Origin of the sequence: Colwellia sp. Arc7-D (assembly GCF_003061515.1) — a bacterium.
In the GTDB taxonomy this organism is placed as follows: Bacteria; Pseudomonadota; Gammaproteobacteria; order Enterobacterales; family Alteromonadaceae; genus Cognaticolwellia.
Genome location: NZ_CP028924.1, coordinates 1,441,785 through 1,672,470, shown reverse-complemented (window position 1 = coordinate 1,672,470; position 230,686 = coordinate 1,441,785). Strand labels below are relative to the sequence as shown.

Sequence of the window (230,686 nt, the reverse complement as noted above, 5' to 3'; positions counted from 1 at the left end):
CAGAAATTCGTCAGCAAAAATTACTCGACATTAAGGCCGAAAAAGCCAAAGTAAGGTTTGAAGCTCGTAAACTTAGGCTTGAACGTGAAAAAGTTGCCCGAGCCGAAAAACACAAAAAAGCGGCTGATGCTCGTAAAGCTAGAATGAATTCTGGCACTACAGCGGCAAAATCAGAAAAATCAGCGGTCGCCGATGCACTAGCACGAGTGAAAGCTAAAAAGGCACAAGCTAGTTTAAATGCTACGCCTCCACAAGCGCCTGAATCAGAGGCAACATCGACTGAAGAAGTGAGTGAAAGCAAAAGTAAAGTTGCCAACGCTATTGCCAGAGCCAAAGCGAAAAAATTAGCTCAGAAAAAACAAGATCAAATGAGCTCGCTAGATACACTACAAGACAACGAAACTTCAAGTTCACTTACCGAAGTGCAACCAACACCCGTTGTTATTGATAAAAAAGCCAAAGTTGCTGCAGCAATTGCTAAAGCTAAAGCAAAAAAACGTCAAAAAGACTCCTTATCAGACAACGCTGTTGACCAAAGTAATACACAAGTAAAAGTTGAAGCGTCTGAACCGACTCCAGTCTCATTGAAAAGTGACACAGCAGAAAAAGCGAGCGCTCCCGATACACAGTTGAGCCAACCTTCTGACAAAAAGGCTAAAATAGCGGCTGCAATTGCTAAAGCTAAAGCAAAAAAACGTCAAAAAGACGCCTCATCAGACAACGCTGTTGACCAAAGTAATACATCAACCAATACACAAGTAAAAGTTGAAGCGTCTGAACCGACTGCAGTATCGTTGAAAATAGACACAGCAGAAAAAGCGAGCGCCAGCGATGAAGAGTTGAACCAACCTTCTGATAAAAAGGCTAAAATAGCTGCCGCAATTGCTAAAGCAAAGTTAAAGGCGCAAGCTAAATCTGAACATAAGTTAGACACGGATAAAACGCCTCAAAGTAGTACAATGTCGACCACGAAAGCGACTCTATCACAAGATAGTACTGCGACTAATGAAGTAGATCACACCGAACATTTAACCGAAAAAAATGAACAAAGCGAACAGCAAACGCTTGTAAAAAATAATACTGATGTCGATAGAAAAGCAAAAATTGCAGCTGCAGTAGCGAAGGCAAAGGCAAAAAAAATGGCCATTAAGTCACAGCAAGCATCTATCAAACCTTCAGAAAAAGTATTAAGCGAAACTGACAGTAACAATAAGCAAGAAGCTGAAAACAAAAGAGCACGAGTTGCAGCCGCAGTCGCTAAAGCGAAAGCAAAAAAACTGGCCGCTTCATCCGATAAATCATCAACTTCAGAGTAAATTAGCACCATGGCATTTTGGATAGCAAGTTCTCCGCATAATCATCAACAAAGCGAAACATCGGCCCTGATGAGGCTGGTTATATATGCCACAATTCCGGGTATATTTGCTCAATGGTACTTTTTTGGTTGGGGTAATTTAATACATATATCTTTAGCCGTAGCGACAGCAATCGTTGCCGAATTTACCATTTTATCTCTACGAGAAAAAAAAGTATCAACGCAGTTATTTGACGGAAGTGCCATATTAACTGCTGTATTATTGGGTATTAGTCTGCCTGCTTTAGCGCCTTGGTGGATAACCATTATAGGTAGCATATTTGCAATTATTGTGGTTAAACAGCTCTATGGTGGTTTGGGACATAATCCATTTAATCCCGCCATGGCAGCTTATGTCATGCTATTAATTTCCTTCCCTGTACAAATGACACAATGGCAACCCCCATTATCATTGCTCGCCATGGATATAAATTTTAATGATACTTTCGCCATTATTTTCTCTGGTTATACGCCTCAAGGTTACTCAGTTGAGCAAATTCGTACCCATATAGACGGATTTACCATGGCAACGCCTCTTGATACCGTAAAAACAAATTTAACACTGGGATTAACAGTAGTTGAAAGCATGAATGCCCCGTTATTGGTAAGCATTTTGGGCTGGGCTGGGAGTGGATAAATGCTGGGTTTTTACTCGGTGGCTTATTTTTACTCTTTAAAAAGGCCATTCACTGGACTACGCCATTTAGCTTCTTAGTCAGTTTATTCGTCTGTAGTTTTATCGCTTTTATTATCAGCCCCGACAGCAGCACATCAACCATGTTTAACTGGTTTACTGGGGCAACAATGCTGGGCGCATTTTTCATTCTAACCGACCCCGTTTCTGGCGCAACCAGTGTTAAAGGCAGATTAGTTTTTGGCGCGCTTGCCGGTTTATTAGTATTCTTAATCAGAAAGTTTGGTGGTTATCCTGATGCTATCGCATTTGCAGTTTTACTGTGTAATATGGCAGCTCCTTTAATCGACCAATACACTCGACCGCGTACTTACGGACATAATTTAGGAGTGAAAAAATAATGTCTGATTTAACGCCAGCAATCAGTAAAAACTCAATGATATTAGGCTTATTCGCCATTGTGTGTACCGCGGCTGTCGCTATCGTACAGTTACTCACTGCCGATCGCATTGAACTGCAAGCTGAACAAAAGTTAATTCGACAGTTGAATCAAGTTATTCAAACGGCGAATCATGATAATGAAATGTTTCGTGATTGTATTTTAGCGCCAAAAGATAATAATTCAGACTTAGTAATCGATGTTATTTATCGTGCAAGACTTAATAATACTCCTACTGCAGCAGCAATAAAAACAGTTGCTCCCGACGGCTACAGTGGCAATATTGAACTGTTAATTGCTATTAATACCGATGGTAGTGTTAGCGGCGTTAGAACCTTATTACATAAAGAAACACCTGGCTTAGGTGATAAAATAGAACGTAGAAAAAGTGACTGGATAGAGAAATTTTCAGGTAAAAAATTACTCGACGAAAATGATAGTCGCTGGGCTGTGATTAAAGACGGTGGTATGTTCGATCAATTTACTGGCGCAACAATTACCCCCAGAGCAGTGGTTAAAACAGTTAGAAAAACAATCGACTACTTTCAAAACAATCAAGATCGCATTTTTACTACCGCCAGTAATTGTGGAGTTGAATCATGAAAATAAATCCGGAATATAAAGAATTAGCGTGGCAAGGTTTATGGAAAAATAACCCTGGCTTAGTACAATTGCTCGGCCTTTGTCCATTGCTAGCGGTAACCTCAACGGTAGTTAACGCTTTAGGCTTAGGCATAGCGACATTATTTGTACTTATTTGTTCTAACGCAACCGTGTCGGCTATAAGGCATTGGGTGCCAAAAGAAATTCGCATTCCTATTTTCGTGCTTATTATCGCCACATTTGTTACCTGTGTGCAGTTGCTGATGAATGCATACACCTACGATTTATATCAATCGTTAGGGATATTTTTACCCCTTATTGTTACTAACTGCGCCATTATTGGTCGTGCCGAAGCATACGCATCAAAAAACCCTGTTAAGCAAGCCAGTTTCGATGGATTAATGATGGGGCTTGGCTTCTTAGCGGTATTGATGGTGTTAGGGGCTATTCGTGAAGTTTTAGGACAAGGGACATTGTTTGATGGTGCTAATCTATTCTTAGGCGAATGGGCAACGCAGCTAAAAATTGTGGTTTATCAACTTGATAGTCAATTTTTATTAGCAATTTTACCACCTGGTGCTTTTATCGCTATGGGTTTTTTAATTGCAGGTAAAAACGCCATTGATCAAAAAATAGCCCAAGCTAAGCCTAAAAAATTAGAGCAAGCGATTGAGCGAGTACGTGTAAACTTTGAAAGTTAAACCAACATATTTAAGTTAAGTTTGAAAATAGTGAAATATAAAACCGATGAATAAAGAAAAGCGAATAGACATGTTATCTCGGTTAAGGGATAACAATCCAAATCCAACAACTGAGCTAAATTTTTCTAGCCCGTTTGAGCTACTAATCGCGGTTTTATTATCAGCTCAAGCCACGGATGTAAGTGTGAATAAAGCGACGGATAAACTTTACCCGATAGCTAACACACCTCAAGCATTACTTGACCTTGGTTTAGACGGCTTAAAGTCGTACATTAAAACCATTGGCTTATTTAACACTAAAGCGGTTAATACGCTTAAAACCTGTCAAATGTTAATAGACTTACACAATGGTGAAGTCCCTGGAAACAGAGCTGCCCTTGAGGCCTTACCCGGCGTTGGTAGAAAAACTGCCAATGTGGTATTAAATACCGCTTTTGGTTGGCTAAAAGATAATGAAGGTAAATACTTTATTGCTGTTGATACTCACATTCAGCGAGTCGCTAACCGCACCGGTTACGCTAAAGGTAAAACAGTTGAAGAAACAGAGCAAAACATTGTCAAACACACACCAAGAAAAACTGAATTTTTCTTTAACTTACATCATTGGCTCATACTTCATGGCCGCTATACGTGTGTAGCAAGAAAACCCCGCTGTGGCTCTTGTATTATTGAAGATTTATGCGATTTCAAAGATAAAACTGAAGACTGATAATTGACTCGAAATGTTTTACTATCGCTTAATAAACTACCATGCATACTGCTATGTAAAGTGACATATAAAGTGACATAAAAGCTCAAATTTGTACCCAATGAATTACCTAAACATCAGCTATTAATGCAAACCACCGTATTAATATTGCATAAAAGCTATCTTTATGCAGATATACGATAGAATATTTTTTAAAGTTAAAAGGATGATTAAACGATGAAATTTTTACACTCAATGGTTCGTGTTAGAGACCTAGATAAATCATTAGATTTTTATATAAAGCATTTAGGTTTAATCGAAACTCGACGAGTAGATGTACCTAAAGGCGAGTTTAGTTTGATTTTTTTAGCAACCGAACCCGGTGCTGCTGAAATAGAGCTTACTCATAATTGGGGCTCAGAAGAAGAGTACACTGTTGGTCGAAACTTTGGTCATTTAGCCTTCGAAGTTGACGATATTTATGCTTTATGTGAAAAGCTAATGGCTGCGGGTATTACCATTAATAGACCACCTCGTTGTGGCCATATGGCTTTTGTTAAATCACCTGATAACATTTCAATTGAACTACTTCAAAAAGGCGAAAAACTTGCTCCAAAAGAACCTTGGTTAAGTATGGAGAATTCAGGTAACTGGTAAGTTTATTGCCTATTACTTGTTACGTGAAAAGTATTAATTGATAACTGATAAGTTACTTTAAAAACAGCTTATTTTAGCTTTGACATTACTTTATTCTTAATGACAAAAAAGCAAAAATTTACATGCTTCAACTAACTTTACATAGTTAGTAACTAAAGCCCAGGTTAAGCCATTTTACTTGGGTTTTAGTCAAAGCCGCCCCAAACACTCAGATCACCCTGTATCATTCTAACGATTAGAATACTGTAATATCTATGCTAACGGTTCAAGTGTTGAGCTTAAAAAACTCATAAAAGCTTTACTGGCATTTGACAGTGAGTGACTCTTTTTCCAAGCTAAACTCAATTTAAATTCAATGTTAGGTTCAAAGGGAACTGAGGTCATCTTTTGTTCGTTATGTAAAATACGTGATAAACAAGTTGTTATACCCACTTCATTACGCACCAATGATTTTTGTAATTCAATGAGATTAGTTTCCATGCGAACATCTAAATCTAAGTGATGATCTTTTGCATATTGACTTACCACCTCACGTAAAAAATAGCCTTGATGAAATAATACCAAAGGTTGCTGACAGAACTGTTCAAGCGAAATGGTTTGCTCTGAAGCTAATGGGTGTAAATTTGACATACCCGCTACAATTTCTTCATTAATTAACTCAGTGTAACGCAGTTGTGGGTTTTCTAAGTCACCCCGTATTAACGCTAAATCAAGTTCACCGTTCTGTAACATTTTTTCTAGTGCTGCTGTGCCTTGATCAATTAATTGAATTTTAATTTTTGGGTACTTTTGTTTGAATTTTGTTAAAACTTTTGGAAAATAATAAGAGCCCATCATAGCGGAGACCCCAAACCTTATAGTGCCCTGTTCAAGGTTTTTTAAATCTTCTAAAGTTAACTCTACTTGTTTAGCTTGATTTAATAATTCAGTAGCTAACTTGTATAGCACCTCTCCTTCAGCAGTGAGTAAAGCATTTTTTTCTGCACGGTTAATTAATTTAAGTCCAACTTCATGTTCTAACTTTTGAATAGCTATTGTCAATGCGGGTTGCGCAATACCAATTTTAAGTGCCGCGCGGGTAAAGTTCCCTAATAAAGCTAATTGACAAAAATATTCAAGACGCTTTAAGTTCATATCATCCCCAGTATCAAATAAAAATCACAAACAAAAACTATAAATAAAAGTTATAGAAAATATAAAAACTATATATTATATTTATTTTTAAATTAAGGATAGAGTAAGCCCATAAATTAAAACGGTTATTGCATTAACACACTCTACAGGGCAAACAAATGAAACAAACATTATCACTATTTAATTGGCAAGATCCTATGTCTATAGACAGCCAACTTACTGAAGAAGAACGAATGATCCGTGATACGGCATTTGATTACTGCCAAGAGAAGCTACTTCCTCGAGTACTTGAAGCTAATAGACATGAACACTTTGACCGTGAAATTATGTCTGAGTTAGGCCAATTAGGACTATTAGGGGCTACTCTTCCTGCTAAGTATGGTGGCAGTGAAATAAATTATGTAAGTTATGGCTTAATTGCACGAGAAGTAGAGCGTGTAGACAGTGGTTACCGTAGTGCAATGAGTGTGCAATCATCTCTTGTTATGCACCCAATATATGCGTACGGCACGGAAGAGCAACGCATGAAGTATTTACCGAAACTCGCTTCAGGTGAATGGGTTGGCTGCTTTGGTTTAACTGAGCCTAATTCTGGTAGTGATCCAGCCTCTATGACAACTCACGCAACCAAAGTCGACGGCGGATATCGTATTACAGGCAATAAAATGTGGATCACCAACTCACCTATTGCCGATGTTTTTGTCATTTGGGCCAAACTTGATCGTAAAATTCGAGGCTTTGTACTTGAAAAAGGTATGGCTGGTTTATCTGCCCCTAAAATAGAAGGTAAATTTTCATTGCGTGCCTCAATAACAGGCGAAATTGTTATGGATAACGTCTTTGTGCCTGATGAAAACATGTTTCCTGAAATTAGCGGTTTAGCTGGGCCTTTTGGTTGTTTAAATAAAGCACGTTATGGTATTGCTTGGGGCTCACTAGGTGCAGCAGAGTTTTGCTTTCATTCGGCAAGAACTTACAGTGTCGATCGCCACCAATTTGGTCGCCCTTTGGCTTCAAATCAATTAATTCAGAAAAAGCTAGCTGATATGCAAACTGAAATATCGCTTGGATTACAAGGGTGTTTGCAAATGGGTCGTTTAATGGATGCCGATCAATGTCCGGTTGAGCTCATTTCATTATTAAAACGTAATAATTGTGGCAAATCACTTGATATTGCTCGCGTTGCTCGAGATATGCATGGTGGTAACGGTATTAGTGATGAGTTTGGCGTAATTCGCCATATGATCAACCTTGAAGCCGTTAACACTTACGAAGGTACACATGATATTCACGCCCTAATTTTAGGTCGTGCTATCACAGGTTATCAGGCTTTTTGCTAATGACTAGCGCATTGGGGAACATAAAAGTTGTCGATTTAAGTCGCATTTTAGCGGGGCCTTGGGCTTCACAAATGTTAGCTGATATGGGCGCTGAAGTTATTAAAGTAGAACGCCCTCAAAAAGGTGATGACACGCGATTTTGGGGCCCTCCTTTTATAAAAGAAACTGACGAAAAACAGCCACCACAAGCCGCTTATTTTCACTGTGTAAATCGCAATAAACAATCGATTGCTATTGATATAACTCAGCAACAAGGTCAACAAGTGATAAAAGACTTGATTGCTCAAGCTGATGTATTAATTGAAAACTATAAAGTTGGTGGACTGGCTAAGTATGGCTTAGATTATCAAAGTGTAAAAGCGCTTAATCCTGGTTTAGTTTATTGCTCTATTACCGGCTTTGGACAAAGCGGCCCAAGTGCCCATAAAGCCGGTTATGATGCCATGATCCAAGGTGAAGGTGGCTTGATGAGCTTAACAGGTGAGCCTGATGGAATGCCGATGAAAGTGGGTGTTGCCTTGGTTGATGTTATGACAGGTTTGTACAGTTGCAATGCTATTTTGGCTGCACTTATGGCTCGTCATCAAACCAATGAAGGTCAGCATATTGATATTGCTCTGTTAGACGTGCAAGTAGCGACATTAGCCAATCAAGGTATGAACTATTTAGCTACAGGTAAAAACCCAGATAGACTGGGCAATGGACACCCAAATATTGTGCCCTACCAAACCTTTGCGACACAAGATGGCAGTATTATTCTAGCCATTGGCAATGACAGTCAATTTGTTAAATTTTGTCAGGTGGCTCATTGTTTAGAACTTTCAGGAAATGCTTTGTTTGCTACCAATGCTCAACGTGTGATTAACCGTAAAAAGCTGATCCCTATTCTCGCCACTAAACTCGCCTCGTATTCGACAAACTGGTGGATTAAGCAACTTGAGTCTGTTGCAGTACCTTGTGGCCCGGTTAATACCCTAGCGCAAGTTTTTGATCACCCACAAGTTAAACATCGTGCAATGGTTAGGCAAGTAGCTAATCAACAAGGCGAATTAATCAATACAATTGCATCGCCAATTAATCTTTCTGCGACACCTTTACAATATAACAGTGCATCCCCTGACCTAGGTCAACATAGCCATCAGGTTTTATCTTCACTGCTTAAATATAGTGAGGAAAACATTAAAAAACTTTTTTCTAATGCGACTGTTAGCTAACTCATTATCTTCAAGTTAAATGCTATCTGAGAGTAATAGTAAGAGTAAGAATATAGATACATCACTAATAAAATTGATAATGACTATGGTCAGCGAAAAAACACTTAAGTGTAATACCCGTTTAATTAATTAATCTGATGATGAAAAAAAGACCAACTTAATATTAAGTTGGTCTATATATTGACTATAAAAATATTATTTAATTCTATTAATCGTTAACCAGTTCTAACTTCTCTTTTGTTTCAGCCTTTGTCTTTTCAGCCGAATTTATGGCTAATTCACCAATGATAAGTGTCACGACAACACCAATAAACACTGACCATTGCATACCGTCTTCAGGAGAATAGATAAATAACACAATCGCAAAGCTTAATACGGCTATACACGAATAAGCTGATAAACGCGCAAAGAATAATCCACCAGGTATTTTATATGGACGAGAATGATTTGGATGTTCGACACGAGCTTTAACAAATGCGAGTAGCATGCCGATATATGGCAACATAAAGATAACCGCGCTAAATGCAAATAATGACCAGAATAAATCTTCATTCGATCCAGCTAGAAACCCGTACAGCACGATTGTACCTGTGCTCACTAATCCCATCATAATACTAGCCCCTAAAGGTGTACCTGTTTTTTTACTTGCTAAACCGAAAATAGCGGGTAACTCGCCAGTTTTTGCAGCCTCTGCAGCAGCACGATTACACCCTAACGCCCAAGTGACACCATTTGAGAAAAAGGTAAACAATGCCATAATCCCTAACGCCATCGCGAAGGTTTTTCCAGCCGTTGATTGACCAAATAAAAGATATAATGTGTCCATTAATCCTTCAACAAGATTTATATCTTTAGCAGGAATAGCGGCTAACATAGCAACAGTACCTAACATGTAAAGCACAATAATAATTAAAGCTGAAATGAGTACCGCTTTTGGCATATCTCTCGCGGGGTCTTTCATTTCTTCACTACTAGCACTGACTAATTCAAAACCTAACATGCCATAAATAATAGCCGGAATATATTGAAAGCTTGCTTGCCAATCAGGTTTAAGCGCAGCTATTGTAAAATCATTTGCCATGCCATGTTCATCAACATAGTTAAAGGCACCAACAATAATCACAATAAAAATGATTATTTTGAAAATAGCGCCAGTATCTGGTATCAATTTACCGACATCTAAACTCACTATATTCACTAAAACAGTAATCCAAGTCAGCAAAAGCCCAATACCTATTTGGCCATAAAGGCTTAAGTCTGGAAAAAACATTTGCTTAAATATACCGGCAAACAGAATAGAAATAGCGGGGATCCACACCGCGGTGTTAATCCAATAACTCCAGGACGCTCTTGCAGCCCAACGACTACCATAAGCAGTTTTAACCCATGCGTATATGCCGCCTTGTGCAGGGTATGAACATGACATTTCAGCACTGATCAGCGCGAAAGGAATAAAAAATACTACGCTAAGAAATAACCACCAAAAAATGCTAGATACTCCAACTGAGGCGGCTGAAGCTAAAGTATCTAAAAGCAGAATGGCTGATACGGTAAAAAGAACTAGATCTTTCTTTCCTAATATTTTTTTTGTCATCAAGGTGTTCTCTTTTATCAAGTTAATGAGTTATCTCGGTTATCTTGAACTTTGTATTCGATAGCCTAACCGATTAATCATATTATTATATTTAGTATGTCATTCAGTCTTACATAAAAAAGTTACGATTAATTTACCCCTATAGGGGGATATTGACTCACTTATAAGGGTAAATTTTTCCACTGTGATTTTTGAATCAAAATCACTCTAACCTGATAGGGGTATGTTCCGATATATGTAAATTAACTATTCTAATTTTGCATAAAATAAAAGCAAAAAATAATAACAATATTAAACAACCTGTATCACGCTATCACCCTGGGTGACGCAGAGAAATATAAACAACACTATTATAGGCTAAATTATGAATCTAAAACCCGAGCTCATCGCCCCCAGTTTATTTAAACTGTCGCCATTGTTTTTAGCATTAGGCTTAAATAATGCAGTGGCTAGTGAAATAGAAGTTATTGAAGTTAAAGTACAAAAACGTACACAGTCTGTGCAAGACGTACCGGTTGCCGTATCAGCCTTTAATGGCGATATGATGGACCAACTTCGTATTGAAGATGTTCGAGGCTTAGTAGATTTAACCCCTGGTTTTAACGGTAAAACAGAAGACAGTTTTATTGATGCACTTTCTATTCGTGGCATAGGCACAAATGATTTTGGTATTGGTGGTGATCCATCAGTCGCTATTTTCACTGATGGTTTGTGGGCCGGTCGTAATGGCGGTGTTCAAATGTCATTCTACGATATGGAACGTGCTGAAGTAGTAAAAGGTCCACAAGGGACTTTATTCGGTCGAAATGCAATAGCAGGCGGTATTAATATTACCACCAACAAACCTATCTCTGACTTTGAAGCTAAAGTTGGTGTCACTGTTGCTCAGTATGATACTCAAGAAATAACCGGGATGGTAAATATCCCTTTATCTGAAAACTGGTACTTTCGTGCGGCAGGAAATTTTGTTTCTAAAGGCGCATGGTTAGAAAATGTTGCTGGTGGTGGTGATCTTGGTGGTAGTGAAATTAGTTCTACACGTTTGTCACTGCGCTACGAAGGTGATGATATCGATGCTGTTTTTCGCGCAACTTATGAAGATAGAGAACAAGACCCTTCGGTATACTGGACTGAAGTCAGTGCAGTAGCTAAAGATAAAGTCAATATAGATTACGGCAAAGGTAAAGGATATGACCGTGGTGAAATACTTTCACTGCAAGCCAATGTCGAATTTACCTTGTCTGATGAATATTTATTAACCTCTATTACGGGTTACAAGACGTATGATTTTGCTTATTTGGAAGATTTTGACGCACAACCCGAGCTAATTAATAACTACGGACAAGATCAAACTGTTGATTATGCCAGCCAAGAATTAAGATTAAATTATCAAGGTGATGGTAGTATTAATTGGTTTATTGGTGCGAGTGTTTATCAAGAAGATATTGATGCAACTTTTATTAACTCTTACGATGAAGACGCTTTATGTAAAGCGGTTTCTCTAACCGATTCTGCAGACTTCGATGGCCCTGCGGCAGGTTGTGATGACGTAAACTGGGAAACCTATTGGGAAGATGATATTGACCCAGCAGACTTACTGACTAACAAACCTGAAACTAATATAGATATTTTAAAGAACACAGGTTGGTCTGTTTACGGTGATATTACTTGGCAAGCCACTGAAAAACTTGACTTAACAGTAGGTGCTCGTTACACCAGTGATACAAAAGATATGAGCATTGAGGTATTAGATTCAGGTGGTGCATTAGGTAATACTTTTGTGTTTGAATGGTACACAGACGGCCCGGTTCAAGCAAAAGATACTTGGTCAGATTTTACCCCACGTATTGCCGCTGTTTACGAATTAACTGACAAAATCAATTTATACGCCAATGCGGCTAAAGGTTACAAATCAGGTGGTTACTCTACTTTTGGTATTATGAATGATGGTTCACAAGAATACGGTGGCCCATTAGCTGCTGGCAGTGAACCGCTTGCCTTTGAACCTGAAACAACAACCAGCTATGAAATTGGTAGTAAAATGATGTTGCTAGATAATTCAATGCAACTAAACCTTGCTTATTTCACCTATGATTATCAAGACTTACAAATGATCATTTTTGAAAGCGGTTCACAGCTTGTTAAAAACGTTGGTGAAGCAAAAAACCATGGTATCGAAGCTGATATGCATTGGACACCGACTGACAATTGGGATTTCCGTATAGCGGGCGCTTGGATGGACAGTGAAATAACCAAAGAAATTGAAGCTGGTGACGGAACGTTAGGTAATAAATTACCAATGGCGCCTGAATTAAGTGGCTCTGTGGTTACGTCTTATTTTCATTACATGGATGATGGTATAGTAACCTTGATGGCCAAATGGGTTTTCCAAAGTGAAATCTATGGTGGCCCAGGTAACTATGAAACAGCTAAAGTTGATAGCTGGAATGAGCTTGGTTTACGTGCCATGTATGAAAGCAATGACGATTGGTCAGTAAGCTTATACATAGATAACGTTACCGATGCTGACTACTATGAACGTGGTTGGGAAAATGCTGATGCCGATAACAAAAATGGCTTTGGTTTAGTGAATACATTTGTTTGGCCAGCTAAACCTCGCACCGTTGGTGTTAGCTTTGACATGACCTTCTAAACTCACTTCGTTGACTCCCTAGGGTTTGCTCTAGGGCTTTTTTTCTAGGTTAAATTTTATTTAACCTCTATTTTACAGAGATAATTATGTCTTTAAGTGATGCTGAAATTCTAAATGAATTTCTCAAAGACCACCCTGCTATTGAAATTTTTGAAGTTATTCTTCCTGATATAAACGGTAAACTAAGAGGTAAATGGATAGAAAGAAAAAACATCAAAAAAGTCATTAAAGGTGGTCTTAAATTACCATTAACTGCCATTGCTTTTGATATCTGGGGCCGTGACCCTAGTAGTTGGGTTTACCAAAGTGGCGATGAAGATGGTGTTTGTATTACAGACATACGTACACTTTCAACAGTGCCTTGGTTAAGTAGACCAACCGCGCAAATTTTGATGTCGTTGAATAACTTTGACAACACGCCTTGTGCTTACGATGTCCGTAATATTTTAAAAAACATTATGCAGCGCTTTGACAAACTCAGTTTATCGGCAATGCCCGCTTTTGAAATGGAATTTAGTCTATTTGAGAACGAGAATGATGAGCTAGGCCAACCCGTTCATAGCCAACTAAGTTCTTCTGGTGTTAATGCAGGTCAAACCTATGGTTTAGAATGCATGCAAGATATGAGTGATTTTATGCACGGCGTGCGTGACGCTGCTCAAGCGCAAAACTTGCCCATTGATACATTGATCACTGAAGCAGCGCCTTCACAATATGAAATTAACTTATATCATCAACCTGATGCGCTAGTAGCGGCTGATCAAGCCTTAATGCTTCAGCGTGCGATTAAAGGCGTAGCACAGCAATTAGATTTGCGAGCATCATTCATGGCTAAACCATTCGCCGACTTATCTGGCAACGGCATGCATATGCATTGTAGTTTACTCGATAAAGACGGTAACAATGCTTTTGACAACGATACAGATGAAGGTAATGAATTACTGCAACATGCTATTGCCGGTTGTTTAGCAACGTTAGAAGATTGTATGCTAATTTTTGCACCGCATTTAAATTCATACCGTCGTTTTAAAGAAGGCTCACATGTGCCTATGACCCCAACTTGGGGTTATGAAAACCGCACGGTAGCTCTAAGAGTACCGGCCGGAGACCATAAAGCCATGCGTATAGAGCATAGAGTTGCTGGCGCAGACGCAAATCCATATTTAGTCGCTACAGCGATTATTGCAGGTATGTTATATGGTATAGAAAATAAACTCGCGGCTCCTGAGCCAATTACAGGAAACGCCTATACTCAGATTAAACCAAGCTTACCTAGCACATGGTTAGAGTCAATTGAGCACTTTAAACATTCAAAGTTTATCGAAGAATACTTTGGAGCAGAATTTCAGCGGGTGTTCACCACGACTAAAGAGCAAGAATTGGAAGAGTTTACGACTAAAATAACAACACTTGAATACGAAACTTACTTATAACTTCTTATGAAAATAAGCCATATCCGCTCGCTAATTACATATAATTAGTTAGCGGATCACCTTTAGCATACTCTTCTTCACTCATTAATGAGTCAATAAATAAGTAAAACAATTCAGATTGAGAGTTAATATCAAGTTTGGCATAAGCATGCTTTCGATGTAACTTTACCGTTTCAACTACAATATTTAATTCTTCAGAAACAGTTTTAGTGGTGTGGCCATGTAAAATTAGGTGCACAACTTGTTTTTCTCTTTGCGTTAGAATCGAAGCCCCAAAGTGATCTAAAGCATGTTGCATTCTAACCCTGATATTTGAAGAATCATCACTAACCAATATTTGTTGCCAATGTTGCTGACAAACTTTTTCTATCAATGGGAAAATATCGGCTAATAATGTTAATTCTTTTTTTGAAAAGTTTTTCAGCCCGCCAGTGCGCCCCAAGGAAATATTGATAAAGTCATTATTAGGCAATGAAATAAGGTAGCCCACTTCATCATTAAGACCTGAATTACAGTACCAAGTACGATAAAACTCAGTTTGTTTAAAGCCTGAAGGCATTATGGTTTTAAAATGAAAAAAACCACGTTGCTTTTTCTGGGTTGCCATTAAGTAAAATGGGTCGATTAAAAAAGCACCTTTGACAAATAAATCGATATTATTACTACCGCCCTTTTTCGGGTCGTCAAAGTATTCAAGGGTAGGTAAACCTGAATGTCTAAATAATATAATGGTTACATCATTACTCTCTACAAGTTGCTTCAATCCTGCAGCGAGTTTTTTCGAAAAGTCAGGTTCTGTTAAACTATCGATCCAGCTCGAGGAAACTTCAGCAATCTTTGCAATGTAAGACATAATATTTTAATACTTTTAATTAGATACCTGCTTATGGATACCATTGTTATGAATATAATACTAAAGCGCAAGTCATAATATGTACGTTATAACAGTTATTAACAATAAACTTCACTTTGGTATTTTTCCTGTAATAAAACAAAAAAGTCAGACTAAAATAGTCTGACTTTTTCTTGTTGTTTTGTTTCTATTAATTAAGTTTTTATACCGTAATGTTTCGCTGTGTAATCTAGTGCTATAGTCAAACGAGCAATTAACAGGTCAATTTCTGCTCGAGTACATACCATTGGCGGTGCAGTTACAATGGCATCACCTACTGAACGCACCATTAAGCCATGGTTAATGGCATGTGTTTTCACCATAGCTCCGCCAGCACAATCGGGGGCTAATCGTTCTTTAGCTGAGTTGTTTTTAGCAATTTCTAAGGCTGCAACCATACCCATACCACGTACTTCACCAACAATGGGGTGATCCGCTAACGTGCGAAGTTGTGCTTGAAAATATGGCATGATATCAGCTGCTGCATTTTCAATTACTTTGTCATTTTTAAGAATGTCGATGGTGGCGATACCTGCAGCACAAGCGGCCGGATGACCTGAGTAAGTAAAACCATGCGTAAATTCTCCACCGTCAGCCGCTAATACATCGGCGACTTTATCACCTACCATCACGCCACCTAGAGGTTGATACCCATTAGTAACAGCTTTTGCAAACGTCATTAAATCAGGTTCGTAGCCAAAAGTTTGTGCACCAAACCAATCACCGGTGCGACCAAAACCACAAATAACTTCATCGCTGATTAATAAAATATCACGCTCTTTACAAATGCGTGATATTTCTGGCCAGTAGGTTTCTGGCGGTACAATAACACCGCCAGCCCCTTGAATAGGTTCAGCAATAAACGCTGCCACATTTTCTTCACCAAGCTCATCAATTTTAGCAGCTAGTTCTTGAGCAACTTTAATACCGAATTCAGCTTTATCCATATCGCCACCTTCAGTAAACCAGTTAGGTTGGCCAATATGCTCAACATAACTCAGGCCGGTGTATTGTTTATGCATGCCACTAAAGCCACCTAGCGAACCGGCAGCAATAGTCGAACCGTGATAAGCACCATGACGACTAATGAATATTTTCTTGGTTGGCTTGCCGAGTAAGTCGTAGTAACGGTGTACTAAACGTATGTTGGTATCGTTTGCTTCAGAACCTGAGTTAGTAAAAAACACATGATTAAACTGTGCTGGAGAAATATCAACCAACGCTTTAGCCATTTGTACTGTTACATCAGTTGTACACTGAAAGAAACTATTATAAAAAGGTAAGCTATTTAATTGATTACTAATAGCTTCGTTAATTTTCGGTTGGCTATAACCTAAATTACAACACCACAGCCCAGACATACCATCAATTAACTGATCACCTTGCTCATTATAAATATAGATATGCTCAGCTTTAGTGTAAATTGCAGTAGTTGTTGCTTTATATTCTTTAAAGTCAGTAAAAGGATGTAAAAAATGTGTTTTATCTAACGTATTTAGTGTTGTATTGTTACTGCTCATAACTATTCTCTTTATATAATAAAATGCTCGAATTTGTTGGCTACACTATTGGGTTATAGCCGCATTTGCTCTCTTCATGTTTAATAGTTTCACATAAAATCCACACGATTGGATTACCCCAAAAGAGTTGTATGAGGAGAAAAAAGAAGGTGAATTTTAAAAAACCGGTAATTGGAATTGTTTGTGACGTGATAAAAAATGGTCTTAATGGCTTTCACGGCGTAGGAGAAAAATATATTAATGCCATTGCCCACGGGGCGAATGCAATTCCTATTTTAATTCCGGCGCAACCTGCAGCCCAAGATCTTGAATCTTTAACTGAGTTTTTTGATGCTGACTTTTTCGAACAACTTGACGGTGTATTCTTTCCTGGTAGTCCTTCAAACGTTGAACCTCATCATTACGGCACAGAAGCATCAGCAACCCCTGAAAGCCATGATAAACAAAGAGATGGTTCCAGCTTACCTTTAATCAAACTTGCGATTGCCAAAGGTATTCCTTTACTTGCGGTATGTCGTGGTATGCAAGAACTCAATGTGGCAATGGGAGGAGAACTTCATCAGTGCTTGTTCCATCATGAACAATTTATTGAGCATCGAGAAAACAAAAAAGGCACACGTGATGAACAATACGCTCCTGCACATCAAGTAACCTTAACCACAGATGGCTTTTTGGCAAACATATTAGGTGCCACCACCCATACGGTGAACTCATTACATGGACAAGGCATTAAAACCTTGGGCAAAGGTTTAAAAGTTGAAGCTTTAGCACCCGATGGCTTAGTTGAAGCGATTAGTTGTAATGAAAATGGAAATTTTGTTGTTGGTGTACAATGGCACCCCGAGTGGCAGTATCAGCAAGACAAGTTATCAAGCAGTTTATTCTCCGCTTTTGGCGCAGCGATAAACCAAAGATTCAAAGAAAAAAATAATAAATCAATGTGATGCTTAGAGATAATCATTCATATACATATAATTAAATTTTGGAGATTTACATGAAAGACCTTCGTCAATTTTATATTAATGGTCAATGGGTTAACCCATTAACTGCAAAAGACTTTGCTGTAATTAACCCTGCAACTGAACAAGAGATTGCCATTATTTCGCTTGGTTCAAGTCAAGATGTAGATTTAGCCGTTGCCGCTGCTAAAAATGCCTTTGCAACTTTTGGCTTCAGTAGCGTAGAAGAGCGAATTTCATTACTAGAATCGCTGTTAAAACAATACATGGATAACTATGACGCAATGGCACATGCTATTTCATTAGAAATGGGCGCTCCTATCGATTTCTCTACAAACGCACAAGCCGACTGTGGTAAAGGTCACATTGAGTCAACTTTAGCTGCGTTAAAAGAATTTGAGTTTTCACGTACTTTGGGCAATGCACAAATTGTTAAAGAACCTGTAGGCGTGTGTGGATTTATTACTCCGTGGAATTGGCCTATTAACCAAATCGCTTGTAAAGTTGCGCCGGCACTTGCAACAGGTTGTACCATGATCCTTAAACCCAGTGAAATTGCGCCATTATCGGCACAATTATTTACCCAAATGATACATGATGCTGGTTATCCTGCTGGCGTTTACAATATGGTAAATGGTGACGGCATGGGTGTTGGTTCAGCCATTTCTGCGCACAAAGACATCGATATGGTTTCATTTACCGGTTCTACTCGAGCCGGCATTGCTATTGCTAAGTCTGCTGCAGATACTGTTAAGCGTGTCGCACAAGAACTAGGCGGTAAATCACCTAATATCATTTTAGACGATGCAGATATCGATAAAGTGGTAAAAAAAGGTGTATTACATTGTATGAGTAACACGGGTCAATCATGTAATGCGCCTACGCGTATGTTAGTGCCAGCAAGTAAGTATCAACAAGCGCTCGAAGTAGCCAAAACAACCGTAGCTAAAGTCAAAGTGGGTAACCCTGCTGAGCATGGTAATCATATTGGTCCTTTAGTGAGCGAAGGTCATTTTGAAAAGGTTCAAGCTATGATCCAAGCAGGCATTGATGAAGGTGCAACATTACTTGCCGGAGGCGTTGGTAAACCTGAAGGTTTTGACACAGGATATTATACTAAACCGACTATTTTTAGCGATGTCACTAACGATATGACTATTGCTCAAGAAGAAATATTTGGTCCCGTGTTAGTGATGATCCCATATGCCGATGAAGCCGAAGCGATTAAAATTGCCAACGATACTCCATACGGTTTAGCGGCTTTTATTCAGTCAGGAAACCCTGAGCGAGCACAAAATGTAGCAAGAAAAATACGTGCAGGTATGATTTGTATTAATGGTGCTTCTCATATTTATACTTCACCTTTTGGCGGTTTCAAACAATCAGGCAATGGCCGTGAATGGGGCGAGTTTGGTTTTGAGGATTTCCTAGAAACTAAATCTATTAGTAGCTAGTTCATCGCAATTTTTGGAGCATATTATGACTAAAGTTGTCGTTATTACTGGCGCAAGTTCAGGTATTGGGGCCGCGGCTGCACTCAAATTTCACCAGCAAGGCTTTAACATTGTTCTTGCGGGTAGAAATGAGGCGCGCCTTAGCTCCTTAGCAAGTACTTTACCTAATTCGGTTATGTGGACTGGTGATATAGCACAAAGTGCAGCTTGTAACGCATTGATTAAATTTACCCTTGCCAGTTTTGGCCGCATAGATGTACTAATAAATTGTGCCGGTATTATTTATCGCTCAACGGCAACTGATACGTCTGATAGTCAATGGCTAGATACCATGTCAGTTAACTTGAATGCGCCATTTTATTTATCTCGAGCGGCAATTCCTCATATGACCGAAAATGGCGGTACCATTTTGAATATAGCGTCAGACTGGGGCTTAAAAGGTGGTGAATTGGCCGCTGCTTATTGTGCAAGTAAAGGGGCTTAGTATTACTAACTAAAGCGATGGCGATTGATCATGCAAAAGATAAAATTCGCATTAATGCTATTTGTCCTGGAGATGTTGATACCCCCATGCTAGAAATTGAATCAGCTCAACGAGGTATTGATTATAAAACAGCCATGGTTGATAACAATGCAGACAGTTTAACGGGTCGTATTACGCAACCTGACGAAGTTGCTGCTTTATGTCTCTACCTTGCTTCAGACTGTGCAGCACAAATTACCGGTACCGCTATTTCAATTGACGGTGGAAATACCGCGTAAGACATTAATCGACAATAATAAGTCTAAACACTAATAACACCATGGTGAGTTAAGTTTACTCCTTAACTTTAGCTTGGTGTTTTCTCTTTCAATTAACCCTAATAATGTAAACGATAAGGTAATTTTTCATCGCCAAATTATTGATTAATACTGTCTTCACAATACGATAAACGCAAAAATAAAAGTCAAAGAGTCCTCGCCAAAAATTACTCTGTGTTCAATTTCTAATAAGTTGCTATCACGAGCGCTTAATACGCGTTAATATACTGAATTAATTATTTAAAATATTATTCAAATTTCATGGCCTTAAAATCAACCATCAATAAAGCGACTATTCATTTATCGGATATGGATCGTAACTATTATGACACTATTCAATTAACCATTGCCCAGCACCCTTCTGAAAATGATCGTCGTATGATGATCCGCCTGATCGCTTATGTATTAAATGCCAGTGAAAACCTGCAATTTGGTAAAGGTGTTAGCGATGAAGATGAAGCTGCCATTTGGCGCATTAATTACAGCGAAGTAATTGAGCTATGGATTGAGCTAGGTCAACTTGATGAGAAACGCCTTAAAAAAGCCTGTAACCGTGCGCAAGAAGTTAAGTTATATTGCTTTGGCAGTAGTGTAGATACTTGGTGGCAACAATCTAAAAGCAAGTTAAATCAATTCGACAAACTTTCAATAGAAAGCTTTAGTGAGGAAACTACCCAAGCTTTAGCATTGCTCGCTGACCGTTCGATGGAATTACAAATCAGCATCCAAGATGGACAAGTTTGGCTAACCAGTGGTGAACAGTCGTTATTGATTGAGCTTCATAAACTTAAGTAAGCTTACTTAAGTTTATTTTCAATTTTATAAGCAATATCAGCTAACTGCTGACTATTGATTTATGTTTTTAGATGTTCAATAGTAAACATTAATATTTTCATGCTGCATAATACTGCATAACAATTCAAATAAAACTATGATGACTACATTAAATTCGTGCGCTAAAAAAAACCTCCATTTAACAAAAAAAGCGGTAATTGCAACGCTCCTCATGACTAGCTCATTTTATAGTGTTGGAGAAATAATACCGTCTGAACAAGTCATAAAAGACATTACCTATTTAGCGTCTGACGATTTAAAAGGTAGAGCAAGTTTTAGTCCAGAAATAGACAAAGCGGCAAACTATATTGCAGCAAGATTTACTGAAATTGGACTTAAGCCGCTAAATAACAAAAGTTTTTTTCAAACGTTTACCGTAAATAAAATCCAACCTCAACTACATACTATTACGCTTAATGGTCAAGAGGTTAGCCTTGAAAATACGGCCTTAGCCACCACGATTGAACAGCTTAATTGGCAGAGTAAAAGTGCTCAAGTACATCTTGTGGGTAAAGATGATGATATGCGAAAAACCTTAAGTGAGTTAAACCTACAAGGTGGGCAACATCTCGTTGTAATCGATAGTACACACGCTAAAACATTTAAAGCTTATCAAGGCTACTTTAACCGTGGCTTAACTAAACTCTCACTTGATCATCAAGGCGCACTTGTGTTGGTATTAAGTGACGAAAGCGAAATTAAAAATTATAGCGTAAATGCCAGTGCTAAAATTACCCAGCAAACATTAACAAATGTTGTTGGAGTGTTACCGGGTATACAAAACCAAGAAGAAATCGTTTTGTACTCAGCGCACTATGACCATTTGGGCGTAACAGAAGATGGCAAGCAAATTTATAATGGTGCTGATGATGACGCTTCAGGCACCACTGCGGTATTAAATTTAGCGCAATATTTCGCACAAAAAGGTGATAACAAGCGCACATTAATGTTTAGTGCATTTACAGCAGAAGAAATTGGAGGCTTTGGCTCAAAGTATTTTTCACAGCAACTTAACCCCGACAATGTCGTTGCTATGATTAATATTGAAATGATCGGTAAACCTTCAAAGTTTGGTGCTGGTACCCTTTGGATGACAGGAATGGATCGCTCAAATTTAGGTGCCCTACTCAATAAAAACCTCGTTGAGCTAAATACGAAAATCTATCAAGATCCATATCCTGAGCAAGGCTTATTTTATCGCTCAGATAACGCAACATTAGCCCGTTTAGGCGTAGCTGCACATAGTTTTAGTAGTACACAGCTTGATAAAGATCAACATTATCACAAAGTAACAGACGATATTAACAGCTTAGATTTATCGTCGATGCATAAGGTAATTGAGACATTAGCGACAGCAACTCAGCCTTTAGTTGATGGTACGGCAACACCAACACGTATTGATAAAGCAGAGGTGCGGGCTAAAGGTAAAATTTACTAAAATCTTACCTTTAAAACGTAACAACTTATCTCATTTAGTTTGATACAAACATAAAAATTCAGCGTTTAGCCAATAATAACGCTGAATTTTTATGTTATTTATCAATCAACAATTAACGTTTTAATTACTGGCATTGCCAATGCATTTGAAATTCGAGTTCATTGCTGGAAATCACGACGAAGTCGTGTCGAAGATATAACTGTTTCGCGGGATTATTAATTAACACATTTAACGTTATGTTGAGCCTTTTTTCTTGCGCCTTACGCTTTATTACCTCTAATACTTTGCTGCCAATACCTCCCCTTGAAACGTAGGAAGTAATTGAAATTGGCGTACGTGGATTTTATTAGCAAACAGACCTAACTTTAATAAACCAACAGGACGCTTTTTATATAAGATAAGGTGAGAATCAGCAAAAAATTCATCAATACGTTGTAAATGCGCATTATCATCAAGATAAATGCCCGCATTATTTAAATGCTTTTCCATCGATGCTTTTCGCAGGTTTAAAAGAAAGTCTCTATCACTTGCTATTGCTCGGCGAAAACTAATAATCGCAGAATGCTTGATGTTGTCGTTACTTGCATTTACAGCATGGGTTACATTTGACATAACACTCGATTAATTGATTAATCAATGAACCTACTATAGCAAGTTAGGTATTGAGGTAATACCTTAAATAAAACACCTAAAATAAATAAGACATACTGGAAGTTACCGCAAAAAATCAGCCACTGAGCGCGGTTAGCTTGATCGCCTAGTAAAAATAGCGGCAATATAGCACATAAATTAAAATAGGAAATTAACATGACCTTCAATAAATCACTTATTGTTATCTCTATCACAGCGTTATTAGCTGCTGCTTGTAGTAATGAAACTACAACACAAGCTAAAGGTAATAATGCTCTTGCAATGTCGCCTACAGAAAAGCTAAATAGTACAGTTAACGCCTCTAAAGCAGCAAATGAGCTATTTGACACTATTTTTATGGAGGGTGTTAACCGTAACCCTGTTAGACAAACTTACCTTGGTATTAAAATTGATTACGATAAGTGGCAAGATCTTTCAGAGGAAAATAGTGCCAAAGAGCTAGCTTTCGCAAAAGAAGCATTGCAGCGCATACAAGTCATCAATGTAAACAACCTTGATAAGCAAACAAAATTAAGTTTTCAACTCCTAACACAAAAGCTAGAACAACAAATCGCTGATTACCCATGGCGTCATCATAACTATCCTGTTAATCAAATGTTTGGCGTTCATTCACAAATACCTGCATTGTTAATCAACCAACATAGCATTAAAGACACTAAGCAAGCTTATGACTATATTGCTCGTGTAAAAAACTCAAAAGTGTTACTTGAACAGTTAATAGATCAACTTGAAATCAGAGCCAATAAAGGCATAATTGCACCAAAATTTGTTTTTGGTCATGTTATTCGAGATTCTAAAAACTTAACAGTTGGCGCACCTTTTGATAATGGCGCTGATAGCACGCTATATGCAGATTTCACTTCAAAAATAGACAAATTAGATATTACCGATACAGAAAAACAAGCACTAACAGCTAAGTTATCTTCGGCATTAACCACTGAATTTAAAGCGGGATATCAAGCATTAGTCAGCTACTTAGTTGAACTAGAGAAAAAAGCCGACACTACTGATGGCGCATGGAAATTTCCAAACGGTGATAAGTTTTATAACAACGCTTTAAAACGTACAACGACTACCAACTTAACCGCCGATGAAATTCATAAAATAGGCTTAGATGAAGTTGCTCGTATACATGATGAAATGCGCGTAATCATGAAAAAAGTGAATTATAAAGGCACTTTAAGTGAATTTTTTCAATTTATGCGCCACGATCCACAATTTTATTATGCCGGTGATGATGCTGGACGTGAACGTTACTTAACTGAAGCTACTGCATTAATTAACACCATGAAAGGTGAGTTGGATCAATTATTTATCACTAAGCCAAAAGCTGATTTAAAAGTTAAAAAAGTGGAAGCGTTTAGAGAGAAATCTGCGGGTAAAGCATTCTACCAACAACCTGCACCTGATGGCTCACGCCCAGGTATTTACTACGCAAACCTTTACGATATGGAAGCTATGCCAACATACCAAATGGAAGCTTTGGCTTATCATGAAGGTATTCCTGGTCATCATATGCAAATAGCTTTAAAACAAGAGCTTGAAGGTATTCCAAAATTCAGAAAGTTTGGCGGTTACACTGCATACAGCGAAGGTTGGGGTTTATATTCAGAAATGATCCCTAAAGAAATTGGCTTCTATCAAGACCCTTACTCTGACTTTGGTCGCTTGGCTATGGAATTATGGCGTGCTTGTCGATTAGTGGTTGATACCGGTATTCACAATAAAAAATGGAATTTAGCTCAAGGTATTGAATATTATGTCAGTAATACACCTAATGCTAAGTCAGATGCGATAAAAATGGTTGAACGTCATGTTGTTATGCCGTCACAAGCAACTGCTTATAAAATTGGTATGTTAAAAATTGTTGAGCTACGCACAAAAGCAAAACAACAGCTAGGCGATAAGTTCGATATTCGTGAATTCCATGATGTTGTGTTAACCAATGGTGCTGTACCACTTAACGTACTTGAAGATATGGTTAATGACTATATTGTAGATAAAAGCTAACACTACATGAACGTAAGCTTTAAACGCTTTGATTAACAAACGCCAAATACCTGTGTATTTGGCGTTTTTACTTTGATGAGCCTTTACTTTTAATAACATTTTATTAGAGTATAAGCGGAGGATCATAAAAGTTACTTAACAATAAGTAAGCAAAGTCTTCTAAAAGGAATGAAGATGGAGTTAAAAATTATCCCGGTATTGCAAGTGGCTATTGCGGTTATCTTAATGACCATAATTCAGTACTACTTACCCACAGTAAATGTCGCCACAGTAATAAGTCCTTTAGTCAGAGTTTCTTTGGTGACGTTATTAGTGACGATAGCAGTGATTATTGCTTTTATTGCCATTTATAGTTTTCGACAGCACCAAACAACGGTTAACCCCAGTAAACCAGAAACATCATCGCAAATTGTTGATAGTGGTATTTACCAATATTCTAGAAACCCGATGTATTTGGCGATGCTTTTAACTTTAATTGCATATGCTTGTTATCTTGAAAATGCATTGAATTTATTTATTTGCGGACTATTTTTTTGGTATATAACTAAGTATCAAATTGTGCCTGAAGAACGTATGTTGATAAAACTGTTTGGACAAGATTACGTAGATTATAAAAACAAAGTTCGTCGTTGGTTATAGCTTTATCATGAGGATAATACCCATTTGATTAATTGCCTTGATGAAATGAGTCTTAAGAAACTTAACTTTTAACTTTTAAACTTAGAATTTATAAACACCATTAACCAAAAAGCACTCACAGCGTTATAACTGAGAGTGCTTTATATTTAGCAATTATTTTCTAGCTTCGAACTTAATCGAAAGTACTTATATAACTTATCATATTACCGATAAAGTTAAGCTTTCTTTAAATAGCTAGCAACTAAGACAATACGCGTACCATTAACTTTACCTTCAATATGCTCAGGATTGTCAGTTAAACTGATACCTCGCACCATAGTGCCTTGCTTAGCGGTAAAATTTGCCCCTTTAACCTTTAGATCTTTGATCAAAGTAACATTATCGCCATCTTGTAATTCAGCGCCATTACTATCGCGTGTAGGGCCTTCTCGTTCAGCCGCTGCAATCCCCTGCTCAGCCCAGGTTTTAACCGCATCTTCGAGGTATATCATATCTAACGCATCTTGCGCCCAGCTTTCAGCTGATAACTTATGCAACAAACGGTAAGCCATAACTTGTACGGCAGGCTCTTGATTCCACATAGCATCGGTTAAACAGCGCATATGGTTTATATCGAGTTCAGCATTGCCTTCAACTTGCCCTAAGCATTTATCACATAAATAAATACTTTGTTGAGCACTTAAGTCGCTTGTTGGGGGTACAGGAAACACCGATAAGTTGTTTGGTGATGTACATAGTTCACAACAATTGTTGCTGCGTGCTTTCAAAGCATTTTCTGTTGGCATAAAAGGTTCTCCCTAAATTTTTGCGCTATTATGCTCCTAATTTACCGATTTAAAAAGTGCAGATGATTAACCCGGTAAAATTAATACTTATAAATATTTAACTCATAAGTGAGTTTTGAGGAATTTTGGGAAGGCTTTTAAAAATAACAAGTCAGCTTTGTTACTTTCATTATTAGAAAGTAACAAAGCTAAAAGATAAGGTTTAATCTAAATTTTTAGTGATATGGTGCGATGCTGCAGCCGTGAAAACCACATCGGTAGAACTATTTAATGCTGTTTCTGCGGAGTCTTGAATAACACCAATAATAAATCCTATCGCAACAACTTGCATCGCAATATCAGTATTAATACCAAATAACCCACAAGCTAATGGAATAAGCAGCAATGAACCGCCAGCAACACCAGAAGCGCCACACGCTGATATTGCAGCAACCACACTCAATAAAATAGCGGTGGCAAAATCAACTTCAATATTTAAGGTATTGGCCGCTGCAAGCGTTAATACCGTGATGGTAATCGCCGCGCCTGCCATATTGATGGTGGCACCTAATGGAATGGATACCGAATAAGTATCCTCATGTAAATCTAGCTTTTCACATAGCTCCATATTTACTGGAATATTGGCTGCTGAGCTACGGGTGAAAAATGCCGTAATACCTGATTCTTTTATACAGGTTAGTACTAACGGGTAAGGGTTTTTACGCATAATTAAATACACGATTAACGGGTTCACTATCAAAGCAATTATAAGCATTGAACCTAAAAGCACGAGTACTAAATGACTAAACTCTCCTAAAGTATCAAAGCCTGTAGTTGCTACTGTATTGGCAACTAACCCCATGATACCTAATGGTGCAAAACGAATAACGAGTTTTACGACACTAGAAATAGCTTCAGCAAAATCATGCACCATGACTTTCGTTGAGTCACTTCCCTTTTTCAAGGCAAAACCTAAACCTAAACCCCAAGCTAAAATACCGATAAAGTTACCGGTAATTACCGCATTAAAAGGATTATCAACAATTTTAAATGCCAAGGTTGTTAATACTTCGCCTAAACCTTGTGGCGGGTTAGCACTAGCGCCAACGATATCTAAAGTTAATTGCACAGGAAACATAAAGCTTAGCGCGACTGCGACTAACGCAGCACTAATGGTGCCAATTAAATACAATCCAACTATAGGCTTTAAATTAGCTTCACTGTTAGGTTTTTGGTTTGCAATAGACGAAGCCACTAAAACTAACACTAAGATAGGGGCAACCGCTTTTAATGCATTAACAAATAAACTCCCCAGTATAGAAAATGACATGGCTAGATCAGGGGAAGCAAGGGCTAAAACAACACCTAAAATAATGGCAATAATTATTTGGTTTACGATATTAATAGATTTCAGTTTAGTAATAAATGAATGGCTTTCTGGGTTATTTTCTATTGTCATAATTTTTCTTATTTGAGTTATTAAACTTATGAACACGCTCGCGTGTAGTGCAAGTTTTTTACCACTTAATAGCGGTGACTGTCTAGTATATTCGTTGTATGGCTAATTTAAAAAGACGATTCACTGTTACGTGAAATAAACAATGCTTGGTCATTGTTATCAACTAAGAAAGCTTTACAAACGAAGTGTCCTACGACGGCTATTAATTCATTATCATAAAAAATAAACGGTAGTCTTTTTCTTTGCCATGGCGGAATTGTAAGCTCTTGCAAAACTTTCTTTAAGGCTCGTGAATGTTGTCGATATTGCGGTAAACATTTAGGATTTTCGTGAGAAAACCTAACCGTAACTACTTGATTAATGTTTGGGCGTTTAACAGCTACTTGCCAATGTTCATTAGTGTTGCTGTTTTCTAACTTTGCCGAAATACATAAAACGCCTAAGTTATCAGGTAATTGAAGCTCTAATTTATCTTTAGCGACTAAATCGTCAAGATTTAGCGAATGTTGCCAATCCGAAATATCTTGGTAAATAGTGGTTAGATAAAGCTCATCTTTAAAGCGCCTAACACAATGACTCGATAGTTGAATAACCGGTGATTTGTCAGCCTCAGCGTTAAGTTGTTGGCATATTTGTGCTAACTGCTGGCGCGAAGGCATTAATACATTATGGCTCGATAAAAAATAGCGTAAAAGATTTTTAAGTCGTGCATCGCTTAACTTAGTTAAACATGGCACCGAAAGTTGATAAGCTGAAAGCTGGCAAAGCGTTAAATCTTGCTGTGCTAATTCGTCAAGTAATTGTTGCGCTTCAAAACAATGCTCAGCACTGCGCGCAATTGTTTTATTAATACTTGGCCAACGTGCATTTAATTTAGGCAGTATTTGATGACGTAAAAAATTTCGCTCAAAGTGTTCATCGTTATTTGACTCATCTTCAATCCAACTAAGCTGTTGTTGATTTGCATAATCGACTATTTCTGATCGCGAAATCGCTAATAACGGGCGAGCCACTGTATGTTGCGCTAATTTAGCACTTGGCGGCATTGCAGATAAACCTTTAACCCCTGCACCACGTTTTAATGCAAGAATAAATGTTTCTGCTTGGTCATTCAGATGATGTCCAGTAACGATAATCGCAGGCTCTGCACTGGTTTGTATTAGTACTTTATAGCGCGCATCTCTCGCCATTGCTTCTAGGCTTTGCTGCGCTTGTTTTTTTAAATGTAGTTTATGGGTGAATAATGGTAGTGAAAAGCTATCACATTGTTGCTGCGCAAATACTTGCCACTCATCAGCATGAGGACTTAAACCGTGATTGACATGACAAACAACTAAAGGGTTAGGTAATAACTCTTGTTGTTTTAACTTAGCTAATGCCACTAATAGCACTTGTGAATCTACACCGCCGCTATAGGCAATAATAATAGTTTTTTCTGGTGTATGTTTAAAAAACTGCACCAAGGCTGATTCAATTTTATTCACAGGTTCAAGCAATATTAGGTAAGAGTGTTGTAGCGATAGTTATCATAAAGACAATAAAAAGCGACCTGTAGAGGTCGCTTATTTTGAATCTAACAATAACCGAATGACATTAACTTGTCATAACGACTTTCAATCAATTCTTCGTTAGACAGTTTGTCTAGTTCTGCTAGGTCAGATTTTAATGCTTGCTTAAGGAATGCCGCCATTTGGTCCATATCGCGGTGAGCCCCACCTAATGGTTCTTCAACAATACTGTCGATAAGCCCTAATTCTTTAATACGCTTAGCCGTAATACCCATGGCTTCTGCTGCTGTCGGCGCTTTCTCAGCCGTTTTCCACAAAATTGAAGCACAACCTTCTGGTGAAATTACTGAATAAGTTGAATACTCAAGCATATTTACCTTATCACCAACACCAATAGCCAGTGCACCACCAGAACCACCTTCACCAATAACCGTACAAATGATTGGCACGTTCAAACGTGACATCACTTTTAAATTCATGGCTATAGCTTCACTTTGACCACGTTCTTCTGCACCAATACCCGGATAAGCACCTGGCGTGTCAATAAATGTGATAATTGGCATTTTAAAACGTTCTGCCATTCTCATTAAACGTAAAGCTTTACGGTAGCCTTCAGGACGTGGCATACCAAAGTTACGTTTAACTTTTTCGTTAGTTGAGCGACCTTTTTGGTGGCCAATAATCATAACTGGACGACCATCTAAACGCGCGGTTCCACCAACAATAGCTTTATCATCAGCATAAGCTCTATCGCCTGCCAATTCATCGAACTCCGTAAAAATACGAGGTAAATAATCTAAGGTATATGGACGTTGAGGGTGACGTGCAACGCGCGCCGTTTGCCAAGGATCCAAATTAGAGAAAATTTTCTTTGTTAACTCGTTATTTTTCTCACGTAATTGAGAAATTTGATCCTCTAAATCAAGATCAAGATCTTGACCATTGTTGACCAATTGTAATTCTTCAATTTTTGCTTCAAGTTCCGCAATTGGAAGCTCAAAATCTAAAAAATTTAATGACATATGATTTTTCTTACCTATGTTGTCTTTGAGTACCGTTAGTAAAAAACACTACTTATTTAAATTTTAACTCGACTTGCTCATCACCCAAAAGGGTTTTCAAATCGTATAATAGCATGTCGCTTGGCGATACGCGCCACTGTACCCCTAACTCTAGCATACCTTGCGCTTCATCTCTTTGATAAAAAACGCGAATTGGGCAAATACCATCTTTATAGGGTGTTAGCACCTTTGTAAACTGTTCGATAAATTGGCCTGAAAGCTGATTTTTATCGACTTGTAAATCTAACGACGATACATAATTTTCCCGTGCATCAGCAATAGTCATTATGTCTCGAGCGGTCATTGTAATACCACCGGAGTAATCATCAAAGCTGACCTGTCCGCTACAGACCAAAATAGCGTCAGAAATAAGCAATTCTGCAAACCTATCGTAGTCATCTGGAAATAAGCGGATGTCCATTCGGGCACTTTTATCATCTAATGTGACCAAAGCCCATCGACGACCACGTTTATTGACTAATACCCGCACACCTAGCACTAAGCCTACGGCAACCGTTGTCTTATCTTTATTGGTTGGCTGCAAGCTGACTAGACGTCCCGTTGAATAGCGTTTGATTTCACTTAAGTAACGGTTGATTGGGTGACCCGTTAAATATAAACCTAAAGTTTCTTTTTCGCCATCTAACCACTGTTGTTCAGGCCACTTTGGCACTTCTTTATATGTTTGTCTGTTATCTTCTGGTTCTTCATTTATTAAACCAAATAAATCATTTTGCCCAATGGCTTGAGCTTTTGCATGTTGCTCTGCTGCTTTTAATGCTTCAGGTAATGACACAAATAGAGCCGCACGATGAGGACCGTCTTTAGCATTGGGCCCAAGGGCATCCATTGCACCAGATTTAATTAATTTCTCTAACACACGCTTATTGATCTTTTTCAAATCAACCCGAGCGCAAAAATCAAACAAATCAATAAACTCACCATCGCTTTCACGCGCGGCAATAATAGCTTCAATCGGACCTTCACCAACGCCCTTTACAGCGCCGATACCATAAATAATTTGATCGTCATCATTCACAGTGAACTTATATTGCCCTCGGTTAACATCAGGCGGCAATAAATCAAGCCCCATGTTGCTGCACTCATCAACTAACGTCACAATTTTATCGGTATTATCCATATCAGCAGACATAACCGCCGCCATAAATGGCGCAGGAAAGTGGGTTTTCATCCACAAAGTTTGATACGACACTAAAGCATAAGCGGCAGAATGCGATTTGTTAAAACCATAACCGGCGAACTTTTCAACCAAGTCAAAAATTTTCATCGCTAGCTCGCCATCAACACCACGACCAACAGCGCCTGCTTCAAAGCCTGCACGTTGCTTAGCCATTTCTTCAGGCTTTTTCTTACCCATGGCACGACGTAACATATCGGCACCACCAAGCGAGTAACCGGCTAACACCTGCGCTATTTGCATTACCTGCTCTTGATAAAGAATAATACCGTAAGTAGGTTCAAGAATTGGCTTTAAATCGAGATGTTGCCATGTTTCATCCGGGTAACTGATAGCCTCACGACCATGTTTACGTTCGATAAAGTTATCAACCATGCCTGACTGTAAAGGGCCAGGTCTGAATAGCGCTACCAAAGCGATAATATCTTCAAAGCAATCGGGTTTTAGTTTTGCTATTAGTGATTTCATGCCGCTAGATTCAAGCTGGAAAACCGCAGTTGTTTCTGATTTTAATAGCACTTTAAAACTGGCTTTATCTTCCAAATCAATCGCAGGTAAATCGATTGGTTCTTTACCCTCTTTTAGCAGTTTTGCATCAGCCATTTCTATGGCCCACTGTAAAATGGTTAAGGTACGTAAACCGAGAAAATCAAATTTTACTAATCCGGCATCCTCTACATCATTTTTATCAAACTGCGTTACCGGATTTTTACCTTCTTCATCACAATAAAGCGGAGCAAAATCGGTGATTGTTGTTGGAGAAATAACAACACCACCAGCATGTTTACCCGCATTTCGCGTTGTGCCTTCTAAAATACGGCACATATCAATCAAATCTTTTACGTCACTGTCTTGGGCGTAAATTTCAGGCAGCTTTGGCTCTTCTTCAAATGCTTTAGCTAAGGTCATACCCGGTGTTGGCGGGATAAGTTTAGAAATGCGATCAACAAAACCGTACGGGTGACCAAGCACGCGACCTACATCTCGAATAACCGCTTTCGCTGCCATTGTACCGAAGGTAATGATTTGTGATACAGCATCTCGGCCGTATAACTCTGCAACGTGATCAATAACTTCGTCACGCCTGTCCATACAAAAATCGATATCGAAATCGGGCATCGAGACACGTTCAGGGTTCAAGAATCGTTCAAAAAGTAGATCGTATTCCAATGGGTCGAGATCGGTAATTTTTTGAGCGTAAGCCACCAATGAACCTGCCCCTGAACCACGGCCAGGACCAACAGGAATATTATTGTCTTTACTCCACTGAATAAACTCCATCACGATCAAGAAATAACCGGGGAAGCCCATACCATTAACAACTTTTAATTCAATCGCTAAACGTTCATCGTAAGGTTTACGTTTTTCAGCAAAGTCAGGCGCGTCTTTATCAAATAAAAACTCTAACCTTTCCTGTAAACCTTCTTCTGATACTTTAACTAAGTAATCTTCTATCGATAAGCCTTCGGTAGGAAAATCAGGTAGTACATATTCGCCTAAACGCACAGTAACATTACAACGTTTTGCGATTTCTACCGAATTCGCAAGTGCTTCAGGAATATCAGCAAAAAGTGCGACCATTTCCTCTTCGGTTCGCAAGTATTGCTCTTTAGAATATTTTTTTGGGCGACGTTTATCATCTAAAGTAAAACCATCATGAATGGCGACACGAATTTCGTGCGCATCAAAGTCTACAGGACTTAAGAACATAACTTCGTTAGTGGCAACAACAGGCAAGTCATGACTCGCAGCAAGCGCTACGGCAAGGTGAATATAGTTTTCTTCGTCATTTCGACCCGTTCGAATTAACTCAAGGTAAAAGCAGTTGGGAAAATATTGCTGATAAAATGCCACCATATCTTCAACAAACTCTTGGTTACCTTTAAGCAACGCTTTACCCACGTCGCCTTCGCGGCCACCAGAAAGTAAAATTAAGCCTTCTGCATGGTCAATGAGCCAGTCTCTATCAATGACAGCTTTACCCTGAACATGTCCACGTAAATAAGCTTTAGAAATTAATTCAGTTAAATTTTTATAACCAATATTATTGGTGGTTAATACGACTAAACGCGACAATTCACCTTCTAAAGCCTCACTTTGAACCCAAAAATCACAACCAATAATAGGCTTTAAACCTGCACCATGTGCCGCGTGATAATACTTAACCAGCCCACATAAATTTGTTTGATCGGTGAGTGCGATGGCAGGCATATTGAGCTCTGCAGCTCGGGCGACGATTGGCTTCACTTTTTTCAAGCCATCTGACATAGAATAATCACTGTGTATTCGCAAGTGAATAAACGCTGGATTATTACCGTTTTTAGGCGCTGGATCAGTTGTGGTAATTGTTGTTAACTCGGTTTCAGACATCTAGTGCTCTAATTATTTTTATTATGCGTTGCTGCATTAGCGAGTACATTGGCGACAGGTTTAAAACTTTTTCGGTAGCAATCAAGCACACCATGCTCAATTATCTTCTCTAAATGAACTTTTGTTGGGTACCCTTTGTGCTGTGCGAAGCCATAATAAGGATAAAGCTTATCTAGGGCCACCATCTCATCATCTCTTGCCACTTTAGCTATAATCGACGCAGCACTTATTTCAGATACGCGTGCATCACCTTTAACAACACTTTGGCTGGCAATATGACCATTTTGATGAGCAAAAGTGGGGCAACGATTACCATCAACTAGCACGAAATCAGGCGTAACATTTAAACCTTGAATAGCGCGTTGCATTGCCAACATAGTGGCATGAAGAATATTAAGCGTATCTATTTCTTCTGGAGAAGCTCGCCCTATTGACCAAGCAATAGCGCGTTGTTTAATTTCTAAAGACAGTTGCTGTCTTTTCTTTTCAGACAGTTTTTTTGAATCCATTAATCCTTCAATAGGATTATCCGGATCTAATATAACCGCGGCTGTCACTACATCACCGACTAAAGGCCCTCGCCCAACTTCATCAACACCGGCAATACAATAAGCAATGGGATATTCAAATGGTGGAAAAACTTTCTTAACTACAGGCATAAAAATTCTGCTTAACAATTATAATAAGTTGATTACGGCTTTGGCAGCTTGTTCACTGGCATTTTGCTTAAGTGCTAAATGAATTTCAGTAAAAGCTTGATTCAAAGCTGACTGATCTTCAAACAGTCGCTCTTCAACTAATGGTAATATATTTTCAACCGTAACATTAGTTTGTAGAAGTTCAGGCACTAAGCCCTTATTAGCCAATAAATTCGGTAATGAAAACCACTTCAACTTTACAAAGCCTTTGAACATGTAATAAGTCAGCGGATTAAACTTATAACAAATCACCATAGGACGTTTTATTAAGGCCGCTTCAAGGGTTACTGTACCCGACGCAGTTAATAAACAATCGCTAGCAGCCATTACTTGCTGAGTTTTACCGACGATAACTTGTACCGAAAGCTCTGGCGCTATTTGTTGATGTAATTGGTGAAATTGCTGAGCTCTTTTTTCACTTACCATGGGTACCACGAATATCAACTCCGCGGCTTTTTCAGGATTATTGCTGAGTAGCTTTTGTGCAGTATGTAAAAATGGCTCAACTAGTCGTGACAGTTCGCCACCTCGGCTTCCCGGCATTAGCGCTAGAACTTTGGCATTATCTTCTATGCCCAAAGCTTCTCTGGCACTATGTTTATCAGAAACTAAAGGAATGTCGTCAGCAAGTGAGTGACCTACAAAGGTGCAAGGTATTTGGTGTTTATCATAAAACGCTTTTTCAAAAGGCAATAACGACAAAACCATGTTAGTCGCTTTAGCAATTTTGAATACGCGCTTTTCTCGCCAAGCCCAAACTGAAGGGCTAACATAATGAACTGTCTTAATCGCCTGTACTTTAAGCTTTGCTTCAAGGGCAATATTAAAGTCAGGAGCATCTATACCAATAAAAACATTGGGTTTGTTCGCTACAAAATATTCATACAATGATTTTCGAATATGGAGTAATCGGCGCAATCTACCAAGCACTTCAAACACACCCATGACTGATAGCTCTTCCATATCAAACAGGCTTTCAAAGCCTAGCGCTAACATTTTAGGGCCACCAATGCCGATAAACTTGGCGTTAGGGTAGCTTAGCTGCAGTTGTTGCATTAATCCTGCACCTAAGGTGTCACCAGAATGCTCTCCAACAACTATAGCAAATGTTAACACGGGCTCTAGTGATTTATTCACGGGCAAAGTATCTTCTGAGTTTACTGACATCACCATAAACTATCGGACAATGCCGCGACTAGAGTTTTTAATAAAATCAGTGAATACATCTAATTCAATCAAGCCATGTGCAGTATCGTTAATTTTCGCTATCGCTTCATCAACAGTTAAACCTTGACGGTAAATCGCTTTATAGGCACGTTTAATTTGCAATATAACATCGGCATCAAAACCTCGACGTTTTAAGCCTTCGCTATTTAAACCAAAAGGTTTTGCAGGTTGGCCAGATGCCATAATGTAAGGAGGTACATCTTTAAGAATAAGTGAATTGGCTGCAACAAAACAATGTGGACCAATATGACAAAATTGATGTACGCCAGCCATACCGCCAATAATGGCATGATCGCCAACATGAACATGACCGGCTAGTGAGGCACCATTAGCTAAAATACAGTTACTCCCCACCATGCAATCATGAGCAATATGGGTATAAGCCATAAATAAATTATTGCTACCAATTTTAGTTAAACTTTTATCTTGAACCGTACCACGGTGCACGGTGCAGTTTTCACGAAAAGTATTGTTATCGCCGATCACTAGTTCGGTTAATTCACCCGCATATTTTAAATCTTGACAGTCTTCGCCTATTGAAGCGAACTGAAATATGCGATTGCCTTTACCGATAGTTGTTGGACCGTTAATTACAACATGTGAGCTTATATGACAATCGTCTCCAATGACCACATTCCCAGCTATATGCGTCCATGGGCCAATCTTTACATTTTTACCGATAATCGCGCCATCTTCAATAATGGCTTGTGGATGGATCAATGACGTTGAATTCACCATATTACAATGCTCTTCTTGCGCACATTAAGTCTGCTGAACAGACTACCTTGCCGTCAACTCTAGCTTCAGCATAAAACTTCCACATACCACGACGCTCTTTTATAAACTCTAGATGCAAATGCATGGTGTCACCAGGGTGAACTGGTTTTTTAAATTTTGCTTTATCAATTGACGCAAACAGAAATAACTCACCTTCACTTTTATCTTTAACAGATTTAAAGCCAAGTATTCCACTTGCTTGAGCTAAAGCTTCAAGGATCAACACACCAGGGAAAATTGAATAACTAGGAAAGTGTCCCATAAATGCGGGTTCATTAACTGTAACGTTTTTTATCGCATGAATTGACTTACCGGGGGTGTAGTCAAGCACACGGTCAACTAATAAAAACGGGTAACGGTGTGGAATGAGTGTTTTTATCTCTTCAACATCGATAATATTATTTTGCGATTCCAAAATGACTTCCTCTTTTGCTTAACTATGACGTCAACTTGCTAGATTTTTCTAAAATACTTAACCGCTTAGTTAAAGACTCTAGCTTACGTATTCTAGCGTTATTTTTATGCCACTCTTTATTTGGCTGGCATGGCATACCCGATGAATAAACACCTGGCGCATTTAATGACTTTGTGACCATTGTCATGCCAGTAAATACACAACCGTCAGCAATGTTAATATGACCATTGATACCGACAAGGCCAGCAATAACACAATTTTTACCTATTTCAGTGCTGCCTGCTATAACACTACAAGCCGCCATAGCGGTATTCTCACCGATCACAACATTATGAGCAATCTGTATTTGATTATCTAAAATAACACCATCTTTGATAATAGTGTTACCTAAAGCGCCGCGATCTATTGTGGTACTCGCACCAATCTCTACATTATCACCAATGACCACTGTGCCTAATTGCGGTATTTTAACCCAAATACCTTTATTATTTGCATAACCAAAACCGTCTGAACCAATCACTGTATTTGCATGCACTGCGCATTGTTTACCAATAACCACACCATGATAAATACTAACGTTAGACCAAATAGTAGAATTAGCACCAATTGTTGCACCAATACCGATAAAGCTACCAGCACCTATACTAACACCTTCACAAAGGCTAACACCGGCTTCAATAACGGCATTAGCACCGATCGTCACGTTATCACCGATAATAGCGTTATCATCAATAACAGCACTAGGGTGAATACAGTTTGCCGGTTTAGGTGTTGTATCAAGTAACTGTGCCACTAAAGCATAGCCCATATAAGGGTTATCCATTATTAAGGCATTAGATTGACACTTTTTTGCTTCTGCTGGGGTAACAATAACCGCACTGGCATTAGTTGTTGCTAATTGTTCACTATATTTACTATTAGCTAAAAAGGCGATTTGCCCGGAACTGGCTGAGGCTAAGGTAGCTATACTTAATATTTTACATTGTCCATCTCCCTGAACAACAGCCCCTATTTTTTCTGCAATATCGGCAAGAACGTAACTCATAAGAATAAACTTCTTTTAAATGTGCTCTAAAGTATAAATTTTAAAGTACAGGTTTAAAGACAAGCGCTAACCACCATAGGGCTAAACGCAATATTCCGAATCAACTTGATTCGGAATATTAAATGGTCGAGAAGGCATTGAATATAAATCATGGTGATTTATATTCAATTTACCTGAAAACAAAGGATTATTTCAGTTTGCTAACTTGCTTAACAACTTCTTCTGTGATCGCTGTTTTTGGCTTAGAGTAAACAACTGCACTTTGTTCAAGTACTAAATCATAATCGCCTTTGGCTGCAATGTTATCAATTGCTTGACGAACCAATGCGATGATTTTGTTAGTTTCTTCATTTTTTCTAGCACCAGTGCTCTGCTGAAAAGCTTTGCCTTTAGTTTGGTAATCTTGAAAAAGTACACCAATTTTGCCTTCTAACTCTTCAATTTCTTTAGCACTCATTAAAGAGCCATCGCGCTTACGCTTTTCTTGAAGATATTTGATGTCTTGCTCAAGTTGGGCAAGTACAGCTTTTTCATCTTTAAACTCTTCTTCTAAGCTTTTCATTACTGCTGCAGTTTGTGGAATTTTACCCATAACTTCTTGGAAGTTTACTACACCAATTTTTTGGTCTGCAGCCATTGCTGAACTGGCTAAAATATATCCTGATGCTGCTGTAGCGATTGCAATAGATTTAATCAAATTTTTCAAATTTTACTCCTAAAATATTTTCTAATATTTTTTATATAATTTTGTTATGCGGTAGTTATACCGCCTCAGTTAACTTGGTTCAAGCCTATTTATTTAAAGCTTGCTCATTTTGAGCAATAAATAGGCTTTATCTTAATAAATCTAAAAAGTTTGTCCGATATTAAAACTGAAGAACTCGGTGTCATCACCTTCTTCTTCTTTCAACGTTTTAGCAAAACTAAAAATCATTGGCCCCATTGGAGACAACCATTGAACAGACAAACCTGCAGATGCTCGATATCGACCCACATCAGAGTAGTCAGCAATTTTATCAAATTCAACGCTATTTAAATCTTTATAATCATCTAAATTAAATTCTGTGTCCCAAACATTACCCGCATCAATAAATATACTTGAACGAACACTGTTACTGAAACCTTCATCTAAAAATGGCGTTGGTACGATAAGCTCTAAACCTGCAATTGCAATGGCATTACCACCAACAGAACGTCTAGACGTTTGAATAAAGTCATGATCAGGACCTAAACAACAACCACCAGCAGATCCAACAGCATCTGGCGTACCAGGAATTGAGGTTGATCTACGATAGATAGCACGTGGTCCGACAATATTAGATTCGAAACCTCGTAATGTACCTGAGCCACCTGCTCTAAAGTTTTCCCAGAAAGGAAGCACTTGATCATTGCCATCAATAGAGCCGTAACCGTTACCATAACCTAATTGAAATTTAGCTAAAACAGTCCAACGTTGATCACGTGTTAACGGGAAATACCATTTAGTATCTAAATTAATTTTAAAGTAATTCACATCCGAGTTAGGCGTAGTCATCTTATAAGATAAACTTTGCTGCGATCCGTCCGTAGGGAAAGTACCACGGTTCAACGTCGAACGAGATATAGCCGCATTAACATCAAAGCTTTCAAAGCTTAAGCCACCATCTGGATCATTTGGATCTGAATATAATTCATAAAACTTCTGAATTTGTTCGTAAGTTTCTAAGCGCGTAATACCATTACTTTTATAACCTAAACCAAAGCTTAAACGAACATATTCATTAATAGGGAAGCCTAATGTAAGGCCTACACCATAAGTTTTGTTATTGTATTCAACAAGGTTTGCGTTACCTGCATCAAACTCTTGATAGAATATATTGCCGCCGAGTGACACACCGTCAACGGTAAAGTAGGGATCAGTATATGAAACATTAGCACTTTTTGAGTAGCTTGAAGTGTTTATGCTAAAACCTAAGCGGTTACCTGTACCTAAAAAGTTGTTTTGCTGTACACCTGCATTTAAACTTAACTGGGTTTGTGAACCATAACCAATACCTGCGGTAAAAGAGCCAGAAGGCTGCTCTTTAACTTCAAAGTCAATATCAACAAGGTCGTCTTCACCAGGAAGTTGGTTGGTTTCAAACTCAACTGTTTCCATGTAAGGTAAACGCTGTAACCAAGCCTTTGAACCTTCGACTAAGTTATTAGATAGCCAAGCACCTTCCATTTGACGCATTTCTCTTCGCAAAACATGCTCAGCAGTAACATGATTGCCTTTAAAATTAATGCGGTTAACATAAACCCGTTTACCTGGATCTACTGATAAAACTAATTTTACGGTTTTATTTTCTTCGTCTATTTCTGGAATTGTGACAACTTTAGGGTAAGCGTAACCATATCTTCCTAAAAATTTACTGACTAATTCTTCAGAGTAAGTAACTAACGCACCATTGTATAATGTGTCGGTTTTAATCGGCGTAATCGCACGAATAGTTTTCTCAAAGCCAGCCATATCACCTATAAAGTCAACTTCACTAACCGTATAAATTTCGCCTTCAGTCACATTGAGGGTGATATATACCGCTTCTTTATCCGGTGTCATTGAAACTTGAGTAGAGTCAACTTTATATTGCAAGTAACCTCGGTCAAGGTAATAGCTTTGTATGGTTTCCATATCACCTTGCAAGGTTTGCTTTTGATAGCGATCTTGCGCCATAAAGTCCCACCAAGGCGAGTCATATGTTAACTCTATGCGCTCTAATAGCTGAGCATCTGAAAACTTTTCATTACCTACGATGTTGATTTGTTCTATCGCAGCAGCGTCACCTTCTTTGAAAACAAAATCGATATTTACACGATTTCGCGGCAAATGAGTCACATTGGCTTTAACGTCGGCATTGTACTTACCTACGCTATGGTAGAAATCTTCCAAACCGACTTCGATACCCGAAATAACGGTCATATCAAGTGTTTCACCAACACGGATATCACTGCCATCAAGGCTTTCTGTTAATTGCTCTTCTTTTAAGTCTTTATTACCATCAAAAGTAATAGCACTTATCGTCGCTCGTTCACGTACACGATAAATAACGGTGTTGGCATCTCTTGACACGACAACGTCACTAAAGTGACCTGACTTATAAAGTGCTTTAATTGATTGTGAAACGCGAAACTCATTTAAGTTATCGCCAACATTGAATGGAATATGGGTTAATGCTGCTCCCAGCGCTACACGCTGCAAACCTTTAACTTGAATATCTTCCACTTGAAAGTCATCAGCAGCATGTGCTGTTGCTCCCAAACTACCTAATAATACCGCCAGGGCAAGTTTTTTAATAATCATAAAATATTAACTTTATATACTTCTTTTAGTTATAGTCGCGATAAATCGTTAAATATGGCGATACTCATTAAGCTTAGTAGCGCTATAGTACCAAATTTAAAACCTATTTCTTGTATTTTTTCTGGCACGGGTTTCCCCGTAAAAAGCTCGATAAAATAATAAAATAAGTGTCCTCCATCCAATACGGGTAATGGTAAAAGGTTAATAATGCCCAGGTTGATGCTAATTAAGGCTAAAAAGCCTAAAAAGTACACAAACCCATAATCTGCACTATTACCAGCACCTTGTGCAATTGATATTGGCCCACTTAAATTTTTAACTGACACATCACCGGTAATTAGCTTACCGATCATATCAAAACTTAGTACCACTAAATTCCATGTTTTTATGGCACTTTGCTCAAGTGCCGTAATGGGCCCATAAGCTTGGTCAAATAAGTATTCTGTTGGATATGGCTCTGATATTGGCTGCACGCCTAAATACCCAACAACGTTATTGTTAACCTTCTTAGCTTCTGGGAAAACATTAAGCGTTAATGTCTCGCCATCACGTAATACTCTGATATCAACGTTTTGCTCAGGGTATAATTTAATTTTTTCTGAAAACTTCAACCACTGACCATCAATGTTTTCATCACCAATAGACAATAATTTATCACCCGCCTTTAATCCTGCTTTTTCTGCCGGACTGTCTTTTGCCACTAAGGCTAAGGTTGCTTGAGCCTTAGCGCGAAAAGGCATAAAACCTAAACTTGTCATTGGCGATTCTTTTTCCGGTGAAAACGCCCAGTTTTCAGTATTTAATGTAAAATCTTGGTTTGTAGTTCTATTGGCCTGTTTTACGGTAAAAGTGATCTCTTTATCACCTATCGAGCTGACAAGTGCTAGATTTACATCTTGCCAATCCACTGTCTTCTGTCCTGATATAGCAACTATTTCACCTTTTTCAGGCAGTTCAGCTACGCCAGCTATTGAACCAACATTAACCTCGCCAATTATCGGCTTAACACTTGGTACACCAATTAAAAACATTAAGTAAAACGCTACAATGGCAAAACCAAAATTAGCAAATGGTCCTGCGGCGATAATGGCAATTCGCTGATAAACAGACTTGGCATTAAATGTTCGACTTATTTGCGACTCACTAACTTCATCAACGCGACTGTCGAGCATTTTTACGTAGCCACCCAACGGTATCATAGCAATGACAAACTCAGTGCCATGGCGATCAACTTTTCGCCAAATAGCTTTACCAAAACCAATAGAAAATCTATCTACTTGCACACCATTTTTACGTGCAACCCAAAAATGGCCATATTCATGAACGGTAATTAAAATACCCAATGCAACGACAAAAGATGCAAGATTCCATATAAACTCTATCATGCTACTACTCTATTAATGCTTGGATTTAGTTATTAATGATTGAGCAAAAACTCTGACACTTTTATCAAGCGCAACAACTTCTTCAATTGAAGTCACCTTTTCTGAGACAAATTTATTCACAGAAGTTTCATTTATTTTTGCAATATCAGTAAATTTAATTTTTTCGTTTAAAAAAGCATCAACAGCTATTTCATTTGCGGCATTTAAGGCTGTACATGCCCCTTGACCACTTTTACATGCGTCAATCGCCAATTTTAAATTAGGATATTTTACCAAATCTACAGCCTGAAATTCAAAAGATTTGGCAGTGAAAAAATCAAAAGGTTCAACACCTGATTCAATTCTCTTTGGAAAACTTAAAGCATGAGCAATAGGTGTACGCATATCAGGGTTACCCATTTGAGCGATTACCGAGCCATCTTTGTACTGCACCATAGAATGAATAGTACTTTGAGGATGTAATACCACTTGAATATCATCAGGTTGAAGGTTAAACAGCCATTTAGCTTCAATAAACTCTAAACCTTTGTTCATCATGGTAGCGGAATCAACTGAGATTTTACGGCCCATATCCCAATTGGGGTGCGCACAAGCTTGCGAAGGTGTTACATGCTCAAGGTCATCAAGGTCCCATGTTCTAAAAGGCCCACCTGAACCAGTGAGTAACACTTTACTAACGCCTTCATGAGATAAATCACAATAGCCCGGTTGTTGCTGAGCGTTTAAGGGTAAACACTGGAATATTGCGTTATGTTCACTATCAATAGGTAATAGCTGAGCACCCGATTGCTTAACGGCTTCAATAAAGATGGCACCTGAAGTCACTAAAGCCTCTTTATTGGCTAACAACACTTTCTTACCGGCTTTAACTGCAGCTAACGTGGGTAACAAACCCGAAGCACCTACAATTGCTGCCATCACAGTATCTGTTGCATCGTCTTGTGCTATATTTTCAAGTGCTAAAGTACCTGATGTTACGTCAATGTCATTAAGGTTTGCTGCTTTAAGTTTACTAATAAGCACTTTTGCATGTTGCTTAGAAACCATAACAACTTTGCTGGGCTTAAACTCTACACATTGATCAAACATGAGTTCAACACTTGAATGTGCTGATAAACTTACAATATCAAATTTTTCGGGATGCAAACGTACAACATCCAAGGTGCTTTTACCGATTGAACCAGTAGAGCCTAAAATACACAATGTTTGCATTTATTTTACCAACCTAAATATGCGTAACATAAAGCATAAATTGGTGCTGTAGCCGTTAAACTATCAATACGATCCAAAATACCACCGTGCCCTGGTAATATCGTACCACTGTCTTTAACGCCTGCTTGACGTTTAAACATACTTTCATTTAAATCACCCAACACAGAAATAGTGGTGATTAAAATAGTTACAGGAATAACGATGCGATATTGTGCCATTGTCCAATCGATGAAATAACCAGCAATTACCACCATGATACAGGCAAAAATAACCCCACCTAAAAAGCCTTCAAGTGTTTTACCTGGGCTTACATTGGGTAATAACTTATGTTTACCAATAGATTTTCCAACAAAATAGGCACCAACATCAGCACTCCAAACCATCAGAAATAGAAACATTAATAACTGTGCACCGTGATAAGCATCAATTTCATAATCGCTACTTCTTAATGCCATAAATGCAAGCCATGTAGGCACTAAAGTTAACCAGCCAAAAAGTCCACGTACTGAGCGATGACTTGACCAAAACTTACTAAATCGCGGATATAAAAATGTTAAACCTGCTGACAGTAACCACCATGCAACGGCTAACCACAGCACTATGTTAGCTTGTTCGACTAAGTGCTTAGGCGCATCCCATAACCCATCTAAGGGTAAGAAGTACCATAACGTAGCGATTAAAATACTCGTAACACTAACGAAAGCAATACGGTAACGTTTGCTAGCACAGCCCATGAGCGGACCCCACTCCCAAGCGCCTATCGCCATAACGACTAACATGACTGCTGCAAAGTTAATGAGAGATAAGTAAAAAATCGCCAAAATCGCAGCAGGCGCGAGGATTAATGCAGTTATAATGCGTTGTTTTAACAAACGATATTCCTTAAATTGTGTTAAGTATTTTTAGTTTTTATTATTTACTTGTTCACCAGTTTGACCAAAACGTCGTTCTCGTTGGTCAAACACAGTAATTGCTTTAACTAGCTCTGCTTCATTAAAGTCAGGCCATAGTACATCGGTAAAATATAACTCGGCATAAGCGGCTTGCCAAAGTAAAAAATTACTAATGCGATAATCACCGCCTGTTCTAATGAGTAAATCTAACTCAGGTAGTTCAGACAAACTTGTATGATCATTTAATGATGCTTCGGTAATATCATCAACCGATATTTCTTGACGCGATACCTGTTCAGCCAGTTGTTTGGCTGCATGAGTAATATCCCAGCGACCACCATAGTTAGCAGCAACAGATAACACCATACCGGTATTTTGAGCGGTTAACTCTTCAGATTGCTTAATCATTTTCTGTAATTTACTGGAAAATTTACTCAAATCACCAATAACTTTAAATTTTATTTCATTTTTATGTAAACGCTTAACTTCACGAGTCAGCACAAACATAAACAAATCCATTAAAACACTAACTTCACTGGCAGGACGTTGCCAATTTTCACTACTAAAAGCAAATAGAGTTATCGCTTTTACACCATATTTTGCTGCTGATGCAACGGCTGATTTTACTGAATCAACGCCAGCTTTATGCCCCGCCACACGTTTTTTACCAATCAACTGGGCCCATCTTCCATTACCATCCATAATAATAGCGATATGCTGAGGTATTTTTACATCAGCTGCTAAGAGGTAATTAGTTTGGTTATCTGTTTTACTCACATACTCTCCATTTGTAAGCTTAACGCCGAGTAATAAAAAAGCTAATGGTTATATCTTTTCATCAATTTGGTTTTTATTCGTTTTGCCCAAAAACCAAATCATGTCACGATACTCGGGTAATAGTTTTAACTTTATATGCAAAAACGCCGTAGTCATTATCTACGGCGCTATGGATTAAGCAATGAAAACTTTAAATTTCCATTAATTCCTTTTCTTTTGAAGTTAAAACTTCATCAACTTGCTTAATATATATATCTGTAATTTTTTGCACTTCGTCTTCTGCTTGGTGCATTTCGTCATCACTAATTTCTTTTTCTTTATTTAGCGATTTTATATCTGTATTGGCATCGCGACGTATATTACGAATGGCGACTTTACCGCCCTCTGCTTCGCCACGAACAACTTTAACTAAATCTTTACGACGTTCTTCTGTCAATGCAGGTAAAGGAATGCGAATTAGTGTACCTTGTGAAGAAGGATTAAGCCCTAAGTCTGACTTTAAAATAGCTTTTTCAACAGCACCAATCATGCCTTTGTCAAATACCGTAATCGCTAAAGTACGTGCGTCTGGCACAGAAATATTACCCACTTGGTTAAGTGGAGTATCCATACCGTAATATTCAACAACAATATTATCTAATAATGAACGATGTGCTCGTCCAGTACGAACCTTGTTCAAACTAATTCTTAATGACTCGATACTTTTCGCCATTCTTTCTTGAGCGTCTTGTTTTATTTCGTTTATCACTATGTTATTCCTGCACTAATTAATTTAAATTTTCAGCGTGATCGATAGTTGTACCTTCATCGCCACCCATAATGACAGATTTTAACGCGCCGGGTTTATTCATGTTAAAAACGCGAAGTGTCATACTGTGATCGCGAGCGAGAGTAAAGGCAGCTAAATCCATCACTTTCAATTCTTTTTCTAAAACTTCTTGATAGCTTAAGCGGCTGTATAATGTTGCATCAGGGTTAGCAACAGGGTCTTCTGAGTAAATCCCATCCACTTTAGTCGCTTTTAGTACTACGTCTGCTTCAATTTCAATACCACGTAAGCACGCTGCAGAGTCAGTGGTAAAAAACGGGTTACCTGTGCCAGCACTAAAAATAACAACACGACCAGATTTTAATAAGCTTATCGCTTCAGCCCAATTATAACGGTCACAAACACCAGCTAGATCAATTGCTGACATTAAACGTGTATTAACGAAAGCACGATGCAATGCATCACGCATGGCTAAACCGTTCATAACGGTTGCCAACATACCCATTTGGTCGCCAACAACACGATTCATACCTGCTTCAGCAAGGCCTTTGCCGCGAAACAGATTACCACCGCCAATAACCAAACCGACCTGAACGCCCATTTCGATTAATTCTTTGATTTCTTGCGCCATACGATCCAGTACTTTTGGATCGATGCCAAAACCTTCTTCGCCCATTAAGGCTTCACCACTAAGTTTTAAAAGGATCCGACGATACATTGGTTTGGGATTGATGCTCATGTAATAAACATTCCTTAAGAATTTGAAATTAAAATAGTCTAGGCCTGATCGACCTCGGCTATTTTAATACGTTTAGCCACGGTTCGAAAGTCAAATATGAAAAAAGTCTAAAGTAGAAGCTATTTATCGTTTTATATTGATGAAATAGTTTAAATTTCAATCAATATTGATGGCGTTGTTAAAATATTATAACGTTGTCATTAAACAGTCTTTAAATTTTTATCATAAAAAAAGCGCCGATTGGCGCTTTTTCATTTGAGCTAATAATTAATTCAAGCTATGAATTAAGCTTTAGCTGCAGCGATTTGTGCTTCAACTTCAGCAGCAAAATCTTCTTCTTTTTTCTCAATACCTTCACCAACTTCTAAGCGAACGAATGAAGAAATTGTTAAGCCTTTTTCTTTTAAAATGGCGCCAACAGTTTTCTTAGGCTCCATGATGAAAGCTTGACCCGTTAAAGAAATTTCACCAGTAAATTTCTTCATGCGGCCAATGATGATTTTTTCAAGCAAATCATCTGGCTTTTTCTTGTTATCTTCAAGCGCATCGTTTTCAGCTTTTAAGATATCTAATTGAATACGTTGTTCGTTTTCAACTACGCTAGCAGGAACATCTGCAGGGTTGATGTATTCTGGCTTGCTTGCAGCAACGTGCATAGCGATGTGCTTAAGTGCTTCTGCATCACCTTCACCAGCAACAACAACACCGATAGTAGCGCCATGGCTATAAGAAGCTAAAGCAGCACCTTCGATGTATTCAACGCGACGAACATTGATGTTTTCACCAATTTTAGTCACTAGCGTAATACGCTTTTCTTCGAATTGAGCTTGAAGCTCTTCGATAGTTACTTTAGCAGCAAGAGCAGCGTCAGCAACTTCGTTAGCAAAACCTAAGAAGTTATTGTCTTTTGCAACAAAATCAGTTTGACAGTTAACTTCAACTAAAACAGCAGCGCCGTTGTTAGTTTTAATTAAAATAGCACCTTCAGCAGCAATGTTGCCTGCTTTTTTTGCAGCTTTTGCTTGGCCAGACTTACGCATGTTTTCAATCGCAAGTTCCATATCGCCATCAGCTTCTTGTAAAGCTTTTTTACAATCCATCATGCCCGCAGCTGTGCGTTCACGTAATTCTTTAACTTGTGCAGCAGTAATTGCCATGAAATTTTCCTCAATATAAATGTATTCAGTATTTGCCACAACAACACAAGCTGTTGTGGCAATAGCAGTTTAAAACGTTACGTAAAACTGAGTTTATTCAGTTTCAACAAAACCGTCTTTTTCAGCTTGTACTGCGATGTTTTGCTCACGACCAGAAAGAACAGCATTAGCAGCTGAATCTAAGTATAAGGTCACAGCGCGAATCGCATCATCGTTACCTGGAACGATGTAGTCAACGCCATCTGGGTTTGAGTTAGTATCAACAACAGAAATTACTGGAATGCCTAAGTTGTTAGCTTCTTTAATAGAGATGTGCTCGTGATCAGCATCAATGATGAATAAAACATCAGGTAAACCACCCATGTTTTTAATACCACCAAGGCTTTTCTCAAGTTTTTCCATTTCACGAGTACGCATTAAAGCTTCTTTTTTAGTAAGAGCTTCAAAAGTACCGTCAGAGCTTTGAGCTTCAAGATCTTTTAAACGCTTGATTGATTGACGAACTGTTTTCCAGTTAGTCAACATACCACCTAACCAACGGTGATTTACGTAGAATTGATCACATTTAATCGCTGCATCTTTAATTGCATCGCTTGCTGCGCGTTTAGTACCAACAAATAAAACTTTACCTTTCTTCGAAGAAACATTGCTTAATACAGCAAGAGCTTCGTTGAACATAGGAACAGTTTGTTCAAGGTTGATGATATGAACTTTATCACGTGCACCAAAAATGTATGATTTCATTTTTGGGTTCCAGTAACGGGTTTTGTGACCGAAATGAACACCGGCTTTAAGCATATCGCGCATAGAAACGTTTGGCATGTTTTTTCCTTTGTGGGGTTAAGCGTTCATACATCCAATATACACGACCCTTATTGCGTTTTACTTATCGTAAATTCGCTGAGCACCCCGGTATATCTTTGCTAGATGTATGTGAGTTTAGTTTTAATGTATTGAATTTTTTCAATACCGTTTAAAGTTAAAAATATTTGAAAAATTTGCAATGAGAACATTGTAGATTAAGACAAACAAATTAACGGCGCACTTTATACCATAAACACACTCAATTAACTAGCATTTTGAGATAAAAGCACCCTAAAAATATTTTATTGTGTTAAGGGCTAGGATCTTTAATAGCAGCGAGTTAAAATTACTCTACTTTTTATATCAAGCTAGTTAAATCATGTCATTGAATACACCAAATGCAGAACTCTTTTATATTTACGATAGTCATTGTCCTTGGAGCTACGCCTCTGCGGTTTTAGTTGAAAAAGTATTAAGTGCTTTTCCAAACATTACCCTTAGAGCTATGCACATAGGTTATTACGATGGTGACAATAAAGTATCACCTATCACCTTAAGCGCTGTTGGTGAGTTTAGTCAGGTAAAATTTGGTGCCAACTATGTTGACACTCTCAATTACACAAAAGACTCTACATTAGTTGCTAATTTAATGGCGTGGGTTCAAAACAAATCTGCAAAGTCGGCCTTTGAGTTATTATCAAAGTTACAATATGCCCATTTTGTTTTAGGCAACGAATTAACTGACAATGAAAGCGTTAGCGATATTATTGATGAATTGAAGCTGTCTCCGCCAGCAAAATGCCTACAGTCGAACAAACTGACTAAAGATGCAGAATTTGCCATTCACGATATTATCGAAATTCAAGAGATTATTGGTACTCAAGCTATTCCGGCGTTATTACTGGCATGTAACGAAAGCTTAGTGTTACTTAATCACAATTTGTATTTAGAAAATCCTGAATCAATAATCGATGCAGTTAAGCTTGAACTAGACAAATTATCTTAAAATTTTTTGTTAGTTATTATGTTCTGTAGCTTTATTTAGCGATTTTTGTACTGCTTAATGCTACCTATGTAATTTATGTTGTTTATCACCAAGCAGTTATATATTTTTTACTGCGAACAACGTGATAGTTAACAATTGAAATTTGTTTTCACAAAGTTAAAACAGTCAAAGCATTACAACAATATTGCCATTATTTAATCATCAATAATGGCAGCGAATGTTTTTCGATTGGGCAAAGATCAAAAAAGCAGGTAAAATCAGCAACAATTATTATGTATCTTGGCAAGAATATTCGGCTTTTAATAAAAGTTATTGACGAGATAATTGATGCATAGCCATTTAATTATTTGCTATTGCCCCTATTTATATTATTTACAGTGTTACATTTGAGGTTTTATGACAATTACGATTAAAGATCAGCAAGAAATTGAAAAAATGAGAATTGCGGGAAAGCTTGCTGCAGATGTATTGGAAATGATCGAGCCTTACGTAAAGGCAGGTGTTACAACAGATGAGTTAAATACCATTTGTGCCGAATATACCGATAAAGTGCAAGGTGCTACCTCGGCGCCACTAAATTATCATGGTTTTCCCAAATCAATTTGTACTTCAGTTAATCATGTCGTTTGTCACGGTATTCCAGATGACGTGCCATTAGTTGATGGCGATATCATTAATATTGACATTACGGTCATCAAAGATGGCTACCACGGCGATACCAGTAAAATGTTTTTCATTGGCGAAACATCAGCTGAAGATAATCGTCTATGTCGTATTACACAAGAAGCTCTTTATACAGGTCTTAAAAAAGTTAAGCCCGGCAATACCTTTGGTGAAATAGGTACGGCAATTCAAAAATTCATCAAAAAATCAGGTCGTTATTCAATAGTAAAAGAATATTGTGGTCATGGTATTGGTCAAGTGTTTCATGAAGAACCACAAATCGTTCACTATAAAAATAATGATAGTGAAAAAATGCAAGAAGGTATGTGTTTTACTGTTGAACCTATGATTAATCTAGGCCGTGCAAACACATTACTTGATAAAGAAGATAACTGGACGGTATACACCATAGATGGCAAGAAGTCTGCCCAATGGGAACATACTGTTGTAGTTACACGAACAGGTTGTGAAATTTTAACCTTACGTAAAGACGACACAATAGCGCGCATTTTACATAATTAAATTTCCCTTTACTCTGCTATTTATTGGGTTGTTGTACATTACTGACTAACTGTATATTGATAAAACATGAGAGCTTATTGTTGAATACTTCATCGTTAATACCTGAAAAATACACAGAAGCCCTATCCATTAGTGCGCCTACATTAAGTAGCGCTCAAATATGTACGTTAGGTGCTGAATTTTTTCAATGGCAAAAGGAGCAATTTCCAATTAGCGAAGTTACCTCGCTGGTTGCCGCAAGAGCCTTTTATGTCGATTTGATTTTAACCAAGCTTTGGTGTCAACATCATCTCGATGAATTTCAAATAAGTTTAGCTGCCGTTGGTGGCTATGGCCGTAAAGAACTTCACCCCTACTCTGATGTTGATATTTTATTAATTACTCAAGATGTCATCGAAGAGGACTTAGCCGAGAAAATATCTGCTTTTATTACCCAACTTTGGGATGTAAAACTTGATATTGGTCATAGTGTTCGCAGTATTAAAGAATGTTTAAACCAAGCCATTGATGACGTTACCATTGCCACTAACTTGATGGAAATGCGACAAATTTGTGGTAACGAGGCATTAGTATCTCAGTTAGAGCCACTGTTAATTGAAGATATATTCTGGACCTCTGAAAAATTCTTCATTGCTAAACGTGATGAGCAATACAATCGTCATCAACAATTTCATGGCGCATCGTACACACTTGAACCTAACTTAAAGGCTAACCCTGGTGGCTTGCGAGATATTCAAACAATTGGCTGGGTTGCCAAACGCCATTTTATGGCTGATACCCTAGAACAATTAATTGACCATAACTATTTAACCACCAATGAGTTTTTCGAACTCATTGAGTGTCAAGACTACCTCTGGCGCATGCGTTGTGCTTTGCACTTTATCGCGGGCCGAAACGAAAACAGATTATTATTTGACTATCAAGCAGATGTTGCTGAATTAATGGGTTTTGGTGATGGTGGTAAGCTTGCTATTGAACGCATGATGAAACGATTTTTCCGCATTATTTCTCGCGTTTCAGAGCTAAATAGAATGTTATTGCAACATTTTGAATATGCCATTTTAAACGAAAAAAAACACAGTAAAGAAATCGTCCTCAATGAAGACTTTGTAATTATTGATGGTCAAATCAAGGTTTGCAATAAACGAGTCTTTACCCGTTCGACCATGATCATGGAAATGTTTTTACTGATTGCTCAACACAAAGAAATTACAGACTTACATCCTGAAACTTTACGCTTAATGCGTAATGCTAGACGACGTTTAGTATCAGGCATGATTGACTACGAACGGTGTCGCCAAATATTTGTTGCGCTTGTTAGGCATCCGCGTGGCTTAGGGCTAGCATTCACCTTAATGCATCGTCATTCTATTATTGGCGCATACTTACCCTTGTGGCGAAATATTGTTGGTCAAATGCAATTCGATTTATTTCATGCATACTCTGTTGACGAACATAGCTATCGGTTATTGAAAAACCTGTATCGTTTTAGCCAAGCTGAACATAATGCTGAATACCCTTTGTGTAGCAAAATTGTTCAACGAGTGCGTAAACCCGAATTATTATATTTTGCCGGCATATTTCACGATATTGCTAAAGGCCGCGGCGGTGATCATGCAAAGCTAGGGGCTATCGACGCACTAGATTTTGCTAAAATCCATAAGCTGGGTGATCACGATGGACGCTTAATCGCTTGGTTAGTAGAAAAACATTTATTAATGTCAGTTACCGCACAACGCAGAGATATATCAGATCCTGAAGTCATAAAAACTTTTGCTGAAATTGTGCGCGATGAAGCTCACCTTGATTATTTATATTGTTTAACGGTAGCTGATATGCGCGCTACCAACGAAAGCTTGTGGAACAGTTGGAAAGCAAACTTACTCGAAGACTTATATTACAGTACCAAACGTGCCTTTAGACGTGGTCTTGAAAAGCCGGTTGATTTGAGAGCAAAAATCAGAGAAAACCAACATCAAGCCATTGAAATTTTAAAAGCAGAAGCCATAGATCAAGACCGATTAAAGCAATTGTGGAAAGAGTTTAAAGCCGATTATTTTCTGCGCTACACTCCCGAGCAAATCGCATGGCACTTTAAACATATATTGTCACACAACAAAGAAAAGCCTATGGTTATTATTAGCCCGAAGCCTTACCGTGGTGGTACAGAAGTATTTGTTTATACAAAAGATAAACCTAATATATTTTTTAATATTGTCTCATTACTGGGGGCTAAAAAGCTCTCTATTCATGATGCGAAAATTACCACCAATAAATCTGGCTATACTGCGAATACATTTGTCGTACTGGACAATCGCAACAAAGCGATTAACGATAGCGCCAGAACTTTAACTATAGCTCGCTCTTTAAGTGTTAAGTTGGCCTCAAAACAAATTAAAATAAAAGCAAAACCACTCGCTAAAAGGTTTCGACAATTTAAAGTACCAACACATGTAAGCTATATTAAAGGCGCTGCTAAAAACCGTACAATGATTGAAATTGTCGCGTTAGATCATCCTGGCTTATTAGCCAATATAGCGGCAATTTTTCAAAAATGTAAAATACAAATACATTCAGCTAAAATCACCACCTTTGGTGAAAAAGCAGAAGATGTTTTTACCGTTTCAAATATTGATAATCAGCCATTGACTGATGCGCAAAAAGCCACATTAGAGGCTATGCTTTGCAACGATAGTCAACGACAAATTTTACCAAATTAATACTAGGAATTTCAGATGTCAGCATTACAAAAAATTATTGAACAAGCGTTCGAAGATCGTATGAACATTAGTCCTGCCAGTGTAACTGCAGAAGTAAAAGATGCGGTATTAGAAGCTTTAGCGGCATTAAATAATGGTTCAGCACGCGTTGCAGAGAAAATTGCCGGTGAATGGGTTGTACACCAATGGTTGAAAAAAGCAGTGTTACTTTCATTCAGAATTTGGGATAACGAAGTTATTGACGGAGCTGAAAGCAAATATTTTGATAAAGTTCCAATGAAATATACTGACTATACCCACGCCGACTTTGTTGCTGATGGCGTTAGAGTTGTGCCAGGCGCATCGGTTAGAACTGGTAGCTTTATTGGTAAAAATGTCGTTGTTATGCCTAGTTTCGTTAACATTGGCGCCTATGTAGATGAAGGTTGTATGGTTGATGGTTGGGCGACTGTAGGCTCTTGTGCACAAATAGGTAAGAACGTACATTTATCTGGTGGTGTCGGCATTGGTGGTGTACTTGAACCGCTTCAAGCAGGTCCAACTATTATTGAAGATAACTGTTTTATTGGTGCTCGTTCAGAAATTGTTGAAGGTGTGGTGGTTGAAGAAGGCGCTGTTATTTCAATGGGCGTTTATATTGGCCAAAGCACTCGTATTTTTGACAGAGAAACAGGCGAAGTACATTACGGTCGTGTACCTGCTGGTTCTGTTGTTGTGCCAGGTAACTTACCTTCAAAATGTGGTACTTATAGCTTATACGCTGCGATAATCGTTAAAAAAGTTGATGCAAAAACACGTGCTAAAGTGGGTATTAATGCCCTTCTTCGTTCGGTATCAGAAGAGTAGAACGTTTTTTATTAGCATAAATTCACACAATATTATCTCAGTATAATATTGTGTGAAATCACTCAATGATGTTTTTTTGACGCTCTGTTAAAAATATTATTTACAAAAAGAATATGACTTAAAAACCCTTCAAAAATAATAATTCCATTAAATAACTACCTCGATCACAAAATAATTATTTACATATAAATCAATTGATTAATGAATACAAGCGACTATTTTCGCCATCAAAAGATGTAATCAAACCATGTCAAAATTACAATTGGCATAACCTTTGCGATAGTGACTAGTAAGTACTCTTAACTATCACAAGTATTATGAAAAAATTATCTTTATTGTTTACTATTTTGGTTGTTACATTTTTATCGGCTTGTAATTCAACGCCTCAAGTAGTTATGGAAAAGAAGCCCTTGGTTTCAGACCATTACTTAATGCTGAGTTTATTAAATCGTGAAATGACTCAAGATCAACAGATGATGTTAGCCTTTGCTGAACAACGTGAAAGTTATCAGTCAGTTTACTTTGTCAATGCTGTTGCTATTAGAGGGCCAAAAAATGAAGAGTACAGTTACGATAAGAATACTGAGTACACAAGACCAACTCATAGCTACAGTAAATTAATCGAGCAAGATTTTAATTCAGTACAAATTAGCGGCCCTAATTAGTCGCTAGCACTTATAGGCAGAGCTAACTTTACAATCAGTTTTCTAATGCTTAAACATTAATCTAAGCATTAATTAAAAATAAACCAAAAATGAAAATACTTTGAATTTAAATTACCATTCAAACGTATTAAACACCTGCCGCCACTGCGCATCAAAATCAGCTTCAATCACTATGGTTTGCTCTGTAATTGGGTGAGTAAACTCTACTTTCTTAGCGATTAGCATTAAACGTTTAAAACCAAAGTATTCGCCAAAGAATGGATTTTGCTTATTATCACCATAATTTATATCGCCAATAATTGGGTGGCGTAAGTGCGCTAAATGTCGTCGAATTTGATGACGTCTTCCTGTTTGAGGCAAACATTTAACTAAAGAATATCGAACGCTAGAATATTTACCTAATGGCACCTCTAACGTGGCAATAGCATCTGATTGATAAAACGTTATTGCACTTTGCGGCTCTTTATCACGACTAACATTTTTATCCCCTAAATCGTCTAACTTCTCTTTTAGTGGATAGTCTATGAGACCTTCACCTAATAAGTGTCCTCGCGTTAACGCATAGTAGGTTTTTTGTATTTTTCTATCGGTAAATGCTTGTCCCATTAAGCGGGCTACATCTTGTGTTAAGGCAAAAAGCAACACACCTGACGTTGGCCTATCGAGTCGATGCAAGGGGTAAACATATTGGCCAATTTGATCGCGAATAAGCTGTAAGGCGAAATAAATTTCATCTTTATCCATAAAGCTTCGGTGAACAAAAAGCCCTGCTGGTTTATCAACAGCGACCAGATACTCATCTTGATATAAAATTTTTAATACAGGTTTATCAACAATTACTGAACCAGCATTTTCGATCGTCATGTTAGTAAATTCTTCTTTTATTAATGGTGGTTTATAACGACTGAATGCATCGTGTTAAAAATATAATTACTTGGGTATAGCTAATATTTTGTTAGATTAAGTCATATCCTAAAGCATATATCGCTTTGAAATTAACTTATGATTATAAATAACACAACGCCAGCTAAAGGTGATTAAAACTCCATTGTTCAAGAAAAAGATTAACGGTGGAGTTAAAGGGCTATTATCTCTATAATATTGCGCCATAACAACTTGTACCTACATTTATCAACTTTAATAGCGACAGTATTTCCTATGAGTGCAACTTCAGACACTATTTCTTCAATTTCAGCATTACTGAGCTTATCTGATTCTCAATATCGTATTTTTGATATTGGCCGCAGAGTAGATAAAATATCAAAGGAGAAGTTTGCAAAAATAGAAGCGGCAGAACTTCCTTATCCATATCCTATTCAAGGCCATGCGTTAGTCGCCATTGCATTTTGGCAAAAGCAATCAACTAGCCCATATTTATGGTTTATAAAATTGCCGCTAGACGAACGTGGCTTATTAAACCAAGGCGCTAGAAATCATTTTATTGCTATTATTATCGAAGCACTAGGTGACAATCTATCGGTAAACCCAACCGAACAACAAGAAGCCTTATTGAAGAAAAACCCTTATCACTTTACCCCTGCTCAATATAAATTAGCAGCGGTAAATAGTGTAGTGTCAACATCACTCAAACAAATACCTAGCCAGTTTTATGCACCTGCCCAAAGCTATTTATCAGGGTTAAGTGGCTGGGAGGCATGGCAATCAGTTGGCGTACAAGGCCTATCCGACTTTGCTTTTAGATTAGATGAAGATAACAATAATGAAATATTAATCAGCGCTCTAAGTTATTTACCCGAGCAAGTTCTCGTACCTTTATGTTCTGCACTTGAAAACGTTACCTTAGCACCCGCTGCCATTAAGGAATTAACTAAACGTTATCAACAAGAAACACTAAAAGAACAAGTTATCAACTCAATTACAATTGCATTATTACGTGCTCTCGCATCAAGTACACAGCACCCATACAGTCAAAGCTTTATTGCTAATTTAATACAAAATAACGTGTTAGAAGAAGACGTGCTGATTATTATCGCCGGTCGATTATGGCCAATATTAAATGATGAAAACTTGCTTTTTAGCTACTTAGAACAATTAATTAAAGATAGTGACTACGCATTATTTTCAGCAATATTTAAAGATTTAGTTGCAATACCCTTGATTCGCCCCGTACTATTGCAAGCAATTCGTTCACCAAAACGCAGCCCTGAATTGGCCAAAGCCATTGGCATGCTTTTTAAACCCTAGGCATTTCATGGAAAACATTTACTACCTACTTTTTATAGGCTTACTCTTTTGGTATTTTGTATATTTGCGAAAAGTAGCTGAATATGCGCGTTCTCACGCTGACCAGTATTGTAAACAAGAAAACTTACAATTTTTAGCTATAGCACGCTTATCTAGCCGCTTTAGGTTCTCTAAACGCTTTGGGCCACACTGGTTGAGTAATTTCGACTTTGAATTTAGTGGTGATGGCGAGTCAACATATCATGGCACAATAACATTGCGAGGCTACAAACTCGACAATATAGACACGCCCGCTTATCGCGTAAATTAACCTTGCTGGATATTAGCGATAAATTGTTGAGAATAATCGAAAAACAGGCAGAAAAAAAGCGACATAATGTCGCTTTTTTTTGACCACCTAACTATTTCCTTGGTTTGCATCCCTTCTTGCTTATTCCATAAGCGCTCTTTTCAATCCATGAAAAAAGTTGCATCGTGCATAACATCCGTATGTACCTAAAGTTAAATAATCTAATTCCCTTTTACTTAATCATAAATCCGTTTAATTCATTAATACAACAACACTTTCCATGTTTTGTATATTAGTTGCTTTCCCTAGCACTTTGTCTCCAAGACAGAGTTAATTCTACTTAAACGATTATTTTATAAAAGAGGTAAGGTTATTAAATTATTAATAAAAACGTATACAAAACACACAGTAAAAAATAAAGCATTTAAAATCAGTGACTTAAAAGTTTAGCATTGAAAATGTTATCAATTTTACCGTATAAACTGACAACATCTGCAGACATGTCTTACATATAGTTCGCCTAATAATGACTATTAAGCGTTGGGCTTATCAATAACGACACTAGGCAGCAAAGACATAATTTATGAACTTGCTATTTATCATGACAAATATAATGAAAAATCGAACAGATAAACAGACTTTGGAGCTTAAATTAGTTAACCTTGCCCACTCTTATCGCATTTTCATTTTAGTACTTTTAAAGTTAGCTTTCTCGCGAGTTAGCCAACTTATTTCCCGGAGGTTTTATGCAACTTATCAAGTCATTTTTTTGCTGGCAAGGTTTTGATAATAGACAACGTTTTATACTTATCGTACTTTCTTCATTATTAGTTTTTATCACCTTAAGTGCGAGCTTGAGTAATTTTAAATTAGTGAGCTGTGTTATATTGTTTTTATGCTCTTTTATATGCTTAACCACAACAAAACGCAGACAAAATGATGCACAGTTTGATAAAAAATGGCTAATGGCCCCTGCCGGTAGCCTTTTAATTACAGGCTTGATAATAGTGTTTGTTGACTATGGTTTGAGTTACTGGCTATTAATTTTGCCAACATGTTTGAGCTTGCTGCTGTTAACTTACCCTAGTAACAAGCAAAGGCACTATGTACTTGGCTATAATGGGCCGATTAACTTATCTAACTTACAAAAAACAACTAAAACCCATTCTCGTAGCACCCGGCGTGTTGAACCTACGATGAATAATATCGATGTTAACCATGCAAACACTCATGTTCATACAGATAATGTTGAGCATGCAAGGCCAACAAATAATACGACTCAAGCGAATGCGAATGTAAATGTAAACAAAAGACTTGAGTTTGCTGAGTCAATTAGATTAACGCTTTTTAGTAAAATGAATACGAGAATAACGATTGCAGTGATTGCATCATTCTTCTTGCTGATTCTCCTATTATCTTGGGTATTCTCTAGTACGACTGAAGTTGAAAGTCCCGTTGAGCATAATGTTGCCCCGCAAGAAATAATAACCTTTCAACATATACTCAGTTTTCCAGATAAATTTTCTGTCATGTTTGACGCTGACGATGCGCTTGTTATTCATTGGCAGGCTGATGTTTTAGATAATAGTGAGATATGGGCGTTAAGCAAAGCTACAGGTGATATAAGCTGTAAAGTTATTGAGTTTAATAATGAACTACCGATTAGAACTTATGCTGTTAGCTCAAAGGATAACGGCTTATATGCCTATTTCTCACCTTTAGATACAAAAGCACTTCTTAAGAACATTGCTTTTAAAAATAATTTCTCACTTTGTGGTTACAAATTTTCCTTAAAAGGTAGCCAAGCTACATTAGGAAAGTCTGCCTTTTATTCACCATTAATTGAGTATTAACTTTCAGGATAGCCGTTAATTAATCGTCAACGTTATTGCGAGCTGACTGAACGTTTATGATGCGGTGTTTAAAATCAACTCAGGTTACCCTTATTTAAATGAGGAATACTTTCAACGTAAAAATAGCTAACCAAGTTAGCTATTTTTTGTGGGTTCATCATCAATTTCAAAAGATAATATAAGTTTATAGGATGCTAATTATTTAACTTTTGGATAACCTGAGCGCAGATGTAGGTCAATAGCCCTAAGTACGTCATTACGCGATATAGTACCGAGTAAGTTTCCATTATCGTCTACAACTGGATATACCTTAGGTTTGTTTTTCAGCATTTGCTGACCTAGTTCAATAACGCTGTCATAAGGCTTAACCGTTAAAACTTCTTTGTGCATTAAGCTGGCAACATCAGCAATATGTTCGTTATAGTAAATAGTTTCGATCATTTTTGATAAAACATCACTTTCTGATAAAAAACCAATTAATTTATTATCTTTACCAATAACAGGTCCACCAATTTGCTTGGTTTTTAAAAACCTCAGTGCCGCTTCTTCTACTACCATCTCTGGCGTGAAAGTCACTGGATAATGGTTCATATATTCTTTTACTTCAAGACTATTCATAGTTATTTCCCTTATAAATCAACCCACCAACACTCATACCTATTTAGATCATCATTACTTGGACGCCTATTTTGACGCGCCTCTTTTGTTGTTTAAATTATCTAGTTATTAACTTTATTTCGTAAATGACTCCATAGTGGATCTCTAAAATGTAATTAACACTTATAGCCAAATACTGCCCAGATATAAACTCTTTTACTTTCACTTTTTACATTTACTTATAAATTTACCTGTACATTATTAACTGTAGACTCATTTGCAGATAAATCATCAATTTACAGTGTTTTTTTCACTTTTTTACTCATACAATCGATTAACTGGCTAAAGCTAACAATGCTGGCTGTGTTGTCGTTGAAATAGACTGCTCAATCGATTTATAGGCATTAACAAAATCTTTTCTTAAATGTGACTTTAGATGCCCTTTAACGTTTTTAATCGGTTCTTTTTTCAAGACACAAAAAAGTGCTAACGCATAAACAGTTTCCGGTTCAGTTAATGCAGCTTGGCGATTTAAACTGGCATTATTACAAGACCCACAACCGCCTTTAAATTGATAAGCCGTATTAGCAAAAATAACGCCAAATCCCATAAAACAAGCGACCAAATCTATCGCTTGTGGCAAATATTCTTTTCCGCCTGGTGGCAGTACTTTATTTGAAATCACCAAAATACTGGCAATGGCCTGGCTAATACCTGCGATTAAATCTTGTGGCTGATTTACCTGATTTGGATTAAACCCCAGCATTAAAGGAGTATTACTCAAATTAATATCAATTTCAGCATTTTCACCACGTATAACAGAACCTAACCTTAAGTCCTCAATAGCGGTTTTTGATGTTGGCGAAGTAGAGGTAATTTCTATCGGCCAATTTTGCATACCGGCGTATTTTTTGGTGTTAATAAACATAGCCTGTGCCATTTCATCTATGCTACTTACCGTACCAGGATAAAAGTCATTGTTAGGAAGAATCAATCTCGCATCATTTTTAAGCACATTAATATCAAAATTTTCAATTGCCCATGCAAAGGTATCAAGGATCCAGTTTTTGGTGTTTTCATCAATTATTGCTTTCGGACTAAACAGTTTTGCCAACATAATATTTCTACTTTTAATTCTATGATTTATACCAAACAGCTTGCACTACATTATCATCAGTTAAACGACTAGTTTTTAACATTTTGGGCTAATGCCCATTGCCAAGCCTTAGTATTATATAAAGGCACGGTTGATAACGAATGATGGTGACTGCCCGATGACTCTTTCGTTGAATAAGACAGGTAAATAAGGGTTTTATTTTCAGCATCATAAATACGTCTTACTTTTAAGCTTTTAAACAAAATGCTTTTTGATTCTTTAAAAACCACTTCACCATTTTTTGAACGATCAATTTGAGCAAGATGTTCAGCGGTTATTTCACCCGTTTGTCGACAAGCAATGCTCATATCCGAAGGATCCGAAAAGTCTAAATCGGCTTCTACATGACTAATATGACAAGTTACACCTGTTACAATTGGATCTTGCTTAGCTTTAATCACCACATCTTTAGTAGTAAATAGTCCTAAGCTAACTTTCCCCACATCATCTGAGCAACCCATAAGAGTTAAGCCAAAAGCTAAAGCTAAAAAAACTTTAGAAGTAGTTAAATATTTAGGTACTATTTTTTGTATGTTGCTTTTATTAATCATCTTTAAATATCCCTACAAATGCTTCACCGTTTGACGATTTACTTGCACGATACATACCCGTGCTATTAAACGGCATGGTTATATTACCTTTGGTATCAATGGCAATAACACCGCCTGATCCGCCTGCTTTCACTAAAACATCATTTATCACTACGTCAGCCGCCTTTTCAAGGCTAATACCTTGATATTGCATACGAGCACATATGTCAGCCGCCACATGATAACGAATAAAGTATTCGCCATGACCCGTTGCTGAAACCGCGCAACTATCATTATTCGCGTATGTGCCAGCACCGATAATAGGCGCATCACCAATACGCCCAAAACGTTTAGCTGTCATACCGCCCGTGCTTGTGCCAGCGGTTATAGTGCCTAACTTATCAAGTGCCACAGCGCCAACAGTGCCAAATTTATATTCATTATTGAGTGTTTTGTGTGCCGCTTGAAAATCTTTAAGCTCTTTGGCTTTTTCTGCCAATTGTTTTTTTGCCTTTAATAACGATTGAAACCTCGCATCAGTATTAAAGTAGTTATTTTCAACCAGTGCTAAGCCTTGCTGGTTTGCAAAAACTTCAGCGCCTTCACCACTGAGCATTACATGCACTGACTTTTCCATTACAGCTTCAGCTAACGCTATAGGGCTTTTCACGGTTTTTACACCTGAAACTGCGCCAGCATTTAAAGATTTACCATTCATAATTGACGCATCAAGTTCATGCTCGCCATCAAAGGTGTATACCGCGCCCTTGCCGGCATTAAATAACGGTGAATCTTCAAGTATTTGAATCGCAGCAATAACGGCTGCTTGGCTAGACTTACCTTCAGCTAACATGGCATAACCTGTATCACGCGCATGTGTTAATGCTGACTCATAGGCTTTTCGCTTCTCTTGTGTCATTTTACTTTTATCAATTGTGCCAGCACCACCGTGAATGGCAATGGCAAAAGCTTGTTCTTGATGAGCATGCGCCCCATCAACAAGCCATAACGTTGAACTCGTTATTGTTAAAGCAGCCGCTAAAAATAATTTATTTTTCATCTAATTGCGCCATAGTTTTTAAGTGATTTCACCGCAGTCACTATTCGGTAAAAATATATAGTAACAATGTGCGATAAATTTTCAGTATTTACAAGTACTCAGCTCATGCAAAAAGTATTTCAATGTAGACATAAATGAACTCTTTAGTTATTGTACTGGTCATACCATTTTATTATCTTTATAGGCAAGTCGCTTATATTGCTAAGGACTTTCATGACAGAGCAGCGCGTAATTGTAGAGATCACCAATAACATTGCCCACGTTAAACTAAATCGCGCAGATAAACTTAATGCGCTAGATATGCCAATGTTTATAGCTATTCGTCATACAATTAAAACATTGCGTAAAAATCGAGAAATTAGAGCGGTTATTGTCTCTGGAAATGGTGACGATTTTTGTTCAGGTTTAGATGTTAAATCAATTATGAAATCTCCAATGAACATGCTAAAACTCCTGTTTAAAGTTTTGCCTTGGCGATCTAACTTAGCGCAAGTCGTTTCAACCGGTTGGCAAGCGATTCCCGTTCCTGTTATTTGTGTTATTCAAGGTCGCTGCTGGGGTGGTGGTTTACAAATAGCCCTAGGTGCAGATTTTAGGTTTGCTACACCAGACAGTTCACTATCAATTCTAGAAGGGAAATGGGGCCTAATACCCGATATGGGCGGTACAGTAGCATTACGTGATCTTATAGCGGTTGATCAAGCTAAAAAGCTCGCCATGACAGCAGAAATGTTCAATGGTGAACAAGCATTAGCCTTAAATTTAGTCACTGAAATAGCAGCAACCCCACTAGAAGATGCACAAGCTTTCGCGCTTTCTTTAATGTCAAAATCTCCTGATGCGATAGCAGCAAATAAGAAGCTATATAACAAAAGTTGGAAAGGCAGCAAAGGTTGGGCATTATTTCGAGAGTCTTACTATCAGATTAGAGTTTTAATGGGTAAAAATGTCCATCGAAAAATTTATAATCAAACCCATGATGTTGAGCAGCACAAGCCATTTTTAACGCGTAAGAAGTGGTGAGTTAACAAAGTTAAAACACCAAGTGATAACTGTAGAGAATAGCTACTGATTGTCTACACGTTGAGTCTTTTCACCCAAAAATTCATCATAGAGCTGTTGATGAGCAACTTTTGAAAAAGTATCTGTGCGATGTTCGTATTGTGAGATCCAATCAATCAGCATAGGTAAGTTAGCATCTTGGTCTGCTTTAGATTGATATTTATGCGGCTCCCAAGGACGGTTTTTCGCATTACTGATACATAATATAATCGGTAAGTTTAAGAATAAAATTTCACTACATTTTTCTAATGTGTGAACGAGTAAGTCACTATAACAGCCTTCTATTACCCACTGATTATTTTGCTCGATAAAGCTATTTATCTCGCTAACAGACACATCAATAGGTTGTCGCTGCGGCATCGGTGATTGTTCGGTGATTGGATACCAAGCTAAAGTGTCTAAATCTAAATGGGCAAGTTGATGTTGTGTTGCTATAACTTTGGCTAGACTGGACTTTCCGGCAGCCGAATTGCCAAAAATGACAACTCTTTTGAGGTGGGTCTTAATGTCTGCCATAAAATAGTTTATGCCTTATTTCGCATCATTCTTCGCGTCATTATTAGCGTTATTCTCGGCTGAATTATCGACCAAGCTATCCGCTGAATTATCAGGAGTTGCTTCATTAGAGCTTACATCAGAACCTTCAGCTTCATTTGCTGCAATAGCCGCACGTTCTGCTTTTGAAACGTACTTAGGCTTATTCGAATTTTGCAGCTTAGCATTCATTTTTTTAAGCTTTGACTTCAACGTTTGGTTAATTTTCTTTTTACGGTTCATATAACAGGTATTCTTCTTTTTAAATTGCTGGTAATTGTTATAACAGCGGATGACTTAAATCCGCTAGTTTGGACACTTCTATCTATAGTTAAACTTTATAATACAGCGCTATTTATCTATTTTAGCAAAGGATGATCAGCAGGAAGCTGTTTAGCAATCCATAACGCTAATTTGTGCTTCATGCTGGCTAAGTCTTCACCGTCTTTTGGTAAAGGTTGAATAAGCTTATCGTTAACTAGCAAACGGTATAAGCTTTCAATTTTTTCCTTTGCGGCATTGGTTGCCGAAAAGCCTTTATAACCACGATTTTTCGCGTAGCCTTCACCAATTGTTATGGCTTTTTTTAATAGTTCTGCTTCGTTTTTTAACTTCTTCATTTGCCGAATTTGTTCCTGTTTTCTTAATTTTTCCGGTTATTTAACCATTAAGCATAAGTATTTTAATGGTTAAACCTGATTCTACATAGTGGTTAAATTAATAATGAAATCACTGATATCTGTTTATACTGTTAGTATAAACCGTTAAGCCATTGGCATATCTAAATAAAAAGCATTAAGTTTATTGCCATCTAAATCTCTAAAATAGCCCGCATAAAAACCGTCTAATTCAGCTCTTGGCCCAGCAGGCCCTTCGCAAGTTGCACCGAGTTCAAGCGCTTTTTTATAAAAAGCATCTACTTCATCTGTAGAGTGAAGCATGATAGCAACCATAACGCCGTTACCCACAGTTGCTGGCTTACCGTCAAAAGGTTTCGTGATAGATATACCCGCTTCTTCAGGCGATCTTGACCAAGCAATAAATTTATCGGTTTCTAAAAAACGCTGTGCGCCAATTGTGGCAAGCAATTCATCATAAAAAGCGACGGCTCGCTCTAAATTATTTGTACCTAAAGTAACGTAACCTATCATGGTATATTCCTCTTATTTACATATTTAAAAATCAGCCAACATTGATGGTTCAAACTGGTCGGTTGATAATGTTAAATTTAGATTTTCTAATTGGCTATTTAATTCGTTTATATCAGTATTGAGTTTAGACATTGTGAGCGTATTGTCATCTAATAAATACACTTGTTTTAAACTCGCATAATAAAAATTCAAAATAATTAACGCATTGACGTTTACCTCGTCAGCTCCTGCAGCCACTTTAATTTTTTTCAGTTTACGGTAAATCAAGTTTTGCTGCTGTTTAACTTGCCAAACATAATACACTTCACTAAAAAATGCGCTAAATCGCAATCTATGAAGCGCGAAAACACAAGTTAATAACGCGAGCAATACACCCATAAAGTTGTAGCTAAAGTTACTTTCTGTACCTGTAGCCTCATTAACTAATTCGCCCGTTGTAACATTAGCAGGGGTAGTCAATAACTGTGTACTATCAGCAAATAACATAATTAGTGCTTGTCCATACACCAGTGCTAGGGTAAGTAAGCTGGCAATAAAGCCAACAATAATAATATTTAAATGTTTACGGTAAACGGCTTTATCAATGTCTTTTAACTTCATTTTTCAACTTACTTCTTATATTTTTAACACATAATATGGTTAGGGATATTGGGGCTAGTCAATCGCCAACCCAGAATGTCTATTTACTTGTTGGCTCACGCCACTTTGCCAAACACTTTGGCTACTGGCGATGCTTAAATGTTTTTTCGCTCGAGTAATGCCAGTATATAATAATTCGCGCGACAATAATCTATTGTCTTTTTGCTCTGGCAGCACCATTGCAACATGGTCAAACTCACTGCCTTGGGTTTTATGAATAGTCATCGCGTATACCGTTTCAAACTTAGGCAAACGCGAGGGTAAAATCCAATCTAACCCACCCTTTGCATTCTCAAATACCGCCATTAAATGCCCTTGGGTATTACGCCAAAGTACGCCAATATCGCCATTATAAACGCCTAAGCGATAGTCATTTTCGTTGATCATGATCGGCTGCGCAGCATATAAATGAGTATTTGATTCAAAGCGGTTAAATGGAATAGCACCTTTATTACGTAAAATATCAATCACTAAAGCATTCAGACTTTCAACACCTTGCGGGCCTTTGCGAGTTGACGATAAAATTCTAAATTTTGCCAATAACGCGAAAGCCTCTTCAACCTTTTTACATTGAAACAGGCCCAAGTAATATTGTTCAACAAGGGGAGCTAACCAGGTTTCAATGCTGCCTGATAATAATGTTAACTGTTTGTCTTTGCTAAGGCCTTGGTTTGGCGACGCATTATCTTGTGTTTCATTTTGCTTTAATAGCTGCCAACTTTCTTGGTATTGACCATTAATGACAAAATTCGCAATTCTGCCTATGCCACCCTCACCATCGAAACGGCGACTTTTTAGGAGAAATGTTACACAGTCGGCAGCACTGTACTGGCTGTTATTAGCTTCAGCTGTTTCAACTTTAGTGAGCGAGTTATAACCCGTTACTTGCGCTAAATATTGGTGATTTACGGCGCTATAACCTAGGTGAGGACGCGGCGCAAAATCGGCTAAAACACTGCCAACAGCAACTGAGGGTAATTGGTCGGCATCACCCAATAAAATAACCTTAGTTTTAGTCGGCAAGGCGCGAAAAATTCGTGTCATCATAGGTAAATCAACCATAGAGACTTCATCAATCAATAGAATATCAATGTTGAGTTGATTCTCTTGATGATGACGAAAGTTTACCTGATCGGGAATAACCCCCAATAGTCTATGAAGGGTTTTTGCTTGCTCTGGAATTAGGTCTAATATTTTGTCATCAATACTGCCGCGAAACGCTTTAACTGCACTGGTAATTGATTCAGATAATCGTTGTGCGGCTTTACCGGTAGGCGCAACTAAAGAAATATTTGGAATAGTAAAGCTATCGCTATTGTTACTTTTGGTGCGAGCAAGCATCAACAGTGCGGCAAGTAACTTGGTAACTGTATAGGTTTTTCCTGTACCTGGGCCACCAGCAATAATAGCAAAGTCTTTGTTAATGGCATTGGCAACAGCAACGGCTTGCCAATCAATTTCGCTAGGTTGAACATCGTTTAGTTGTGCTAAATCTGGAAACAAACTTCCGATGATGCTTTTAATATTGCCAACTTCATCAAGTGCCTCAATGCTATTATTTGAAGGTGCGTCTGATGCACTTTTTATGATTCGACGTTGGCGAACTACTTGTTTTAATTCTTGTTCAAATTGATAATAACGGCGCAAATACAACCGTTCATGACTACATACTATGGGTTGTTCAAATGCATTTTCATTATTTGGATCAGTCAACAGTAATTCAGCCACCAGTGCGGTGAGCGTATTTAAATCAGAAAATAAGAAGCCCTTAGTTTCTGAGTTACTTTCATTCATACCGGCAGTAAATAAGCGTTTTCCCGCCACTTGCGCAAGCGGCAAGCAACTATGACCGTCTCGTAAGCTTGCACTTAAGGCAATTAATAAGTGAAACCATTGCCGTTGCTTAATTTCTTGGTTCAGTTCTAGTAATGAAGTGCTATCAGGTTTAAAAATCAGACACTGGTTAATTTCTTTCGCGAAAAAATAATCTACGGCAACTAACCCATCTAATTGACGATTAGCATGTTGAAACGATGCATAAATAGTTTCTGATTGGTGAGTAACTTTGCTTTCGATGTTAATTACAGGTTCAGACATGCGTAGTTTCTCCTGCAAAAATACTGTCTAGTTGCTCTAATTCTTCGAGGGTAATTTGACGATAATAAACTCCGCACCCTTGATGTTCTTTTTGATCTGTCATGCCACGCAAATATAGATAATAAATACCACCAAAATGCTGCGCAGGATCGTAATCGGCTAACGCATATTTTAAATGTCGGTGCAGTGCTAAGGCGTAGATAAGATACTGTAAATCATAGTGACTTTTTTCAATATTTTGGCGCATTATCGCATCGTTATAGTCACTATATTCGTTACCTAAATGGCTAGATTTATAATCACAAACATAATATTTACCATCGGCTTGAAAGATTAAATCGATAAAGCCATGCATCATACCTTTTAGCTGTTGATACGATGGTAAATGTACACGATGTTGCTTTGCTCTACTGTTGCTGGTGTTAGTAGTGACTAGGTTGTTTCTATGTTTTGTCAGTAGTTTGGTTAAATCACTACTACTAGCAGAGCGCATAGGATAATAAAACTCTGTTTCACGCAAGGTATCTTGCGGTGCGAGTTGTTTTAATGACAAAGTATTATCAAGGTTAAGTGGCGTTTGTAACACGGCTTCTAACCACTCGACAAGCAGTGCTTGGCCCTGCTCATTCGGTGCACTATCGCTACTTTCAATTGGACTGTTGTTAACATTGCCTAACGTGTTTTGAACTGTAGTACTGTTATCATGATTGATATTGATATCGCCGTTGATAGCGCCATATTTTACCAACGGCCAATGGCAACTTTTTTGCCAATCTGGCGTAGAGAAATCAGTTTGCTCTAAAATGTCATGCAATAAGTTACCTGTTTGAGCGCCTTTGGTGAGAGAAAAACGCAGTTCAATGGCCTTTTTAGGTAACGTAAATAAATCAGCTTGTTCATCAGCAAACATCGCTTCTTCGGTGTCACGATCGGGTGCTGAAACACCATTATGACGTAAGTTTTTGCTCAAGGCTGAAAATGAACTTAACCACCAGTCGCGTTCAATTTTACCGTTGAATTTCGCCACAGTTGGTTCAGCTAAAACATTACATTTATCAGACATACTTTCAGTAGTTAATCTACCTAAGGTATTTTCTGCTAGCTTTGCCTCAGACAAGTTTGCTTTAGGTAAGTTTGCTTCGGGTAAGTAGTTATCTAACATTTCAAGCGCAACTTCGTCTGGATTGTCTTGTGCTAGTTGTTGCAAGCTTTGCACAATATCAGTTGCGGCTGACCATTTAAGCGTTTTACCTAAAGGTGATTTTTCAAAGTTGTCAAAAGCGGTGCTGAGAATATAACAACGTTTTTCGGCGCGTGTTACGGCAACATAAAGCAACCGAATCGCTTCTGCATAGGCTTCTGCTGCCATGCGAGTTTTAGCTTCTTCACTGCCATCAAGGCTATGATGAATAGCGCCGTTTTCGTCATGGTGCTCAATAAAAGTTACATTACGAGTGCCAAATTTAAGCGGGTCTTTATGACGCGTGGCAAACGGTACAAATACCACTGGGTATTCCATGCCCTTAGAGCCATGTTGTGTAATTATGCGGATCAGATTTTCATCACTTTCTAAACGTAGTTCAGCTTCAACTTCAGGGTTGTCTATTTGGCTTTGTTGTTCAAACCAAAACAGCAACTCTTGCGGTTGGCGATGTCGTTGGCTTGCCCCTTGTAGCAATTCAAATAAATGTAATAAATTAGTTAGTACTCGGTCGGCGTTACTGTTCGCACAGTTGCTGCTGGCATCACTCACATCGATATGAAAATGCTGATGCATTAACTGCAATGCCATACTGATAAAGCCTTTAAACTGCCATTCATTACGCAGCTTTTCAAAACTAATTTTTAATTGCTGCCATTGCTGCTCGTCGTGCTGCAACTGCAAAAGTTTATCGCGATTAAAGCCCATTAACGGGCTGGCTAATGCGGCAGTATATAATCGATCATTCTCTAAAAATAAAATACCTTTTAACACTTGTAGTAAATGTTTGGTTTCGTCGCTCTGCAATAAATTAGCGCGATTACTCATAAATACACTGGCTAAACCGCACTCATTTAAGGCAAATTTAATGTCTGCCGCTTCAGTGCCATCGCGCACCAATAGCGCGATATCGCCACTGGCCATTTTAAGATCTGGGCACGCTAGCAAACGCACAATTTCATTGGCACACCAGGCGGCCATATTCGCCCGATAACTTTGCTTAACAGCCTTGTCTTTACCATCTTTACCTTTAGTTTCTGATTCGACATTAAAATGCACAAACTGCAAAGCGTTAAATTCATTATCTAAAAACACTTTCTCATGCGCTTTTGGTGAGGCTTTAACTGGTAAATAAGGAATTTGATAACCAAAAACATTCTTCGCTTCTTCTGATAATTTATTACCATAAAACAAACGATTGTAGCCGGTGATCATCGCCGCACTTGATCGCCAATTGGTATCCATTAACCATTGGTAATCACAATCATTGCGTGCTGAAAGATATGCAAAAATATCGCCACCACGAAAACCATAAATCGCTTGTTTAGGGTCGCCAATCATATACAACGCAGCACTTGGCTGATGATAATATATCGCTTTTAAAATCGAAAACTGCTGTGGGTCGGTATCTTGAAACTCATCAATAAGCGCAACAGGAAATTGAGAGAATATGCTGTTAGCTAAAACTTGTGTTGGTTTATTGCCAGGCTCTTGTCCAGAGTCATGCTCTTTTTCATTAGTTAGGCAATCATTTAACGTACTGATTAAATCGTCAAAGCCCATCACATTGGCTTGTAACTTTTTACGGATGATTTCAGTGCGTATATGGTAAATGCCTTTTCTGACTACCAGTAAAGCATGCGCGCGATTAAGTTGTTTGGCTAAATCAGGGTGTTGTTTTTTAACGGTGTTAACTGCAGTAAAAATCTCCACTAATTCACTTTTTACTTTTGATCGTGCATAACGTCTGCCATCAATAAAAGCGTCAGGCATCTTTCCATGCTGGCCTGTTACATTGGCTGATAACTCGGCAAGCCAAGTTAATAATATATCTAACTCTTGTTGACGTTTTTCACGATCAGCCCCTTTTTTAACATCAATTAACGACTCGGTTAACATAGCCTTATGTGCATTCAAACTCGTAATAGCCTGTTCAACTAACGCTTTAAATTCAACACTTATGTTAGCTGGGTCTTGCACGTTAAGTACATTTTGTGTCGATAACGCTTTAGAGAATTGATTAATAAAACTACCTGGCTCTGGCCAAAACTCAGTGACTAGCTTGAAGGCTTGATTGTTGTTTTCTGTATCTAATGCTAATACTCGATACCAATCTTGGCAGGCTTCTAAAGTAATATCTTGGGTGTCATTTTCCATTTGAGCATTAAAACTAATACCACTAGCAAAAGCATACTGATTTAAAACCCGTTTACAAAAACCATGAATAGTGAAAATAGCGGCTTCGTCGATATACAACAACGCTTGGCTTAAGCGTGCTTTTACTTCACGGCTACCAATATTTTTAGTGGCTAGGTTCGCGCTTAAACTTTTAAAGTAATCGTCGCTAACAATTAAACTGTCCCAGCTATGCAAACTTTCTCGAATAAAATCATCGATACGGCCACGAATTTCTTCTGTCGCATCTTTAGTGAATGTCATTACCAAAATTTGTTCAATCGGTAATTCTCGCTCTAATAATAAGCGTAAGAATATGCGGGTAATATTATGCGTTTTACCTGTGCCAGCACTAGCTTCAATTAAATGTTTACCTTGCAGCGCTATGGTATTAGCGTTTAAATTCTTCACTTTTTAGCTCCCTGCTTTGCGCTTGTTTTCACTGTTTGCAAGGCTTCAAACATTGGCTGATATAAGGTTAGTAATCTTGGCGATATATCGTCATATTCTGGACATTGAGACCAAAAATATTGTACATAAGGATCATCGCCCAACGCTTGAAAACTGTTACTGTCAGACCAAAACTGTTCAAATTGTGTTTGATCAAATACTTTGCTCTTACGTATTTTTTCAGCAAGGTCACCATTAAGTAACAATGCTTGATGCTGGCCTAAATAAAAGCTGGTCACTAAACGCAGTAATTGCCCTTTGGCATCTTCAATATCACTAAAATAGAACTGGCTAGGTTTCTGGCTTTTAGTGTCAAAGTAATAACCGTGAGTAGCGCAAATTTGGGAAAGAGTGTCAGCGTTTTCTTGTGCTTCATCCGTTTGTGCTATTTGAATAATTAACTGGTGTAAATATAGGGTAAATAGGTCTTTGGCTTTGGCACTACTGCTGCGATAAAACACCGCTTTGTTATCAACAAGAGTCAATTTGCTGCTCAGCGTAAGGCGTTTAGGTAGTACAGCTTTTAATATTGCCCATTCGTCATTTGAATACAAACCATCATCAAGCATATTTTGCTGAGTTAAAACAGCGCCTAAATCAAGTGTAATAAGACAATCAATCGGTTCAATAGTTAAGGCGTTATTTTGGGTTAACTCTGTGATGATGAACTGACTAAAGTTTTCACTGTCTTTTTGCCAACCGGCGATAAGATCATCAGTGCTTGGTAAATCAGGTAAATAGCCAGCAAGTTTGGCGCTAAGTAATATATCGTCACAACTTTGTTTACTTTGTTCAGGTGCTAAATAGTAATTGAGTAGCTCTTGCCTCAGCAAGTAACTATCGAGATGGTTAGGCACAAAAGGTTCTACGTCATTAATTAGTGTGTCTGTGTTATCTAGATATAAATAAAGTGCTTGTTGCGCATAATAACGTGCAGGATGCTGATAAAAACGAATAACATCATTAGCTGTTAAACTGTCTTCAATAATATCCTCGTTACTCGCTTCTATCTGTAATATGCTGTTTTCTTTAAAATTATGTTCAGAATTTCCCACACTTTTTGTTCGTCGTAAATTTAGCCAGTTGGCGTCAAAGCTCGCAAAACTATCGAGATAATTTTTCTCACTAAACGCCTGCATCGGTAATTGTCGAACCTGACCCAATCTATTACTTTCTGCTTCAGCATTTAAGCCGAGTAATTGCCATCCATAACCACGTGCAAGATATTCCATTAACTCTTTTAAAACTAACGATGGCTGTCGGTCTTTATTGTTTCGAATATTTTTACCTTGATAACTTAAGTACAAGGCTTGGCGTGCAGATATTAATGCTTCAAGGAATAAATATCGGTCGTCTCCTCTGCGTGATCTATCACCCAACTGCGCAGGTGTAGTGGTCATTAAATCAAAACTTAATGGTTGACGTTGGCGTGGAAATTCACCGTCGTTTAAGCCTAAAACTGCAATAATTTTAAAGGGAATACTGCGCATAGGTAGCATAGAGCAAAAGGTAACTTGCCCGATCATAAACTGTCGACCAGGATCTGGTTGACTAAAGTGGCTGTTTAAAAAGTCGCGAATAACCGCCAAACTTATTTCGTCATTATAATTGGCATGCTGACAATACTCGACTAACGACTCAACAGCGCTGCGCACAACATTCAAACCATTATCGTTTTCATCGTCGAATAGTTGCAGTAATAAATCAAACAAAAACTGTTGCCATTGTGTTGCAGTTCGCGCTTTTGACATATTAATAGCGGTTATTTGCAACTGCTCAATAATTAGCATTAGCTTGCCGAGAAGTTCGCTATCGCTTCCCTCAATGGTCGGTAATAGCATTTGGTTTTGGTAAATAACTCGATGATCAGCAAAAGCGAAACCTCGCATTAGACGTGATAAACCTTGTTGCCAAGTAAAGCTATCACTTGCGCCCTTTAAGTTTTCAGTTTGTTCGACTTCACTTTGTGCTAGTACTTGCTGTTTATGCGCTTTATCTAAACCCCAATGTACTGATGAAATTTCGAGCCAATGGGTAATTTTTTCAATGTCGTCTAAGTTGATAGCAAAGCGAGACTGCATAGCGGGCAAACGTAATAAAGCAATTAGGCTTGAGACTTGAAATCGACTATCAGGCAAGGTTAATAGCTGGGAAAATGCAGCAACTAAAGGCTCGGCGTCTTTACTTATACGATCAGCAATAGAACACGGCAGTGGTGGTACTTCGTCTGCAATATCTTGCCAACCACGAGTAAACACCGCATTAACATAGGGTGCATATTGCTCTACTTGCGGACACATCACTAAAACATCTTTCGGCGTTAAGCTTTTGTCTTGATTAAATTGGTGTAATAGCCAGTCATGTAAACCTTGAACTTCACGCAAAGCACTATGAGCGCTGGTAATTAAAATTGAGCCGTCTACTTTAGGCGCTTGGTGAGGACTTTTAGACTCGAGTGAACGCGCATCAATGAGGGAAAGAATATCTTGTTGAACACTCGCCAAAACACTGGCTTGTGCAATAGCTTCTGGGCTAGGGTTGGCTATATTTACATCACTTACCTCTTCATTTTTTAAGTCTGCTACTGCTGACTCAAACACTTCAATGTTGATGGTACTGTATTGATACAACAAGGCCATAAACTCTCGCCCTTGCTGACCTAAGTTGGCTAAAAGTGGATTACCTACTTGCTGGTTTATATCCGCTAAATCGTTACTTTCATCATTATCTATGCTCAACTCAGAGCTTTCTTGAGCAAACAAACCTAATTGCTGATTGTTTACAGCACTATTTTCATCATTTTTTATATTTTCTGTATTTTCGTCCGCTGAAAAGTCAGTACCTTTAATCCAAGCTTCAATGGCATTTTTTTCAGTAACCACATCGCCCCAATATGCGTAACACGGATTTAAATGGAAAAAGTGTACGTCTATTTTTTCACTCAAAGCATTAATAAACTCAAGCCAAAGAGGCGCCATGGCATTAATGCCAAAAAATGACAACCTGTGCGGTAACGCTTGCGCTTTTAATCTATCAGTATTGTTTAAGTTTTTTATTGCCAGCGCGACTAATTCACGCGGATTATAAGGTTGTTCACGTACCAGTAAGTGCCACAATTTACCTTGCCAAATAGCATTACTCTCTTCAGTGTGTTCATGCTCACCTGAAACAGCAGCACTCACTTGTTGATCAAAAGCTGGAAACTTACCTTGATGCCAATCGTCGATCCATTCAGGTCGAAATATTAAATATTGTTCGTATAAATCGGCAAGCTGACACGCCAACTGATAACGTTTTAACTGTTCAGCTTCGGTGTATTCTGCACTTTGTTTATTACTATCAAAGTTGTTTGGATTTGTCTGCCAATAATCACTTGCTACTTTAAACGCGTCATCATCAATCACTTCATTAGACGCTAATAAAGTATCAATACGCCAAGCAAGTACTTCACGGGAGTAAGGCGACTGCTCGGGCACGTCTTCATCACTGGCTAAATTTCGAATTAAGTTCCACAAAAATTGCGACGGTAAAGCATAGCGCATATTCATGCTGATACCGCGCTGTTCGGCCAGTGACATATTAAGCCAATGTTGCATACCAGCATTTTGCACGATTACGGTGTCTTGTGCGAAAACAGGAAGTGGGGAAAGTTGCTGAATTTTATCAAGCAATACTAACAAATTTTCCATTTTATTAGCGGGATAAAGATAGAACAAATGCGCGCCTTTTTAGCCATTTTTCTTATAGCTAAATTTAACCACATCAAGCCCGATAACACTAGCGGATGTTGTGCTATCGGTGTTGTATTTTATTGAAAAAAACGTATTTAAAAATTAAGAATGATCTATAGAGATATCATTTGGAAAAGGCTTGCCTTGATTCGTTTCCATTGCACTTTTAAGGCTCAGTAAAAAAACCGCCCACTTCGTACTACAATGTGCCATAAAATCTGAACACTCTTGCCAATTAGTATGACTAAAACGCACAAATGTTTGTACGCCATCAGTAGACAATTGAAAACTAATTTCAGTATTTACCCAAGCCTCAGGCATATTACCAGAATGTTGCCAACGCACAGTTTTATTTGGCTCCAGTTCGGTAACTTTAAAATCGGGACCGCCACCATTAAAACGAAACTTGATAATTGAACCAACGGAGCCCGCACCTGACACATCGTTAGTCCACCATTGCGTTAAACCTTCATTAGTGGTTAATGCTTGATATATTTTTTCAACTGAGGCTTTAATACCTACTCGATGACTTATTTCATGCATAATATTTTCCTACTTTTGAAAGGCACACTCAGTTTTAACTGACAATAATGTTACAACTATAGCGCGTTTATTAACTTATAGGATTAGTTTTTAGCCTCTCTGGTGCAATTGCCCACCATACAAACCAAACGAATAAAAACTGACATGGTAGACGAATATATAATAAAAGCGTTGATATGTTTGTATACTTTTCGGGGTGCAGAGCCATATGTATATTAGCCGGATAAACAGCGATGATTAATGCTATTAACCCATAGCCAGCTAATAACCGTGTTTGAGGAATTAAAATACCAATGGCACCTAATATTTCCAAAACACCACTAATAAGCACAAGTTCTTTATGGTATCCAAGGTAATCAGGCATCGCCTTGATAAAAAAATCAGCCATAACAAAATGTGCAATTCCGCCAGTTAGAAAAAATAAAGCAATGACTAAAAGTGGAATACGGGGCATCTATTTCTCTTCACAATTTGTTTATCATCATTGAGTATTCGAATAAGCCAGAACAACCATTCATTTTATAATTATTTTACAACAAAGCCTTACGCTTAATTATGGTTTTGCAGTTATGAGATTAACTATTGAATAAAAATAGGTACTTTCTGTTATCAATGTAAGAATCTTACTCTTGTAATAACCATTGAGTTTTTATAAAAACAGAAAGCACTTTAGCTACTTTTTTCGTTAAATGACTAAGGTATAAATCAATTAATCTAATACAGACAACTTCTTTTGGAGTTGCTTTATTTTTCTATTTTTATCTTTTATCTTTGCTTTATATTTGAAAACTTTATCGCTATCTTTCTGTTTTACCGCTTTATTGAGATCCGCTTCATATTTAGTAACTTCAGCTTTAGCTTCTGCAATATCTTCAATTAGCTCTGCTTTAAGCCCGTCGTTAGTACATTGCTCTTTCACTTTTTCAAGTGCTTTTGTTAATCGAGTGACTTTGGGCTTATTATCATGTTTATTTGCAATAATACGCTGATTTTCTATTTCACATACCTTCTTTTCACAACCCTTTAGCTTAGTACAGCTAGGAGATGCTATGGCTGAAGTAGACCAAGCAAAAAAAAGTACTCCTACCAAGGTCATGGTTGGAACAGTTAAGAACTTATTAGATATATTGCTCATATTAGATCTCCAAGGGCGTTAAATAGGGACAAATCTGTTAATTGATATTATCTGTTGATGATAGCACTCTAACCGCATTAATTTTTTTAAACAATAAAAACGTTTGTATTTAATTTCGATTAAAATATACCTTAATTAATTGCTTAAGGTTTTGATAAGCGCCCCACTCGTAGCAGAGTTAATCTGACTTATTACTTGAATGTGACTTGCTTATTACTTGGATCTAACTTGCTTAGTTCTGTAAGAAAAACCAGCTTAATCTCACCAATTTCATCACACTATTTTCTCAGCAAACAATTGAAACTATTAGCTTAAAACTTATTATTTTAAGCTTGTGATATTTGCAAAATCAATGGCTAAATACTTTTTCAAGTCATTCACATGCTCTTGCTTTATAAAGTCTTTTCTACAACAACAATAGAAGCTAGAGGTAAAGTTAATACCTAAATAATTAGCTAGCAAATTAAAGGGCGCGATAAAACATTCAGGTGCTTTGTTATCTTCGCCAGTGGCAAGTAAAGAACAACTTTTTCCTTTGAGTGCCCTTCCCAACGTTTTCTCGATGGTTAAAAGATCGGATAAACGATCAACAAACACTTTCATTTGAGCACTCATTGCGTACCAGTAAACAGGTGTTGCAAAAATTAAGTGGTCATACGTTATGAGTGTTTTAATCAACACTTTAAAATCATCATTTTTATTTCGATGCTGATAATCAAAAGCCGATATTGCATAGTCGCTTAGGTTAAACAAGTCACAGGTTTGATGCTCCATATATAAATGAGCTAACTGATGTGTATTACCTTGCTCTCGAGATGAGGCCAGTATAATCGCTGTTTTCATTAAACTGCCCTCGTTTTAACTGCATTTGTTTTAACTGCGTTTGTTAACATGACGATAAGTTAGGTTTTATTAAAGTTTGCTAGCTGAAGTTGCAAAGTTAGACGATTTAACGGTATAAAACTTACTGTAACGAGTTTAAAAACAACCTTGTTACAAGCACTTTAATGCCTCAATAATATCGTCAGGCTCAGAGCGTGTTCTATAATCAACATCAACATATCGCCATTTAATAATGCCATCACGCCCAATAACAAAAGTAGCAGGTATAGGTAAAACACTGCCATTTCCATTATTAATAACATCTAAATCAAGCTTGCGGTCTACACGCATATGTTCAGAAAGAAACTCAGGTACTTGCCAAGCCACACCATATTGCGCTGCAACTGTTGCATTTTGATCTGATAAAACATAAAACTCCATTGCGCTTATTTCATCTTTTGTCAGTGACTCATCAGGTACTTGTGGGCTAATGGCCACTAAATGGGCACCCAAAGCATGTATATCGCCTAATCGAGCTTGTAATGCTCTTAACTGTAGGTTGCAATATGGGCACCAACTGCCACGATAAAACGTTACAACAACCGGGCCATTTTTCAGTAAATCATCCAATGAAATTGATTTACCGTGTTGATTAGGTAAAACAAAACTAGTTGCTGTTTCACCAAGGTCCAGCGCTTCACTACCTTGTTGAAATACTTTTGCTTTAGCAATTATTTCATCAACTTCTTTCATAAACCCAGGATTCGCTTGTCGCCCGGCAGCAACCTTAGCAATAGTTTGTTGCTTTAAACTTGTCATGTAATTCCTTAAACGTAAAACTGATACCCCATTTTAAATGGAGCACTAACGGTGATTAAATAAAAGCGACAATCTTAAAATAAAAAGATAAACGCTTTGAGTAATAAGCTAATAATTAAAACAATTAATGTTATTTTTCAGAGATATTATGTCTTATTACTTAACAATAATTTGGTTTTTCCTTTGAGTTTCAAACCAAATAAAAAACGAAAAAGATTAAACGGTTTAATGATAAATAAACAAATCCCACAGGTAGTAATTAGGGATAAAAATAGTAGCGAAATAATTTTAATCAATATTGATGTTTGCCAATTGATGACATAAAAACCAATAACAACAATGACCGTTTGATGAAAAATATAAAACGGATAAATGAGTTCATTACTGAGTCGTAACCATTGAGGTGTTTTGTTCAAATAAAATTGGGCATAACCTAAAATAGTTAACAAAGCAGACCATGAAACTAAACAGCACACCAACCACCATATTGACCATCGAACATTTAAAGATAAAAAATCACTAAGATCAGGAGAATAATAATAGCCATAAAAAATTACCGTACTGATTAAAAGAATAATTAAATGATAAAGCCGATGTTCACAAACCCTTTGCCAAAGCTCCTTATTAGCAACAAATATCATTCCCGTAATAAAAAAGAACAAATAATAACTAGATGAAGACAAGTTTTCTATTTTGTTATCGTCGCTTGGAAAAAATAAAGAAAAGCTGATTTTTATCACAATGAGTAAACTAACGAATAAAAACAACCCACCTTTAAATTTGGTAAGTTTTATAATGTATTTAAACACTTTAGTACTAGCTTTAGTGTTTAAAAATGTATTCAGAGGAATAGCAAGTAAGGAGAAGACAATAAGGTATTCTATAAACCAAAGATGATTAGTGGATAAGTTAAGCACAAGTGAGGGATATGCTTGCCAAAATGACTCATATTGGCTGATATTTTCAATATAACTTTGTGGTGGAACAACGAATAAAACACCAACAATAAGTGGAATTAAAAGCCTTAACAACTTGTCTGAAGCAAATTTTTTAACTGATATTTTCGACAGCAAAATAACAGCACCAACACCAGAAATAAAAAATAAAGTAGGAAGCCTAAACTGCTCAAAATAAACCATCACATCATCAAGTAACTTACTCGATTCGGTATTCATGATATGCCAGTTATCACCATTAAACGGCATACAAACATGATGAATGAATACAGCAAATATGAGTATAACTCTTAGCCAATCTAATTCTGGTAGTCTTTGGTTATTTTTCAATTGCATTTTTAGTTCTATCCTTGAAACAACTAAGTACCCTCACCTATGAGTGCTAGGTGGTTTTTGGCGCAAACATAATAATGGCCATGCCAATTAAGGCAACTGTGCCACCAACAACATCCCAAAACGATGGTTTTATACCATCAACACCCCAAAGCCATAATATAGCGACAAAAATATATACACCGCCATACGCTGCATATACTCGACCAGCAGCCGTTGGATGCAAGGTTAAAAGCCAAGCAAACAAAGCAAGACTTGCTGCCGCAGGAATTAATAGCAATATACTTTTATCTTGTTTAAGCCATAGATAAGGCAAATAACAACCTACAATTTCAGCAACGGCTGTAAGCGCAAAAAGCGCGATGGTTTTAAGTTCAAACATTGAATGACCTTGATCTGGTGAATGTATTGGCCTAAATCTAAACGATTAATATATTCTGTTGAGGACATATTTACCTAGCCCAATAATTTTTTGTAATAACGTTTTAGCTTTCTTTTTTAATAGCTGATTTTACCACTTCACTCACAACTTCACCGGATGAACTTTCAATCCATACCTCTGAGCCATTTTTAGTTAATTTACCATTAACTTTGTAAAGTGCTCCGGCAACTGGCGTAAATTCAATGTCACCGGTCACTAGCATGTTATCACCAAACATTGCTTGTCCATCAGTCGCAAATTGAACAAACCCCGCAACGGTAATCGTTTGCGAAATCGCGGCAACATCTCTAGAAACCATAGTGGGTGTCATATTGAAGCCTCGGCCAGAGTTTACAACACGGGTTTTGTAACCGCTGTCTTCTATATATAAGCCATTAACTTTACTGACAATATAAAAATGGGCAGTTGAGCCTTCATGATTTGAAAAGGAATCTGAAATTGTACTTGTAGCACCCGAGTAGCCTTCAGGTAAGGGACTTTTAAATGAAACACAACCGGACAATAGAATTAAAGCAGTGATTAAAGTAATAAATTTTTTCAAGGTAATCTCCATATTTTTATTAGAATTTAACATTTAACATTTAACATTTAACATTTAACATTTTAAAGTAAGGCATAGTTCGTTTTTAACTTAAAGGGTAACTGATAAATCAGGCAAAAGTTGTCGCTAATATAATCAGTAAGACTAATATCATTGCAATCACTAAATGCTTGAAATTTTTACTGCCAAAAACTTTTAAATTCTTCTTCATGGCACTACACATCGCAGGTGTATATTTAACACCACAATGTCGACAGAAGTTATCACCAAAGGCGACCTTTTTATTACAATCAGGGCAATTATAAATGGCAGAATGAAATCGCTCGCCTGAACCAGATTCAAACCAATCAAAATCGTCCATGTTTATTCCATATAAAAAGTAGTATGTTAAAAATAATTGTTGTGTAGGCTGGTGTTATCCTAAAAAACAGTCTGTAATATTGCTTGAATAAACTAACCAATTTTATTGGCTAATTATTTTCCTACTTTGATTCATGTACTTTATGTAAATCAGTAATCCAAGGCTAAAATAAAGCACAACACCACAGAAAAAACCTATAGTATTACCTTCATAATAAGCACTGTAACCCTTAAGCCTAAACTCACCAGTTAGTAGAGTAAAAAAAGCAAAAAACCAAAAGAATGCGACGAGGTAAAGTAATCTATTTACCTTAGCAACTTTGCCGTTTAATTTAATTTCATCAGCTACTTTAGGATCATTTTGTTTAAGTGTTATTTGCTCACAAACCTGTTTATACCTTTCAGGATAAATAACTTTATCGATGTGACTTTCAACATCGATTAACTCATCTAAAGTATACGTTGAGTAATTAGGTTCCATTTTTCCTATTAACTAGCCTTTAATTTCCGTTAAAGCAAAGCAGGCCATTATCATTTTTAAAATGATAATGGCCTTTCAAATTACATACGCTCGATTCTTTTTATCATAATGAATTAAATATATTTATTCTTGGCTCTGTTTTGTCGAAATAACTCGCAAATAAATAGCACCTAAAACAGCCGCAACTACAGAGCCAATTAATATCGCGGTTTTGGCATATTGTAATTGCTCTGGTTGTCCGTCAAATCCCAACATGGCAATAAAAGTAGACATGGTAAAACCAATCCCCGTTATTAGCGAAGCACCTATAACATGTTGAAAGTTAACGCCACTAGGTAAGCTACCCAATTTATAACGCAGAGCTAACCAACAAGCACCAGAAATACCAATAAATTTACCTAGTACTAAGCCAGAAATAATACCTAAACCAACCGGGCTTTGTAAGCTCGCGCCAAAGGAGCTGAAACTGACTACAACACCCGCGTTAGTTAAAGCAAACAAAGGCAAAATAAATAATGAAACAGGCAAATGCAATGCACCTTCCCATCGGCGCAGTGGCGTACTGGCTTCTTCAGCTACATCGCGCACTTTTAATATTTCATCGTGATCATCTTTATTACCGAGCACATCAACCGATTGTGGTTTTTTCTCGATTGATTTAATAATTGATTTTGCTTTTTTGACTAACTTACCTGATGCAACTTCTGGTCTAGCAGGTACCGTTAAGGCAATGGCTACACCGGCAACAGTAGGATGGACTCCCGTTTTGAGCATAAGAAGCCAAGTAATAATACTAATAACAATATAAAACAACGGTTGTCGTACACCAGCATAATTAGCAATGGCTAAAAAAGCGACGAGAGCAAATGCGCTCGACAGGTACATTACAGAAATTTGCTCTGTGTAGAAAATTGCAATAACCAGTATTGCCCCAACATCGTCAACTATGGCAAGTCCAACAATAAACGCTAAAAGACTGGCAGGTATGTGTTTTCTCACAATAGTAAGCACACCTAAAGCAAAAGCGGTGTCAGTGGCCATGGGAATACCCCAACCGATTTGTGAGTCTAGGGAGTAGTTAAACATAGAATAAATTAATGCTGGAGAGATCATACCGCCCAAAGCACATAAAATTAGCATGCGACGATTTTCAGGTTGAGCTAAATCACCTACCAATACTTCGCGTTTTATTTCTAGGCCCAGTAAAAAGAAGAAAATCACCATTAGGCCATCATTAATAATGTGCTTGAGTGAGGCTTTAAATTCAAAATCGCCAAAAAGCAAACCAACGGGTGTGTGCACTAAATTCACATAACTTGCTGAATAAATAGAGTTCGCCCACCATAATGCAACAATGGTGGACATTAGAAGAAACAAACTTGAAGTTGTTTGGGCACGAATAAAACTGGAGAATTGTGGCTGAATATTTTCTAAACCACGCTCTAATACATTTTTATCATTGTCAGACATCGAGTCTCCTCACTTCATTGATTTAAGTTAGTGTTTAAAAAAAACATTGGTAGTCATATAAGGTCAAAGTACTAACGATTAACACAACCTTAATATTTATTAGTTTAACAATATCATAGCTATGCAAATTTTAAAGTTTCAAGGGCTGTGCAAAAAACAGTCAAATATTAAATTTGTTTATTAAAATGTACGACAACAAGTATAGTTTAGCTAAAATCAAACAGGAACAGTGTTGTTTTTAGCGATAATACTTAATCCTTTACCTTTACCTTTACCTTTACCTTTACCTTTAATTAATACTTAATTTAGCTAACCATAATTGCCAGCGCAAACGCCGATAGCTTGTTTGTAATTTTGCTAAATGATTATTGTATGCTTGTTGGCTTATACCATCAAAACTTTGATAAGCTAATTGTGTAAACCCTCTTGATATTATTGAAAAATCTTCAGATAAATCAGGCTGTGTTTTAGCAATAAAATCGTCAAACTGTTGCGCTGTCATTGACTTTACTTTCGCGAGATTATGTTGTGCTAATAATGCTAATGTTTTTAAATAAAGTGCCTTGATTTTATCATCAGTTCGCTGCTTTACTTTCACTGACTTATAAACATAAACGAATAAAGCAATTACGATTAAAGTCAGTATAAAATAGAATATATTTTTACCTTCTTTTAAACTAGCTAGCAGCTTTGCCATTACACGTGATTGCTTTTGGCCTGTGTAACCAATAACCCATCGAGTCCATTGATAGTCAATGGCGTCAATTTGCATTTTGAGTTGTTTATACCACCACATTGACCGTAAAGCTTGCATCGAGAAAAGTCCCGAAGATAAATGGTTGTACTCCTGCATTAAATTGTTTGAAAATCCGCTTTCTACACGTTCAGGATCTACCGCTGCTGTTGGATCAACTCGCTGCCAACCACTTTCAGGAAGCCATACCTCAGACCAAGCATGGGCATTGCGCTGATATACACTTAAATAATTACCACTAGAATTGAATTCACCACCCAAATAACCCACAACCATGCGAGCTGGAATACCAGCGGCGCGCATTAAATAGGTAAATGAGCTGGCATAATGTTCACAAAATCCTGCCTGTGTATCGAAATAAAATTCATCTAAACTATTATTATTTAACCGTGGTGGTTGAAGAGTGTAAAAGTAATCCTTTTGATTGAATTCAGCTAACACATGATTAATTAACTGACTGTCGTCACTGTATTGCTGACGCAATTGTTCGCCTTTAGCTAGCAACTTGGGGTTATTGTCGCTACTTAATGTCAAATTCAATGCACGGCTTTCTTGCGTTAACTTCGGCGCCAGTATCGCTTCAGGGTAACTCGTCACTTGATAACTTAATGTTTGACTAATAATGCCACGATAAAACAAAGCATAATCATTTCTTTGTGCGATATTTCCTTGTTCACTAGTCGCGAAATCAAGTGCAAATAACCAAGATTGAAAACTTGGTTCTGCAATAACTTGATAACTTAAACCCGTTCCATTTATCTCAACATCTGTCGAACTGTTAGCATGGCTAATACTTGCTGAGCCATGTTCATGATTATTCTGTTGTCCTTTTTTACGCCCTCCTTGTCGCCAAGTTACGCCGTCAAAATCGTCTAAAACCATGGCACGCCAATACAACTGAGCATGTTTAGGATTATTATTTTGAAAACTCACCCTAAAGGCCAATTCATCAGACAAAGCTAACTGTGCAATATCACCAATTTTTACACTGTCAGACAAACCTACCTTTGCTGATTCAACATTAGGCACTTGCCAAAATGGACTTAATTTGGGGAAAGTTACAAATAAAATGACCGCTAAAGGCACTGAAAAAACACTGAGCTTTGCTAATAATTTAGCCTGCACAGAAACCTGTAGAGTCGGAGTAAATAAATTAATTAAAATCCAGAAATTTCCTAGCACTAAAATTATAACCGCGATTGAAAAGTAGATAGATTGGATAAAAATTAAGGATGAGGTAGCCACAAAAATACCTAACACAACCAGTTGATATAAATCTTTACGACTCGTTATTTCAAACATTTTTAAACTATAAGCAAAGCATAATAAGTGGATCATACTGAGTAACAGGCCTAACGTTTGCCCTGCAACAGCAATAGCCACACTACCTGACACTGCTAATAATAAGATTAGCCAAGACGGTAATATTTTAGGTGCGCTATATAAAATTAAAGCTTGGTTTGATATTGAGCTCGCTTTACGAGATGCTCTAAAGTGAACTGTAAACTGCAGTATTAAGGCAAAAAGGGCAAAGAGTAAATAAGCTACGTTAAATTGTTGCACTAGGGTTAAAAGGTTAAGCAGTTGAAAAAATAATAAGCCAAAATACATTTTACTATTGAGCTTAAGTTTATGCTCAACAATCACCTTTAAACCTTTGCTAGCTTTAGGTTTTTGTTTAAGAGTTTGTATCGTGGTTTTAATCATTATGCACTCAATATCGTGCTAATGCGGTTAAGCATTTTAAGGTATGTTGTGAACTTTGGTCATATTCAACCACTTGATCAGGCAACTTCAACGAGAAGGCAATCTGCTTATCGCTACAATCTTTAATCGCATAACTTAACCAGCTTAAGCGTTGCTCAACTGAGCCCGCAGGTAATTGCGAAAAGTCTAATTGTAGCTTTCCTGATAGCGCCTGTTGGTATTGTTTTGTTAACCAACCTTGCCCACGAGCCACATGCTTCCATGCGACCCTACTTAGAGGCTCACCTAATTGATAATGTTGTAATTGATGAAATTCGTCTTGGCCCGGCTGAAAGCTGTCTTGATAGCTTTCTGTGTTATTTTCTACCGTTTCACCTGCAATACTTTGTTGTTTTTCAGTTAAAGCATTGGCAATAGGTTTAGGAAAAGCGGTAACCTGTTGAGCGAAATCTAATCGTGTCCATGTTTTAAATAAGCCAAAGCCAAACTCACTAATAATTAAAAGCCTGCCAAGTGAATATTCACCGCGTTTGCAAATACGATAAGGTATTCGGATATTATTATCACCAAGGATTATCTCTGTCAGTGTGACTTGGCTGGATTGGTTAGATTGACCTTTAGTCGATTTTTCTTCGGCCACTTTTTTATCGCTTGCACGGTTATCAAACGTTGCTGGCACTTGATCAAAAGAAAAGCTGATATTAAAGCGCACTTTATTGCTAGTAACCACCAACGGAAAATACAGTTGCTCGTCAACAAAACCTTGTACAGCATGTGTTGCCTGAAATTTTAAGCCTGAAAGGTTAAAAAAGCTGTGGAGCAATATCACAATAAACAAACTAACCAGTAAATAGCTGATCAATATAATCACGTTATTTTGATAGTTCGTCCCCAGTAAAAATAACAACAACATAAACATCATCAAACCTGCACCAAAACGCGTGGGTATGATAAAAATATTGCGATGATTAATCACTTGCCTACTATGCTGAGGAATACGACGTGCAAGCCAAGTATTAAAACGCTTGTTAAGGGCACTTTTACATGCAGCTTTAAACGAAGAAAATACGGTGAATTTTTGCGTGCTTAACAATTAGTTCCCCTCCTCATTTAATTGTTTACTCAACATCTAGTTATCATGGTGCTGATTTGATAGCTCGACTTAAATAAACTGAGTTAGATAAATCGAGCTAGATAATTAAGTTAGATAATTGAGCTAAAAAGAACATTTAACTTAATTTATAGCTTAAACGCAATTAGCCTAGCGGGTTCGTTGGGTCAACTTGCGATAATATTTGCCGAGATATTTCATCTGCTTGCTCAAAAATATGATGTTGTTGAGGTGCTAATCTATGTTCACAAACGGGCGAAAATACCGCTTGAATATCTTCAGGAGTTACATAGTCACGATTATCCATAAACGCCCACGATTTAGCCGCAGCTAATAATGCTTTGCCGGCACGCGGAGATAACGCTTTAGCTTTTGACTCGTTTAATCGGCTGACTCGACATAAAGCAATAACATAATCAACAATAGCAGGCGAAACACGTACACTGGAGATATGCTGCTGTATTTCTCGTAATTGTTCAACTTGTAAAAAAGGTTTAATGTCAGCTACATCACGATGCGAGGCCGTTGATTTTAAAATTTCACGTTCAGCATCAATACTAGGAAACCCTAAAGAAAGTCGCATCATAAAACGGTCTAGTTGTGACTCAGGCAAAGGATAAGTACCGGCATGCGACATGGGATTTTGTGTCGCAATAACAAAAAATGGTGCAGGTAATTGATGCGTAACACCATCTACACTCACTCGACCTTCTTCCATAGCTTCTAGCAAGGCACTTTGGGTTTTAGGACTTGCGCGGTTAACTTCATCAGCTAAAACCACTTGATTAAAAATAGCCCCAGGATGCAATTGAAATGATTTACTGGTTTCATCAAAAATAGCAATACCAATAACATCTGAAGGCATTAGATCGGAAGTAAACTGAATACGCTGATACGACAACCCGAGTGTTAACGCCAAGGTGTTAGCTAAGGTTGTTTTACCCATGCCAGGTAAATCTTCGATTAAAATATGGCCTTTAGCTAACAAACACGCCAAGGCTAATTTGACTTGATGAGACTTGCCAATTACCACCGATTCTATTTGAGCCAGTATCTCTGCAACTACGGTTTGCATATGTGTCGTCCCTTAATGTTGAGTTATCAGCTTAATTAAGTATTTAATGATTACCAAGAGAAATAAACACCAAGTTACTGAAACTCTATAATGCCATGGTATTTTTTACTGTATAAAATGTTTTCTCAAAAATTAGAACATTCTTAAAACTGTCGAGTTATAAAGTCCAATCACTAAGGATCAACTTATAGTATTCTGTTAAAGAGTAGCTAATGCTAACGTCTTTTTCTAAGCCGGTTATCTAAGTCGGCTATAATAAGTGGTTCAATCATTTTTATTTTTAATTTTAATTTTAGATTAACACTAGCACGCTTCAGTCTGGTGTTATTCCATATACTTAAACAGTAACATATTAATTTTTCGAGCAAAACAAATTAATAGCAAGCAAACCCAAGGAAAACCCCACTACTATTTATATGGGGTTTGACATAAAAAAGGCATTGAATTTAGGTATTTACAAACAAGATAAAATGAAATGAAGTGACAGCTATCTTCGGCAAGGAAGACAACTCCCACTTGTTAACTAAGCTTATTTTTAGTTAACTTTTAGTGAGCCAGTTACCCTGACTTAAATGATTTTTTTCGTAATACAAGATTTCAGGCTATTAAAAGTTAAAAAGGCGCGTCAGCTATCGCTTGTTCTAGTGACATGTTTGATAGGCCAAGATCACGCAGCGCATGAATAAATTTCAAGGTTTTAAAACTATCGAACCATACGATCAATTGTTTTTCAAATTGTACTTTTTTTGCAGAAGCTTGCTTAGTGATAAATGAAAGTAATCCGATATTGATTAAAGCTTGTTGGTTTATTTCAGATAATTCAGCGAGCCAAACCTCTGGTTGCTGTCTATTTTCCCATAAGCTATCAAAAGCTTTTAACGTTGCTTTTAACGCGACAAAAATTTGTGGGTTATAATATTGATAAGCGATGCCTTGTGCCCCAAGTTGCATTATATTTTGCACTGCGGGACCTGTACCAAAAGGCACGCGCTGTGAAGGTCTTGCATCGAGTTTTATCACGACATCATCTAAGTAAGTCACTTCACCAAGTTTCGCTAGCTTATTTAACAGGTAAAAATCTTCTCCTGCACTACGTTTAGGAAAGCCTCGAGCCTGACAATAGGCAAGCAGATCAAAAGATAAAATACTGCCAATGGTAAAATAGGCATACGGTGATGCTGCGTATTTTAAACCGGCAACGTAATAGCGTAAGGCATTTTCATATTGAAGGTTTGCTTGATGTATTAAGGTTTCGTCACTGTGATGAAAAAAATTGCAACACGTTGCTACGGCTTGTTTTAAGGTGGTATTACTCTGTTTATGAGCGGCTAAATAATTGTTTGGAAGATGCGCGTCTGCGTCAGTTGAATGTACCCAAGAAGAAAATATATTCCCTGTGACCGATAACTTAACTGCTAGATCTGCGCCAATTTTTCTTGCTAAGCCTACCCCTTGTTCAACAGGAATGGGAACACTATAACGATCAACAATTAATAGCGCGGAATTAGCTTTTTGGTTTTGGTTTTGGTTTTGGTTTTGGTTTTCAAAGTAAAGCTCAATAAGGCGCAAATTATCTTGCTGCCAAGCTACTTGACCCTGTTGTTCAATGTGCTGTGATAAATCAATTTGGTCTTGCTGATGCTGACGACCAAAGTCATTGTCGGGTTGATTAATAACCACAATAACTAAGCACTGTTGTTCGACAAGTACTGAGTCGATAAAACGTTCAATAAATTGTACTGACTCTTGAAATGCAGGAATAACAATGACGTGTTGATAGCAGTTTTTTTCTGGGAATGTTGCTAACGATAAGACTTCAGGCTCAGCATAATGAGTAAGATATTTAGCCGATGTTTTGTGCTGTTGAAGATCAGCAATATTTTTACTCATTTTACTTTTGGCCTCAGAAAATAATCGGTCAATATTCTCGGTCAATCAGCTTAGCTAAAAATAGGACGTTATCATTAGCTAAGGGAAAATTGTAATTGATTAATGCAACGCGGCTCTAAATGGTAATGCCGAACAAATATCGGCTTCAATATCTAAAACTTCGTCTAAACGTTGATCAACTTCTGCTTTATCAAAGTACTCATATGCTAATTCAATAAATAGGTTTTTATGCTTTTCTTCAGATTTAGCAATGGCTTGATAAAAATCTTTATCTTTGCCTTCTGGTAAGGCTTGTGCAATTAACGAAAATCTTTCGTGGCCACGCGCTTCAATAACACCAGCCACAACTAATCGGTCCATAAAAAACACATCACTACCATTTCGAAATACTTTTCTTATTTGGTTAATGTAAGGGTCTTTTTCATCAGCGCCTAATTGTCCACCGCGGGCATAAATTAATTTTAATACCTGTTTAAAGTGAATTAGCTCTTCAATGGCTAAATCAGCCATCGCTTTTACAACAGATTTACGATCTGGATAATGTGAGATCATTGACATGGCCATGCCTGAGGCTTTTTTTTCAGCTGCAGCATGATCAGTTAGAAATGCATCAAAGTCATTTAGCACGACCTCGGCCCAAGCTTTAGGTGTTTGGTATTTTAGTTCGAACATAGATAATTTTTACTGATTGTAGAGGTAATAAATAATGACGCTATTTTACACGCCTAAAAATGTGCGACAAGAAAATACTTTAATCAGCGTAATATTAACATCGTCGTCAACTTTGCTGCTCAAAAACAATATTAGTATCATGCACCACAAGCGTAATATATTTAGACGTTAACGTAATTTAACAAGAATTCTCTTCTGCTCATCACGGCAATATCTTATACTGCGCAGTCATCATAATTGAGACTAAAATGACAAATAAAAAACTATTCCCCTTTTGATTTTAATGGTTATTTTTAGCCCCTTAGCCATCGACATTTTTTTACCTGCTTTGCCTTTAATGGCAGAAGAGTTCGTGGTTCCTATGAATCAAATTCAGTGGAGCATATCGATATTTATTTTGAGTATGGGGTTTGGTCAGTTAATCACCGGCCCACTTGCAGACCGTTATGGCCGTCGTCCCATTGCTATGGGCGGTATCATAATTTATGGTTTGGCTTCTATCATGGCAGCTTATTCCGATAGTTTGGGCTTTTTTCTTGCTAGTCGTTTACTGCAAGGTTTTGGTGCCTGTGCAATTGTTGTTTCTGCTTTTGCAAGTGTACGTGATAAATACAATGCCATTGAAAGTGGCGTTATGTACTCTTATTTAAATAGCGCCATTTGTTGTATTCCCGCCCTTGCTCCCTTGTTGGGTAATGTTTTAACTGAAAACTTTGGTTGGCGCAGTAACTTTGAGTTTATGACTGGCTATGCTGTTTTTGCGGGTTTAATCTTATTTTTCACGCTTAAAGAAACTAGACCACCGAATACAGAAAAACATATAAAACTGATTTCTTTGTCACACTTTACATCGGTAATAAAACACCCCGTTTTTCTATTTAATGCTTTACTCGTTATGTTATCGATGGCGATTATTATTGCTTATGTGAGCAGTTCCCCAGCTTGGTTAATGGTGCATTTAGGCTTAGATCAGCAGAGCTTTGTTTATTGGTTTAGTATCAATGCGGCAATTAACATTGTGGCTTGTTTTCTCGCGCCTAAGTTTTTAAGAAAATATGGTGCCAGAATAACCGTAGGCTTTGGCATGCTATTAATCATATTTGCCGGATTGTTAATGTTAACTTTATTACCTTGGCAAATGCCTAGTGCGTTTATGTTACCTGTAATGGTGAGTTCTCTTGGCTTTTCGTTCTTGATGGGAGCATGTGCAGGTCAAGCACTTGCACCTTTTGGTGAGAAAGCAGGTTCTGCCTCAGCACTATTAGGTTTTATGCAGATGAGTGGTTCAGCGGTTATTGTTTACTTATTACAGTCTTTACCAATAAATGAAGCAGAGCAATTAACCTTATTAATGTTGAGTGTTATCCCAGTATTTATAATATGGAAATTACCGCAAGTAAAAAAACATATTCTGCTAGATCAGTTTTAAACTCTTAAATTCTTAAACCATTCAATTTAGCTCAAAATTGAATGGTTTTAGTTCCATCATTATGACTGAAAAATGACTATGTCTGATTTTTTACTTTCACAATTACTCGTTACCGTAACGCTGATCATTGAGTGTTGCGCCATGCAGTTTAAAAACAAAAATTATATTCTAGCGTCGTTATCTGTTAGTTGTTTTTTTAATGGCTTTCATTATTTGTTGCTTGACCAGGCAACGGCTGGTTACATATTTTTATTCTCTAGCGTGCGTTTTCTAATCTCCATTAAGTGGAAGTTCCAATGGATTTCAGTAGCTTCACTGAGCTTAAGTTTACTGATCACCATCAGCACCTATAACGGCATATTAAGTATTATAGGTTTTATGGCAACAATTTTGATCACCACAGGTTCATTTAGCCATAACGATAAGTTTTTACGATTAATGATGATTTCTGGCGGAACACTCTGGATTATTCACAATTTTATTTTAGGTTCTCCGGTTGGGTTAATCGTAGAAACTGTTTTTGTTGTAAGTAGCTGCATTGGTTACTATCGATTTTATATTGCCAAGAAACCTGCTCCAACATTGTCTGTGTAAGCTTACCAAATCGATTCCGAATTGAAATAGCGACATAAAAAAAGCGACATTCGTCGCTTTATTTATACTTATTTAAGTTGATGGCGATGATTACATTAGCGCTGCTATTGTATGATCTAGTCTTGATTAAACTAACCTACTTCAGCTATATAAACGATTAACCAACCGACCTTACCTTACTGGCGAAAACTTAGGATTATTTTAACGGTTTCGCATGCGCTGCAGCTCTAAAAATAGTATTCATTAGCATAATATTCAAACCATCTAAATACGCTCTAGTCGTTGGCTCTTGTGTAAAAGCGATCACCATGCCACGTCCCATCGGTTGATGAATAAGGTAGGGTTTATAAGCTAATTGTTTTTTATTCTCTGCCCACAAATAACCGCTCGCTAAAACACTTTCTGAATCACTAAACCAGGCCAAATTTTTACCCGATGCTAATTTTATTGGCGTATATATATCGTTTCCATAGGCAATAGCCGTGAGGTTTTTATTGACGCCTGCGGTCAACCAATGCTCTTGATCGACTTCAATATTTGCTAATATTCCGGCAACAAAATCAGGTTTTTCTTTTACATTTTCACTGGCTAATACAAGCTCAGATTTTGTTGATAATAACTGGCCATCAACCATTGACTCACCTTCAAGCTCTTTTGCTGGTGTTGATTTATCGTCTACTTTAGCCTTAAACGCACGTTCTCTTTTAACATCAAGCAAGGCAATATCATGCTCAGCAGCAAATTGCGTTGCTCGACCGAGTGTGATTAACACGCCGCCACGTTTTACCCATTGCTTAATATTGTCAGCGCCACTTACCCCAAGTACTTCTTTAAAGTCACCAGAAGGTAAAATTAGCACTTGGTAGTTTGATAAATCGGCACTTTTAAGGGTATGCGTGCGAATTGCCGTAACTGGGTAATTAAACTGTCGTTCAATAACAAAACGGGTATTACCCGCGCTTAAAGAACTCACTGGATTGTCCCACGCCATGGCGATTTTAGGCGCTGACATTGTCACTGTATTACCACTACCAAAACTTGGACCTTGAGTAACCCAACTTGAATCTACCCCTTGAACTTGCGCACCAGTATTTTTTGCTATTTCGATGATTTTAGCCGCTAAATTATCGTCATTTCGGCGCTTTTCTATAATTAACGTACCCGCAGTAAACTTTTGATTATCGGCTAAAGTAAACGCTTCATCAGCACTTTTAATGGTGATATTTTGTTGTAATGCAGCGGTCAAAAATCTACCCGCTGCCATATCACCCCATGCGACTAAATAGGCTACAGTAGCATCAGGGTTCGCAACCTTACCTATGAGTTTGTCATTACTTTCAACAACATGGTTAGCAACTTTTACTGCTTTTGAACAGGTATCTACATCTACGTCGAACATTAATGGTAATGACCAGCCCGTAACATCATAGATCTCATCATCTAATTTTATCGCACGGCGGCGTTCTTGCTCTTTCACAAATTCAGCTGACATATCAACCTGCTGGGTAAAGGTTGTTTTAACAAAGCGACCTTTAGGTTGAGCGGTATCAATAAAGTAGGCTCCTGCCTGATAGTTTTTACCACACTGTTTAAAATCTTTTTCCGCTTGTTTAACTTCAACACCATGCTGCGCCATTAACGTTGCAAGTCGATGGCTACCCGCAACATTGCGTGTATTGGGTAAAATATAAACGCGTTCTTTGTTATTTTTTCCGGTTTTAATCGCACTGGTTTGATAATTGTAATAGTCGTTAAGTAGCTTTTGATGATTGTCAGCTACACCTTCAGCGGTTGAAATTGACGCAACAAAATGTCGTTGAACCGTATTTTTATAAGTTAAAGTTTCACCACTTTGCTTTTTGAATAGCTCACCGCGCGAAGAAGACACTTCATAAGTTGATGCTGAGGCACCATAAAATACTGGCCAGCTGTCACCATATCCGGGATAGAAAGCATCAAATACTTCACGAGTAAAATAGTCGAACCCGAGTCGGTCAAAATGTTTACCATGATTTTTTCCGATCGCGGTCATATTCTCAATTTGAGTTTTGGTCATATGCGGGTTAAAAGGTTGTGCGGCTGGCGAAAAGTAATAGCTGCTATCGCCGCCCATTTCATGTAAATCAATCACCACTAAAGGACGGTAATGGTTCATTGCACGAATTCGACCTGCGGTTTCAGGCTGAGTAATGGCTAACCAATCTCGATTCATATCAAATAAGTAATGGTTTGAACGACCACTTGGCCAAGGTTCATTGTGCTCGGCGCTTAATCTATCATCACTGTGTTGCATACCGACAGTAGCATAATAGCGACTAGTAAATCGGTTACGTCCATCAGGGTTTTGCAGTGGGTCAATAAATACCAAAGTGTTTTTTAAAATTTTGCGATTAGTGGCTTCATTCGGCGCAGCGAGTAAATGATACGCTGTCATCATAGCGGCATCTGTACTGCTAATTTCATTACCATGAACGCCATACCCCAACCAAACTGAAGACGGTAGTTGGGCAATTAATGCTTTAGCAGCGCTTTTGTCGGTAATTCTTGGATCTGACAGCTTTTGCATCTTGTCAGCAAAACCATCAAGGTTTGCCATAACATCACGGTTACCTATGGCGGCATAAATAAGTTTACGACCTTCCCATGTTCGCCCGTATTCAAATAGTTTAATTTTCTCGGGCGCAGCACGTTCTAATGCTTCAAAAAATCGTAACATATCGCCATGGTTAGTAATGCGTTCTCCTACATTGTAACCTAGCACTTTTTCAAAGGTGGGTATTAAGGGGTTATATTGACTTCCAGGCCACATTTGCTCTGTAGTTTCAGCTACAGCTGACAACGAACAAATATAGCCAATAAGCATTGAAGAAAGGATGTAGGCGTACTTTTTTAGCATAGTATTTCTCGGTCAGAAGTCCTGAAGTAAGATCAGGATTTAGTGAATATAGTCATAGGTGCTATCTCACTAAAATACTACGTCAAAAAAGAGTCTACGTATCGGCTTTAACGATGAAATTTATAAAATATAAGCTGAATGCCCTGCATGAACAATCACGAGTTTATTCGTGATTAATTTATGGCTTCAGCTTATTGATGATTCAATTACTATTTAGTGACTATTATAAAGGTGCTTAATATAATCATGAGCAACGTCACTCCATAAAAATCGTGATTTTAAGGCATTATCAGAAATTGTTGCCCACTCTGTTGGACTATGTTTTTTCAGTGCCAAAACGGAATGAAAACAGCTGAGCATATTTTCAGCTTGTTGAAGCGGGTTATCACCATTAAAAGTAAAACCATTCATGTTATGGCTTATAGTATCGCTTAAACCTCCGACACTATGAGCTAAACAAGGCTGTCCTGCACGCATTGAAAGCATTTGGCTAATACCACAAGGCTCAAATGAACTTGGCATTAAAAATAAGTCGCCAGAGTTATACATATTGATCGATAAGGCTTCAGAATAGCCTTTAAGAAAAATAAAGTTACTATGATTAACCGCTATTTTGGTTAAAAATTCTTCGAGTTTTTTATCACCACTACCTAATAAAATAAATACGCCATCATCTGCTAATATGGCTAATAAGTGTTCTAAGGCTGTTTTACCATTGGGCATTACTTCTTGAAATAAACGTACTTTTTGATCGGTAATACGCCCCACAGAAGTTAACACTAACGGTTGCTTTTTATACTGCTTATTAGCAACTTGTGCTAATCGTGTTGCGGCAACTAAATGTGCTTGATCAACTAACGGTTTATCGTCGAGCCATTTAACCACTTCTTTTGCTGATAATGTTAGTAAAGCTTTGAGTTTAAGTGGCGCTTTTGTAATTTCAGGGTATTCGCAACCATTTAATATACCGTGCAACCTGCCTGTGTCAGCCGCAAAGCGCAAGTCATGCTCTAAACCTTCACCACCAAAATGTCCTTGTTCAATATTACTTGGCAATAATATTTCTTTTGCATACGTTGGCGAAACGGCATGCACTTTATCTGACAACGTAATACCAGCGCGCATCGGGTTATAACAATCGTGATAACGCGGGTCGTTAATTTTACTATAATCAAAGGCTAAATACGGAAACCAAGCCTTTAACGAAGATTCATCACCATCAAAGGGTCTAATACCTTGCAAGGCAATATTATGAATAGTGAAAACGGTTTTAATCGCTTTTAGTTGTTGGTATTCAGGATCAAAAGCACGCAGTACTGACACCATAGCGGTATGCCAGTCGTGTAAATGTAATACGTCTATTTTACCAAAAACATCGCAAATAACCGCTTTGGCAACAGCAGCACTGAATAAGGCAAATTTACTGGCATCTGAGGCAAAAGGTCTGTTACTTGGATCATCACAGTAAATTTTTCCTGCTCCGCCAATAGCAAATAAAGGATGTTCAATGACCCATTGCGTTACATTTTTCGATGCGTTTTTTGCCGACTTTTTAAACGAGACTTTGAAAATATCAACTTTTTCTTGTTGTGAGCCAAACGTAACCTCAAGTGAAGTTACGTGCTGTGCTCCTTCTAACTTAGAAAAGGCACCGTAGCCAGGCGTAACAACATCTACCTGTTGGTCAATTTTACCTAGGGCAATAGGAATATCTCGAACAACATCACCTATACCACCTACTTTTCCGCGAGGTAATGCATCATTTTCAGCGGCTGCCATTAATATTTTCATTTAATACCTTTTACTTTATTTTAACTGCTTAGTATTTATTATTAGTTAGCTTTAATATGCTTAAATTGCCTGTTATGTAATAACGTCAGGCTGAGTTCTACCCGTAAATTGTTTAATACCCGCAACAGATTCCGCTATTTGAATTAATTCACTCAAGGCTTGTTGTGTTTCTTGTGCTAACAAAGCGGTATCTTGTTGATAACAGTCTAAGTAAACCCTCAATGTGGCGCCTTGTGTTCCGGTTCCTGAAAGCCTAAAGACAATTCGTCCGCCATTTTCTAAATAAATGCGAACACCTTGTGCGGTTGTTTTACTACTATCTACTGGGTCAATGTACTCAAAGTCGTCTGCTGATGTTATCTTAACACCTGAGAATTCCTGACCCGGTAAAGTGGAGATTTTAGCTTTTAACTGATCTATCATTTCATGTGCATTGGCACTGTCTACAGCTTCATAATCATGACGAGTAAAATAGTCACGACCGTACTGTAACCAATGGTTTTTAACAATTTCACTGACCGGTTGTTGTTTAACGGCAATTAAATTAAGCCAGAACAATACTGCCCATAAACCATCTTTTTCTCTAATATGATCAGAACCAGTACCAAAACTTTCTTCGCCACATAAGGTGATTTTGCCTGCATCTAATAAATTACCAAAAAACTTCCAACCAGTTGGTGTTTCATAGCAAGGTATATTCATTGCTTCGGCTACACGATCAACAGCTCTGCTTGTTGGCATTGAACGCGCAACGCCAGCAATACCTTTCGCATAGGCTGGAATTAGGCTCGCGTTGGCCGTTAATATCGCTAAACTATCGCAAGGGTTGATATAAAACGCTTTACCTAGCACCATGTTTCGATCGCCGTCACCGTCTGACGCGGCGCCAAAATCAAAGCCATCTTCACCATAAACTAAATCAACTAATTCATGTGCGTGCACTAAGTTAGGATCAGGATGACCACCACCGAAATCAGTTAATGGTACGCCATTAATCACTGAACCAATGGGCGCACCTAAGCGATTTTCAATAATTTCTTTTGCATAAGGACCATTTACAGCATGCATCGCGTCGAAACAAAGGCGAAAATCACCTTTTGCGATTAAGGATTTCATTGCTGAAAAGTCAAACATAGATTCCATTAAGTCAGCGTAATCACTTACCGGGTCAATAACATCAATTTGGCATTGTGCAATTTGCAGTGTTGCTAGGTTATCAAGATCAATATCGTCGGTATCAATCGTTAAATATTGCGCCATCGATAAAGTTTGTTCGAATATCGCATCGGTTAATTTCTCTGGTGCTGGTCCGCCATTTTCACCGTTAAATTTAATACCAAAATCTTCGTCTGGACCACCAGGGTTATGGCTCGCTGATAAAATAATACCGCCGCAGGCCTTGTTTTTTCGTATTACACAAGAGGCTGCTGGTGTTGATAAAATACCGCCCTGCCCAACTAAAATATGAGAAAACCCATTAGCTACAGCCATTTTGATAATAACTTGTATCGCTTCACGGTTATAAAATCGTCCATCACCGCCAATAACTAATTTTTTGCCTGCACATGGCGCAATGGTATTGAATACGGCTTGAACAAAGTTCTCTAAATAACCGGGTTGTTGAAATTGCTTAACTTTTTTTCTAAGGCCTGAAGTTCCTGGCTTTTGATCTGTAAATGCTTGAGTTTTTATTTGCTTAGCGTTGATTACATGTTCAGTTGTCATAACTTACCCTTAAAAAATATTATTTTTATACGTTTAAATTACTTGTAGGTCGGAACTTAATCCATCTTGTTTATTATCAACATAACGGTTGGCGGCATTAATACCGCTTAAAAAACAATATCCGTTTCAGCATTGATAAATCCATCAAATTAATAGCCTATTAAGCGATTGATGAACTGAAGTCCGATCTTCAAAGCAATTGTATTACGTTAGTTTAATTTTATTATTTTACTGTAATTCAAAAATCATCGTCGCAAGCGGAGGTACTGACAAAGAAACTTTATTCTCTTGACCAGCGTATGCCTCATTTACTGAGCTGACACCACCACCATTACCAACATTACTACCACCATAAATACTGCTGTCGGTATTTAAGCATTCTCGATAAAATCCAGCTTGTGGTACACCAACAGCAAAGTTTTCGTAACTTGTCGGTGTTAGGTTAACAACGACTAAAGCAGGTGCAGTGCCTTCTTGGCCTTTGCGTAAATAAACCAAAATTGATTGCGCACTGTTTTGCGAATCTAACCATTCAAAGCCATTACCGTCGCAATCAAGTTCATGCAATGCAGGAATGCCTCTATAGGTATGATTTAAATCTTTTATCAGTGTTTGCATGCCTTTATGACTGTCATTTTCAAGTAAATGCCAATCTAAGCTTTGATCATGATTCCACTCTTTACGTTGAGCAAATTCACAGCCCATAAACAATAGTTTTTTACCAGGATGAGTCCACATAAAACCATAATAGGCGCGTAAATTAGCAAATTTTTGCCAATCATCACCGGGCATTTTATTTAACAACGAGCCTTTACCATGCACTACTTCGTCGTGACTAATAGGTAAGACAAAGTTTTCACTGAAACTGTAGACTAAGCCGAAGGTCATTTCGTTATGATGATGTTGTCGATAAATAGGATCACGTTCCATATATTTCAACGTGTCATTCATCCAACCCATGTTCCATTTGAAGCCAAAACCTAAACCGCCAGTATCAACCGGTTTTGATACACCAGGCCACGCAGTTGACTCTTCCGCAATCATCATAACGCCAGGATGCTTTGCGTACGAACGGGTATTCACTTTTTGTAATACCTCAATCGCTTCTAAATTTTCTCTGCCGCCATGCTCATTAGGCAACCATTGGCCAGCTTCACGGCTGTAATCTAGATACAACATTGAAGCAACGGCATCAACACGCAAACCATCGATGTGGTATTGATCTAACCAGTAAATAGCGTTACTCAGTAAATAACTTTGTACTTCTGAGCGACCATAGTTATAAATAAGGGTTTTCCAATCAGGATGGAAACCTTTGCGTAAATCTTCATGTTCATACAAGCATGAACCATCAAACTTACCCGTACCATGTTCATCAGTAGGAAAATGGCCCGGCACCCAATCTAGCAGCAACCCAATACCAGCGCGATGGCAACTATCGACAAAATATTTAAAGTCTTCTGCACTACCAAAACGGGCAGTAGGCGCAAAAAGTCCGATAGGCTGGTAGCCCCAAGAACCATCAAAAGGATACTCACTTACTGGCATAAGTTGCAGATGAGTAAACCCCATTTCAACAACATAAGGTACTAGCTGCTCAGCTAATTCACGGTAAGTTAAGTAACTTGGTGAATGTGAATTATCGCTGCTATTAGTTAAATTTCTTTTCCATGAGCCAAGGTGCACTTCGTAAATTGAAACAGCACCATGATAATGATTAGATGCGTTATCACGCTCGTTCATCCATTGCGAATCTTGCCACTGATATTCACTATTTTGGCTAACTTTAGAGGCCGTTTCAGGCGCTAATTGCATTGAAAGTGTATATGGGTCAGCTTTTAATGGCTGAATTTGCTCATACTTATCAGAAATTTCATATTTATAGCTGGCATCAGCACACACATTAGGTAGGAATATCTCCCACACACCAGAGCCAGGATGCTTGCGCATAACATGATGTCGACCATCCCAAAAATTGAAATCTCCTACCACCGAAACACGAGAAGCATCAGGAGCCCAAACGACAAAGTGTGTGCCCTTAACGTTATCAACGATAATTTCATGAGCGCCCATCCATTGATAAGCTTGTTCATGTGTACCTTCACAAAAAAGGTAGAGATCTTCACTTTTTAATAACGAAGGATAACGGTATGGGTCGTCAACAATAACAGTTTCATTTTTATATAAAACACGTAAACGATAGTCAAAAACATTTCGTTTTCGGCCTAATTTACCTTCGAATAGTCCCGCTTGATCAACTTGATTAAGTTCAGCGACTAAAGCTTGAGTTTTAGTATCAATAACCTCAACACTGAGTGCTTCAGGTAAAAATGCGCGAACAATTAAACCACTGGTCATTGGATGTTTATGTATGCCTAGTACGGAAAAAATATCTCTATGCTTTACATTAACTATTGCTGAAACTTCTTCGTTATCTAACAAGCTTTTTGCTAGGTTTTTCATTATATTTTCCTAGTATACCGTTAACTTTATATACGATTACTTAAATGCATTAATTTTTTATGTGTTTGCATTTTATAGCTTATTTTTATATTTAAAATAAATTTAAATATAATTAATATTAACAAGGGTAATTTCTTCCAATTGAAATTACCCTTAACGTTAATAATTGATTATCAAAAGCTATTTATTTTCACTTTTCAGTTTTGCAAGCATACCGATGGTAACTAAAACAACACCTTTATCTGTAACTCTAAAACCATTTGCACGATCATCATCATGGTTTATGCCTATTTCCATACCAGCTGGAATTTCACAACCACGGTCGATAATTGCTTTTTTAACTTTACAATTACGATTAATAACAACGCCAGGTAAAATAACTGATTCATCAATTTCACAGTAAGAATTAACTCTTACTTTTGAGAATAACAGCGTTCTTTTAACCGTTGAACCAGAAACAACCACACCACCAGAAACCGTTGAATCTATTGCAATTCCACGTCGCTCGTCTTGGTCAAATACAAACTTAGCGGGTGCTGTTTGCTCTTGATACGTCCAAATAGGCCAGTTTTCATCGTACATGTTAAGCTGTGGCTCTGGTGCCACTAATTCCATATTGGCTTCCCAAAAAGAATCTAAGGTACCTACATCACGCCAGTAAGGTTGTTTTTCACTGTCGGGATCTTTAAACGGGTAAGCAAATACGCGATGAGATTCGATTATTCTAGGAATAATATCGTTACCAAAGTCACCACTTGACCCTTCTTGAGCAGCATCTTTTTCAAGTTGCTCAAATAAAAATTCTGTGTTGAAAACATAGTTACCCATCGAGGCTAATGTAACACCAGGTTTGCCAGGTACTTCAGAAGGATTAGCTGGCTTCTCATCAAAGCGACAAACACGGCTATCTTCATCAACGGTCATTACACCAAACTGCCCTGCCGCTTCTTCAACCGATGTTTCAATACAACATACGGTCATATCTGCTTCACTAGCCACATGTTGAGCGAGTAAAGGACCGTAATCCATACGATAAACGTGATCGCCAGATAAAATCATCACATATTTAGGTAATTCATGTCTGATAATGTCAATGTTTTGAAATACGGCATTAGCCGTACCAAGATACCAGCCATCACCCGTTTGTTGTGATGCCGGCAAAATCTCAATGGATTCACCAAGCTCTTTCTTAAAGTGTCCCCAACCGCGGTTAACATGACGAATAAGTGAATGTGACTTATATTGAGTCGCAATACCTACACGCCTAATACCTGAGTTAATACAGTTTGATAAAGGAAAATCGATAATCCTAAACTTACCACCAAAAAAGGTAGCAGGTTTAGCTCGTCTGTCTGTTAATTCATAGAGTCGCGAACCTCGGCCTCCAGCCAAAATCAACGCATAAGTTTCTTTTGTTAAACTACTTATTCTTCTTTCTACATAATTGGGCATAACGTATCCTTTACCTTTACAAACATTAATTAACGTTCATTAAATAGCCTTTTACTTTTTAATACTGGTTGAATTAATAACGTGGCCACGCTTATTTTAAATAACTAAAAATGGCCAATTCATTAATCAACTTAGCACAGAGTAAATTACTAAAGCTTCCATATTTCATCTCGATACTGCCTGATCGTATGATCGCTCGAAAACACACCACTTGCTGCAGTGTTTAAAATACTCATTTTAGTCCACAGAGTTTGATCTTGATAAGTTTTATCAACACTTCGCTGAGCTTGAAAATAACTATCAAAATCGTACGCTGTTAACCACATATCATGTGGGTCACGTATTGTTTTTATAATTGAATCAAAAATACCTGGTTCAAATAAATTAAAGTGACCGCTTTCTAACAAGTGCATAACCGCTGATAATGTTTCAGAATTAGCTATGATCTCATTAGGTTGATAATTTTCTCTAATATCCGAAATTTCATGAGCTTGAGCACCAAATAGGAAAAAGTTCTCCGCTCCAACGGCATCTCTAATTTCGATATTTGCACCATCTAATGTACCAATTGTTAATGCACCATTCATCATAAATTTCATGTTGCCGGTACCTGATGCTTCTTTACCTGCTGTTGAAATTTGTTCTGATAAGTCAGTAGCAGGACAAATAATTTCCATGGCAGAAACATTGTAGTTAGGTACGAAAGCAACTTTTAAAAACTTAGCGGCTTTTGGATCTAAGTTAATGGTGTCAGCAACATTATTGATTAATTTAATAATCTCTTTTGCCATAACATAACCGGGCGCTGCTTTACCGCCAATAAGGACACAACGCGGAGTTATATCGGCAGTATCACCTTTACGAATTCGGTCATATAGGCCAATAACGTGTAAAATATTTAGTAGTTGACGTTTGTATTCATGAATACGTTTAACTTGTACATCAAACATCATATCTACATCAAACTTAACACCCGTAGCTTTTTCTACAAACTCAGCTAAAACGACTTTATTGGCTTTTTTGCTCTCTTGCCACTGTTTTTGGAAAGCATGATCTTCAGAAAATTTCCCTAACTTCTCAACATGGGCAAAATCAGCAACCCAATTTTTATCAATTTTACTTGAGATAAGATCAGCTAAACTGTTATTACAATGCGATAACCAGCGACGTGGTGTAACGCCATTAGTTTTGTTGTTAAATTTGTCAGGCCACAATTGATAAAAGTCATTAAACAAACCTGCTTTTAAAAGCTTGGTATGTAACGCTGCAACACCATTAACTGAGTAACTACCCACAATAGCTAAGTGCGCCATACGAACTTGAGGTTCGTGGCTTTCTTCAATCAGTGACAACGCTTGTTGTTTATTTGAATCGCCCGGCCATGCAACCGCAACTTGTTGAAGGAAACGCGCATTAATTTCGTAAATAATTTCTAAGATACGTGGTAATAAGTTCGCAAATAAACTAACCGGCCACTTTTCTAATGCTTCAGGTAATAACGTATGGTTAGTGTAAGCCATCGTTTTTGTGGTGATATTCCATGCGTCATCCCATGAGATTGCATAATCATCCATTAAAATTCGCATCAACTCAGGCACCGCAATACTTGGGTGAGTATCATTTAGTTGAAAGCTATTTAGCGCAATAAACTCATCAAAATTATTGCCACAATTTTCGACATAACTATTTATAGTATCTTGCAAAGATGCTGAAGATAAAAAGTATTGTTGACGTAAACGAAGTTCTTTACCGTTTTCACTGGTGTCATTTGGGTACAGCACCATCGTAATTTGTTCGGCTAGATTCTTTTTAGCCACTGACTCGGTATAACTACCGGCGTTAAACTCACCAAGGTCAAATTCATCAGTCGCTTCAGATTTCCATAACCTTAAAGTATTCACAATACCATTTTGATAACCTGGAATCGGCATATCATAAGGAACAGCAAGTACATCTTGGGTGTTATTCCATTGACGGTATTGTTGACCGCTGCGCTTTTTAATTACATCAACTTGACCAAAAAATTTAACTCTGATCGCTTTTTCAGGCGCCGCAATTTCCCAAGGGTTACCATTACGTAACCAATTATCAGGATGCTCTATTTGCGCACCATTTTTAATTTGTTGATTAAACATGCCGTATTCATAACGAATACCGTAACCAATAACGGGTAAAGCTAAACTAGCACAACTATCTAGAAAACAAGCGGCTAGTCGTCCTAAACCACCATTACCTAGTCCTGCGTCATGCTCTGCTTGCTCAACATCTTCTAGATCACAGCAATAACCTTTTAACGCATCACGAACTGTGTCGTCTAAATCTAAGTTTAAAATAGCATTATTAAGTGTTCTGCCCATTAAAAACTCTAGTGATATATAACCAACACGGCGCTGATGTCCACGGGTCTCACGTGTTTCTCGCCATTGGGCAACTAAACGGTCACGAATGGTAATGGCAAGTGCGTTATAAAGGTATAAGTGAGAGTCTTGCACCTTGTCACGACCAAGTGAAAAATGGAAATGTCGCGCCAAATCTTCAGTAAAAGTGTGTTCATTCATTAAAACACTGCCATCTGATGAAGTAATTTCACATATGTTTTTTTCGTTATTCACAATGAGTGCTTCCTATTTGTTATTTATAAACAATCGTTTAATAAAACAATTGTTGAAAATGGTGCCATGGTAATTACGCGTTCTGCGGGTATATTTAAAACGTCTTCTTGTTCAGTAATTGCTGTTGTATCTATCATGACTTGCCAATGTTGTATTTCATCAATCATCGGTAATTGAAATTCAACCGGTTCAGCACCTGCATGGAAAAGACACAAAAGAGACGGGCTATTGGGCGCTTTTTCATGTATCAAATAACCTAACGTCGCGGCATGATGTGAGTGCCAATGATCTTTTTGCATCTCAAAGCCAGATGGGTGATACCAAATAATATCCACCGAAGATTTTGTATCATCTTTGTGAATAAAATGATCATGGGTCAACATAGAAAAGCGTTTTCTAAGTTCACTTAATTTAGCCGTAAAACCCTTAAGTTCTTGAGCATATAACGCATTATCATCCCAATCTAACCAATTTATTTCGTTGTCTTGGCAGTAGGCATTATTATTACCTTTTTGTGTACGGCCTATTTCATCACCTGCCAGTATCATTGGCACGCCTTGAGATAGCATAAGTGTTGCCATCATATTTTTAATTTGGCGTAATCGAACTGACTGTATGGCAGTGTCGGTAGTTTCACCTTCAATACCGTGATTATGCGCAAAATTATCTGAATGACCATCGCGGTTATTTTCGCCATTTGCTTCATTATGTCGGTCTTGGAAACTGACTAAATCGCGCAGCGTATTGCCATCATGGCTACAAAGAAAATTGATACTAGCAAATGGCTGACGTCCACTGTGCTCAAAAATGTCACTCGAACCATGAATTCTGCGAGCAAATTCAGGTAACAAACCTTTGTCTCCGCGCCAATAGCGTCTCATGGTGTCACGGTAACGATCGTTCCATTCAGACCACGGCGATGGAAATCCACCTAATTGATAACCGCCAGGACCAATATCCCAAGGCTCTGCTATAACTTTTACACTACTTAAAATGGGGTCTTGTAATACTGCATCTAAAAAGCCATTACTTTTATCAAAGCCATGTAATTCACGGCCTAATATGGTGGCTAAATCAAACCTAAAACCATCAACTCCCATCACTTGTACCCAATAACGCAAACTATCCATTACCATCTGTAATACACGCGGATGGCTAATATTGATAGTATTTCCACAGCCAGTATCATTAATATAATATCGCGGTTCAGCTGGGTTTAATCGGTAGTATGAATGGTTATCTATCCCTCGAAAGCTTAGTGTTGGCCCTAAACGGTTACCTTCACAAGTATGGTTATAAACCACATCAATAAGCACCTCAAAACCGGCTTGATGAAGTTCATCAACCATGCGTTGAAAGTCACGAATTTGGTGCTGATTTAAATAATCTTTATGCGGAACAAAAAACGCTAATGAGTTATAGCCCCAATAATTTGAAAGTTTTTTGTCGGTAAGAAATTGTTCAGAAATAAATTGTTGTACTGGCAATAATTCAATCGTGGTAATACCGATAGCACGATAATGGGCGATCATAGCTGGGTGACTAATACCTAGAAATGATCCACGTAAGGCTTCGGGAACTTTCGGGTTTAGTGCTGTTAAACCTTTTACATGACCTTCGTAAATAACCGTGTTTTTCCAAGCAATTGGTTTTCTTGGAACAAGCGGCGCAGAAGCATCCATAACAACAGCTTTCAGCATCACATCGGCATTATCTCTATCATCAAAAGATAAATCTTTTTTAGGGTCATGAATGTTATAAGCAAAATGGCGTTCAGACCATGAGAAATTGCCTTTTAATGCTTTTGCATAAGGATCTAATAATAATTTATGGTGATTAAAACGATGACCAAACTCTGGTCTATAAGGTCCATATACCCTATAACCATAGACTAAACCGGCTTTAGCACCTTTAAGGAAACCATGCCAAATATTATGTTCACATGCCGGTAAAATAAAACGCTCTAGCTCTTTTTCACCTTGCTCATCAAAAATACACAATTCAATTTTTTCAGCATGTGCTGAAAAAATAGCAAAATTAACACCGGTATCATCAACAGTTGTGCCTATTGGATGTACTCTTCCGGGTTCCATTCTAAATTGTTCCATGTTTCTCCAGTGAAGAAAATTGATGATGGTTGTAGCATTTACTACAACATGTCAGTTTGCTTAAAATAATAAGTAGATAAACGCTTTCATAAATCTAAATTTAAAAGTTACATTCTAAATAAATTAAACACTAGTTTTTAACTTTAGTTCAATTCAATACATATATTTTATAAAGTAAAAGCAAAGCCTTAATACAAGGCTTTGCTTATCATAAATATTTCTTTGGCTTTTTATAAAGCCGTAGTCAGTACGACACTATTTTCAGTGCCAAACTCATTAGCTAAGTATTGGTCAGCTTGATAATCATTTTCCCATTCCGTGTCGTTTAACAGGTAGCGAAAATGAAAACTTCCATCTTTAGGTAATCTAACCTTAGTTTTAAAGGTTTTTGACTTTTTATTAAACTTCATTTCAATAGCTTGCCAGCCATTAAAATCACCAACCAATGAGGCCGTAGTTACATCACTTCTATTAAATTCAAAAGTTACTTCAGTTTCATCTTTAGTTTTAAAAAATTTCTTAGTTAGCATTGTTATTCTCCATTAATCATGCACTAATTAATTTAACATTACTGATTTTGCTTTATTTAAGTGCTAAATATTACTACGAAGCCCCAATAATGCGCGTTTTCAATTTAAAATAGCCGATTTATATGTCGACATGATGAAAAAAGCATAAATCGGGCCGACTATATAATAAAAACTTAATATGTCATTAAAGTAGTCTTAACCACTTACAAGTAATGCCACATTATTTTTGTTGTAAAATTATGTAAATAAATTACACGCGTTAAATATACAACGAAAATAAGTACATTCAAAGCTTTATTTGCTGTAATTATAACCTAAAACTTGTTAAAGTTACAAAAATATGTAGTTTTATTTCACAATATAAAGAGTGTTGATATGAGTCTCATTGAACAGTTAGCAGATTTAGTAGGTTTTCATCCAAGTTATACCGGTACATTCGGCGACACGGTTTATGCTAAAGATCAGGCGAAAAGCGCTTTATTAAAAGCGATGGGCTTTGATTTAGATGAAGCGTCATTATCAAATTCAATTGCAACGTTGAATCAAAACCAATGGACTCAAGTTTTACCCGTTGTTCATATTGTTAAGCTAGAAGAGCAGCAACATACCATCAGAGTAAGCCTACCTAAAATTGGTAGTTTACTCCTCAATTGGAAAGTCACGCCTGAACTTGGAAGCACTATTGGCAATGAGGTTGTTGGGGCTTTTAATGTTGAAGACATGCAAGTCATTGCAGAGTCAACAATTGATGAAACACAGTATTGTCAGTACTTAATAAATCTACCAAGCTTAGAACAAGGTTATTATCAATTTACGATCAGTTTTGGTGAGACCCAAACAAGTTGCCCGCTTATTTACGCGCCCAAAACCTGCTTCAGCGTACAAGAAGCGTCAAGCAATAAAGCATGGGGTTATACCGCGCAATTATATTCACTACTGAGTAAAGATAATTGGGGAATGGGTGATTTTACAGATTTAGCTGAGCTTGTTAAAAAATCAGCTAAGCAACAGGCGGCAACCATTGGGCTAAACCCATTGCACCCGCTTTATCAAAATAATCCTGCACATAGAAGTCCTTACTCACCTTCTAGTCGCTGCTTTTTGAACCCACTTTATATAGATGTCAGCAAAATCCCGAATTTTGAACTTTGTGAACTTGCACAAACAGAAGTAAACAGTGAAGCATTTCAACAGCGCATTGCTAATACAAAAGCAAGTAGCTTGGTTGATTACCCTGAAGTTGCAAAATTAAAGTTTGAAATCGTAGCCATATTGTTTGAAGATTTTTGCGTAAACTCTACCGCTAAAAGTAATAATACATGCTATAAAAATATGGCCGTTGAATTTGAGCACTTTAAACAAATAAATGGCCATGACTTACAACGTTTCGCTACTTTTGATGCTTTGTATGAACATTTTCATTTAGCTGATGAAAATACTTATGGTTGGCCTGATTGGCCAATAAAATTTCAAGATCCTGATAGCGAAGAAGTACATAAATTTAAACTCTCTCATGCTAAACGTATTGAATACTTTTGTTTTTTACAGTGGCTAGCACATCAACAATTAAACGCTGTTTCTCAACTAACAGTCGATAAAGAGATGGCGATAGGTTTATATCTCGATTTGGCTGTGGGTTGTGACGGCTCAGGCTTTGATGTTTGGTCAGATAAAGAAGTTTATGTGGCAGGCGCATCAATCGGCGCACCACCCGATGGCATGAATCCCTTAGGACAAAACTGGGGGTTAACACCAATAAATCCAGTAGCTCTGCAAAAACAAGGCTATCAGCCTTTAGTAAAAGCATTAAGAAGTAGCATGCAATATGCTGGAGCTTTGCGCATTGATCATATTTTAGGACTAATGCGCCAATATTGGGTTGCTCCGGGTATGGAAGCCGATGAAGGGGTTTATATCAGTTTTCCATGGGATGATATTTTACGCATTATTGCTTTAGAATCTCGTCGAAATAATTGTGTTGTTATAGGAGAAGACTTAGGTAATGTTCCTGAAGGTTTCAGTGAAACCATTCAAAATGCAGGCCTGTTATCTTTTAAAGTACTCTTTTTTGAACGCTGGGATTCTGGTTTATTTAAGCGTCCTGATAACTTCCCTACACAATCAGTTGTTACTGTTGCCACGCATGATACATCTACATTAACCGGTTGGTGGCAAGGACGAGATTTACAATGGCGTCAACAACTTAATCTCTACCCTAATGATGAAGCTGGGCTTGCAGATAGAAATGCGCGAGTCAGTGAACGTGAAAACCTGATTGCTGCTTTAAATGATCTTCAAGTTATCGACATGAGTAAAGCACCACAGCTTGAACCTGCACAAATGAATAACGAGTTAAGTGTTGCAGTACAAAAGTATCTAGCAAAATCTTCAAGTCACCTCCAGCTTATTCCTTTAGAAGACGCTTTAGAGTTAACTGAGCAAGTAAATATTCCAGGTACAATTGATCAACACCCAAATTGGTTACAAAAATTACCCGTGTCGGTGGAAGACTTTGATAAAACAAATTCAGTACAAGCAATAGCACAAGCAATGAATATCGCTAGGCCGAAATAATTAAATAAATCAAAGGAATAAGGCTATTAATGACGATGAGTGTTTAACATACTCATCGTCATTATTAACTAAAGAAAACTTCCCAAAACAAGCAATACCAAAAGAAAAAAAGCAAACATGAACAAAGTTAAAAAAAACGGGCATTAGATAATTTGTGCCTTTTTCTTATAAGTTTAAAGTAGCTAATTAACTTTTGACTCTTTGCACCGCAGCTAGCCACTTTCCATATAAAATATTTCGTTGTGCGTTATCAATTGACGGGGTAAAGCGCTTTTCACATTGCCACATTTTTGCTAGCTCTTCTGTCGAGCTATACACCCCTGCTTTTAACCCTGCTAAGTAAGCAGCGCCTAGTGCCGTTGTTTCAGTTATTTCAGGGCGATCAATCGTTGCTCCTAAGATATTAGACAGAAAACTCAACAACCAATTGTTAGTCACCATACCACCATCAACACGAATAACACTGGGTCTAATACCGTCATTCTCCATGGCTTTTTGTAGGTCTTTGGTTTGATAACAAACAGATTGCAGGCCAGCTGTCACAATTTCATTAATGCCCGAATCTCGCGTTAAACCCAATATGGCTCCTCGTGCATTAGGGTCCCAATAAGGTGCGCCCAAGCCGGTAAATGCCGGCACAAGAAAAACCCCATGATCTAGCGGCACTTTTTCGGCAATTGATTCTGTTTCACATGCAGAGCCTATTAATTTTAAGCCATCTCTAATCCATTGAATGGTCGCGCCAGCCATGAAAATACTGCCTTCAATAGCATACGTTGGTTTACCCTTTAATCGATAAGCAACTGTCGTTAATAATCTATTTTTAGACTTAAGCGCCTTACTACCAGTATTCAGCATTAAGAAACAGCCTGTACCATAGGTGCTTTTCGCCATACCTTCATCAAAACATGCTTGACCAAATAAAGCCGCTTGTTGATCGCCTGCCATAGCTAAAATGGCAATTTCACTGCCAAGTAATGCACTATCGACATAGCCAAAGTTATCTGATGAATCCATCACATCGGGTAACATGGCGGCGGGAATATTAAACAACTCAAGTAGCTTTTGATCCCAAGCTTGTTCATGAATATTAAAAATCATGGTTCTTGAGGCATTAGTCGCATCAGTTTTATGTTCTTTTTGACCTGTAAGGTGCCACAATAAAAAACTATCAACCGTACCAAATGCTAGCTCACCATTTTCAGCTTTTTCTTGTGCTCCTTCAACATTATCGAGTATCCAGCGAATTTTAGTGGCTGAAAAATAAGGGTCGAGTAACAAGCCGGTTTTATGATTAATCAGTTCTTCTACTGCAGGGCTAGATATTGTTCGACAATAATCCGATGTGCGCCTATCTTGCCAAACAATAGCATTATAAATAGGGTCGCCCGTTTTTCGGTCCCACACCAAGGTGGTTTCCCTTTGGTTAGTAATACCTATGGCAATTACCTCTGTCGCTTGAACATTATTGTCAGCAAGTACTTTTCGACAAGTACGCAAGACAGTTTGCCAAATATCACTTGGGTTATGTTCAACCCAGCCATCGTGCGGGAAGTGTTGTTCAAACTCCTCTTGCGCAGATGCATGCACTTTCCCAAGCTTAGTAAAAAGTATCGCCCTTGAGCTTGTTGTTCCTTGATCGATGGCTAATAAGTACTTCAAAATTGCTCCACCTTTATTACTTAGTCAATTGGTATTATTCGATAATGCCGTTAGCCTTAATGGCTTTCAACAACAATCGCTTTTAAAAAATGATAATTAAAACAATAAATGAGTAAAAGCGAGTAAATAAAAAATTTTTATTAGTTTAAAATATACACAAGAATGTTAGCCTTAATGACCTAAATGCGAATATGGTCATTGCTGTTGGAACGCCATATTTAACATATAAAATAGTCAGGTACCGTAGATGAGTGAAGTACATGAAATATTTGACCTCGTTGTTATTGGCGGTGGCATTAATGGTACAGGAATCGCCGCAGATGCTGCTGGCAGAGGGCTAAAGGTTGTCCTGTGTGAGCAAAACGATCTTGCCTCTGCCACTTCTTCTAAAAGCAGTAAGCTCATTCATGGAGGTTTACGATATTTAGAGCATTATGAATTTAAGCTCGTTAGAAAAGCGCTTGCAGAACGCGAAATCTTATTAAAAAATGCACCGCATATTATTAAACCTTTAACTTTTTGCTTACCTCATCAAGCGCATTTAAGACCTGCTTGGCTGATCCATATTGGCTTGTTTCTCTACAACAACTTAGCTAAGCGCGTCACTTTACCTGCATCAAAAGGCGTTGTATTCTCATCCGATAGTCCCCTAGTTAGTACAATAACTAAAGGTTTTGAATATTCAGATGCTTGGGTAGACGACGCAAGGTTAGTTATTTTAAATGCACTTGCCGCGCAAGATTATGGTGCCAGTATAAAAACACAAACTCAGTGTATAAAAGCAGTACGCGAAGATAATATTTGGACGATTACCTTAAAAGATAGTTTGCACGGTAAAATGAGTGTTATTCGTTCACGCAGCATTGTAAACGCTGCTGGACCTTGGGTTGCAAAGTTGTTTTCAAGTACTTTACCCAACAAATCGCCTCAAAAAATTAGGTTAGTTAAGGGTAGCCATATCGTAGTACCGCGCATCCATAATCAACCACAAGCTTATATTCTACAAAATGTTGATCAGCGCATCGTTTTTGTATCCCCTTTTGAAGATAGCTTTTCATTAATTGGCACCACAGATGTTGAATATAATGGCGATCCCTCTGCTGTTGAAATATCAGATGAAGAAATTGACTATCTATTAAACATCACCAATACCTATTTTAAGAAAAAAATATCACGTAATGATATTGTAACGACATTTTCAGGTGTTAGATCTTTATTAGATGACGAGTCAATAAATGCTCAATCCGTAACCCGTGATTACAAGTTAGAAATAGAAGATGTAAATAATAAAGCACCTGTCATGTCAGTTTTTGGCGGTAAAATAACCACTTACCGTAAACTCGCAGAAGCTACAGTTGATAAACTTAGTCCTTATTTCCCAAACATTGGACCTACCTGGACAGCAGACGCCCCGCTGCCCGGTGGAAACTTCAATAATATAGAATTATTTACTCAAGAAATTAAAAAAGAGTTTCCATGGTTGTCTTCAGCATTGCGGACTAGATTGATCCGTAGCTACGGTACAATAATTTTCACTTTATTAAATAATATAGATAGTATTGAAGCTATGGGATCTTGTTTTGGTGCTGATTTATATGAGCTAGAAATCAACTTTTTAATCGAACATGAATGGGCTATTAATGTTGAAGACATCATATGGCGACGAACGAAAAGAGGCCTTTATTTATCAATGTCGCAAGTCGCTTTCATACAGCAGTATATTGATAAGCACCCTAGCATTGTAGAGCGTAAATCATTACAAAATAAATAAACTATTTGATCTACTTCATTAGGATGAAGCTACTTGGGACTTCACAGTTTTAAATAACAAGCACTTCACACTTATTGCGCTGCACTTACCACTGTCTAAAGGCTCTACTTTACGCGAAATTAAACCATAACTGACATAATTTACATAATTGACTTCGCTGCCGCCAAACTTATCAGACAAAGTATCACCCAATAAGCCTAATTGAACTAATTCACGTATGATTTCGCGATCATAATGTTCATATCTATTGGCTTCAAGCACACCTAGTAGCAATTTTTTTGACAATAATAATGAGCAGAGTCACGGATCATTCGTTCTTCCTCGGTCAGTTGATTATCAAGAAATATCGGAACTTGCTAATTAAATGGGATTAATTTTTGGCACATAGAGTTTCCCGTTTTTAATACTATTTTACAGTGATTTTTTAATTGATCGCTTCACTCTATCTTCAAAAAGAAATATATCGTTATATATTTTCCATATCTTTAATTTATAGCTATTTTTATGCTTGCGGCGCCATGTTTGTTATTGTACAGTAATGAACTTTAGTGGCACCAAGGTTCCGCCAAGCGAAACACGAGGTATTTTTTGATGAGTCCAAAAATGAATATCATTAGCAAGTTTTTCAAAGTAGCAACATTAACCATTGCTGCTTTGGGTGCAATCCCTGCTTTAGCTGAAACGGTTCTCACTTATGGCGAACCTGGGCCAAATCGTGGCGCCCGTGCTAGTGCTACCAAATGGTTTGCACAGGAAGTTGAAAAGCGTTCTGGTGGTGATTTAAAAATTGATATTATGTGGGGTGGTGCCTTATTTAAGGCGAATGCCGCGCGACAATCTATTGCTGCAGGCGTGGTCGATATGGGCACTATTATTCCCGATTACTTTCCCAAAGAGATGGTGTCTTTTTCTCTCACTAATTTACCTTTTGAAAACCTCGATCCTTGGGTTGGTTTAAAAGCTAATTTTGATCATATGCAATCCCAGAAGTTACCAGTAATTTAGCCAAACAAAACTTATCCTTCATCACTTCATACATGCTGTCCAACGTTATCGTGCTATGTAAAGGGAGCGCTATTCGAACACTTGAAGATATTAAAGGTAAAAAAATTCGTGGTGTTGGTACCTTTGGTAAAATATTTGGCGATCTAGGAGCCAATTTAGTCAGTATGAGTATTTATAAGGCGTATCAGGGACTAGGTAACGGCTTACTCGATTGTAGCCTTGGTTACATGAGCGCCACAATTGCTTTGAAACAACATGAAGCGTCTGACAGCCTAACCAAGCTCAATTGGGGCACCTATACCGGTTTGGGAATATTTATAAACAAAGATGCTCTAACAAAATTGAGCCCTTCACAGAGAAAGGTAATAGATGAAGTTGGCGCTGACTTTATCAATTATCTTGGTGAAAATATAATGAAGGCTGACAAAAGAGCAGAAGAGTTACTGACACAAGGAGTTGATGGTCGTAAGTTAGAAATGATTACTTTGCCCTCTTCAGGTTCAGCTCAATTATACGCCGCGAGTCAATATCACATTAAGAAATGGGAAAAAGAAGCCATTGACAGTGGCCTATCTGGAAAAACCATGGTGGAAAACTACAAAGCTTCTCTTAAAAAATATAGCCAAGAACGGGAACTCAATGGCTACCCTTGGGCACGTTAACTTAAATACACCCGTTTAATTAATGAGGTGTTCTACTTTATAGGCATAAAAACAACCCAAATGCGGTTTGTTTTATCCAGTAGAAATGATCACAGCGTTAATCAAATTGGTATCACATAGAGTTTAATATTATGTTGAAAAAAATGGAACAAGGGGCATTGATTGTAGCTGGCCTTTGCATTATCACGCTCGGCCTAATGATCACGCTAACAGTTATTACACGTAACCTTTTTGGATGGGGAGTAACTGACGATGTTGTTATCGTTCGAGAGCTCATGGTAGGAGCCGTTTTTCTGCCGTTGGCTTATGTTACAGCAGATTACAGCCACATCACCATAGAGTTCTTATTTAAACGCTTGGGTAAGCATACCAAATTATGGATGCTTGCCATTGGATCTCTCATCAGCCTATTAATATTACTGCCACTTGCATTGGCTGCTTGGAAAGGATTTTTCCACTCAGCCATTAGTGGCGCTTATTTCTTTAGCCAATTAGATCTACCTGAATGGCCAGGACGATTTGCCTTTTTTGCTGGCGCAACACTATTTATTATACGTTTAACGGTAATTTTCGTTGCTGATTTTCGAGCAGCAATCTGTGGTAATACTGACTATCTCGCGCAGCGTTCAGACGCGGCATACGATACAATTGAAGAGGGTTAATCTGTGGATCCATTAATGCTTGGGCTCGTCGGCTTTGCCTGTACGTTGCTTTTACTTATTTTCCGTGTACCAATCGCCTTTAGCTTAGCTGGCGTGTCATCGGTATTTATATTTTTATTTTTTGCTTTGAGAAACGGTGGCTTTGACATTGACACAGCGGTTGCACCTGCTCTGACTATGATCTCATCCAATGCCTTCGACTTAGTCCATTCTTATGATCTAAGTATGATACCGCTATTCGTACTTTTAGGTCATATTGCTTACCATACAGGTATCACTACTGACATTTATCATGCGGCGCGAGTTTGGTTAAAGCGCTTACCTGGCGGGGTGGCAATGGCCTCTGTTTTTGGCTGTGGGGGATTCTCGGCTATTACAGGTTCGAGCATTGCTTGTGCTTCAGCGATGGGTAAAATCTGTGTGCCTGAGATGTTACGGATGGGCTATGATAAGCGTTTAGCTACATCTACTGTGGCCGTTGGTGGTACGCTTGGTTCGCTTATTCCACCCAGTGTGCTATTTATTGTTTATGGTATTTTTACCGAAATGTCAATTAGTCGCCTATTCTTGGCAGGTATTATCCCAGGTCTGATATCTTTGTTGGGATTTTTAGTGGTGATCTACATATGGGTGAAACGTAATCCCAGTGATGCACCGGCTGATACCACTTTGCATGTTAAAGGAGATCGCCGAAAAGCAGCTATAAGATGTTGGCCTGCTATGTTGCTTTTTACCATTATTATTGGTGGTATTTATGGTGGTATATTTACCGCTACAGAGGCCGCAGCGATCAGTGCGTTTACGGTAATCATTATTGGCGCTTTACAAAAACGACTTAATTGGCAACAGTTTATTCAATCAGTTAAGGAAACTTGTACGCAGACCACGACAATCTTTTTTATTGCGGCCGGAGCAAAAATTTTTGTTGGCTTTGTTGCACTAACAGGTATGGCACCAGCACTGGTTGGATTGATCGAATCTGCCGACGTATCACTATGGCTATTACTGGTAATGATCGCTGGTGTATATTTCCTACTAGGTATGTTTCTTGATCCGCTAGGTATTATGGTACTTACCCTACCATTTTTAATCCCTATGGTAGAAGGTTATGGCTTAGACTTAATTTGGTTTGGTGTGGTTATAATAAAATTGCTTGAAATAAGCTTGATCACCCCGCCGGTCGGATTAAACGTCTTTGTTATCGCCAGTGTCACTAAACCTTCGGTAGCTGTATATGACATTTTTATGGGCGTTACACGTTTTCTGGTCATGGATATCTTAGTATTGATTGCGATTATCGCCTTCCCGATACTATCGCTGCTAATACCTAACCTTATGATGTAGCCTTTATTGTTCGCGGTTGGTTAACATATACCCTGCCGCGAACAACCATCACGCTTCAAGTCATACATAGTGTTCATTCTATATTCTCAAATCCACTTAACCTCGATAAAATAATAACCAAAGTTAGGCTTTATTTATCCAAGTTCGGTATAAGTATTTTATATACCGCTATGCTTAGCGCCAAATCAATAACAAATAATCATATGCCAATTGCAAAAAAGGCCTTTGCAATAAACAAAGACCTTTTAACAATAAGTGAAATAATAAACTAAGAAAAAGTATTAAAATCGAATTAAGGTTGCTTCGATATTACGCACCATGCTTTTTAATTGTGGCGCGACTTCTCCGCTCAAAAACTCTTGCGACAACCTAAAAGCTGGGCCACCAGCATTGAATACATAAATTTGCCCTTGCGTGAGCTTCAGCGGTACAGCAATGGCATTGGTATCTCGCTCCCAATCGCCCCAAGAGTGACAATAGCCAAATTCTTTATAGCTTTCCACTGCTTGATCAACGCCAGCTTTGACAGCCTCGAACTTATCACCCAGTTTTTCTTTGAAATGTCTCATAAAGAAGTCACGTTCTTCTTCTGACAAAGCCACTAAATAAGCTCGCCCTGCAGCCGTAGTTGCCATCGGGATTTTGTCGCCAATATCTTTTTTAAAGGTAACAATATCTTTTGGGGCACAATGATCAACATAAATCATGTCAAGTCGATCTCTGTCTGCCAAACCTATTGATGTACCTGTTTCAATGGAAAGTTCTTTCATTTGGGGGTTCGCCACTTGACGAATTGCTAGGTTTGACACAAATGCATAACCCAAAGCCAACACACCAGCGCCAAGCTGGTACTTTTCTAAACGCTTTGAATAAGTCAGGTAGCCCAAATTTGTTAAGGTATAGGTTAATCTTGATATACTCGATTTAGGCAGACCGGTACGCTGAGCTATCTCCTGATTGCCAAGAAATCCATCTCCCGGATTAAATGCCCGTAAAATATCTAAACCTCTAGCAAGCGCTTCGACAAATTTACGATCGACTTCCCCATTTGTATCTCTTGGCATACCCGTTGGTGTATTCATTTTGAACTACTCAATTGTTTTGATACTCGGCGAATTGACTTGTTTTAGATGTCAATACGTTTTTCAAATTATGGTAGTTATAATCTCATTATTTGCTCTAAAAATAAAGATTATAGATAGCTTTAAAGCTGACGTTTATAGGTTATTAGCCGCAATTTAGAGGAATATCATGAAAATATACGATAACAGGCTACTTGATCTTTTTAGTTACTGAATTATTTGTACTATAAATTGGCCAAAAACGAAATTCTTGAACATTCCAAGAGTATTACAGCCACTTATTTTAAGTAGGAAATCACCTGATTTCAAAAATTTTATAACATTTTTCTTAGTTATTTATGCTGGAATATAACTAACTTACTATGATAATAATCTACTTATTTTTCTTGTAATGTTTCTTTTGAGCAGAAAATGTAAAGTTATCGAGGACTATTTATGACTTTTATACTGCTAAGTATACTTGTCGATAATTTACACCAACAAAATAATCGCTGATATAATTCCATAATATTGTTACTCATCAACACGACTAACCATGATTAAAAATCAACGTTAACACTAAAATCAATTCTAAATTTTAGTGACAATATCGTATGATGAGCTCCAAGTAAAAACAGTAAAATCAGCAGCTATACAATTGAAATAAGTCATCCAGTCGATTTTACAAGGCGCTTTCTAATTCAGGTAACGCTTCAAATAGATCGGCGACAAGACCGTAGTCAGCTACTTGGAAAATAGGTGCTTCTGGATCTTTATTTATCGCCACAATCACTTTCGAATCTTTCATACCCGCAAGATGTTGAATTGCGCCTGAAATACCTACGGCAATGTATAAGTCTGGCGCAACAATTTTACCTGTTTGACCAACTTGCATGTCATTAGGAACAAAGCCTGCATCTACCGCCGCGCGTGATGCACCAATGGCAGCACCTAATTTGTCAGCAATACCGTCTAATAACTTGAAGTTATCGCCATTTTGCATACCGCGACCACCTGAAATAACGATACTTGCTGCACCTAAGTCTGGGCGTTTTGAAACCGTTAACTCATCACTGACATGGCTTGAAATACCTGCATTTGTAACCTTATCTAGCATTATGATCTCTGCAGCGCCATCAGTGGCAACGGCATCAAACCCTGTTGAACGGACTGTGATTACTTTTTTATCATCGACACTTTGCACGGTTGCAATAGCATTACCGGCATAGATTGGACGCACAAAAGTATCAGCACTCACTACCGACGTAATGTCTGAAATTTGAGCGACATCTAACAAAGCGGCAACGCGAGGCATAAAGTTTTTGCCGGTGGTTAATGCTGTAGCCAGTATCACGTCGTAGTTCACTGCTAATTCGGTCACTAATAAACTGATATTCTCTGCCAGTTGATGCTCGTACACGAGGTTATCTGCAACTAATACCTTAGTAACACCATTAACTTTAGCGGCTTGTTCAGCAACGCTTTGACAATTATAGCCAACAACTAAAATGGTAATGTCGCCACCTATTTTCTGTGCCGCAGCAACTGTTTTTAAAGTATCAGCTTTTAACACGCTGTTGTCGTGTTCTGCATAGACTAAAATGCTCATGAAATCACCTTTGCTTCATTTCTTAACTTTGCAACTAACTCATCAATTGATTCAACAATAATACCCGCTTGTCGTTCTTTAGGTGGTGTCACTTTTAATAAGTTGGTACGTGGGGTTAAATCAATACCAAAATCAGCAGCTAATTTTACCACTAGTGGTTTACGTTTAGCTTTCATGATATTAGGTAGAGAGGCGTATCGGGGCTCATTTAAACGTAAGTCAGTAGTCACAATGGCGGGCAGATTTAGTGCTAGCGTTTGTAATCCGGCATCTACTTCCCTTGTTACATTAATTCTGTCGCCTTCAACCTTAACTTCAGAGGCGAAAGTACCTTGTGCTAAACCAGTTAATGCAGCAAGCATTTGGCCAGTTTGGTTGTTATCGCTATCAATTGATTGTTTACCTAAGATAACGAGCTGCGGTTGTTCTTCTTCGACAATTTTTTGAAGTAGCTTAGCAATATTTAACGCGTCGAGCGCTAACTCTGTTTCGATATGAATAGCACGATCAGCGCCTAGGGCAAGTGCAGTTCGAAGCTGTTCTTGGCAGCTTTTATTACCAATAGAAATAGCAATAACTTCAGTTGCTGTGCCTGCTTCTTTAAGGCGAACAGCTTCTTCTACGGCAATTTCACAAAAAGGGTTAATGGCCATTTTAACGTTAGCTAAATCAACGTTTGAGTTATCAGATTTAACACGTACTTTGACGTTATAATCGATGACACGTTTAATTGGGACTAATACTTTCATAAATTTACTTTACCTCAATGGATACTAGATAATATTTGCTTAGTTATATTTTAATTTATTCAAATTGATGGTTTAATTCTTTTTCTAACAAAGATAATGCCGCATTCGAAAGACTAATCTTGCTCTGCATTTCATGGCTATATGAAACAATAATACTTTCACTTTTAGCCGCAATTTTTTGATGTGTTTCGCTATAGATGACTTGGCTTAAGGTGAACCTATCAGTACTTATTTTTTCAACTTTGGTGGCAATAATAAGATTATCAGGATATGTCACCGGAAACTTAAACTTGCAATCGATATAAGCAACAACAAAGCCCAGCTTATCGCCGCCAAGGGCGGCTCTAATATGACTATCTGAGAAAAATTTCACTCTACCTTCTTCACAGTAACGAAAGTAATTGCTGTTATTAACATGTCCTAACATATCAATATCTCCCCATCTTACGGGATGCTTTAATTGATGAGAGTAGCAATGTAATTGATCTTTCATAATATTCTCCACTTCTAATGCAATATTTTACTGTATGACTGTACCTAAACCACTTCAAACTACTTGATTCATCTAAGTGTTAATTACTCTTTTCTATATCTAAAAACGCCCTGACCCGAAGCAATAATATTATCAAAAGAGTCGTAAACATCAGCAGCACCATAATAGATATTTCGACCGGAAGCTGTCACTCTGCCAATGGCATAAATTTTGTTTGATTGAGCTTGGCCTAAATAGTTTATATTTAACGATAAAGTTAATGCTTTTCTATAGTTAAGAGGGTCATCACTATAGGCTCCAGTCAGCGCAGTTGCTGCATCTAATAAAGCTGAAATAAAGCCTCCATGTGGAATACCTGAACGATTTAAATGCTCAGGTTTAAGCTCAGCACTCATTTTAATATGATTTTCTCGCCATTCCTCAATCACAAAACCTAAATGATCATTAAATGGCGGCATTTCTTTATTTGCCCAAGGTTTCATTTTAATCCTTTATTTTCTGTTTCTTGCCACTTGAGATTCTTCACTTTGAAGTAACTGTGCAAAAATCGCTAACTCCTTTTTAATAATATCGGTCAGTATTGTCTGCTGAGGAGCCTTAAGCATTTTTTTAGTCGTACGTAAGGCATTTTGAGGTTTCAACGCTAATGCTTTCGCTTTGCTTAAAGCAAAATCAAATACTTCAGATTTGTCTATTTGTTGATTTACTATACCTAAATCAATTGCCGTCTGGGTATTAAAAGCATCACCCAACATTAATATTTCAGCCGCTTTACGATGGCCTGCTAATTGAGGAATAAGCAAGCTTGATCCTCCTTCGGGGCATACACCTAAATCGACGAAAGGCATTTTAAAATAAGTTTCTGAGGCATAAACCAAATCAAAATGAAGCAACATAGTTACGCCTATTCCAACGGCAACACCCGATACGGCTCCAACGATTGGTTTTGGGTAATTATGCAGCTCATATAATAAAATTGATGCGGGCGAAGCTTTATTAACATCTCGATTATTGAAATCGTTTAAATCATTCCCTGCTGAAAACGCATCGTCTGTACCATGTATCAGTACGACATTAATACTGTCATCTGAAGCACTATCTTTAAGTGCTGTAGCCATAGCCGAATACATTAAGTGTGTTAAAGCATTTTTTTTCTCTGGGCGATTAATACCTATATGTAGAACACCACTATCCTGATGAATTAATATATTTTCTTGAATTTTCATCATTGCCTCCATTTAATGTTCAGTCGATTTAAGCGCGATAACGCCTGGTCATATTCTGTTTTGAAACGTTCAACGATTTTGGACACAGTAGTAATCTCGGTAATACTGCCCAAACCCTGGCCTGCCCCCCAAATATCTTTCCAAGCTTTAGTTTTACTGCCTCCAGAGGAACCAAATTTCATGGTACTTTTATCGCCTTCATCCAAGTTATCGGGATCTAAACCCGCATTAGAAATACTTGGCTTAAGGTAATTGCCATGTACGCCAGTAAATAAAGAGCTATAAACAATATCTTTAGCGCTATAATCAACTAACATGTTTTTATATTCCCGCTCTGCATTCGCTTCTTCTGTGGCAATAAAACACGTTCCTATATAAGCAAAGTCAGCACCTAAAGCTTGTGCTGAGAGTATTGATGCACCATTAGCAATAGAGCCTGATAACGCAATAGGACCATCAAAAATTTGTTTTATTTCACTCACCAAAGCAAAAGGACTTAAGGTCCCGGCATGTCCACCTGCTCCTGCACACACCAAAACTAAACCATCAACACCTGCTGCTATCGCTTTTTCGGCGTGTCGAACATTGATAATATCGTGAAAAATAATACCGCCGTACGCATGAATTCGCTCAACTAATGAGGGATCTAACGCGCGTAAACTGGTAATAATGATCGGTACTTTAAATTCAATACAAGTATTTACATCATCCTCTAATCGGTCATTACTCTTGTGAACAATTAAATTAACCGCGTATGGGGCAACAATGGCATCAGGGTTAGCTATTTGGTACTCATCTAATTCAGTTTTAATGGTGCTTAGCCATTCACCCAGTAAAGATTGTGGACGCGCATTAAGTGCAGGAAAAGAGCCAACAATTCCGGCTTTACACTCAGCGATAACTAATTCTGGCCCCGAGACGATGAACATTGGAGCACTGATGACAGGCAAAGATAATTTATTTTGTAATGTTTGTGGAATTGACATATTTTCCCCTTAGAGCATATTTGCTTTGATAAAAAATTAGCTATGCCGAAAATTGGTATAACTAATTTTTCACTCTTTTGGCTATTGGCTATTCGCCCACTGAGTTAAGGTTTTACCTTCCTCAACAAGTTGCTTTAATAATGCTGCTGGTTGCCAAAAATCTTCACCGTAAGTAACGCCGAATTCACATATGGTTTGATAGATTTTTTCTAAACCTATGGTCTCAGCATAAAACATTGGACCACCTCGGTAGGCTGGAAATCCATAACCAAAGGCGTAAACCACATCAATATCACTCGGACGCTGTGCAATACCCTCTTCAAGTATTTTGAAACCTTCGTTAATCAAAGCAAAAGTTAAACGTTGTAAAATAGTCACATCATTTATTGTTTTGCGCTCAACCCCTCTTTGTTTAGCTTGTGCTTCAATAACTTCAAGTACTATAGGATCAGACATACGCTGTCTAGTGTCAGGATCATATTGGTAATAGCCTGCACCAGTTTTTTGACCTAAGCGGCCCATGTCATATAAAGCATCCGCAATGCAGTAGGTTCTAACATCACCTTTTTCTTCATCAGTTAAGCCCTCACGCGCTTTATAGCCAATATCTATTCCGGCTAAATCGCCAACAGCAAGCGGCCCCATTGCCATACCAAAGTTTTGCATTACGGTATCTATACCTTGAGGTGTTGAGCCTTCAAGTAAACATAATTGGGCTTCTCGCGCATATTGTCGCAACATACGGTTACCAATAAAGCCATAGCAAACGCGAGATAATGCAGGCACTTTTTTAATGGTTTTAGCAATAGCCATCGATGTTGCAAGCACTTGATCAGACGTTTTATCACCGCGAACAATTTCAAGTAATTTCATGACATTAGCAGGACTAAAAAAATGCAGACCAATAACATCTTGTGGTCTTGAAGTAGACTCTGCAATTAAATTTACGTCTTGATAAGAGGTGTTACTGGCTAAAATAGCTCCGGGTTTACATACTTTATCGAGCTTGGCAAATACTTGCTTTTTGATGTCTAGATTTTCAAAAACAGCTTCAATTACCAAATCCATATCAGCTAAATCGTTATAATCTGTGGTGCCTGTGATCAGCTGTTGGCGTTGTGCGGCGAGCTCAGTAGTCAATTTACCTTTTTTAACGGTTATCGCGTAATTTTTAGCGATAATATCTTTACCACGCTGCAATGCTACATCGTTAATTTCCAGCAGTGTCACAGGGATACCCGCATTAACAAAATTCATTGCAATACCTCCACCCATGGTACCGCCACCAATAATACCTACGCGTTTAATATCTTTTAACTGAGTCTCTTTTGGTAAATCTTTAATTTTTGAGGACATTCTTTCGGCAAAAAACATATGGCGTAATGCTGCAGACTGTGACGATTGCATGCACTCTATAAATAAACGTCTTTCAACTTTAAGACCTTCATCAAAAGGTTTATTCATTGCCGCTTCAATACACTCAACAATACGTTGCGGTGCTTCTTGTTTGCGAAAACGTTTACTTAATTGGGCTCTATAATCATCGAAGAACTCTGCTGACGCACCAGTTTTATCAACATCTATGTCTCTTACTCTTTTAAGTACAGCGCCTTGTTCAACAACGTCTTTGGCAAACATAATTGCTGAGGTCAATAAATCGCCTTCAACCACTTTATCAATTAAACCGATACTAAGTGCTTTATCTGCAGAAATTGGCGTACCCGTAGTAATTAAGTCCAATGCGGCTTTAACACCGACTAACCTAGGTGCTCTTTGTGTTCCACCTGCACCGGGTAATAAGCCTAATTTAACTTCAGGTAGCCCAACATTAGCGCTAGCTAATGCACAACGATAGTGACAAGCCAAAGCGGTTTCTAACCCGCCACCGAGTGCGGTGCCATGAATGGCGGCAATAATAGGCTTTGTTGATGCTTCAACTTCGTTAAGCAACTCAGGTAAAGAAGGTAGCATGGGTGGTTTTCCGAACTCTGAAATGTCTGCCCCCGCAATAAAAGTACGTCCTTCACAAATCAAAACTATTGCTAAAGAGGCATCTTTTTGTGCTTGTGCTAATGCCACTTGAATTCCTAATCGTAATGCATGAGAAAGCGCGTTAACCGGAGGGTTATTCAAACGAATAACACCGATATCACCTTCTAATTGATAACTAACAACTGACATAAACTAATTCCTTACTTTTAGAAAGTTAAACACGCTCAATAACGACTGCGATACCTTGACCAATACCAATACACATGGTCGCTAATGCGTATCGACCACCGGTTTTTTCTAATTGACGCAATGCCGTTAGCATAATGCGCGTACCACTAGCACCTAAAGGATGTCCGATCGCAATCGCACCACCATTTTGGTTAATACGAGGATCATCAAAAGCGATACCTAGTTGTTTCATACACCCGAGTGCTTGTACTGCAAAGGCTTCATTGAATTCTAAAACATCCATATCAGCTAAGGTTAACCCCGCTCTTGCTAAGGCTTTTTGTGAAGCTGGAACAGGACCTAAACCCATAACACGTGGTGGTACGCCGGCAATCGCACCCGCTATAATTCTACCGCGAGGTTTAATACCTGCTTTTTCGCCGACTTCTTTACTACCAATAATCATGGCAGAAGCACCGTCGTTAATACCTGAAGCATTACCCGCGGTGACTACGCCATCAAATAATGGTCTTAATTTACCCAGAGCCTCTGCCGTTGAAGCTGGACGTGGATGCTCATCAGCAACAACGGAAATTGGTGGCAACTTTCGGCCTTGTGATACTTCAATGGGAATGATTTCATCGTTAAAAAAACCAGCTACTTTTGCCGCTTCATACTTCGCTTGCGAGCCGGCTGCGAATATATCGCAATCTTCTCTACTGATATTTAAATCACTGGCTATGTTGTCAGCCGTTTCAGGCATTGAATGCCCGCCATAGGCTTTAATAATCTCTGGGTTGGTAAAACGAGCCCCCATGGTGGTATCAAAGATTTCTTGCTGGCGAGAAAAGGCTGAGGTTGCTTTAGCTAAAACGAAAGGTGCGCGACTCATAGATTCTACGCCACAAGCAACAAATAACTCGCCTTCATTGGCTTTTACACATCGAGCAGCATCTAACGCCGCCGCTAAACTTGAACCACAAAGACGGTTAACCGTTAACCCGCCTGTCTCAATAGGTAAACCTGCTAATAATCCTGCAAAGCGAGCCACGTTACGGCTATCTTCACCTGCCTGATTAGTACTACCGGCAATTACATCTTCATAAAGACTTAAATTAAAGTCGTTGCGTTGCACTAAATTTTTTATAAGGTGAGCAAGCATATCATCCGGACGAACAGATGATAAAATGCCTCCATGGCGACCAAATGCGGTTCTTGCTGCATCGTATATAAACGCGTCTTTCATAATTTTTCCTTATAAATTTTTATAATTAACAACGACAGGAAAAGCGATCAATAATTTAGCTGCTTTGTGTTTGTCATCGGTATTTGATAATTCAATGTGAACAACCTGACCTTTCTCTGGGTCAAATTCTGATTTAACCTGCGCAGTAATATCATTTTTTTTCAGTATTGCATCAACGCTAAACTCTGTAGCTTTATTGCGTAATATTGGTTTGAAAACTTTACCAACAGCCGTTAACGGCAAGCTATCGAGTATTTCAATACGTTTAGGTATTGCCGCTCTTTCGCTTATATGCTCTTGGCAGTAGGCCAGTAAGTCCGCTGAAGTAGTTTGTTGTTGATTTTTTAACACCACATAAGCAACAGGTATTTCCCCTGAATGTGCGTCAGGCTGACCAATAGCAACTGATTGGATTACATCTTTATGAGCCAACAACGCATCTTCAATAATCTGCGGATCAATATTATGCCCACCACGAATAATCAAATCTTTTGCGCGACCTGTGAGCTGAATATGCCCTAATGCATTAATAACGCCTAAATCACCAGTATTAAACCAATCATCCTCAACCCAAGCGCCATCATTATCACTTACGTTCAAATAGCCTTGAAAAACATTAGGTCCTTTCACCAAAATAATGCCAGGTTCATTAGTTTCACAAATACGACTAATTTTGTTATCAATTAATTCAACAGCAATCACACGGCTGTAAGGTATAGCGTTTCCGACAGCAACCCCTTCAACATCGTAACCAGGAAGGGTCCTAGCAACCACACAAGAAGACTCTGTCATGCCATAACCATTGGTAACACTGCAATTAAATCGTTGCTGAAAAGATAATTTTAATTCAAGAGGCAAAGGTGCTGAACCGCAGGCTGCATGTTCAAAACATTTCAAGTCAATTTTTTCATCCGGCTGCTGAAGTAGCACCGAAATTATAGTGGGTACAGTAGGAAACCAACATACTTGATACTTATTAACAAAATACCACCAGTTTTTTACTGTATTAGGGTTTCTAAAGCCTTCGGGTGTCATAATCACCACCGTGCGACCAACGAAGAACATAGCTAAACTAGCGGCAATAACTCCAAACACATGGAATAGTGGCAATGCATTCAAAACCGCGGATTTACCATGATAAGCATTAAACCCTGCATAAACTTGCACAACAAAACTAATGTTGTCATGAGATAGTTTTGCTATTTTCGGACGTCCTGTTGTTCCTCCTGTATGGAAGTACATCGCAATATCTTCACCTTTAGGTTGAAGTGTTTCTGCTAGTCTTTCATTTGATTGAGTAGATATAGCATGATTAAAATCACTGACGGTGATATTTTTATGACTGATCTCGCCATAACTATTATCGACGACTAGGACATGTTCAAGTGACGGGACGCGTGCAATAATTTCATGCACTTTTTTACCTAATTCAGTTTCAGCATCAAGAGAAACTGTCACTAACACTTTAGTTTTCACCTCATTTAATATTTCAATAATGTGATCAACTTGCAGAAGGTAATTAATGGGATTAGCAATTGCCACGGCTTGAGAAGCCCATATACTTAGGTGAGTTTCTGTCAAATTGGGGAGTAAAATAGAAACAACATCAGTACGACCAACACCTAACTTTTTAAATAGGTTTGCTGTTTGATTAAGTTTATTAGATAAAGTGGCAAACGTTATTTCTTTCGCAACTTCATCTCGAGTTGCAGTAACATGCTCAGCTATTGCAATATCAGCTGGATATTCATCTGCTGCATGGCAAAAAACATCGTAAGTTGTTTTACAATGATATCGGTCTTGGTAACTTATTTTTTCTAAATCAGCAAGTAACTCTAATTCTGTTAGTTTGGACATTTAAGCGCTCACTCTAATACAAATTTTATATTTCATTATTACTACAAGACTAATTAAGCAGTAAAACAGCTTACGCATTCTGCAATGCGGAACTGTATTTTGCAAGTTTTTTTAAAAAGCTATTTAATGTACTTTATGAAGTCATTAAATAATAACAATTCAATTTAAGAAATAAATAACAGATTAGTGTGAAAAACTTGATTAAACTCATCACATTGATAAAAAATGATAAAATCAATCCTGCAAAATACAATTCCGCAAAGCGGTATCCTGTGGTATCATTTACTTAATACATAAATTCACTGAATTAATACTGAATTAAGTAAAACATGAATGAATAAAATTAAATATCCCCTAACAGCCCCGGCGTTACTTGAACAGAAACTGTCATTTAGGAAATAAGATGACAAGACCTAAAAACGAAAGTTTTTTAATACGGCTTTTAACATCAACTATTCATGTAAAAGAAAACTACTGATGAGTAATGCTAGTGACATGAAACACGATAAGAGCTTAAGCCTCCCCTCTTTTTGGCTATCGCCTTTATGCCTAGTGATTATTTTTTTCACGACCTTGATAACAGAATGGACTGGATACCAACCAACAGCACTTTTGGCTGTATTCATGCTAATAATATTTATTATTATTGAGTGGAAATCTCTAGACTTATCAACAAAAATCATCACATCAGTTGCTATTGGCTTAACAATATCCTTGTTATTGTTGTCTCAAATATCATTAGACCAGCTAGGCATGTTAAGTCGCAGCGTAGTTTTTTTTGCATTTTTTTTAATTGCCCTTGGGTTATTAAAAGAAGCAGCCTTAAGCTCAAATTCAGTTAACCTCACCGGCCATGTACTTTTACAGCAACACCCTGTCAGACGTTATGCGCTGCTCAGCTTTGCTAGCCATATTTTGGGCATATTAATGAGTGTTGGCGCTATTAATTTATTAGGTACCATGATCCAGAGAAGTTTACTTGAAAATAAAGATACCGTTGACACACGAATCAGCAGTACAAGACAGCGGCGCATGATGTTAGCTGTCCTGCGAGGTTTTTGTAGTATACCTTTGTGGGCTCCTACCTCAATCACCATTACGCTATTAGTAACCACTATCCCTAATTTACAGTGGATAGATATTATCCCCTATGGTTTATACCTCACATTAGCGCTACTTTTATTTGGCATTTGGCTCGACCATGTTCAGGCGCCCAAACACCTTAGACATCTTGTGCCAAAAATTTCCAACAATTTTTCAGACTTGAAGGTGAGTTACCCCATTATTATGGTTGTCATCACGTTAGCATTAATATCAGGGTTACTAATACTTACCACTCCATTACGACCGATTTCTGCGGTGTTAGTCAGTGCGCCGATAGTTAGCATAGTTTGGATATATTCGCAGTATCGTCGATCATTTAATAAACTCAGCGCAGTAAAGTTAACGGTTAAACGTTTTGGAACCGACATATTTTTTAGATTACCGTTACAACGTTCAGAAATTGTTTTTTTTGCAGGGTCGGTTCTCATTGGCCGTTTGTTATTGGCGGTGTTAGATCTTGACTGGTTTGCACAACAATTAGCTCATTTGAATATATCTGCTGCGCAGATATTAATTGCATCTTCATGGCTAATATATATAGCCGCACTTTTATTTGTTAGTCCGATGATTTCCGTCACATTAATGGCTGGAGCCTTGTCTCAATTGCCGAATGTCGAACATATGCCAGTTACCATAGCGCTTGTAATGATGATGACTTGGGCTGTAGTTGCCGGTAGCTCTCCGTCTACTACTTCTGTTCGTATTAGCGCTAGAATAACCGAAATTTCTCCCTTTCAAATGGGAGTAAAGTGGAATGGTTTATACAGCATAATAGTACTATTGGCTTTAGACATTTTTCTTATTATATTTGTGTAATTAGCAAGGGTGTTAAACCATTATTCAGCAGTTTACTTGCAATATATGAGCAGAGTTAAATATTGACAACTTACATTAACCAACTGAAATTTAATGAATTTATATCCAGTCAATCTAACAAGGTTACTGAGTTCTCTGTATACAAGCGTTTTACATATGCAAGGAAAGCTTAGTCTATTCGTTCTCTATATGTAATGCATAAGGAGTCTATTCAATCGCTTTTGATACCATTGTAAATAGTATTATGATCTTAGAAGCAAAATTTTTCGTATTTTTTAACTAACGATATAATAACACTAAGGGACACCAATGAAACATAACCTCATCACCTCAAGTATTACTGCTGCTTTTATAATGGCAAGTGCTGCTGCAACTTCAAATGCAGTAGCAAGTGAAAAAGAAATTCAAGCAAATGATTTAGTTGAAATGTTCGAAAAGCTCGGTGGAAAACATCCTGGTTATAGAAAGGCACATGCTAATGGTTTATGTGCATCAGGCACTTTTTTGCCAGCGCCTAATAAGCACTTCACAGGAGCAGCCTTATTATCGAGTGGTGAGTTACCAGTATCACTGCGTTTTTCCGTCGGTGGTGCTAATCCAAATAGTGATGAAAAAGCCCCTGGCACTCGTGGTGTGGGCATGCAAATAAAGTTACCTAACGGCGCTTTACATACTTTCACAGGTAATAACTTCCCTGTGTTTGCTGGCAAAAATCCTGAAGTTTTTTATGGTTTTTTGTCTACTTTACTTCCTGACGAAAATGGTAAAGCTGACCCAGAAAAAACAATCGCATTTGTCGAAAATAATCCAAGCGTTCAAGCTAACGTTTTATGGAATAAAACGGCTAAAACACCAGCGTCATTTGCCAATACTGAGTTTTTTGGTCTTCACACATTTTACTTTGAACAATCGAATGGACAAAAAACTAAATTTCGCTGGAATATTGAACCAAGCTTAGGTGTAAAGACACTGGAAAAAGCAGAGGTTGCTAAAATGCCATCTGAGTTTTTAGCAGATACTTTCGCGCAGCAACTTAAAGATAGCAAAGTTAGTTTTACCATTATGGCGAGCTTAGGTGAGGCAGAAGATAGTGATATTGACCCATCAAAACAGTGGCCAAGTGAACGTGCTAAAGTAGCGCTTGGAACAGTTACGGTTAATACTAGTGGCGGTGATGCATGCAAAAATACTAACTTTGACCCTAACATATTGTCGGCAGGGTTTACCCCAAGCGCAGATCCAATATTAAGAATGCGTTCACCGGCTTACGCTATCTCTTTTGGCAAAAGATTAAGTAATCAATAACTAACCATTTAATAATAATATCTAGTCAAAAGCTAAAACGTTAGCTTAATTAATAATAGTGCAAATAAAAAGGAGTCTCTAGCAACTAGAGACTCCTTTATTTTTTAACGATACATTCTATAAAAGGTTACTAAAATTAAATCAATATTGGTGCTTAGCAAGACTTAAAGCTTAATAACTGCCATTTTATCTTGCGACATATCATGCATGGTATAAGCGATACCTCCGGTGTTATAACCCGAGTGTTTGCGCCCAGCAAAAGGCATCCAATCAACGCGAAATGCAGTGTGATCATTAACCATAACCGCAGTAGCATCTAATTCATTTATTGCCTTCATGGCTATATCTAGATTTTTAGTAAATACCGACGCTTGAAATGCAAATTCTAAAGCGTTAGCTTGAGCAATTGCTTGATTAATATCGTCATAGCCATACACACAAACAACAGGTCCAAAAATTTCCATAGTAGAAACTTTTGCATCTACTGGCGGCTCAAGCAGTACGGTTGGTGCATAAGTTGTTTCGCCTAATCGCTTACCTCCGGTTAGCAATGTTGCGCCTGCTGACACGGCTTCATCAACCCAAGCTTCAATACGATCAACTTCTGCAGGTCGAATAAGGGGTCCACACTCAGTTGATTCATCAATAGCATTACCGACAATAAGTTTTGCTGCACCATCTGCTAACTTTTGGGCGATTGCTTTAGCTTTGGCTTTAGGCGCAAAAATACGTTGTACAGAAACACAAACTTGACCTGAATGATAAAAACCGCCTTTGAGCAAGCTCGGGATCATCGCGTCTATATCGGCACTCTCTTCAATAATTACCGGAGCAACTCCGCCATGTTCTAATGCGCAACGTGTGCCAGGTGCTAATTTAGAGCGCAACATCCAACCTACTTTAGCTGAACCAATAAAACTTAAAAAAGCGACACGAGGATCTGTGATCATTCTTTCAGACGTTGCCGTTTCACACATAACAAAACGGCACCACTGTGGTGGTAATCCCGCTTGATGCAAAATATCAACAAATGCCTTACAAGATAATGGCGTGTCTCCGGCAGGTTTAACAAGCACAGGACAACCCGCAGCAATGGCTGGAGCCACCTGATGTACAATTAAGTTTAACGGATGATTAAACGCTGAAACAGCAACAACAACGCCGATAGGCTCCTTACTGGTATAGGCAATTCTTCCAGCACCCGCTTGGGTTAAATCCATGGGGATTTGGCTCCCCTTTAAGTTGGCTATTTCTTTAGCACACAACTCCACACCATCAATTGCTCTCGTGACTTCTACTCGAGCATCAACCAGCGGTTTACCGCCTTCGCTTGCAATTAAAAGTGCTAATTCATCTGCTCTTTCAGAAATTAACACGGCTACTTTCTTGAGGATATTTATTCGCTCAAATGCTGGTAGCCATTGCTGACGGTCTTTAAAGAGTTGCTCAGAAGTCGTTAAATAATTATCTATCTGTGCCCACTCTAACATCGGCACAGAGCTTAGATAAGTGTGATCATATGGATTAAAAACATCAAGCTTCTCAGCTATCTTACTTTTGTCTAAATCTACCATAATATCCTCTTTAATAGGTTAAAGTTCGTTTGAAAATAAGCAATATTAAAATAACACTTTTAAATCAAACAAACTTTCGCTGCCAACTCATCAATTAATACTTTTTTATTTTCAGAATAATCAACGGGCAATTCAACAAGATGAACCCCTCCCGCTGAAAATGCTTTTTCATAAGTTGCAATAATATCTTCAGCAGACGTAACTCTATGCCCTGTCGCGCCATAACTTTCTGCGTATTTAACAAAATCAGGATTGTTAAACTCTAAGCCCCAATCATCAAAACCAACACTGGCTTGCTTCCAACGGATCATCCCATAAGAGTTGTCGTTTAACACCGTTATCACTAGGTTCAAACCTAAACGAATTGCTGTTTCTATCTCTTGTGAGTTCATCATAAAACCGCCATCACCACATATTGCCATTACGCGTCGATCAGGATGTAACATCGCAACCATCATAGCCGATGGCAGGCCTGCTCCCATGGTAGCAAGCGCATTATCAAGTAATACTGTATTGGGTTGATAAGCTTTATAGTTTCGTGCAAACCAAAGTTTATACATGCCGTTATCAAGGGCTATAATGTCTTTTTCGCCCATAACCTTTCGAATATCTGCAACGAAGCGTTGTGGAATAATAGGAAAGCGAGCGTCATCAGCACTTTCTTCAATATGTTCATCAATCGCGAGTTTTATTTTATCAAAGTAGCTTCTATCGAACTTAACCTCTCCCGCTAATTTATCTTTTAATGCGTTCACTGAAGTCACTAAATCGCCAACAATTTCTGATTGTGGAAAATAAACTTGGTCAACTTGCGCTGATTTATAATTGACATGAATAACTTTCTTACCTCCTGACTCCATAAAAAAAGGCGGTTTTTCAATAACATCATGACCAATATTAATAATGACATCGGCACGTTCAATAGCACAATGTAGGTAGTCACCCGATGATAAAGCTGCAGTACCTAAAAATAGACTTGAGCGCTCATCAACAACGCCTTTACCCATTTGCGTAACAAAAAACGGAATACGGGTAGCATCAATAAAATCAGACAGTGCCGTTCGAACGTTTTTACGGTTTGCGCCAGCGCCAATCAAGATTAACGGCATTTTAGCTGTTTTTATCAGTGCCACCGCTTCGTCAATAGCAACATCGTTAGGACTAGCATAATGGCGCTTATGAGGCATTATGATGTCTGCATTACAGTCTTCTTCTGCAATGTCTTCAGGTAGCTCTAAAAGCACGGCGCCGGGACGTTCTTCTTCACTAAGGCGAAAAGCTTCACGCACTAATGAAGGAATAGTATTACCGTGAACAATTTGTTTAGACATTTTGCAGATAGGATCAAACAAGCCAACCACATCAATAATTTGAAACTGTCCTTGCTTCGAGGTTTTAATTGGTTTTTGGCCCGTGATCATAATTAAGGGCATGCCACCTAAATGAGCATAAGCTGCAGGTGTTGCTAAGTTAGTTGCTCCTGGCCCAAGTGTTGCCATACAAACACCGGCTTTACCGGTAAGGCGCCCATAAGTTGCAGCCATAAACCCAGCACCTTGCTCATGGCGAGTTAAAACGAGCTTAATTGATGACTTACGTAAAGACTCCACCATATCCAGATTTTCTTCTCCTGGTACAGCAAAAATATGATCTACACCTTCCGCTTCTAATGCTTGTACAAATAAATCAGATGCTTTTACCTTGTTTTTCTCAGTCATAATTTGTCCTTTATCAGTCCTGCAAAAATGTTTTTAAGATAATATCTACTCAGCTACCCTAACATTGAATCACCTTAAAACAACTTGTTACACGCTTAATAGCGGCATAACATTGTCAACTATATTTAACGATTGAAAGTGTGTTTTAGATCAATTAACGTTGTTAACTAAATAAATTAGACAGCTCACTCACGTTTGAGGAAGTAAAAGTAACCCTACTGAGCATTGCGATAGCAACAATGATAATTACCGAAGAATGATCAACTAACAATTCCCCTAAATTTCGCTTAGGCTATATTTCATCATTGGTTAAAAAAGGTGGATAAGAGTGAAAGTAATCTGTGATATTTAATGGTAAAAAATTTGCTTTTATGGCCGCTTAAGTTCTACATTTTTAGTTGTAAAACTGAAGTAATCTCCGCCCATTTTACCCACTGAATCAATTGATTTTTGATTTATACTGCCATCGTTATACAGGTCATCTCGAACATAAACATACTTTACATCGAGAAGGATTACCGTACCGCCTGTGGGTAAATCACTTACCGGAATAACTTCTCTTAAAGTACACTCGTATCGAATTGGCGCATCTTTAACTGAGCTAGGCTGTACTTTATAACTTGCACAACTTTCAACGTCAGCGAAATCGAATTCACTCTCATCAATTTTCAGACTTGCACTGGTCAGATTCATTTTTTCTAATAAAGCGGAATTAACGATATTGACAACACATTCACCCGTTTCAATTAAATTTTGCAAGGTGTCTTTATCAATGCCACTTCGTTGTGTTACTTGGGTATAAAGCAGCACAGGAGGATTACAGCTTGCGACTGTAAAAAATGAATAAGGCGCTAAATTATCAATATTATCGCGTGAACGGGTACTGATCCAAGCGATTGGTCTGGGAGTTATACCACCATTTAAGAGACGATACTTTTCTTGGTTTTCTAATTTAGCAACATCAAAAATCATTTATTTTCCATTTAATTTTACTTACATTTGACTGTAAATATACTAGGTATGCAATGCCGTTGAAGTTCAGTTCACCGACTAAACATATAGTAAGCCAAATAAGTTAATTCAATCATACTTCATATATTCAGGCTAATCGCGTTGGTACAAAGACTCAATCGTGCTTGATTCTATAGAGTGTAGATTTATCATGTAACCTGCTAATGCACCAGAGGCGTTTTCTGGCAATTCGATTTTTTCGACAGCCAGTGCATGAATTGTAAAACGATAATGATGCAAACCATCGCCTTTAGGTGGGCAAGCGCCACTAAAAGCTGGAATACTGAAATCATTTTCTATTTGAGTACTCCCGATTGGTGTACTAGTATTTTTTTTACTACCTGCGCCGGTTGGCATTTCCATTACTGTCATTGGTATGTTTATTATCTGCCAATGCCACCAACCACTGCCTGAAGATGTATCGGGGTCATAAGCTGTAATAGCAAAACTTTTGGTGCCTTTAGGTGCGTCAGACCATTTAAGGTGTGGTGACAAGTCTCCTCCTGAACAATTATAGCCATTGAATTCATGTATTTTAGACATAAATTCACCTTGTATAATATCCTGACTTGTTAATGTTAGCGGTGCTGAAAAAACCGATACAGATACGCTGAGTGATAAAACTAAAAGTAGTTTAAGTTTAATAAGCATAATGACCCTTATTTATTTTTATATTATTTGATCAAAAGCGCGATTAAAAGGCGCTCTTCGGTCTGATACATTCCTGTGTCCGCAACATACCGTAATTTCTGTACATAAAAAATCCGATGATTTTAACCATCGGATTTTTATCTCATCAGTCAACAAAGCCAAGATTAATACCTTATCTTCATGAGTAAATGACTTAACTTTTTTGTCTCATTTTAGTGATTACTCACCAAATTTATGCACAACGCTGATTTTAAATGTACGACCTAAAGGGTTATGTGTAAATGGGTCATAGTTTAAATCTAAACGAGCAAAAGGAGGCTCTTCATCCGTTAAATTACTTACCGTTAAGTTAACCTTGGTTAGATCATCATTAAAGATATAGTTATAACTTAAATCAAGCTGTACTTGGCTATTAATGACTTGACCTCTAGTGTTAGTGGTAAATAACGAATCTCGTTCATCTTTATAATCACTTACATAATAAGCAGATAAACTAATATTATGATTCTCGAAATCGAAGCTATTGATCATGGTAGCTTTATACTTAGGTATTGGACGATTAGAGTTAGTATTATTTAGGAAACCAGCTGCGTCAAAAGCTTCTGATAAATCATCACCAGCCACTTTATATTCCGCGGTATACGTTCCATTCATGTCCAAGGTCCAATAATCGGTAACATTTAAGCGTAATTGAACGTCAATACCACTTGTTTTAACATCAGCGCCATTGATAATTTTAGTTTCAATACGTTCAACTGTGTTTGCGTTACCAGGCTCTGTCCATTGCACTTGATCAACATAAGGTTGTTTACCGGCAACTGCAGCAGCTAATACTGCATTATAGTTTTCAACAATGATTGGATCACTTAGGTCAAAGGACCAAAAATCAACGGTTGCGAATAAGCGATCATCCCAAAACTCACCAATAACACCAAAGTTTAGTGCAACAGCAGATTCAGGTGCTAAGGCACCATTTCCTTGAGTATCAACAGCTTTAAAGGCGGCAGGAGCTCCAACATAAGAAAGCGTTGTATTACTACCTTCTAGTTGATTAAGTGTTGGTCCTCTAAAGGTTGTACTGGCAGAACCTCGTAATGAAAAGTTATCATTAATGGTGTATTGCGCTGATACTTTTGGATCTAAGGTATCACCAACATCTCCGCCATAATCCTCATAACGTAAGGCTATTTGCATTTTTAAATCATCTGATACTGGTAACGCTAATTCACTAAATAAAGCATAAATACTTTGCGATGAATCTTGATTTAACTCACCACTACGAAAATGAAAAACCCCCGTTGGGTTTGCACAATCTGTTTCACCCATTACTGGACATGGATTTATAGCTAAATTTCCTAGGTCATTAACTTCATTTGAAAAAGATTCATAACGATATTGAGTACCAACAGCAAACTCAACAACACCACCGTCCAATTCAATATCTAAATCACCTGAAAGTAAGCCATCAAGCACTAATAATTCAGTGGCTTTTTGCGAAGTTCTTGTTCCTGAAACATAATCTAACACCTCTTGAGTGTTAGCTAGTTCAGCTTGATAGTTTGGGTTAGTCGCACCATTAGAAGCCGATGTTTCAATGCCGTTAGAAAACGGATTAAAGAATAAACAGCCATTTGCACCGGGTACACCCGCATCCATATCACAATTATCGCCACCATAACCTAACAAAGCATTCTTTAATGGTACGATTAAGGTATCGGGGTTACTGCGATAATCAAGTTTTGAATTTGAATAAGCAAAACCTGTTTCCCAGTTATAGCCATTATCAAATTTACCTTCTAGGTCTGCTGCAATACGATAAGTTTTATAGTCTAAACCACCTTCACTTGACGGCCCAGTAACACCTACGGTGCGACCAATATAAGCGACGCGATTTAACGAAGGGTGAGGAGCACTAGCAAATTCAGGATTGCTCGCCACTAAAGCTTGCCATGCTGGATGATAGGTCGGTACATAACGATCTGAAAAATCGACCAACTTTTGTGGAGGATAAGACGGCGAGCCATAAGTGGTGGGAACCTCAGTTTCTGAATACAACACTTCAACATGTAATCTAATATCATTGTTAAAGTCATGGTTTAATTCACTAAAAACTTTTAAGTGTGTATCACCATCATTTAATGCTGAGAATGGCGTATATTGAAATCTACATAAACCCGCTTTTGTTCCGCCTAATACTTCACAACCTGGATCTAATAAATATTTAGGTTGTGAATCATCACCAAGCCAAGCAGCATTAAATATCGACGGCGGATTACCTATTGATGACCAACCACCTTGCGGGTTAGCAGCATAATCTTGTACCGCCCAATCTTTATCTGCAGTGCTTATAGTGTTGGTTTTATCATAGCTCACAGAAGTTACCCAATGGGTATCATCATTGCCTAAGCCAAAGATTAAACCTAAGCCGTAATCGCCATCACTATCTTGTAAATTTTTATAGTCCGCTTTTACTTCTAAGCCTTCAAAATCGCCTCGGGTTGTAAAGTTCACTACACCTGCTATTGCATCAGAACCATATATAGCTGCTGCACCTTCTTTTAACATGTCAACGCGCTTAACGGCCATTGAAGGAATATCTTGGGTGTTAACATAAAGCATTTGTTGGTCAACAATAGAGTAAGGGTTAAAGGTGTGTCTTTTACCATTAATGAGTACTAATGTACGCCCTGCCCCGAGTCCTCTTAAATTAATGTTCGAAGTACCTTCGGTGCCATTAGAGCCGTATTGATTAGAATTACCTTGAATACCAGAGCTAATTGACAATTTTTGTGTCATTTCAACGATAGATGGAGAGCCTATTTTTTCTAAATCGGCTCTACTAATTGTTTGTACAGGTGCTGAGGTTTCAAGTGCTGAACCTTTTAAATGAGATCCAATAATTTGGATTTTCTCAATATCTTTTGCATCTGCTTCTTTTACTTCTTCGGCATATATGGCAGTGCTGCCCATTAACCCAAGCACAGCACTGATGGCGATTGTTATAGCATTTTGCTTTAATCTGGTATTTTTCATCTGCTTCCCCGTTATTCACTTTGTTTTATTATGGTTTTAATATTTTCAATTAATGGCTATTAGATAACTGCCAATAGTCATTAATTATTCTGTTAACTGCGATGATTCTCCGCCAGCGTCTTGGTTGTAAAGTAATAATAAATTCGCACATAAAATATTTATAAAGATTCATAAAAACTGCACTTACAGTCTTCTATCTAGAGCATATTCTGCGTTAAACAATCATTTATTAATCCAACCGCGATAAGGTTAATTCCTGCGTCGTTCAAATTAAAAACAGTTTAATAAACCCGCACACTAATAAACAATTCGAACCGATACTAGTTCTGCCTAGCGGAATATGCAAGTACTTTATTTAACCATAAGTTCCACTTAATTTAAATTTAACCTAATATTAACATTAACGCTGACAACATTTATTTAGAGCAAAAATTCTATATTTATTGTTTATTAAGTGTATACAGAGGTATTAGTTATAATTACAGCTTGATATTATATTAATCATGTGTTCCACTGTGCGGAATATAAAATTTCTAAGGGATTGTAAATGATTCGAGATAAAGAAATGTTGGATCAATTTCTCAACAGTATTTCAAAGTTCGTTAGAGAACGTTTAGTTCCTGCGGAAAATGAAGTAGCAGAAAATGACGCTATTCCAGAAGATATTGTGCAAGAAATGAAAGCCATGGGCTTGTTTGGTATGACCATTCCTGAAGAGTATGATGGCTTAGGCCTGACTATGGAGGAAGAAGCGCTTGTCGCCATTGAGTTAGGTAGAACATCACCGGCTTTTCGCTCACTCATTGGGACTAACAATGGAATTGGCTCTGCAGCTATTGTATTCGACGGAACAGACGAACAAAAGCAAACCTACTTACCTAAATATGCCACAGGTGAGCTAATTGGATCTTTCTGTTTAACAGAGCCAGACGTTGGCTCTGACGCCTCAGCAGTAAAAACTACGGCAATAAAACAGGGTGATGAGTATATTATTAATGGTACTAAGCGTTTTATTACTAATGCACCAAGAGCTGGCACTTTTACCGTAATGGCTCGAACAGATTTATCGATTAAAGGCGCTAAAGGTATATCTGCCTTTATTGTAGATGCCTCTACGCCAGGCATTACATTGGGTGCTAAAGATAAAAAGATGGGTCAGCAAGGATCACATACCTGTGACGTTATTTTTGAAAATTGTCATGTCCCGGCCAAAAATATTATTGGAGGGGTAGAAGGAAAAGGCTTTATAACGTCAATGAAAGTATTAGATAGAGGCAGATTACATATTTCAGCCTTAAGTGTCGGCATTGCTGAACGTTTAATTGACGATGCATTAAGGTATGCAATAGACAGAAAGCAATTTGGAAAACCCATTGCCGAGCACCAAATGATTCAAGTCATGTTAGCAGACAGTAAAGCTGAAGCTTACGCCGCAAAATGCATGGTACTTGATGCTGCAAGACAAAAAGATTTAGGCAAAAAGATAAGTACTGAAGCATCTTGTTGTAAATTGTTTGCCACAGAAATGGTTGGCCGAGTCGCTGACAAAGCTGTTCAAATTCATGGTGGTGCAGGTTATATTTCAGAATACGCAGTAGAAAGACTTTATCGTGACGTTAGGTTATTCAGGTTATACGAAGGTACGACACAAATTCAACAAATGATTATTGCCAAAAATATGATCAGAGATATTCAATAAATTAAGACCAACGAAGGATTTGCACAATGAATTTAAATTTTACCGCCCAAGAAAAAAACTTTCAACAAGAAGTGCAGCAATTTTTGCAAGATAAATTGCCAAAAAACATCGCTCAAAAAACCAAAAATTCGATACATTTATCAAAAGATGAATGTATCGAGTGGCAAAAAATACTGCACAAACAAGGTTGGTCAGCACTTAATTGGCCAGTTGAGCACGGTGGAACCGGTTGGACACAAACGCAAAAATATATTTTTGCCAATGAATGCGCTAAAGCCGGTGGCCCAGATGTGATCCCTTTTGGATTGAAAATGGTTGCACCTGTCATTTATACCTTTGGTAATGAAGAACAAAAACAACGTTTTCTACCTGATATATTAGCCAGTAATGTTTGGTGGTGTCAGGGTTATTCAGAACCTGGTGCAGGCTCTGATCTTGCGTCGGTTAGAACAACAGCGGTAAAAGAAGGCGATGAATATGTTGTTAACGGCACCAAAACATGGACAACACTCGGGCAACATGCTGATTGGATATTCTGCTTAGTTAGAACAGGAGAGCCTAGCGCGAAAAATCAAGAAGCGATCAGTTTCCTGTTAATCAACATGAACGACCCTAAAATTACTGTATCACCCATTATTACTATTGATGGTAGACATGAAGTTAATGAAGTTCACTTTGATAATGCGCGAGTACCTACTGAAAATCTTATCGGCGTGGAAGGCAAAGGTTGGACATACGCTAAAGTCCTATTAACACATGAGCGAACAGGTATTGCTCGGGTTGCTATTTCCAAAGATCGCCTAGTGCAATTAAAAACCTTGGCTCAAACATCTCCGGATGGAGATAACAAACTGATTGATGACGCTATTTTTGCGCAAAAAGTCGCACAAGTAGAATTAGACTTATTAGCCCTAGAGTATACTGAGTTACGCACCCTTTCAGCCATTAGTACAGGTCAAGCACCGGGACCAGAATCATCAATATTAAAAATTGTTGGCACCCAAGTTATTCAAGCGATAGACGAGTTGTATGTTGAAGCCGCTGGGTACTACTCAATGCCATATGTTCCTGAGCAATTCAATGATGACTTTGACGGGCAAAGCATTGGTCCTGATATGGCAACGAATAGTTCATTACGTTACTTTAATAACCGAAAAGCATCCATTTACGGTGGCAGTAACGAAATTCAAACTAACATCATCAGCAAAGCCGTTTTAGGCCTTTAAATTAGTATTAGGAGTTTACAATGGACTTTTCGTTAAATAGCGAACAACAAATGATTCAAGATAGTGTATCGAAGTTTATTCTCAACGATTACGATTTTGAAACACGTAGAAAAATACTCGAAACTAACACAGGTTTTAGTCAAGAAAATTGGCGCTTATTTGCTGAACTTGGCTGGTTAATGCTGCCATTTACCGAAGAAGACGGTGGTTTAGGTGGTTCTATGGTCGACCTTATGCTGGTCATGGAAGAGTTTGGTAAAGGCATGGTCGTTGAACCATTTTTAGCAACTGCCGTTATGTCAGGTGGCTTAATTGCCTTGGCGGGTAATCCTGCACAAAAAGACGATTACCTACCAAGAATCATGGCAGGTGAACTACAAATGGCTTTTGCCTATGCTGAACCACAAAGCCGTTATCATTTAAATAATGTAAAATGTAGCGCTAGTGAAAACAATGGTGAATTTGTTATTACAGGTCATAAGTCTGTCGTGTTAAACGGTAATCATGCTGATACTTTAATCGTTGCCGCGCGAACTTCAGGGGCAACAAATGACAACAATGGCATCAGTTTATTTCTTGTTGATGCTAATCACCCAAGCGTTAAACGTGAAGGTTATGCCAATGTTGACGGACACCAAGCCGCTGACATTTGGTTTGATAATACCCCGACCCTTGGATTGTTAGGTGAGCAAGACAATGCCTTGCCAGCCATTAATAATATTATCGACAAAGCCACACTCGCTGTTTGCGCCGAAGCTGTTGGTGCCATGCAAATAGCCAATGAACGCACAGTAGAGTATGCAAAAACACGTAAACAGTTTGGTCGTACTATTGGTACTTTCCAAGCACTGCAACATCGACTAGTAAATATGTTTATCGAGCACCAACAAGCTAAGTCGATGCTGTTAATGGCTGTATTAAAAATGGACAGTAATAATGGTCAAGATGCCAAAGCATTATCGGCAGCGAAAAGTCGAATTGGTAAAGCAGCAAACTTAGTGGGCCGTGAAGCGGTACAACTGCATGGTGCTATAGGCATGACTGATGAGCTTGATGTAGGTCATATATTTAAACGATTAACTACCATACAATTTTTGTTTGGTAGTACTGATATTCATACCAAACGTTTTGCATCTTTATAACCCATTAATTAGTCATACCTCATAAAAAATGCCTTGAATTGATTCTGTACAATTCAAGGCATTTTTATTATCAATGTAGAAATAATCAAAACATTAGTTTATATCCGTAATTTCACTTCCTAATGCAACAAAAATACTGATTAAATAAAAGTTAGTAGACTAAATTAGTTAACTAATTTAGTTACTTAAAATAAGCTCAACAAACTTGATATTAAAACTAAATAACAGATGTAAGAATATTCTACTCTTTAAATCAAAGCATGCTTTGTTTAACTAAAAGCACTGCTGTTTCGTGCTGCGCATGAACAAAAGAGCTTATTTTTATATCGGCTAGTGCCGCTTTTTCCTCTAAGGTACTCACTTTAACAATTAGATTTGCTTCAGGATAATAATCCAACACAGCTTCACAAATAACTTGTTTATTCGCTACAGAGTTAACCGTAACAATAATACTCTTAGTTTGTTCTACTCGTAACGCTTCCAATACTGGCGCTTTGTCTAAATGGCCAAAATATGCGTTATAGCCACGCTTTCTTGCCAGCAATACATGCTGTAAGTTATCAGAAATAATTAAGAAACTTACGTCTTTATTGCTGAGTTCTTTTGCAACAATTCTACCCAAAATAGCAAAACCACACACAATGGTATGATTAGAGGCTTGAACAGGTGTTATTTTGTCGGATTCAAAAAACTCAACAACAAATATAGCGGCAATTTTATAGATATTACTGACCATAAAGGGCGTTAATATCATTGATAACACAGTGATCAATATTAAAAAGCTGCCAATACTTTCCGACAACAGGTTGTGATTCATTGCCATAGCAAAAATAGCAAACGAAAACTCCCCTACTTGGCATAACGCTACCGCAGATTTTATCGACTCACTTTTATTAGATTTCATTCTGATCAATAGATAAATAATCAATGCCTTTATCAACATAACCAGCGCTAAAACCCCCAACACCCAATGCAGATTACTGACAAAATATAAAACATCAATTTTGGTGCCGATAGCAAAGAAAAACGCCCCTAATAATAAATCTTTATACGACGCTATATCTGACTCAACTTTTATATGAAATTTAGTTTCGGCGATGATCATACCAGCGATAAAGGCGCCTAAAGAATAGGTAAAACCCATTTCATGTGCTAGTAATGACGCGCCCAAAACGATAGTAAACACTGAACTTAAAAAGAGCTCTTCCATACGGGCACTGGCCGAAAAGTGTAATAGCCAAGCAATTAATTTTTTGCCGATAGTAAACATAAAAAGAATAATAACGCCGGCATACAAAAAAGTTTTTAATAATATGTCTGACATCGATAATTCATTATTCGATAAAAAACCCATCAGTAATAAAATAGGGATCACCGCTAGGTCTTGAAATACCAATATAGCGACTGATTTTTTGCCATAAGGCGTAACAATATCTTTTGATTTTTTCAGATAGGGTAAAACGATAGCCGTTGAAGACAAACTAAATGCAAGGGCAATAACTAAAGACGTAATGGGTTCGACATTAAAGATATAAAAGGCCATCGCAAAGATAACCAAGGAACTGAAAGCCACCTGCACAAAACCATTAAAAAATATCAGCTCTTTCATTTTACCTAGTTTAGAAAAAGACATTTCTAAACCTATAGTAAACATAAGAAAAACAATGCCGAACTCGCCAATAAGCTCGAGTGAGTGAGGTGTAGTACTGCCATTAAAGTCGAAAAAGTTACTGACGATGGTGCCAGTAATGATATAGCCAATAATATGCGAAATTGAAAATTTGGTTAATACAATATTTATGACACTAGCAAGCGCTAACGATATAGCAATAATAACAAGTACGGAGTCCATTTGTTCCCTTAAAACTAACCTGATATTTACATCAGCAATTAAAATATACTTGTTTAATTACATGCACATTACAGACCATTAAAATAGTAAAAGTATATTAACATAAAACAAATATATTCATTAAAGTTCAATAACTTAAAATATAATAAAAAATAAAAATGCGGTTAAAAATCACCTTAGCGCCTGATATTGATGCGCCCGCACTAAATCGGTGCATTCAAATGTCTATTTTAGTCATCAATACTGCTCTTATTTATCTATGACTTAAGCGATTCAAGTTTTTAAATAAAATGCCTACAGCAACCATTACTCGTTGCTATGAAGAGTATGTGACGCTAAACATTTTGCGTTAACTTAACTTAAAAATACTCAATTAATTACCTACCTATATTCTTTGGCGCAATTTGTGCAACTTGCCTTTATAACATTGATATACCTCACCGTTTTATAAAAATAATGATAAATAATAATGACAGCTAACGTGCTAACAAAAAACTTAACGACTGTGAAAACAAATAAAAGTGCTTGGCTAGCTAACCTGTTATTAGAGTTTAGTGACACTTCAAACGGCACACAGCTTACCCGCACTGAGCGCAATGGCCCGTTAAGTGTGCAAAAAGCTTTTTATCCTGAAGGGCGTGAATGCGCACATATTTATTTATTGCATCCACCAGCGGGTATTGTGTCGGGTGATGAACTACGAATAAATATTAAGGTAAATCAGCAGGCGCATAGTTTAGTGACTACGCCTGGTGCTAATCGCTTTTACCGTGCTCGTGAAGACCTTTCTATTGGTGACTCTAAACAAGCACAGCACTGCGAGTTATTTTTAGCAGAGCATGCAAAGTGTGAGAATTTTCCACTGGAAACCATTGTTTATGAAGGCGCTGATGGGGTTAATACTGTCGATGTGCATTTAAAAAGCAGCAGTGTTTATTTAGGTTGGGATATTACCTGCTTAGGATTACCACGGTCTGAGCAATTTTTTAAAGATGGTCGATACACCCAGTTAAACCGCGTTTATTGTGACGATACGTTACTTTACCACGATAGAATTTCCATTAAACCTGAGAATAAAATACAGCAACATATAGCCGGATTAAATAACAAAAGTGTGTTTGCCACTTTTATAGCTTATGCGGCAAAAGGTTTAATTAACGATACAGAAAATAAAGCACTTATCGCTAAATTACGTGATGTAGTTATTGAGGATAAAGCAGAACAAAAAATAAGTATTAGCCAAATACGGCAGTTATTAGTCATACGTTATTTAGGTCAACATGGTGAAGAATGTAAAACACTTTTCATTAAATTATGGCAATTAATGAGGCCCTTATATCTTAATAAGCCAGCCAATATCCCACGTATTTGGCATACCTAATTAAGCAGCAAGCACCTAATATATTGATGGTTTTGAAAGCAGATAAAATCGTAAAAATAAAAAATAGAGAAACCTATGGATTTATTACCAAGAGAGAAAGACAAACTACTGATATTCACCGCAGCCTTGCTAGCAGAGCGACGACTCAACCGAGGGTTAAAGTTAAATTACCCTGAAGCAATGGCTTATATTTCAATGGAAATAATTGAAGGTGCGCGTGATGGTAAAACCGTTGCACAGATGATGGATTATGGTCGAACGCTATTAACACGCGAACAAGTAATGGATGGTGTTTCAGAATTAATTCCAGACGTTCAAGTAGAGGCCACATTTCCCGACGGTACTAAACTTGTCACCGTTCACAACCCCATTATTTAGTCCTAACTCGGATACAAGAGAATTACATATGATCCCAGGTGAAATAAAAACTGCCCCAGGTAACCGTGAGCTCAACGTAGGTTGTAAGCAACTAAAAGTTATCGTGGCTAATTCAGGCGACCGACCGATTCAAGTTGGCTCGCATTATCATTTTTATGAAGTTAACCCCGCGCTACATTTTGATCGGGCAGCGGTAAAAGGTTTTCGTTTAGATATCACCTCTGGCACTGCAGTACGTTTTGAACCCGGACAAGAGCGCGAAGTAACATTGATTGCTTTTCGTGGACAGCGCCGCGTATTTGGTTTTCGTGCTGAAATTCAAGGAGATTTATAAACATGGCTAGCATTGATAAAAACGCTTACGCTCATATGTTCGGACCAACAGTTGGCGATCGTGTTCGTTTAGCCGATACCGACTTATGGTTGGAAGTTGAAAAAGATTTTACCGAATACGGTGAAGAAGTTAAGTTTGGTGGCGGAAAAGTTATTCGTGACGGCATGGGTCAAAGCCAGGCCTCGTGTTTTGAAACGGTAGACTTAGTGATCACCAATGCGTTAATTATTGATCACTGGGGCATTGTTAAAGCCGATGTGGGCATTAAAAATGGTCGTATCGCCATCATTGGCAAAGCCGGTAACCCTGATATTCAAGACAATATCGATATTGAAGTAGGAGCCGGCACTGAAGTTATTGCTGGCGAAGGACAAATTCTAACCGCGGGCGGAATTGACGCGCACATTCACTTTATTTGTCCGCAACAAATAGAAGAAGCATTAATGTCAGGTGTCACCACCATGATCGGTGGCGGAACTGGCCCAGCTACAGGCACTAAGGCGACCACCTGTACGCCGGGTCCGTGGAATATTTATAAAATGCTGCAAGCCACTAATGACTTTCCAATGAATTTTGGTTTTTTAGGTAAAGGGAATACTAGTTTACCTCTTGCACTAGAAGAACAAATTGAAGCCGGTGTTTGTGGCTTAAAACTTCATGAAGATTGGGGAACAACACCAGCGTCTATTGATAACTGCTTATCGGTTGCTGAACGTTACGACGTACAAATTGCTATTCACACCGATACCCTAAACGAATCGGGCTTTGTCGAAGATACTTTAGGTGCGTTTAAAGGTCGTACTATTCACACTTATCATACGGAAGGTGCTGGCGGCGGACATTCGCCTGATATTATTAAAGCCTGTGGTGAAGCCAATGTGTTGCCTTCTTCAACCAACCCCACTCGCCCCTACACCATTAATACCATTGACGAACATCTCGATATGTTGATGGTTTGTCACCATTTAGATCCTTCTATCCCAGAAGATATTGCCTTTGCTGATTCACGCATTCGTAAAGAGAGTATTGCGGCAGAAGATATAATGCACGATTTAGGTGCCATCAGTATGATCGCCTCTGACTCGCAAGCGATGGGACGGGTCGGAGAAATGATCACCCGCACTTGGCAAACCGCCCATAAAATGAAACAACAACGTGGGCCATTAGCACCTGATACCGAACGAAACGATAACTTTCGCATAAAGCGCTATATCGCAAAATACACTATAAACCCTGCAATTAGCCACGGCATTAGCCATGAAGTAGGCTCTATAGAAGTCGGTAAATTGGCTGACTTGGTATTATGGAAACCAGCATTTTTTGGTATAAAACCGGCACTAATTTTAAAGTCGGGCTTTATTGCTGCCGCGCCAATGGGCGATGCTAATGCCTCTATTCCTACGCCACAACCTGTTTATTATCGCCCCATGTTTGGTGCCTATGGTAGTGCTCCTGCAAAAACCTCGATGACATTTATGTCACAGGCTTCAATTGATGCCGATGTACCGGCAAGAATAGGTATGACACGTATGGTTGGCGTTTGTAAAAACACCCGAAACATTGGTAAGGACGATATGATCCATAACAGCTGGCAACCCAAAATAGACGTTGATGCCCAAACCTATGAAGTAAGAGCTAATGGCGAACTGTTAACCTGCGAGCCAGCTACTACCCTGCCGTTATCTCAACTTTACTGTTTATTTTAGGAAACTACATGTTAAAAGCTTATGAACGTTTAGATCATACCCATGGTGAAATAGTTGACTCAATCACCTTAGACCAAGACACCCGTAAAAAAGCCCGTATCAAAGGTACAACAGATGGCGGAGCAGACATTGGTATTTTTATGGAACGTGGTCATCCGTTATTAGTCGGCGAAATATTAAAAACAGAATGCGGTTTATTCGTAGAAATTAAAGGCGAAACAGAGCCTGTATCTACTGCAATTGCAACTGACTGGCTGACGTTTTGTAAAGTTTGCTACCACTTAGGGAATCGACATACCTCATTGCAAATTGGAGAGCTTTGGTTGCGCTTTAAACCCGATCACGTTTTAGAAGCCTTAGCCGAAAAATATGGCTTAACCATTGATAAAGCACCCGCTATTTTCGAGCCAGAAAGTGGTGCTTATGGTGGCAAAGGTGGTCATTCTCATGCACATTCTGACAATATCAGTAATGAGAAACATAGCCATGCACATGCCCATGCCCACTAATACAATTAATATTGAACAAAGCAATCAACAGAATATTCAACAGAATATTCAACAGAATATTCAACATAATATTCAACATAATTATCCGATGCAATTAAATCGGCTACTTCAACTGTGTAGCGCCAATTTACCGGTTGGTGGCTTTTCATTCTCACAAGGCTTGGAATACGCGGTAGAAATGGGTTGGTTAACATCACCAGAAACAACCGCAAGTTGGATCGAAATTAATTTAGAAGAATCAATAGCAAAAACTGACTTAGCTATTTTAAAAAGACTATTCAGTGCCCTACATAACAATGACTTAAACGCGTTTGCATACTGGAATACACACTTAATTGCTTGTCGTGAAAGCCATGAACTATTACTCGCTGATTTAGCCATGGGTAAAGCTTTAATAAGGCTGATAAAGCAACTTAACAATATTAACGTTAGTGGCTACCAAGCGATTATCCAGCTAACAGAGATCAGTTTTGTTAGCGCCTTTGCATTGTGTGCTTATGTATTTAAGTTAGACCTAATTTCAGCGCAAAGCGGCTATTGTTGGACCTACATAGATAACCAAGTAGCAGCGGCAACAAAGTTAGTACCGCTTGGGCAAACGCAAGCACAAAACTTATTATTTGAATTAACTGAAAATACACAAGCAATTATCGAAAAATCGAACACTATTGACGATGAAGATATCGGCACCAGTTTACCGCATTTAGCCATGGCAAGTGCTTGGCATGAAACGCAATATTCACGACTTTTTCGTTCGTAAAAACCCAAATTATAAACTTTTAAGAGAAACAAAAATGAAGAAACAAGTTTTACGCATTGGCGTTGGCGGCCCTGTTGGTTCAGGAAAAACAGCTCTACTACGCGAATTATGCTTAGCACTACGTGACAAATATAATATGGCAGTAGTCACCAACGATATATACACACGAGAAGATGCAGAGTTTTTAACCAAAAATGGTGCACTCGCCGCCGATAGAATTATGGGTGTGGAAACAGGTGGATGTCCGCATACTGCTATTCGTGAAGATGCATCAATGAACCTAGCTGCTATCGACGAACTGCAAGCTATGCATCCCAATTTAGATTTTGTTTTAGTCGAAAGTGGTGGTGACAACTTAAGTGCTACTTTTAGCCCCGAACTTTCTGATTTAACTATTTACGTTATTGATGTTTCAGCAGGCGATAAAATCCCGCGTAAAGGTGGCCCAGGTATTACAAAGTCAGACTTATTAATCATTAATAAAATAGATGTCGCTGATTTAGTTGGCGCCTCACTTGAGGTAATGGACCGAGATACCAAAAAAATGCGTGGTGATAAGAAATTCATTTTCTCTAATATGAAAACACAACAAGGTCTAGCTGAGATAATTGCCTTTATTGAAAAAGAAGGCATGTTGAACGTTTAATGTTGCATAAAAAAACAGCACATAAACACATGAAAAATACATTTTAATTTCAAAAAGATTATGAACAAAAAAATTAACAAAATAAGGATTTAATATGAAAATTTTAACGCTATTTATTAGTTATTTAATACTTTTTACCAACCAAGCCTTTGCACATACTGACCACGCTTTAGGGGAAGGCTCTATACATACTTTTTATCATAGTGTGTTTTGGACTATATTTGCCATTGTCGTTTATAAAGCATACACCTGGTTTAAACAGAAGAAATCCAATAAACATTAGATATCAATTATATACCCCCTTCTCGTCATATTTTTCTATCTAAAAAGGGCTAACATTTATAATGTCAGCCCTTTTTCTTTAAAACGCACTGTTCATATTATGAGGTAATATAAATTGCGTTAACTGCAACGCTTTTACTTCAAATGTTAAATGCTTACCTCATCAAACTGAATATAAAAACAAATCCATTATAGCGAACGACGTCACACTCATTAAATGGCTGATAATAGTGTTGTTTACGCTTCATAAAGACAAAACCTAACACCTGCATCATCATTTTCAATGCACAAATTCTAACATCTAACAAAAATCCAGCACTTTACACATTACCTTTTTGGCATTACATTTGGTCACATACTTATTTGCCATTTACTTTTTTTTGGTAATTAAAATTGGTAATAACCAGTTGTTTTTAATATTGAGGTGAAAAAATTGTCTATCTACAAAACTCCACTATATCTATGTATTTTTATACTATTTCTTGGCTGTAAATCATCTAGTTCAGAAGATAAACCAGAGGTGGTAATCGTAGTTGAACCTTCCGTTGAAACCCCAGTTGAGCTACCAAAGCAAGATATTACCTGTTTGGGTTTAGCAAAACTTAATTTCGGTAATGCTACAGCCACTAATGAATTAACTGATTATGTTGCTAGCCGCGTTATCGATGGTAGTTTTTTACCAGAGTCTCGCTGGTCATCACTCGAAACTGATCAACATTTAATTTTAACCTTAGCCGATTTTTCATTAGTTAAAGGTATTTCAATCTCGTGGCTTAATAACGATCAGCGAAGCTACAGTTACGACATTGAAGTATCTAAAGACAATGAAACCTGGACTAGTGTTGTAGCTAATCAAATGACCGATTCGTCAACCACCCGCAGTCAGTTCGTTGAAATACCAGAGCACTCATCACAGTATATAAAAATCATTCCAAAAGGCAGTAATATTGATAACGCCAATAACATTGTTGAAGTTGAAGCGTTTGGTTGCTTAGCCGATGTAAGCTCTTCCATTGAATTAACTGACTGGTATTTAAGTATTCCTGTTGATGAAGCTACGAATACCAAAGCAGAAAGCATTTATGAATCTCGTTTGAATAATGATTACTTTAACGCTCAGTTTTTCTTTTTAAATACCGATGGTGGCTTAGTTTTTAGAGCGCCAATTGAAGGTGCTAAAACCTCTACCAATACAAAATATACTCGTACCGAACTTAGAGAAATGCTAAGGCGCGGTAACACCAACATTAACGTTCAAGGGGTTAATAAAAACAACTGGGTATTTTCAAGCGCGCCTGATAATGATCTTGATGCAGCTGGCGGTGTAGATGGTGAGTTAATCGCTGAATTAGCGGTAAACCATGTCACTGAAACAGGCGATAAATCCCAAGTTGGCCGCGTAATTATCGGTCAAATACATGCAAATAATGACGAACCTATTCGAGTGTATTACCGAAAACTTCCTCAAAATAATAAAGGCTCAATTTATTTAGCCCATGAAATTGAAGGTGGTGATGATATTTATTACGAATTAATTGGTAACCGCTCACAAAGTGCAACCAATCCTGAAAACGGCATAACACTCAATGAACGTTTTGGTTATCAAATCAAAGTAGTAGGTAATTCATTAACCTTAACAATAACAAGAGAAGGTCAAGCCGATGTTTCTCAAACAGTTGACATGACTAACAGCGGGTATGATCAAGGCGGTCAATACATGTACTTTAAAGCCGGTGTATATAATCAAAATAATACCGGAGATGTTAAAGACTATGTGCAGGCAACTTTTTACAAAATTACAAATAGCCACACCGGATACCAAGCTGAATAAAAATATTCGATATAAAGCTTTATTCATTCATAACGGAATTTATTTTCTACTTCATAAGCCGCTTTTATTTATCTGGCTATTTATAAAGTCGAGATAATTAATTGATAGATTTTTTATTGAAGATAATAAAAATATAAATTGGTAATAACAAGTAACATATAGTAAACGAATATAATTACTTATGAGTTATTTAGCACAAAAAAATACGCGCTACACCTTCACTATAGCGCGCATAATTTTTGAACTATATAGTTTAAAACACAATAATTGGTTGACAGATTGGTAAGTTATTGTAAGTATCGGTAACAGTAATGCTTATAGATAAAATGTACTTACAAATATTAATTCTATAAACAACGATTAAAAAATATAATAAAATTTGTCGGGGAGTGACTAAAATGAAAACAAAATTGATATTGGCAATGACAAGCGCATTGGCCTTAACAGCTTGTAATGATGACAGCGTAACAGGCTCAACAGGAAATGCTGTTAGCTATGTAGAAATATCAGGAGACCCTACAACGGGAGAAACATTAACATCGACAATTAGCGATGGTAATGGTTTTGATCCAGCTAACGTAACTTACACTTGGGTTGCTGATAACAAAGTGCTTTCAGGTTCCACTTCGGGCACATACCTCCTTACAGATGCTGATGTTGGCTCTATGATTTCACTCATCGTTAACTACACAGATAATGATGGTTATGCTGAAAAAGCTATTTCAGCAGAAACTGATGTTATTGAAATTCCAGCCGTACCAAGTGCCGGTAGCGTAGCTATTTCAGGTGATGCTTATGTAGACTTTGAGCTTACAGCAATTATTACCGACGAAAATGGCTCTGGCGATACGCCAATTGTTTATGTGTGGATGGCAGATGGCGTTGCAATCGCTGATGCAACCAGCGCTTCATATACATTAACTGAAGCAGAGTTAACTAAAACAATTACCGTTTCTGCAACCTATACAGATAATGATGATTTCCCAGAAGATACCCTGTCAGACCCAACAGCACCGGTTATTGTTAAACCAGCAGATGTTGTAACTAGCCAAGTAGCTAAAATTACTGACACCATGGGTGTTGGCATTGGTGACGGCTCTACTGATACCGGTGAACTTAGATTTAAACTTAGCGATGAAAGTATTGACCCGCTAGTCACTGGCAAGTTGAGCTTATCATTTAGAAAAGAAGCTAACGCCGTTAATAATAACCCTAACGACACTGATACCGACTTTAAAGATGCTTATATAGGTATATTTGGTACTAAAATTAGTACCGGTTATGAACTTGTAGAGTTAAGAGTTAAAGAAGGTAATTATGTAATACGTGGCCAAGAAGGTACTGTTGATACTGACGCTACTTTCACAGGTGAAGAATGGGTTGATATTGATATCACTTGGGATGCAACAAATGCTAGTGCTTCAGTAGCACCGTTAATTACCCTTTCAATTAATGGCACTCCTGTTTCAGCAGACCCATTCCCAACTTATGATAGTGGAAAATCAGATGGCAGTTTAGGCACTCACTTTGAAACTATTATGAATGGTGTTCAGCATATGACATTCAGATTAGGTGACAATGACGCGACCGTTGCAACTGCATTTTACCTAGATGACATTAAATTGTACTCTGACGTTGCAGGCACAGCAGAAGTATTTGCAGATGACTTTGAAGGCTTTGCAGTCGATGACTCACTTGATACAGACAACAGTGCATCACCGTATAATAGCTCAACTAATGAAGCTGTGGTTGCAGAAGTGACAAGAGAAGGTGCTGTAGTTGCTGACCCTGCTGATCCGCCAGCCGATCCACCAGTAGATAACTTTCAAGTAGCTAAAATCACAGATACCATGGGCGTAGGTATTGGCGATGGTTCTACTGATACGGGTGAACTTAGATTCAAACTTAGCGATGAAAGTATTTCACCGTTAGATATCGGTAAACTTAGCGTATCATTTAGAAAAGAAGCAAACGCCGTTAATAATAACCCTAACGACACTGATACCGACTTTAAAGATGCCTATATTGGTATATTTGGTAGTAAAGTGAGTACAGGTTATGAACTAGTTGAATTAAGAGTTAAAGAAGGTAACTATGTAATTCGTGGCCAAGAAGGTACGGTTGATACCGATGCAACATTCACAGGTGATGAGTGGGTTGATATCGATATTACATGGGATGCCAGCAACGCAAGTGCTACTGTAGCACCGCTAATTACTTTATCGATTAATGGTACACCTGTTTCAGCAGATGCTTTTCCAACTTATGATAGTGGTAAATCAGATGGTACTTTAGGTACCCACTTTGAAACTATCATGGACGGCGTTCAGTACTTAGTTTTTAGAATTGGCGATAATGATGCAACTGTAGCAACTGCATTTTATATCGACGACATTAAGCTATATTCTGATTTAGAAGGTACTACAGAAGTATTTTCAGATCACTTTGAAAGTACAAATTATGCTGTAGGTGGTTCTCTTGATACCGACAACCCTGCTTCACCTTATAACAGCTCTACAAACGAAGCCGTAGTCGCTGATAGATTATAAGTAAATAACAAGTTTAAATAGCAATATTCAAACTTGATGAAATAGCGCTAATTATAGCGCTATTTTTTTGTGAAGATTTATTGGTTAAGTCTACTTTAATAAGTATTATCCCTAAATATAAAAGGTAAACAAAATGCTGTCTCCTATTAAAAGCCTATTGAGCATTACGTTAATTTTAGCTTTAAGCGGGCAAGGTTATCTGCAAGCTGCAGAAATAAAAAACAGTCGAAATGAAACAGTATCACTCGATGCCAATGCTAGACCAGCAGATAACTTTGACTTATCAGACTGGAGCATCAGCTTACCCGTTGATACCAACAAAGATGGTATTGCTGATAATGTGCCAGAAAGTTACCTAGTGAAAGGTTTATCTATAAAGCCATTATTCTATACCGCAGATGACGGCGGAATGGTTTTTACCGCACCAATCCAAGGACCAAAAACCTCTAAAAACACTAAGTATACCCGCAGTGAATTAAGAGAAATGCTTCGCAAAGGCGACCTTAGAGTAAAAACTAAAGGTATAACCGAAAATAACTGGGTGTTTAGTACAGCAAGGCGTAATGTAAAAAAGAAATCTGGCGGAGTTGATGGCACATTAGACGCAACATTAGCCGTTAATCATGTCACCACCACGGGTGATGACAAGCAAGTGGGTCGTGTGATTATAGGCCAAATTCATGCAACAAAAGATGAACCTGTTCGACTTTATTACCGCAAGTTACCCAATAACGACAAAGGCGTAATTTACATGGCTCACGAGCCGTTAAAAGGTAACGGCAAAGAACAGTGGTATAACCTTATTGGTTCTCGTGCCAGCAATGCAGATAATCCTGAAGACGGCATTGCCCTTAACGAAGTGTTTAGTTATCGAATCAATGTGGTTGGTGACAAATTAACCGTTACCATTATTCGCCAAGGAAAAGCCGACATCGTACAAGAAGTAGATATGAGTAGCAGCGGCTATGATAAAAGCGATCAATATATGTACTTCAAAGCTGGGGTTTATAATCAAAATAACTCAGGTGAACCAAACGACTATGTTCAAGCAACCTTCTACCAGTTAGAAAATAGTCATAACTAGTCAGTCGTATAATATTAGCTGTATACATAAAAAAACACGTTTAGTTATCAACTAATACGTGTTTTTTTTTGGTATCGCTATCAGTATTTAACTCGTCAATTAACGCTACATTTACTAGCGTTTTTATATCATATTAACCTGCAGGCTTTTTATTTAATGCCGCTAGCAAAATTTAATAACACAATACATGCAACGGGCTTATCGTTTTATCGTTTTATCGTTTTAAGTAGTGATTAAAATCGACGTCACTACAGCCTAATAACACTTTAGTGCGATTGACCCCACCTAACCTCTTCAAAATTAAATAAACATGTGACTTAACCGTACTTTCACCAATATATAGATTAGAAAAAATAGTAAATAAGGCACAGACCATGATTCATCGCGATTAAATGACGATAGTAAATAATGTTCTATCGTTATTTCAGTCGATAAATTTATAATATTAATGACAAGTCGTATTTATTAGATAGGAAAATTGATACAACACAGAAAACAAATATTATAATAAACATCCAAGCTAATAAATTGACCGCCATTTTACTACTAGTTTAGTAAGTGTTACTCGATTTATTTAACCTACAACGTATTACTAACAATAACTTCTTATATTTATGTTTAAAAAACTTATTAATGCTCTTTTTAAAAAGAAAGCTTCTAACACTGCTAATTTATACTATTTTGAAAATCTTAAAAATAAGGAAGTTACAAAAGAAGAAATTCAGCACAACAACAACAACACAAATAACATAGATAACATAGATAACATAGATAACATAGATAACAAACCTTTCCGCTACTACTCGTTTGAGGAGGAATACCAACAAGCTTTTTATGATTATTTGTTTGGTATGCCTAACAGCTTTACATCATCACATAATGACGAGTTATCTGAGTTCATTTCTGATAAAGTTGAAAGCTTATTACTCAACCCAAAACTAATCCTCGACGCACTACCAATTCTGCCAATATCGTTATCGAAAATAATTGAACAATTAAATAATGACGATTTTGATGCCGACACACTTATTTCATTAATTCAGCAAGAGCCGGCCATAGCAGCAAAAGTAATAGAGCTAGCCAATTCAACTTACTATAACCGTAGCAGCAAAGAAATTAACGACTTAAAATCAGCGTTTATGGTACTTGGGATAAAGGGTCTTTCAGAAGGTGTTATTAACGGCTTTGTAAATAAACTTGTGCCACAATCAAGTATTTATTTTCGCCAGTATGGCCAAAAAATATGGCAGCATAGCTTGTCTACGGGAGTTAACGCTAAAACACTAGTAGCGAAGTCTAAAATTAAAAACGATGCAGCTCAAGCCTACTTTATTGGTCTAATATCCAATTTAGGCGACGTTATTATTTACCAACTAATGATTGATGCGTTTGCGGTTGTTCATCCTGATTGCCAACCTAATTCGACATTATTTAAAAATATCATGGCGAAAAATTCAAAAAAGCTCACCTACTTTATCGCCAAGCATTGGAACTTTCCATCTTCGATACTGGAAGTTTTAGCGTTACAAACAAAAGTAAAACGCGCAGCACTGTTGCCGGCACTACATAAAAAACTTCCTATTGCTTGTTACGTTTATGAAGCAAAACTCATCAGTGAGTTGCAGCTGAGAATGGCTCAAGAAACGCTTGATGATGAATACATTAAAGAAGTTAAAACATCGTTACTATTCACTAGTGAAGCGATTGATTATTTGAACTTGCTTATAAATGAAAATAAATAGAAAAGCTAACTAAAGCAGCTTTGGAGCTATCCCTTATCCGGTACGATTATGAAACCCTATTGAGTTTAAAAGGTTAGTTACGTAAAAATGTATCATGTAAGGAACATATAAATAGAATTAACTCTAATGCACATAAATAAATTACTCGTCAATGGAAGTAGACATAAGTACTAACGGTTATGATAAAAATCGACCAGTCTATGTATTTTATAGCTTGGATTTATATCAAACTTCACTTGCCGTAGTTAAACACAGTAACATTATACATTGAGCAAAACAGTTCATGCTAAGTCATGCTAAACATGTATCTATTTAACGTTTTAAGTATTGATTAAAATCAACATCGCTGCAGCCTAATACCACTTTAACGCGATTAGACGCACCCAATTTTTTCAAAATTGAGGAAACGTGTGACTTAACCGTAGTTTCAGAAATATGTAAATTAAAACCAATTTGTTTATTAGCTTCACCTTTCGTTAAATGTTTTAACACAATTAATTCACGGCGAGTTAATAAGGAGATATTTTCGGGGGCAACTTGAAATTCTTTTTTAGTATTAGAGTCGTTGACTTGTGAGCGCATAATATCTGACGGTAAATATACATTACCTTGAAAAACACTTTCTATCGCTTCGCCAATAACATCTTTTGAGGACGACTTCGAAATAAAACCGACAGCACCATAAGAAATAGTTTGTAATATTTTCTGCTTTTCTTGCTCTGCCGATACAATAACAACCGGTGTTGTCGGACATTCGTTACGAATATCTAACAAACCGTTAAGGCTCGACATACCTGGCATATTCAAGTCTAAAAGTATTAAATCAATATCATCATTTTCTTTAACAAATGCTAAAGTAGATTCAACGTCCTCGGTTTCATAGGTGGTTGAACCCGGAAATTTTATACCTATAATATTAACGATTGCATCTCTAAAAAGCGGATGATCATCTGCAACCAAAATTTTATACATAAAGGAAACTACCGTAAAATGAATGAGCTAGCTAACCATAGCAGGTTATTAGAAACTATTTAACCCTCCTAAAGTTGGAGAAAGCTCATCTTTTAGGTTGCACCTCATTAAAATAATAAATACCAGCCGGATTTTAGAACTGGTATCTATCTTTGTAAGCCTTTTAAATGAACCTAATCTTATGCATATTCGTTGATTAGAAAGTGATCACTGAACCAATGGCGAAGGTATCGTTATCTTCACCTATTAACGAATTAGAGACATCGGCTTCGGTATTGTTATATTCAAAAACAAGCGTTAAGCCTGGGCGCAATGTTCTAAAGTAGGCAACACCGGTATTAGTATGTGTTGCATCTAACACACTGCCAGTATTTTTTACTTCAGATTCACCGTAAGTTACTACAAAGCGATTTGCTTCCATCGTGTAAGACGCTTGCATTAAGTAACCGTCAGATTCAATGGCATCGTTACCAACAATATTATCTAGTCCGGCAACATATCCTAAACCTTCTGAGCTAAAGCCTGAGGCTGTAATTGATAAACCGCCAAACTTAATATTAGCACCATAACCTATACCTGACTGATCTTGTTCTGCACCGCCAGCTTCACTCGACTGCGTAACACCACTTACCCATGCTTTTAGTGTTGTATCATCAATACTGGTTGTATACATCAGTTCAGCTTCAAAGCGAGGTAAGTCTTCTGAAGAATCAGCACCAGTTTTATTGGGGTCCATAATACCAACCGCTAATTTAAAACCATTCATATCTGGCGAACGATAGGTAATTTGTGACTTTGGTGCAGGATAAGTATAACCGGTACTGATATTACCAAACGAAACATTACCACCATCAACCAAGCCAAAAAAATCTGACGTTTGGCCATAACCTAACAATAATTCATCACCTAAAATATTAGCTCTGTTGAAAAGGCCAAAATCTTTACCTAATAAAACTTCACCCCAATCACCGCTCACTGTGCCGTAGAACTGTCTTACGTCAATCAAAGATCCGGTACCTAAGTCAGCAGGTGATGCATCGCGGCTTTGATCAGAGTCATTAATAGAAACCCAAAACGAAGAGCGCATACCAATTTTTATATCAGACAATTGGTTAGAAAAATTAAAACCAATGTTATTAGGCAAGAAACCCATGCGAACACGAGACTGGTCGCGGTCACTCACGTTACCGCTAGCATCTGTAGCTTCAACCGAGCTGTTTACATAGAATACATTTACTAACCCGTCAGCACTAAATGACATACCGTCATTTTCATAAATTTCAACAGCGGCGCTGCTGTTAAATGCGGTCATAGATAATGCGGCGGTGATCAAGCTTACTTTAAATAGTTTAGTCATTTCATGCTTCCGGTTTTTTATTATAAATGTGTAGTTATAATAAAAAAATCCCCAGTAAATAAAATGAGTCAACTTAACCAAATAAACTGCCCTTTAGTCGTAAGCGAAAGGTGTAATGCTTTAGGATGATCAAGGAGGATAAAATTTTATCTAATGCCTTTAGTTAGCTATGTTATAGCTCGCTAAAAACCATAGCAGGATGTAATAAACAGGTTTAACATTAGCCAGCAAAATTGATTACACTAGCTGCTGTTTTTATTTAACTTTTTTAACCTTTACCCTTATTGATGTAGCGAATGGCAAACCGCACTAACAACCAAGTAGAAAGCAAAATAATCGGTACCGCAAACCCTTTTACCATCACTTTATTAACCGAAAATCCTGACAGTTTCATTGCATTTAATACATAATCTAGCAAGCCCATTAAATAGTAAGCCATTGCTGCAATAGAAACCCCTTCAACCATTTGCTGCAGGCGCAATTGTACTACACCACGTTGATTAATAGCCGAGAGTAGTTGTTGATTTTGTTGCTCAATAGTTAGGTCAACTCGAGTTCTTAATAAGCTACTTGCGCGAGCAATACGCCGAGTTAGGTCTTCTAATCGAACAGACAGTGCCTGACAGGTGCGAATACCCGGGCTTAGCCTGCGGGTAACAAATTCATTGATTCGTTCAGTACCAGCGATATCAGTCTCTTTTAACTGCTTTAATCGAGAACACACTAATTCATAGTAGGCATTGGTAGCACTAAAACGGTAACTAATATCAGCAATAAGTTGTTCGGTTTTACCTGCTAGCTCTGAAAGTTTGTCGAGCATTTCGCCATCATTAACTTTATCGCTATCCGCCATTTGCTGATTGATGGCCACTAAATCGTTTTCCATTTTCGCCACTTTAGGCGATAACGAACGAGCAATAGGTAAACTGAGCAACGCCATCATTTGGTAAGTTTCAATTTCTAACATTCGTTGTATCAAGCGCCCTGCTTGGTAACTATTGAGCAACTTACTTTGAATAAGAATGCGGCTAAAGCCATCACTGTGTAACTTGAATGAAGTATAAACATTGGCGCGATCCCCTGCGACATTACTACCGAGTACTTGGTGCCCTTCAAAGGCATGATAAAGCGCTTGCTCCGAAATTTCTGCTTCATGCATCACTAAATTTACCGCGCTTACAAGCTCACCTATAATATTATCAAACCACTCTTGAGGTAAAAACTCAGTTGCATAACCATCAAAAAGCGACTTACCCAACCCTTTACGAATAAAGCTATAGCTTGAAAACTCCAAATGACGCTCCCAACGAAGCTCAAAACCACCAAAATCTTGATAATAACAACTTGCCTCACATGTTGGAGGATTAACATTGTAGCGTTGACATAAGGTGTATATTTGCTGATATTCTAAATCACGCTCCTGCTCCGTTATTCGCACAGCCAGATGGGTAATTGACGTGGGCACATTTACTTGAGGAGATGGTCTATTATGAAGCTCTTGCGATATTTGCTGTCGCAATGGTGAAACCACAATATTGGCTCGCTCATAATTAACGGCGTTAGCGTTTGCTGTTAATAAGTTTGGGTGCACTGATTTTCTCCAAAAAATTTAAACAATTCGTTCAACCAGTAAACTATAAGCGTTTTGGTGCATGACAATATGCCACGTATAAATCATGAAACAGTACGGCCAAACTAGAACCGTACTGTTGAGACTATCAATATCCATTTGCTAAAATTGATGGCTAAAACTTATAATTATAATGAGTAGTTAAAATGAGTAGTTAAAATGAGTAGTTAAAATCAGTAGCTAAAACTGATAATTAATACTGATACTCACAGAGCGCGGTCTAGATGGACCAACAAAGTATTCATCAAACTCTGCATCTGGATAAATTTCCTCTAACACCTCATCTGCCTCACCGTAGGTGCCAAAAGTGTCAAATTGACGATCAAAAAGATTATCGACTTTAGCTGACAAACGCAGTTGTTGATTTATCTGGTAATTAAAATAAATATTAGTCACCGCATAAGATGGAATTTTTTTATTCTCATTCGCTTCATCGCCACGATAATATGATGAAGACGCATACAACATCTCGGTGCCAATATTTAGCGCATCATTAAACTGCCAATTTGCATGAAACTTGAATTGATGTTGCGGTTGGCCGGGAATATTGTCACCCACATTAACTTGTCTATTTGCACCTAGAGGATTTACCGGGCTAAAAGAGACAAAAGGCGATTCAAAAGTGGCATTTAAATAGTTATAACTTGCCCCAAAATCAACTGAGTTAACTTGAGTAGAAGCTGATAATTCAATACCTTGGCGTTGTGTTTTATCAAGGTTAATAAAATAACCTTGGTTTGATTTATTACCCGCTTGTTGAAATATAATATCTTGATAGCTCATGGTTGAAAATAAAGTCGCCAAAGCAGAGAAATTATCGTTTTTAAACTGTAAAGCAGCTTCGACTGTTTTCGCTACCACTTGTTCAAGCGGCGGATCGGCAACAAACGCATTGGGTAATTTGCAAGGATCTTCTTCATCTGCACAACTCAGTTCGGCAGGACTAGGGGCGCGTGATGATTCGCTGTAACTTAGCTTAACGCTATATTCAGGTGTTAAAAGATAGTTAACTGAAATAGCCGGGTTAAAGCGGTTAAAGTAGTGCTCGCCATTCAGTGAACCAGGCCCGGTTTCAATCTGATCTTGCATACTTATGTGAGTACGATTATATCGACCAGCAAGGTTAACGGTTAAATATTCCCCAATCGCTAAAGTATTTAAGAAGTAAAAGTATTGCTGTTTATTGCTAACTTCTAACTGAACACGCGACTCCATATCGTATAAACCAATGCCCGTTACTGAACGATCATCAGAAATTGTATCGTTATGCAGCACCGCGAACTCGGTGTCACTTCTAAAACTGATATCCGCTTTATCAATGCCTAGCCCGAAAATAAATTCATTATCTAATGCTGCATGAGCATCCGTTGCGTCAAAATGGCTTAAGCCTACCCATTGCAAGGCCACACCGTAACTTTCGTTATCAGTAAAACCGGTATTATAAGTACCATCAACATCGTCTGCATCAATATCACGTAGCTCACTTAACCAAATGTCTTCACCAAAGCCAACAAAATGAACACGTTCTAACTCATCATTTTCATCTTCTTCACACAAACTATATAGTGCACCAGATTCACATTCTTCATAATCGCTGTCGTCACCATTAATACTGTTAATTTTGTTCTTACGATAATAAACATTACCTTGCCACGACATTTGCTGGTTAATAACACTGTCAGTCTTAAGACTAAATTGCTGAAACCTTGTATGAGTTTTATCAGGTTGGGTGTAAATGGCATTTCTGCCCGCTAATTCGGCTAATATTTCAGGCACAGCGCCATTACCTAGCAATTGGTTATTATTAGCAGAGTAAGTAAAATCAACAGTACGGTCTTCATCTGCATAACTTAATGTTGCTAAAAATTGCTTTAATTCACTTTCTGAATAATCTCGCCAACCATCTTCTTGGTATTGGTTAGCAACAATATAATAAGCCCAGTTTCCCTGATTACCACCAGACTGCACGGTAAATTGCTGCTGCCCAAAGCTACCAAAACGTGCTTCAAGCTCATGCTTTGTATAACTAAAACCATTTTTAGTGGTCAGTGCCAACGCACCACCTAAGGTATTTTGCCCAAACGCAGGGTTTGAACCAGAAAATAACGCTACTTTATCAAGTGCTGCAAGCGGAATTAAATCCCAGTTTACCGTATCGCCAAAGGGTTCATTGAATCGCACCCCGTTAAGATAAACAGAAATTCCTTGAGGTAAACCTAATAAAGGCGAAGCGGTAAAGCCACGGTATTGCACATCAGGCTGAAAGGGATTGTTTTGTATGTCGTTAATATGCAGACTTGTTAGCTTATTTTTCATGTGCTCAGCTAACGAAATAGCTTGAGATTGTGCTAGCGACTCGGCATTAATTGTTTGAACACTACCAAAGGTACTTTCTTCAGCAAGGTCATTAGTGGAAAGTGGTGTTTGTCCATATATACTAATATTTTCAACACCGTTCATATCGTCCCCTAAAGCAGGGAGTGAAGCACAAATAAATAAAAAAGTTAACGTCCGTTTCATAACAACTCTCAAAATAAAATGAAGAGCGTTTAATGTAACCTGATGGCTAAATTAATCAATATCACCTATAAAAAAATAGAAACGCAAATGCAAAATAAAAAACTTAAAATCAATAACTTAACAAAGTTAAATCTAAGCTCCATCCTGCTAAAGTATGACTAATTTACTCCCCTGTGTTTATACGTATATCGTGATGAAAAATGACAACTTATCCATATTATTAGAATTTAGGGCGCCTAAATTCTAATTTCACTTATCTGAATGGTCGGTTGTACATTGGTAAAGTTAGCCAGGTCAGCCAGTATAGCATCGGCATTAGGACCAAAAGCTTCTTGAAACTCCTCTACTGAATTAAAGGTCAGATGACCCATAGCAATAAATGCGGGTAGTTCACCAGGTGCACCACCAGCCAATCCATAATCGACAGCACTCACTTTTAAAGCATCGCCGAGCAACTCAATTACCAAAGGAATATGTGTATTACAGTAGTATTCGATATCGAATTTTACACTTGGAGAGTTTGGGTACATTACACTAACTTTTATCATTATTTGGATCCTTAATGTTTAGCTTTAAATCAGTTTTTTAATATTATCTAGTCACAATAATAGGTTAGAAATTGCATATTAATTTGTCTAGAGCCATTAAACTTTGTTTTATTTTCGCTTGATTGGAATATGGTTTTTAATTTCCATATAAACGTTTTTATACCTTCGACATTGACAGGATATGAGTATGACCTAGTGAAAAATATGCCTCCTTAGTATGATTTATAAGATACTTAAGAACTTGTTTTAAAGCATAAAGGCTATTATGGATAATTACATCAGAGGTAAGTGGCGTTATTAAACCAGTAAATTTTTAATATTGTGATAAAAATTTTAATATCTTAAGCGGAGTTATTAGTGCAGTTTCCGTAAAGAAGTATGAAAAATTCATATATGACAATACATTGAAGCTTGCTTCCATGGAGAAAGTAACTATTTAGATGGTAAGAGAATCAAAGAATAAATTAATCAAAAATAGATGCCATTTTTATAATCATTCATCTAAAACACCACAGCTTATCGCTTAAAATAAAAAACCAGTATAAATGTTTAAAATATACTGGCTCATCATGAAACATTAATACTAAGTGTTAATTACTGACTTTAAAGCGACCAACTAAATTCGTTAAATCTTCTGATAAAACAAGTAAATCATTCGAACCATCGGCTAATGTATCTGCAGTATTAACAATACCTTTTGCCGAGTGATTAATGCCACTAATATTGTCATTGATCAAGTCTGATGAACTGCACTGTTGATCTGCGGCTTGTGTAATACGAGAAATATTTTCCTTCATTTGTCCAACTAAAGAACTTATTTCATTAAATGATTGGTTCGCTTGTTCAATTTTTTCGATAGTCTGTTTCGATTGTTCGACATTCACGCCCATTTGTTGAGAAACAACACGTGTTTTTTCCAACAAGTTCATCAGTACGGTATCAATTTCTTCGGTAGCGCCTCGCGAGCGTTGCGCTAATGTTCTTACTTCGTCTGCGACTACAGCAAAGCCTCGCCCTTGCTCACCAGCTCTGGCCGCTTCAATTGCGGCATTAAGTGCTAAAAGATTAGTTTGCTCAGCAATGCTCCTAATAACATCTAGTATTTTTGTTATATTCTCGCTTTCCAGTTCAAGTGACTTCATCGATTGAGATGACTCACTTAACGATTCATTTAATAAACTTACTTCACTGACCGTAACAGAGATTAAAGAAATCCCCTTTTTTGAATACTCTTCAGTTTTCATAATAGTGGTTGAACTTTCTTGGCAATCACTTGAAGTTTGATGTGCGATATCGGTCATGGTTGCAATAAGATTATTCACATTATCTATAGATTCTTCTTGCTGATGGCTAACAGCTTTTACATCAGCGATTTGTATACCCGACTCATTAGCTGCCACACTTAATGTCGATGCACAGGCTTTAATATCAACAACAAGTTGATGAATTGAGTCTAAGAATTGATTAAACCATTGCGCTAATTCACTCACTTCATCTTTACCAATAATATCTAGTCGCTTAGTTAAATTCCCCTCACCTTGTGCAATATCACGTAAACCTTCAGCGACACGGTTTATCGGTTGAACAATACGATTGGCTAGCCAAAATCCTATGACAATAAATAGTGTAACCATGATTAAAGCAATCACCGCAATGGTCATACTCATACTGTATGCTGGTGCTAAAATTTCATCACTATGAATAACACCAATAAAGCGCCACTTTAATGCTTTGGAGTAATAACTCGCAACATCAACATCTTCACCTAAATGTTCTGTAGAAAAATGGTCTTGATTTGGCGAATTTTGTAATATAGAAAATAATGGTGATGAAAGATCTTTAATATTTTTGAAGTTATTTTCTGGTGTTTTAGCATCAGCTAATACCGTACCTGAATCATCGATAAGAATGAGGTATCCGCTTTCACCTAGTTTTGTATTACTCAATATATCCGTTAAGGTTGAAAGGGTAACATCTAAGCCTTGTACACCAACGATAACGCCTTGATTATCTTTAACTACTAATGCAGAAGTTACGACGGGTTTTCCTATCACATCCTGATATGCTTCCGTAATAATTGGAGCGTCAGGAGAAGCAAGTGCTTGTTTATACCAAGGACGTTCTCTTGGGTCATAACCTCCAAGTTCTTCTAATGGATATTGCACAAAACCACCACCTTTGGTGCCTGTGTATACATAAAGTAAATCAGGGTGCGACGTACCAAAGTCTTCATAAAGCTTATATAAAGCTAATTCTTCGACCGAGTCATTTTTTGGCGCCATCATATGATCAGCATCAATATAAGTATGCGTATTCTCAGGAAGTTGAGCCGTCAGTTTATTTTCAGCTAAAAACTTTACGTTAGCTTTGATTTGTTGAAAGAACAGTTGGAAACCGTTGTCTACTTGTCTTAACTCATCATGAGTGCGTTCTACAAAGCTTGTTGAAGATTTAGAGATTGTCATTGATATACTAACAATCGCAATCGCAATAATAGGTAAAATAACTGTAGCTGCAAAGCTCAACGTTAGTTTAGAGCGAATATTCATAGCAAGTCGTTAAATGGCGGAAAATGTAGTCATAATATAACTGAGAGTTACGCTGAGACCAAGACACTTTTACTGGAGTTTTTTATATCGATATAACACAATAATATTTGCTAACAAAGTAAATTAGCGCTTCTTTCTATGACTAAGCTCTCTCTTAGTATGGGTATATTACAATTCAAATTATAATACTTATTATATTCAAGGTTCAGTTAAAACAGATACTAAAAAAAATATTTATTATCAATAATCTATCAATTACTTACGGTCAAAATCTAACTCCTTTTGAATAACTTCAGCTTAAGAGCAAATCGACAATTTACGTATTGTGACGCAAATAATTCAAAAGCGATTATATAGTTAAATTATTAATGAATAGTACAGCGTGAAATAACAAAGCAAATACATTTCCACAAGCGCTCGTTCTTCTAAACTCAGAGTAACAGCTACTTGTTGATGATAGTTTTTCGTGCTGCCTACCTTAGCGTTAGCAATTAATTTGGCGATATAAAGGATGGAAAAATCATAGTTTGTTGTGTCAAGCATGCTGGTGGTTTATGCTAGTTAAACTCAATTTTTTAACCTATAAATAGCGCTCGACAGAGTAAGGAACCTTAATGAAAAAACTTATCTTTTGTAGTTTGGTCGTAATGCTGGCTGGATGTGTTGCCACTGAGAACGAAACAAAGTGGGTCAAGCAAGCCACCAGTGAAAAAAACAAACAAAAAGTAATGCTAGATGATTGCAAGGTTTTGGCAAACAAAAAAGCAGGTGAAGCGCCAATTAGTCAACCATTGCTTAAATGTTCAACTAGATTCGATCCCTCTTGTTCATTTTCCCAAAAGAAAATTAAAGAACAAAATAAAGAAGCACAAGAAGATTGGCAACAAGTGTTTGACTCAGCTATCCAAAGTTGCATGAACGACAAAGGATATGACAAAGGCTAGTTTCTGAAAAATAGAATGTTCGCTTCGATAAGGTTTCGTGGGTGAAAAACGTTTTAAGTCACCCATAATAACTTGCTAACACAAAACTACCCGTTGTTAATGCTAGTTAAATATTGGCAAAGCGAACTTTGATTTATAACAGTAACTTTAGACTCATAGTTAGCATCTAAAAGTTGAACTTTACAGTCGGCTTTGAGCTTCAATGCTAGGCTAGCTTAAGATTTTTGTCGTTTTATCCGACAGAGCGTTTGTTAACACTAATCGTTTTTTAGGTTTTACAAAGTAAAAATACGTAGAAATATTTTTCTTCTGATAGACAACTAAGCCACCATTGCAGCCGTTCATAATATTTTAACGGCATGACTTAAAATGCGCCAACAAGAAATAAAAATATAATGTGCCAGAAAAATCACTGTCAAATATAGGTTTCTAAAGCTTGATCTTTGGTAAGAAAACATTCATTTTAAAACATATATTTTTGATAAAACTACCCGTCTGAAAAAAATAATAAATCGTCAGGTTCGCCTAATATTAAACGTTAAAGCTTATATATTATCTTTAGAAAGCAAAATAAATTATTATAATATAAGAGATTTACCTGCATTGGGCATTGTTCAAACCAACCTTGACTCGCCCTTCATTTTTCCATCCATGCTTGAGAGGTTTGCCTTTGAAAAATTTATTTTGTTTGACTCGTCATTATCTGATTTGTCTTACACTCCTGGTACCCCTAACGGCGCAGGCTCATCAAATATCATTCTGGAACGGTAATAAAACGCCCTCAAGACAACTTTACGAACAACAAGTACTGCAAGCTGCCCTCAGCGCTGCGGGGTAAAGACAAGTATTGATATCGATGAACGTAATCTATCAGTTAGTGAAGAAGCAGCGGTTTTTAGCAAACAATTATTTGATGTTTTTGCCACTGTACAAGGCAACCCTAAACTCAATGCAGAAAACAAAATTTTAATAGCTAAACCCATAATGCTGGGCTTACTTGGTCAGCGATTATTGATCATCCGCAAAACAGATTCAGCACGTTTTGATGCAATAAAGCAGACCGATGAGATGAAAAAAATGCGTTCAGGTATTCCTACTGGTTGGGCAGATGTTACTTTATTCAAAGCAAATCAATATAACACTGTTGAGATCGGTGATTTTGAAACTATTTTTCAATATTTAGTGAATAATGACTTTGATTATTTAGCTCTGGGAGCCAATGAAATTGAACAAGTATATCAACAATCTGATTTGGAAAAATTGGATTTAACTATAGCGCCGACATTAATGCTCCGTTATAATTTTCCTGTAGTTTTTTATGTTAACCCCAACAATCCTGAACTCGCGAAACACCTAAATACAGGGCTAGAACTGATCATTAAAAATGGCACCTTAAAGACCATGTTTGACCAACATTTCGGTCATTTATATAGCCGCCTACATCTAGCTGACAGAATAAGTTTTGAACTCAAGAATCCACTGATTAAAAGTAAAATCAATTAGGTACTGTTTTGGTGTTAGGTCTGTTTTAAGGGGGCATTAAATTTATCAATGATTATGACCTTGTCTTTCAATAGGCTACAAAAACATGAAATAATTACTTGTCTAGATAGTTGCTTTCTCCGACAAAACAGAAGCGGACGTTTCACAATTACGTTTTATGACTTCTTGGTGCGTACTGATCTTGCCCCATAAAAATGTCAACTTTACGTTCATATAGCTGACATGGGGTTAATTTTTCTATTGCGGTTTTTGGTACATTACGCCATACATAATATTACTATTTAACTCTACATTATTGGCCATATTCACTAAGCCACTACATGTATATTACTCAATTGATTATTAAGAAAAAACATTAAACATGTCAATATCCTTATGTAAAAACATCGACATATTAGTGATTTTCTAGCGTGAATTTTTATGTATTGAAAGTATATCTTCAATAACAGCGTATCCTGTTTCCAAGCGCCCAGCACCTGGACCAATTAATGTAATATCACCTAGTAATTCTGTTGAATAGGTAATAGCATTTGTCGCGCCTTTAATTGATGCTAATGGATGTTCACTCGATATCATCTCAGGTTTAACTGATGCTAAGAACCCATCGTTATGCTTTTCAACTGTGCCAATTAATTTCCAATGCTTATTTAAAGAAGTGGCGTTAGAAATATCATTCTTTGTAATATGGCTAATACCTTCACGATCAATATCATCTAATGTAAGCGATAAATCCATTAAAAGATTTCCCAGAATAACTACTTTTGCAGCAGCATCATAACCCTCGACATCACCTGTAGGATCTGCTTCAGCATAACCAAGTTCTTGAGCCTGTTTGAGCGCATCTTCATACCCAGCACCTGAAGACATCTCACCTAATATATAATTTGTCGTGCCATTAAGAATCCCTTGAATTTTTGTTATTCCGGCGGCTAACAACATCTCACTACCTAAGTTTATTGAAGGAGTTCCGCTCATTACAGTGCCTTCAATGCCAATTTGCACATTATTGCTTAATGCTATTTTACGAAGCTCAGGAAAGTGTAAAGCAACGGGCCCTTTATTAGTCATAGAAACATGCATACCATTATTTAATGCCTGTTTAACATGACTTACTGCAGGTTCACCTGTTTGTAGGTCAGTAAAAGCAAGCTCTACTAAAATATCAGCGCCACTTTTATCAATCGTTTCAGTCGCATTCCAGCCAGTGATTGGTGCTGAAGTACTTTTTAGATCTCCATGTTTTGCTAGATCAGATAATAAAACTTCAGGGTCTAAACCGTCAGGGTTAGAAAGACTTCCTTTATAAAGATCACATACCGCTACTATGCTTAAATTAATACCAAACTTTTCTATTAATAGTTGTTTTTTATCACTAATAATTTTAGTTAGGCCTTGACCAACATTCCCAAAACCGATTATTGCTAATGTATATGTTTTCATTACGTTCTTCCTAAGTTAACTCTTTAAAATGTTGAGTGATTGTTTGATAGCGTTACTTTCGTAAATTAAAACAATAAGTTTTTATGTCGGTCATTTCTTTAACAGCATTCATAACACCTTCTCGGCCAACACCTGAGCCTTTAACTCCGCCAAATGGCATTGCATCAATTCGATAATCACTACTGTCATTTATCATGACGCCACCACAATCCATTGAATCTGCAAGTTCAAACGCTAATTCAAGATCATTGGTAAATATTCCAGCTTGTAAGCCAAATTCAACATCATTTGCTTGAGCTATTGCTTCTTTTTTATCAGTAAATCGATACAAAACCGTTATAGGTCCGAACACTTCTTCTTTGGCAATTAAGCAATCACTACTTACATTTGAAAAAACAGTAGGTTGAAAAAAGTTTCCTTGCCTTTTCCCACCACACAGCAATGTGGAATTTTTCTCTAGGGCATCTTTTACCATCGCTTCAACTTTAAGAGCAGCACGATTATTAATCATTGGACCCATCTGCGTAGATTCAGATAGTTTGTCGCCCATAGATATTTTGCTTGCACGCAAACAAAACTCTGAGGCAAACTGATCATATAGTTCATCTTGAATATAAATTCTTTGAACATGTAAACAGTTTTGGCCTGCTGCCCAAAAAGCACCACTGACACATGCCTCCATTGCCAGCTCAATATTTGCATCATTCATTACTATTACCGGGCAGTTACTGCCAAGTTCCATTGATACTTTCTTTAAACCTACGTGACTTAGAATTCTTTCTCCGACACTTTTACCGCCAGTAAATGAAACCATATTAATGCGAGGATCTGATACGATTTTATCGCCTATATCTACCCCATAGCCTGTAACCAAATTTAAAATACCTTTAGGTAAATTTGTTTTATTAAATAGCTCTACAAACAGTTTTGCGACAAGAGGCGTCTCATGGTGAGGTAGAAGGATTACTGAATTCCCTGCCGCTATAGCGGGACCTATTTTATGAGCGACTAAATTTAAAGGGTCATTAAAAGGAGTAATAGCTGCAACAACGCCAAGCGGTATCCGTCGATAATACCCAAACCTATTTTCAGAGCCAGGAGCTTGATCGAAAGCAATAGTTTCTCCCGTTAAACGCCTCGCTTCTTCCGCGCTAATTCGTATGGTTTCCACACATCTAGAGACTTCTTTACGAGCTTCATTAATTGTTTTAATACCTTCACGTGCAATCATTTGTGCGAACAATTCTTTTTGATTACTTAAATTATCAGCAACTTCATTAAGTACAGACATCCGAATATTTGAAGAAAGTTTTTTAGCTTTTTGGGCACCTAATACTGCGGCCTCAATAATAGCGTCCACTTCACTTACAGAGTTGTTCTCAACTGTACCGACTAAACTGTCGTCTTCAGGATTTAATACTTGTATCTGTGGTTGTGAGCTTTTTACATCTATAGTAGCTAGAGCAGACAAACTTGCTATTGTAGGCATGGAGATTTTCCTTTTTTAATGATTTAGCGAACTATAGATATTTTACCTATCAATTATGATGCACATCAGTCTTAATTTTAAAATTAACGAGTGTAAAACACCCTCTTTTAGATTATATTGATTTAATAATATCAATAATTATTGAGGTACATTGAGTTATGAAATTAAGTAAGCAAGATCTAAAAATATTGGAATTATTGCAAATAGATGTAAAAACTTCTGTTGAGCAGCTTTCTGAGGAAGTAGGATTATCGACGGCAAGTATACAGCGACACTTAAAGCGCTTAAGAGATAATAAAGTTATCGCTCAGGAAGTAGCGATAATATCGCCTAATGCGGTAAACCAATCAATGACCTTTATTATATCTGTACAACTAAATAGAAATTATAACGATTGTTTCAATTATTTTAAAAACAAAGTAAAAAACAATAATAATATCCAGCAGTGTTATTACATTACAGGTGAAGCGGATTTCGTACTGATAGTGACAGCAAAAGATATGGAAAATTTCGAAGAATTTACTCAATTATTCTTTTTTAGTGATATTGCTGTTCTGCATTTTAAAACATCTGTTGTTATGGGCAGAACAAAAGTTAGCTTAGCACTACCTCTTAATTGTGTAGATATATAAAGCATGTTTCTAAATCATGATAATAAAAAGAATATAGTTCTTCTGGTGAAATTATGACAGGCACAGATTTTGCCGTGAGTTGATCTGTCATGATGTGATGGTCGCTTCATCAACCCAAGTTTGGAGTTTGTATACCAAGAGGCGTTAACGCCATAGAAAATACTGCTAATGTCAGCAATCATTGAAAATAGCTGACATAAAAATGGAGTTTTTTGCTCTAATAATTTAGACCGGTTTGTGGCATGACCTGAACTGTGTTGATGAATGATCTACTTCCGCTTTTGGCTAGCTGAAGAAGTCTCTAATGGTCACTAGCTTAAGGTTAACAAAGATACGAAACCGGACGTTAGTCTTGGCTTCATTAACGACAAGATATCCGACTAAGCGGTCGTTAGCATCGATAATATTTTGAGCTATTTTTGGTGTTCAGAAGGCACTGGCATTGTTTCATCTTAATAGACAACGGGCCACCAAAGCAGTCATCTAAAAGTGTTGATTCTAACTTATGATATTTATTGTGGTGTATTCAAACAATGACCATTAAATTATTCGTAATTACTTGAATACCATTCCATTTTATAAGCTAAGCTTCCCCAAAGCACATGAGCTAAGGCTATATCCGATAATTCGTTATTACTGGCTTGAGGGGCTAATTTCTTATTTAATAAATCATAAGTAAAATTCAGTGGCTGTTTCTCTGGTTGGAGAATTGTGACTTCGTTATTTTTCATGTAAGCAAAATTATCAGCGTACTGCATCATTGCTCTATTAGAGGCATTAGGATTGTTTAAATCATGTCCAAGCATAGGAGACTTGTTAGTTACCCCCATTAGAGATAACAATGTAGGTGCTAAGTCAATTTGACTAACTATACGGTTATCTAATCTCTGTTTCTTTCCTGAATTAAGTATTACACCTGGAATATGAAAGTTCTTTATTGGAACTAAATCTTTTCCCACCACTCTAGCGTCATGATCTGCAACAATAAGGAATATAGTATCTTTCCAGTAAGGTTGAGTTTTAGCGTTTTCTATAAACTGACCTAAAGCATAATCAGCATATTGTATAGCTTTATGCCGTGATAGCTCTTTATCATTATATTGATTAAGTTGTTCTTCAGTGTATTTAATCGGCTTAATCACTCCTGCTGGAATTTCAAAAGGGTCATGATTACTTGATGTGAAAACAAAACTGAAAAATGGTTGATTCGAGTTGTGTAACTTTGTTAATTCAATATCTGCTTGTTTAAATAAATCACCATCACTTGCTCCCCAAGACCCCACAAACTGAGGGTTCTTTATATCTTTAAAATCAACAATATCAGAAAATCCATTTCCTAAGAAAAAGCTTTTCATGTTATCGAAGTGACTCTCTCCACCATAAACAAATTGCGTAGTATAATTGTTAGCTTTGAGTAAGCTAGCTATAGTAAAAAAACCCTGCTGCGATTTATCTAGTTTAACAACAGCTCTTGCAGGTGTTGGGGTAAAACCAGTAATGACAGCTTCAATACCTCTAACAGAACGTGTGCCCGTTGCAAATAAGTTACTGAAAGCCCAACCTTGCTTATTCAACTTGTCGATTTCAGGTGTAAGTGAAAGCCCACCAAGTGAGCCAACATATTGTGCTCCTAAGCTTTCTTCTAAAATAATAACAAGATTTTTAGGCTTCCCCTGGTAAACAGGAGTACGAGTTGTCAGAGTAGGAAGGTGTTCATTATTGAAAGATTGAGGTGCTAAGCCAGTTTCTTTCCTAACAAGTTTAATAAGTTTATCTGTATCCATTTTACCATAAAGTTTAGCTGCATTTTTTTCATTACCAAACTGCTTGTAGGCATGAGCTACACTGTAAATCGAGTTTAGAGTTAAAGAGTTTACTAACGGATCTGTAGAAAAGTATGCAAAAGCAGGGTTTATTGGTCGGTGGCCAACAGTACCTCTAGCACATAAAAAAAGCACTAAAGCTAAAATCATACAAGAAAATACAGAAGATAATAGTGCCGAGGAAATGTTCGTTGTTTTTGTGTAAACAACCTTATTTAACAACTTCCACACAAATTTCATAGGTAATATTAATAAGGAAGTTACAATAAATAATGTCAGTAAATGTCCATTAAAGAGCATAGACATTACTTCATCTGGATAAGATAAATACTCAATAAATAATCTATTGGGTCTGAAACCATATTCATTAATAAAAGCAGGTGTTGCTAACTCAAAAAATAGTACAGTAAAAAAGACAATGAAAAATATTATCTTTAATATTTTTAGCCAAATATTATGGTATTTAGAAAGCATCAACCATGGGTGTAGCAATGCTGGTAATATTAGAAAATAGCCAATGGTACTTAAATCAATTCTGAAGCCATTAAATAATACTTTAGCTATATTACTTAAATCATCGAACCGTTCAAATTGCCATAAACTTAGCCCTGCTCTTGAAATAAAAAGAGTAAGGATTAAGATGAAAGAAAATGTTATGAAAGGTCGTAAAGTATATGAAATTGAAGTAAACATCGATTAACTACGTTAGTTGTACACGATGCTTACTCTATTTTATATACCTTAAGATAAGCTGATTATAAACTGAAAATATTCTGTTTCTGGCCGTTAATGTTGCTTATCTGCTGGTCGCTGAGGAATCGCTATTATTAACAAAATTATAATAGCCAATAGCGTTAAAGAAGCGCCATATCGACTAAACTCCAAACCTCCTTGTGCTACAGGCTTATCTAAATAGTCTCCAATTACAGCACCTAAAGGACGAGTTAAAACAAATGCAGACCAAAATAAAATCGTTCTTGATACCTTAGTTGCAAAGTACAATACTACAACCACAAGAAGCATACTTGCGAAAATATATGCTGCATTTACATAGCCTAAATTACCATAATCAGCAGTCCAATCTCCCAAAGCCGTACCAAGAGTTTGTGAAAACATGATAGTTATCCAATAAAAGCTCTCCGATTTAGCATTATCAATAGAAGATACACTAATACTACCTGTTGTTTTAAACCATACAAAAAGCGTAGTCATTAAAAGCGAAGCAAGCAGAATAGTACCTCCAAGATAACCTATACCTAATGATCTATCTGCAAAGTCAGCTAAAGTTGTACCTACCGTGGTAGATGCAATAATTGTCATCCAATAGAGGCTTGGATGAAACTTTGACGCCCGAACTTGAAAGGTAACTGCCAAAACAAAAAGTAGCATAAAGATAATTGTTCCAAGCAAATACCCAAAATTCATAGACATAGAAACAGCGTCACCACCCGTTTCCCCTAGTGTGGTCGCTAGCACCTTTATTACCCAAAAACCTAAAGTGATCTGTGGTACTTTGATTAAATTTTCTTTAATGATGTTATTCATTTTATTCTCATTGAAAGTGAAATGGTTAATACAATAATTAGCGAGTGTCAGACTAGTACAACTACCCAAGTGATTGTTGCGATAATTAAACTTACCATTACCGCAGCAGAGCCTAAGTCTTTGGCTAAACCGGATAGAGGATGAATATCTAACCCTACTCTATCAACAACGGCTTCTATTGCAGTATTAATAATCTCAGTAAAAATGATGAAAAGAATAGCCATAATTAAAACCATTTGCTCTTTCATAGTTATATCGAAAATGAAAGTAATAGGGATCGCAATAAGTAGTAACAATAGCTCTTGTTTAAATGCTGATTCATTATGGTAAAGCCACTTAAAAGCTCTCAATGAATTAAGTGTTGCTAGATGTATTCTTTTTACACCTGTTGGTTTGTTTTCGTTATCAAACACTAGTTGGTTACCTCATTTTTCTTTGGGACTAAAATTCGTGCGATCGCACTTTGTGATTTACATGAAAGAAATGGATCATTGTTAACTTTATACGCACTTGTTTTAACAGACATAATACTCAGTAACGTATCAAAAACATTATCATGAGATATTTTTGAGCTTGCAGATTTATTCAAGCAATTAAGATTAAAGTCGGTTTGAGAAGGATCAGCCCAGAATATCATAGGAACATGTGTTTGCTCTTTAGGGGCAAAAGCATATGGCAAACCATGAAGATAAACTCCGCTTTCACCCAGTGATTCACCATGGTCTGATATATAAAGTAAAGATGATTCGACATTCTTCTCGTGCGATATGTTATTAAGCATTTTGATAGCTTTTGATAACACCAAATCTGTATAAGCTATAGTATTGTCGTAGGTGTTGATGAGTTCATCTTCAGTACAATTTTGAATATCGCTTCTTCTACAATCAGGTTTAAAAACACGCTTTTCTTTAGGATATCGTTTGTAATATGTCGGGCCATGTGATCCAATCATATGAAGAACGATTAATGTATTATCATGAGATAGATTATTGAGTTTATCCTTTAATGGACGCAAAAGAGCTTCATCAAAACAATACTCACCATCGCATAATGGGTCACTTTTATCGGTAGGTATTTTTATAGATTTAACACGAGTGCACACGCCTTTACAGCTACCATTATTGTTACTTATCCATAAAACATCAGCACCTGCTAAATGTATTAAATCAACAGCATTTTGCTGTGAGGTTGCAATACGCTTATCATAATTATCTTTATTTAATCTGGAAAACATACAAGGTACAGATACGGCTGTAGCCGTACCACATGAAGACATATTAGAAAATGACACTATGCCTAATTTGTCTGTAAATTGATTTGTTGGTTTATCGTATCCATTAAGTGAAAAACTTTGCGCTCGTGCCGTTTCACCTAAAACCATTACCGTTACGTGTTTACTATTATTGTCTCGAACAATTAAAGGCGCTGTATCTAAAACCTTAAATTTAAGAGGAGGATAGAAGTAGTGTCTTTTTATGAATTTAATTGTTGAGTCGAGCATTTTATAAGGAGTAATATAACTAACAACCTCTTTATTGTTACGTCCAACAGCAGCATAGTTAGAATAGAAGAAAGCCCCAATTAAAAATGCAACTCCAAAGCTTATACTGATTAATTTTAAACGAGTAAGTAATTCCCCAAAAAATGGTTTATAAGTTAATTTAACCCGATAAATCAATACTGCTGGAAGCAAACCAAATAGTGTAAAAAATAAAATGGAATAAATATTAAAATAAGAAAATGCTTCCGCTGTATCAGTTTCTACAGTGTTTTGTACCATCCCGTAATCAAAAACTATGCCGTAGGTTACCGTGGCATAAAAGATAAGTGCAGAAGATACAACAGAAAATATAAGAATAGGTTTTGTTATCCACCTAAACGAAAATACTCCTTGAATAATAATGGTTAAAGATAATAAAAATATGGGAACTGAAAGTAAAAATAACACACTATAATTATCTAAGGAGACAATGGCAGCAGTGACTTTATTTAAAAAAGGTAAATTTAAAACAAGTGCGATATAACAACATGTAATAATGAGCAATTGGTTTGTTGTTAATGTTATTTTTTTCAAATAATTGATGAGCTTTTTCACTGAGTAATACCTTAAAAAGAATGTTTTGTCGTAATACGAAACTCAATACCGTTAACATTGAGATCAGACGTAATAGGTTTGATAATATCGAGGTGAATAACGCGAGCTTCACTTGAATGGGTGGAGTAAAGGCGTGCGCCTAGTCCAACAGAGGTCATCCAAGGTGATTGTGTTTTTGATAATTCAGATTGACCAAAAATACGCCCCGTATCTATAAAGGCGGCACCACCTAATTCAAGTAACTTATAAATATTAATGTGGGGGTAGTAGCGTGCTTCGAAGGTAAACTGCGTACTATGCTCACCATGTTGATACTGTAATGGGAAGCCTCGAACGCCTGTTTCCCCTCCTAAAACTAGTGGAGAGTCTAAATATTGGTTCTTACTTGATTGCGTTATATTTTTAAAATATCCGCCCCAGTTTTTATTAAACTTATGGAAATACTCATTACTTACCGTAAGTAAAATCCTGTCTTTTTGTGTCGATGTATCATATAACTCTCCTTGGAATGATGCTTCAAAAAGCCAATAAGCATCATCAAATACACTTAGTCCTTTAGAGAGGTGACCTTGCCAAATAAACGCAGGAGAGCTTGGGTTATTGCTTAAATCTGTTCCAATATTTAGCGTGGCATTCCAGCCTAGGTTAAAGTCTTCAATTTGATTAATTAAATTAAGGTTAGTGAGTTTTCGGTAGTCTTTTTGTAAATACTCAACGGCAAGAAAAGGGTAATTAAAATCTCGATTAACAGGTATGTCTGCATATTCAACCTGACTTATCGACATATTGTTATTTAATTTTTTAAATAAATGCTGCTCACTTGTATAACCTATTCCAAAGCGCAAAGTATCTTTTAAAGTGTTACTTTGAAGCCAATACCAACTGGCTGTATACTTGTTTTTTTCGTGATGGTACTTCCTTGACTCAACCCCATTTTCGTATTGCGTATCTTGTTGTTCAAAATTATCAAAACCAATTTGAAAAGCATTTTTAGTATCAAAGCTGACAAATTTCTTTGTTAAGAATACCGCTTGGCTTCCACCATCATCATTATCTGTTAGTCGAATGCTCGCACTAATATTGTTTTGTAAAAACAATGGGAATTGCGTATCAATTTTATAGCCGGTACGTTGATCATTACTAAAATATTCAAACTCAGCATCAATGCCTAAGCCTAGTAGATTCCTGTCTTTTATACCGATAGCATATTTGTTTTTCCCACCCTTTCTACCAAAATCAAAAGTTGGCATTAAAGACCAATTGTCCCAGGTTTCTACCTTAATAATATCGTTGTCTTTAGTGACCTCAGCACTTCTTATATATTTTTTACTACGAAGATGACGTTCAAGTTCTTGCTGATCTTCATCGGAAATTTGGCACTTTCCAATAAAAAAAGCAGATTCATTTATGACAGTAATTTCTTTTGTTTTTATATGAAGAAAGTTGGCCCATTCATGCAGAAATATCGTATCGTTATCGGAAAGATCAAAGATGTCATTTCTAACAAAGTTTATGTTTATTGCTTGATTACATTTAATGTCTTCCTCTGCTAAAACTACCATAGGTATTAAAAAGGAAGTGACGGTAATAAATTTGATATAAGGGAACATATAAACACCTTTTATTAAGTGTTTATATGTTAAAAAACTAGACTTAAGACTCGCTGAATTAAAACTGATATTTGAAGTAAGTTAAACTGAATATTCTAGAATATTGGCAAATATTTCAATATAACTAAGGGTTAAAAGCTTAAACGCAACTTAGCAAAGATATTATGTGCAGCTTTTTCTTTGAGGGCATATTTATAAAGGTTTCGTTTACCAAACTTAGCAATTTCATCCTCGTATTCTCCACCGAAACCGTAACTCAGATAAAAAGCAGTTAATTTAGAAAGAGAATACTTATAACGTAGTTGGAATGCATTTTCAGAAAAAGAAAAATCATCACTTTTTTCTGTAGGTTCAGCGAAACCGTAGCTGTCTACTATGTAATTTGATAGGTTTTGGGCTTTACCAATGATTGCTTCAAATTTAATCCTTAACTCTTGATTATCACTGATTTTAAAATCTATATTTAATTCAACGCCTTGTTCTGTAAAGTTGAACTCATCAACAGAGTTACCCTCATTCCACTCAATCCAGCTGTCACTGTTATATTGAGAAACAGAAAGGCTTACATGGAGCTTGTCATTGAACTGTTGTTCAATACTGCCATTAATATTGTAAAAATCACCTTTCCACCCTTCTGTTCCAAGAGATAACTCCGTACTATATTTTCCCCAAAGATATTCAGGAGAAGAAACGCCAAACTCTATATTATAAGAAGAAGGTAACCACAATGAATTGTTACCACGAGTAACAAGGTCATCAAATCCTGATGATAGCATCTCTAATGAAGCCTGATACTCAAACTCATTATGAGTGACTATTTCGATCCCCGCTCCAATAAGGTGTGGGAGCTTTTCATTTTGAAAATTTGTTTTTAGTTCTGTTTCAAGCCCTATAGCAATATCTCTAATATATAAAGAGTCTACATTTGATGTCTGGTATTCATACTCATACTCAAATTGTTTTCTGTTTACACGTTTTACATAGCCAATATCATTAAGTTGTAAGTCTTCACCATAAGTAAATAAGCTATATTCATGATTATGATGGTCATTAATATCCAAACTGCCTGTTACCCACCAACCTATATCATTAGTATTATCTAGGTTCTGTTCAATTCTTGATTGGATTATCCCAACATTAAGTTCACTGTTTTCAGATAATTTATAATGAAGATCAGATGATAGGATCATAGCTTTTCGAGCAATTGTTGGAGTATTTACATGATTTACTGATACACCTAATTTATTTGCACCGAAGGATTTTTGAGTGCGTAAAGAAATAAAATCACGCCCCTCTCCATTGTTTGTTGAATCTTCAAAGGCGGAAAGAATTCCAATGTCATAACTTGAATGATTATATGTGTATTTTAATGCTGAACTTAACTCACTTTTATAATTATCATCATAGTATGAATCGCCACCAATTCGTGGCGTGTGTAGAACTGTAAGTGACTCGGGCCCAGTGACTTCAAATAGGCTTTGGTTATCACTAAAAAATGGTCTTTTTTCAGAAAAAAAACTTTCTATTGCAGAGAAATTAACAATTAACTCATCTGATTCCACTTGTCCAAAATCGGGGTTAATAGTGGCACTCAATCGCTGATTTTTAGTTGGTTGCCAAAATAAATCAGCACCTAGGGATACATTATTTTTATTTTCTAATATATCTCTATTAGTCGAAATATAAGGAAATAAATCAAAACTAGATTTATTAACCACCGAGGTTGATAATTTTGAGAATTGTTGGAAAAAATTATTCATTCTTTCATTGGTAGGACTAGAGGCATAAGTCGCATTAGTGAATTCATCAAATCGACTAATATAAAAGCCAAACTCATTTTGATTACCTATCCTAAACGCCATGGAACTCCATGGAATAAATACCTCAGCTACCCAATTATCATTGTTTAATTTGACTTCATATTGCCATTGATTATTCCAATCGGTATTGAGTTCATTATTTACATCATATTTACCGTCAAAATAATTCCCTTGATGATTAACTGAAAATACATAGCTTTCCGAGGAGTTATTATTCATATCTAACATAATTTGAAAATGATCATTCGAAAATGTCTTATCATTTTCTTGGGTGCGTATTCTTAAAGTTTCTTTAATATGAGCGGTTAAGCCTAAATAAATACCCATTTCAGTGGTAATAATACGATAAGTAAAATTATCGTTTTCGATATTAAATGTTTGAGGGTCCACCTGATAATTTACATTATTCTCTTGGGCACTTTCCCATTCAGTAGGGTTTAATATACCGTTAATAATTATCTCAGCAGTATACCCATTATAGGAAAATATAATGCTCAGCAGTAATAAAGGGATAAATAGAGAGTGCTTCATAATGTTAAAGTGAATGTTATTAACAGATCCTGTTCTTTAGATACAGATATAGTGCCACCAATTTTCTCACTATATGACTTTACGATAGCTAAACCAAGTCCAAAGCGTTGTGATGATGTTCTTGATTCATCTTTTTGCCATAAAGGCTCAAAAAACGAATTTAAATCATCATTATCGTATTGATGAGTACTTGTATTACATATTTTAATATTTAAGTTGTGTTCAGAGTTAACAAGCACTGATATTGATATTATTGAATTATCAGGACTGTAGTAAATGGCGTTATTAATTAAGTTTGAAAGGATGGTATCAATAGCTATTTCATTGGTAAAAATCATTAATGGTGAATCATCATAGGTTTGATCTATTTTTCTTCCTGATTTATTTTCTCGTTTAATAATAGTCTGAATAAGTTCTTTTAGATTTAACTCCCTTTTCTCTAATTCGGCAGCGTTGCTACTTTTTTGCAGTAACAAAATACCGTTAACTATGTTTTTTAAACGTTCAGAAATTTCAAAAACGTCTTGGTGGAAAGTCTCTGTTATTTGCTTTTCATGTGGGAACTTTATGGCGACTTCGGCTAAATTCAATAGTTCTGCAATAGGCGTTTTAAGTTCATGGGCAATATCAGACGTTATCCTCTTTTCTCTGGAATAAAGCTTTTTATTTTCACTGATAAAGCCATTTATTCCGTTTGCAATATCAATAAGTTCATCAGGTAAATTATCGGTTGATAAGGAAGATACGTCAGAATTTAAGCTTATCTGTTTCAGCTCTCTATTTAATTTCACGAGCGGCTTTAATCCACTTGTAACTACTTTTGAGACGATGATTTTAACGGAAAAAATTGATAATAATGATGTAATTATGAATATAACATCTACAAACCAAAGTATTTGGTTTAGTCCTTCATTACTTATTGCGTAAGCAAGCTCCATTGGTTTTTGTGTTTTGCTAAATTCATCTTTTGTAACACCATAATCTTCTCTTATATCACTGTCTACTTGTGGTATAAACTTAATAAATAGCATTCTTCCAGAGCGTCCATCGGGTAATGTAATGTTTTGTATTGTTGTTTCATTTAGCTTTACATTTATTTTAGGCAGATCATGAAGTTCAAATAAATCAAGGGTGTCGGAACGTTCAAATATTTTATTTTCACGCCATAATTGGTAGTACTCAGGATCATTCTTCCCTTCAAACTCAGGCATGAATTCACCAGCGAAGTCGAAATCAACACCTTCTAAATCTTCACTAATAAGTGTTGTGAGTAACCCGACTTTAGTTTTCATCGAACGGTCAAACTCATTGCTAATCCATGTATCTACCAAGATATCTGTAATAAGAAATATACCTACGAGTAATATAGATATAGAAATTGAAATATATCTACTCAGCCTTTTCTTAATAGAATTCATTATTTAGTCTCAATAAAGTATCCAAATCCGCGCTTGGTTTTAATAGGCAGCTCATATCCCAAGCTTTTTATTTTTTTTCTAGTAGAGGATAAATGTGCTTCAATTGAATTTTTCGCAACAGCATCATATTGTCCAGCTAAATACTCACTTAACTTTTCAGACGAAAAAACTTTACCTTGATTTGTAAATAAACACTCAACTAATTTATATTCATTAGGTGTCAAATTCGTATCTATCTTATTACAATGTAATTGTTTTAAGTGAATATCTAATGTGAACGAACCAATACACACTTTACTGTCATTGATGTTTAAACTACCTCTGCGCATCAAGCATAGAAGGCGCACATGTAGTTCATCAAATGAAAACGGTTTTGTTAAGTAATCATCTGCACCATTTAATAATCCATCAATTTTATCTTCAGTGAGATCTCTAGCTGATAAAATGAGTACACGAATATCAATATTGGCCTTTCTAATAGCTTTTAAAATAGTTGTTCCATCAACAGATGGCAGCATCAAATCAAGAATTAATAAGGAATATTTACCAGATAACACCATACTAAGCCCTTCAGAACCATCACCAGTATCATCAACAGTGAAACCTAAATTTGATAAGCCTATTTTTAAACTTCTTCTCAATGAAGTTGAATCTTCAATAATTAATACTTTCAATTTATAGATTGCCCACTTTATTTTTAATAATAATAAGTTAGCAAACCAAACTTAAGTTTCACTGAATTTATGCTTAAATAAAGTAAGTTTATGGGTTTATTTTGACAGTAGTTCAAAATAGTCTCAGATGTCGCAGTGAGCTTCATTCTTTGAGTAAGCTTTAGTATCGAAATAAAGATACTCACCGAGTTTGGTTTAGCACATAGTTATTGTTAAAAAATAGAATATGGACGAAAGCAACGGGATTATCCCCTCCAACAAAAAAGTATTAAATTTTGATTAGCACTGCCCTAGATATGTTCATGGTTTAGCATCAATTTATTTTTGCTATTTTTCAATGTTCAGAAGACATAATTCTATCTTCGCCTTGATAGGCAACTAAAGATAACAAAATAGTCATAAACAAGTAGCCATTCCTTAGTTGACATTAAGGAGGTTGAATATACATGCCTATATTAAGTCTGTACTATAAGAACAGTCTACAATAAAGATCTGATACATATGAATAGAAAGAACTCACCTTTAACCATAGGTCGGTTAGCAAAAGCTGCTAATGTAAATATTGAAACAATACGGCATTATCAACGTAAGAATTTAATCATTGAGCCTGAAAAGCCTCTGGGTGGTTTTCGTCATTATCCCACTTCGAGTATAGATAGAATTCGTTTTATAAAACGTGCTCAGCAAATTGGCTTTTCATTAGAAGAAATAAAGCAATTGTTAAATTTAGGTGATAAAAATTGCGGAGATGTACAAACGCTAGCACAAGAAAAACGAAATAAAATAGCACAACAAATATTGGGATTACTTACCATTCAAACAGCTTTAGACGAGTTAATATCAACCTGCCATAGTGACATTGAAGAAGAGCAGTGCGGCTTTATCGAAGGATTATCTCAGAAAGGTTTTCTGGAAAATTAATATTAACACCATCATAAATTAATTTAAATTACCTATTGACTCTGGACTACACCCCAGAGTTTAAGCTATCTCATATTATCTTTATATGGGATCTAGTTATGTCAAATTCATCAACATCAAATCGTTCTTTATTGTTAGCTATTACAGCAGGTCTTGGTGCATCTGCCTGCTGCATCGGTCCGTTGCTACTATTATCACTCGGTTTCGGTGGTGCATGGGTCGGAAACCTTACGGCAATGGCACCTTATAGTGGCTATTTTTCCGCTATAACCCTCCTTATCTTGGCTGTTGTTTTTCATAAACTATATGTTGCTGAACAAAAATGTGAAGAAGGTGCAGTTTGCGCTAATCCAAAGATAGTAAAAAAACAGCGCATCATTTTTTGGATAGTCAGTATTATCCTCATCGCAATGATGAGTTTTCCATATTATGCAGATTACATAGTTGAATAATAAGACTATAAGTAAATTTATATTTGTATATTTAAATTTGAAGAGGAATAAAAAATGAAAAATATTATTAGCATTACCCTACTTTTAAGCTCCCTATTTATTCTTGGGAATGCAGTGGCAACGGTAAGTGAAAAAGATAATTTTATAGCTGCTCCAGTAATGTCGGAAAAGTTATTCAATATTGAAAAGATGACCTGCAAAATGTGTCACATCACTGTACGCAAAGCGATGGAGAAAGTTGAAGGTGTTGTAAAAGCGACTGTTAATTATGAGAATAAAACAGCCACCGTTACATTTGACCCTAAAAAAACTGACATTGAAGCTATAGCGTTAGCATCAACCAATATTGGCTATCCAGCTACATTAAAGAAATAGAGGGGAATTATGTTTAATCCTTTGAAATTACTTACTCGTGTTGGCGACAAAGCTGGATCGTTAGGAGCCGTTGTATCAGCGATGGGATGTGCCATGTGTTTTCCTGCTATTGCCAATATTGCGGCCGCTTTAGGTATGGGTTTTTTAGGACAGTGGGAAGGATTGTTCGTTAACACATTATTTCCACTATTTGCTTCATTAGCTTTGGTGGTGAATATTCTAGCTTGGTTTAGTCACCGCCAGTGGCATCGTAGTTTGCTCGGATCAGTTGGGCCGATTTTAGTCTTATTATCATTATATCCATGGTTTCAATACGGTTGGAGTTCATACGCAACTTATACAGGGCTAGGGCTAATGGTTGCTGTGTCGATATGGGATATGGCCTCTCCGGCAAGTCGTCGCTGTGATGATGATTCATGCCCGGCATAACACGAGAAATTTAACTTATAATTATTGGAAGTATTAGCATGATAACTTTATCGATTAAGGGTATGACTTGTAGTCGTTGTGCCGACCAGATTAAAAAAGCAGTTAAAGCTATTGATGGAGTATGGACAATTAATATTTCATATCCTGATGCAATGGCTGAAATTGAAACTGTAGATGACATTAAGCGGTGTGAAATTGTTGATGCTATTGAAGCTTTAGGCTATACAGTTTCGGAATTAGATGCTGCAACAACAAAACAATTGCATGTCGCTATTATCGGTACTGGCTCCGGAGCATTTGCTTGTGCTATTAAAGCTGCGGAAGGTGGCGCAAGAGTCACCATGATCGAAGGTGCAGACATTATCGGTGGCTGTTGCGTCAATGTTGGGTGCGTGCCATCTAAGATACTTATCCGTGCTGCGCAATTGGCTCATCAGCAACGCAAAAATCCATTTGATGGTCTTGAAAATAGTCAGCCTCAAATTAACCGCTCGTTACTAGCGCTTCAACAAACATCACGTGTTGAAGAGTTGCGAGGTGCTAAGTATCAAAAAATCTTAGATAACAACCCAGCATTAACCTTATTGAAAGGTTACGCACGCTTTAAAAATGAAAATACTTTACTGGTTAAAAAATCAGATGGAAGTGATGAAGAACTGATTGCAGATCGTATCTTAATTGCAACGGGATCTACGCCTTCTATTCCGCCTATTAATGGATTAGCCGAGACTCCCTATTGGATATCAACAGAAGCACTATTTGCTGAAGCGTTACCTGCGAGTTTAATCGTAATAGGCTCGTCTGTTATCGCTTTAGAGATTGCCCAAGCTTATGTACGTTTAGGTAGCAATGTTACCGTATTAGCACGTCATACCTTATTGTATGCAGAAGACTCATTGTTAGGCGAAAAGTTAACTGAGTGTTTTGAAAAAGAAGGCATTCGCGTACTTAATAACACACAAGCGAATAAGGTTAGTCATGATGGAAGTACATTCTCATTAGAGACTAATGAAGGGACTTTAAAAGCAGACAAATTACTTATCTCGACTGGCCGTCATGCAAATACGGCTCAGCTTGGCCTAGAAAATGTTGGTGTTGAAACACAAAGAAATGGTGCCATCGTAGTCAATGATAAAATGGAAACGTCAACGGCAAATATTTATGCCGCTGGTGATTGCTCTACTATGCCTCAATTTGTTTATGTTGCTGCCGCTGCGGGTAGTAGAGCGGGTATAAATATGACGGGTGGGGATACTAGGCTCGACCTATCAACAATGCCAGCTGTTATCTTTACCGATCCACAAGTTGCCACCGTAGGCTTAACCGAAGAGCAAGCCAATAAAGATGGGTTTAATGTCATTAGTCGAGTATTAGACATGGAAAACGTGCCACGCGCATTAGCCAATTTTGAAACGGACGGGTTCATTAAACTAGTAGCGGATAAGCCAACAGGTAAAATTCTTGGCGCACAAATACTTGCTCATGAAGGTGGGGAGTTGATACAAAGTGCCGCACTCGCTATGCATAATAACATGACAGTTGATGACCTTGCAGGACAGCTATTTCCATACTTAACTATGGTAGAAGGACTAAAATTATGTGCACAAACATTTAGTAAGGATGTCTCTGAACTTTCATGTTGTGCAGGTTAGTCCCATAGTTCACGGTTAATTTAGGCTCATCGTTTACGTTAAAAACACAATGCCAACGTCAACCTTGAGCTTAAGTATGGTGATTTTAATTAATTTTTACTTACGCCCAAGCTGTGGCTTAAAACTCATCAGCGCAAAAAATGATGCAATGCTGGTGGCAATTAATACCGTTAACAGTGCCGAAAAATTCAATTGCCCATAAAGTGCAAATCTTAATAACTCAACACAGGCTGTAAAAGGGTTAAACTGGCAAAGCCAATATAGCCAAATGCTCGCTTCTTTCATTTTCCAAAGCGGGTACAAAGCACTAGATAGAAAAAACATTGGGAAAATAACAAAATTCATCACGCCAGCAAAGTTCTCTAATTGTTTAATCAAGTTAGACAACATCAGCCCCAACGCGCCAAGAAAAAACGCAATCAAGAAAATAGCGGGTATTGCACTCAAATAACCTAGCAGTGGAATATCTACATCAACTAATTGGGCAAAAAGTAAAAAAATAACAACTTGTAAAAGCGACAACAAAGCACTGGCAATTAACTTACAACACAATAGGTATGGGCGTGGTAATGGGCTCATTAATAGCACTTTCATGCTACCCATTTCGCGATCATAAACCATAGAAAGCGAGCTTTGCATGCCGTTAAATAAAATGATCATGCAGCAAAGACCAGGGGTAATATATTGTTGATAGGTAATATAAGTGCCGTAAGGTTCCATAATTGACACACCTAGTGCTGCCCTGAAACCTGCTGCAAATACTACTAACCACAATAAAGGCCTAACGAGTGCGCTAAGTAAGCGAGAACGTTGTTGAAAAAAGCGTAAAACTTCACGTTTAACAATGCCATTAAAACAATACAGATATTGGCTGCTCATTAGATAAGCTCCGTACTAGTAGTTAATCGGCGATACAGCTGATATATATCGTCAACGTTATGCGTATTACATAACTCTCGACTTAAACCCTGTGCGGTGATTTTTCCTTCGTTGATCAGTATAAGTTGATCATTCTCGGCTATTTCATCAATTAAATGAGTAGCCCATAACACGCAAATATCTAAATCTTTGCAGAGTTTGCCTACATATTCAGTGATCATTTTTCTGCTATCAATGTCTAAGCCAACGGTAGCTTCATCTAACAACAAGACTTTGGGTTGATGAATTAACGCGCGGGCAATTTCAACTCGACGACGATGACCACCATTTAATGAACGTACTTTGTCATTAAGTCGCTGCGTTAATTGTAATTGCGATAATATATCGCTGATATTGTTTAATGCTTGCGATGCTGAAATGCCATGCAACGCGGCATAATAAACTAAATTTTGTTTTACAGATAAATCTAAATCTAGCGTACTTTGCTGAAAAACCACGCCCATCGAACGCATGATTTTAGAGCGATTTTCTTTAAGGTCATAACCATTAATATTAACACTACCAGTACCTGCTTGAGAAAGGCCTGTTAACATTGAAAATAAGGTACTTTTCCCAGCTCCATTTGGCCCAAGTAACACGTTAAAACCACTGTTAATTTTTAGGCTTAAATTATCAATTGCCGTTTTTTTACCATAATGAAAACTAAGTTGATGAGTAACTATACTCATGGCACGCTTCGTATCACTACGCCCCACGGATAACGCCCTACTTTGATGGATTTAGTCACCTTCATTTGTTTAACATCTATCACCGAAACATCACCACTAATGCCATTGGTTGTTAACAATTGGCTTTGATCATCATTAAAGGCCAATTGCCAAACACGGCGACCTACTAACAAATATTTATCGACTTCCATGGTTTTACGGTCGATAACCGCCACATGATTTGCTGGGCCAAGCGCCACAAAAGCGTAACGACCATCGCTTGATAATTCTATGCCCACAGGTTGCACTCGGTCACGGTGAATGCCGCGAATAGCAAAAGTAAACTCTTTAACAATTTCTTGTGTATTCACGTCAAGCACCACCACTGCCCCGCCAATTTCAGAGCTAACCCATAGAAACTTTCCGTCGTCAGTAAATTTAGCCGAACGAGGCCGAGCGCCAACTAACGTGTTGGCAAAGTTGGTATTATTTTCAGTGTGTATCCAATGCACCATATTGGTGGTTTCTGAGGTAACCACCACAATTTTTCCATCAGGACTAACCGCTAAACCCTCAGGCTCAACCCCGACATCAATTTGAGCAATAACGGTTGCTGTTTCAATATCAATAACAGTAAGTAGCGCATCATCTTCATTCGAGGTATAAATAATTTTACCGTTTGGGTGTAATGCGATAGTTTCAGGGTCTTCACCTGAAGGCAATTCACCAACAATTTGCTCAGTATTAAGGTCTAAAATTTGAATTCGGTCTGACTCGCTGGCACAAATGTAGGCAAGCGTGTGTTGTTTATTAAAAATAATGCCGCGCGGTCGCTCACCAACAGGTATGGTTTTGATGACTTTATTTTGGCTTAAGTCGATCACCGAAATATTATCGTCTTTCTCATTGGTAACATAAGCAAGTTCAGCGGCATTACTAGTGCTGATACATAAAGCCGAAGCGAAGCATAATAAGCTAACAAAGTTTATATTTTTCATAAGTAATGGTGAGCCTTATTTACAGTGAGATTCTTGGGCATCAAAGCCAAGCGTATCAAGTTCAGTGATCGGATGTAACATACCAGGCTGAGGTGATTGCGACACCAAAGCATGAGGATGCACCAGCGCAAGCGGCATTCTTAACTGTCGGTTCCAAGACCTAAAACTAAGCTTACGACCTTTGTATGCAGCGAGTTCAAATTTATCTGAACTAATATAATCGGTTAATTTTTTGCTGTCTTTTGAATGTAATTTATGTACCGATTGGGCAACACTTCTTACGGCTAAGTATCCTGAAAAGTCAGTTTCATTCATTGCACGACCCGCTAAGTCTGTAAAACGGTTTTGCAATTGTGTTGCGCCCCACTGTTCAATTGCGCCATGCCAAGCTAAAGCCTCTAAACCCGCGGAGCCGATAACGGGACGAGGTAAATAAGTATTAAAAGGAATGAACTCGGCAAAGTCTTTGCTTTTATCAGCGACATAAACGGCATCATAATCTTGTACCGTTTGGGTAAATAGTGGAATTTCTTGTTGAGTGCTGCGTCTAAGGTCAGTATTAAAGTCCCATTGTTTTTCATCAATAAGTTTTATGCCAAAACGTTTCGCTGAGCGTTTAAAAGAATTCGCCAACTCAATATCTTCTACTTTACTGCCCTGAACTAATAACACCTTATTCATACGACGATACAATAACCACTGCGCAAGCGCGTCAGACTTCATCGCGTTACTCGCACTGGTATGAAATAACTTAGCTAAACACTGAGTAGAGCGCAGAACGTCTGCCGACTCGTTCGCATTAAAGAGTAACACTGACTTATTTTTCGCCCAGCGATCAACCTTTATTAACTCAGCTAAGGGTGCATCAAGAATAAATACTTGTCGACCTTGTAAATATTGCGCATCTAAGTAATGTAAAAATTCATCGCTTTTAGCGCTAGTGAAATGGCTTAACGTAAAATGTTGTTTTAAAAATTTACCCGTAGTATTGGAATCATTAATCGCGAGTTTAGCACCCATAAAACCACTATTTTCAGGTGTTTTAAAAATATTCAGCGCATTGCTAGGTTGTTGTTGATCAAACTTAACATAGCTTATTTCCAGTGTAATGGACTGGGGTTGTGCCAAAGATGTTAAACAAAATAGTGACAAACCGACAGCAAATAGCTGTTTTTTAGCACTTATGTTTACCATCGTAGACATAGATTGAGTAAATATAAACACGGTAAAAATAACAACAATAAACATAGCGAACTCAAACATTTGCAAATGTCCCAAGACTATATAGTTATATATATAGTCGAATAAAGGTTAAATCGAATTAATAACTCTTAGCATATAGAATAATCACTTAAATTTAAAATCATAAGCACTCACTAAAAACAAAGACAAAGCACTGATTTTTATAACTATAACAACAAATTACACTCAACGCATACGATAAACTCATACTAAAGGAGGAGACCTAACGCGCTAAAGTATAATTCTTGAAGCTTGCACACAACCTTATCATTAGGCTATAAAAATTAAACTCCACGAATAATTTACATAGAACACGAGGTACTCAACAATGATAAAACTTAATAAAGGCCGCTGCTATTTAATTGCATTCATATCAATTTGTTCATTCGGCATTGCGGCTCATGGCCCAGTAACACCGCAATCAATTGATACCTCAACACTGCCCGCCTTAGGCGAAGAGTGGAGTGAAACTAACCCATATCGCGAATCAGAAGGTGACATCCGCGAAGAAATTTTACGTGTTGGCGCATCAGCGTATAACCAAAATTGTGCTCGCTGTCATGGTTTAGAAGGTATTTCAGGTGGTATTGCTCCTGACTTACGTGAACTTGCAAGCGATTATGACGGTGATGAGTGGTATGTTTACCGTGTACAAAACGGCGCAGTGCGCAACGGCGCTGTTTATATGCCGAAAATGACAGAGCACTTAAATCAAGAAGCGCTTTGGTCTATTCGCACATGGTTAGAGTCAGTCAGTGAAAAAGAATAACTTTAACGCGTTAATTTTTTGGCTAAGTTGTTGTGGCATTTTTTGCACAACAACTTTTGCTCGATCCTACGATGACATTATTGAAAGTAATGAAATTGTTGTCGCGGTATATCGTGACTACATCCCATTTTCGTATCAAGAAAATGGCGAAGCTAAGGGTATTGACGTTGCATTAGCAAAGCATATTGCCAAAAAATTAGGTGTCGAAGTTCGCTTTAGGTGGGTAACCGCTGATGAAAACGTAGAAGGCGACTTACGTAATAACCTTTGGAAAGGACATTTTCTCAAGCGCACTGTAGCAGACTTAATGCTGCGCGTTCCTTACGACAAAGCATATTCTCAACTTCGAGATGATATTGGTGAACTGGTGCATGAACAAGTACACATGTTCGCGCCCTACCATACTGAATCGTGGAAAATAATTTTCAATAATCAAAAGATTGAAGATGTAAGTACCATGGCTGTGTTTCAATATCACGATATCGGTGTAGAAGTAGATTCAATTCCCCAGTTTTACTTAATGTCGGTTTTTAACGGTCGAATGAGTAAAAGAACCAAACAATTTAATTCGGTGGAATTAGCTGTTTCAGCCATGCATGAACAAAAAATTGATGCGGTAATGGGGTTAAGAAGTCAGGTAAGTTATTACCAGCACCAACTTGCATCACCCAATTATCAATTAGCGTCAAATGCCTTTCCTAATATTGGTAAACAACAATGGGATATTGGCATGGCGGTTAAAAGTGACTATCGCCAACTAGGTTATGCGGTTACTGACATTGTTGAAGAAATGATTGCTTCAGGAAAAATGAAAAAACTTTTCGAAGATCATCATGCTGTTTATCAACTTCCTGGTTTGTACTCGGTTGCTATGGAGTCGCCTCAATAACACACTTTTTTTCATCCCTTTACTCATACTAAGTGATGAAAAAAATTCGACCGCTGAGTGATAGTCAATAAAAAAACCAGAATATAACATGGCTGTAGACTGTAAAAATGCATTGATTCGAACAATTGAACACTTTGAATCTAACCAAGCCTACAGGAAGATAAAAAGACAAAATATCGTTAAGTATATTTAAACCCCAAGAGGAAATAACAATGATAACAGCAGGTAAAAATAAAATATTGTCATTATCTATTGTCATGTCTTTAACGTTTACAAGCCTAGTACAAGCTGGTGTAACCGATAAAGACATTGCTAATGACCAAATGACAACTAATGACGTAGTGACCTACGGACTTGGCCTAAAAGGTCAGCGTTACAGTCCACTTGATAAAATAAATACCGAAACAGTAAAACAAATGCATCCCGTTTGGTCTTTTTCATTAGGCGGCGAGAAGCAACGTGGTCAAGAATCACAGCCTATGGTTAAAGACGGCGTTATGTACATTACCGGTTCATACTCTCGTGTATATGCGATCAACGTACATACCGGTGACGAACTTTGGCAATACGATGCAAGATTACCTGATGGCATTATGCCGTGTTGTGATGTTATTAACCGTGGTGTTGCGCTTTTCGATGACTTAGTCATTTTTGGTACGCTAGATGCAAAACTTGTCGCGCTACACAAAGACACTGGTAAAGTGGTTTGGAAAAAGAAAGTAGAAGATTATAAAGCAGGTTATTCGATTACTGCTGCCCCTATTATAGTTAAAGGTAAAGTCATCACAGGTGTTGCCGGTGGTGAATTTGGCGTAGTCGGTAAAGTGAGAGCTTACGATGCTATTAATGGCAAGTTAGTTTGGGAACGTCCAACCGTTGAAGGCCATATGGGCTACATCTGGAAAGATGGCAAAAAAATAGAAAATGGCATTTCTGGTGGCAAACCAGGCCAAACATGGCCAGCAGAGCTTTGGAAATCAGGTGGCGCCGCGCCATGGTTAGGCGGTACTTATGATGCTGACGTTGATTTACTTTTCTTTGGTACGGGTAACCCGGCACCTTGGAACTCTCATTTACGTCCAGGTGATAACCTTTTCTCATCTTCACGTTTAGCTATCGACCCAGATACTGGCAAAATTGTATGGCATTTCCAAACAACGCCGCATGATGGTTGGGACTTTGATGGTGTAAACGAACTTATCTCTTTCGATTACAAAGAAAAAGGCAAAACGATTAAAGCAGCTGCTACAGCTGACAGAAACGGCTTCTTCTACGTACTTAATCGTGAAAATGGTGACTTTATTCGTGGTTTCCCATTTGTAGATAAAATTACTTGGGCTTCAGGGCTTACTGATAAAGGTCGTCCAATCTTTGTTGATAGCAACAGACCTAGTGATCCGAGTAAATCTAAAGACGGTAATAAAGGTAGTACTGTTGTTTCAGCGCCAGCCTTCTTAGGTGCAAAAAACTGGATGCCTATGGCTTACAGCCAAGATACTGAATTATTCTATGTGCCTTCAAACGAATGGCAAATGGATATTTGGAATGAGCCTACAGCCTATAAAAAAGGTGCTGCATACTTAGGTGCTGGTTTCACTATTAAAGCCATTAACGAAGACTATATTGGCGTACTAAAAGCAATCGACCCTAAAACCGGTAAAGTTATTTGGCGTTATAATAACTACTCTCCTTTATGGGGTGGTGTTCTAGCGACTGCGGGTAACTTAGTATTTACGGGTACGCCAGAAGGTTATCTATTAGGTCTTAACGCTAAAACAGGTGAAGTAAAATATAAATTTAACACGGGTTCAGGCATCGTAGGTTCTCCTATTACTTGGGAAATGGATGGCGAGCAATACTTGTCAGTACTTTCTGGTTGGGGTGGCGCAGTTCCTTTATGGGGCGGTGACGTTGCAGAACGTATTAAACACTTTAACCAAGGTGGCAGTGTTTGGACGTTTAAATTACCTAAGTAATTAAACATTGGTCTAATGACAACGCTACTCCCATAGCGACGTAACATCAGACCACGCTCCTTGCATTTAAAAAGCTTTTGAAATTTTTCAAAAGCTTTTTTTTATCGTTTAAATTTGTTACAGCCCTATGAAAATCGAGCAACTCGTCCCAAAGTATGATGTTTTTAAAGCCTATGGGTAATAGTTTCAATTGCTTGCCCCGCACTATTATAGATACACGAAAAAAACGCTTTAGTAATTACTAGAGCAAACATAAACAGGGCCATGGAAAGAGTATTACTCTGGCTGGTCTCGACACGAGGTGATATATGATCTATGCATACCCAGGCAGTGAAGGTTCTGTCGTTTCTTTTAAACCTAAATATGAAAACTACATCAATGGTCAATGGGTAGCTCCTGTTAAGGGAAATTATTTTACCAACACCACACCCGTTACTGGTGAAGTCATTTGTGAAATTCCTCGTTCAAGCAGCGAAGACATTGAATTAGCGCTTGATGCAGCTCATGGCGCTAAAGAAGCATGGGGCAAAACATCAGTTCAAGACCGCTCTAGAGTCTTACTGAAAATTGCTGACCGTATTGAAGAAAACCTTGAAAAAATTGCGGTAGCTGAAACATGGGACAACGGTAAGCCAGTTCGCGAAACGCTTGCAGCTGACATTCCATTATGTGCTGATCACTTTCGCTACTTTGCCGGTTGTATTCGCTCACAAGAAGGTTCTCTTTCTCAAATAGATAACGATACAGTTGCGTATCACTTTCATGAGCCCATTGGTGTTGTCGGTCAAATAATCCCTTGGAACTTCCCAATATTAATGGCGGCATGGAAACTTGCTCCAGCACTTGCTGCGGGTAACTGTGTAATATTAAAACCAGCTGAGCAAACGCCTGTAAGTATTTTGGTACTAATGGAAATTATTGGCGATTTACTTCCTCCTGGCGTATTAAACATAGTTAACGGTTATGGTAAAGAAGCGGGTGAAGCTCTAGCAACAAGCACACGTATTGGTAAAATTGCCTTTACAGGTTCTACGGCTATTGGTGGACACATTCTTAAGTGTGCAGCTGAAAACCTAATTCCTTCAACGGTTGAGCTTGGTGGTAAATCTCCAAACATCTTCTTTAAAGACATTACACAATTTGAAGACGACTATTTAGATAAATGTGCTGAAGGGTTTGTTTTAGGCTTTTTCAACCAAGGTGAGGTTTGTACTTGTCCGTCTCGTGCCTTAATTCAAGAAGATATTTTCGACGAATTTATGGAAAAAGTTATTGCTAAAGCGAACAAAATTATTCGTGGTAACCCATTAGATACTGAAACTATGGTCGGTGCTCAAGCCTCTCAAGAACAATTTGAGAAAATCATGAGTTATTTAACTATTGGTAAAGATGAAGGTGCAGAGCTATTAACCGGCGGTCATAAAGAAAGCTTAGGTGACTCTTTAGAAACAGGTTTTTACATTCAACCGACTATTCTAAAAGGTAATAACAAAATGCGCATCTTCCAAGAAGAAATTTTTGGACCGGTTGTCGCAGTAACTACTTTTAAAGATGAAGCGGAAGCGCTAGCAATAGCTAACGACTCAGTTTATGGTTTAGGTGCGGGTTTATGGACACGTGATGCTAACCTTGCACATCGAATGGGTCGAGGTATTCAAGCGGGTCGCGTATGGACTAACTGTTACCACTTATACCCAGCTCACGCAGCATTTGGTGGCTATAAAAAATCAGGTATCGGTCGTGAAAACCACAAGATGATGCTCGACCATTATCAGCAAACTAAAAACTTACTAGTTAGCTATAGCACGAGTCCTTTAGGTTTCTTTTAACCTAACCCTCAATGTATACAAGGGTGTCTTTCTTTAACGAGGTTGACACCTTTTTATTCAGCGAATACTAATCAGTTTGTAACGATTTATGAGGGCGTTAGCATGCATTTACATATACTCAACTTCCTAAAGACAAGGATGATTTACATTCTTGTCTTTATGCTATCACCCTCTTTTTATTCTTTTGCCTTCGCTCCTGTTGAGGCTCAAAATACAACTTCAATTTCTGCTAATATTGCCGAAATATTCCCCAGTGCAACACGTTTAGGTCCTGTTGATAAAAAAATTGCCGTAACGCCCGTTTATCAATTAGGTGATTTACTCGGTTATGTATTTGAATCAGACGACTTTACAAATTTCATCGGTTTTTCAGGCCAAACCATCAATATTCTCATTGGTATTGATACCCAAGGTGTTATTACCGGTTTAAAAATACTAAATCATCATGAACCGATATTTTTACACGGCTTAGGCGAACCGCCATTATTTGATTTTATTAACCAATATCAACACCATTCAATTAAAGAACGTTTTATTATTAACGCTCGCGATAAGTCATCAAAAGATGCCACATATTTTGACGGAATAACTCGCGCCACCATTTCAGTATTAGTGGTTAACGACACCATTATTGCTTCAGCGCTTAAAGTAGCGCGCGAAAAGTTATCCGGTTTTGTTGCACCTTCAAATTTCGTGGTTAATCCTGACTTTTTTGAAACATTAACTTTTGAACAATTGGTTGAGAAAAAGTACGTACAGCACTGGCAGTTAACACGCGATCAAGCACTCGCCTTAACTGAAAGCTCATCACCATCTCTAACAAATACAATTAAAAAGTTAAGCGAAGATACCAATGACTTTATCGATTTATATTTTGGTTTCGCTAACATTCCTATTATTGGTAAAAATTTATTGGGTGAAACAGAATACAACCGCTTACTCGAGAGTTTAATCCCGGGTGAACATGCTTTAATGGTATTAAATCGCGGCAACTATGCTTTTGTCAGCGAAGAATTTATTCCTCAAACCGTCCCTAGCCGCTTAAGTGCAACGCAAGCTTCACTGCCTGTCGATATGCGCGATGTCGACTTTTATAGCTATTTTAACCCTAGATTTGCACTTGAAATACCTGACTATAATGAAATTAAAGTATTTCGAATAAAATCCCAATCTGGTTTTGAGCTCAATAAAGAGTTAACGCTGTCTTTAGCTGTTACCTACAACCAATCATTTTTATCTAAAAATCAACACAACTTTAGCTTTGCCAGTACATTGCCTGAAATTTTATTCCTTGATAAAACACCGTTAGTTCAGCCTGAAAAAGCTCAACCGCTCTGGCTAAAGCTTTGGCTACAACGTAGCACTGAAATAATCATACTTTGTCTATATCTTATCGCCTTAACGCTAGTCTTTATTAAACAAGACACCTTGGCAAAAAATGAAAAGTTAACCCACCAAGTACGCTTTATATCATTAATTTTTGTTATCGGTTTTATCGGTTTTTATTCACAAGGCCAGCTATCTGTTGTCAACATTTACACCTTATTATTGTCAATCCAACAAGGTTTTAACATTGAAGTGTTCTTGCTTGATCCCGTGATATTTATTTTATGGGTATTTGTTTTTATTACCCTATTTTTATGGGGGCGAGGTTTGTTCTGTGGTTGGCTATGCCCTTTTGGCGCGCTACAAGAAATAATGGCTTTGATCGCAACTAAGCTGAAAATAAAACAAATTAAAATTAAGCCTCAACATCATAAAGCGGGACAAAAAGTAAAATATGTATTGTTAATACTATTAGTTGCTTGCTCTTTTTATTCACTAACATTGGCAGAGCAATTAGCCGAAATAGAGCCATTTAAAACCAGCATAACACTGAACTTTGTACGCTATTGGCCGTTTGTTTTATACGCTGTTTTATTACTGCTGTTGAGTTTAAAAATTCATAAGTTCTATTGTCGTTATTTGTGTCCGTTAGGTGCAGGATTAGCGATTATTGGTCGATATCCCATATTTAAATGGTTAAGACGTCGTGATGAATGTGGCTCACCTTGTCAACTTTGTCGTAATAAAAAATGTGGTATAGACGCCATTAAACCTAGTGGCGCTATTGACTACGGCGAATGTATTCAATGTTTAGAATGTGTTGTGGTTATTGAAAGTCCTAAGTTGTGTGTTGTAAACAAATATGCAAATAAAACAAAGCCTTCGCAGATAAAGGTATTGAACTGTAACGAGTAAACTATATGATGGGTATCTATCAAAATATGAGCCGAATTTATGCATGATATAAAAACGATTACGGCAGTTAGTAAAGCCATCGACCCTGCAATTGCAAGCCAAGAGCTTTATCAACAATTAAATAAAGCTAACATCAGTTTTGTGCTGTTTTATTGTTCTTCTACTTATGCGCTAGATACCCTAGCACAAACCATGGAAAGCACCTTTACTGATGTCGACATTGTTGGCTGCACTACCGCCGGCGAAGTAACAAACCAAGGTTACGAGCAACACTCTATTGTTGCCATAGGCTTTTCTAGCCAATACTTTGCTATTTGCGCTACCTTGATTGAGTCGATGGAAAAGTTCGATACGATTAATGCGCAGTCCACCATTAATGAGCTAGTTGAAAACTGCCAATCTAAAGAGTTAACAGAGATAAAAAACAACAGCTTTTTACTCACTTTACTCGACGGCCTTTCTTCAAGCGAAGAACAATTTTTGGTAACCCTTAACTCTGCTGCTAGAGCCATCCCTCACTTTGGTGGCTCTGCGGGCGACGACATAAATTTAACTAAAACCCATGTTTATTATCACGGAAAATTTTATCAAAACGCCGCGATTGTTATTATGGTTAACACGATATTGCCTTTTGAAGTTTTCACGTGTCATCACATAAAGCGTCCAATAGAAAAGTTAGTTGTGACCGATGCTGATGCGGCTAACAGAACAGTTTACGAATTAAATGCAGAACCTGCGGCATTAGAATATGCAAAATTACTTAATGTCGATCTTAAAGATTTAAGCCCTGAAGTATTTTCGCTTAATCCGTTGGCGGTAAAAGTGGGCGGTGACTACTATATTCGCTCCATTCAAAAAGTAAACGAAGCAGACTTAAGCCTAACGTTTTACTGTGCGGTTGATGTGGGCATTGTGCTTACCGCAGTAGAAATGGGCGATATATTTTCCCCTGTAACAGACCAACTTGGCGAAATTTCACAACGCTACGGTGATCCTGAATTAGTACTTACCTGTGATTGCTTTTTAAGACGACTAGAAATAGAGCAAAAAGGCCTAGAGGCACGCGTAAGAAGCTTAAATGCGCAATACAATATTGTCGGTTTTAATACTTATGGTGAGCATACTAATGGCATTCACTTAAACCAAACTTTTACCGGCGTTTTTATCGCTGGAGGCGTAAATGAGTGAGCAGGCTTTAGAAGATGAGTTAGCCTTGCTAAAAAAGCAAAACGCTAAACTTATCAAAATTAACAATGCCTTAATGCAACGTGTTGAAGACAGTGGCGAAAATCAATATGCGCCCTACACGGCTTTTGAACATTCCGTGCACTTAGCCGAACAGGTTAGAGAAAAAACGCAGACACTTAATGAAACGCTGGCAAAACTAGAGTCGAGTAACCGCGCACTTAAACAAGCGAATGACACAGCCAACTTATTTAAACAACGTTTTATAGATGCCATTGAAAGCATTACAGAAGCCTTTGTTTTACTCGATAGCGATGGTCGCATTATTTTACAGAACAGTAATTTTGCCAGTTTTTGGAGTGAGTCAGGCTTACCTATTGTTGAAGGTGCCAACCTTAAAGACTTAAAAGAGTTAGCAAAAACACGCGGTATCATTCGCCGAGCATCACCGGGTGATAATTTTGCTAGCCCTGTGTATCAACTGTCAGACGATCGCTGGTTTCAACTTAACGAGCATCGTACTAGCGAAGGTGGTTGGGTAATGATTTATACTGACATTACCGCCATTAAAAACGCAGAAAGTGCCCGATACGAGCGCGGTATGGCGCAAAAATCTTTGTTACTGCAAAACTTAATTGACAACCTGTCACAAGGTGTTGTTTTGATCAGCAGTCAAAACAAAATTGAAGTGTGGAACATGCGATTTGCGCAAATCAGCCAGTTATCGCCCAATCTTTTACGCGCAATGCCCAGCACCAATAATGTGCAAAATTTGACCGAGCTTGATCTAGCGCCAAAATCTAGCACCGATAATTATTATTATACCCAAACGCTGATGAACGGTACGGTTTTAGAGATACGTGATCACCGTTTAAATAATGGCAAAATTATTAAAACCTACAGCGATATTACAGAACGTCATCGCTACGCTGAATCATTAAGAAAAAGTGAAAGTTGGTTACGATTAATCACCGATAACGTGCCCGCGATGATCGCCTATATTGGCGAAGACCTAAAATACCAGTTCACAAATCAAGTGTATGTTGATTGGTATGGCTTACCTCAAGGTGGACTCAATGGCTTAGAGTTAGAACAAAGTCGCGTACATACCAACTTCACTGAACTAAAATCTTATGTTGACCGCGCCTTAAAAGGTGAAAGTGTCAGCTTTGCCATGGAAGAAAAGAACAAACAAGGTGAGCCCTGCTACCTTTTAAAATCTTACGTACCTAATCGAGACAGTAAGGGACATGTTCTTGGATTTTTCGTTCTTATTCGCGATATTACCGCGCGTAGAAAAGATGCCCTAGCGTTACAAAAAGCTCATGATCAACTTGAAATCAGAGTGCAAGAAAGAACAGTTCAATTACAAGGATTAAACGATAAATTAATTGTTGAAGTAGCAGAGCGAAGCCAGGCACAAGTCAATTTACATAAAGCTAAAAGTGAAGCCGAGTTTGCTAACAGTACCAAAACCAAATTCCTAGCGGCTGTTAGCCATGACTTACTGCAACCCCTAAATGCGGCGCAGTTGTTCACCAGCTCTTTAATGGAAAAAACCTTAGAAACCCACACTAAAAAACTGCTAGGTTCAGTGATAAATTCGTTAGACGATTTAGAGAACTTAATTTGTACCTTGGTTGATATTTCAAAACTAGATGCTGGTGTTGTAAAGGCGGATAAAAGCTCATTTAAATTATCAGAATTACTTAACAACTTAGCCAGTGAATACCAACAAACCAGTGCTCAATTCAAAGTAAAATTACACTATGTTAGTAGCGATTTAGTGGTAAATTCCGACAGTGTTTTATTAGCACGTATTTTACGTAACTTTCTCTCCAATGCCTTTAGATATGCAAGTAATGGTAAGGTATTACTTGGCTGCAGACGCCAAGGAGATCATGTTTCAATTGAAGTATGGGATAATGGTATGGGTATCGCCCAAGACCAACTTCAAGAAATATTTAAAGAGTTTAAACGCCTTAAATCGTCTCAATCAGCATTTCGAAATGGCTTAGGCTTAGGGCTTGCGATAGTCGATAAAATTTCAACCGTATTAGAACAACCTATTATGGTTAACTCTACGTTAGGTAAAGGCTCAGTTTTTTCGGTAAAAGTGCCTTTGGGTAAAATAAGCGACTTACCTCAAACAGTAAATCCACAAAATTACATCCTTGATAACACGGCTTTAGCTAAGCGTAAAATATGGATTATTGATAACGACGCTACCGTTTGTGCAGGTATGGCTGAGCTATTAGGCGGCTGGGATTTCATTGTAACTACCGCAACTAGCCTCAAACATTTGCAACAACAAGTAAATATAGTGGATGATCATGCGGACATACTCATTGTTGATTATCATCTTGATGACGGCGTAAATGGTTTAGATGTTTCAAATGAAATTAACCAATTACGCGATAATATACTTCCGGTAATTATGATCACCGCCAATTACAGTAAAGAGTTGAAGAATGAAGTAAAAGCCAACGATGTTTTATTGTTGAATAAACCCGTTAAACCGATGAAATTGAAAACCTCGATGCTTTACTTGTTGAAATAATAACTTATTCAAGTCATAGCATGTTTAAGCCATAGCATATTAAAATAATGGTTTACTGGCGTTACGGTCTACTGCAACTATTTATTTTTAAACTATCTGAGTATTAAATAGCGCACATTCAAATAGCCAAATATTAAGTTGTGAAGCGCTATAAATTATTCTACTTTATAGCTAGGTAAAGCATTTGTAATGTTTCAAAACTGCTACATTCATAAGTGAGATTAAAATGTCAAAAAAACTGAACAATGATATCCCGCAAGAAGCATTTGACTGGTACGACTCTTATGCACACGGCGGCATGGATCGTAGAACATTTATGACTAAACTCGGCACCTTAGTTGCTGTAGGTTATTCAATGGCCGTGCTCACATCGGCACTTTTACCTAATTATGCTTTAGCTGAGCAAGTCTCTTTTAATGATGCAGACATAAAAGCAACTTATGAATCTTTTGATTCCCCGCATGGTTACGGCAAAGGCGCAGGCTATTTAGTTACGCCAACCAATAAAACAGGCCCTCTGCCTGTTGTGCTCGTTATTCATGAAAATAGAGGTCTAAACCCATACGTAAAAGATGTAGCTCGTCGGTTGGCTAAAGCGGGTTATCTTGCCTTTGCACCCGACGCCTTGTTTCCGCTGGGTGGCTACCCAGGTAATGACGATGAAGGCAGAGCCATGCAAAAGACAATGGATCGCGCTAAAATTCAACATGACTTTGTAGCAGCTGCAAAATTTATTAAACAGCACCCAAGCAGTAACGGTAAACTCGGCGCTGTTGGCTTTTGTTTTGGCGGTTACATGGTTAATTACTTAGCCGCGATTGAGTCTGATCTTATTATCGCTGGCGTCCCTTTTTATGGCACGCCTGCTTCAAAAGAGCTGAGGAAAAATATTAAAGCATCGTTACTTGTGCAATTAGGTGAGCTTGATGAACGAGTGAACAAATCTTGGCCTGAGTATGAAAGCGACTTAAAACAAGCGGGAGTCTCTTATAAAATGCACATGTATAAAAATGCTAATCATGGTTTTCATAACGACTCAACAGGACGTTATGATAAAGAAAATGCAGATCTTGCCTGGGATCGTACATTAGCATTTTTCGCAGAAAAGTTAGTTTAAACATACATTCGCACGGAGTTGACTGATAATAGCCTGTATTAGTCAACTCACTAACTAATCACTAATCACTAATCTATTGGGCTTTAATTACCCCTTAATTTTCAGCGATTCTTTGCAAGTAGCCGGAAATATCTTTCTGGCTTATATCATTAATATTACTGCTATTTACTTGATGAACTCGGCAGTATTTTGCTTTAGCAAGCGCTAGGCTCACACGAATAAAGCCTTTATCTTCACTTAGAGCCAACAAACACGGTGTAATTGTGTTTAATTGTTCATCTGGGGCAACATCGAAAGCGCTATAAACCGCAAAGTAAGTCGAATTTTCAATCGTTAATGCTTGAGTTGCATAGCAAAAACCTTGACAACGACGCGCCAAAAACGCTGGGTAAGCACTAACAATATAACTGGCGATATTGGCAATGGCATGTTCAGCTTTGCTAATTTTTGTTAACCATAAGGCATTATGCTGATTACAAACGCTAACGGTTTCAAGCTTCTTAATTTTGTCCTTACTTTGACTTAACTCTCTTTTTCTTAATTCTTCTTCACAAAGCTCAATTCTATTTAAGTTTCCCCCTGGTACGTCGTTTAGCTCAAAGCGTTCTTTTGCCTCTAGGCAGAGTGCGTTAAATAATTTAGGCAGTAGTGTCTGACTTACTGTTTTAGCTTTATCGCTAATATCAATTTTCTTCTCGTTATTAGCTGCTTCAAGGTGTTTATCCGATAAAGATACTAAAGTTGCAATTAACCCTGCGTTATCTGCTTTAGGTTTCGCCTGAGCCATGTTTTCTAATGCGACATCTTCTAAACTTGTGTAGTTATCAACATGAAGGTGATTAGGCGTTTGCAAAGTTAAATAATAAGCATTTATAAGCGTATTAATTGCTGGAGAATACTTTGCTTGATAACGTTCGGTTTCGTTATCATTATCGTTAATGTCAGTAGCATTTTTTATCTGAGTGATAGGTTGGTTTTTTAACGACTCTGCTTGGCTAGTTTTTTCTCGAACAGTTGGCACAGGTAATAAAGAGATCAATCTTGATATTTTTTCAATATCGGCATTAGCGGTCACTAAGGTCATATTACTTGCTTGATAAAAGCGTTGATGAAATGCGGTTAACTCCTTAAGTGTTAATTCACCAATAGTGCTGCTAACACCACCATAATTAAACTCTTCTTTAGTATCGTTTTCTTCACTGTTCTCGCTGTTATCGCTCTCGTCACTTTTAGCACTGGCTTTACTGGCTTGCTCTATTCCAATAAGTTCACGATAAATAACGCCTTTAGCTTTATCCTTATCCTTACTCTGGCCATCATAAACTTCACAGCTTAAATATTCTTTATCGAATATCGGCGTAAATAAGCCACTTAATAAATACTCAATGGCTAAATTGAAGGTATCTGCGCACTGGCTTTGGCAATGAAAATAAGTACTGTCAGCAAAGGTTGAGGCATTAATTTTTGCGTCGGTGAGTGAGGTGAGTTGAAATAACGTTTCAGGCTGTGCAAAAGACGAGCTACGTCGAAAAACGCCATGTTCAACGCCATGTGCGACCCCGCTATTATCAAATATTGGGGTGTTGACCACAAAGAGAGCGCTAAAGCCTTCATTATTAATAATATTGATATGCTTTAAACCATTTTCATGGCGATACATCGCTGTTTTCATGGACGACAATGAAGCAGCCAAGCTTATACTTTAACCGTTACAATATTTAACTCAGCATTTTTAGCATGTTTCATCGCGGTACTTTGATTAATGCGATCAACAATAGCTTTAGAAGGCTTAACTGCATTTTCAATAGCTTTTTGAATGAGATGATGATCTTCAGACTTGCTACACACGGGATCCGTTTTATGCATGTCGCCCGTCAACATAAAGGCCTGACAACGACAACCGCCGAAATCTTTTTCTTTTTCATCACAGCCTTTACAAGGTTGCGGCATCCAGTCGTCGCCACGAAAGTATTCAAATGAAAAGTCTTGCTGCCATATATCGGCAATCGACTTGTCTTTAACATTAGGGAACGTCAGCGGTAACATTTTTGCGCTATGACAAGGCAAAGCTGAACCATCAGGCGTAACGGTTAAAAACGTAGTGCCCCAACCATTCATACAAGCTTTAGGGCGTGTTTCATAATAATCAGGGGTTACAAAAATAAAGTGCGGTCCTTTACCTTGTTGCTGTTCTCTAAACTCGTTAACAATTCGCTCAGCTTCAACTAACTCTGCTTGAGTAGGAAGTAAATGATCACGATTTTGATATGCCCAACCGTAATATTGCGCGGTGGCTAATTCAACATAATCAGCCTCTAACTCACAGCTTAAGCGCATAACTTCAGCAATTTGATTAATGTTTTGTTTAGAAATAACAAAGTTAAGCACCATAGGATAACCTTGTGCTTTAACTGATTTAGCCATTTTAAATTTTTGCTTGTAAGCGTTACCTTTGCCGGCAATAGCATCGTTAACTTCAGGGTCAGCCCCTTGAAAACTTATTTGAATATGATCTAATCCCGCTACTTTTAACTTAGCAATGCGCTTTTCAGTTAAGCCAATACCCGAGGTAATTAAGTTAGTATAGAAACCTAAATCTCTCGAGTGTTTAACCAGTACTTCTAAGTCTTTTCGTAGTAGCGGCTCGCCACCAGAAAAACCTAGTTGCACCGCGCCCATATCTCGGGCCTCGGTAAATACCTGACACCATTGCTCGGTACTTAGCTCATCTTTGGTTTCAGTTAATTGTGTTGGGTTTGAACAATAAGGACAATGTAATGGACAGTCGTAAGTTAACTCGGCAAGTAACCAAAGCGGTGGGCCAACAGCGGTTACGCTTTCAGCTGAAATTTCGCTTGGCGATTCGGTTGTTACTTCGCTTAAGGGGTCGTGAGAAGCGCTTTGATTATTCATAATAGAGCCACTTTTTTTCAATCGCTGTGCTGATAAATTCATTCACATCGGCAGATAAATCACCCGCATCGGGGAATTTTTCATTTAAGGTATTGGTAATTTCTTGTACACTTTTTTTACCATCGATAAGCTGCATAATTTCGCCAGCACCACCGTTCAGTTTCACCATACCTTCAGGAAACAAGAGTACAAAACAATTTTGCGCTTTTTCCCATTGAAACCTAAACATGGCATTAAGTGAGGGAATTTTGTTATCGGCTAATGTACTCACTTAAAAATTCCTTTGTGGTAAATAGGATTTAATACGGCATCTTCACCCAGTATAGCTTGATACGGAGCCTTGCCTTGTTGATAAGCTAATGAAATTGAATCTAACATGCTCCAAAGAATATCGAGCTTAAATTGTAAAATGTTCAAGGCTTCTTCTTGTGCTTCGCGGCTAGTAAAATAATCTAATGTTATTTGCAAACCATGATTTACGTCTCGACGAGCTTGCGATAAACGCATTTGAAAATAACTTAGCCCTTCAGGTTTTACCCACGGGTAATTGGTTGGCCAAGAGTCAAGTCGGCTTTGATGTATTTCAGGCGCAAAAATTTCAGTTAAAGACGAACAAGCTGCTTGTTGCCAGTTAGCTCTGCGCGCAAAGTTTACATAAGCGTCAACCGCAAAACGCACCCCAGGCAATACAAACTTTTCATCAAGTAAGTCTTGACGATTTAGTCCAACTGCCTCACCTAAACGCAACCAAGCTTCAATACCGCCTAAGGTATCGTCACCCACGCTGCCATCATGATCAAGAATACGCTGTATCCACAAACGCCTAGTTTCTATATCACGACAATTGGCCATAATGGCGGCGTCTTTAATCGATATATTAGCTTGATAATAAAACCGATTAGCAACCCAGCCTTGTATTTCTTCTTTACTACATTCGCCTTTATGCATAGCGATATGGAATGGATGATGAATATGGTAAAGCTGACCTTTATCTTTTAATTTTTTTTCAAACTGTTCTTTGGTCCAAGCCTGCATAAAATGGATCCTTTAAAATGAGGTTAAATCGTTATTTCCATGCCATCAGTGGCAATTTCAACGCCATTGTCTAAAACAAATTGATGCTGTTCAGATTCTTCATTCAAAATGGGGTTAGTGTTGTTTATGTGAATAAGAATTTTTCGATCTATCGGAAATTTATTCAACAAGGCAACCGTGCCAAACTCACCATTAACCGGCATATGCCCCATTTCTGAGCCTAATTTTTTGCCCACACCTAGCGCAATCATTTCATCATCTAGCCATAATGTGCCGTCAATAAGTACACAACTGGCTTCAGCCAATATGGCTTCAACTTCAGCATTACTTTCAACAATACCGGGTAAGTAGAACAAATATTTGTCCGTGCTTTTATCAATAATTTTTAAGCCAATGTTATTACCGTCGACTACTTTATCGCGATAGCGTGAATATGGCGGCGCATTTGACTCAATAATAACCGGTTCAAATACTATATCTTCGACACCTTTAACACTAAATGGTGGTCGTTTTTCAGTATCTATAGCATTAAATTTAAGTCCACCATGCCAGTGTTCTAACAAATTAAACACGGGAAACACGGTGGATAAATCTTCATAAACTACATCGCTGCAATAAACTTCTAATGGCAAACCTTCACGCAAGGTTAGTAACCCCGTAGTGTGATCTATCTGGCTATCAGTTAAAATTGCAGCACGAATGTTAGTACCACGACTGCCCTGCTCAGGCCAAAGTTGTGGTGATTGATTAATTTGTTGACGAATATCTGGAGATGCGTTGATTAACACCCAATTTTTGCCATTAGGGCTAACCGCAATTGACGATTGTGTACGCGCAGTGGCTTTAATAGTTCCGTCGCGTAAACCTTTACAGTTAGTACAGTGACAATTCCATTGTGGAAATCCGCCACCTGCAGCTGAGCCTAGCACTAAAATTTGCATATGTGCCTCGAAATTAAAACAAGTGGGAAGGGAGAAATTAAACAGTGAAAATTAATTACCCCAGTTTTTTAAAAATTAAAGCTAACTGAAGTAATTTATTAATGGCGTAATTATTATTAGCGATTATTGATGTAAAGCGTTACTTCAAATCCTAAACGCATTTCTTCAAAATTAGGCTTAATCCACATAATTTATTCCTCTTTGGTTAGTAAAACTTACTGTAATATTGCTTACCTAGTTACTCTATTTAATTTCCATTTAATAAAAAATCATACTTTAGATGGAAAAGCATAGGAGCATGTATGGATAATTATACAGCGCCAAGATAAAAGCAGTTACAAGGGTTTGATGTTATAGGCTAACCCGCTTAATTCAACGTTCAACACTATTATTACCAATTACTATTCGAGCATATTTAGTTAAGCTTTGCAAAGTCATTAGTGGCATTAATAAGCGCATCAATAATTTTAGGCTCGCTGGCAACATGCCCCGCCATTTCAATAATTAACAGCTCAGCTTCGGGCCAACTTTGCTTTAATAACCACGCTTGCTCAACAGAACACACCATATCGTGACGACCATGAATTATTCTTGTCGGAATATGTCGAATGTTATCAATATGTTCAAGTATCGGATTATCTTCAATAAAACATTGATTAATTGAGTAATAAAGCTGAATAATTGCTGCTGTTTTTTCATCTTCTGTTATAGAAATATCGTCGAGAGTAAGTCGCTTTTGCCAATAAACCAGGCTAGCTTCCCAAAATTGTATTCTCTTAAGCATAGCGTTTGATAATTGGCTATCATCACTAGAAAGCTGTTGGTATATTGTTGATATTGGCTGAGCTTGTTGCGAAATAGGTAAGTGCTCAACTAAGTAATTCCAAGCCTCTGGGTAAGCTTTAGCCGCACCCTTTTCGCGATAGAACCAATCAATATCTTGTTGTCGAGCCAGAAATATCCCGCGTAATATTAAGCCAGTAACTTTATCAGCAAAGTGCTGCGCGTAAGTTAACGCTAACGTAGTTCCCCAAGAGCCGCCAAAAACCAACCATTTTTCAATAGCTAAATGTTGACGAATTAACTCAATGTCTTCTATAAGGTGGGCAGTGGTGTTATTAGCTAACAACCCTTTAGGACGAGAGCGACCACAGCCGCGCTGATCAAACAAAATAATATGATACAAAGTAGGATCGAAAAAGCAGCGATGCGAGGGCCTACAACCTGAGCCTGGCCCGCCATGCAAAAAAATAACAGGAATTCCATCAGGGTTGCCACATTGCTCGATATAAAGTTGGTGTGTTTGTGCTGAATCTTTATCTGATATTGTGTCGTTAGGTAATGCTTTAGCCGCTATGTTATTAGCGACAGAAAGATAATAATGCTCAAAAGGCTCAATGGCGGGATAAAGTGATAACATTTATTAGACCTACTGTTCGCTACTGATGAATGTTTAATAAACTGAGTAAATGAATTTAACACAACGAACCTGATTAATTCTGCCCAAGCATCAACTGAATATTTAAACTACGCACATCATTCCAATCTTTATCTTCTGCCATGGTAAAACCTTTCATAAGTAAAAGAATAAGCAATTCACTGGCTTTTTCAGACTTCGCAACAGCTAAAAAACCAGCAAGTAGTTTTTGACGAATATCAACATTTACTCGTGGATGAGTCGCAATAGCATGCGGCGTATACCCTTGAGATGTCCAGATAATTTTTAATTGTTCAACAATTCTAAATTTGGTCATAATTTTAATTGTGCCAAAGTCGATACTAATTTTTCTAATGGTAACTCTTCAGTCATATGACTCCAAGACATTCTTATTGCACCATTTATTCTATCTTCATCAAACCCCATCGCTGATAATACATGCGATGGTTTATAACTATTCGATGTACATGCTGAGCCATTAGAAACGGCAGCAATCCCTTTTAGCATAACCATGGCAGCTTCAGAGTTCACGCCTGGAATAGTAAAATTTAAAACAAACGGGGAGCTGTTCTCACCATTTTCTATTATCCCTAAAGGCTGAAGCTTATCAATTAAGTCAGTCTTTAATTTATGAGCATGTAGTTGCCATTTCACTTGGTTTTTTAAAGCTATTTCACACGCTAAACCAAACCCAGCAATTAGAGGGACAGCTAAAGTTCCTGGTCGAAGACCCTTTTCTTGACCACCCCCAAAAAATATAGGTTTCAGAGGCGGACGAATAAAGCCCCTTTTACGCATAACAAGTGCACCAACGCCTTTAGGCGCATAAACCTTATGACCGCTAGCACTAATAAGATCTATCCGTTTATTAACAAGATCCCCCGTCAGCTTTGCAAAGCTTTGGGCTGCATCAACATGAAAATATGCTTCGCTATCAGCGAGAGCTGAACAAATTTCACTTAATGGTTGAATACTCCCTGTTTCATTATTCACGTGCATTATTGACACCAATAGAGTGTCTTCACGTAACGATGATTTCAATTCCTCAATATCAATTAAACCACTTACACCTACATTCAAATACGTTACTTCAAAACCTTTACCTTCTAAGTGAGCACAAGGTTCCAAAACAGCCTTGTGCTCAATCTTAGTCGTAATAATATGTTTTCTATTTTCCTTAATTCCAAAGCTCTCAAGTCCTAGTATTGCAATATTATTACTCTCTGTTGCACCACTAGTAAAAATAACTTCAGTTTTGTCCGCTTCAACAACATCAGCAACCTGAGCTCTCGCTTTTTCAGTGGCTTGTTTGGCTTTAACGCCAAATTCATGAGTACGACTACCCGAGTTGCCATACTCTTCAAGCATTAACTTATAAACTAAGTCGGCGACTGGTTTGAGAACTTGGGTAGTAGCATTAGAGTCAAGATAGATTGTCATTTAAAAATACCAATAGAAAAACGTTAAACGGAAGACATTATTATTATAATTATGTATGATACGCGAAATGTTCGTACGAACAAAATCAAAAAACCACGAACAGAACATTAATTAAACGAAATTAAATATGCAATCAATAATATCTGGCACATCATTCCCTGCAATTAAAGGCATACAAGCAAACGCTGAGTATTATACAGTAATGTGCCCTTTAAAAAGACTATCAAAAATATTTACTACCGACCAATCACAATTTTCAGTAGATAAACGCGCACAACGACTAATTAATGAAGCTCGTATCCCAGATATAACCAACTATATCCTGGAACAAAGAGAGAAATATGTATTTTCTTCAATTACAGCTTGTATTGACGGTAGCTGTGAATTTATTTCAATTGGAAAATCAAAACATGAACAGCGTATTGGTACACTAATAATTGATGAAGACGCTGAAATTTATATAACAGATGGTCAACATCGAAATGCCGCAATTCTAGAAGCATTAAAAGAAGACCCATCTCTTGCAGATGAAACAATATCAGTCGTATTTTTTGCAAACAAAACATTAGATGAAAGACAGAGGATATTTAAAGATCTTAATTATTATTCGGTAAAAACAGATGGTTCATTAAGTATTACCTATGATGATAAGCCTGATGCCATAGTATCTAAGACGATCATACTTAATAGCCCTCGGCTAACCAAGTTAGTGCATATGGAAAGTAGTAACTTAGGCCCTCGCTCTAAGAAATTAATCAGTCATAGTGCTGTGAATAGAGCCACAAAGTTATTATGTGGAACTATAAACTACGATAATCATAAAAAACTAATTCCTATTGCTGCTAACTACTGGGAACAAGTGGTAAAGAACATTCCTGCTTGGTTATTAGTTTGCCAAGATGAAATATCCGGTGGGGAACTACGCGATGAATCAATTCACGCTCATTCTGTGACTTTTCAAGCTTTAGGTATTGTTGGTCGTTATCTTTTAGAAAATGATAAAAACTGGAAAAAAACACTAAAAGAGTTAAAAAAAGTTGATTGGAGTAGAAAAAATAAAAATTGGGATGGGCGATGTGTCATCAATGGGAGTATGCATAACAATCCTAAAGCAGCACAACTTACTGCAATTAAAATCAAACTGTTAATTGGCTCACAATTAACAGACAAAGAAGTATTGACTGAAAAAACATTCATAGAGGCAAAAAATGAGTTCTGATCCAGTTTCACAGAACAACTCTGCATTTACCCAAAAAGGGGTAAAAGAAGTAATAAGAGCATCAATCGATCACGTAAAAACACTTTATAAAAGTGACCAAATACCATGGGTAATTGGTTACAGTGGCGGTAAAGATTCAACAGCAATTTTGCAACTTATTTGGTATGCATTACAAGAGTTAAAAGAAGAAGGTGAATGTGAAAAGAAAGTACATGTTATTAGCACTGACACCCTTGTAGAAAACCCAATTGTTGCAATGTGGGTTGGTAAATCATTAAGTAAAATGAAAGAACAAGCTGATGAACAAGGTTTACCTATTACGCCGCATCGCTTAACACCCGAAGTTAAAGATAGATTTTGGGTCAACTTAATTGGTAAAGGTTACCCTGCTCCACGTTACAAATTCCGTTGGTGCACCGACCGATTAAAAATATCACCTTCGAATACTTTCATTCAAAATATGGCAAACAAAAGTGGCGAAGCTATTTTAGTACTTGGTACAAGAAAAGCTGAAAGTACAGCGCGTGCAGCCAGCATGGACAGATTTGAAAACTCTGAAACAAATACTCGTAAAGCCCAAGGCTTAACCGAGAATGACTCTCTTGAACGTGTATGGGTTTATACGCCAATTGCAAATTGGAGTAATGATGATGTGTGGGTTTATCTTAATAGTGTTAAAAACCCTTGGGGATTTCCAAATCACGATTTAATGGGCATGTATCAAGGTGCCACTGAAGGTGGGGAATGTCCTTTAGTCGTTGACAAAAGTACACAAAGTTGTGGTGATAGCCGCTTTGGTTGTTATGTATGTACCATGGTATCTGAAGATAAATCGATGAATGCCATGATAGCTAACGATGAAGAAAAAGAGTGGATGTACCCACTTGTTTCACTTCGTAATGAAATTGAAGTTAACGATTCTAATAGAGCAAAAAAAATAGAGAAACTAACACGAGATAAAGCCAACCGTGACTTTAGACGCATGAAAGGCAACCTAACCGTACATGTTTCAAAGCACGGTGCAGACTTAGTACCAGGCCCTTATATTCAATCTTTTCGTGAGCACTTATTAGCGAAGGTGTTAGAAGCACAAATTGCGGTTCAGGAATTAGGTCCAGAAGAAGTAAAAAACTTAGAGCTATTAACATTAGAAGATTTAGAAGAAATCCGTCGTATTTGGCTTGAAGAAAAACATGAAGTTGAAGACAACGTGCCTAGAATTTATGAAAAAGCACTTAAGCAAAGCTACCCAGGTAAAAAACGTGCACACCACCCTATTTTAAATTTAGATGTACTTGATAAATTAAAAGCACATTGCAAAGAACAAGGCGATGAAGACGGCCTACTTTATCAACAAATGCGTGCAGTGATGTCAATTGCAAACAAACATAGAAACCAATTACGCCGCGCAAATTTATCCGATGAATTGAATAAAAGTTTAGATACCGGCGCATTTAACACCCTGTTTGAAGCAAAACAATTTGCTTTAGAACGCGAGCGTCATCGTTTACAAATACATTTGAATAACTCTCCAAATTTAGAAGATGAAGAGAAACAGGCAATTGAAGAAAAAATAATAATGGTTACAAAATCTATTAAAGAAGAAGGTTATAGCTCATTACTTATTGAAACAGAGGAATTAAGTGATGATTATTAAGCAATTAACTATTGAAAATTTTGGTATTTACAAAGGCTTTCATGAAATAGACCTAACCGTAACTAAAGATAAACCTGTTATCTTATTTGGTGGGTTAAACGGTGGCGGTAAAACGACATTTTTAGATGCCCTACAGCTTGTTTTATATGGCAAGCATGCTAAATGCTCAAACCGCGGAATGGAGTCTTTTAGTACTTATTTAGCTAATGCAAAGAATCGGTATGCCAAGAAAGATGAGCAAGTGGAGCTTTCAATTACTTTCAGCCATTCTACCGGTACTGAAACAAAAGAATTTAAAGTGCAACGTTATTGGAAAGTTGCCGTAGAAACACGCGATAAAGTTAAAGTATTTTGTAATGGTGAAGAAGATCGTCATTTAAGCCAATATTGGGATGAATTTGTAAATGAATTTATCCCTCTTTCATTATCAGATCTGTTTTTCTTTGATGGTGAAAAAATTGAAAACTTAGCGAATCCTGACAGAAGTTCAGAACTGATTCGCACAGGCATAGAGAATTTATTAGGTTTAGACCTACTTAGCCAATTACAAATTGACTTAGGTAATGTCGAGCGCAAACGTAAAAGCGCCAACATTGACGATACAGTCATGAAAAAAGTAACATTTTGTGAAACTGATATCAGTGAACAGAACACCGTTGTACACGAACTAAGAACTGAAATAGCTAGCCTTGATAAAAAAGCCAGTGAATATAATTTAAATATTAACAAATCTCGTCAAAAAGTGAGAAACGCTGGCGCACATTTAATTGAAGAGCGAGATTCTATTAAATTTGAGCTAGGTGCTATTGAACAAAAACTAAAAGCTAATCAAAGTAACCGCGTAAAGTTAGACGCAGGTTGTGGTCCACTTGCTTTGGTTACAAATTTAATAACACAAACTAAAAAGCAAATTAACCTTGAGAAACAAGCGACTCAAGCAAAAGTCATTGAAGAGGCTATTAGTGGCTATGAAGAAGTTATTAAAGCTTCTCTTACCCATGCAGGTATTGATAAAAAAGCTTTTAGTAAAGTAACAGAAACAATGCAAAGCTTAGCTGCTGATCGTCAGCAAATAGCAGGAACTGATTGTTACATTAACTCAGACATAGCTATTTTTAATGGCTTAGATGAAAAGTTAATCGCTGATGCAATTGAGCGTAAACAACTGAGCCAAGAACGAGAAGAATTATTAGAAGCTCAAGCACTGTTTGATAAAAAACTAGAAAGCGTGCCCGATTATGAAACAGTACAACATTTGTTAAACGAGCTTGCTGAACATGAAGTCATGTTCAAAAACAGTCAAATACTGAAAAAACAGAAACAAGCATTACTTGAACAATCAACAGCCAAGCTAGATGTGCTTAACCAACGTTATTCAAATTTACTGACACAACAAAGTAAAGACACTTTTGAACAAAAACGCGCCATACAAGTTGCTGATCATATTGGTAAGTTAAAAAACACCATGCAAAGCTTTGCTGAAAAGTTAGTCATTGAAAATGTTGAGTATTTACAAACCCATATCAGCAAAAAATTTCATGCGCTATCACGTAAAGAAAAACTAATTAACGGTATCATTATTTGCCCAACTAGCTTTGAATTAACGTTACAAGATAATAACGATCAAGCAATGTCGCCAAGTCGCTTATCAGCTGGTGAACGTCAATTATTGGCAATCGCTGTTTTATGGGGATTAGCTGAAGCTTCAGGTAAAGAAATTCCTACGGTTATTGACACACCTCTAGGGCGTTTAGATGGTAAGCATCGTAATAAGTTGATTAATAACTACTTCCCTAATGCCAGTCAGCAAGTCATTTTGTTATCTACCGATGAAGAAATAAACGGGGAATATTATAAGCAATTAAGCCCGTCTATTTGCCGTGAATATCACATTCAATATAACGAACAACAACAAAGTTCAGCATTCACTGAGGGGTACTTTTAATGGAACTTACAATTGAGACTATCCGTCTTTCTGAAAAGCAAAAGCAACAACTAAGCACTTTAAAACGAAAAACAGGTATCGAAAACTGGAATGTCTTATGTCGGTGGGCACTTTGTATGTCATTAGCAGAAGAAACCGCGCCTGCCTATGAAGATATCCCTTCAAACAGCAATGTTGAGATGAGCTGGAAAGTATTTTCTGGCGAGTATTCAGAGGTGTATTTGGCGCTATTACGTGAAACTTACCAAAAGCAAAAAGCACACCTAATTGGTGTGCCTTTTGCTGATTTTTTTAAGTTACACTTGAATCGCGGGATTAGTTTTTATACTTCTTCACTATTCTCGTCAATCTCATCTTGAATTACTTGCTGAGAAGTATATTTTTGATACCAAATATCAAAGTCATGTTTATTTAAATTAAACCACTTCTTTAAGGAGCGAGAAATTCGTTCTTTCGAGCTCTTTAAAGCAAGTTCTTCAAGGTCTTCTTTATTATCATTCCATTCTTTAGTTGATTTCTCACTCTTGAGGCTGCTTATATACTGCATTTTAAGGTAATTAAAATATAAAAACCTAGTTTCTGAAGTTAGTTCATTAACGATTTCTTTTTGAATCAGAACAGCATCTTTATCAATACCATAATTGATTAATTCAAGCCAAAAATATCTAAAATAAGTCGAATCTGGCGTATCCATTCCCTTGATTCGATTTAATGGCTCTTCTATATCTCGATTTATAAACAGACTTAATTTATTATTCTTCGCTAATAAAGCTTGATTCATGACGCTGATGACTTCTGAAATAAACTTAGGAATTTGTTCACCTTGATACCCATGCTTTCTAGCTAAACTACTAAAAGCTAAAAATAACCCTACAAATGATGCATAAGTATTAAATATTTCATAGAAGTTTTTCGTATCACTAATGGCTTTATCAGAAGTTTTTCCCAAATATTCTTCTGCTAATAACTTATCAAAATCTTTCTTTTTGAAGTTAATTGCTTCCCATGCTCTGTAAGTATCATCACTACCCTTTGCACCATTATCCTTCCAATGCTGATAACTATCTTTTAAAGTCCAATACATCCCTTGACCTTGACTAATAGCTTCTTTAGCAAGTGAAGCATATACCTCAATTGTCCCCCAATCAGCTAACAACTTTTCTAAAGCAACCGAATGAGCTTTAAATGGAATAAAGTTCTCTAGTACAATTAAAATACTTTCACCCCAGGATTTTTGATACTGCTCGATGAACTCATCAATTTTGCTTTTAGGAAAATAATCTTTTTTTATTTTATTCCTCTCAAAAACGCTGCCTTCATGTTCAAGTGAACGTGGAAACCACTCATTTAGTCGAAGTGTTTCACGCATATATTTATTTTTATCCGTCCAATTAGGTTTCCCATTTACCTTGTTTCGTACACTATCAATGAATTTGGATGGTCCAAAAACAGTTCTCAAAACTGCTGCACGCAACATCTCAATATTTATGATTGAGCTCCATTTTATAGGCTTTGACGATTGTACTTTTCCTGCACCAGAGCCTGGGTAGTCATATTCTACAGCACTAATTGGAAAGCTACATCGCGGAGTTCTAATTTCGTTAAGAGTTTTTCTTGTAAAAATATTTAGTAAATCATTATCGGAAAGTAATATAATCCTACTCTCCGATGGTCTTCTTGCGTTTTGGTTCACATCGACAAATAACTTCCTAGCACTTTCGTGCTGATCAATTAATTCATTCTCACTGTTAAACTTTATAATGCAAACAGGGAATTCTATTTTCGAAATGTTTTCTTCTAACCAAGCTTCACCACCAAGTTCATCTATTATTTTATTAATTCTAGACTCATAAAAATATTTATACTTTTCTCCGCTATCTTGCCAGCTACCTGTAATAGTTCTTGCTATTGCAAGCATAGCCATAGCTCTATGCTGCCCATCAAGAACAACTAACCTTGCACCTCCTTCATTCCATGATATTTTAGAAATTGGAAATGGAGCAGCACCGCCTTGCGGGGTTACAAGATCTTGGTATTTATATGCCTTTCCGCTAATAGTACCTTTCCAAGATAAACCATCTTCATCACTTTCTATATCCGTGCTGATTTCTTTTTCAAATGCTTCTTTAGGTGTAGTTTTTCTAAACGGCAAGAGTGCAGCAACAATCGGTGGAAAAAAAGATAAACCACGATGAGAGTTCTCTAATAAATAAGGGATTAGTTCAGTTGCTACCCGGTGATCATCTAAGTCTCGTTGTAATAATTGATCAAAATCCATTTTATCAAAGTCTAAGATTTCTCTAACCGGGTATAACTGTCGTGTTAATTTCTCTGAAGTCTCATGTTCATCCATAGACAAACCAGCACTGGTCATTATGTATTCGATTTTTCCAGCTGAACTCCAAAAAGTCCCTTTAGTTCCAACAATATTATGTTCCCATTTAGTGTTAGTTTTCTCAAAATTCCCTAAAATAGTATCTTTCATTATATTTTTCCAAATGAAGGTCGTAGCCTTCTATTAAGTACATATTCGACCAACAAAGCTACTTGCTTTAAGTCATCATTAGAAACATTTGAAATAGATCTTTCCTTAACAAAACTTACAAGATCTAATGTATAAACAACAAGTTCTTCAACAGCGAAACCAGCTCCTATAGCTCTTTCTACAAAGCTTTCCCCATTTGAAAATAATTGATCTGCGTTGTCAGGAGTAGAGTCTGCGTAATAATCAAGTTCTCTTTTATGTTCTTTCAATCTTTTTTGTAAATTGTAAGCTTTACCAATATAGAGAGGAACATTAAATAATGGAGATACTTCATTTAAAACAGTTGATATGAGTTCTCTATTTTGATCTAGTTCAAGTAAATTATTTAGAGCCGAGAATTTGTGCACTTCATTCTCTTCTTCAAATATACTTTCAAGTTGATCTACCCACCTTATGTTTTCATTAGCATGGATTGTCTTCTCCCACTTTAATCCAAAATTGCTTTTAATACTGGTTGTTAAAGCATTCGCTCGGTGCTTTTGTAGACTTTCATTGAGAGCTCTAATTATTGAACCATCATTATATTTCCAATCAACCGGTTCAATTTTTAATTCGGCATACCAGCAATATATTCCAGGGGATTCTGAAATATCGTCAAAACCATCTGTTTCATAACGATTAAAAAAGGTTTTTACATCAAGATTCATCTAGATAAACTCTCATTATTTGAATAGCTTGGATAGTATCCTCGTAAACGGTATTGTAATATTTACTGAGATATTGATGTTTGGCTAGCTCGTCAAAGTCTTTCAAAAGCAGTTTAAGGTAATCTACTTCTTTTGCTAATTCTGTCAACTGTACACCAACTCGTTTACTTATTTCAGCAAAGTCAGTAGCCAATAAGGTATCCTTATTTTTTGTAATATATCTTATAGCTTCTTTTAATGTACTGCCTTGGCCACCTATAACTTTATGGCACTTGACATCTAAAATATATTTAGTCTTAGAATCAATCGATTTTATCAACTGATATACGTCATTTTTCTTTTCTCGGATAGTAAAATCATGGAGTTGTTTATTTGCTACTTCATTCTGTTTTTTCGTAAATGTGGCCGTCAGCTTCTGAGCTTCTACACTTCGTTTTAGTTCTATCCTTGTTAAGGCTAACTCATTTTGCTGAATATGGATTGTGTAAAGTAAAGCTATAAATGAGCAAAAAGCCAATATAGGATTAAGCACACCACCAAAAAAATCTCCAAATGGACCCCAATCCTGAGGTTTATCAGATATTGCATAACTATTGAATTGATATATGTATAAGCTTATTACCAAAGTTATTATAATTAAAACAATAACAATTAAAGTACCGAGCTTTTTTTTCATTCCTAAAGCATTTTTTTCTGCTATCTCTTCTTCCATGCTACTATTTTCCTAAACTTATTTCATAGACCCTAGCACACTGAATCCTAACCAACTTACCCTCTGATTTAAGATAAGCATCACCTTTACCATTAAGTACTTCGGCACCTTGTTCATCAAGTATTACTCGACTTTCGGTACCATTTTTTACGCGTAGTGCTAATTGAGCAGGTAAGTTAGAACGTAAGTTTGTGCTGATTACATCGCCACTTGGCTTTTGTGTGGCAATAATTAAATGGATACCTGCGGCACGGGCTTTTTGCGCAAGGCGTTTAAGCTCGGCTTCAATATCCTTTTTCATGTCTTTGTCTGAGGTTAAATCGGCATATTCGTCAAGCACAAGTACCCACCAAGGAATGCGTTCTTCTTTGCTTACCTTAGCATTGTAATCAGGTAATGAGCGCACACCTTGTGCCTTAAACTGTGCATACCGTGACTGCATTTCAGCAACGGCTTGCGTTAATAGCACTAAAGCATCTTCATCATCAAAACCTATGCGGCCAATTAAATGTGGATAGCGTTCAAAGTCATTAAGCTCTGTACCTTTAGGATCGATAAGCATTAACTTTAATTCTGCATCACTATAATGCTCTACCATTCCGTATAAAATAGTATTAAGGGCTTCAGATTTACCACTACCTGTTGTGCCACCAATTAATAAATGCGGGCAATTTGACGATGAAAAGTTTAGTTTGATAACATCACCAAATCGATCTTCACCTAGCGGCACTTCAAGTGCGTTATCAGGTCGTTGCCAATGCGGCCAGATATCATTTTGGTCTACAAAGTAACGTTGTTCTTGGCTTTTAGGTACATCAATAGTTACACAGCCTTTATCAATACCAAAACCAACTTCTTGTTCTTGGCCCAGTTTCAGTGCTAACTTGAGTGCTTGAGAGCGTTCAAATACACGTTTGGGATCAGTGCCTGGATTTAATTCAATTCTAAATAATATTGAGGCAGGGCCTTCAACAAAGGCTTCTTCATCATTAGGTTTAGTTACCGTTATATTATGACTGTAATAACAATCAATGATCTGCTGATAAATAGCCTGTAATGCTTCAATTGGCATTTTTTTACGTACAGAATGATTAGCGGACTGTTCAGTTACACCTTCCATTTGTGCTGTGGTATCAGGTTGTTCTTTACTAGTTTCATTATTTGCTTCAATACTACTTGGTGATATGGACTGAGAATTTTCTTCTGCAGCCACTTCTAATTCATCATCAGCACTTTGTAATGTATTCACTAAACAATTATTTTTTAAAATATATTGCTCATCTATGTGATGTAATTTAGCTGGAGTTAAATCGTTTACCAATGTTTGCATCGGCGTTTTCACCCAATAACCTAAATTACCTGCGGGTAACTCAATTTTGAGAATATTTTGCACTTGTAAAAAGGAAGCTTTAGTAAAATCGCTATCCTCTACATTTACAAATAGAATACCTTCTGGATAGTTTGCTAACTCAGCTAACTGGTAATCACCTTGTAACCATTCTGAGCTATTGTTTTCAATATTATTGAAATAACCATCTTCATATACTTTATAAAGTTTGTACTTATCTATTTGCATAAGTACTTGGCGCATAAATAATCCGCGATATAAATTACCGGCTAACGTTTGTTGCCCTAGTAATGATTCAAAATAACGCTTTAGCTCTTTAGCTTGTTCTACGCCTTTACTATGCGTTTGACGCTTACCTGTTTTAACTTCAACAGGTAGCAAAATCATTTGTTGCTCTTTAAAGCCTACAAACAATATATCGTCTGAAATAGCACCTTTTTTAAAACCTTGTGAATGACGTGATAAATCACTATCGCTCATATTTAAACCGAGATTTCCAGCAACCCTCACAATTTCAGCGATTGAAAGCGGAACCCACGTTATGTCAGAGTTAGCAACTAAACAGTTTACGTATTTATATGCGCCAATAATGCCTCGCTTTTCTTTACGCTCATTATCTTTTGCAGTAACTAAATTTAATAACCACTCACCATTAAAGGCATTAAACTCTTCAATGATGCCGCCATCATCATTTTCCAATACTTTATGGTACAAATCGGTTTGTTTGGTAACAGTAATCGCATCGTAGTTAACTGAATTGGTGTAATTATCTGAGTAATGAATTAGCACCATGTTTTTTTGGTTTTCAAAAAATTCTAGCGTTACTTTTGGATCGATGATGGTTGTCCAAATTGAATTTTCATAAGAACGTTCAAGTAGCGTTTTAAAGTTTTCTGTTACTACTAATGCTTGTGATTTGGATGCACTGTATTCTTCATGGGAGCGTTTAGCTGGTTTAACTAACCCACTATAAGTAGAGATGAGTTTTAAGTGAGGCGCGCTTTCAACATCAACACCTTGTAAGCCAAAAGAAGTATAGTAACTACCATTTTTATTTGATGCTGACTCACCTGGCATTAGACCATGACAAACAACACCACTTTTTTGTTTTAATATATCAACATCTACAGCTTGTACACGTTCATTATTTTTAAAAAATGACATATGCGCATAAACTTGCTCTTTATTACCTTTTTCGTGCTCATACTTACTGTAGGTTAAGCGCGTTCTTAGCAGATCGATAATAGTGTCGGCTTGCTCACGTACAGCACCTTTATTGAGTTCACATAATTCTTTTAAATCGTCATAACTTGCCATATCAGCAAATTTATCAAACCAGTTATAACATTCAGTTTCATCATATAGATTTACATGTATGTTTGTTACTTTATCTTTTTTGAGTTTAATAAAATCAATTAAGCCTAGAAATAATTCTTTATTTTGCTGATTATTAACAGAATTAATGAGCAATGTAGTTTTGCTGCCTGTAACAAACAAATGCTTAAACGCGGCGGTAAACTTGCCCACTTTATCTTTAACTAACGTGCGGACATAATCGTAACTGCTTTCTTGTTGTGGAATTAACTTAGACCAAAAAACATTCTCTTTTTCAGCATGATTATAGGAAAAATCACATTCTGGGTTATATACAAATGGTAATAACCCTTGTGCAGTTAAACGTTGAATAGTTACTGTAGGAAGATTCTTAAAGCTACTTGTTGCTTCTTTGTCTTCACTCAAGCTGTTTGCTAAATTTACGTTGTACGCCAAAACTAAAGGATGGAAAGGACTGATATAAACCTGTTCATCAAACTCTGTAAAACCGATATTTACAAGTAATTTATGTTCATCTAACAAAGGTGCATGATAAGGTATGTCATCTATAGCTACCTGATAAGCCATAACGATTTGTTCGACTAAACCTCTAAGTTTTGCTCCCCAGCCAGCAATGCTTAATAGTGTTTTATGGAACTCTAAATAATCAAACAAGCTACGATAAGCAAAGAATAAATCTGGAAAATTAATTTCTAAATCAGCTAAGTTTATGTCGTTTTCTGCGCTAAATTTCGCAAGTAATCTAGAATCGACTAACTCCACTTCATTTTGAAGTAACATTAAACGCTTACCTTTGGGGGCTACTTCTTTTCCGTCAATTAGTACTTTGTTTTTACTACGATTGAATTGTCCGTAGTAACTATCTTTAAATAAATGATTAAAACGCCCTTGATCTAGCATCAAGGGTAAAAAAAGCGAATCTGTAGCTACTTCACCTTCTACATTAAAAGTTAACGAACTATTTAAACCTTGCACGGCAAAGCATATTTCATCTGATTCACTCGCGAGTTTTTTAAAGTCAACAATACCTATTTCAGTAGCATCAAAAACTTGTTCGTTGGAATTTAATATACTCGTATTACTTAAGTCGCTAATTTGTAAAGATTGTTCATCAGTTTGTAATGTAAGCCATTGTTTGGCTGGTTCAACTAAGTAAGTATTTTTAAAGCCCTCAATATAAAAATCATTTTTTCCAATAACTAATACTTTGAAGCGATGAGTTTCTTTAGGTTTGTCTGTTTTTACCTGAAAAGTGAAGTAACGGGCACTACCATCAAAACTACTTGTTAACACCGCGCGGCTTCTGACACCACCAGGATTTTTAAGCGTTATTTGTACGTCAGGTTTATGCAGATTGTGCTGAATTTTACAAAAACTATCTTTTAACTTTTGATTTAAAAAACATAACTCTAATTCAAAAGTATGCTGTTCCGGTTCTAATAATAAGATCAAGTGCCGATCACGTACACCTGCTCCTTTTTCAGATTTAGCTTTTTTAAGTAATTCAATATCAGGCGCAGTTTCACTTTCTAGTTCAAGTAAATTTGTGCGGTTTTTTTGTTGCTCTGCAAAACACGCACCTAAATCTAATTGCTCTTTATATTTTTCAACGTCGCCATCAGGAAAATGCTCTTTTATAAATTTTTCACTCAAGTCTAAACGCGCCAACTTATCTTCTAATTCATTTGGGAAATGATGAGTTATAAAATCAAGCTTTTCACTTAATTCTTTATTTTCTTTAATTCGTTCACTTATCTGATCACCTTTCCAGCCTTCCTTTGATAACTGATCATCCGTTAAAAGGCCTAATTCGTGAAATTGTAAATCTCCGTCAGCAATTGCATAGTACAGCTTTTCAAAGCCGAACATTGTAGCGCCATCATCAATAATGTCGTCGAAGTGATAATCAAGTAAGCATTCAGAGATTTTAGCTTTATCATCTGCCTGGTTTATCTCGGCATGCAATAGGTGTTTTATATTTTTTGGATGCCAAACAAAACCAAGTTGAGCAATATCCTCAGTTGAATTAATTAATGTATCAAGCATCGAATTATGAATAATGAGTAACGATGTGCCTTTAAGTTCTCCTTGTTGTGCTGAAATTTCATCACGCAAATGTGATATGAAATTTTCAGTAAAACCAGTTTCAGTTTTACCATGATAAACAGGGATTAACTTAGTTTTGCCATATTGAATTGTTTGTAGTTCAATATTTTTTACTTGAATACTGCCATTAGTAAACTTTATAAAGGCTTTAAATAGGTTGAAGCCTTTATCACCATCAGGTGTTTTAAATTGATAACGATATCCTGCTTGTAGCTCATTTTCTGCCCAAGTATTAAAGTGGGTAACTAAAAATTCTTCAAACTGTTTTTTTAACATAAACTGCATCCCCGCTATCACTCATTCTTTCAACATTGCCCATACGTTCATAAAAGTCGATTAAACTCTGCTGACTTTGTTTATCGAAAAATATACCTCGGGATTCAAACGCTTTTATAAGTTCGTGTAATCGGAGCTTTTCTTTTTCACCTATCGCTAAGTTAGTGAGTAGTACAATATAGTCTTGATTAAAAGTAAGAACTTGCCCTGCTCGTCCACGCCGCTGAATAAAGGGTTCACAAACATTACCTAGTAGTCCTTTAACGACTGTTTCGTTATACTTAATAAGTCGACCTTTCTTCTTTTCGAACTGTGCATGTGACACATCTAACAGTTGGGTCAGAAGTTCTTTTTTATCTTCTGTAATATTCCATTCTTGGTTTGAGTTATACCACTTTCTGTCATTACGATCTTGAGTGAAATCACTACCAAATTTATTTAAATCAGTTACATTTTTCTCAGTTAAATTTTCAAATAATTTCCATATAGGCTCTACGGCACCTTTATCTTGCAGCGTTTCATTCATCACTAAATATGGAAATAAATACTCTAAATAGTCATGTAGTTGGGTGTAACCATAGTTTTTAATTTGTGAGCGTTCATCACTCGCTTTTTCGTTATCAATAATAAAAAAGCAAGGCTTACTCCTTGGTTCTCCCTGACTCCAATCTTTAATGTTTAGCGCCATTTGAGAAACATACAAAAAGCCGTATAAACGAATAACCGCATTAAAGTTATTTAGTAAGTAATGCGGTCTTTTATTTAAAAACAGTAGATCTTGCTGAAAATGCTGAGTCAAAAAAGGAAGGTATGGTGTTCCGTTATTTAATTCCTTTTTAGGTTTATCTGAGACATAAAAGCCATCAAACACCTCTTTAATTTCTTTTTCTAAAAAGTTTAATTGGGTGCTGGGCGAGCAAGAGACGGTAAAGCCGTTCAGTAAGCTTAAGTACATATCCCCTAATTTTTTACTGTTTGTGTCTATCTCACCTTTTACTGCTTTAAAAATAAGTAGCTCTGGTGAAATTTTAAAAAGTTGATTATTTTCAAAATACATTTTTTCTAATACAGACCAAAAATCAGGCTCGTCTAATTTTTTTGAAAATCGATTTTGGCAATGAACTTTAAATTCATCGATAGTGCTGGTGGCTAGTGACTTTCTATAAAGAACGTGAACAAAGTATCCGAGCACGGTCTCCCAACAAAATTTATAATGTTTATCTTTTGTTCTTAATGGTAAGTAAGTACTTAAAGTATTATTGCTTGGCGGGGTTAAAGGTATTTTTATCATTTTACATTCCACTCACTTCAAATTCTTCGTCA

Annotated in this window: 185 protein-coding genes and 1 pseudogene (1 of these 186 running past the window's edge); 71 read left to right on the top strand and 115 right to left on the bottom strand. The window is 37.4% G+C overall.

Annotated features, from left to right (window positions below; translation table 11 throughout):
• The first annotated feature begins 143 nt into the window (after positions 1-143).
• The 6 genes and pseudogenes from DBO93_RS18930 to DBO93_RS07200 all read left to right on the top strand — a co-directional run bounded on the left by DBO93_RS18930 (position 144) and on the right by DBO93_RS07200 (position 5,076).
• Positions 144-1,316, top strand: a complete 1,173-nt coding sequence (locus DBO93_RS18930) for a hypothetical protein (RefSeq protein WP_239059139.1) — start codon at positions 144-146, stop codon at positions 1,314-1,316.
• Between the two features lie 9 nt (positions 1,317-1,325).
• Positions 1,326-2,389: pseudogene (gene rsxD / locus DBO93_RS07220) on the top strand (electron transport complex subunit RsxD).
• Complete coding sequence (gene rsxG, locus DBO93_RS07215) at positions 2,389-3,030, top strand: electron transport complex subunit RsxG (protein WP_108455719.1); 642 nt, start codon at positions 2,389-2,391, stop codon at positions 3,028-3,030. The pseudogene rsxD and the gene rsxG overlap by 1 nt, the downstream one beginning before the upstream one ends.
• A complete protein-coding gene (locus DBO93_RS07210; protein WP_108455718.1) occupies positions 3,027-3,731 on the top strand; it encodes an electron transport complex subunit E in 705 nt (234 codons plus the stop codon). The genes rsxG and DBO93_RS07210 overlap by 4 nt, the downstream gene beginning before the upstream one ends.
• A gap of 46 nt (positions 3,732-3,777) precedes the next feature.
• Positions 3,778-4,440 (top strand): endonuclease III, encoded by a 663-nt coding sequence (gene nth / locus DBO93_RS07205; RefSeq protein WP_108455717.1) that lies wholly within the window; start codon positions 3,778-3,780, stop codon positions 4,438-4,440.
• A gap of 216 nt (positions 4,441-4,656) precedes the next feature.
• A complete protein-coding gene (locus tag DBO93_RS07200; RefSeq protein ID WP_108455716.1) occupies positions 4,657-5,076 on the top strand; it encodes a VOC family protein in 420 nt (139 codons plus the stop codon).
• 252 nt (positions 5,077-5,328) lie between these two features.
• On the opposite strand, the gene DBO93_RS07195 is transcribed toward DBO93_RS07200, so the two are convergent.
• Positions 5,329-6,210, bottom strand: coding sequence for a LysR family transcriptional regulator (locus tag DBO93_RS07195; protein ID WP_108455715.1), 882 nt, complete (start codon positions 6,208-6,210; stop codon positions 5,329-5,331).
• Positions 6,211-6,368: 158 nt separating this feature from the next.
• Here DBO93_RS07195 and DBO93_RS07190 point away from each other — a divergent pair, with 158 nt between their 5' ends.
• Together DBO93_RS07190 and DBO93_RS07185 are read left to right on the top strand one after the other, a co-directional pair.
• Complete coding sequence (locus DBO93_RS07190; protein WP_108455714.1) at positions 6,369-7,550, top strand: acyl-CoA dehydrogenase; 1,182 nt, start codon at positions 6,369-6,371, stop codon at positions 7,548-7,550.
• On the top strand, positions 7,550-8,764 hold the full coding sequence (locus tag DBO93_RS07185; protein ID WP_108455713.1) for a CaiB/BaiF CoA-transferase family protein: 1,215 nt from the start codon (positions 7,550-7,552) through the stop codon (positions 8,762-8,764). Before DBO93_RS07190 ends, DBO93_RS07185 begins: the two co-directional genes overlap by 1 nt.
• A gap of 208 nt (positions 8,765-8,972) precedes the next feature.
• Here DBO93_RS07185 and DBO93_RS07180 read toward each other — a convergent pair whose 3' ends face one another.
• Positions 8,973-10,358, bottom strand: coding sequence for an APC family permease (locus DBO93_RS07180; RefSeq protein ID WP_108455712.1), 1,386 nt, complete (start codon positions 10,356-10,358; stop codon positions 8,973-8,975).
• Between the two features lie 364 nt (positions 10,359-10,722).
• On the opposite strand from DBO93_RS07180, the gene DBO93_RS07175 reads away from it, so the two are divergent.
• Together DBO93_RS07175 and DBO93_RS07170 are read left to right on the top strand one after the other, a co-directional pair.
• A complete protein-coding gene (locus DBO93_RS07175) occupies positions 10,723-13,011 on the top strand; it encodes a TonB-dependent receptor (protein WP_108455711.1) in 2,289 nt (762 codons plus the stop codon).
• Positions 13,012-13,097: 86 nt separating this feature from the next.
• The gene (locus tag DBO93_RS07170; RefSeq protein ID WP_108455710.1) at positions 13,098-14,444 is read left to right on the top strand and encodes a glutamine synthetase family protein; all 1,347 of its coding nucleotides are present in this window, start codon (positions 13,098-13,100) and stop codon (positions 14,442-14,444) included.
• A gap of 34 nt (positions 14,445-14,478) precedes the next feature.
• Here DBO93_RS07170 and DBO93_RS07165 read toward each other — a convergent pair whose 3' ends face one another.
• Both DBO93_RS07165 and DBO93_RS07160 read right to left on the bottom strand, forming a co-directional pair.
• On the bottom strand, positions 14,479-15,297 hold the full coding sequence (locus tag DBO93_RS07165; RefSeq protein WP_108455709.1) for a helix-turn-helix transcriptional regulator: 819 nt from the start codon (positions 15,295-15,297) through the stop codon (positions 14,479-14,481).
• 194 nt (positions 15,298-15,491) lie between these two features.
• A complete protein-coding gene (locus DBO93_RS07160) occupies positions 15,492-16,856 on the bottom strand; it encodes an aminotransferase (protein ID WP_108455708.1) in 1,365 nt (454 codons plus the stop codon).
• Between the two features lie 149 nt (positions 16,857-17,005).
• Between DBO93_RS07160 and DBO93_RS07155 the strand changes: the two genes are divergently transcribed.
• From DBO93_RS07155 to DBO93_RS07130, 6 genes are all read left to right on the top strand, one after another.
• Positions 17,006-17,800: a gamma-glutamyl-gamma-aminobutyrate hydrolase family protein gene (locus tag DBO93_RS07155; RefSeq protein WP_204100660.1), complete on the top strand. Its 795-nt coding sequence runs from the start codon at positions 17,006-17,008 to the stop codon at positions 17,798-17,800.
• Positions 17,801-17,850: 50 nt separating this feature from the next.
• Entirely contained in the window at positions 17,851-19,269 is a 1,419-nt protein-coding gene (locus DBO93_RS07150; protein WP_108455706.1) for an aldehyde dehydrogenase family protein, read from the top strand.
• A 25-nt stretch (positions 19,270-19,294) separates the two neighbouring features.
• Positions 19,295-19,753: an SDR family oxidoreductase gene (locus tag DBO93_RS07145; protein WP_108455705.1), complete on the top strand. Its 459-nt coding sequence runs from the start codon at positions 19,295-19,297 to the stop codon at positions 19,751-19,753.
• Between the two features lie 17 nt (positions 19,754-19,770).
• Positions 19,771-20,031, top strand: coding sequence for an SDR family oxidoreductase (locus DBO93_RS07140; protein WP_108455704.1), 261 nt, complete (start codon positions 19,771-19,773; stop codon positions 20,029-20,031).
• Positions 20,032-20,331: 300 nt separating this feature from the next.
• A complete protein-coding gene (locus DBO93_RS07135; RefSeq protein ID WP_108455703.1) occupies positions 20,332-20,865 on the top strand; it encodes a YaeQ family protein in 534 nt (177 codons plus the stop codon).
• Between the two features lie 211 nt (positions 20,866-21,076).
• A complete protein-coding gene (locus DBO93_RS07130; RefSeq protein WP_162533741.1) occupies positions 21,077-22,342 on the top strand; it encodes a M20/M25/M40 family metallo-hydrolase in 1,266 nt (421 codons plus the stop codon).
• 276 nt (positions 22,343-22,618) lie between these two features.
• Here DBO93_RS07130 and DBO93_RS18925 read toward each other — a convergent pair whose 3' ends face one another.
• A complete protein-coding gene (locus tag DBO93_RS18925) occupies positions 22,619-22,954 on the bottom strand; it encodes a hypothetical protein (RefSeq protein ID WP_239059138.1) in 336 nt (111 codons plus the stop codon).
• 195 nt (positions 22,955-23,149) lie between these two features.
• On the opposite strand from DBO93_RS18925, the gene DBO93_RS07120 reads away from it, so the two are divergent.
• Together DBO93_RS07120 and DBO93_RS07115 are read left to right on the top strand one after the other, a co-directional pair.
• Positions 23,150-25,003, top strand: coding sequence for a DUF885 domain-containing protein (locus DBO93_RS07120; protein ID WP_108455701.1), 1,854 nt, complete (start codon positions 23,150-23,152; stop codon positions 25,001-25,003).
• 174 nt (positions 25,004-25,177) lie between these two features.
• Complete coding sequence (locus tag DBO93_RS07115; RefSeq protein ID WP_162533740.1) at positions 25,178-25,642, top strand: isoprenylcysteine carboxylmethyltransferase family protein; 465 nt, start codon at positions 25,178-25,180, stop codon at positions 25,640-25,642.
• 215 nt (positions 25,643-25,857) lie between these two features.
• Here the strand turns inward: DBO93_RS07115 and DBO93_RS07110 are convergent, their stop codons facing one another.
• The 20 genes from DBO93_RS07110 to rpsB form a co-directional block, all read right to left on the bottom strand.
• Positions 25,858-26,427, bottom strand: coding sequence for an alkylphosphonate utilization protein (locus DBO93_RS07110; RefSeq protein ID WP_108455699.1), 570 nt, complete (start codon positions 26,425-26,427; stop codon positions 25,858-25,860).
• Positions 26,428-26,629: 202 nt separating this feature from the next.
• Positions 26,630-27,865, bottom strand: coding sequence for a serine/threonine transporter SstT (gene sstT / locus DBO93_RS07105; protein ID WP_108455698.1), 1,236 nt, complete (start codon positions 27,863-27,865; stop codon positions 26,630-26,632).
• Positions 27,866-27,972: 107 nt separating this feature from the next.
• On the bottom strand, positions 27,973-29,349 hold the full coding sequence (gene tilS / locus DBO93_RS07100; RefSeq protein WP_162533739.1) for a tRNA lysidine(34) synthetase TilS: 1,377 nt from the start codon (positions 29,347-29,349) through the stop codon (positions 27,973-27,975).
• Positions 29,350-29,438: 89 nt separating this feature from the next.
• Complete coding sequence (accA, locus tag DBO93_RS07095) at positions 29,439-30,395, bottom strand: acetyl-CoA carboxylase carboxyl transferase subunit alpha (RefSeq protein ID WP_108455696.1); 957 nt, start codon at positions 30,393-30,395, stop codon at positions 29,439-29,441.
• A 52-nt stretch (positions 30,396-30,447) separates the two neighbouring features.
• Positions 30,448-34,002 (bottom strand): DNA polymerase III subunit alpha, encoded by a 3,555-nt coding sequence (gene dnaE / locus DBO93_RS07090; protein ID WP_108455695.1) that lies wholly within the window; start codon positions 34,000-34,002, stop codon positions 30,448-30,450.
• Positions 34,003-34,010: 8 nt separating this feature from the next.
• Positions 34,011-34,661 carry a ribonuclease HII gene (rnhB, locus tag DBO93_RS07085; protein WP_108455694.1) on the bottom strand — a complete coding sequence of 217 codons (651 nt, stop codon included), beginning with the start codon at positions 34,659-34,661 and terminating at the stop codon, positions 34,011-34,013.
• A gap of 18 nt (positions 34,662-34,679) precedes the next feature.
• A complete protein-coding gene (gene lpxB, locus DBO93_RS07080; protein WP_108455693.1) occupies positions 34,680-35,867 on the bottom strand; it encodes a lipid-A-disaccharide synthase in 1,188 nt (395 codons plus the stop codon).
• 9 nt (positions 35,868-35,876) lie between these two features.
• A complete protein-coding gene (gene lpxA, locus DBO93_RS07075) occupies positions 35,877-36,665 on the bottom strand; it encodes an acyl-ACP--UDP-N-acetylglucosamine O-acyltransferase (RefSeq protein ID WP_162533738.1) in 789 nt (262 codons plus the stop codon).
• A gap of 1 nt (position 36,666) precedes the next feature.
• Entirely contained in the window at positions 36,667-37,119 is a 453-nt protein-coding gene (gene fabZ / locus DBO93_RS07070; RefSeq protein ID WP_108455692.1) for a 3-hydroxyacyl-ACP dehydratase FabZ, read from the bottom strand.
• Between the two features lie 22 nt (positions 37,120-37,141).
• Positions 37,142-38,164 carry a UDP-3-O-(3-hydroxymyristoyl)glucosamine N-acyltransferase gene (lpxD, locus tag DBO93_RS07065; RefSeq protein WP_108455691.1) on the bottom strand — a complete coding sequence of 341 codons (1,023 nt, stop codon included), beginning with the start codon at positions 38,162-38,164 and terminating at the stop codon, positions 37,142-37,144.
• A 187-nt stretch (positions 38,165-38,351) separates the two neighbouring features.
• Positions 38,352-38,870 carry an OmpH family outer membrane protein gene (locus tag DBO93_RS07060; RefSeq protein ID WP_108455690.1) on the bottom strand — a complete coding sequence of 173 codons (519 nt, stop codon included), beginning with the start codon at positions 38,868-38,870 and terminating at the stop codon, positions 38,352-38,354.
• Between the two features lie 141 nt (positions 38,871-39,011).
• Positions 39,012-41,486, bottom strand: a complete 2,475-nt coding sequence (bamA, locus tag DBO93_RS07055; RefSeq protein ID WP_108455689.1) for an outer membrane protein assembly factor BamA — start codon at positions 41,484-41,486, stop codon at positions 39,012-39,014.
• Between the two features lie 29 nt (positions 41,487-41,515).
• On the bottom strand, positions 41,516-42,871 hold the full coding sequence (gene rseP, locus DBO93_RS07050) for a sigma E protease regulator RseP (RefSeq protein WP_108455688.1): 1,356 nt from the start codon (positions 42,869-42,871) through the stop codon (positions 41,516-41,518).
• A 12-nt stretch (positions 42,872-42,883) separates the two neighbouring features.
• Positions 42,884-44,083: a 1-deoxy-D-xylulose-5-phosphate reductoisomerase gene (gene ispC, locus DBO93_RS07045; protein WP_108455687.1), complete on the bottom strand. Its 1,200-nt coding sequence runs from the start codon at positions 44,081-44,083 to the stop codon at positions 42,884-42,886.
• Positions 44,084-44,088: 5 nt separating this feature from the next.
• Entirely contained in the window at positions 44,089-44,955 is an 867-nt protein-coding gene (locus DBO93_RS07040) for a phosphatidate cytidylyltransferase (RefSeq protein WP_108455686.1), read from the bottom strand.
• Between the two features lie 30 nt (positions 44,956-44,985).
• Positions 44,986-45,753, bottom strand: a complete 768-nt coding sequence (gene uppS, locus DBO93_RS07035) for a polyprenyl diphosphate synthase (RefSeq protein ID WP_108455685.1) — start codon at positions 45,751-45,753, stop codon at positions 44,986-44,988.
• A gap of 190 nt (positions 45,754-45,943) precedes the next feature.
• A complete protein-coding gene (gene frr, locus DBO93_RS07030) occupies positions 45,944-46,501 on the bottom strand; it encodes a ribosome recycling factor (protein WP_108455684.1) in 558 nt (185 codons plus the stop codon).
• Positions 46,502-46,520: 19 nt separating this feature from the next.
• The gene (gene pyrH, locus DBO93_RS07025; protein WP_108455683.1) at positions 46,521-47,261 is read right to left on the bottom strand and encodes a UMP kinase; all 741 of its coding nucleotides are present in this window, start codon (positions 47,259-47,261) and stop codon (positions 46,521-46,523) included.
• Between the two features lie 284 nt (positions 47,262-47,545).
• Positions 47,546-48,418 (bottom strand): translation elongation factor Ts, encoded by an 873-nt coding sequence (tsf, locus tag DBO93_RS07020; protein ID WP_108455682.1) that lies wholly within the window; start codon positions 48,416-48,418, stop codon positions 47,546-47,548.
• 93 nt (positions 48,419-48,511) lie between these two features.
• A complete protein-coding gene (gene rpsB / locus DBO93_RS07015) occupies positions 48,512-49,240 on the bottom strand; it encodes a 30S ribosomal protein S2 (protein ID WP_081153010.1) in 729 nt (242 codons plus the stop codon).
• Between the two features lie 361 nt (positions 49,241-49,601).
• Between rpsB and DBO93_RS07010 the strand changes: the two genes are divergently transcribed.
• The 5 genes from DBO93_RS07010 (at position 49,602) to DBO93_RS06990 (ending at position 55,644) form a co-directional block, all read left to right on the top strand.
• Positions 49,602-50,228, top strand: coding sequence for a hypothetical protein (locus DBO93_RS07010; protein WP_108455681.1), 627 nt, complete (start codon positions 49,602-49,604; stop codon positions 50,226-50,228).
• Positions 50,229-50,624: 396 nt separating this feature from the next.
• Positions 50,625-51,413, top strand: a complete 789-nt coding sequence (gene map, locus DBO93_RS07005) for a type I methionyl aminopeptidase (RefSeq protein ID WP_108455680.1) — start codon at positions 50,625-50,627, stop codon at positions 51,411-51,413.
• 77 nt (positions 51,414-51,490) lie between these two features.
• On the top strand, positions 51,491-54,133 hold the full coding sequence (gene glnD / locus DBO93_RS07000; RefSeq protein ID WP_108455679.1) for a [protein-PII] uridylyltransferase: 2,643 nt from the start codon (positions 51,491-51,493) through the stop codon (positions 54,131-54,133).
• A 15-nt stretch (positions 54,134-54,148) separates the two neighbouring features.
• Complete coding sequence (gene dapD, locus DBO93_RS06995) at positions 54,149-54,979, top strand: 2,3,4,5-tetrahydropyridine-2,6-dicarboxylate N-succinyltransferase (protein ID WP_108455678.1); 831 nt, start codon at positions 54,149-54,151, stop codon at positions 54,977-54,979.
• Positions 54,980-55,296: 317 nt separating this feature from the next.
• Positions 55,297-55,644: a hypothetical protein gene (locus tag DBO93_RS06990; protein WP_108455677.1), complete on the top strand. Its 348-nt coding sequence runs from the start codon at positions 55,297-55,299 to the stop codon at positions 55,642-55,644.
• 111 nt (positions 55,645-55,755) lie between these two features.
• Here the strand turns inward: DBO93_RS06990 and truC are convergent, their stop codons facing one another.
• Entirely contained in the window at positions 55,756-56,508 is a 753-nt protein-coding gene (truC, locus tag DBO93_RS06985) for a tRNA pseudouridine(65) synthase TruC (RefSeq protein WP_108455676.1), read from the bottom strand.
• 294 nt (positions 56,509-56,802) lie between these two features.
• Here truC and DBO93_RS06980 point away from each other — a divergent pair, with 294 nt between their 5' ends.
• The 3 genes from DBO93_RS06980 to DBO93_RS06970 all read left to right on the top strand — a co-directional run bounded on the left by DBO93_RS06980 (position 56,803) and on the right by DBO93_RS06970 (position 59,991).
• On the top strand, positions 56,803-57,849 hold the full coding sequence (locus DBO93_RS06980) for a DUF3549 family protein (RefSeq protein ID WP_108455675.1): 1,047 nt from the start codon (positions 56,803-56,805) through the stop codon (positions 57,847-57,849).
• A gap of 7 nt (positions 57,850-57,856) precedes the next feature.
• Positions 57,857-58,159, top strand: a complete 303-nt coding sequence (locus tag DBO93_RS06975; RefSeq protein ID WP_108455674.1) for a DUF3301 domain-containing protein — start codon at positions 57,857-57,859, stop codon at positions 58,157-58,159.
• A 725-nt stretch (positions 58,160-58,884) separates the two neighbouring features.
• Complete coding sequence (locus DBO93_RS06970) at positions 58,885-59,991, top strand: hypothetical protein (RefSeq protein WP_108455673.1); 1,107 nt, start codon at positions 58,885-58,887, stop codon at positions 59,989-59,991.
• A 198-nt stretch (positions 59,992-60,189) separates the two neighbouring features.
• Here DBO93_RS06970 and DBO93_RS06965 read toward each other — a convergent pair whose 3' ends face one another.
• From DBO93_RS06965 to DBO93_RS06950, 4 genes are all read right to left on the bottom strand, one after another.
• Positions 60,190-60,609 (bottom strand): CBS domain-containing protein, encoded by a 420-nt coding sequence (locus tag DBO93_RS06965; protein WP_108455672.1) that lies wholly within the window; start codon positions 60,607-60,609, stop codon positions 60,190-60,192.
• A gap of 313 nt (positions 60,610-60,922) precedes the next feature.
• A complete protein-coding gene (locus DBO93_RS06960; RefSeq protein ID WP_108455671.1) occupies positions 60,923-61,705 on the bottom strand; it encodes a hypothetical protein in 783 nt (260 codons plus the stop codon).
• A 68-nt stretch (positions 61,706-61,773) separates the two neighbouring features.
• Positions 61,774-62,205 (bottom strand): CreA family protein, encoded by a 432-nt coding sequence (locus DBO93_RS06955; RefSeq protein WP_239059185.1) that lies wholly within the window; start codon positions 62,203-62,205, stop codon positions 61,774-61,776.
• Between the two features lie 82 nt (positions 62,206-62,287).
• Positions 62,288-63,334, bottom strand: a complete 1,047-nt coding sequence (locus DBO93_RS06950) for an isoaspartyl peptidase/L-asparaginase (RefSeq protein WP_108455669.1) — start codon at positions 63,332-63,334, stop codon at positions 62,288-62,290.
• A 213-nt stretch (positions 63,335-63,547) separates the two neighbouring features.
• Between DBO93_RS06950 and DBO93_RS06945 the strand changes: the two genes are divergently transcribed.
• Positions 63,548-64,357, top strand: a complete 810-nt coding sequence (locus tag DBO93_RS06945; RefSeq protein ID WP_108455668.1) for a crotonase/enoyl-CoA hydratase family protein — start codon at positions 63,548-63,550, stop codon at positions 64,355-64,357.
• A 42-nt stretch (positions 64,358-64,399) separates the two neighbouring features.
• Here DBO93_RS06945 and DBO93_RS06940 read toward each other — a convergent pair whose 3' ends face one another.
• From DBO93_RS06940 to DBO93_RS06825, 24 genes are all read right to left on the bottom strand, one after another.
• The gene (locus DBO93_RS06940) at positions 64,400-64,912 is read right to left on the bottom strand and encodes a shikimate kinase (protein WP_108455667.1); all 513 of its coding nucleotides are present in this window, start codon (positions 64,910-64,912) and stop codon (positions 64,400-64,402) included.
• A 15-nt stretch (positions 64,913-64,927) separates the two neighbouring features.
• Positions 64,928-65,173 (bottom strand): DUF2986 domain-containing protein, encoded by a 246-nt coding sequence (locus tag DBO93_RS06935; RefSeq protein ID WP_108455666.1) that lies wholly within the window; start codon positions 65,171-65,173, stop codon positions 64,928-64,930.
• 116 nt (positions 65,174-65,289) lie between these two features.
• Positions 65,290-65,550, bottom strand: a complete 261-nt coding sequence (locus DBO93_RS06930) for a DUF5062 family protein (protein WP_108455665.1) — start codon at positions 65,548-65,550, stop codon at positions 65,290-65,292.
• 144 nt (positions 65,551-65,694) lie between these two features.
• Complete coding sequence (locus DBO93_RS06925) at positions 65,695-66,081, bottom strand: VOC family protein (RefSeq protein ID WP_108455664.1); 387 nt, start codon at positions 66,079-66,081, stop codon at positions 65,695-65,697.
• A 24-nt stretch (positions 66,082-66,105) separates the two neighbouring features.
• Entirely contained in the window at positions 66,106-66,681 is a 576-nt protein-coding gene (locus DBO93_RS06920; protein WP_108455663.1) for a DUF3087 family protein, read from the bottom strand.
• 54 nt (positions 66,682-66,735) lie between these two features.
• On the bottom strand, positions 66,736-68,817 hold the full coding sequence (gene recD / locus DBO93_RS06915; RefSeq protein ID WP_108455662.1) for an exodeoxyribonuclease V subunit alpha: 2,082 nt from the start codon (positions 68,815-68,817) through the stop codon (positions 66,736-66,738).
• On the bottom strand, positions 68,810-72,604 hold the full coding sequence (gene recB / locus DBO93_RS06910; RefSeq protein ID WP_108455661.1) for an exodeoxyribonuclease V subunit beta: 3,795 nt from the start codon (positions 72,602-72,604) through the stop codon (positions 68,810-68,812). The genes recD and recB overlap by 8 nt, the downstream gene beginning before the upstream one ends.
• Positions 72,601-76,359 (bottom strand): exodeoxyribonuclease V subunit gamma, encoded by a 3,759-nt coding sequence (recC, locus tag DBO93_RS06905; RefSeq protein WP_108455660.1) that lies wholly within the window; start codon positions 76,357-76,359, stop codon positions 72,601-72,603. Before recC ends, recB begins: the two co-directional genes overlap by 4 nt.
• Before the next feature lie 117 nt (positions 76,360-76,476).
• Positions 76,477-76,917, bottom strand: a complete 441-nt coding sequence (locus DBO93_RS06900; protein WP_108455659.1) for an SRPBCC domain-containing protein — start codon at positions 76,915-76,917, stop codon at positions 76,477-76,479.
• A 70-nt stretch (positions 76,918-76,987) separates the two neighbouring features.
• On the bottom strand, positions 76,988-77,371 hold the full coding sequence (locus tag DBO93_RS06895; RefSeq protein ID WP_108455658.1) for a DoxX family protein: 384 nt from the start codon (positions 77,369-77,371) through the stop codon (positions 76,988-76,990).
• A gap of 255 nt (positions 77,372-77,626) precedes the next feature.
• Complete coding sequence (locus DBO93_RS06890) at positions 77,627-78,052, bottom strand: DUF1090 domain-containing protein (protein WP_108455657.1); 426 nt, start codon at positions 78,050-78,052, stop codon at positions 77,627-77,629.
• 321 nt (positions 78,053-78,373) lie between these two features.
• Complete coding sequence (locus DBO93_RS06885; protein ID WP_108455656.1) at positions 78,374-78,895, bottom strand: NAD(P)H-dependent oxidoreductase; 522 nt, start codon at positions 78,893-78,895, stop codon at positions 78,374-78,376.
• 150 nt (positions 78,896-79,045) lie between these two features.
• Positions 79,046-79,693, bottom strand: a complete 648-nt coding sequence (locus tag DBO93_RS06880) for a peroxiredoxin-like family protein (RefSeq protein WP_108455655.1) — start codon at positions 79,691-79,693, stop codon at positions 79,046-79,048.
• Between the two features lie 146 nt (positions 79,694-79,839).
• Positions 79,840-80,985 (bottom strand): acyltransferase, encoded by a 1,146-nt coding sequence (locus tag DBO93_RS06875; protein WP_108455654.1) that lies wholly within the window; start codon positions 80,983-80,985, stop codon positions 79,840-79,842.
• A gap of 46 nt (positions 80,986-81,031) precedes the next feature.
• The gene (locus tag DBO93_RS06870) at positions 81,032-81,364 is read right to left on the bottom strand and encodes a YnfA family protein (RefSeq protein ID WP_108455653.1); all 333 of its coding nucleotides are present in this window, start codon (positions 81,362-81,364) and stop codon (positions 81,032-81,034) included.
• A 103-nt stretch (positions 81,365-81,467) separates the two neighbouring features.
• The gene (locus DBO93_RS06865; protein ID WP_108455652.1) at positions 81,468-81,965 is read right to left on the bottom strand and encodes a membrane lipoprotein lipid attachment site-containing protein; all 498 of its coding nucleotides are present in this window, start codon (positions 81,963-81,965) and stop codon (positions 81,468-81,470) included.
• A 109-nt stretch (positions 81,966-82,074) separates the two neighbouring features.
• A complete protein-coding gene (locus tag DBO93_RS06860; RefSeq protein ID WP_108455651.1) occupies positions 82,075-82,326 on the bottom strand; it encodes a hypothetical protein in 252 nt (83 codons plus the stop codon).
• 102 nt (positions 82,327-82,428) lie between these two features.
• Positions 82,429-82,806 (bottom strand): hypothetical protein, encoded by a 378-nt coding sequence (locus tag DBO93_RS06855; RefSeq protein ID WP_108455650.1) that lies wholly within the window; start codon positions 82,804-82,806, stop codon positions 82,429-82,431.
• Between the two features lie 123 nt (positions 82,807-82,929).
• Positions 82,930-84,276: a Na+/H+ antiporter NhaA gene (nhaA, locus tag DBO93_RS06850; protein WP_108455649.1), complete on the bottom strand. Its 1,347-nt coding sequence runs from the start codon at positions 84,274-84,276 to the stop codon at positions 82,930-82,932.
• A 289-nt stretch (positions 84,277-84,565) separates the two neighbouring features.
• Positions 84,566-86,737, bottom strand: coding sequence for a DUF3488 and transglutaminase-like domain-containing protein (locus DBO93_RS06845; protein WP_108455648.1), 2,172 nt, complete (start codon positions 86,735-86,737; stop codon positions 84,566-84,568).
• Between the two features lie 7 nt (positions 86,738-86,744).
• Positions 86,745-87,830, bottom strand: coding sequence for a DUF58 domain-containing protein (locus tag DBO93_RS06840; RefSeq protein ID WP_108455647.1), 1,086 nt, complete (start codon positions 87,828-87,830; stop codon positions 86,745-86,747).
• Positions 87,831-87,993: 163 nt separating this feature from the next.
• Positions 87,994-88,923 (bottom strand): AAA family ATPase, encoded by a 930-nt coding sequence (locus tag DBO93_RS06835; protein ID WP_108455646.1) that lies wholly within the window; start codon positions 88,921-88,923, stop codon positions 87,994-87,996.
• Positions 88,924-89,535: 612 nt separating this feature from the next.
• Positions 89,536-90,813, bottom strand: coding sequence for a hypothetical protein (locus DBO93_RS06830; RefSeq protein WP_204100659.1), 1,278 nt, complete (start codon positions 90,811-90,813; stop codon positions 89,536-89,538).
• Between the two features lie 99 nt (positions 90,814-90,912).
• On the bottom strand, positions 90,913-91,485 hold the full coding sequence (locus DBO93_RS06825) for a tRNA-(ms[2]io[6]A)-hydroxylase (protein WP_108455644.1): 573 nt from the start codon (positions 91,483-91,485) through the stop codon (positions 90,913-90,915).
• 265 nt (positions 91,486-91,750) lie between these two features.
• Here DBO93_RS06825 and DBO93_RS06820 point away from each other — a divergent pair, with 265 nt between their 5' ends.
• Together DBO93_RS06820 and DBO93_RS06815 are read left to right on the top strand one after the other, a co-directional pair.
• Positions 91,751-92,914, top strand: a complete 1,164-nt coding sequence (locus DBO93_RS06820) for a multidrug effflux MFS transporter (protein ID WP_343215952.1) — start codon at positions 91,751-91,753, stop codon at positions 92,912-92,914.
• Positions 92,915-92,992: 78 nt separating this feature from the next.
• Positions 92,993-93,508, top strand: coding sequence for a YgjV family protein (locus DBO93_RS06815; protein ID WP_162533737.1), 516 nt, complete (start codon positions 92,993-92,995; stop codon positions 93,506-93,508).
• Between the two features lie 196 nt (positions 93,509-93,704).
• On the opposite strand, the gene DBO93_RS06810 is transcribed toward DBO93_RS06815, so the two are convergent.
• From DBO93_RS06810 to DBO93_RS06775, 8 genes are all read right to left on the bottom strand, one after another.
• On the bottom strand, positions 93,705-96,404 hold the full coding sequence (locus tag DBO93_RS06810; protein WP_108455642.1) for a M14 family metallopeptidase: 2,700 nt from the start codon (positions 96,402-96,404) through the stop codon (positions 93,705-93,707).
• Between the two features lie 213 nt (positions 96,405-96,617).
• On the bottom strand, positions 96,618-98,195 hold the full coding sequence (locus DBO93_RS06805; RefSeq protein WP_108455641.1) for a glycogen/starch synthase: 1,578 nt from the start codon (positions 98,193-98,195) through the stop codon (positions 96,618-96,620).
• A gap of 72 nt (positions 98,196-98,267) precedes the next feature.
• Positions 98,268-99,920 carry an alpha-D-glucose phosphate-specific phosphoglucomutase gene (locus tag DBO93_RS06800; RefSeq protein ID WP_108455640.1) on the bottom strand — a complete coding sequence of 551 codons (1,653 nt, stop codon included), beginning with the start codon at positions 99,918-99,920 and terminating at the stop codon, positions 98,268-98,270.
• Positions 99,921-100,148: 228 nt separating this feature from the next.
• Positions 100,149-102,383 carry a 1,4-alpha-glucan branching protein GlgB gene (gene glgB, locus DBO93_RS06795; protein ID WP_108455639.1) on the bottom strand — a complete coding sequence of 745 codons (2,235 nt, stop codon included), beginning with the start codon at positions 102,381-102,383 and terminating at the stop codon, positions 100,149-100,151.
• A 180-nt stretch (positions 102,384-102,563) separates the two neighbouring features.
• Entirely contained in the window at positions 102,564-103,835 is a 1,272-nt protein-coding gene (glgC, locus tag DBO93_RS06790) for a glucose-1-phosphate adenylyltransferase (protein ID WP_108455638.1), read from the bottom strand.
• A gap of 149 nt (positions 103,836-103,984) precedes the next feature.
• Complete coding sequence (locus DBO93_RS06785) at positions 103,985-106,393, bottom strand: glycogen/starch/alpha-glucan phosphorylase (protein ID WP_108457778.1); 2,409 nt, start codon at positions 106,391-106,393, stop codon at positions 103,985-103,987.
• Positions 106,394-106,470: 77 nt separating this feature from the next.
• Positions 106,471-108,555, bottom strand: a complete 2,085-nt coding sequence (gene glgX, locus DBO93_RS06780; RefSeq protein ID WP_108455637.1) for a glycogen debranching protein GlgX — start codon at positions 108,553-108,555, stop codon at positions 106,471-106,473.
• A 230-nt stretch (positions 108,556-108,785) separates the two neighbouring features.
• A complete protein-coding gene (locus tag DBO93_RS06775) occupies positions 108,786-109,085 on the bottom strand; it encodes an isoamylase early set domain-containing protein (protein ID WP_108455636.1) in 300 nt (99 codons plus the stop codon).
• Positions 109,086-109,460: 375 nt separating this feature from the next.
• On the opposite strand from DBO93_RS06775, the gene malQ reads away from it, so the two are divergent.
• Complete coding sequence (gene malQ, locus DBO93_RS06770) at positions 109,461-111,659, top strand: 4-alpha-glucanotransferase (RefSeq protein ID WP_108455635.1); 2,199 nt, start codon at positions 109,461-109,463, stop codon at positions 111,657-111,659.
• A gap of 186 nt (positions 111,660-111,845) precedes the next feature.
• Here the strand turns inward: malQ and glpK are convergent, their stop codons facing one another.
• Positions 111,846-113,324, bottom strand: a complete 1,479-nt coding sequence (glpK, locus tag DBO93_RS06765) for a glycerol kinase GlpK (protein ID WP_108455634.1) — start codon at positions 113,322-113,324, stop codon at positions 111,846-111,848.
• A 244-nt stretch (positions 113,325-113,568) separates the two neighbouring features.
• Here glpK and glpD point away from each other — a divergent pair, with 244 nt between their 5' ends.
• Complete coding sequence (gene glpD / locus DBO93_RS06760; protein WP_108455633.1) at positions 113,569-115,092, top strand: glycerol-3-phosphate dehydrogenase; 1,524 nt, start codon at positions 113,569-113,571, stop codon at positions 115,090-115,092.
• Positions 115,093-115,110: 18 nt separating this feature from the next.
• On the opposite strand, the gene DBO93_RS06755 is transcribed toward glpD, so the two are convergent.
• The gene (locus DBO93_RS06755) at positions 115,111-115,377 is read right to left on the bottom strand and encodes an acyl-CoA dehydrogenase family protein (protein WP_108455632.1); all 267 of its coding nucleotides are present in this window, start codon (positions 115,375-115,377) and stop codon (positions 115,111-115,113) included.
• A 306-nt stretch (positions 115,378-115,683) separates the two neighbouring features.
• Between DBO93_RS06755 and DBO93_RS18920 the strand changes: the two genes are divergently transcribed.
• From DBO93_RS18920 to DBO93_RS06740, 4 genes are all read left to right on the top strand, one after another.
• Entirely contained in the window at positions 115,684-116,097 is a 414-nt protein-coding gene (locus DBO93_RS18920) for a hypothetical protein (RefSeq protein ID WP_239059137.1), read from the top strand.
• Between the two features lie 32 nt (positions 116,098-116,129).
• The gene (locus DBO93_RS18915; protein WP_239059136.1) at positions 116,130-116,759 is read left to right on the top strand and encodes a hypothetical protein; all 630 of its coding nucleotides are present in this window, start codon (positions 116,130-116,132) and stop codon (positions 116,757-116,759) included.
• Positions 116,760-116,890: 131 nt separating this feature from the next.
• Positions 116,891-117,421, top strand: a complete 531-nt coding sequence (locus DBO93_RS06745) for a TRAP transporter small permease subunit (RefSeq protein ID WP_108455631.1) — start codon at positions 116,891-116,893, stop codon at positions 117,419-117,421.
• Positions 117,422-117,424: 3 nt separating this feature from the next.
• Complete coding sequence (locus DBO93_RS06740; RefSeq protein ID WP_108455630.1) at positions 117,425-118,765, top strand: TRAP transporter large permease; 1,341 nt, start codon at positions 117,425-117,427, stop codon at positions 118,763-118,765.
• Between the two features lie 281 nt (positions 118,766-119,046).
• Here the strand turns inward: DBO93_RS06740 and DBO93_RS06735 are convergent, their stop codons facing one another.
• The 10 genes from DBO93_RS06735 to DBO93_RS06690 form a co-directional block, all read right to left on the bottom strand.
• Positions 119,047-119,847 carry an IclR family transcriptional regulator gene (locus tag DBO93_RS06735; protein WP_108455629.1) on the bottom strand — a complete coding sequence of 267 codons (801 nt, stop codon included), beginning with the start codon at positions 119,845-119,847 and terminating at the stop codon, positions 119,047-119,049.
• Positions 119,848-120,508: 661 nt separating this feature from the next.
• Entirely contained in the window at positions 120,509-121,435 is a 927-nt protein-coding gene (locus tag DBO93_RS06730; protein ID WP_108455628.1) for an FAD-binding protein, read from the bottom strand.
• Positions 121,432-122,184 carry an electron transfer flavoprotein subunit beta/FixA family protein gene (locus tag DBO93_RS06725; protein ID WP_108455627.1) on the bottom strand — a complete coding sequence of 251 codons (753 nt, stop codon included), beginning with the start codon at positions 122,182-122,184 and terminating at the stop codon, positions 121,432-121,434. The genes DBO93_RS06730 and DBO93_RS06725 overlap by 4 nt, the downstream gene beginning before the upstream one ends.
• Positions 122,185-122,239: 55 nt before the next feature.
• Complete coding sequence (locus DBO93_RS06720; RefSeq protein WP_108455626.1) at positions 122,240-122,677, bottom strand: acyl-CoA thioesterase; 438 nt, start codon at positions 122,675-122,677, stop codon at positions 122,240-122,242.
• Between the two features lie 83 nt (positions 122,678-122,760).
• The gene (locus DBO93_RS06715) at positions 122,761-123,159 is read right to left on the bottom strand and encodes a PaaI family thioesterase (RefSeq protein WP_081178052.1); all 399 of its coding nucleotides are present in this window, start codon (positions 123,157-123,159) and stop codon (positions 122,761-122,763) included.
• A 9-nt stretch (positions 123,160-123,168) separates the two neighbouring features.
• Entirely contained in the window at positions 123,169-123,906 is a 738-nt protein-coding gene (locus DBO93_RS06710) for an enoyl-CoA hydratase-related protein (RefSeq protein WP_239059135.1), read from the bottom strand.
• On the bottom strand, positions 123,903-124,889 hold the full coding sequence (locus DBO93_RS06705; RefSeq protein WP_108455624.1) for a nitronate monooxygenase family protein: 987 nt from the start codon (positions 124,887-124,889) through the stop codon (positions 123,903-123,905). The genes DBO93_RS06710 and DBO93_RS06705 overlap by 4 nt, the downstream gene beginning before the upstream one ends.
• A gap of 81 nt (positions 124,890-124,970) precedes the next feature.
• Positions 124,971-127,070 (bottom strand): 3-hydroxyacyl-CoA dehydrogenase NAD-binding domain-containing protein, encoded by a 2,100-nt coding sequence (locus tag DBO93_RS06700; RefSeq protein WP_108455623.1) that lies wholly within the window; start codon positions 127,068-127,070, stop codon positions 124,971-124,973.
• Between the two features lie 25 nt (positions 127,071-127,095).
• Positions 127,096-128,295 (bottom strand): 3-oxoadipyl-CoA thiolase, encoded by a 1,200-nt coding sequence (locus tag DBO93_RS06695; protein ID WP_108455622.1) that lies wholly within the window; start codon positions 128,293-128,295, stop codon positions 127,096-127,098.
• A 9-nt stretch (positions 128,296-128,304) separates the two neighbouring features.
• On the bottom strand, positions 128,305-130,152 hold the full coding sequence (locus tag DBO93_RS06690; protein WP_108455621.1) for an acyl-CoA synthetase: 1,848 nt from the start codon (positions 130,150-130,152) through the stop codon (positions 128,305-128,307).
• A gap of 624 nt (positions 130,153-130,776) precedes the next feature.
• On the opposite strand from DBO93_RS06690, the gene DBO93_RS06685 reads away from it, so the two are divergent.
• Entirely contained in the window at positions 130,777-132,072 is a 1,296-nt protein-coding gene (locus DBO93_RS06685) for a hypothetical protein (protein WP_239059134.1), read from the top strand.
• A 309-nt stretch (positions 132,073-132,381) separates the two neighbouring features.
• Positions 132,382-133,377 (top strand): catalase family peroxidase, encoded by a 996-nt coding sequence (locus DBO93_RS06680; protein WP_108455620.1) that lies wholly within the window; start codon positions 132,382-132,384, stop codon positions 133,375-133,377.
• Between the two features lie 164 nt (positions 133,378-133,541).
• Here the strand turns inward: DBO93_RS06680 and DBO93_RS06675 are convergent, their stop codons facing one another.
• From DBO93_RS06675 to DBO93_RS06655, 5 genes are all read right to left on the bottom strand, one after another.
• Positions 133,542-134,951 (bottom strand): aldehyde dehydrogenase family protein, encoded by a 1,410-nt coding sequence (locus tag DBO93_RS06675; RefSeq protein WP_108455619.1) that lies wholly within the window; start codon positions 134,949-134,951, stop codon positions 133,542-133,544.
• A gap of 59 nt (positions 134,952-135,010) precedes the next feature.
• A complete protein-coding gene (locus DBO93_RS06670) occupies positions 135,011-136,669 on the bottom strand; it encodes an acetolactate synthase large subunit (RefSeq protein WP_108455618.1) in 1,659 nt (552 codons plus the stop codon).
• Between the two features lie 369 nt (positions 136,670-137,038).
• Positions 137,039-137,641 carry a flavin reductase family protein gene (locus tag DBO93_RS06665; protein WP_108455617.1) on the bottom strand — a complete coding sequence of 201 codons (603 nt, stop codon included), beginning with the start codon at positions 137,639-137,641 and terminating at the stop codon, positions 137,039-137,041.
• A 132-nt stretch (positions 137,642-137,773) separates the two neighbouring features.
• The gene (locus DBO93_RS06660; protein WP_108455616.1) at positions 137,774-138,331 is read right to left on the bottom strand and encodes a YbhB/YbcL family Raf kinase inhibitor-like protein; all 558 of its coding nucleotides are present in this window, start codon (positions 138,329-138,331) and stop codon (positions 137,774-137,776) included.
• A 219-nt stretch (positions 138,332-138,550) separates the two neighbouring features.
• The gene (locus tag DBO93_RS06655) at positions 138,551-141,364 is read right to left on the bottom strand and encodes a TonB-dependent receptor (RefSeq protein WP_108455615.1); all 2,814 of its coding nucleotides are present in this window, start codon (positions 141,362-141,364) and stop codon (positions 138,551-138,553) included.
• Between the two features lie 547 nt (positions 141,365-141,911).
• Between DBO93_RS06655 and DBO93_RS06650 the strand changes: the two genes are divergently transcribed.
• From DBO93_RS06650 to DBO93_RS06640, 3 genes are read left to right on the top strand one after another with little or no spacing between them, the layout of a single operon-like run.
• Positions 141,912-143,063, top strand: a complete 1,152-nt coding sequence (locus DBO93_RS06650) for an acyl-CoA dehydrogenase family protein (protein WP_108455614.1) — start codon at positions 141,912-141,914, stop codon at positions 143,061-143,063.
• 26 nt (positions 143,064-143,089) lie between these two features.
• Positions 143,090-144,289, top strand: a complete 1,200-nt coding sequence (locus DBO93_RS06645; RefSeq protein WP_108455613.1) for an acyl-CoA dehydrogenase family protein — start codon at positions 143,090-143,092, stop codon at positions 144,287-144,289.
• A gap of 20 nt (positions 144,290-144,309) precedes the next feature.
• Positions 144,310-145,431, top strand: a complete 1,122-nt coding sequence (locus DBO93_RS06640) for an acyl-CoA dehydrogenase (RefSeq protein WP_108455612.1) — start codon at positions 144,310-144,312, stop codon at positions 145,429-145,431.
• Between the two features lie 253 nt (positions 145,432-145,684).
• Here DBO93_RS06640 and DBO93_RS06635 read toward each other — a convergent pair whose 3' ends face one another.
• Complete coding sequence (locus tag DBO93_RS06635) at positions 145,685-147,283, bottom strand: cation:proton antiporter (protein ID WP_108455611.1); 1,599 nt, start codon at positions 147,281-147,283, stop codon at positions 145,685-145,687.
• A gap of 469 nt (positions 147,284-147,752) precedes the next feature.
• Between DBO93_RS06635 and DBO93_RS06630 the strand changes: the two genes are divergently transcribed.
• From DBO93_RS06630 to DBO93_RS06570, 11 genes are all read left to right on the top strand, one after another.
• Positions 147,753-148,664, top strand: a complete 912-nt coding sequence (locus DBO93_RS06630; RefSeq protein WP_108455610.1) for an urease accessory protein UreD — start codon at positions 147,753-147,755, stop codon at positions 148,662-148,664.
• 75 nt (positions 148,665-148,739) lie between these two features.
• Positions 148,740-149,042, top strand: a complete 303-nt coding sequence (locus DBO93_RS06625) for an urease subunit gamma (RefSeq protein WP_108455609.1) — start codon at positions 148,740-148,742, stop codon at positions 149,040-149,042.
• Between the two features lie 28 nt (positions 149,043-149,070).
• Positions 149,071-149,376 (top strand): urease subunit beta, encoded by a 306-nt coding sequence (locus tag DBO93_RS06620; protein WP_108455608.1) that lies wholly within the window; start codon positions 149,071-149,073, stop codon positions 149,374-149,376.
• A 2-nt stretch (positions 149,377-149,378) separates the two neighbouring features.
• Complete coding sequence (gene ureC, locus DBO93_RS06615) at positions 149,379-151,082, top strand: urease subunit alpha (protein ID WP_108455607.1); 1,704 nt, start codon at positions 149,379-149,381, stop codon at positions 151,080-151,082.
• An 8-nt stretch (positions 151,083-151,090) separates the two neighbouring features.
• Complete coding sequence (locus DBO93_RS06610; RefSeq protein ID WP_108455606.1) at positions 151,091-151,591, top strand: urease accessory protein UreE; 501 nt, start codon at positions 151,091-151,093, stop codon at positions 151,589-151,591.
• Entirely contained in the window at positions 151,581-152,351 is a 771-nt protein-coding gene (locus DBO93_RS06605) for an urease accessory UreF family protein (RefSeq protein WP_108457776.1), read from the top strand. The genes DBO93_RS06610 and DBO93_RS06605 overlap by 11 nt, the downstream gene beginning before the upstream one ends.
• 34 nt (positions 152,352-152,385) lie before the next feature.
• Positions 152,386-152,997, top strand: a complete 612-nt coding sequence (gene ureG, locus DBO93_RS06600) for an urease accessory protein UreG (protein WP_108457775.1) — start codon at positions 152,386-152,388, stop codon at positions 152,995-152,997.
• Positions 152,998-153,712: 715 nt separating this feature from the next.
• Positions 153,713-155,110 carry a polysaccharide lyase family 7 protein gene (locus DBO93_RS06590; protein WP_162533736.1) on the top strand — a complete coding sequence of 466 codons (1,398 nt, stop codon included), beginning with the start codon at positions 153,713-153,715 and terminating at the stop codon, positions 155,108-155,110.
• Positions 155,111-155,508: 398 nt separating this feature from the next.
• Positions 155,509-157,659: a hypothetical protein gene (locus DBO93_RS06585; RefSeq protein WP_108455604.1), complete on the top strand. Its 2,151-nt coding sequence runs from the start codon at positions 155,509-155,511 to the stop codon at positions 157,657-157,659.
• A gap of 133 nt (positions 157,660-157,792) precedes the next feature.
• Entirely contained in the window at positions 157,793-158,743 is a 951-nt protein-coding gene (locus tag DBO93_RS06580) for a polysaccharide lyase family 7 protein (protein ID WP_108455603.1), read from the top strand.
• A gap of 614 nt (positions 158,744-159,357) precedes the next feature.
• Positions 159,358-160,485, top strand: coding sequence for an HDOD domain-containing protein (locus tag DBO93_RS06570; protein WP_108455602.1), 1,128 nt, complete (start codon positions 159,358-159,360; stop codon positions 160,483-160,485).
• A 312-nt stretch (positions 160,486-160,797) separates the two neighbouring features.
• Here the strand turns inward: DBO93_RS06570 and DBO93_RS06565 are convergent, their stop codons facing one another.
• The 6 genes from DBO93_RS06565 to DBO93_RS06540 form a co-directional block, all read right to left on the bottom strand.
• Positions 160,798-161,457, bottom strand: coding sequence for a response regulator transcription factor (locus DBO93_RS06565; RefSeq protein WP_108455601.1), 660 nt, complete (start codon positions 161,455-161,457; stop codon positions 160,798-160,800).
• A 196-nt stretch (positions 161,458-161,653) separates the two neighbouring features.
• Positions 161,654-162,814 carry a porin gene (locus tag DBO93_RS06560; protein WP_108455600.1) on the bottom strand — a complete coding sequence of 387 codons (1,161 nt, stop codon included), beginning with the start codon at positions 162,812-162,814 and terminating at the stop codon, positions 161,654-161,656.
• Positions 162,815-163,082: 268 nt separating this feature from the next.
• Positions 163,083-164,405, bottom strand: a complete 1,323-nt coding sequence (locus DBO93_RS06555) for a DUF3422 domain-containing protein (RefSeq protein WP_108455599.1) — start codon at positions 164,403-164,405, stop codon at positions 163,083-163,085.
• 219 nt (positions 164,406-164,624) lie between these two features.
• Positions 164,625-166,964, bottom strand: coding sequence for a TonB-dependent receptor (locus tag DBO93_RS06550; RefSeq protein ID WP_108455598.1), 2,340 nt, complete (start codon positions 166,962-166,964; stop codon positions 164,625-164,627).
• 236 nt (positions 166,965-167,200) lie between these two features.
• Positions 167,201-167,512: an EthD family reductase gene (locus DBO93_RS06545; RefSeq protein WP_108455597.1), complete on the bottom strand. Its 312-nt coding sequence runs from the start codon at positions 167,510-167,512 to the stop codon at positions 167,201-167,203.
• A gap of 590 nt (positions 167,513-168,102) precedes the next feature.
• Positions 168,103-170,061, bottom strand: a complete 1,959-nt coding sequence (locus tag DBO93_RS06540) for a methyl-accepting chemotaxis protein (RefSeq protein WP_108455596.1) — start codon at positions 170,059-170,061, stop codon at positions 168,103-168,105.
• A 614-nt stretch (positions 170,062-170,675) separates the two neighbouring features.
• On the opposite strand from DBO93_RS06540, the gene DBO93_RS06535 reads away from it, so the two are divergent.
• Together DBO93_RS06535 and DBO93_RS06530 are read left to right on the top strand one after the other, a co-directional pair.
• Positions 170,676-171,005, top strand: a complete 330-nt coding sequence (locus DBO93_RS06535) for a hypothetical protein (protein ID WP_108455595.1) — start codon at positions 170,676-170,678, stop codon at positions 171,003-171,005.
• A gap of 984 nt (positions 171,006-171,989) precedes the next feature.
• Positions 171,990-172,508, top strand: coding sequence for a transporter substrate-binding domain-containing protein (locus DBO93_RS06530; RefSeq protein ID WP_108455594.1), 519 nt, complete (start codon positions 171,990-171,992; stop codon positions 172,506-172,508).
• A gap of 405 nt (positions 172,509-172,913) precedes the next feature.
• Here DBO93_RS06530 and DBO93_RS06525 read toward each other — a convergent pair whose 3' ends face one another.
• Complete coding sequence (locus tag DBO93_RS06525; protein WP_108455593.1) at positions 172,914-173,948, bottom strand: homoserine dehydrogenase; 1,035 nt, start codon at positions 173,946-173,948, stop codon at positions 172,914-172,916.
• 52 nt (positions 173,949-174,000) lie between these two features.
• On the bottom strand, positions 174,001-175,437 hold the full coding sequence (locus DBO93_RS06520) for an aldehyde dehydrogenase family protein (RefSeq protein ID WP_108455592.1): 1,437 nt from the start codon (positions 175,435-175,437) through the stop codon (positions 174,001-174,003).
• Between the two features lie 158 nt (positions 175,438-175,595).
• Between DBO93_RS06520 and DBO93_RS06515 the strand changes: the two genes are divergently transcribed.
• The gene (locus tag DBO93_RS06515; protein ID WP_081152056.1) at positions 175,596-176,069 is read left to right on the top strand and encodes an Lrp/AsnC family transcriptional regulator; all 474 of its coding nucleotides are present in this window, start codon (positions 175,596-175,598) and stop codon (positions 176,067-176,069) included.
• A gap of 545 nt (positions 176,070-176,614) precedes the next feature.
• Here the strand turns inward: DBO93_RS06515 and DBO93_RS06510 are convergent.
• The 8 genes from DBO93_RS06510 to DBO93_RS06475 form a co-directional block, all read right to left on the bottom strand.
• Complete coding sequence (locus DBO93_RS06510) at positions 176,615-178,585, bottom strand: LTA synthase family protein (protein ID WP_108455591.1); 1,971 nt, start codon at positions 178,583-178,585, stop codon at positions 176,615-176,617.
• 93 nt (positions 178,586-178,678) lie between these two features.
• Complete coding sequence (locus DBO93_RS06505) at positions 178,679-179,437, bottom strand: hypothetical protein (RefSeq protein WP_108455590.1); 759 nt, start codon at positions 179,435-179,437, stop codon at positions 178,679-178,681.
• 47 nt (positions 179,438-179,484) lie between these two features.
• A complete protein-coding gene (locus DBO93_RS06500; RefSeq protein WP_108455589.1) occupies positions 179,485-179,850 on the bottom strand; it encodes a diacylglycerol kinase in 366 nt (121 codons plus the stop codon).
• Positions 179,850-181,532 (bottom strand): phosphoethanolamine--lipid A transferase, encoded by a 1,683-nt coding sequence (locus DBO93_RS06495; RefSeq protein WP_108455588.1) that lies wholly within the window; start codon positions 181,530-181,532, stop codon positions 179,850-179,852. The genes DBO93_RS06500 and DBO93_RS06495 overlap by 1 nt, the downstream gene beginning before the upstream one ends.
• Before the next feature lie 11 nt (positions 181,533-181,543).
• On the bottom strand, positions 181,544-183,142 hold the full coding sequence (locus DBO93_RS06490) for a hypothetical protein (RefSeq protein ID WP_108455587.1): 1,599 nt from the start codon (positions 183,140-183,142) through the stop codon (positions 181,544-181,546).
• A 131-nt stretch (positions 183,143-183,273) separates the two neighbouring features.
• Complete coding sequence (locus DBO93_RS06485) at positions 183,274-185,493, bottom strand: DUF5916 domain-containing protein (protein WP_108455586.1); 2,220 nt, start codon at positions 185,491-185,493, stop codon at positions 183,274-183,276.
• The gene (locus DBO93_RS06480; protein ID WP_108455585.1) at positions 185,490-186,911 is read right to left on the bottom strand and encodes an ATP-binding protein; all 1,422 of its coding nucleotides are present in this window, start codon (positions 186,909-186,911) and stop codon (positions 185,490-185,492) included. The genes DBO93_RS06485 and DBO93_RS06480 overlap by 4 nt, the downstream gene beginning before the upstream one ends.
• Positions 186,911-187,585: a response regulator transcription factor gene (locus DBO93_RS06475; RefSeq protein WP_108455584.1), complete on the bottom strand. Its 675-nt coding sequence runs from the start codon at positions 187,583-187,585 to the stop codon at positions 186,911-186,913. Before DBO93_RS06475 ends, DBO93_RS06480 begins: the two co-directional genes overlap by 1 nt.
• A 501-nt stretch (positions 187,586-188,086) precedes the next feature.
• Between DBO93_RS06475 and DBO93_RS06470 the strand changes: the two genes are divergently transcribed.
• From DBO93_RS06470 to merA, 5 genes are all read left to right on the top strand, one after another.
• The gene (locus DBO93_RS06470) at positions 188,087-188,506 is read left to right on the top strand and encodes a MerR family DNA-binding protein (RefSeq protein ID WP_108455583.1); all 420 of its coding nucleotides are present in this window, start codon (positions 188,087-188,089) and stop codon (positions 188,504-188,506) included.
• A 98-nt stretch (positions 188,507-188,604) separates the two neighbouring features.
• Positions 188,605-188,958 carry a mercuric transporter MerT family protein gene (locus tag DBO93_RS06465; RefSeq protein ID WP_108455582.1) on the top strand — a complete coding sequence of 118 codons (354 nt, stop codon included), beginning with the start codon at positions 188,605-188,607 and terminating at the stop codon, positions 188,956-188,958.
• A 54-nt stretch (positions 188,959-189,012) separates the two neighbouring features.
• Positions 189,013-189,333, top strand: a complete 321-nt coding sequence (locus tag DBO93_RS06460; RefSeq protein WP_108455581.1) for a cation transporter — start codon at positions 189,013-189,015, stop codon at positions 189,331-189,333.
• Between the two features lie 9 nt (positions 189,334-189,342).
• On the top strand, positions 189,343-189,762 hold the full coding sequence (gene merC / locus DBO93_RS06455) for an organomercurial transporter MerC (protein WP_108455580.1): 420 nt from the start codon (positions 189,343-189,345) through the stop codon (positions 189,760-189,762).
• A gap of 38 nt (positions 189,763-189,800) precedes the next feature.
• The gene (gene merA / locus DBO93_RS06450) at positions 189,801-191,414 is read left to right on the top strand and encodes a mercury(II) reductase (RefSeq protein ID WP_108455579.1); all 1,614 of its coding nucleotides are present in this window, start codon (positions 189,801-189,803) and stop codon (positions 191,412-191,414) included.
• 96 nt (positions 191,415-191,510) lie between these two features.
• Here the strand turns inward: merA and DBO93_RS06445 are convergent, their stop codons facing one another.
• Genes DBO93_RS06445 through DBO93_RS06430 form a run of 4 tightly spaced genes read right to left on the bottom strand, consistent with a single transcriptional unit; the run spans position 191,511 to position 195,261 of the window.
• Complete coding sequence (locus DBO93_RS06445; RefSeq protein WP_108455578.1) at positions 191,511-192,293, bottom strand: ABC transporter permease; 783 nt, start codon at positions 192,291-192,293, stop codon at positions 191,511-191,513.
• A complete protein-coding gene (locus tag DBO93_RS06440; RefSeq protein ID WP_108455577.1) occupies positions 192,293-193,021 on the bottom strand; it encodes an ABC transporter ATP-binding protein in 729 nt (242 codons plus the stop codon). The genes DBO93_RS06445 and DBO93_RS06440 overlap by 1 nt, the downstream gene beginning before the upstream one ends.
• The gene (locus DBO93_RS06435; protein ID WP_108455576.1) at positions 193,018-193,998 is read right to left on the bottom strand and encodes a YVTN family beta-propeller repeat protein; all 981 of its coding nucleotides are present in this window, start codon (positions 193,996-193,998) and stop codon (positions 193,018-193,020) included. The genes DBO93_RS06440 and DBO93_RS06435 overlap by 4 nt, the downstream gene beginning before the upstream one ends.
• 15 nt (positions 193,999-194,013) lie before the next feature.
• A complete protein-coding gene (locus tag DBO93_RS06430; protein ID WP_239059133.1) occupies positions 194,014-195,261 on the bottom strand; it encodes an ABC transporter substrate-binding protein in 1,248 nt (415 codons plus the stop codon).
• A gap of 307 nt (positions 195,262-195,568) precedes the next feature.
• On the opposite strand from DBO93_RS06430, the gene pedF reads away from it, so the two are divergent.
• The 8 genes from pedF to DBO93_RS06390 all read left to right on the top strand — a co-directional run bounded on the left by pedF (position 195,569) and on the right by DBO93_RS06390 (position 207,806).
• Positions 195,569-196,009 carry a cytochrome c-550 PedF gene (gene pedF, locus DBO93_RS06425; RefSeq protein ID WP_108455575.1) on the top strand — a complete coding sequence of 147 codons (441 nt, stop codon included), beginning with the start codon at positions 195,569-195,571 and terminating at the stop codon, positions 196,007-196,009.
• Positions 195,996-196,898 (top strand): transporter substrate-binding domain-containing protein, encoded by a 903-nt coding sequence (locus DBO93_RS06420; protein ID WP_108455574.1) that lies wholly within the window; start codon positions 195,996-195,998, stop codon positions 196,896-196,898. Before pedF ends, DBO93_RS06420 begins: the two co-directional genes overlap by 14 nt.
• Positions 196,899-197,110: 212 nt before the next feature.
• Positions 197,111-198,874, top strand: a complete 1,764-nt coding sequence (locus DBO93_RS06415; RefSeq protein ID WP_108455573.1) for a PQQ-dependent methanol/ethanol family dehydrogenase — start codon at positions 197,111-197,113, stop codon at positions 198,872-198,874.
• A 308-nt stretch (positions 198,875-199,182) separates the two neighbouring features.
• Positions 199,183-200,703 (top strand): aldehyde dehydrogenase family protein, encoded by a 1,521-nt coding sequence (locus DBO93_RS06410; RefSeq protein ID WP_108455572.1) that lies wholly within the window; start codon positions 199,183-199,185, stop codon positions 200,701-200,703.
• Between the two features lie 159 nt (positions 200,704-200,862).
• Complete coding sequence (locus DBO93_RS06405; RefSeq protein ID WP_204100679.1) at positions 200,863-202,944, top strand: 4Fe-4S binding protein; 2,082 nt, start codon at positions 200,863-200,865, stop codon at positions 202,942-202,944.
• A 39-nt stretch (positions 202,945-202,983) separates the two neighbouring features.
• On the top strand, positions 202,984-204,132 hold the full coding sequence (gene nosP, locus DBO93_RS06400; protein ID WP_108455570.1) for a nitric oxide-sensing protein NosP: 1,149 nt from the start codon (positions 202,984-202,986) through the stop codon (positions 204,130-204,132).
• Positions 204,125-206,689 (top strand): PAS domain-containing hybrid sensor histidine kinase/response regulator, encoded by a 2,565-nt coding sequence (locus DBO93_RS06395; RefSeq protein ID WP_108455569.1) that lies wholly within the window; start codon positions 204,125-204,127, stop codon positions 206,687-206,689. The genes nosP and DBO93_RS06395 overlap by 8 nt, the downstream gene beginning before the upstream one ends.
• Positions 206,690-206,915: 226 nt before the next feature.
• Complete coding sequence (locus tag DBO93_RS06390; protein ID WP_108455568.1) at positions 206,916-207,806, top strand: dienelactone hydrolase family protein; 891 nt, start codon at positions 206,916-206,918, stop codon at positions 207,804-207,806.
• A 94-nt stretch (positions 207,807-207,900) separates the two neighbouring features.
• Here the strand turns inward: DBO93_RS06390 and DBO93_RS06385 are convergent, their stop codons facing one another.
• The 9 genes from DBO93_RS06385 to dndA form a co-directional block, all read right to left on the bottom strand.
• The gene (locus DBO93_RS06385) at positions 207,901-209,499 is read right to left on the bottom strand and encodes an insulinase family protein (RefSeq protein ID WP_108455567.1); all 1,599 of its coding nucleotides are present in this window, start codon (positions 209,497-209,499) and stop codon (positions 207,901-207,903) included.
• A 2-nt stretch (positions 209,500-209,501) separates the two neighbouring features.
• Entirely contained in the window at positions 209,502-210,656 is a 1,155-nt protein-coding gene (pqqE, locus tag DBO93_RS06380) for a pyrroloquinoline quinone biosynthesis protein PqqE (protein ID WP_239059183.1), read from the bottom strand.
• 55 nt (positions 210,657-210,711) lie between these two features.
• Positions 210,712-210,990 carry a pyrroloquinoline quinone biosynthesis peptide chaperone PqqD gene (pqqD, locus tag DBO93_RS06375; RefSeq protein ID WP_239059132.1) on the bottom strand — a complete coding sequence of 93 codons (279 nt, stop codon included), beginning with the start codon at positions 210,988-210,990 and terminating at the stop codon, positions 210,712-210,714.
• Positions 210,987-211,754, bottom strand: coding sequence for a pyrroloquinoline-quinone synthase PqqC (gene pqqC, locus DBO93_RS06370; protein ID WP_108455565.1), 768 nt, complete (start codon positions 211,752-211,754; stop codon positions 210,987-210,989). Before pqqC ends, pqqD begins: the two co-directional genes overlap by 4 nt.
• Before the next feature lie 23 nt (positions 211,755-211,777).
• Positions 211,778-212,695, bottom strand: coding sequence for a pyrroloquinoline quinone biosynthesis protein PqqB (pqqB, locus tag DBO93_RS06365; protein ID WP_108455564.1), 918 nt, complete (start codon positions 212,693-212,695; stop codon positions 211,778-211,780).
• Between the two features lie 116 nt (positions 212,696-212,811).
• Positions 212,812-212,883 carry a pyrroloquinoline quinone precursor peptide PqqA gene (gene pqqA, locus DBO93_RS06360; protein WP_081182153.1) on the bottom strand — a complete coding sequence of 24 codons (72 nt, stop codon included), beginning with the start codon at positions 212,881-212,883 and terminating at the stop codon, positions 212,812-212,814.
• Positions 212,884-213,110: 227 nt separating this feature from the next.
• On the bottom strand, positions 213,111-214,115 hold the full coding sequence (gene pip, locus DBO93_RS06355) for a prolyl aminopeptidase (protein ID WP_108455563.1): 1,005 nt from the start codon (positions 214,113-214,115) through the stop codon (positions 213,111-213,113).
• Between the two features lie 73 nt (positions 214,116-214,188).
• On the bottom strand, positions 214,189-214,449 hold the full coding sequence (locus tag DBO93_RS06350; RefSeq protein ID WP_108455562.1) for a PhnD/SsuA/transferrin family substrate-binding protein: 261 nt from the start codon (positions 214,447-214,449) through the stop codon (positions 214,189-214,191).
• Entirely contained in the window at positions 214,446-215,573 is a 1,128-nt protein-coding gene (gene dndA, locus DBO93_RS06345) for a cysteine desulfurase DndA (protein ID WP_108455561.1), read from the bottom strand. Before dndA ends, DBO93_RS06350 begins: the two co-directional genes overlap by 4 nt.
• A 127-nt stretch (positions 215,574-215,700) precedes the next feature.
• On the opposite strand from dndA, the gene dndB reads away from it, so the two are divergent.
• From dndB to dndE, 4 genes are read left to right on the top strand one after another with little or no spacing between them, the layout of a single operon-like run.
• The gene (gene dndB / locus DBO93_RS06340; RefSeq protein WP_108455560.1) at positions 215,701-216,792 is read left to right on the top strand and encodes a DNA sulfur modification protein DndB; all 1,092 of its coding nucleotides are present in this window, start codon (positions 215,701-215,703) and stop codon (positions 216,790-216,792) included.
• The gene (gene dndC / locus DBO93_RS06335) at positions 216,782-218,449 is read left to right on the top strand and encodes a DNA phosphorothioation system sulfurtransferase DndC (RefSeq protein WP_108455559.1); all 1,668 of its coding nucleotides are present in this window, start codon (positions 216,782-216,784) and stop codon (positions 218,447-218,449) included. Before dndB ends, dndC begins: the two co-directional genes overlap by 11 nt.
• Complete coding sequence (gene dndD, locus DBO93_RS06330; protein WP_108455558.1) at positions 218,439-220,394, top strand: DNA sulfur modification protein DndD; 1,956 nt, start codon at positions 218,439-218,441, stop codon at positions 220,392-220,394. The genes dndC and dndD overlap by 11 nt, the downstream gene beginning before the upstream one ends.
• Positions 220,394-220,753, top strand: coding sequence for a DNA sulfur modification protein DndE (dndE, locus tag DBO93_RS06325; protein ID WP_108455557.1), 360 nt, complete (start codon positions 220,394-220,396; stop codon positions 220,751-220,753). The genes dndD and dndE overlap by 1 nt, the downstream gene beginning before the upstream one ends.
• Here dndE and DBO93_RS06320 read toward each other — a convergent pair.
• The 6 genes in view from DBO93_RS06320 to dptF are tightly spaced (at most 4 nt apart) and all read right to left on the bottom strand, a layout consistent with a single transcriptional unit that may run on beyond the window.
• Positions 220,717-222,879 (bottom strand): DNA sulfur modification protein DndB, encoded by a 2,163-nt coding sequence (locus DBO93_RS06320; protein ID WP_108455556.1) that lies wholly within the window; start codon positions 222,877-222,879, stop codon positions 220,717-220,719. The genes dndE and DBO93_RS06320 overlap by 37 nt on opposite strands.
• Entirely contained in the window at positions 222,879-223,586 is a 708-nt protein-coding gene (locus tag DBO93_RS06315) for a hypothetical protein (RefSeq protein WP_108455555.1), read from the bottom strand. Before DBO93_RS06315 ends, DBO93_RS06320 begins: the two co-directional genes overlap by 1 nt.
• Positions 223,576-224,298, bottom strand: coding sequence for a hypothetical protein (locus DBO93_RS06310; RefSeq protein ID WP_108455554.1), 723 nt, complete (start codon positions 224,296-224,298; stop codon positions 223,576-223,578). The genes DBO93_RS06315 and DBO93_RS06310 overlap by 11 nt, the downstream gene beginning before the upstream one ends.
• Before the next feature lie 4 nt (positions 224,299-224,302).
• Positions 224,303-229,363: a DNA phosphorothioation-dependent restriction protein DptH gene (dptH, locus tag DBO93_RS06305; RefSeq protein ID WP_239059131.1), complete on the bottom strand. Its 5,061-nt coding sequence runs from the start codon at positions 229,361-229,363 to the stop codon at positions 224,303-224,305.
• On the bottom strand, positions 229,344-230,654 hold the full coding sequence (gene dptG, locus DBO93_RS06300; RefSeq protein WP_108455552.1) for a DNA phosphorothioation-dependent restriction protein DptG: 1,311 nt from the start codon (positions 230,652-230,654) through the stop codon (positions 229,344-229,346). Before dptG ends, dptH begins: the two co-directional genes overlap by 20 nt.
• A 1-nt stretch (position 230,655) precedes the next feature.
• Positions 230,656-230,686 carry the final stretch of a DNA phosphorothioation-dependent restriction protein DptF gene (gene dptF, locus DBO93_RS06295; protein WP_108455551.1) on the bottom strand. The gene runs 1,574 nt beyond the window's last position, so only the last 31 of its 1,605 coding nucleotides appear in the window; its start codon lies off the right edge, out of view; the stop codon is at positions 230,656-230,658.

Coding starts and splice junctions, on each gene's coding strand:
- recD (WP_108455662.1), bottom strand. CDS start 68,817: ATGTCTGAACCTGTAATTAACATCGAAAGCAAAGTTACTCACCAATCA.
- DBO93_RS06320 (WP_108455556.1), bottom strand. CDS start 222,879: ATGAAAGATACTATTTTAGGGAATTTTGAGAAAACTAACACTAAATGG.
- malQ (WP_108455635.1), top strand. CDS start 109,461: ATGAGTCTCATTGAACAGTTAGCAGATTTAGTAGGTTTTCATCCAAGT.
- DBO93_RS07210 (WP_108455718.1), top strand. CDS start 3,027: ATGAAAATAAATCCGGAATATAAAGAATTAGCGTGGCAAGGTTTATGG.
- DBO93_RS07160 (WP_108455708.1), bottom strand. CDS start 16,856: ATGAGCAGTAACAATACAACACTAAATACGTTAGATAAAACACATTTT.
- DBO93_RS06660 (WP_108455616.1), bottom strand. CDS start 138,331: ATGCTTATTAAACTTAAACTACTTTTAGTTTTATCACTCAGCGTATCT.
- dndD (WP_108455558.1), top strand. CDS start 218,439: ATGATTATTAAGCAATTAACTATTGAAAATTTTGGTATTTACAAAGGC.
- lpxD (WP_108455691.1), bottom strand. CDS start 38,164: ATGAGTTACGTTCTTGCCGATATTGCAGAAAAAATAGGGGCTGTTGTT.
- DBO93_RS06890 (WP_108455657.1), bottom strand. CDS start 78,052: ATGAGCAATATATCTAATAAGTTCTTAACTGTTCCAACCATGACCTTG.
- DBO93_RS06440 (WP_108455577.1), bottom strand. CDS start 193,021: ATGAGTATAGTTACTCATCAACTTAGTTTTCATTATGGTAAAAAAACG.
- DBO93_RS06855 (WP_108455650.1), bottom strand. CDS start 82,806: ATGGAACCTAATTACTCAACGTATACTTTAGATGAGTTAATCGATGTT.
- DBO93_RS07150 (WP_108455706.1), top strand. CDS start 17,851: ATGAAAGACCTTCGTCAATTTTATATTAATGGTCAATGGGTTAACCCA.
- DBO93_RS06885 (WP_108455656.1), bottom strand. CDS start 78,895: ATGAAAACAGCGATTATACTGGCCTCATCTCGAGAGCAAGGTAATACA.
- DBO93_RS06960 (WP_108455671.1), bottom strand. CDS start 61,705: ATGTTGGCAAAACTGTTTAGTCCGAAAGCAATAATTGATGAAAACACC.
- nosP (WP_108455570.1), top strand. CDS start 202,984: ATGCATGATATAAAAACGATTACGGCAGTTAGTAAAGCCATCGACCCT.
- DBO93_RS06815 (WP_162533737.1), top strand. CDS start 92,993: ATGTCTGATTTTTTACTTTCACAATTACTCGTTACCGTAACGCTGATC.
- dapD (WP_108455678.1), top strand. CDS start 54,149: ATGTCAGCATTACAAAAAATTATTGAACAAGCGTTCGAAGATCGTATG.
- DBO93_RS07130 (WP_162533741.1), top strand. CDS start 21,077: ATGACTAGCTCATTTTATAGTGTTGGAGAAATAATACCGTCTGAACAA.
- rpsB (WP_081153010.1), bottom strand. CDS start 49,240: ATGCCAAACGTTTCTATGCGCGATATGCTTAAAGCCGGTGTTCATTTC.
- DBO93_RS06685 (WP_239059134.1), top strand. CDS start 130,777: ATGCTAATAATATTTATTATTATTGAGTGGAAATCTCTAGACTTATCA.
- DBO93_RS06860 (WP_108455651.1), bottom strand. CDS start 82,326: ATGGACGATTTTGATTGGTTTGAATCTGGTTCAGGCGAGCGATTTCAT.
- rseP (WP_108455688.1), bottom strand. CDS start 42,871: ATGATAGAGTTTATATGGAATCTTGCATCTTTTGTCGTTGCATTGGGT.
- DBO93_RS06550 (WP_108455598.1), bottom strand. CDS start 166,964: ATGAAACGGACGTTAACTTTTTTATTTATTTGTGCTTCACTCCCTGCT.
- DBO93_RS07010 (WP_108455681.1), top strand. CDS start 49,602: ATGTCATTGAATACACCAAATGCAGAACTCTTTTATATTTACGATAGT.
- DBO93_RS07180 (WP_108455712.1), bottom strand. CDS start 10,358: ATGACAAAAAAAATATTAGGAAAGAAAGATCTAGTTCTTTTTACCGTA.
- DBO93_RS06540 (WP_108455596.1), bottom strand. CDS start 170,061: ATGAATATTCGCTCTAAACTAACGTTGAGCTTTGCAGCTACAGTTATT.
- DBO93_RS06565 (WP_108455601.1), bottom strand. CDS start 161,457: ATGTATAAAATTTTGGTTGCAGATGATCATCCGCTTTTTAGAGATGCA.
- DBO93_RS06535 (WP_108455595.1), top strand. CDS start 170,676: ATGAAAAAACTTATCTTTTGTAGTTTGGTCGTAATGCTGGCTGGATGT.
- DBO93_RS06465 (WP_108455582.1), top strand. CDS start 188,605: ATGTCAAATTCATCAACATCAAATCGTTCTTTATTGTTAGCTATTACA.
- lpxA (WP_162533738.1), bottom strand. CDS start 36,665: ATGGTGAATTCAACGTCATTGATCCATCCACAAGCCATTATTGAAGAT.
- DBO93_RS07200 (WP_108455716.1), top strand. CDS start 4,657: ATGAAATTTTTACACTCAATGGTTCGTGTTAGAGACCTAGATAAATCA.
- DBO93_RS06710 (WP_239059135.1), bottom strand. CDS start 123,906: ATGATGAAAATTCAAGAAAATATATTAATTCATCAGGATAGTGGTGTT.
- DBO93_RS06940 (WP_108455667.1), bottom strand. CDS start 64,912: ATGGCAGACATTAAGACCCACCTCAAAAGAGTTGTCATTTTTGGCAAT.
- glgC (WP_108455638.1), bottom strand. CDS start 103,835: ATGCCCAATTATGTAGAAAGAAGAATAAGTAGTTTAACAAAAGAAACT.
- lpxB (WP_108455693.1), bottom strand. CDS start 35,867: ATGTCAGTAAACTCAGAAGATACTTTGCCCGTGAATAAATCACTAGAG.
- DBO93_RS07190 (WP_108455714.1), top strand. CDS start 6,369: ATGAAACAAACATTATCACTATTTAATTGGCAAGATCCTATGTCTATA.
- DBO93_RS06730 (WP_108455628.1), bottom strand. CDS start 121,435: ATGAGCATTTTAGTCTATGCAGAACACGACAACAGCGTGTTAAAAGCT.
- DBO93_RS06610 (WP_108455606.1), top strand. CDS start 151,091: ATGTTAAAAGCTTATGAACGTTTAGATCATACCCATGGTGAAATAGTT.
- glgB (WP_108455639.1), bottom strand. CDS start 102,383: ATGAAAAACCTAGCAAAAAGCTTGTTAGATAACGAAGAAGTTTCAGCA.
- DBO93_RS06690 (WP_108455621.1), bottom strand. CDS start 130,152: ATGTCCAAACTAACAGAATTAGAGTTACTTGCTGATTTAGAAAAAATA.
- dptH (WP_239059131.1), bottom strand. CDS start 229,363: ATGTTAAAAAAACAGTTTGAAGAATTTTTAGTTACCCACTTTAATACT.
- pqqC (WP_108455565.1), bottom strand. CDS start 211,754: ATGCAGGCTTGGACCAAAGAACAGTTTGAAAAAAAATTAAAAGATAAA.
- DBO93_RS06525 (WP_108455593.1), bottom strand. CDS start 173,948: ATGAAAACATATACATTAGCAATAATCGGTTTTGGGAATGTTGGTCAA.
- DBO93_RS06870 (WP_108455653.1), bottom strand. CDS start 81,364: ATGTTTGAACTTAAAACCATCGCGCTTTTTGCGCTTACAGCCGTTGCT.
- dnaE (WP_108455695.1), bottom strand. CDS start 34,002: ATGTCTGAAACCGAGTTAACAACAATTACCACAACTGATCCAGCGCCT.
- DBO93_RS07175 (WP_108455711.1), top strand. CDS start 10,723: ATGAATCTAAAACCCGAGCTCATCGCCCCCAGTTTATTTAAACTGTCG.
- DBO93_RS06515 (WP_081152056.1), top strand. CDS start 175,596: ATGAAATTAAGTAAGCAAGATCTAAAAATATTGGAATTATTGCAAATA.
- pip (WP_108455563.1), bottom strand. CDS start 214,115: ATGTTATCACTTTATCCCGCCATTGAGCCTTTTGAGCATTATTATCTT.
- DBO93_RS07145 (WP_108455705.1), top strand. CDS start 19,295: ATGACTAAAGTTGTCGTTATTACTGGCGCAAGTTCAGGTATTGGGGCC.
- DBO93_RS06950 (WP_108455669.1), bottom strand. CDS start 63,334: ATGAAAAATAAATTATTTTTAGCGGCTGCTTTAACAATAACGAGTTCA.
- DBO93_RS06510 (WP_108455591.1), bottom strand. CDS start 178,585: ATGTTTACTTCAATTTCATATACTTTACGACCTTTCATAACATTTTCT.
- dndB (WP_108455560.1), top strand. CDS start 215,701: ATGCAATCAATAATATCTGGCACATCATTCCCTGCAATTAAAGGCATA.
- DBO93_RS06945 (WP_108455668.1), top strand. CDS start 63,548: ATGACAGAGCAGCGCGTAATTGTAGAGATCACCAATAACATTGCCCAC.
- DBO93_RS06830 (WP_204100659.1), bottom strand. CDS start 90,813: ATGAGTAAAAATATTGCTGATCTTCAACAGCACAAAACATCGGCTAAA.
- DBO93_RS06990 (WP_108455677.1), top strand. CDS start 55,297: ATGAAAAAATTATCTTTATTGTTTACTATTTTGGTTGTTACATTTTTA.
- DBO93_RS06620 (WP_108455608.1), top strand. CDS start 149,071: ATGATCCCAGGTGAAATAAAAACTGCCCCAGGTAACCGTGAGCTCAAC.
- dptG (WP_108455552.1), bottom strand. CDS start 230,654: ATGATAAAAATACCTTTAACCCCGCCAAGCAATAATACTTTAAGTACT.
- DBO93_RS06460 (WP_108455581.1), top strand. CDS start 189,013: ATGAAAAATATTATTAGCATTACCCTACTTTTAAGCTCCCTATTTATT.
- DBO93_RS06405 (WP_204100679.1), top strand. CDS start 200,863: ATGCTATCACCCTCTTTTTATTCTTTTGCCTTCGCTCCTGTTGAGGCT.
- DBO93_RS06735 (WP_108455629.1), bottom strand. CDS start 119,847: ATGAATACACCAACGGGTATGCCAAGAGATACAAATGGGGAAGTCGAT.
- DBO93_RS06975 (WP_108455674.1), top strand. CDS start 57,857: ATGGAAAACATTTACTACCTACTTTTTATAGGCTTACTCTTTTGGTAT.
- DBO93_RS06520 (WP_108455592.1), bottom strand. CDS start 175,437: ATGCCTACAATAGCAAGTTTGTCTGCTCTAGCTACTATAGATGTAAAA.
- DBO93_RS06680 (WP_108455620.1), top strand. CDS start 132,382: ATGAAACATAACCTCATCACCTCAAGTATTACTGCTGCTTTTATAATG.
- DBO93_RS18925 (WP_239059138.1), bottom strand. CDS start 22,954: ATGTCAAATGTAACCCATGCTGTAAATGCAAGTAACGACAACATCAAG.
- DBO93_RS06675 (WP_108455619.1), bottom strand. CDS start 134,951: ATGGTAGATTTAGACAAAAGTAAGATAGCTGAGAAGCTTGATGTTTTT.
- DBO93_RS06530 (WP_108455594.1), top strand. CDS start 171,990: ATGCTGGGCTTACTTGGTCAGCGATTATTGATCATCCGCAAAACAGAT.
- DBO93_RS06845 (WP_108455648.1), bottom strand. CDS start 86,737: ATGATTAAAACCACGATACAAACTCTTAAACAAAAACCTAAAGCTAGC.
- DBO93_RS06640 (WP_108455612.1), top strand. CDS start 144,310: ATGGACTTTTCGTTAAATAGCGAACAACAAATGATTCAAGATAGTGTA.
- DBO93_RS06970 (WP_108455673.1), top strand. CDS start 58,885: ATGCAACTTATCAAGTCATTTTTTTGCTGGCAAGGTTTTGATAATAGA.
- DBO93_RS06470 (WP_108455583.1), top strand. CDS start 188,087: ATGAATAGAAAGAACTCACCTTTAACCATAGGTCGGTTAGCAAAAGCT.
- DBO93_RS06700 (WP_108455623.1), bottom strand. CDS start 127,070: ATGTCAGTTGTTAGTTATCAATTAGAAGGTGATATCGGTGTTATTCGT.
- DBO93_RS06545 (WP_108455597.1), bottom strand. CDS start 167,512: ATGATAAAAGTTAGTGTAATGTACCCAAACTCTCCAAGTGTAAAATTC.
- DBO93_RS07135 (WP_108455703.1), top strand. CDS start 20,332: ATGGCCTTAAAATCAACCATCAATAAAGCGACTATTCATTTATCGGAT.
- DBO93_RS06725 (WP_108455627.1), bottom strand. CDS start 122,184: ATGAAAGTATTAGTCCCAATTAAACGTGTCATCGATTATAACGTCAAA.
- DBO93_RS06705 (WP_108455624.1), bottom strand. CDS start 124,889: ATGTCAATTCCACAAACATTACAAAATAAATTATCTTTGCCTGTCATC.
- DBO93_RS06935 (WP_108455666.1), bottom strand. CDS start 65,173: ATGAACCGTAAAAAGAAAATTAACCAAACGTTGAAGTCAAAGCTTAAA.
- dndC (WP_108455559.1), top strand. CDS start 216,782: ATGAGTTCTGATCCAGTTTCACAGAACAACTCTGCATTTACCCAAAAA.
- DBO93_RS06505 (WP_108455590.1), bottom strand. CDS start 179,437: ATGAATAACATCATTAAAGAAAATTTAATCAAAGTACCACAGATCACT.
- DBO93_RS06800 (WP_108455640.1), bottom strand. CDS start 99,920: ATGACAACTGAACATGTAATCAACGCTAAGCAAATAAAAACTCAAGCA.
- dndA (WP_108455561.1), bottom strand. CDS start 215,573: ATGACAATCTATCTTGACTCTAATGCTACTACCCAAGTTCTCAAACCA.
- rsxG (WP_108455719.1), top strand. CDS start 2,389: ATGTCTGATTTAACGCCAGCAATCAGTAAAAACTCAATGATATTAGGC.
- DBO93_RS06310 (WP_108455554.1), bottom strand. CDS start 224,298: ATGGAAGAAGAGATAGCAGAAAAAAATGCTTTAGGAATGAAAAAAAAG.
- DBO93_RS07110 (WP_108455699.1), bottom strand. CDS start 26,427: ATGCCAACAGAAAATGCTTTGAAAGCACGCAGCAACAATTGTTGTGAA.
- pqqB (WP_108455564.1), bottom strand. CDS start 212,695: ATGCAAATTTTAGTGCTAGGCTCAGCTGCAGGTGGCGGATTTCCACAA.
- DBO93_RS06485 (WP_108455586.1), bottom strand. CDS start 185,493: ATGAAGCACTCTCTATTTATCCCTTTATTACTGCTGAGCATTATATTT.
- DBO93_RS06625 (WP_108455609.1), top strand. CDS start 148,740: ATGGATTTATTACCAAGAGAGAAAGACAAACTACTGATATTCACCGCA.
- DBO93_RS06480 (WP_108455585.1), bottom strand. CDS start 186,911: ATGAATTCTATTAAGAAAAGGCTGAGTAGATATATTTCAATTTCTATA.
- ureC (WP_108455607.1), top strand. CDS start 149,379: ATGGCTAGCATTGATAAAAACGCTTACGCTCATATGTTCGGACCAACA.
- DBO93_RS06955 (WP_239059185.1), bottom strand. CDS start 62,205: ATGGGTTGCTCAGATGATGTGGGGAAAGTTAGCTTAGGACTATTTACT.
- ureG (WP_108457775.1), top strand. CDS start 152,386: ATGAAGAAACAAGTTTTACGCATTGGCGTTGGCGGCCCTGTTGGTTCA.
- DBO93_RS06810 (WP_108455642.1), bottom strand. CDS start 96,404: ATGCTAAAAAAGTACGCCTACATCCTTTCTTCAATGCTTATTGGCTAT.
- DBO93_RS18930 (WP_239059139.1), top strand. CDS start 144: ATGAATTCTGGCACTACAGCGGCAAAATCAGAAAAATCAGCGGTCGCC.
- DBO93_RS06805 (WP_108455641.1), bottom strand. CDS start 98,195: ATGAAAATATTAATGGCAGCCGCTGAAAATGATGCATTACCTCGCGGA.
- nth (WP_108455717.1), top strand. CDS start 3,778: ATGAATAAAGAAAAGCGAATAGACATGTTATCTCGGTTAAGGGATAAC.
- DBO93_RS06670 (WP_108455618.1), bottom strand. CDS start 136,669: ATGACTGAGAAAAACAAGGTAAAAGCATCTGATTTATTTGTACAAGCA.
- DBO93_RS06435 (WP_108455576.1), bottom strand. CDS start 193,998: ATGAAAAATATAAACTTTGTTAGCTTATTATGCTTCGCTTCGGCTTTA.
- sstT (WP_108455698.1), bottom strand. CDS start 27,865: ATGACAATAGAAAATAACCCAGAAAGCCATTCATTTATTACTAAACTG.
- DBO93_RS06880 (WP_108455655.1), bottom strand. CDS start 79,693: ATGACAAGTTTAAAGCAACAAACTATTGCTAAGGTTGCTGCCGGGCGA.
- DBO93_RS07120 (WP_108455701.1), top strand. CDS start 23,150: ATGACCTTCAATAAATCACTTATTGTTATCTCTATCACAGCGTTATTA.
- DBO93_RS06965 (WP_108455672.1), bottom strand. CDS start 60,609: ATGAATAGTCTTGAAGTAAAAGAATATATGAACCATTATCCAGTGACT.
- tsf (WP_108455682.1), bottom strand. CDS start 48,418: ATGGCAATTACTGCTGCACAAGTTAAAGAATTACGTGAACGCACAGCT.
- rnhB (WP_108455694.1), bottom strand. CDS start 34,661: ATGCCTGTAGTTAAGAAAGTTTTTCCACCATTTGAATATCCCATTGCT.
- pyrH (WP_108455683.1), bottom strand. CDS start 47,261: ATGAGCATCAATCCCAAACCAATGTATCGTCGGATCCTTTTAAAACTT.
- nhaA (WP_108455649.1), bottom strand. CDS start 84,276: ATGTCTGACAATGATAAAAATGTATTAGAGCGTGGTTTAGAAAATATT.
- glpD (WP_108455633.1), top strand. CDS start 113,569: ATGAGTGAAGTACATGAAATATTTGACCTCGTTGTTATTGGCGGTGGC.
- DBO93_RS06745 (WP_108455631.1), top strand. CDS start 116,891: ATGTTGAAAAAAATGGAACAAGGGGCATTGATTGTAGCTGGCCTTTGC.
- DBO93_RS06715 (WP_081178052.1), bottom strand. CDS start 123,159: ATGAAACCTTGGGCAAATAAAGAAATGCCGCCATTTAATGATCATTTA.
- DBO93_RS06395 (WP_108455569.1), top strand. CDS start 204,125: ATGAGTGAGCAGGCTTTAGAAGATGAGTTAGCCTTGCTAAAAAAGCAA.
- DBO93_RS06605 (WP_108457776.1), top strand. CDS start 151,581: ATGCCCACTAATACAATTAATATTGAACAAAGCAATCAACAGAATATT.
- DBO93_RS06410 (WP_108455572.1), top strand. CDS start 199,183: ATGATCTATGCATACCCAGGCAGTGAAGGTTCTGTCGTTTCTTTTAAA.
- DBO93_RS06635 (WP_108455611.1), bottom strand. CDS start 147,283: ATGGACTCCGTACTTGTTATTATTGCTATATCGTTAGCGCTTGCTAGT.
- bamA (WP_108455689.1), bottom strand. CDS start 41,486: ATGATTATTAAAAAACTTGCCCTGGCGGTATTATTAGGTAGTTTGGGA.
- DBO93_RS07185 (WP_108455713.1), top strand. CDS start 7,550: ATGACTAGCGCATTGGGGAACATAAAAGTTGTCGATTTAAGTCGCATT.
- DBO93_RS06825 (WP_108455644.1), bottom strand. CDS start 91,485: ATGTTCGAACTAAAATACCAAACACCTAAAGCTTGGGCCGAGGTCGTG.
- DBO93_RS06980 (WP_108455675.1), top strand. CDS start 56,803: ATGAGTGCAACTTCAGACACTATTTCTTCAATTTCAGCATTACTGAGC.
- DBO93_RS07170 (WP_108455710.1), top strand. CDS start 13,098: ATGTCTTTAAGTGATGCTGAAATTCTAAATGAATTTCTCAAAGACCAC.
- DBO93_RS06900 (WP_108455659.1), bottom strand. CDS start 76,917: ATGCATGAAATAAGTCATCGAGTAGGTATTAAAGCCTCAGTTGAAAAA.
- DBO93_RS06445 (WP_108455578.1), bottom strand. CDS start 192,293: ATGAGCAGCCAATATCTGTATTGTTTTAATGGCATTGTTAAACGTGAA.
- DBO93_RS06315 (WP_108455555.1), bottom strand. CDS start 223,586: ATGAATCTTGATGTAAAAACCTTTTTTAATCGTTATGAAACAGATGGT.
- merA (WP_108455579.1), top strand. CDS start 189,801: ATGATAACTTTATCGATTAAGGGTATGACTTGTAGTCGTTGTGCCGAC.
- ispC (WP_108455687.1), bottom strand. CDS start 44,083: ATGCAAACATTGTGTATTTTAGGCTCTACTGGTTCAATCGGTAAAAGC.
- DBO93_RS06585 (WP_108455604.1), top strand. CDS start 155,509: ATGAAAACAAAATTGATATTGGCAATGACAAGCGCATTGGCCTTAACA.
- DBO93_RS06350 (WP_108455562.1), bottom strand. CDS start 214,449: ATGACCAAATTTAGAATTGTTGAACAATTAAAAATTATCTGGACATCT.
- DBO93_RS06430 (WP_239059133.1), bottom strand. CDS start 195,261: ATGTTTGAGTTCGCTATGTTTATTGTTGTTATTTTTACCGTGTTTATA.
- DBO93_RS06645 (WP_108455613.1), top strand. CDS start 143,090: ATGAATTTAAATTTTACCGCCCAAGAAAAAAACTTTCAACAAGAAGTG.
- DBO93_RS06920 (WP_108455663.1), bottom strand. CDS start 66,681: ATGAAGTTAAAAGACATTGATAAAGCCGTTTACCGTAAACATTTAAAT.
- DBO93_RS06925 (WP_108455664.1), bottom strand. CDS start 66,081: ATGATAGGTTACGTTACTTTAGGTACAAATAATTTAGAGCGAGCCGTC.
- DBO93_RS06415 (WP_108455573.1), top strand. CDS start 197,111: ATGATAACAGCAGGTAAAAATAAAATATTGTCATTATCTATTGTCATG.
- DBO93_RS07195 (WP_108455715.1), bottom strand. CDS start 6,210: ATGAACTTAAAGCGTCTTGAATATTTTTGTCAATTAGCTTTATTAGGG.
- merC (WP_108455580.1), top strand. CDS start 189,343: ATGTTTAATCCTTTGAAATTACTTACTCGTGTTGGCGACAAAGCTGGA.
- DBO93_RS06665 (WP_108455617.1), bottom strand. CDS start 137,641: ATGATTTTTGATGTTGCTAAATTAGAAAACCAAGAAAAGTATCGTCTC.
- DBO93_RS18920 (WP_239059137.1), top strand. CDS start 115,684: ATGAGTCCAAAAATGAATATCATTAGCAAGTTTTTCAAAGTAGCAACA.
- truC (WP_108455676.1), bottom strand. CDS start 56,508: ATGACGATCGAAAATGCTGGTTCAGTAATTGTTGATAAACCTGTATTA.
- DBO93_RS18915 (WP_239059136.1), top strand. CDS start 116,130: ATGCTGTCCAACGTTATCGTGCTATGTAAAGGGAGCGCTATTCGAACA.
- DBO93_RS07115 (WP_162533740.1), top strand. CDS start 25,178: ATGGAGTTAAAAATTATCCCGGTATTGCAAGTGGCTATTGCGGTTATC.
- DBO93_RS06570 (WP_108455602.1), top strand. CDS start 159,358: ATGTTTAAAAAACTTATTAATGCTCTTTTTAAAAAGAAAGCTTCTAAC.
- glgX (WP_108455637.1), bottom strand. CDS start 108,555: ATGGAACAATTTAGAATGGAACCCGGAAGAGTACATCCAATAGGCACA.
- DBO93_RS06630 (WP_108455610.1), top strand. CDS start 147,753: ATGACAGCTAACGTGCTAACAAAAAACTTAACGACTGTGAAAACAAAT.
- DBO93_RS06560 (WP_108455600.1), bottom strand. CDS start 162,814: ATGACTAAACTATTTAAAGTAAGCTTGATCACCGCCGCATTATCTATG.
- DBO93_RS06785 (WP_108457778.1), bottom strand. CDS start 106,393: ATGAATGAACACACTTTTACTGAAGATTTGGCGCGACATTTCCATTTT.
- DBO93_RS06720 (WP_108455626.1), bottom strand. CDS start 122,677: ATGAAAGATCAATTACATTGCTACTCTCATCAATTAAAGCATCCCGTA.
- DBO93_RS06580 (WP_108455603.1), top strand. CDS start 157,793: ATGCTGTCTCCTATTAAAAGCCTATTGAGCATTACGTTAATTTTAGCT.
- map (WP_108455680.1), top strand. CDS start 50,625: ATGACAATTACGATTAAAGATCAGCAAGAAATTGAAAAAATGAGAATT.
- dndE (WP_108455557.1), top strand. CDS start 220,394: ATGGAACTTACAATTGAGACTATCCGTCTTTCTGAAAAGCAAAAGCAA.
- DBO93_RS06930 (WP_108455665.1), bottom strand. CDS start 65,550: ATGAAGAAGTTAAAAAACGAAGCAGAACTATTAAAAAAAGCCATAACA.
- DBO93_RS06695 (WP_108455622.1), bottom strand. CDS start 128,295: ATGAAAGACGCGTTTATATACGATGCAGCAAGAACCGCATTTGGTCGC.
- DBO93_RS06835 (WP_108455646.1), bottom strand. CDS start 88,923: ATGCAAACCGTAGTTGCAGAGATACTGGCTCAAATAGAATCGGTGGTA.
- DBO93_RS06650 (WP_108455614.1), top strand. CDS start 141,912: ATGATTCGAGATAAAGAAATGTTGGATCAATTTCTCAACAGTATTTCA.
- DBO93_RS06875 (WP_108455654.1), bottom strand. CDS start 80,985: ATGCAATTGAAAAATAACCAAAGACTACCAGAATTAGATTGGCTAAGA.
- DBO93_RS06775 (WP_108455636.1), bottom strand. CDS start 109,085: ATGCTAACTAAGAAATTTTTTAAAACTAAAGATGAAACTGAAGTAACT.
- DBO93_RS06390 (WP_108455568.1), top strand. CDS start 206,916: ATGTCAAAAAAACTGAACAATGATATCCCGCAAGAAGCATTTGACTGG.
- DBO93_RS07165 (WP_108455709.1), bottom strand. CDS start 15,297: ATGTCTTACATTGCAAAGATTGCTGAAGTTTCCTCGAGCTGGATCGAT.
- DBO93_RS06655 (WP_108455615.1), bottom strand. CDS start 141,364: ATGAAAAATACCAGATTAAAGCAAAATGCTATAACAATCGCCATCAGT.
- accA (WP_108455696.1), bottom strand. CDS start 30,395: ATGTCATTAAATTTTTTAGATTTTGAGCTTCCAATTGCGGAACTTGAA.
- pedF (WP_108455575.1), top strand. CDS start 195,569: ATGATAAAACTTAATAAAGGCCGCTGCTATTTAATTGCATTCATATCA.
- DBO93_RS07140 (WP_108455704.1), top strand. CDS start 19,771: ATGGCGATTGATCATGCAAAAGATAAAATTCGCATTAATGCTATTTGT.
- DBO93_RS06895 (WP_108455658.1), bottom strand. CDS start 77,371: ATGCCCCGTATTCCACTTTTAGTCATTGCTTTATTTTTTCTAACTGGC.
- DBO93_RS06490 (WP_108455587.1), bottom strand. CDS start 183,142: ATGTTCCCTTATATCAAATTTATTACCGTCACTTCCTTTTTAATACCT.